This window comes from Saccharopolyspora sp. NFXS83 (genome assembly GCF_026241095.1).
Taxonomy (GTDB): Bacteria; Actinomycetota; Actinomycetes; order Mycobacteriales; family Pseudonocardiaceae; genus Saccharopolyspora_C.
On sequence record NZ_JAPFGB010000001.1, the window covers coordinates 224,136 to 452,010 of the forward strand.

At 70.3% G+C, this 227,875-nt stretch carries 224 protein-coding genes, 4 tRNA genes and 1 pseudogene (1 of these 229 running past the window's edge); 164 read left to right on the forward strand and 65 right to left on the reverse strand.

Annotation, left to right across the window (positions count from 1 at the left end):
* A protein-coding gene (locus tag OOZ19_RS01130; RefSeq protein WP_266087201.1) for a CHAT domain-containing protein crosses the window boundary here: on the forward strand, positions 1-1,868 show its 3' portion. The gene continues 757 nt to the left of window position 1, outside the view; only the last 1,868 of its 2,625 coding nucleotides appear in the window; its start codon lies off the left edge, out of view; the stop codon is at positions 1,866-1,868.
* Positions 1,869-2,085: 217 nt separating this feature from the next.
* Here OOZ19_RS01130 and OOZ19_RS01135 read toward each other — a convergent pair whose 3' ends face one another.
* Positions 2,086-3,258, reverse strand: a complete 1,173-nt coding sequence (locus OOZ19_RS01135; protein ID WP_266087203.1) for a pyridoxal phosphate-dependent aminotransferase — start codon at positions 3,256-3,258, stop codon at positions 2,086-2,088.
* A 240-nt stretch (positions 3,259-3,498) separates the two neighbouring features.
* On the opposite strand from OOZ19_RS01135, the gene OOZ19_RS01140 reads away from it, so the two are divergent.
* Positions 3,499-4,707, forward strand: coding sequence for a DUF445 domain-containing protein (locus tag OOZ19_RS01140; protein WP_266087739.1), 1,209 nt, complete (start codon positions 3,499-3,501; stop codon positions 4,705-4,707).
* A 15-nt stretch (positions 4,708-4,722) separates the two neighbouring features.
* On the opposite strand, the gene OOZ19_RS01145 is transcribed toward OOZ19_RS01140, so the two are convergent.
* Positions 4,723-5,274 (reverse strand): CGNR zinc finger domain-containing protein, encoded by a 552-nt coding sequence (locus tag OOZ19_RS01145; RefSeq protein ID WP_266087205.1) that lies wholly within the window; start codon positions 5,272-5,274, stop codon positions 4,723-4,725.
* 250 nt (positions 5,275-5,524) lie between these two features.
* On the opposite strand from OOZ19_RS01145, the gene OOZ19_RS01150 reads away from it, so the two are divergent.
* The 6 genes from OOZ19_RS01150 to OOZ19_RS01175 all read left to right on the forward strand — a co-directional run bounded on the left by OOZ19_RS01150 (position 5,525) and on the right by OOZ19_RS01175 (position 9,010).
* Positions 5,525-5,914: a VOC family protein gene (locus tag OOZ19_RS01150; RefSeq protein ID WP_266087207.1), complete on the forward strand. Its 390-nt coding sequence runs from the start codon at positions 5,525-5,527 to the stop codon at positions 5,912-5,914.
* A 137-nt stretch (positions 5,915-6,051) separates the two neighbouring features.
* On the forward strand, positions 6,052-6,471 hold the full coding sequence (locus tag OOZ19_RS01155; RefSeq protein ID WP_266087209.1) for a helix-turn-helix domain-containing protein: 420 nt from the start codon (positions 6,052-6,054) through the stop codon (positions 6,469-6,471).
* 5 nt (positions 6,472-6,476) lie between these two features.
* The gene (locus OOZ19_RS01160) at positions 6,477-7,187 is read left to right on the forward strand and encodes a hypothetical protein (RefSeq protein ID WP_266087211.1); all 711 of its coding nucleotides are present in this window, start codon (positions 6,477-6,479) and stop codon (positions 7,185-7,187) included.
* A 109-nt stretch (positions 7,188-7,296) separates the two neighbouring features.
* Entirely contained in the window at positions 7,297-7,614 is a 318-nt protein-coding gene (locus OOZ19_RS01165; RefSeq protein WP_416309375.1) for a DUF2516 family protein, read from the forward strand.
* Positions 7,615-7,625: 11 nt separating this feature from the next.
* A complete protein-coding gene (locus tag OOZ19_RS01170; protein ID WP_266087213.1) occupies positions 7,626-8,402 on the forward strand; it encodes an alpha/beta fold hydrolase in 777 nt (258 codons plus the stop codon).
* A 32-nt stretch (positions 8,403-8,434) separates the two neighbouring features.
* Positions 8,435-9,010, forward strand: coding sequence for a YbaK/EbsC family protein (locus OOZ19_RS01175; protein ID WP_266087215.1), 576 nt, complete (start codon positions 8,435-8,437; stop codon positions 9,008-9,010).
* Positions 9,011-9,055: 45 nt separating this feature from the next.
* Here the strand turns inward: OOZ19_RS01175 and purU are convergent, their stop codons facing one another.
* From purU to OOZ19_RS01195, 4 genes are all read right to left on the reverse strand, one after another.
* Complete coding sequence (gene purU, locus OOZ19_RS01180; RefSeq protein ID WP_266087217.1) at positions 9,056-9,922, reverse strand: formyltetrahydrofolate deformylase; 867 nt, start codon at positions 9,920-9,922, stop codon at positions 9,056-9,058.
* Between the two features lie 137 nt (positions 9,923-10,059).
* On the reverse strand, positions 10,060-10,791 hold the full coding sequence (locus OOZ19_RS01185) for a maleylpyruvate isomerase family mycothiol-dependent enzyme (RefSeq protein WP_266087219.1): 732 nt from the start codon (positions 10,789-10,791) through the stop codon (positions 10,060-10,062).
* A gap of 10 nt (positions 10,792-10,801) precedes the next feature.
* Positions 10,802-11,674, reverse strand: a complete 873-nt coding sequence (locus OOZ19_RS01190) for a class I SAM-dependent methyltransferase (RefSeq protein WP_266087221.1) — start codon at positions 11,672-11,674, stop codon at positions 10,802-10,804.
* A 35-nt stretch (positions 11,675-11,709) separates the two neighbouring features.
* A complete protein-coding gene (locus OOZ19_RS01195) occupies positions 11,710-12,228 on the reverse strand; it encodes a DUF2505 domain-containing protein (RefSeq protein ID WP_266087224.1) in 519 nt (172 codons plus the stop codon).
* Between the two features lie 37 nt (positions 12,229-12,265).
* On the opposite strand from OOZ19_RS01195, the gene OOZ19_RS01200 reads away from it, so the two are divergent.
* The 13 genes from OOZ19_RS01200 to OOZ19_RS01260 all read left to right on the forward strand — a co-directional run bounded on the left by OOZ19_RS01200 (position 12,266) and on the right by OOZ19_RS01260 (position 26,649).
* Positions 12,266-13,372 carry a UDP-N-acetylmuramate dehydrogenase gene (locus OOZ19_RS01200; RefSeq protein ID WP_266087744.1) on the forward strand — a complete coding sequence of 369 codons (1,107 nt, stop codon included), beginning with the start codon at positions 12,266-12,268 and terminating at the stop codon, positions 13,370-13,372.
* Between the two features lie 154 nt (positions 13,373-13,526).
* Positions 13,527-14,540 (forward strand): chymotrypsin family serine protease, encoded by a 1,014-nt coding sequence (locus OOZ19_RS01205; protein WP_266087226.1) that lies wholly within the window; start codon positions 13,527-13,529, stop codon positions 14,538-14,540.
* Positions 14,541-14,837: 297 nt separating this feature from the next.
* Positions 14,838-16,007 (forward strand): L,D-transpeptidase, encoded by a 1,170-nt coding sequence (locus tag OOZ19_RS01210; protein WP_266087228.1) that lies wholly within the window; start codon positions 14,838-14,840, stop codon positions 16,005-16,007.
* 272 nt (positions 16,008-16,279) lie between these two features.
* Positions 16,280-17,569, forward strand: a complete 1,290-nt coding sequence (mshA, locus tag OOZ19_RS01215; RefSeq protein WP_266087230.1) for a D-inositol-3-phosphate glycosyltransferase — start codon at positions 16,280-16,282, stop codon at positions 17,567-17,569.
* Positions 17,566-18,081 (forward strand): type III secretion system chaperone family protein, encoded by a 516-nt coding sequence (locus tag OOZ19_RS01220; protein WP_266087232.1) that lies wholly within the window; start codon positions 17,566-17,568, stop codon positions 18,079-18,081. Before mshA ends, OOZ19_RS01220 begins: the two co-directional genes overlap by 4 nt.
* A gap of 790 nt (positions 18,082-18,871) precedes the next feature.
* Entirely contained in the window at positions 18,872-19,618 is a 747-nt protein-coding gene (locus OOZ19_RS01225) for a phosphoglyceromutase (protein ID WP_266087234.1), read from the forward strand.
* A 271-nt stretch (positions 19,619-19,889) separates the two neighbouring features.
* Complete coding sequence (locus tag OOZ19_RS01230) at positions 19,890-21,203, forward strand: sensor histidine kinase (RefSeq protein WP_266087236.1); 1,314 nt, start codon at positions 19,890-19,892, stop codon at positions 21,201-21,203.
* On the forward strand, positions 21,200-21,880 hold the full coding sequence (locus tag OOZ19_RS01235) for a response regulator (protein ID WP_184475973.1): 681 nt from the start codon (positions 21,200-21,202) through the stop codon (positions 21,878-21,880). The genes OOZ19_RS01230 and OOZ19_RS01235 overlap by 4 nt, the downstream gene beginning before the upstream one ends.
* 162 nt (positions 21,881-22,042) lie before the next feature.
* The gene (locus OOZ19_RS01240) at positions 22,043-23,098 is read left to right on the forward strand and encodes a Ppx/GppA family phosphatase (protein WP_266087239.1); all 1,056 of its coding nucleotides are present in this window, start codon (positions 22,043-22,045) and stop codon (positions 23,096-23,098) included.
* Positions 23,095-24,423: an Rv0497 family membrane protein gene (locus OOZ19_RS01245; protein ID WP_266087241.1), complete on the forward strand. Its 1,329-nt coding sequence runs from the start codon at positions 23,095-23,097 to the stop codon at positions 24,421-24,423. The genes OOZ19_RS01240 and OOZ19_RS01245 overlap by 4 nt, the downstream gene beginning before the upstream one ends.
* 82 nt (positions 24,424-24,505) lie before the next feature.
* On the forward strand, positions 24,506-25,393 hold the full coding sequence (locus OOZ19_RS01250) for a sugar phosphate isomerase/epimerase family protein (protein WP_266087243.1): 888 nt from the start codon (positions 24,506-24,508) through the stop codon (positions 25,391-25,393).
* A gap of 91 nt (positions 25,394-25,484) precedes the next feature.
* Positions 25,485-26,273 (forward strand): thioesterase family protein, encoded by a 789-nt coding sequence (locus tag OOZ19_RS01255; protein WP_266087245.1) that lies wholly within the window; start codon positions 25,485-25,487, stop codon positions 26,271-26,273.
* Positions 26,274-26,373: 100 nt separating this feature from the next.
* Positions 26,374-26,649: a hypothetical protein gene (locus OOZ19_RS01260; RefSeq protein WP_266087247.1), complete on the forward strand. Its 276-nt coding sequence runs from the start codon at positions 26,374-26,376 to the stop codon at positions 26,647-26,649.
* 268 nt (positions 26,650-26,917) lie between these two features.
* Here OOZ19_RS01260 and OOZ19_RS01265 read toward each other — a convergent pair whose 3' ends face one another.
* A complete protein-coding gene (locus tag OOZ19_RS01265; RefSeq protein WP_266087248.1) occupies positions 26,918-28,543 on the reverse strand; it encodes a long-chain fatty acid--CoA ligase in 1,626 nt (541 codons plus the stop codon).
* A gap of 129 nt (positions 28,544-28,672) precedes the next feature.
* Here OOZ19_RS01265 and proC point away from each other — a divergent pair, with 129 nt between their 5' ends.
* The 5 genes from proC to OOZ19_RS01290 all read left to right on the forward strand — a co-directional run bounded on the left by proC (position 28,673) and on the right by OOZ19_RS01290 (position 32,569).
* Entirely contained in the window at positions 28,673-29,482 is an 810-nt protein-coding gene (gene proC / locus OOZ19_RS01270) for a pyrroline-5-carboxylate reductase (protein WP_266087250.1), read from the forward strand.
* A gap of 206 nt (positions 29,483-29,688) precedes the next feature.
* Positions 29,689-29,913, forward strand: coding sequence for a helix-turn-helix domain-containing protein (locus tag OOZ19_RS01275; RefSeq protein WP_266087252.1), 225 nt, complete (start codon positions 29,689-29,691; stop codon positions 29,911-29,913).
* A gap of 235 nt (positions 29,914-30,148) precedes the next feature.
* On the forward strand, positions 30,149-30,250 hold the full coding sequence (locus OOZ19_RS01280) for a 30S ribosomal protein bS22 (RefSeq protein ID WP_003402602.1): 102 nt from the start codon (positions 30,149-30,151) through the stop codon (positions 30,248-30,250).
* A 319-nt stretch (positions 30,251-30,569) separates the two neighbouring features.
* On the forward strand, positions 30,570-31,604 hold the full coding sequence (locus tag OOZ19_RS01285) for an NAD-dependent epimerase/dehydratase family protein (protein ID WP_266087257.1): 1,035 nt from the start codon (positions 30,570-30,572) through the stop codon (positions 31,602-31,604).
* An 11-nt stretch (positions 31,605-31,615) separates the two neighbouring features.
* Complete coding sequence (locus tag OOZ19_RS01290; RefSeq protein WP_266087259.1) at positions 31,616-32,569, forward strand: lysophospholipid acyltransferase family protein; 954 nt, start codon at positions 31,616-31,618, stop codon at positions 32,567-32,569.
* A 245-nt stretch (positions 32,570-32,814) separates the two neighbouring features.
* On the opposite strand, the gene OOZ19_RS01295 is transcribed toward OOZ19_RS01290, so the two are convergent.
* Positions 32,815-33,717 (reverse strand): HAD family hydrolase, encoded by a 903-nt coding sequence (locus OOZ19_RS01295; RefSeq protein ID WP_416309382.1) that lies wholly within the window; start codon positions 33,715-33,717, stop codon positions 32,815-32,817.
* Positions 33,718-33,974: 257 nt separating this feature from the next.
* Positions 33,975-34,712: a sigma-70 family RNA polymerase sigma factor gene (locus tag OOZ19_RS01300; RefSeq protein WP_266087261.1), complete on the reverse strand. Its 738-nt coding sequence runs from the start codon at positions 34,710-34,712 to the stop codon at positions 33,975-33,977.
* 278 nt (positions 34,713-34,990) lie between these two features.
* On the opposite strand from OOZ19_RS01300, the gene OOZ19_RS01305 reads away from it, so the two are divergent.
* The 16 genes from OOZ19_RS01305 to OOZ19_RS01380 all read left to right on the forward strand — a co-directional run bounded on the left by OOZ19_RS01305 (position 34,991) and on the right by OOZ19_RS01380 (position 49,204).
* Positions 34,991-36,517 (forward strand): class I adenylate-forming enzyme family protein, encoded by a 1,527-nt coding sequence (locus OOZ19_RS01305; protein WP_266087263.1) that lies wholly within the window; start codon positions 34,991-34,993, stop codon positions 36,515-36,517.
* Between the two features lie 78 nt (positions 36,518-36,595).
* Entirely contained in the window at positions 36,596-36,853 is a 258-nt protein-coding gene (locus tag OOZ19_RS01310) for a glutaredoxin family protein (RefSeq protein WP_266087265.1), read from the forward strand.
* A 507-nt stretch (positions 36,854-37,360) separates the two neighbouring features.
* The gene (locus tag OOZ19_RS01315; RefSeq protein ID WP_266087748.1) at positions 37,361-38,146 is read left to right on the forward strand and encodes a redox-sensing transcriptional repressor Rex; all 786 of its coding nucleotides are present in this window, start codon (positions 37,361-37,363) and stop codon (positions 38,144-38,146) included.
* Complete coding sequence (locus OOZ19_RS01320; RefSeq protein ID WP_266087267.1) at positions 38,143-39,552, forward strand: glutamyl-tRNA reductase; 1,410 nt, start codon at positions 38,143-38,145, stop codon at positions 39,550-39,552. Before OOZ19_RS01315 ends, OOZ19_RS01320 begins: the two co-directional genes overlap by 4 nt.
* On the forward strand, positions 39,549-40,487 hold the full coding sequence (gene hemC / locus OOZ19_RS01325) for a hydroxymethylbilane synthase (RefSeq protein ID WP_266087291.1): 939 nt from the start codon (positions 39,549-39,551) through the stop codon (positions 40,485-40,487). Before OOZ19_RS01320 ends, hemC begins: the two co-directional genes overlap by 4 nt.
* A gap of 14 nt (positions 40,488-40,501) precedes the next feature.
* Positions 40,502-42,028, forward strand: a complete 1,527-nt coding sequence (locus OOZ19_RS01330) for a bifunctional uroporphyrinogen-III C-methyltransferase/uroporphyrinogen-III synthase (RefSeq protein WP_266087293.1) — start codon at positions 40,502-40,504, stop codon at positions 42,026-42,028.
* Between the two features lie 171 nt (positions 42,029-42,199).
* Complete coding sequence (gene hemB, locus OOZ19_RS01335; RefSeq protein WP_266087295.1) at positions 42,200-43,189, forward strand: porphobilinogen synthase; 990 nt, start codon at positions 42,200-42,202, stop codon at positions 43,187-43,189.
* Positions 43,186-43,782: a hypothetical protein gene (locus tag OOZ19_RS01340; protein WP_266087297.1), complete on the forward strand. Its 597-nt coding sequence runs from the start codon at positions 43,186-43,188 to the stop codon at positions 43,780-43,782. The genes hemB and OOZ19_RS01340 overlap by 4 nt, the downstream gene beginning before the upstream one ends.
* A gap of 71 nt (positions 43,783-43,853) precedes the next feature.
* The gene (locus tag OOZ19_RS01345; RefSeq protein WP_266087298.1) at positions 43,854-44,543 is read left to right on the forward strand and encodes a hypothetical protein; all 690 of its coding nucleotides are present in this window, start codon (positions 43,854-43,856) and stop codon (positions 44,541-44,543) included.
* 76 nt (positions 44,544-44,619) lie between these two features.
* Positions 44,620-45,282: a hypothetical protein gene (locus OOZ19_RS01350; protein WP_266087300.1), complete on the forward strand. Its 663-nt coding sequence runs from the start codon at positions 44,620-44,622 to the stop codon at positions 45,280-45,282.
* Positions 45,279-45,710: a hypothetical protein gene (locus OOZ19_RS01355; protein ID WP_266087302.1), complete on the forward strand. Its 432-nt coding sequence runs from the start codon at positions 45,279-45,281 to the stop codon at positions 45,708-45,710. The genes OOZ19_RS01350 and OOZ19_RS01355 overlap by 4 nt, the downstream gene beginning before the upstream one ends.
* Positions 45,703-46,155: a transport-regulating membrane protein Mce1N gene (gene mce1N / locus OOZ19_RS01360; RefSeq protein ID WP_266087304.1), complete on the forward strand. Its 453-nt coding sequence runs from the start codon at positions 45,703-45,705 to the stop codon at positions 46,153-46,155. Before OOZ19_RS01355 ends, mce1N begins: the two co-directional genes overlap by 8 nt.
* 55 nt (positions 46,156-46,210) lie before the next feature.
* Positions 46,211-46,570, forward strand: coding sequence for a hypothetical protein (locus OOZ19_RS01365; RefSeq protein WP_266087306.1), 360 nt, complete (start codon positions 46,211-46,213; stop codon positions 46,568-46,570).
* 74 nt (positions 46,571-46,644) lie between these two features.
* On the forward strand, positions 46,645-47,982 hold the full coding sequence (hemL, locus tag OOZ19_RS01370) for a glutamate-1-semialdehyde 2,1-aminomutase (protein WP_266087308.1): 1,338 nt from the start codon (positions 46,645-46,647) through the stop codon (positions 47,980-47,982).
* The gene (locus OOZ19_RS01375) at positions 47,979-48,614 is read left to right on the forward strand and encodes a histidine phosphatase family protein (RefSeq protein ID WP_266087310.1); all 636 of its coding nucleotides are present in this window, start codon (positions 47,979-47,981) and stop codon (positions 48,612-48,614) included. Before hemL ends, OOZ19_RS01375 begins: the two co-directional genes overlap by 4 nt.
* A complete protein-coding gene (locus OOZ19_RS01380) occupies positions 48,611-49,204 on the forward strand; it encodes a TlpA family protein disulfide reductase (protein ID WP_266087312.1) in 594 nt (197 codons plus the stop codon). The genes OOZ19_RS01375 and OOZ19_RS01380 overlap by 4 nt, the downstream gene beginning before the upstream one ends.
* Before the next feature lie 197 nt (positions 49,205-49,401).
* On the opposite strand, the gene OOZ19_RS01385 is transcribed toward OOZ19_RS01380, so the two are convergent.
* Positions 49,402-49,635, reverse strand: coding sequence for a hypothetical protein (locus OOZ19_RS01385; RefSeq protein ID WP_266087314.1), 234 nt, complete (start codon positions 49,633-49,635; stop codon positions 49,402-49,404).
* Between the two features lie 126 nt (positions 49,636-49,761).
* Between OOZ19_RS01385 and OOZ19_RS01390 the strand changes: the two genes are divergently transcribed.
* The 6 genes from OOZ19_RS01390 (at position 49,762) to OOZ19_RS01415 (ending at position 56,144) form a co-directional block, all read left to right on the forward strand.
* On the forward strand, positions 49,762-50,622 hold the full coding sequence (locus OOZ19_RS01390; protein WP_266087316.1) for a helix-turn-helix domain-containing protein: 861 nt from the start codon (positions 49,762-49,764) through the stop codon (positions 50,620-50,622).
* Positions 50,570-50,794, forward strand: a complete 225-nt coding sequence (locus OOZ19_RS01395; RefSeq protein WP_266087318.1) for a DUF397 domain-containing protein — start codon at positions 50,570-50,572, stop codon at positions 50,792-50,794. The genes OOZ19_RS01390 and OOZ19_RS01395 overlap by 53 nt, the downstream gene beginning before the upstream one ends.
* A gap of 245 nt (positions 50,795-51,039) precedes the next feature.
* Positions 51,040-51,822, forward strand: coding sequence for a cytochrome c biogenesis CcdA family protein (locus tag OOZ19_RS01400; protein ID WP_266087320.1), 783 nt, complete (start codon positions 51,040-51,042; stop codon positions 51,820-51,822).
* Complete coding sequence (gene resB / locus OOZ19_RS01405; RefSeq protein ID WP_266087322.1) at positions 51,822-53,435, forward strand: cytochrome c biogenesis protein ResB; 1,614 nt, start codon at positions 51,822-51,824, stop codon at positions 53,433-53,435. The genes OOZ19_RS01400 and resB overlap by 1 nt, the downstream gene beginning before the upstream one ends.
* Positions 53,432-54,439 carry a c-type cytochrome biogenesis protein CcsB gene (ccsB, locus tag OOZ19_RS01410; protein WP_266087750.1) on the forward strand — a complete coding sequence of 336 codons (1,008 nt, stop codon included), beginning with the start codon at positions 53,432-53,434 and terminating at the stop codon, positions 54,437-54,439. Before resB ends, ccsB begins: the two co-directional genes overlap by 4 nt.
* 112 nt (positions 54,440-54,551) lie before the next feature.
* Positions 54,552-56,144: an AAA family ATPase gene (locus OOZ19_RS01415; RefSeq protein WP_266087324.1), complete on the forward strand. Its 1,593-nt coding sequence runs from the start codon at positions 54,552-54,554 to the stop codon at positions 56,142-56,144.
* 123 nt (positions 56,145-56,267) lie between these two features.
* On the opposite strand, the gene OOZ19_RS01420 is transcribed toward OOZ19_RS01415, so the two are convergent.
* Together OOZ19_RS01420 and OOZ19_RS01425 are read right to left on the reverse strand one after the other, a co-directional pair.
* A complete protein-coding gene (locus tag OOZ19_RS01420) occupies positions 56,268-56,468 on the reverse strand; it encodes a hypothetical protein (protein WP_266087326.1) in 201 nt (66 codons plus the stop codon).
* A 183-nt stretch (positions 56,469-56,651) separates the two neighbouring features.
* Positions 56,652-56,873, reverse strand: a complete 222-nt coding sequence (locus OOZ19_RS01425) for a BldC family transcriptional regulator (RefSeq protein WP_184476042.1) — start codon at positions 56,871-56,873, stop codon at positions 56,652-56,654.
* A 174-nt stretch (positions 56,874-57,047) separates the two neighbouring features.
* Here OOZ19_RS01425 and OOZ19_RS01430 point away from each other — a divergent pair, with 174 nt between their 5' ends.
* From OOZ19_RS01430 to OOZ19_RS01440, 3 genes are read left to right on the forward strand one after another with little or no spacing between them, the layout of a single operon-like run.
* Positions 57,048-57,356 (forward strand): DUF4229 domain-containing protein, encoded by a 309-nt coding sequence (locus OOZ19_RS01430; RefSeq protein WP_266087329.1) that lies wholly within the window; start codon positions 57,048-57,050, stop codon positions 57,354-57,356.
* A complete protein-coding gene (cds1, locus tag OOZ19_RS01435; protein ID WP_266087331.1) occupies positions 57,343-58,467 on the forward strand; it encodes an L-cysteine desulfhydrase Cds1 in 1,125 nt (374 codons plus the stop codon). Before OOZ19_RS01430 ends, cds1 begins: the two co-directional genes overlap by 14 nt.
* 50 nt (positions 58,468-58,517) lie before the next feature.
* Positions 58,518-59,093: a DUF3558 family protein gene (locus tag OOZ19_RS01440; protein ID WP_266087333.1), complete on the forward strand. Its 576-nt coding sequence runs from the start codon at positions 58,518-58,520 to the stop codon at positions 59,091-59,093.
* Between the two features lie 270 nt (positions 59,094-59,363).
* Here the strand turns inward: OOZ19_RS01440 and OOZ19_RS01445 are convergent, their stop codons facing one another.
* The 3 genes from OOZ19_RS01445 to OOZ19_RS01455 form a co-directional block, all read right to left on the reverse strand.
* Positions 59,364-60,236, reverse strand: coding sequence for a 1,4-dihydroxy-2-naphthoate polyprenyltransferase (locus OOZ19_RS01445; RefSeq protein ID WP_266087335.1), 873 nt, complete (start codon positions 60,234-60,236; stop codon positions 59,364-59,366).
* A gap of 28 nt (positions 60,237-60,264) precedes the next feature.
* The gene (menE, locus tag OOZ19_RS01450; RefSeq protein ID WP_266087752.1) at positions 60,265-61,449 is read right to left on the reverse strand and encodes an o-succinylbenzoate--CoA ligase; all 1,185 of its coding nucleotides are present in this window, start codon (positions 61,447-61,449) and stop codon (positions 60,265-60,267) included.
* Between the two features lie 264 nt (positions 61,450-61,713).
* Positions 61,714-62,637, reverse strand: coding sequence for a 1,4-dihydroxy-2-naphthoyl-CoA synthase (locus tag OOZ19_RS01455; protein WP_266087337.1), 924 nt, complete (start codon positions 62,635-62,637; stop codon positions 61,714-61,716).
* Between the two features lie 168 nt (positions 62,638-62,805).
* Between OOZ19_RS01455 and menD the strand changes: the two genes are divergently transcribed.
* Together menD and OOZ19_RS01465 are read left to right on the forward strand one after the other, a co-directional pair.
* Positions 62,806-64,482 carry a 2-succinyl-5-enolpyruvyl-6-hydroxy-3-cyclohexene-1-carboxylic-acid synthase gene (menD, locus tag OOZ19_RS01460; RefSeq protein WP_266087339.1) on the forward strand — a complete coding sequence of 559 codons (1,677 nt, stop codon included), beginning with the start codon at positions 62,806-62,808 and terminating at the stop codon, positions 64,480-64,482.
* Between the two features lie 529 nt (positions 64,483-65,011).
* Complete coding sequence (locus OOZ19_RS01465) at positions 65,012-66,511, forward strand: M1 family metallopeptidase (RefSeq protein ID WP_266087341.1); 1,500 nt, start codon at positions 65,012-65,014, stop codon at positions 66,509-66,511.
* Between the two features lie 54 nt (positions 66,512-66,565).
* Here OOZ19_RS01465 and OOZ19_RS01470 read toward each other — a convergent pair whose 3' ends face one another.
* Positions 66,566-67,876 (reverse strand): isochorismate synthase, encoded by a 1,311-nt coding sequence (locus tag OOZ19_RS01470; RefSeq protein ID WP_266087343.1) that lies wholly within the window; start codon positions 67,874-67,876, stop codon positions 66,566-66,568.
* A 61-nt stretch (positions 67,877-67,937) separates the two neighbouring features.
* Here OOZ19_RS01470 and OOZ19_RS01475 point away from each other — a divergent pair, with 61 nt between their 5' ends.
* The 3 genes from OOZ19_RS01475 to OOZ19_RS01485 all read left to right on the forward strand — a co-directional run bounded on the left by OOZ19_RS01475 (position 67,938) and on the right by OOZ19_RS01485 (position 70,393).
* On the forward strand, positions 67,938-68,417 hold the full coding sequence (locus tag OOZ19_RS01475; RefSeq protein WP_266087344.1) for a DUF3592 domain-containing protein: 480 nt from the start codon (positions 67,938-67,940) through the stop codon (positions 68,415-68,417).
* A 184-nt stretch (positions 68,418-68,601) separates the two neighbouring features.
* Entirely contained in the window at positions 68,602-69,579 is a 978-nt protein-coding gene (gene paaC, locus OOZ19_RS01480) for a 1,2-phenylacetyl-CoA epoxidase subunit PaaC (RefSeq protein WP_266087345.1), read from the forward strand.
* Between the two features lie 178 nt (positions 69,580-69,757).
* Positions 69,758-70,393, forward strand: coding sequence for a hypothetical protein (locus tag OOZ19_RS01485; RefSeq protein WP_266087754.1), 636 nt, complete (start codon positions 69,758-69,760; stop codon positions 70,391-70,393).
* A 24-nt stretch (positions 70,394-70,417) separates the two neighbouring features.
* Here OOZ19_RS01485 and OOZ19_RS01490 read toward each other — a convergent pair whose 3' ends face one another.
* Positions 70,418-71,284: an inositol monophosphatase family protein gene (locus OOZ19_RS01490; RefSeq protein WP_266087347.1), complete on the reverse strand. Its 867-nt coding sequence runs from the start codon at positions 71,282-71,284 to the stop codon at positions 70,418-70,420.
* Positions 71,285-71,500: 216 nt separating this feature from the next.
* On the opposite strand from OOZ19_RS01490, the gene OOZ19_RS01495 reads away from it, so the two are divergent.
* Both OOZ19_RS01495 and OOZ19_RS01500 read left to right on the forward strand, forming a co-directional pair.
* Positions 71,501-72,616, forward strand: a complete 1,116-nt coding sequence (locus OOZ19_RS01495; RefSeq protein WP_323055077.1) for a glycosyltransferase family 4 protein — start codon at positions 71,501-71,503, stop codon at positions 72,614-72,616.
* Between the two features lie 26 nt (positions 72,617-72,642).
* The gene (locus tag OOZ19_RS01500) at positions 72,643-73,332 is read left to right on the forward strand and encodes a demethylmenaquinone methyltransferase (protein ID WP_266087351.1); all 690 of its coding nucleotides are present in this window, start codon (positions 72,643-72,645) and stop codon (positions 73,330-73,332) included.
* A 348-nt stretch (positions 73,333-73,680) separates the two neighbouring features.
* Here OOZ19_RS01500 and OOZ19_RS01505 read toward each other — a convergent pair whose 3' ends face one another.
* Genes OOZ19_RS01505 through OOZ19_RS01515 form a run of 3 tightly spaced genes read right to left on the reverse strand, consistent with a single transcriptional unit; the run spans position 73,681 to position 76,557 of the window.
* Positions 73,681-73,983 (reverse strand): AtuA-related protein, encoded by a 303-nt coding sequence (locus OOZ19_RS01505; protein WP_266087353.1) that lies wholly within the window; start codon positions 73,981-73,983, stop codon positions 73,681-73,683.
* Positions 73,967-75,289 (reverse strand): acyclic terpene utilization AtuA family protein, encoded by a 1,323-nt coding sequence (locus OOZ19_RS01510; protein ID WP_266087355.1) that lies wholly within the window; start codon positions 75,287-75,289, stop codon positions 73,967-73,969. The genes OOZ19_RS01505 and OOZ19_RS01510 overlap by 17 nt, the downstream gene beginning before the upstream one ends.
* Complete coding sequence (locus OOZ19_RS01515) at positions 75,286-76,557, reverse strand: CitMHS family transporter (protein ID WP_266087357.1); 1,272 nt, start codon at positions 76,555-76,557, stop codon at positions 75,286-75,288. Before OOZ19_RS01515 ends, OOZ19_RS01510 begins: the two co-directional genes overlap by 4 nt.
* Positions 76,558-76,652: 95 nt before the next feature.
* Between OOZ19_RS01515 and OOZ19_RS01520 the strand changes: the two genes are divergently transcribed.
* The 18 genes from OOZ19_RS01520 to OOZ19_RS01605 all read left to right on the forward strand — a co-directional run bounded on the left by OOZ19_RS01520 (position 76,653) and on the right by OOZ19_RS01605 (position 98,628).
* Positions 76,653-77,585, forward strand: coding sequence for a LysR family transcriptional regulator (locus tag OOZ19_RS01520; protein ID WP_266087359.1), 933 nt, complete (start codon positions 76,653-76,655; stop codon positions 77,583-77,585).
* 273 nt (positions 77,586-77,858) lie between these two features.
* On the forward strand, positions 77,859-79,157 hold the full coding sequence (locus tag OOZ19_RS01525; RefSeq protein ID WP_266087361.1) for a geranylgeranyl reductase family protein: 1,299 nt from the start codon (positions 77,859-77,861) through the stop codon (positions 79,155-79,157).
* 156 nt (positions 79,158-79,313) lie between these two features.
* A complete protein-coding gene (locus OOZ19_RS01530) occupies positions 79,314-79,703 on the forward strand; it encodes an NADH-quinone oxidoreductase subunit A (RefSeq protein ID WP_184476093.1) in 390 nt (129 codons plus the stop codon).
* A gap of 68 nt (positions 79,704-79,771) precedes the next feature.
* On the forward strand, positions 79,772-80,452 hold the full coding sequence (locus tag OOZ19_RS01535) for a NuoB/complex I 20 kDa subunit family protein (protein ID WP_184476096.1): 681 nt from the start codon (positions 79,772-79,774) through the stop codon (positions 80,450-80,452).
* A 5-nt stretch (positions 80,453-80,457) separates the two neighbouring features.
* Positions 80,458-81,234 carry an NADH-quinone oxidoreductase subunit C gene (locus OOZ19_RS01540; RefSeq protein WP_266087365.1) on the forward strand — a complete coding sequence of 259 codons (777 nt, stop codon included), beginning with the start codon at positions 80,458-80,460 and terminating at the stop codon, positions 81,232-81,234.
* 52 nt (positions 81,235-81,286) lie between these two features.
* Positions 81,287-82,630 carry an NADH-quinone oxidoreductase subunit D gene (locus OOZ19_RS01545; protein WP_266087367.1) on the forward strand — a complete coding sequence of 448 codons (1,344 nt, stop codon included), beginning with the start codon at positions 81,287-81,289 and terminating at the stop codon, positions 82,628-82,630.
* Complete coding sequence (gene nuoE / locus OOZ19_RS01550) at positions 82,627-83,394, forward strand: NADH-quinone oxidoreductase subunit NuoE (protein ID WP_266087370.1); 768 nt, start codon at positions 82,627-82,629, stop codon at positions 83,392-83,394. The genes OOZ19_RS01545 and nuoE overlap by 4 nt, the downstream gene beginning before the upstream one ends.
* An 8-nt stretch (positions 83,395-83,402) precedes the next feature.
* The gene (gene nuoF, locus OOZ19_RS01555; protein ID WP_184476108.1) at positions 83,403-84,728 is read left to right on the forward strand and encodes an NADH-quinone oxidoreductase subunit NuoF; all 1,326 of its coding nucleotides are present in this window, start codon (positions 83,403-83,405) and stop codon (positions 84,726-84,728) included.
* Complete coding sequence (locus tag OOZ19_RS01560) at positions 84,725-87,286, forward strand: NADH-quinone oxidoreductase subunit G (RefSeq protein WP_266087372.1); 2,562 nt, start codon at positions 84,725-84,727, stop codon at positions 87,284-87,286. Before nuoF ends, OOZ19_RS01560 begins: the two co-directional genes overlap by 4 nt.
* Positions 87,283-88,578: an NADH-quinone oxidoreductase subunit NuoH gene (nuoH, locus tag OOZ19_RS01565; RefSeq protein WP_266087373.1), complete on the forward strand. Its 1,296-nt coding sequence runs from the start codon at positions 87,283-87,285 to the stop codon at positions 88,576-88,578. The genes OOZ19_RS01560 and nuoH overlap by 4 nt, the downstream gene beginning before the upstream one ends.
* Positions 88,571-89,131, forward strand: a complete 561-nt coding sequence (nuoI, locus tag OOZ19_RS01570; protein WP_266087374.1) for an NADH-quinone oxidoreductase subunit NuoI — start codon at positions 88,571-88,573, stop codon at positions 89,129-89,131. Before nuoH ends, nuoI begins: the two co-directional genes overlap by 8 nt.
* Entirely contained in the window at positions 89,131-90,099 is a 969-nt protein-coding gene (locus tag OOZ19_RS01575; RefSeq protein WP_266087756.1) for an NADH-quinone oxidoreductase subunit J, read from the forward strand. Before nuoI ends, OOZ19_RS01575 begins: the two co-directional genes overlap by 1 nt.
* Complete coding sequence (gene nuoK / locus OOZ19_RS01580) at positions 90,096-90,395, forward strand: NADH-quinone oxidoreductase subunit NuoK (protein ID WP_184476123.1); 300 nt, start codon at positions 90,096-90,098, stop codon at positions 90,393-90,395. Before OOZ19_RS01575 ends, nuoK begins: the two co-directional genes overlap by 4 nt.
* Positions 90,396-90,541: 146 nt before the next feature.
* On the forward strand, positions 90,542-92,494 hold the full coding sequence (gene nuoL / locus OOZ19_RS01585; protein WP_266087758.1) for an NADH-quinone oxidoreductase subunit L: 1,953 nt from the start codon (positions 90,542-90,544) through the stop codon (positions 92,492-92,494).
* Positions 92,495-92,600: 106 nt separating this feature from the next.
* On the forward strand, positions 92,601-94,178 hold the full coding sequence (locus tag OOZ19_RS01590; RefSeq protein WP_266087377.1) for a complex I subunit 4 family protein: 1,578 nt from the start codon (positions 92,601-92,603) through the stop codon (positions 94,176-94,178).
* A gap of 3 nt (positions 94,179-94,181) precedes the next feature.
* Positions 94,182-95,759: an NADH-quinone oxidoreductase subunit NuoN gene (gene nuoN / locus OOZ19_RS01595; protein ID WP_266087379.1), complete on the forward strand. Its 1,578-nt coding sequence runs from the start codon at positions 94,182-94,184 to the stop codon at positions 95,757-95,759.
* A gap of 49 nt (positions 95,760-95,808) precedes the next feature.
* Positions 95,809-96,840, forward strand: coding sequence for a polyprenyl synthetase family protein (locus tag OOZ19_RS01600; protein ID WP_416309376.1), 1,032 nt, complete (start codon positions 95,809-95,811; stop codon positions 96,838-96,840).
* Between the two features lie 315 nt (positions 96,841-97,155).
* A complete protein-coding gene (locus tag OOZ19_RS01605) occupies positions 97,156-98,628 on the forward strand; it encodes a sunset domain-containing protein (protein ID WP_266087381.1) in 1,473 nt (490 codons plus the stop codon).
* Between the two features lie 67 nt (positions 98,629-98,695).
* Here OOZ19_RS01605 and OOZ19_RS01610 read toward each other — a convergent pair whose 3' ends face one another.
* Positions 98,696-99,136, reverse strand: a complete 441-nt coding sequence (locus OOZ19_RS01610; protein ID WP_266087383.1) for an Lrp/AsnC family transcriptional regulator — start codon at positions 99,134-99,136, stop codon at positions 98,696-98,698.
* Positions 99,137-99,210: 74 nt separating this feature from the next.
* Here OOZ19_RS01610 and ddaH point away from each other — a divergent pair, with 74 nt between their 5' ends.
* A complete protein-coding gene (gene ddaH, locus OOZ19_RS01615) occupies positions 99,211-100,077 on the forward strand; it encodes a dimethylargininase (RefSeq protein WP_266087385.1) in 867 nt (288 codons plus the stop codon).
* Between the two features lie 52 nt (positions 100,078-100,129).
* Here the strand turns inward: ddaH and OOZ19_RS01620 are convergent, their stop codons facing one another.
* The gene (locus tag OOZ19_RS01620) at positions 100,130-101,038 is read right to left on the reverse strand and encodes a YceI family protein (protein ID WP_266087387.1); all 909 of its coding nucleotides are present in this window, start codon (positions 101,036-101,038) and stop codon (positions 100,130-100,132) included.
* A gap of 328 nt (positions 101,039-101,366) precedes the next feature.
* Between OOZ19_RS01620 and htpX the strand changes: the two genes are divergently transcribed.
* Entirely contained in the window at positions 101,367-102,236 is an 870-nt protein-coding gene (gene htpX, locus OOZ19_RS01625) for a zinc metalloprotease HtpX (RefSeq protein WP_266087762.1), read from the forward strand.
* 21 nt (positions 102,237-102,257) lie between these two features.
* Here the strand turns inward: htpX and rfbA are convergent, their stop codons facing one another.
* Positions 102,258-103,139 carry a glucose-1-phosphate thymidylyltransferase RfbA gene (gene rfbA, locus OOZ19_RS01630; RefSeq protein ID WP_266087390.1) on the reverse strand — a complete coding sequence of 294 codons (882 nt, stop codon included), beginning with the start codon at positions 103,137-103,139 and terminating at the stop codon, positions 102,258-102,260.
* A gap of 316 nt (positions 103,140-103,455) precedes the next feature.
* The gene (locus OOZ19_RS01635) at positions 103,456-103,947 is read right to left on the reverse strand and encodes a YajQ family cyclic di-GMP-binding protein (RefSeq protein ID WP_266087392.1); all 492 of its coding nucleotides are present in this window, start codon (positions 103,945-103,947) and stop codon (positions 103,456-103,458) included.
* A gap of 125 nt (positions 103,948-104,072) precedes the next feature.
* Between OOZ19_RS01635 and OOZ19_RS01640 the strand changes: the two genes are divergently transcribed.
* Positions 104,073-104,153: transfer RNA gene (locus OOZ19_RS01640), tRNA-Tyr, on the forward strand.
* Between the two features lie 94 nt (positions 104,154-104,247).
* On the opposite strand, the gene OOZ19_RS01645 is transcribed toward OOZ19_RS01640, so the two are convergent.
* The 13 genes from OOZ19_RS01645 to OOZ19_RS01705 all read right to left on the reverse strand — a co-directional run bounded on the left by OOZ19_RS01645 (position 104,248) and on the right by OOZ19_RS01705 (position 113,999).
* A complete protein-coding gene (locus tag OOZ19_RS01645; RefSeq protein WP_266087394.1) occupies positions 104,248-105,624 on the reverse strand; it encodes a tyrosine-type recombinase/integrase in 1,377 nt (458 codons plus the stop codon).
* Positions 105,621-105,854 carry a helix-turn-helix transcriptional regulator gene (locus tag OOZ19_RS01650; RefSeq protein WP_266087396.1) on the reverse strand — a complete coding sequence of 78 codons (234 nt, stop codon included), beginning with the start codon at positions 105,852-105,854 and terminating at the stop codon, positions 105,621-105,623. Before OOZ19_RS01650 ends, OOZ19_RS01645 begins: the two co-directional genes overlap by 4 nt.
* On the reverse strand, positions 105,851-107,098 hold the full coding sequence (locus OOZ19_RS01655) for a DUF3631 domain-containing protein (RefSeq protein ID WP_266087398.1): 1,248 nt from the start codon (positions 107,096-107,098) through the stop codon (positions 105,851-105,853). Before OOZ19_RS01655 ends, OOZ19_RS01650 begins: the two co-directional genes overlap by 4 nt.
* Positions 107,099-107,126: 28 nt before the next feature.
* Positions 107,127-108,137, reverse strand: a complete 1,011-nt coding sequence (locus tag OOZ19_RS01660; protein ID WP_266087401.1) for a bifunctional DNA primase/polymerase — start codon at positions 108,135-108,137, stop codon at positions 107,127-107,129.
* Between the two features lie 12 nt (positions 108,138-108,149).
* On the reverse strand, positions 108,150-108,755 hold the full coding sequence (locus tag OOZ19_RS01665) for a GGDEF domain-containing protein (protein WP_266087403.1): 606 nt from the start codon (positions 108,753-108,755) through the stop codon (positions 108,150-108,152).
* A gap of 84 nt (positions 108,756-108,839) precedes the next feature.
* Positions 108,840-109,097, reverse strand: a complete 258-nt coding sequence (locus OOZ19_RS01670) for a hypothetical protein (protein ID WP_266087405.1) — start codon at positions 109,095-109,097, stop codon at positions 108,840-108,842.
* Between the two features lie 141 nt (positions 109,098-109,238).
* Positions 109,239-111,419, reverse strand: coding sequence for an FtsK/SpoIIIE domain-containing protein (locus OOZ19_RS01675; protein ID WP_266087407.1), 2,181 nt, complete (start codon positions 111,417-111,419; stop codon positions 109,239-109,241).
* Positions 111,416-112,267, reverse strand: coding sequence for an ABC transporter permease (locus tag OOZ19_RS01680; RefSeq protein WP_266087409.1), 852 nt, complete (start codon positions 112,265-112,267; stop codon positions 111,416-111,418). Before OOZ19_RS01680 ends, OOZ19_RS01675 begins: the two co-directional genes overlap by 4 nt.
* Positions 112,264-112,503 carry a hypothetical protein gene (locus OOZ19_RS01685; protein ID WP_266087411.1) on the reverse strand — a complete coding sequence of 80 codons (240 nt, stop codon included), beginning with the start codon at positions 112,501-112,503 and terminating at the stop codon, positions 112,264-112,266. Before OOZ19_RS01685 ends, OOZ19_RS01680 begins: the two co-directional genes overlap by 4 nt.
* 83 nt (positions 112,504-112,586) lie before the next feature.
* Entirely contained in the window at positions 112,587-113,015 is a 429-nt protein-coding gene (locus OOZ19_RS01690) for an NUDIX domain-containing protein (protein ID WP_266087413.1), read from the reverse strand.
* Positions 113,016-113,044: 29 nt separating this feature from the next.
* Positions 113,045-113,227, reverse strand: a complete 183-nt coding sequence (locus OOZ19_RS01695) for a hypothetical protein (RefSeq protein WP_266087415.1) — start codon at positions 113,225-113,227, stop codon at positions 113,045-113,047.
* Between the two features lie 23 nt (positions 113,228-113,250).
* Positions 113,251-113,715 carry a DUF3307 domain-containing protein gene (locus OOZ19_RS01700; RefSeq protein ID WP_266087764.1) on the reverse strand — a complete coding sequence of 155 codons (465 nt, stop codon included), beginning with the start codon at positions 113,713-113,715 and terminating at the stop codon, positions 113,251-113,253.
* Positions 113,715-113,999, reverse strand: a complete 285-nt coding sequence (locus OOZ19_RS01705) for a hypothetical protein (RefSeq protein ID WP_266087417.1) — start codon at positions 113,997-113,999, stop codon at positions 113,715-113,717. Before OOZ19_RS01705 ends, OOZ19_RS01700 begins: the two co-directional genes overlap by 1 nt.
* A gap of 164 nt (positions 114,000-114,163) precedes the next feature.
* Between OOZ19_RS01705 and OOZ19_RS01710 the strand changes: the two genes are divergently transcribed.
* Positions 114,164-114,541 (forward strand): helix-turn-helix domain-containing protein, encoded by a 378-nt coding sequence (locus OOZ19_RS01710; protein WP_266087419.1) that lies wholly within the window; start codon positions 114,164-114,166, stop codon positions 114,539-114,541.
* A gap of 32 nt (positions 114,542-114,573) precedes the next feature.
* On the opposite strand, the gene OOZ19_RS01715 is transcribed toward OOZ19_RS01710, so the two are convergent.
* The gene (locus OOZ19_RS01715; RefSeq protein ID WP_266087421.1) at positions 114,574-114,774 is read right to left on the reverse strand and encodes a hypothetical protein; all 201 of its coding nucleotides are present in this window, start codon (positions 114,772-114,774) and stop codon (positions 114,574-114,576) included.
* A gap of 203 nt (positions 114,775-114,977) precedes the next feature.
* On the opposite strand from OOZ19_RS01715, the gene OOZ19_RS01720 reads away from it, so the two are divergent.
* The gene (locus OOZ19_RS01720; protein ID WP_266087423.1) at positions 114,978-115,718 is read left to right on the forward strand and encodes a helix-turn-helix domain-containing protein; all 741 of its coding nucleotides are present in this window, start codon (positions 114,978-114,980) and stop codon (positions 115,716-115,718) included.
* A gap of 10 nt (positions 115,719-115,728) precedes the next feature.
* The gene (locus OOZ19_RS01725) at positions 115,729-116,205 is read left to right on the forward strand and encodes an NUDIX hydrolase (RefSeq protein ID WP_266087425.1); all 477 of its coding nucleotides are present in this window, start codon (positions 115,729-115,731) and stop codon (positions 116,203-116,205) included.
* Here the strand turns inward: OOZ19_RS01725 and OOZ19_RS01730 are convergent.
* Positions 116,193-116,744 carry an HD domain-containing protein gene (locus OOZ19_RS01730; RefSeq protein ID WP_266087427.1) on the reverse strand — a complete coding sequence of 184 codons (552 nt, stop codon included), beginning with the start codon at positions 116,742-116,744 and terminating at the stop codon, positions 116,193-116,195. The genes OOZ19_RS01725 and OOZ19_RS01730 overlap by 13 nt on opposite strands.
* Before the next feature lie 483 nt (positions 116,745-117,227).
* Between OOZ19_RS01730 and OOZ19_RS01735 the strand changes: the two genes are divergently transcribed.
* Positions 117,228-117,422 carry a helix-turn-helix domain-containing protein gene (locus tag OOZ19_RS01735; protein ID WP_266087429.1) on the forward strand — a complete coding sequence of 65 codons (195 nt, stop codon included), beginning with the start codon at positions 117,228-117,230 and terminating at the stop codon, positions 117,420-117,422.
* A 282-nt stretch (positions 117,423-117,704) separates the two neighbouring features.
* On the forward strand, positions 117,705-118,793 hold the full coding sequence (locus OOZ19_RS01740; RefSeq protein ID WP_266087431.1) for a beta family protein: 1,089 nt from the start codon (positions 117,705-117,707) through the stop codon (positions 118,791-118,793).
* On the opposite strand, the gene OOZ19_RS30065 is transcribed toward OOZ19_RS01740, so the two are convergent.
* Positions 118,759-119,322, reverse strand: a complete 564-nt coding sequence (locus OOZ19_RS30065) for a sce7726 family protein (protein WP_416309377.1) — start codon at positions 119,320-119,322, stop codon at positions 118,759-118,761. The genes OOZ19_RS01740 and OOZ19_RS30065 overlap by 35 nt on opposite strands.
* A gap of 785 nt (positions 119,323-120,107) precedes the next feature.
* Between OOZ19_RS30065 and OOZ19_RS01745 the strand changes: the two genes are divergently transcribed.
* Positions 120,108-120,740: a DUF6461 domain-containing protein gene (locus tag OOZ19_RS01745; protein WP_266087433.1), complete on the forward strand. Its 633-nt coding sequence runs from the start codon at positions 120,108-120,110 to the stop codon at positions 120,738-120,740.
* Between the two features lie 1,045 nt (positions 120,741-121,785).
* Positions 121,786-123,033: an APC family permease gene (locus OOZ19_RS01750; RefSeq protein WP_266087766.1), complete on the forward strand. Its 1,248-nt coding sequence runs from the start codon at positions 121,786-121,788 to the stop codon at positions 123,031-123,033.
* 742 nt (positions 123,034-123,775) lie between these two features.
* On the opposite strand, the gene OOZ19_RS01755 is transcribed toward OOZ19_RS01750, so the two are convergent.
* The gene (locus OOZ19_RS01755; RefSeq protein WP_266087435.1) at positions 123,776-124,267 is read right to left on the reverse strand and encodes a peptidylprolyl isomerase; all 492 of its coding nucleotides are present in this window, start codon (positions 124,265-124,267) and stop codon (positions 123,776-123,778) included.
* Between the two features lie 399 nt (positions 124,268-124,666).
* Entirely contained in the window at positions 124,667-125,497 is an 831-nt protein-coding gene (locus OOZ19_RS01760; protein ID WP_266087437.1) for an SAM-dependent methyltransferase, read from the reverse strand.
* Between the two features lie 136 nt (positions 125,498-125,633).
* Between OOZ19_RS01760 and OOZ19_RS01765 the strand changes: the two genes are divergently transcribed.
* Positions 125,634-126,179 (forward strand): alpha/beta hydrolase family protein, encoded by a 546-nt coding sequence (locus tag OOZ19_RS01765; protein WP_266087439.1) that lies wholly within the window; start codon positions 125,634-125,636, stop codon positions 126,177-126,179.
* A gap of 12 nt (positions 126,180-126,191) precedes the next feature.
* Here OOZ19_RS01765 and OOZ19_RS01770 read toward each other — a convergent pair whose 3' ends face one another.
* The gene (locus OOZ19_RS01770) at positions 126,192-126,482 is read right to left on the reverse strand and encodes a hypothetical protein (RefSeq protein ID WP_266087441.1); all 291 of its coding nucleotides are present in this window, start codon (positions 126,480-126,482) and stop codon (positions 126,192-126,194) included.
* 129 nt (positions 126,483-126,611) lie between these two features.
* Here OOZ19_RS01770 and OOZ19_RS01775 point away from each other — a divergent pair, with 129 nt between their 5' ends.
* A complete protein-coding gene (locus OOZ19_RS01775; protein WP_266087443.1) occupies positions 126,612-127,157 on the forward strand; it encodes an RNA polymerase sigma factor in 546 nt (181 codons plus the stop codon).
* On the forward strand, positions 127,154-128,077 hold the full coding sequence (locus OOZ19_RS01780; protein WP_266087445.1) for a VOC family protein: 924 nt from the start codon (positions 127,154-127,156) through the stop codon (positions 128,075-128,077). Before OOZ19_RS01775 ends, OOZ19_RS01780 begins: the two co-directional genes overlap by 4 nt.
* A 90-nt stretch (positions 128,078-128,167) precedes the next feature.
* Here the strand turns inward: OOZ19_RS01780 and OOZ19_RS01785 are convergent, their stop codons facing one another.
* Positions 128,168-128,599, reverse strand: a complete 432-nt coding sequence (locus OOZ19_RS01785; protein ID WP_266087447.1) for a TIGR03668 family PPOX class F420-dependent oxidoreductase — start codon at positions 128,597-128,599, stop codon at positions 128,168-128,170.
* Positions 128,600-128,627: 28 nt separating this feature from the next.
* Between OOZ19_RS01785 and OOZ19_RS01790 the strand changes: the two genes are divergently transcribed.
* The 7 genes from OOZ19_RS01790 to OOZ19_RS01820 all read left to right on the forward strand — a co-directional run bounded on the left by OOZ19_RS01790 (position 128,628) and on the right by OOZ19_RS01820 (position 134,250).
* Complete coding sequence (locus OOZ19_RS01790; RefSeq protein ID WP_266087449.1) at positions 128,628-129,668, forward strand: alpha/beta hydrolase; 1,041 nt, start codon at positions 128,628-128,630, stop codon at positions 129,666-129,668.
* Positions 129,669-130,008: 340 nt separating this feature from the next.
* Positions 130,009-132,639, forward strand: a complete 2,631-nt coding sequence (locus OOZ19_RS01795) for a putative bifunctional diguanylate cyclase/phosphodiesterase (protein WP_184476228.1) — start codon at positions 130,009-130,011, stop codon at positions 132,637-132,639.
* A 133-nt stretch (positions 132,640-132,772) separates the two neighbouring features.
* A tRNA-Thr gene (locus OOZ19_RS01800) sits at positions 132,773-132,845 on the forward strand.
* 89 nt (positions 132,846-132,934) lie between these two features.
* Positions 132,935-133,010 (forward strand) — tRNA-Met (locus OOZ19_RS01805).
* Between the two features lie 66 nt (positions 133,011-133,076).
* A complete protein-coding gene (gene rpmG / locus OOZ19_RS01810; RefSeq protein WP_184476231.1) occupies positions 133,077-133,241 on the forward strand; it encodes a 50S ribosomal protein L33 in 165 nt (54 codons plus the stop codon).
* A 122-nt stretch (positions 133,242-133,363) separates the two neighbouring features.
* The gene (locus OOZ19_RS01815; RefSeq protein ID WP_266087454.1) at positions 133,364-133,828 is read left to right on the forward strand and encodes a MaoC family dehydratase N-terminal domain-containing protein; all 465 of its coding nucleotides are present in this window, start codon (positions 133,364-133,366) and stop codon (positions 133,826-133,828) included.
* The gene (locus OOZ19_RS01820) at positions 133,825-134,250 is read left to right on the forward strand and encodes a MaoC family dehydratase (RefSeq protein ID WP_266087456.1); all 426 of its coding nucleotides are present in this window, start codon (positions 133,825-133,827) and stop codon (positions 134,248-134,250) included. The genes OOZ19_RS01815 and OOZ19_RS01820 overlap by 4 nt, the downstream gene beginning before the upstream one ends.
* A 133-nt stretch (positions 134,251-134,383) precedes the next feature.
* On the opposite strand, the gene OOZ19_RS01825 is transcribed toward OOZ19_RS01820, so the two are convergent.
* Positions 134,384-135,619 (reverse strand): pyridoxal phosphate-dependent aminotransferase, encoded by a 1,236-nt coding sequence (locus OOZ19_RS01825; protein WP_266087458.1) that lies wholly within the window; start codon positions 135,617-135,619, stop codon positions 134,384-134,386.
* Between the two features lie 202 nt (positions 135,620-135,821).
* Here OOZ19_RS01825 and OOZ19_RS01830 point away from each other — a divergent pair.
* The 5 genes from OOZ19_RS01830 to rplA all read left to right on the forward strand — a co-directional run bounded on the left by OOZ19_RS01830 (position 135,822) and on the right by rplA (position 138,705).
* A tRNA-Trp gene (locus OOZ19_RS01830) sits at positions 135,822-135,894 on the forward strand.
* A 33-nt stretch (positions 135,895-135,927) separates the two neighbouring features.
* Positions 135,928-136,326 carry a preprotein translocase subunit SecE gene (secE, locus tag OOZ19_RS01835; protein ID WP_266087460.1) on the forward strand — a complete coding sequence of 133 codons (399 nt, stop codon included), beginning with the start codon at positions 135,928-135,930 and terminating at the stop codon, positions 136,324-136,326.
* 121 nt (positions 136,327-136,447) lie between these two features.
* Complete coding sequence (nusG, locus tag OOZ19_RS01840; RefSeq protein ID WP_266087768.1) at positions 136,448-137,314, forward strand: transcription termination/antitermination protein NusG; 867 nt, start codon at positions 136,448-136,450, stop codon at positions 137,312-137,314.
* Positions 137,315-137,485: 171 nt separating this feature from the next.
* Positions 137,486-137,920 carry a 50S ribosomal protein L11 gene (gene rplK, locus OOZ19_RS01845; protein WP_184476247.1) on the forward strand — a complete coding sequence of 145 codons (435 nt, stop codon included), beginning with the start codon at positions 137,486-137,488 and terminating at the stop codon, positions 137,918-137,920.
* A gap of 71 nt (positions 137,921-137,991) precedes the next feature.
* Positions 137,992-138,705, forward strand: coding sequence for a 50S ribosomal protein L1 (rplA, locus tag OOZ19_RS01850; protein WP_266087462.1), 714 nt, complete (start codon positions 137,992-137,994; stop codon positions 138,703-138,705).
* A 53-nt stretch (positions 138,706-138,758) separates the two neighbouring features.
* Here rplA and OOZ19_RS01855 read toward each other — a convergent pair whose 3' ends face one another.
* The gene (locus tag OOZ19_RS01855; RefSeq protein WP_266087464.1) at positions 138,759-139,589 is read right to left on the reverse strand and encodes a hypothetical protein; all 831 of its coding nucleotides are present in this window, start codon (positions 139,587-139,589) and stop codon (positions 138,759-138,761) included.
* A 408-nt stretch (positions 139,590-139,997) separates the two neighbouring features.
* Here OOZ19_RS01855 and rplJ point away from each other — a divergent pair, with 408 nt between their 5' ends.
* From rplJ to OOZ19_RS01920, 13 genes and pseudogenes are all read left to right on the forward strand, one after another.
* Complete coding sequence (rplJ, locus tag OOZ19_RS01860) at positions 139,998-140,525, forward strand: 50S ribosomal protein L10 (RefSeq protein WP_266087467.1); 528 nt, start codon at positions 139,998-140,000, stop codon at positions 140,523-140,525.
* A gap of 93 nt (positions 140,526-140,618) precedes the next feature.
* The gene (gene rplL / locus OOZ19_RS01865) at positions 140,619-141,005 is read left to right on the forward strand and encodes a 50S ribosomal protein L7/L12 (protein ID WP_266087469.1); all 387 of its coding nucleotides are present in this window, start codon (positions 140,619-140,621) and stop codon (positions 141,003-141,005) included.
* 496 nt (positions 141,006-141,501) lie between these two features.
* A pseudogene (locus tag OOZ19_RS01870) lies at positions 141,502-142,617 on the forward strand (ABC transporter ATP-binding protein); the annotation flags it as partial.
* Between the two features lie 233 nt (positions 142,618-142,850).
* Complete coding sequence (locus OOZ19_RS01875; protein ID WP_184476267.1) at positions 142,851-143,663, forward strand: MlaE family ABC transporter permease; 813 nt, start codon at positions 142,851-142,853, stop codon at positions 143,661-143,663.
* A 15-nt stretch (positions 143,664-143,678) separates the two neighbouring features.
* Positions 143,679-144,509 carry an MlaE family ABC transporter permease gene (locus OOZ19_RS01880; RefSeq protein ID WP_416309383.1) on the forward strand — a complete coding sequence of 277 codons (831 nt, stop codon included), beginning with the start codon at positions 143,679-143,681 and terminating at the stop codon, positions 144,507-144,509.
* Entirely contained in the window at positions 144,506-145,867 is a 1,362-nt protein-coding gene (locus OOZ19_RS01885; protein ID WP_266087475.1) for an MCE family protein, read from the forward strand. The genes OOZ19_RS01880 and OOZ19_RS01885 overlap by 4 nt, the downstream gene beginning before the upstream one ends.
* Entirely contained in the window at positions 145,864-146,889 is a 1,026-nt protein-coding gene (locus OOZ19_RS01890; RefSeq protein WP_266087477.1) for an MCE family protein, read from the forward strand. Before OOZ19_RS01885 ends, OOZ19_RS01890 begins: the two co-directional genes overlap by 4 nt.
* Positions 146,886-147,866 (forward strand): MCE family protein, encoded by a 981-nt coding sequence (locus tag OOZ19_RS01895; protein ID WP_266087479.1) that lies wholly within the window; start codon positions 146,886-146,888, stop codon positions 147,864-147,866. The genes OOZ19_RS01890 and OOZ19_RS01895 overlap by 4 nt, the downstream gene beginning before the upstream one ends.
* Complete coding sequence (locus OOZ19_RS01900; RefSeq protein WP_266087481.1) at positions 147,863-149,086, forward strand: MCE family protein; 1,224 nt, start codon at positions 147,863-147,865, stop codon at positions 149,084-149,086. The genes OOZ19_RS01895 and OOZ19_RS01900 overlap by 4 nt, the downstream gene beginning before the upstream one ends.
* A 71-nt stretch (positions 149,087-149,157) precedes the next feature.
* Positions 149,158-150,321: an MCE family protein gene (locus tag OOZ19_RS01905; RefSeq protein WP_266087770.1), complete on the forward strand. Its 1,164-nt coding sequence runs from the start codon at positions 149,158-149,160 to the stop codon at positions 150,319-150,321.
* Positions 150,321-151,427, forward strand: coding sequence for an MCE family protein (locus OOZ19_RS01910; protein ID WP_266087483.1), 1,107 nt, complete (start codon positions 150,321-150,323; stop codon positions 151,425-151,427). The genes OOZ19_RS01905 and OOZ19_RS01910 overlap by 1 nt, the downstream gene beginning before the upstream one ends.
* A gap of 32 nt (positions 151,428-151,459) precedes the next feature.
* Positions 151,460-152,014 (forward strand): Rv1363c family protein, encoded by a 555-nt coding sequence (locus tag OOZ19_RS01915; protein WP_266087485.1) that lies wholly within the window; start codon positions 151,460-151,462, stop codon positions 152,012-152,014.
* Between the two features lie 55 nt (positions 152,015-152,069).
* Complete coding sequence (locus OOZ19_RS01920; RefSeq protein ID WP_266087487.1) at positions 152,070-153,155, forward strand: hypothetical protein; 1,086 nt, start codon at positions 152,070-152,072, stop codon at positions 153,153-153,155.
* Positions 153,156-153,269: 114 nt separating this feature from the next.
* On the opposite strand, the gene OOZ19_RS01925 is transcribed toward OOZ19_RS01920, so the two are convergent.
* The gene (locus tag OOZ19_RS01925) at positions 153,270-156,413 is read right to left on the reverse strand and encodes a CHAT domain-containing protein (RefSeq protein ID WP_266087489.1); all 3,144 of its coding nucleotides are present in this window, start codon (positions 156,411-156,413) and stop codon (positions 153,270-153,272) included.
* 746 nt (positions 156,414-157,159) lie between these two features.
* Here OOZ19_RS01925 and rpoB point away from each other — a divergent pair.
* Both rpoB and OOZ19_RS01935 read left to right on the forward strand, forming a co-directional pair.
* Entirely contained in the window at positions 157,160-160,642 is a 3,483-nt protein-coding gene (rpoB, locus tag OOZ19_RS01930; protein ID WP_266087491.1) for a DNA-directed RNA polymerase subunit beta, read from the forward strand.
* A 111-nt stretch (positions 160,643-160,753) separates the two neighbouring features.
* Positions 160,754-164,665 (forward strand): DNA-directed RNA polymerase subunit beta', encoded by a 3,912-nt coding sequence (locus OOZ19_RS01935; protein WP_266087493.1) that lies wholly within the window; start codon positions 160,754-160,756, stop codon positions 164,663-164,665.
* 152 nt (positions 164,666-164,817) lie between these two features.
* Here the strand turns inward: OOZ19_RS01935 and OOZ19_RS01940 are convergent, their stop codons facing one another.
* Positions 164,818-165,018 (reverse strand): hypothetical protein, encoded by a 201-nt coding sequence (locus OOZ19_RS01940; protein ID WP_266087495.1) that lies wholly within the window; start codon positions 165,016-165,018, stop codon positions 164,818-164,820.
* Between the two features lie 235 nt (positions 165,019-165,253).
* Between OOZ19_RS01940 and OOZ19_RS01945 the strand changes: the two genes are divergently transcribed.
* On the forward strand, positions 165,254-166,192 hold the full coding sequence (locus OOZ19_RS01945) for an NADP-dependent oxidoreductase (protein ID WP_266087497.1): 939 nt from the start codon (positions 165,254-165,256) through the stop codon (positions 166,190-166,192).
* Between the two features lie 158 nt (positions 166,193-166,350).
* Here the strand turns inward: OOZ19_RS01945 and OOZ19_RS01950 are convergent, their stop codons facing one another.
* Both OOZ19_RS01950 and pdxR read right to left on the reverse strand, forming a co-directional pair.
* Positions 166,351-166,827 (reverse strand): DUF6319 family protein, encoded by a 477-nt coding sequence (locus OOZ19_RS01950; RefSeq protein WP_266087499.1) that lies wholly within the window; start codon positions 166,825-166,827, stop codon positions 166,351-166,353.
* A gap of 122 nt (positions 166,828-166,949) precedes the next feature.
* Complete coding sequence (pdxR, locus tag OOZ19_RS01955) at positions 166,950-168,353, reverse strand: MocR-like pyridoxine biosynthesis transcription factor PdxR (protein ID WP_266087501.1); 1,404 nt, start codon at positions 168,351-168,353, stop codon at positions 166,950-166,952.
* 123 nt (positions 168,354-168,476) lie between these two features.
* On the opposite strand from pdxR, the gene OOZ19_RS01960 reads away from it, so the two are divergent.
* From OOZ19_RS01960 to map, 38 genes are all read left to right on the forward strand, one after another.
* Positions 168,477-169,580, forward strand: a complete 1,104-nt coding sequence (locus OOZ19_RS01960) for an ADP-ribosylglycohydrolase family protein (RefSeq protein ID WP_266087503.1) — start codon at positions 168,477-168,479, stop codon at positions 169,578-169,580.
* 756 nt (positions 169,581-170,336) lie between these two features.
* Positions 170,337-173,987 carry an ADP-ribosylglycohydrolase family protein gene (locus OOZ19_RS01965; RefSeq protein WP_266087505.1) on the forward strand — a complete coding sequence of 1,217 codons (3,651 nt, stop codon included), beginning with the start codon at positions 170,337-170,339 and terminating at the stop codon, positions 173,985-173,987.
* A 240-nt stretch (positions 173,988-174,227) separates the two neighbouring features.
* On the forward strand, positions 174,228-174,755 hold the full coding sequence (locus tag OOZ19_RS01970; RefSeq protein ID WP_266087507.1) for a YbaB/EbfC family nucleoid-associated protein: 528 nt from the start codon (positions 174,228-174,230) through the stop codon (positions 174,753-174,755).
* Positions 174,756-174,769: 14 nt separating this feature from the next.
* Positions 174,770-175,078 carry a type VII secretion target gene (locus OOZ19_RS01975; protein ID WP_266087509.1) on the forward strand — a complete coding sequence of 103 codons (309 nt, stop codon included), beginning with the start codon at positions 174,770-174,772 and terminating at the stop codon, positions 175,076-175,078.
* Positions 175,075-180,267, forward strand: a complete 5,193-nt coding sequence (locus OOZ19_RS01980; RefSeq protein WP_266087511.1) for a DUF8616 domain-containing protein — start codon at positions 175,075-175,077, stop codon at positions 180,265-180,267. Before OOZ19_RS01975 ends, OOZ19_RS01980 begins: the two co-directional genes overlap by 4 nt.
* Complete coding sequence (locus tag OOZ19_RS01985; RefSeq protein WP_266087513.1) at positions 180,198-181,664, forward strand: ADP-ribosylglycohydrolase family protein; 1,467 nt, start codon at positions 180,198-180,200, stop codon at positions 181,662-181,664. The genes OOZ19_RS01980 and OOZ19_RS01985 overlap by 70 nt, the downstream gene beginning before the upstream one ends.
* A 67-nt stretch (positions 181,665-181,731) precedes the next feature.
* Complete coding sequence (locus OOZ19_RS01990; protein ID WP_266087515.1) at positions 181,732-183,375, forward strand: TNT domain-containing protein; 1,644 nt, start codon at positions 181,732-181,734, stop codon at positions 183,373-183,375.
* A gap of 501 nt (positions 183,376-183,876) precedes the next feature.
* Positions 183,877-184,251: a 30S ribosomal protein S12 gene (gene rpsL / locus OOZ19_RS01995; RefSeq protein ID WP_009948619.1), complete on the forward strand. Its 375-nt coding sequence runs from the start codon at positions 183,877-183,879 to the stop codon at positions 184,249-184,251.
* Positions 184,251-184,721 (forward strand): 30S ribosomal protein S7, encoded by a 471-nt coding sequence (rpsG, locus tag OOZ19_RS02000; protein WP_184476324.1) that lies wholly within the window; start codon positions 184,251-184,253, stop codon positions 184,719-184,721. Before rpsL ends, rpsG begins: the two co-directional genes overlap by 1 nt.
* A 76-nt stretch (positions 184,722-184,797) precedes the next feature.
* Positions 184,798-186,900, forward strand: coding sequence for an elongation factor G (fusA, locus tag OOZ19_RS02005; RefSeq protein ID WP_266087524.1), 2,103 nt, complete (start codon positions 184,798-184,800; stop codon positions 186,898-186,900).
* A gap of 160 nt (positions 186,901-187,060) precedes the next feature.
* Positions 187,061-188,254 carry an elongation factor Tu gene (gene tuf / locus OOZ19_RS02010; protein WP_266087526.1) on the forward strand — a complete coding sequence of 398 codons (1,194 nt, stop codon included), beginning with the start codon at positions 187,061-187,063 and terminating at the stop codon, positions 188,252-188,254.
* Positions 188,255-188,872: 618 nt separating this feature from the next.
* The gene (rpsJ, locus tag OOZ19_RS02015) at positions 188,873-189,178 is read left to right on the forward strand and encodes a 30S ribosomal protein S10 (RefSeq protein WP_009948626.1); all 306 of its coding nucleotides are present in this window, start codon (positions 188,873-188,875) and stop codon (positions 189,176-189,178) included.
* Between the two features lie 63 nt (positions 189,179-189,241).
* Positions 189,242-189,892: a 50S ribosomal protein L3 gene (gene rplC / locus OOZ19_RS02020; protein WP_184476333.1), complete on the forward strand. Its 651-nt coding sequence runs from the start codon at positions 189,242-189,244 to the stop codon at positions 189,890-189,892.
* Positions 189,892-190,581: a 50S ribosomal protein L4 gene (gene rplD, locus OOZ19_RS02025; RefSeq protein WP_184476336.1), complete on the forward strand. Its 690-nt coding sequence runs from the start codon at positions 189,892-189,894 to the stop codon at positions 190,579-190,581. The genes rplC and rplD overlap by 1 nt, the downstream gene beginning before the upstream one ends.
* Complete coding sequence (gene rplW, locus OOZ19_RS02030) at positions 190,578-190,877, forward strand: 50S ribosomal protein L23 (protein ID WP_184476339.1); 300 nt, start codon at positions 190,578-190,580, stop codon at positions 190,875-190,877. The genes rplD and rplW overlap by 4 nt, the downstream gene beginning before the upstream one ends.
* A gap of 32 nt (positions 190,878-190,909) precedes the next feature.
* A complete protein-coding gene (gene rplB / locus OOZ19_RS02035; protein ID WP_184476342.1) occupies positions 190,910-191,743 on the forward strand; it encodes a 50S ribosomal protein L2 in 834 nt (277 codons plus the stop codon).
* An 18-nt stretch (positions 191,744-191,761) separates the two neighbouring features.
* Positions 191,762-192,043: a 30S ribosomal protein S19 gene (gene rpsS / locus OOZ19_RS02040; RefSeq protein WP_184476345.1), complete on the forward strand. Its 282-nt coding sequence runs from the start codon at positions 191,762-191,764 to the stop codon at positions 192,041-192,043.
* Between the two features lie 32 nt (positions 192,044-192,075).
* The gene (gene rplV / locus OOZ19_RS02045; protein WP_266087535.1) at positions 192,076-192,489 is read left to right on the forward strand and encodes a 50S ribosomal protein L22; all 414 of its coding nucleotides are present in this window, start codon (positions 192,076-192,078) and stop codon (positions 192,487-192,489) included.
* Positions 192,489-193,400: a 30S ribosomal protein S3 gene (gene rpsC / locus OOZ19_RS02050; RefSeq protein ID WP_266087537.1), complete on the forward strand. Its 912-nt coding sequence runs from the start codon at positions 192,489-192,491 to the stop codon at positions 193,398-193,400. The genes rplV and rpsC overlap by 1 nt, the downstream gene beginning before the upstream one ends.
* Before the next feature lie 3 nt (positions 193,401-193,403).
* Positions 193,404-193,823 carry a 50S ribosomal protein L16 gene (rplP, locus tag OOZ19_RS02055; RefSeq protein ID WP_184476363.1) on the forward strand — a complete coding sequence of 140 codons (420 nt, stop codon included), beginning with the start codon at positions 193,404-193,406 and terminating at the stop codon, positions 193,821-193,823.
* The gene (rpmC, locus tag OOZ19_RS02060; protein WP_243790119.1) at positions 193,823-194,065 is read left to right on the forward strand and encodes a 50S ribosomal protein L29; all 243 of its coding nucleotides are present in this window, start codon (positions 193,823-193,825) and stop codon (positions 194,063-194,065) included. The genes rplP and rpmC overlap by 1 nt, the downstream gene beginning before the upstream one ends.
* Positions 194,062-194,343: a 30S ribosomal protein S17 gene (gene rpsQ, locus OOZ19_RS02065; protein WP_266087542.1), complete on the forward strand. Its 282-nt coding sequence runs from the start codon at positions 194,062-194,064 to the stop codon at positions 194,341-194,343. Before rpmC ends, rpsQ begins: the two co-directional genes overlap by 4 nt.
* A 139-nt stretch (positions 194,344-194,482) precedes the next feature.
* Complete coding sequence (gene rplN / locus OOZ19_RS02070; protein WP_184476372.1) at positions 194,483-194,851, forward strand: 50S ribosomal protein L14; 369 nt, start codon at positions 194,483-194,485, stop codon at positions 194,849-194,851.
* Positions 194,851-195,165, forward strand: coding sequence for a 50S ribosomal protein L24 (gene rplX / locus OOZ19_RS02075; RefSeq protein WP_184476375.1), 315 nt, complete (start codon positions 194,851-194,853; stop codon positions 195,163-195,165). Before rplN ends, rplX begins: the two co-directional genes overlap by 1 nt.
* Positions 195,166-195,167: 2 nt before the next feature.
* On the forward strand, positions 195,168-195,731 hold the full coding sequence (gene rplE, locus OOZ19_RS02080) for a 50S ribosomal protein L5 (protein WP_184476378.1): 564 nt from the start codon (positions 195,168-195,170) through the stop codon (positions 195,729-195,731).
* A gap of 42 nt (positions 195,732-195,773) precedes the next feature.
* Positions 195,774-195,959 (forward strand): type Z 30S ribosomal protein S14, encoded by a 186-nt coding sequence (locus OOZ19_RS02085; RefSeq protein ID WP_184476381.1) that lies wholly within the window; start codon positions 195,774-195,776, stop codon positions 195,957-195,959.
* 216 nt (positions 195,960-196,175) lie between these two features.
* Positions 196,176-196,574, forward strand: a complete 399-nt coding sequence (gene rpsH / locus OOZ19_RS02090) for a 30S ribosomal protein S8 (RefSeq protein ID WP_184476384.1) — start codon at positions 196,176-196,178, stop codon at positions 196,572-196,574.
* Between the two features lie 12 nt (positions 196,575-196,586).
* Positions 196,587-197,126: a 50S ribosomal protein L6 gene (gene rplF, locus OOZ19_RS02095; RefSeq protein ID WP_266087547.1), complete on the forward strand. Its 540-nt coding sequence runs from the start codon at positions 196,587-196,589 to the stop codon at positions 197,124-197,126.
* Positions 197,127-197,128: 2 nt separating this feature from the next.
* Complete coding sequence (gene rplR / locus OOZ19_RS02100) at positions 197,129-197,533, forward strand: 50S ribosomal protein L18 (RefSeq protein WP_184476390.1); 405 nt, start codon at positions 197,129-197,131, stop codon at positions 197,531-197,533.
* A 42-nt stretch (positions 197,534-197,575) separates the two neighbouring features.
* A complete protein-coding gene (gene rpsE, locus OOZ19_RS02105; RefSeq protein WP_184476393.1) occupies positions 197,576-198,187 on the forward strand; it encodes a 30S ribosomal protein S5 in 612 nt (203 codons plus the stop codon).
* Between the two features lies 1 nt (position 198,188).
* Entirely contained in the window at positions 198,189-198,371 is a 183-nt protein-coding gene (rpmD, locus tag OOZ19_RS02110) for a 50S ribosomal protein L30 (protein ID WP_184476396.1), read from the forward strand.
* A 2-nt stretch (positions 198,372-198,373) separates the two neighbouring features.
* The gene (gene rplO / locus OOZ19_RS02115; RefSeq protein WP_184476399.1) at positions 198,374-198,823 is read left to right on the forward strand and encodes a 50S ribosomal protein L15; all 450 of its coding nucleotides are present in this window, start codon (positions 198,374-198,376) and stop codon (positions 198,821-198,823) included.
* A 627-nt stretch (positions 198,824-199,450) separates the two neighbouring features.
* Positions 199,451-199,948: a hypothetical protein gene (locus tag OOZ19_RS02120; RefSeq protein ID WP_266087553.1), complete on the forward strand. Its 498-nt coding sequence runs from the start codon at positions 199,451-199,453 to the stop codon at positions 199,946-199,948.
* A 55-nt stretch (positions 199,949-200,003) separates the two neighbouring features.
* Complete coding sequence (locus OOZ19_RS02125) at positions 200,004-200,609, forward strand: hypothetical protein (RefSeq protein WP_266087555.1); 606 nt, start codon at positions 200,004-200,006, stop codon at positions 200,607-200,609.
* Between the two features lie 103 nt (positions 200,610-200,712).
* Positions 200,713-201,309: a hypothetical protein gene (locus tag OOZ19_RS02130; protein ID WP_266087557.1), complete on the forward strand. Its 597-nt coding sequence runs from the start codon at positions 200,713-200,715 to the stop codon at positions 201,307-201,309.
* Positions 201,310-201,632: 323 nt separating this feature from the next.
* Positions 201,633-202,937 carry a preprotein translocase subunit SecY gene (secY, locus tag OOZ19_RS02135; protein ID WP_184476407.1) on the forward strand — a complete coding sequence of 435 codons (1,305 nt, stop codon included), beginning with the start codon at positions 201,633-201,635 and terminating at the stop codon, positions 202,935-202,937.
* 258 nt (positions 202,938-203,195) lie between these two features.
* Complete coding sequence (locus OOZ19_RS02140) at positions 203,196-203,753, forward strand: adenylate kinase (protein ID WP_266087560.1); 558 nt, start codon at positions 203,196-203,198, stop codon at positions 203,751-203,753.
* Between the two features lie 41 nt (positions 203,754-203,794).
* A complete protein-coding gene (gene map, locus OOZ19_RS02145; protein ID WP_266087562.1) occupies positions 203,795-204,586 on the forward strand; it encodes a type I methionyl aminopeptidase in 792 nt (263 codons plus the stop codon).
* A 99-nt stretch (positions 204,587-204,685) separates the two neighbouring features.
* On the opposite strand, the gene OOZ19_RS02150 is transcribed toward map, so the two are convergent.
* Entirely contained in the window at positions 204,686-205,291 is a 606-nt protein-coding gene (locus OOZ19_RS02150) for a class I SAM-dependent methyltransferase (RefSeq protein ID WP_266087564.1), read from the reverse strand.
* A gap of 332 nt (positions 205,292-205,623) precedes the next feature.
* Entirely contained in the window at positions 205,624-206,271 is a 648-nt protein-coding gene (locus OOZ19_RS02155) for a class I SAM-dependent methyltransferase (RefSeq protein ID WP_266087566.1), read from the reverse strand.
* Between the two features lie 675 nt (positions 206,272-206,946).
* Between OOZ19_RS02155 and infA the strand changes: the two genes are divergently transcribed.
* From infA to truA, 8 genes are all read left to right on the forward strand, one after another.
* Complete coding sequence (gene infA, locus OOZ19_RS02160; RefSeq protein WP_009948665.1) at positions 206,947-207,168, forward strand: translation initiation factor IF-1; 222 nt, start codon at positions 206,947-206,949, stop codon at positions 207,166-207,168.
* 52 nt (positions 207,169-207,220) lie between these two features.
* A complete protein-coding gene (gene rpmJ, locus OOZ19_RS02165) occupies positions 207,221-207,334 on the forward strand; it encodes a 50S ribosomal protein L36 (RefSeq protein WP_184476415.1) in 114 nt (37 codons plus the stop codon).
* Positions 207,335-207,508: 174 nt separating this feature from the next.
* Positions 207,509-207,889, forward strand: a complete 381-nt coding sequence (rpsM, locus tag OOZ19_RS02170; RefSeq protein WP_266087572.1) for a 30S ribosomal protein S13 — start codon at positions 207,509-207,511, stop codon at positions 207,887-207,889.
* Between the two features lie 25 nt (positions 207,890-207,914).
* Positions 207,915-208,319: a 30S ribosomal protein S11 gene (rpsK, locus tag OOZ19_RS02175; protein ID WP_184476418.1), complete on the forward strand. Its 405-nt coding sequence runs from the start codon at positions 207,915-207,917 to the stop codon at positions 208,317-208,319.
* A 23-nt stretch (positions 208,320-208,342) separates the two neighbouring features.
* On the forward strand, positions 208,343-208,948 hold the full coding sequence (gene rpsD / locus OOZ19_RS02180) for a 30S ribosomal protein S4 (protein ID WP_243790101.1): 606 nt from the start codon (positions 208,343-208,345) through the stop codon (positions 208,946-208,948).
* A 145-nt stretch (positions 208,949-209,093) separates the two neighbouring features.
* Positions 209,094-210,176, forward strand: a complete 1,083-nt coding sequence (locus OOZ19_RS02185; protein ID WP_184476422.1) for a DNA-directed RNA polymerase subunit alpha — start codon at positions 209,094-209,096, stop codon at positions 210,174-210,176.
* A gap of 51 nt (positions 210,177-210,227) precedes the next feature.
* Complete coding sequence (gene rplQ / locus OOZ19_RS02190; protein WP_266087578.1) at positions 210,228-210,767, forward strand: 50S ribosomal protein L17; 540 nt, start codon at positions 210,228-210,230, stop codon at positions 210,765-210,767.
* Between the two features lie 68 nt (positions 210,768-210,835).
* On the forward strand, positions 210,836-211,666 hold the full coding sequence (gene truA / locus OOZ19_RS02195) for a tRNA pseudouridine(38-40) synthase TruA (RefSeq protein ID WP_266087580.1): 831 nt from the start codon (positions 210,836-210,838) through the stop codon (positions 211,664-211,666).
* A gap of 252 nt (positions 211,667-211,918) precedes the next feature.
* On the opposite strand, the gene OOZ19_RS02200 is transcribed toward truA, so the two are convergent.
* The 4 genes from OOZ19_RS02200 to OOZ19_RS02215 form a co-directional block, all read right to left on the reverse strand.
* The gene (locus OOZ19_RS02200; protein WP_266087583.1) at positions 211,919-213,106 is read right to left on the reverse strand and encodes an ABC transporter permease; all 1,188 of its coding nucleotides are present in this window, start codon (positions 213,104-213,106) and stop codon (positions 211,919-211,921) included.
* Entirely contained in the window at positions 213,103-214,053 is a 951-nt protein-coding gene (locus OOZ19_RS02205; RefSeq protein WP_416309378.1) for an ABC transporter ATP-binding protein, read from the reverse strand. The genes OOZ19_RS02200 and OOZ19_RS02205 overlap by 4 nt, the downstream gene beginning before the upstream one ends.
* 101 nt (positions 214,054-214,154) lie before the next feature.
* Positions 214,155-215,732 carry a glycerol-3-phosphate dehydrogenase/oxidase gene (locus tag OOZ19_RS02210; RefSeq protein ID WP_266087587.1) on the reverse strand — a complete coding sequence of 526 codons (1,578 nt, stop codon included), beginning with the start codon at positions 215,730-215,732 and terminating at the stop codon, positions 214,155-214,157.
* Positions 215,729-216,385 carry a TetR/AcrR family transcriptional regulator gene (locus OOZ19_RS02215; RefSeq protein WP_266087589.1) on the reverse strand — a complete coding sequence of 219 codons (657 nt, stop codon included), beginning with the start codon at positions 216,383-216,385 and terminating at the stop codon, positions 215,729-215,731. Before OOZ19_RS02215 ends, OOZ19_RS02210 begins: the two co-directional genes overlap by 4 nt.
* Before the next feature lie 16 nt (positions 216,386-216,401).
* On the opposite strand from OOZ19_RS02215, the gene OOZ19_RS02220 reads away from it, so the two are divergent.
* Positions 216,402-218,060 carry an FAD-binding oxidoreductase gene (locus OOZ19_RS02220; protein ID WP_266087591.1) on the forward strand — a complete coding sequence of 553 codons (1,659 nt, stop codon included), beginning with the start codon at positions 216,402-216,404 and terminating at the stop codon, positions 218,058-218,060.
* A 221-nt stretch (positions 218,061-218,281) separates the two neighbouring features.
* Here OOZ19_RS02220 and OOZ19_RS02225 read toward each other — a convergent pair whose 3' ends face one another.
* From OOZ19_RS02225 to OOZ19_RS02265, 9 genes are all read right to left on the reverse strand, one after another.
* Complete coding sequence (locus OOZ19_RS02225; protein WP_266087592.1) at positions 218,282-219,301, reverse strand: NADP-dependent oxidoreductase; 1,020 nt, start codon at positions 219,299-219,301, stop codon at positions 218,282-218,284.
* A gap of 199 nt (positions 219,302-219,500) precedes the next feature.
* A complete protein-coding gene (locus tag OOZ19_RS02230; protein WP_266087594.1) occupies positions 219,501-219,887 on the reverse strand; it encodes a hypothetical protein in 387 nt (128 codons plus the stop codon).
* Entirely contained in the window at positions 219,884-222,688 is a 2,805-nt protein-coding gene (locus tag OOZ19_RS02235; protein ID WP_266087596.1) for an FtsK/SpoIIIE domain-containing protein, read from the reverse strand. The genes OOZ19_RS02230 and OOZ19_RS02235 overlap by 4 nt, the downstream gene beginning before the upstream one ends.
* A gap of 138 nt (positions 222,689-222,826) precedes the next feature.
* Complete coding sequence (locus OOZ19_RS02240) at positions 222,827-223,078, reverse strand: hypothetical protein (RefSeq protein WP_184476440.1); 252 nt, start codon at positions 223,076-223,078, stop codon at positions 222,827-222,829.
* Between the two features lies 1 nt (position 223,079).
* The gene (locus tag OOZ19_RS02245) at positions 223,080-223,340 is read right to left on the reverse strand and encodes a hypothetical protein (RefSeq protein WP_266087598.1); all 261 of its coding nucleotides are present in this window, start codon (positions 223,338-223,340) and stop codon (positions 223,080-223,082) included.
* Positions 223,341-223,517: 177 nt separating this feature from the next.
* On the reverse strand, positions 223,518-224,363 hold the full coding sequence (locus OOZ19_RS02250) for a hypothetical protein (protein ID WP_266087600.1): 846 nt from the start codon (positions 224,361-224,363) through the stop codon (positions 223,518-223,520).
* A gap of 252 nt (positions 224,364-224,615) precedes the next feature.
* On the reverse strand, positions 224,616-225,731 hold the full coding sequence (locus OOZ19_RS02255) for a DUF2382 domain-containing protein (protein ID WP_266087602.1): 1,116 nt from the start codon (positions 225,729-225,731) through the stop codon (positions 224,616-224,618).
* A 280-nt stretch (positions 225,732-226,011) separates the two neighbouring features.
* Positions 226,012-226,815, reverse strand: a complete 804-nt coding sequence (locus OOZ19_RS02260) for an alpha/beta hydrolase (RefSeq protein ID WP_266087604.1) — start codon at positions 226,813-226,815, stop codon at positions 226,012-226,014.
* A gap of 140 nt (positions 226,816-226,955) precedes the next feature.
* Positions 226,956-227,645 carry a DUF4232 domain-containing protein gene (locus OOZ19_RS02265; RefSeq protein ID WP_266087606.1) on the reverse strand — a complete coding sequence of 230 codons (690 nt, stop codon included), beginning with the start codon at positions 227,643-227,645 and terminating at the stop codon, positions 226,956-226,958.
* Positions 227,646-227,875: the final 230 nt, after the last annotated feature.

The window sequence follows — 227,875 nt, forward strand, 5'->3', positions numbered from 1 at the left end:
CCGAGGCGGGGCTGCACGAGCAGGCCAGGGGCGAACTGCACCGGGCCGCGGACCGGTTGCGGCGACTCGGCAGGGAGGCGCGGCTCGGTGACACCTGGCTGACGCTCGCCGGATGTGCGCTGCGCGCGGGTGCGCCGGAAGCGGCGATCGGTCCGGCGCGGCGCGCGGCCAGGTTGTTCCGCTCGCAGCGGCGGCGCTCGTGGGCCGCGCTGGCGGTCGCCACCGAGTGCCAGGCGAGGCTGCGGGTGGGGCAGGTGTCGCGGTATTCGCTGGCCGCGGCGAAGCGGGCGGGCCACGCGTGCGCGGCGCACGGCTGGACCACGGCCGCCGCCGAGCTGTGGCTCACCGCGGGGCGCGCAGCGACCCGGCTGGGCAGGCGGGTCACGGGGCGCACCTTGCTGGAACTGGCCGCGACCGGACGTGGCCAGGTTCCGGGTTCCACCCGGCAGCTGGCCGTGGGCTGGTTGGGGGAGGCGCTGCTCGCGGCCGACGCGGGCGACGACGGCAGGCTGTTCGACAGCTGCCGCCACGGGCTGCGCGCGGTGGAGACCTACGCGAGCGGGATCGCCGCTTGGGAACCGCGGATCGAGGCGTTCGGCCTCGCCGAGGAGCTCGGTGGGGTCGCGATCGGCGCGGCCCTGCGCTCGGAGGATCCGCGGCTGGTGCTGCGCTGGGTCGAGCGGTACCGGCTCGGGTCGGCGCATCGCCGAGCGGTGCGTCCGCCCGACGATCCCGAGCTGGGCTCGGCCCTGGTCCGGTTGCGCTCGGCGGTGTCCGGCGCGACCGCGGCCGACGGTTCCAGGCTGCGGACCGCGCTGTCCGAGATCGGCGTCCTGGAACGGCAGGTGCGGGATCGGGCGCTGCTGGTCGCCGGCGGCTCGGCGGGCGAGGCGCAGGTGGCCGGAGTCGACGAGGTGCTGAGCGCGTTGGGCGACGACGTGCTGCTCAGCCTGTTCGCGCACGACGGGGAGCTGCACGCGGTCTCCGTCGTCGACGGCCGGCCGCGGCTGCACGACCTCGGGCCCGAGGCGACGGCGGTGCTCGAAACCCAGCGGTTGCGGTACCTGCTGGCGCGGCAGGCCGAGTCGGGTGATGGGCGGGTCGGCGCGGTCTACGCGGGTGGTGCCGCCGAGGCGGCGGCAGCCGTGCAGCGGCAACTGCTGGCTCCGGTGGCCGCGGCGCTGCCTCCGGGGAAGCGACTGGTGGTGGTGCCGACCGGACCGCTGCACGCGGTGCCGTGGGCCGCGTTGCCCGCCTGCCGGGGCCGGGGCGTGACGGTGGCGCCGTCGTTGCGGACCTGGCTGCGCGGCCGGGCGGATGCCGGGCTGGAACGGTCTCCCGGCGAACCGGTGTGGGTGTCCGGTCCAGGGCTGGAACACGCCGAGCGCGAGGTCGCGGCCTTGCACGAGGCAGGAGGCGGGCGCTTGCTGTCGGGGGAGGACGCCCGCGCGGAGCGGGTGCTGGACGCGGTGGACGGAGCCCGGATCGCGCACATCGCCGCGCACGGCCGGTTCCGGGATGACCAGCCGTTGCTGTCGTGCTTGGACCTCGCGGACGGTCCGCTCTACGGGTACGACCTGGACCGGTTGCGACGTGGACCGCGCATCGTGGTGCTCTCGGCGTGCGAAGCGGGGCGTTCGGTGGTCGGCCGCGCCGGCCAGCTCACCGGCCTGGCCGCCACCCTGCTCGGGCGCGGCACGGCGACGGTGATCGCCAGCGTCGTCCCGGTGCCCGACGAGCGCACCGCGGACGTGATGCTCGCGCTGCACTCCCTGCTGCGCAGCGGTGCGCCGCCGGCCGAAGCCCTCGCCACGGCCCAAAGCACCCACGGCGAATCAGGTTTCCTCTGCCTGGGATACGGAGGCTGACCCGACACCCCGAAACGACCGGGGCCGCTCGGCCGATCGTGTCAGCGGCGAAGCCGCTGAGCAGCGACCCTCGACACCGGCACCGCCGCGGGTTCTCAGTGGTCTTGTCGCGAGGACGGCAAGTGCGCGCGTGGCGGATCACCACTCGAAGCAGTGGTCCCGCAGCGAGGAGACCACTGAGATTCCGCCACCAGAGCGGCAGAAGGAAGGGAGCCCCTCAGGCGAGCCCGTGCAAGCGGCGGATCGCTTCGTCCAGCACTTCGTCCTGCTTGCAGAACGCGAAGCGCACCAGGTGTCGCACCGGTTCCGGGTCGTCGCAGAAAACCTGCACGGGAATCGCCGCGACGCCGACCCGCTCCGGCAGCGCCCGGCACAGCTCGGCGCCGTCGGTGAAGCCGAGCGGCCGGACGTCCGCGCAGATGAAGTAGGTGCCTTCGGAGGCCAGCACGTCCAGGCCGGCCTCGGCGAGGCCCTTGGACAGCCGGTCCCGCTTGCGCTGCAGGTCGTCGCGCAGGCCCCGGACCCAGTCCAGTTCGTTGCGCAGCGCGTGCGCCACGGCGGGCTGGAACGGGGCACCGCCGACGAAGGTGAGGAACTGCTTCGCGGCGCGGATCGCACCGATGAGCTCCTCGGGTCCGCACGCCCAGCCGATCTTCCAGCCGGTGGCGCTGAAGCTCTTGCCGACGCTGGAGATCGTCACGGTGCGCTCGGCCATGCCCGGCAGCGTGGCCAGCGGGGTGTGCGCCCGCCCGTCGAAGAGCAGGTGCTCGTAGACCTCGTCGGTGATGGCGATCAGGTCGTGCTCGCGGCAGACCTCGGCGATCGCGTTGAGCTCGGCATCGGTGAGCACCGTGCCGGTGGGGTTGTGCGGCGAGTTCAGCACCAGCGCGCGGGTCCGCGGTCCCGCGGCGGCGGCGCGCAGGGCGTCCAGGTCCAGCTCGAACCGGTGCTCGGGTCCTTGCCGGAGCCCGACGGTGCGGCGCACCCCGCCTGCCATGGCGACGGCCACCGGGTACGAGTCGTAGTAGGGCTCGATGAGCACGACCTCGTCGCCCGGTTCCAGCAGCGCCAGCATCGAGGCGGTGATGGCCTCGGTGGCGCCGACGGTCACCAGGATCTCGCCGTCCGGGTCGTGCTCGATCCCGTAGTGCGCCTGCCGGTGCTCGGAGATCGCGGCGCGCAGATCCGGTTCGCCCGCGCCGGGCGGGTACTGGTTGACCCCGTCGGCGATCGCCTGCTGCGCGGCTCGGAGCATGCCCGCGGGGCCGTCGGTGTCGGGGAAGCCTTGCCCGAGGTTGACCGCTCCGGTCTTGCGGGCCAGCTCGGTGATCTCGGCGAAGATCGTCGACGTGAACGGGCGCAACCGGGAGGTGAGGGCGGGAGTACGCACGGCTGGAACCCTACCGGCATTTTTCGATCTTGTTCGGTTCGGCGGAACGACCGCAGGACGGAGCTGCGCGACGCGATCGCGGGCCGGCGGCGCACCGTGCGCGGGCCGCGACGAACGGTCACCGGGGGACGTTTCCGGCACGATCCCACCGGTGGTCCCGCTCGCTGCTGCAACAATCGTGGCGTGGCACAGACTGCGGTAGCCGATTCGGACGAGCTCAAGCGGCGGGCGCTGCGACGGATGAAAGCCGTCGCGGGCGGGCTGCTGCTCGCGGCCACGGTGATCTACGTGATCGCCCGCTGGCAGGAGAACGCGGGTGCCGCCGCGTGGGTGGGTTACGTCCGGGCGGCGGCCGAAGCGGGCATGGTCGGTGCGCTGGCGGACTGGTTCGCGGTGACGGCGCTGTTCCGGCGCCCGCTGGGGCTGCCGATCCCGCACACCGCGATCATCCCGACCCGCAAGGACGCGCTGGGCCGCAACCTCGGGGCCTTCGTCGGGGAGAACTTCCTGGCCGAGCGGGTGGTGCGGGACAAGCTGGGCCGCGCCGAGATCGGCGCCCGCGTCGGCACCTGGCTCGACGACGAGGGCCACGCCGAGCGGGTCACCTCCGAGCTGGCCACCGCGGTGCGCGGCGCCGTGCAGGTGCTGCGCGACGACGACGTGCAGGCCGTGCTGGAGCAGTCGGTGCTGCGCAAGGTCCTGGATCAGCAGTGGGGTCCGCCGCTGGGGCGGATCCTGTCGCAGGTGTTCGCCGACGGCACCCACCACAAGCTGGTCGACCTCATCTGCGACCGGGCGTACGACTGGGCGCGGGACAACCACGACACCGTGCTGCGCGTGGTGAGCCAGCGCGCCCCGTCCTGGTCGCCGCGGTTCTTCGACGGCATGGTCGCCGACAAGATCTACGCGGAAGTGCTGTCGTTCGCGTGGGCGGTGAAGACCGACCCGGACCACCAGATGCGCAAGGCGGTGGACCGGTTCCTGGTGGACTTCGCCCAGGACCTGCAGCACGACCCGAAGACGATGGAGCGCGCCGAGCAGATCAAGCAGCAGGTGATCGAGCACCCGGAGGTGCAGAACCTCGTCGGTTCGGCCTGGAGCACCGCCAAGAGGATGCTGCTGGACGCGGCGGAGGACCCCTCCAGCGAGCTGCGGCTGCGGGTGCGCGACGGCCTGCGCGGGTTCGGGCGCAGGCTGGCGGCCGAGCCGGAGCTGCGCGGCAAGGTGGACGGCTGGATCGAAAGCGCCGCGGTGTACGTGGTGTCGCACTACCGCACCGAGATCACCACGCTGATCACCGACACCGTGGAGCGCTGGGACGCGGAGGAGACCTCCCGCAAGATCGAGCTCCAGGTGGGTCGGGACCTGCAGTTCATCCGCATCAACGGCACCGTCGTCGGCGCGCTCGCCGGACTGGTGATCTACACGGCGTCCCAGCTGCTGCTGTGATCCGGCGGGTGGGCGTCAGCTCTCGGTGGCGTGCCGTTCGCGCCAGGAGCGCGCCTTCTCCCGGTTCCCGCAGACCCGCATCGAGCACCACGTGCGGGACTTGTTGCGCGAGCGGTCGTAGAAGGCCCACAGGCAGTCGTCCGCCGGGCAGATCTTGATCCGGTTCCAGTGGCCGGTGTGCACCAGGTGCACGGAGGCGGCCAGCACCGTGCCCAGCGCGTCGTGCCCGCCGAGCACCGGCACGCCGTCGTGCAGGACGACGGGAACGGGCCAGGTGATCGTGTCGATGCCGGTGTGCGGTGCGGGTGCGGACGGGTCGTAGGACACGGCGCCGCGCATGGCGTCGCGGATGCGCCGCGCCGCGCCGCGTTCGCCCGCTTCTCCCAGGCCGCGCCCGGTGGACCACTCCCGCCACTGGTCGGCGGAGTCCAGGACGTCCGTGTCGGCTTCGGCGTCGCAGGTGTTGAGGAAGGCCAGCACCAGCTCGACGTCGCGCTCGGCGTCCTGGTCCGCGGCGTGGTTCGCAGGGACTCGGTCAGCGACGGCTCTGCTGTTCACGAACACCATCGTAGGCGATTAGCCGGTTGCAGCGTGCGGTGATAACTCGTGTACTTCGCAAGACGGTTACTAACCTCTGTAAATACCACGATGGTTATGTCACGATGTGGCTCGTCGAAGTGACGATGCGGGGTCAACGGCGAGGCGCTGAGCGGGGGCGGCTCCGGTCGTCCGGTTGGGTGGCCGGGGGAACCCGCGGGGCGCCGCGCGATCCCGGTTCCGCGCTCGCTGAATCCGTTCCCGATGGAGAGGACCCGCCATGAGCACCGCAGCACCGTTGTCGATCGCGGCGTTCGCGATCGACACCCCTGATCCGCGTGCGCTCGCCGAGTTCTACGGGCGCTTGCTGGGCTGGGAGATCGACGAGGCCGAGGCCGAGCCCGACTGGGTGGAGCTGGCCGACCCGGCGGGCGGCCCGCCGCTGGCCTTCCAGTTCGATCCGCATTTCGTCCCGCCGACCTGGCCGGACCGGACGAGGCCGCAGATGATGCACGTCGACGTTCGGGTGGCGACCTTGGAAGAGGGGCACGAGCGCGCGGTGCGGGCCGGGGCGCGGCTGCTGCCGCAGCCGCCGGATCGACAGGGGGTGCAGTGGCGCGTCTACGCCGACCCCGACGGTCACCCGTTCTGCGTGTGCGCGCAGCAGTGATCCGCCGGTAGCGGTGTCGGCGCTGGTGGCGGCTCTGCTCTGGGTGCTGATCGTCTCACTCGGAAGGTGCAAGCTGGCTGCTTGCAATAGTTAGCACTCGTGGCTACCGTGGAACGCAGCCGGAAGGAGCAAGGGCGATGGAGCGGGTGGACAAGACCGTCAACAAGGCCGTGAACCAAGCGGTCAGCGACCTCGGCGGTTACATCCGGGCGCAACGCAGCAACGCCCAGATCTCGCTCCGCGAACTCGCCAAGAGCGCGGGGGTGTCGAACCCCTACCTCAGCCAGATCGAGCGCGGCCTGCGCAAGCCGAGCGCGGAGATCCTCCAGCAGATCGCCAAGGCGCTGCGCATCTCCGCGGAGGCGCTCTACGTGCAGGCCGGGATCCTGGAGCAGCGCGAGGGCGGCCCGGTGGTGGACGCCATCCTCGCCGACCCCGATCTGGATGAGCGGCAGAAGCAGGTCCTGCTCGACATCTACGCCTCGTTCCGGCGCGAACACGACGGTCTCGCCGATGGGCCGGACCAGCACCGCACCGATTCTTCCGATGAGGAGTGAGCATCATGCCGACGAACGAGAACAGCACGAAGACCCCCGGCCAGGCGCAGTCCGGTCCCGCGCTGGGCGAAGCCGTCGAGCAGGCGCGCACCCCGCTGCTCGCCGCGCTCGGCGCCGGTGACCTCGCCGCGCAGACCATCGCCGACACGCTCGGCAAGCTCCGCGGCCGGCTGAACGAGGGTGCGGAGTCGGCCCGCACCGGGGTCAACGAGCTGCCGAACGACCTCAAGGAGCGCTTCGACCCGGCGGAGCTGCGCAAGCGCGTCGACGCCTACACGCAGTCGGCGGTGCAGCTCTACGGCTACCTCGCGGACCGGGGCGAGACGACCTTCGAGCGCATCCAGGCCCAGCCCCAGGTCAAGCAGGCGTGGAGCCAGCTGGAGCAGGTGCAGGGCCGGGTGGACACCGCCGTAGGGGACGCGCGGGTCATCGCCGACGACGTGCTGGGCAAGGTCACTCGGACCACCCGCTCCTGGGGTGAGAAGGCCGCCGAGACCACCGAGAAGACCACGGCCGGCGCGGCGGAGAAGGTCCGCGAGACGGCGGCCGACGTGGCGGACGCGGTCGAGGAGACCGGTTCGGACGCGGCGACCGCGACCCGCAGCACCAGCCGCAAGGCCGCCAACCGCACCGCCCCGGCGAAGACCGCGCCGAAGAGCACCGGCGCCGCCAAGACCGGCACCGCGAAGAAGGCGACCGGCAAGTCCGAGAACTGAGCCGCGTCGGCGAACTCGGCCGCGCGCAGCGGCGGGTTCGGGCGCGGTACGACCGAGCGGGACCCCGGGACGGCTACTCCGGGGTCCCGCTCACACGTAGGGTGGAGTGGTGGAGTTGTCATTCAGCGGTCCGCCGGAGTTGCTGCTGCAGTTCTGGATTCTGAAGGTCATCTGGCTGGCCGGTCTGCCGCTCGGGCTGTACGCCTTCGTGCACGCGCTGTTGCAGCGGGCCGACGCGTTCACCGCGGTCGGCAAGCTGTCCAAGCCCGCGTGGCTGGGCATCACCGGGGCAGGGCTGGTGATGCTGGCGGTGTTCACCAGCGGGCCGATCACGATCATCTGGCTGGCGGGGCTGGTGGGCGTCCTGGTCTACCTGCTCGACGTGCGCCCGAAGGTCACCGACGTGCAGCGGGGCAGCTCCTGGTAGCCGAGGGCTCGGTGGTCCCAGCCGACGGCGTGCTGCCTTCCGGCGCCCGGTGGCGTTCCTACGGCAAGGGCGAGCCGGTCACGCTGGTGACGCACGGCCTGGGCGCGACGCCGGGTGAGGCGCGCATCCCCTCCTCAGGGCTGCCGGGCACCCGTGTCGTGCTCACCTTCGCGGGGCACGGCGAGGCGGCCGACCCGCGCGCGGGGTATTGGGACCACGGAGCGCTGGCCGAGGACGTGCTGGCCGCGGCGGATGCCACCGGCGCCACTCGCGCGGTCGGCGTTTCGCTGGGGACGGGCGCGTTGACTAGGGCTGTCGCGACCTGCCCGAACCGGTTCGAACGGCTCGCGCTGCTGCTGCCCGCCGTGGTGGACGGAGCGCGCGAGGTGTCGTCGGCGTGGGCGCTGGAGCGGCTCGCCGAGGCCGTCGACGCGGCGGAGTCCGATGGTGGTGCCGCGCTGCGCGAGCGGGTGGCGGGTGAGTTCCCTCCCGACGTGGATCTGGGCGAGCACCTCGCGCTGCGGGTGGCCGCGCTGCGCAGGCTCGGCCCGGCGTTGCACGCCTTGGCGGACCGGCCGGTGCTCGACGACGCCGCGGCGCTGAGCTCGGTGGGGGCGGACGTGCTGGTCGTGACCGGTACCGACGACCCGCTGCACCCGGTGTCCGCCGCGCGGCGGACCGCTGCGGCGATCCCCGGTGCCCGGCTGGAAGTGCTGCCGTCGGTGGCTCCGATGTTCACGCATCGACGCGCGCTGCGGGCGTTGCTGAGCGACTTCCTGGGGCGCTGAGGCGGTAGCCGCCGCGCTCGTATCGTCGGCGCATGGCTGCTGACTGGTCGCTCGCCGCCGGAACGCTCGCGGTGGAACCCGCACCGGACCGCCCCGACCTGCTCGCCGACCCCGTGCGCGACGCGGTGACCGCGTTCCCGCCTGCGGAAGCGCCGCTGGTCGGGGTCGCCGAGATCGACCCGGACTTCGCCGACACCGCGGCGTTCTGCGCGCGGTACGGATCGCCGCCTGCGCTGTCCGCGAACTGCGTGATCGTGGCGGGCAAGCGCGGCGGGGAGGTCCGGCACGCGGCGTGCCTGGTGCCCGCCACGGCGCGCGCCGACGTCAACGGCGTGGTCAAGCGTCGCCTCGACGTGCGCAAGGCGTCGTTCGCGGCCATGGACGAGGCCGTGCGGCTGACGTCGATGGAGTACGGCGGGATCACGCCGTTCGGGCTGCCCGCGCAGTGGCCGGTTCTGCTGGACCCGGCCGTGGCGATCGCTCCGGCCCTGGTGGTCGGCAGCGGCCTGCGCCGATCCAAGATCATCGTTTCCGGCGCGCTGCTGTCCGGGCTGCCCGCGGCGGAGGTCCTGGACGGCTTGGGCCGCGCGGTCCCGACGGACACCTGATCCTCACCTCTTCGCGCTGACCTGCGCGCCGCGACGGCGCGAGGCTCAGAACACGACCGTGCGCTTGTCGTGCACGAGCACGCGGTCCTCCAGGTGCGCGCGCAGACCGCGGGCCAGGACGACCTTCTCGATGTCGCGCCCCTTGCGGACCATGTCGGTGGCCGCGTCGGTGTGGTCCACCCGGGTCACGTCCTGCTCGATGATCGGCCCCGCGTCCAGCTCCGGGGTGACGTAGTGGCAGGTCGCCCCGACGAGCTTCACCCCGCGCGCGTACGCCTGGTGGTACGGGCGGGCGCCCGCGAACGAGGGCAGGAAGCTGTGGTGGATGTTCAACGCCCGGCCCGCCCACGCCTCGCACACCGCGGGCGGCACGATCTGCATGAACCGGGCCAGCACGATCGCGTGCGGGTCGTGGCCTTCGACCAGCGCCCGGACCTCGTGGAACGCGCTGTTCTTGGCTGATTGGTCGGAGCCGGAGGGGAACGGCACGTGGTGGAACGGCACCCCGTGCGCCTCGGTGATCGAGCGCAGCCGCGGGTGGTTGCCGATGACGGCCCGCAGGTCCACGTCGAGCTCCCCGGACGCGACGCGCCCGAGCAGGTCGTGCAGGCAGTGCCCTTCCTTGGAGACCAGCAGCACGACCCGTCGCCGCTCGGCGGTGTCGGTCACCTGCCAGTTCGTGCTGCCCAGCTCGTCGGCGACGCGGGCGAAGCGCTGCCGCAGCTCGGCGACGTCGAACGGCAGCGAGTCCGCGCGCACCTCTTGGCGGGTGAAGAACCAGCCGGTCTCAGGATCGGTGTGGTACCCGGCTTCCACGATCCAACCGCCCCATTCGGCGAGGAACGAGGCGATGCGCGCCACGATCCCGGTGCGGTCCGGGCAACCGAGGGTGATGACGAATCGAGAGGGCACGGTTGCGGAGTATCGCACTGCTCCCAACGGCCCGTTCGGCGAAGTCGCCCTGATCAATCGTGGTGTGTCGCGGCGATTTTTACCGGAGGCGCGACCGCGTCCATGATCAGGGGGCGCGTGCTGCCGGTGGGGCGAGGTCAGCGACCCGCGACGACGTCGGCCAAGGCGGCGTCGCCGGTGACGACGGCCGTGCTCGAACGTCCCCACACCTGCCGGTACAGCGTGTCGGCGGTGCCCGTCACGGTGGTGTCGACCTCGGAGTCCAGCGCGGGGCCCACCGGTTCGCCCACCTCGGGAGCTTCGCCCGGCTCGAACCGCACCAGCCAGGCCCGGCCCGCGTCCGCCGCGTGGTAGAGCACCCGGCCCTGAGCGGAGCGTTCCGACCAGTCGCCCAGCGGGGCCATCACGCGCAGCATCTCGTCCACGCCGTCGGCCGCCAGTTCGGGATCGAAGATCAGCTCATGCCCGCTTCCGCTCGCCAGCGCCGCGTCCAAGCGGTGCACGGCGGTCTCGTGAGCCATCCGGCGAGTCCACGATCCGGCGGTGGCGCCGGGGAAGAAGCCCCACACCGGCCGCGCTGAGTCCGCGGCGGACAGCGCTGTGCCTAGTTCGGCGAGACGGTCGTCGAACCAGCTCAACGCTTCGTCGAAGCCTTCCGGCGGAGCACTCGGCCGGGGGCGCTGCCCGCCCGGTTCGAGCTCCAGCGCCAGCAGCACCATCGCGTACACCCGGCCGACGTGTCGCACGAGTTTCCGCACGTCCCAGCCCGGACAGCTCGGAACCGCCGCTTCCGGTCCCGCCTGCACCGCGGCGGTTCGGAAGGCCGTGGCCTGCTGGCCCCATGCCCGGTGGTGGAACTCGTCGACCATGCGCGGCAGCCTACGAGCCGCTCGCTTCCCCCGGTAGGGGCGCGACCGATGCCCAATCCACGGTGAGCTCGCCCAGCCGCCACCGCCGCGGCCGGTCCCGCACCGGCCAGCCGAGCGCGGCGAGCAGCCGCACCGACTCCGCCCAGCGCGCCCGCGGCCCGAACGGAGCGCGCGGCGCGGCCCTCGCCCAGCAGGCGTCGAGGTCGGTGAACAGCGAGTGCACCTTCTCCCCCGGCACGTTGCGGTGGATCAGCGTCTTCGGCAGCCGCTCCGCCAGGTCCGAGGGCCGCTCCAGGTCTCCGGGCAGGCAGGCCAGCGTCAGCGTCCGCGGCCCCGACCGGTCCAGCGCGACCCAGCAGCAGCGCCGCCCGATCTCGTCGCAGGTGCCCTCGACCAGCAGCCCGCCGGGGGCGAGGCGTCCGCGCAGCTCGTCCCAGGCCTTCCACGCCTCCGGTTCGGTGTACTGGCGCAGCACGTTGAGCGCTCGCACCAGCGCCGGACCGTCCTGCCCGCCGATGCCCGCGGCCAGACCGGCGAGCTCGAAGCCGCCGCGGCGGAACTCCAGCGCGGGCGGGTCGGCGACGGCCTTGCCCGCGGTCACCCGATCCGGGTCGATCTCGAGGCCGAACACCCGCGCGTCCGGGCGCACCGGGCGCAGCCGGGCCGCGAGTTCGACGGTGGTCACCGGGGTCGCCCCGAATCCGAGATCGATGACCAGCGGGTCCGCGGCCGAGGACAGCGAGCGGGAGACCCACGGGGTCCCGGCGATCCAGCGGTCCACGCGGCGCAGGCGGTTCGGGTTCGTGGTGCCGCGGGTCGGCACGCCGAGCGCGCGGGCGCGTCCGGCCGCCAGCCGGGGTGCCCGCTTGCGGGGCTGGTTCATGCGGTTCCCGCCCAGGTGGTGAAGATCATCCGGGCTCAGGCCGGCCTGCGGGCCAGCCACTCGGTGGTGAACCGCTCCTCGGCCGCCAGCAGCTTCTGCACCTGGTCGGCCACGAGGTCCTCCAGCTTGCCGCCGACGAACGGCACGTTCACCCGCACCTCGCCCTCGACGAGGAACTCGCTGGCGTCGGCGCCGTTGGTCAGGTCGCGCAGCCACATCGATCCGCCGACCGTGCACGGCACCCCGGCGACTTCGGCCGCGATCTCGCCGGTGTAGTGCCCGTCCTGCTCGCGCCGCCAGGATTCGCTGCGGTCGATCACCAGGTCACCCGCGCCCACGACGGTGCGCGCCACCGGCGGCAGCGAGTCCGTGCGCACGCCTTGGCGCACCTCGAAGCGCACCGCGTCGCCGTCCACCGCGTGCTCGACGAGCTCGTTGCGGGTGCCCCCGAGCTCGGCGAGGCGCTCCCGCAGATAGTCGAGGTCGATGAGCGCCGCATGCACCTGCGACGCGGGCCACTCGGAGGTGCTGCGGTGCTCGATGCGGCGTGCCATGGGCGGAAGGTTACCTTTGGCAATCGTGAACCCCTCGATGTCCGGCGCCGAAGGAACCAGCGGTGGCGCGCCGCCGACCGGCGAGCCGACGCCCCACGCCCTGTCCGGCCACACCACGCTGCGCCTCGGCGGCCCGGCCGCCGAGTTCGTCCTGGCCGAACACCCCGACCAGCTGGCCGAGGCGGTCCGGGAGTCCGACGCGGCCGGTCAGCGGCTGCTGGTGCTGGGCGGCGGCTCGAACCTCGTGATCGCGGACGAGGGCTTCGACGGCCGGGTCGTGCGGATCGCCACCCGCGGTCGCCGCTACGACATCGTCGACGGGTTCGTGCAGCTGACCGTCGAAGCGGGCGAGGACTGGGACGACGTCGTCGCCGACACCGTCCACCAGGGACTGGGCAACCTGGAGTGCCTGTCCGGGATCCCGGGGCTCACCGGTGCCACCCCGGTGCAGAACGTCGGCGCCTACGGCGTGGAGATCTCCGAGATGCTGGTCTCGGTGGACCTGCTGGACCGGCACACCGGGCGGATCCGCACGGTGCTGGCCGACGACCTCGGGCTGGTCTACCGGGGCAGCGTGCTCAAGCACACCGCGGACGCGGTGGTGCTGCGCGCCCGCTACCTGCTGCGCGACGGCGGGGAGTCGGCGCCGATCAGGTACGCCGAGCTGGCCCGCGAACTCGACGTGACGCCGGGCGCTCGCGTCGACGTGACCAAGGTGCGCGAGGCCGTGCTGCGTTTACGGCGCACGAAGGGCATGGTGCTGGATCCCGACGATCACGACACCTGGAGCGCCGGTTCCTTCTTCACCAACCCCATCGTGGCGGCCGACGAGCTGCCCGGAGTGCTGGAGCTGATCGCGGCCCGCGTGGGACCGGACGAGCGGGTGCCGCAGTACCCGGCTTCGGACGGGCGCACGAAGCTCTCCGCCGCGTGGTTGATCGACCGCGCCGGGTTCGGCAAGGGCCACACCGGCCCCGGCGGCCGGGCGTCGCTGTCCGACAAGCACACCTTGGCGTTGACCAACCGGGGCTCGGCGACCACCGCTGACCTGCTCCACCTGGCGCGTGAAGTCCGCGACGGGGTGCGTTCGGCGTTCGGCGTGTCACTGGCGCCCGAGCCCGTCCTGGTGGACTGTTCGCTCTGAGGCGCTGGGCGCGGCTCGCGCTCACGACCGGCTCGATGGGCTGGTTCCGGTGCGGTGCCGACCGGATTCACCCACCTGCTGACCGGCCGGAAGAGTGACTCTTCGTGACTATTGATTAACCCTGAGTGTTAAATGGTCGCTGGAGGGGGCCGCCATGCTCAGCATCAGGGAACTTCGGGACAGAGCGGTCATCAGGCCGATCAAGCGCGCGGTCGAGGATCAGCTGCTGGACCTCCCAGGCGTCACCGCGGTCGACATCGGTGAGAAGCGCACCGCCGGCCGGTTCACCGGTGAGCAGGGCATCGTCGTGTCCGTCGCGCGCAAACGTCCTCCCGACCGGGTGTGGCCGGGCACGCACGTCCCCCCGGACGTGCTCGGCATCCCCACCGACGTCATCGAGGAGAAACCGCTCCTGCAGCACGCGCACACCTGCGCCGAGGAGTCGGTGGCGCTGCGCGGGCGCGGCTTCGCGCACGACGGCCCGGTCACCGGCGGGGACGGGCTGGCGCCGTGCCGCTCGGTGCAGCTGGCGCCGCCGGACGCCCGCTACGCGGGCCGGTACCGGCGCACCGGGACGCTGGGCGCGCTGGTCGTCGGGCATCCGCCCGCGGTGGCGACGATGGGCCTGACCACGTTCGACGTGGCCTGCCTCGACGACGGCTGGGCGGTCGGCGATCGGATGGTCGACCCGGACACCGGGCACGTGTACGCGGACCTGGCCCGGGGCGCGCTGTCCGGCCGGGTGGACGCGGCGGCCGTCACCCTGGGCAGGGGCGTCGCCCACTCCCCGGTGATTCCCGGCATCGGTCCGGTGACGGGGCAGTGCGCCGCCTATCCGGGTGAGCCGGTGCGCAAGTGCGGTTACGGCAGCGGCGTCACGAGCGGGGTGGTCACCTCGGTGGACGTCACGCTGCGGGTGGATCACGGCGCGGCGCTGGGCGTGCGGGTGCTGCGCGAGCAGATCCGCATCGACTGCCCCGCCTCCGCCGGGTGCTTCCTGCGCCCCGGGGACGCGGGCGGCGCGGTGGTCAACCACGACGGCCGGGTCGTCGGGCTGCTGTTCGCGGGTACCCGCAGCGGGATGACCGGGTTCGCGAGCCCCATCGTGGACGTGCTGGCCGAGCTCGACGTGGAGCTGTGCGTGCTGCACCGCCAGCTCCAAGTGTGATCGCGGATGTTCGGTGAGTTAGCCCACGGATGTGATCGCTCGTGGGTTCGGGCGCTCGTCCGGTCCGCGCGAACGCGATGTCGATCACGGCCGGCGAACGCTCTTCGTCCTGGTCATGGCCCCGTCGAGTGAGTTGCTCCCGTCCGATCGAGCGGTCCGCGCGGCCCGGGGGCGCTCGCAGCGGCGATGCTGTGACCCGACACACTGTTGATCGGCGACATCTTTTCTGGTCGCCGGACGTCTTCGGGTAGTGAGAACCATGTCGGAACGGATCGGGGTCAAGGAGTGCTGAGCAGGGTGGGTCGGTCGCGGGTACGGCTGCTGTGGACTGCGCTGGCGGGCGCGCTGGCGGCCGTGCTGCTGATATCGGGTTGCGGATCGCAGTCCTCGGGCGGAGGTGGCACCGGGGGTGGTGCGCAGGCGCAGGCGCCCGCGGCCAAGGTGCACCTCGAACCCGGCGGCGGTGCCGACGTCAATCCGGCCGCACCGGTGAAGGTCAGCGTCGAACGCGGCAAGCTCGACGACGTCGCGCTGACCAACGGCGACGGCAAGGAGGTCGAGGGCGAACTGGCCGCCGACGGCCTCAGCTGGACCGCCGGCGAGCAGCTCGGCTACGGCAAGACCTACACCTGGTCCGGCGAGGCCACCGGCACCGACGGGCAGAGCGTCCCGGTTCAGGGCAGCTTCACCACCGTGTCGCCGTCGAAGACGGTGCGCGCCACCGTCAACCCGACCGACCACACCGAGGTCGGCGTCGCGATGCCGATCAGCGTCAAGTTCGACCAGTCCGTCACCGACAAGGCCGCCGCCGAGCGTGCGCTGCAGGTGCGGACCTCCGTGCCCGTCGAGGGCGCCTGGGCGTGGCTGTCGGACAAGCAGGTGGACTGGCGGCCGAAGGAGTACTGGCCCGCGGGCACCCAGGTCGAGGTCGACGCCAAGCTCTACGGCGTGCACTACGGCGAGGGCGAGTACGGCCGCTCGGACCTGACCACGAAGTTCTCCGTCGGCCGGTCGCAGATCGTCAAGGCGGACGCGTCCACGCACCAGATGATCGTCGAGCAGGACGGCAAGCAGATCGCCAGCTACCCGGCCAGCTACGGCAAGGACCACGACCCGGAGCTGAACACGCCCAACGGCACCTACATGGTGATGCAGAAGAACCCCGTCGAGATCATGGACAACCCCCGCTACGGTTACACGGACGTGGAGAAGAAGTGGGCCGTGCGGATGTCCAACCACGGTGAGTTCATCCACGAGAACGAGGAGAACCGCGCCAACCTCGGCAAGGTCAACACCTCGCACGGCTGCATCAACTTGTCCGAGGCGGACGCGAAGGCGTACTTCGACGGTGCGCTGATCGGCGATCCGATCGAGGTCACCGGTGCGGTCACCACGATGGAACCGCGCTACGACGTCTTCGACTGGATGATCGATTGGGAGCAGTGGAAGCAGAAGTCCGCGTTGTGATCTAGCGCTGCGCTTCCCGGTCCCGCGAGGGCGGTTCGATCCGCCCTCGCGGGACCTTTTTCATGGCTGGGGGCGCTCCTGGGCTGTGAACAGCGTCACCAGCCGTTCGGCGTTCGGGCTGGTCGCTCCGGGCTCCGGGGTAGCGTCAGCGGGCTGTGCTCGGCGGCGCAGGAATGTTTTCCCCCGCACCGGCGTCGAGCTTCAGAGCGTCCGAAACGGATCGGGCGTCCGCGCGTGGACGTCCCCGACAAGGTTTGCGATAGGGCTAGTCGATGACTTCTGGCACCGCCCGGATGCGGCCCCGCCGCGCCGCCGTGTTCTCGTTTCACACTTCGCCGCTGGAGCAGCCCGGCACCGGTGACGCGGGCGGGATGAACGTCTACATCGCGCAGACCGCGACCCGGCTGGCCGAACTCGGCACCGAGGTGGAGATCTTCACCCGAGCCACGTCCTCCGAGGTCCCGCCGGTCGCGGAGCTCGCGCCGGGCGTCACCGTGCGCCACGTCGTGGCCGGTCCGTTCGAGGGGCTGGACAAGAACGAGCTGCCCGCGCAGCTGTGCGCGTTCGCCGCGGGCGCGCTGCGCGCGGAGGCCCGGCACGAGCCGGGGTTCTACGACGTCGTGCACTCGCACTACTGGCTGTCCGGGCAAGTCGGCTGGTTGGCCAGGGAGCGCTGGGGAGTGCCGCTGGTGCACACCGCGCACACCCTGGCGAAGGTGAAGAACACCGCGCTGGCCGCGGGGGACACCCCCGAGCCGCGGGTCCGGGTGCTCGGCGAGGAGCAAGTGGTCACCGAGGCGGACCGCCTCGTCGCGAACACCGAGGTGGAGGCGTCCGACCTGGTGCGGCTCTACGGCGCCGACCCGGCGGAGGTGGCGACCATCCCGCCGGGCGTGGACCTGCGCCGGTTCACGCCGGGCGATACCGCGGCGGCGCGCGCCCGGTTCGGCTTGTCGCGGGACGCGCTGGTGTTCGCGTTCGTCGGCCGCATCCAGCCGTTGAAGGCACCGGACGTGCTGCTGCGCGCGACCGCGGAGCTGCTGGCCCGGCGTCCCGAGCTGCGCGCGCGGTTGGCGGTGCTGGTCGTCGGCGGCCCGTCGGGCAGCGGGCTGGAACGCCCGGAGGCGCTGCAGGAGCTGGCGCGGGAACTCGGCATCGCCGATGTGGTGCGCTTCCTGCCGCCGCAGGGCGGGGAGGCGCTGGCCGACGTCTACCGGGCCGCGGACGTGGTGACGGTGCCCAGCTACAACGAGTCGTTCGGCCTGGTCGCGCTGGAAGCGCAGGCCTGCGGCACGCCGGTGGTGGCGGCGGCGGTCGGCGGCCTGCCGGTGGCGGTGGCCGACGGCCGGTCCGGGCTGCTGGTCGCGGGGCACGGCACGGATCAGTGGGCGGACGCGTTGAGCTCGGTGGCCGACGCCGGTTTACGGACCCGGCTCGCCGCGGGGACGGTGGAGCACGCGGAGACGTTCTCCTGGGACCGCACCACGGAGGCGCTGCTGGAGACCTACGCGCGGGCGAAGCACGCGTTCCACTCGCAGTTCAGCTTGGAGGTGACGGCGTGACCGTCCTGGAGACCATCGAGTCCGCGCTGGACGCGAGCGAACTGGACTACCGGCAGGAGGCCGGTGGCCGGTTCTTCGTGACGCTGCCGGGCACGAAGAAGCTGCAGACGAACTGCTGGCTGATCGTGGCCGAGCACGCGGTGGTCGTGGAGGCCTTCGTGTGCAGGCAGCCGGATGAGGCGCACGAGGACGTCTACCGGTACCTGCTGCGGCGCAACGCGCGGCTCTACGGCGTGCACTACACGATCGACGGGACCGGGGACATCTACCTGGTGGGCCGGATCGGGCTGCACGCGGTGACCGCGGAGGAGATCGACCGGGTGCTGGGGCAGGTGCTGGAGGCCGCGGACGGGGATTTCAACTCGCTGCTGGAGCTGGGATTCGGCACCGCGATCCGGCGGGAGTGGGGCTGGCGGGAGTCGCGCGGCGAGTCGCTGGCGAACCTGCGGCCGTTCGAGCAGTTGGTGCGCCGGGACGGACCGCTGGCGCCGGCGGACGAAGAACAGGCCTGATCCCCTCGCCCCGCACGTCCCTGATCGCCGCTGGTCTTGCCAGCGGACGCGAGGGGCGGCTCGGGAGAGAGGGGGAGTCGCGAGCTCGAACCGCCCCACGCGTGAGGTCCCGCCAGCGGGCCTAGTGGGCGGGGGGCACCCGAGGCCCGGCGGGGCGTGGTTCGACGGGGGAGACGAACCACGCTCTTTTGTTCGCTCTCGTCCGGACCGGGGAGTGCGTGGGAGCCGATCCGCGAGAGCAGTGTCAACTTCGCAGAGTCACGCACTGGCCACAAGTCCGATCTATTACTCCATTCGAGTGATCTTCCCCACTGGGGGTAACACTGCGGATTAATCATCTCGGTATGGCGCTCACGTTTGTGAGCGGAGACACTTTCGTGTCACGGTGACACGGTGAATAGATAACCGTCGGGTGACGGCTGCAACCGATTTGCGGGGTCACTGCCAGCGGCTGCGTCCCCCTGAAGATCATCACTCGATACGGTGGCGGATTCCGCTGAGTGATTGACAGCGGGGTGGTCGTTGCGCCGCACAACCGAAAAATTCTCATGCTCGATGAATTGTCACTCAGTCGCGGAGTAGTGGAGTGTGGCCCGATCAGCCCAGCGCGGGTTCGTCCTGAGTCGTTCGGGGGACGCGGCCACTTCCTGGACGGTCGGGCGGTCTCCGGCGATCTGGGCCAGGGGCGCGCCGGGCTCGTGCCGCCTCCGCCTCCGCCAGGCTCGGAGTCCCGCGAGCGCGCCGCGGCGGCGGGGCACGCGGCGCGAACGGCTTGTCATAGCCTGAGCCCATGACTGTCGGGACTCTGGTACTGCTGCGACACGGCGAAAGCACCTGGAACGCCGAGAACCTGTTCACCGGCTGGGTCGACGTTCCCCTCTCCGAGAAGGGCACGACCGAGGCGCGTCGCGGCGGCGAGCTGCTGCGCGAAACCGGGGTGCTGCCCGACGTGCTGCACACCTCGTTGCTGCGCCGGGCCATCACCACCGCCAACATCGCCCTGGACGGTGCCGACCGGCACTGGATCCCGGTGCGCCGGGACTGGCGGCTCAACGAGCGGCACTACGGCGCGCTGCAGGGCAAGAACAAGAAGCAGACCCTGGACGAGTACGGCGAGGAGCAGTTCATGCTCTGGCGCCGCTCCTACGACACGCCGCCGCCGGAGATCGAGCCGACCGACGAGTTCAGCCAGGAAGGCGACCCGCGCTACGCGGACCTCGGCGCCGACATGCCGCGCACCGAGTGCCTCAAGGACGTCGTGGCCCGGTTGCTGCCGTACTGGGAGAGCGCGATCGTGCCGGACCTGCGCGCCGGCAAGACCGTGCTCGTAGCCGCGCACGGCAACTCGCTGCGGGCGCTGGTGAAGCACCTCGACGGGATCTCGGACGAGGAGATCGCCGGGCTGAACATCCCGACGGGCATCCCGCTGCGCTACGACCTCGACGAGCAGCTGGCTCCGACCAACCCGGGCGGCACGTACCTGGACCCGGACGCCGCCGCCTCGGCCGCGGCTGCGGTGGCCAACCAAGGGCGCTGATCCGAGATCGCCCCGCCACCGGTGCGCAGTGGGCGCCCGGTGGCGGGGTGGCCACCGGGCGTAGTTGTACCGGGCGACAGCTGAGCGAAGGTGCCGCCCGTTCTTCGTCCGCTCCCCGTTCACGCTGGGAGTGCGGGAACGGGCGGTACCTGAACCCGGCTCCACTTTCGAGTGAATCAGAGGTGAAGAACCCCCCGATTCATGTCGCGGGTGTCACGGATCGCGCTCGCGGGCTGGTCCAGCACCGCATCTCCCTGCTTACGATGCTGCTGTGACCGCATTGGGCTATACCGCCCTGATCATCGGCTTGCTGGCGATCGGTGTGGCGGCCGGGTACCTGGCCGCGCGGACGGCGCGGCACCGCGAACGTCGTCGGCCCGAGGGGCCGACCGTCGCGGAACTGCTGCAGCGACTCGTGCACACGACGAACAACGGCATCGTCGTGCTCAACAGGTTCGGCGACGTGGTGCTGAACAACCCGCGCGCCGACGAGCTCGGCTTCGTCCGCGACAACCAGGCCGACCTCCGCGCCCGCAAAGCGGCCGAAGAGGTGCTGGAAACCGGGGAACCGGTGACCGTGGACCTGTCGCCGTTGAACCGCACGTCGCTGCGCGGTCGCGGACCGGCCGCGGTGCTCGGCGAAGTGCGACCGCTCGGCGACGGGTTCACCGTGATCGACGCGGGCGACGAGTCCGACGCGGTCCGGTTGGAGGCGACCCGGCGGGACTTCGTGGCCAACGTCTCGCACGAGCTCAAGACCCCGGTCGGCGCGCTCGCGCTGCTGGCGGAAGCCGTGATCGACGCCTCCGACGACGCCGACGAGGTGCGCCGGTTCTCCACGAAGATCCTGCACGAGTCGACCCGGCTGGGCACGCTCGTCTCCGAGCTCATCGCGCTGTCCCGGCTGCAGGGCGCCGAACGCCTGCCCGAGCTGACCACCGTCGAGGTCGACGTCGTCGTGGAGGAGGCGCTGGGGCGCTCGCGCATCGCGGCCGAGTCCGCGGGCATCGAGATCACCCTCGACGACCCCAGCGACCTGCTGCTCGACGGGGACCGCACGCTGCTGGTCACCGCGCTGAGCAACCTCATCGACAACGCCGTGTCGTACTCCCCGCCGGGATCGCCGGTGTCCATCAGCCGCCGGATGGTCGGCGACTTCGTGGAGATCGCCGTCACCGACCGGGGCATCGGCATCGACCCGCAGCACCAGCAGCGGGTGTTCGAGCGGTTCTTCCGCGTCGACCCGGCCCGATCGCGGGCCACCGGCGGGACCGGCCTCGGGCTGGCCATCGTCAAGCACGTCGCCGCCAACCACGGCGGCGAGGTGAAGTTGTGGAGCAGGCTCGGAACCGGCTCCACGTTCACCCTCCGGGTGCCTCGGCACGGTGCCGACGCGGAGGTGGGCGGTACCGGCGAGCAGAACGCGGCGACCGGTTCGGAGCACGCCGGCTCCGAGCAGTCCGGGGGCGAGGCCCGTTCGGACGCCGCCGCGGCGGATACCGCTGAACGGGGCCGGGCGGATACCCGGCCCGAGACCGATAGTGCGGACGGGGTCGCAACCGTCGAAACGGGAGGAGTCCGGTGACCAGGGTGCTGATCGTGGAGGACGAGGAGTCCTTCGCCGACCCATTGGCGTTCCTGCTGCGCAAGGAGGGGTTCACCGCGGCGGTCGCAACGACCGGCCAGGAGGCGCTGGACGAGTTCGACCGCAACGGCGCTGACATCGTGCTGCTCGACCTGATGCTGCCCGGCATGAGCGGCACCGACGTGTGCAAGCAGCTGCGGCAGCGTTCCGCCGTCCCGGTGATCATGGTGACGGCGCGGGACAGCGAGATCGACAAGGTGGTCGGGCTCGAACTGGGCGCCGACGACTACGTCACCAAGCCGTACTCGGCCAGGGAGCTGATCGCGCGGGTGCGCGCGGTGCTGCGCCGCGGCGGCGAGGCCGAGGACCTGCAGCCGCAGGCGCTGGAGGCGGGCCCGGTGCGGATGGACGTGGAGCGGCACGTGGTGACGGTGGCGAGCGAGGAGATCAGCTTGCCGCTCAAGGAATTCGACCTGCTCGAATACCTGCTTCGCAACGTGGGCCGGGTGCTGACCCGCGGGCAGCTGATCGACCGGGTGTGGGGCGCGGACTACGTCGGCGACACCAAGACCCTCGACGTCCACGTGAAGCGGCTGCGCTCCAAGCTGGAGCCGGACCCGGCGGAACCCCAGTACCTGGTCACGGTTCGCGGCTTGGGCTACAAGTTCGAGGTGTGAGCTCGTCGCCCGCGAGGGGCGATAGCGGAACTCCGGCGGCCACCGCTCCGAGGGGCGCTTCGGGCCGGGACGTGGGGGTGGCGGTGGTGTGGCCCGGTTCGCACCGGTTCGTGGCCCCCACCCGGCTCGGGGGTGTGGTTGCGGCCGGTAACGTTGTCGGACATGCGCCTAGGGGTGCTCGACGTCGGATCCAACACCGTCCACCTGCTCGTGGTGGACGCGCACCGTGGTGCCCATCCGACCCCGATGACATCGGAGAAGACCGTGCTGCGGCTGGCCGAGCGGATCGGCGCCGACAGGCGCCTCGGCGACGACGACGCCGATGAGCTCGTCGGCACCGTGGCCGAGGTGAAGCAGGCCGCCGAGCAGGCGGGCTGCGAAGACCTGATGGCCTTCGCCACGTCCGCGATCCGCGAAGCCGACAACGCCACCGACGTGCTCGCCCGCGTGCGGGACGAGACGGGCGTGGACCTGCGCGTGCTCTCCGGCGAGCAGGAGGCGCGGCTGACGTTCCTGGCCGCGCGCCGCTGGTACGGCTGGTCCGCGGGCAGGTTGCTGCTGCTCGACATCGGCGGCGGCTCGCTGGAGATGGCCATCGGCATCGACGAGCAGCCCGACCTGGCGGCCTCGCTGCCGCTGGGCGCCGGACGGCTGGCCCGGACCCGGCTGCCGCAGGACCCGCCGAGCCGACGCCAGGTGGGCGAAGTGCGGGAGTGGCTGGACGAGCAGCTGGCGCCGACGGCGAAGCGGTTCCGCAAGATCGGCAAACCCGATCGTGCCGTCGCCACCTCCAAGACCTTCCGCTCGCTGGCGCGGCTGACCGGCTCGGCGCCCGCGTCGGCGGGCCCGCGCGTGCCGCGCACCCTCACCGAGACCGGCCTGCGGCAGCTGCTGGCGTTCATCACCCGGATGTCCGCGGCCGACCTGGCCGGGCTGGACGGGGTCAGCAGCGCGCGCTCCCACCAGCTCGTCAGCGGAGCGCTGGTCGCGGAGGCGGTGATGCGGGCGCTGGGGGTCAGCGAACTGGACATCTGCCCGTGGGCGCTGCGGGAAGGAGTCATCCTCAGGCGGCTGGACCACGCCAACGGAGAGGACCACACTGCCATGCGGACCCGCCTAGAGCTCGGGTCGTTCGACGCGGAGCCCTCCGCGAACGGGTCGGATGCGGATCGGGGAACTGGACGGCAAGCCCACTACGGGGCACGGTGGAATCGATGAGTCGGGACAGCGGGTCCGAGCACCCGAGCCAGCGCACTGTCGCGGAGCTGCTCGCCGAGTACGGCGGCGGCTCCCAGAAGAACGCGCACAGGCGACGCAGGCGCGCCGAGGACCCGAGCGAAACCGCCCCGCAGGCGATCATCGAACGGGTGCTCTCGGACAGCGGCACCATGCGCGCGATCAAGCCGGACGAAGCCGAGGACACCGGTTCCGGCCAGGCCGGGGGGACCGCCCCGCCCGCTCCGGGACGTCCGCAGGCACCGCACGGCGCCACGGGGCCGCAAGCCCCGGCTCCGCCCGCCGCCGGGCCGCCCGCCGCTCCCCCGGCAGCGCCGCAGTACGGCGGCCCGCCGTCCGGGCCGCACCCCGCCGGGCCACCGCCCGGACCGCCGCGCACCGGACCGCAGCCGACCGCTGCTCCGCCCGCCGCCGGTCCGCCGCCCGCTCCCGCCGGGCCGGTTCCGCCGGCCGCGCCGGGACCGCCCGCCGGCCCGGCTCCCGCCGCGGAAGCCGCGCCGCCCGAGGACGACGTCGCCGACCCCGATCAGGGCTCCGGCTTCTGGGCTCGCCGCTTCGCCGCCGCCGGGGCGCCGCCGCGCGCGACCGCTCCGCACGAGCCCGAGGCCGGGCCTTCGGACGCGGAGATGACCGTCCAGCAGCCCGCGCTGCCCAAACGCGCTCCCGCGGGCCCGCCGCCCGAGCAGCCGACTAGGTCGGTGCCCATCGAGGGCGCCACCGAGCAGTTGCCGAGGGTGGAGGCCGAAGCCAAGAGCGCCGGGGCCGAGGGCACCGCGATGATGGCCTACCCCGGAACCGCCGAAGCGCCGCAGCGCTCCGACGACCCGTACGACTTCGACGACTACGAGGACTACGACCGCTCCGGTGGCGACTACCCCGATGAAGCGGTCTACGAGGACTACGCCGAGGGCAGCGAGGCCACCCGGTACCGCCGGGACGGCTACGACGCCGATGACGACTACGACGACTACGACGCCGCGCTGCCCGCCGGGTTGGACGCCGACGACTACCGGGCCGACGACGCCGACGAGGAACCGGAGCAGACCACCGGCAAGGAGTGGCTGGTGCTGGCGCTGCAGGGCGGTGCCGGGCTGATCTGCGGAGGCGCGGTGTGGTTCGCGTTCCGCTGGCTGTGGACCGCGATCCCGATCGCGGCGCTGGTCGCCGCCTTGGTGATCACGGGCGCGCTGGTGTTCGTCGCGCGGAAGTTCTTGCGCACCGACGATCTGCAGACGATCCTGCTCGCGGTGCTGGTCGGGCTGATCTGCACCGTGTCACCGGCCGCGCTGCTGCTGATCGGGCATTGAGGCCGGTTTCGTCGCGCGGGTCCGCAGCCGGGCCCGCCGGGGTGACACCAGGTGGTGGGGCCGCGACACGCTGGGGCAGGACATGACACCGCAACCGCATACGACGACCGAGCCGAGCCGTCCCGACATCCCGGTCGGGCTCTCCAGCGCATCGGTGTGGCCGCAGCCCGCGCGGGCCGCGTTCGAGATGGCGGCCGACCTGGGCTTCGACGGGGTCGAGGTGATGGTCTGGGCGGACGCGGTGAGCCAGGACGTCGGCGCGCTGCGCCGGCTCTCGCAGGAGCACGGGGTGCCGATCCTGGCGGTGCACGCGCCCTGCCTGCTGATCACGCAGCGGGTGTGGTCGCCGGAGCCGGAGGAGCGGCTGCGTCGCGCGGTGGTGGCCGCGAGCGATCTGGGCGCCTCGACGGTGGTGGTGCACCCCCCGTTCCGCTGGCAGCGCCGGTACGCCGAGGGTTTCGGCGACCTGGTCGGCGAGCTGGAGGAGACCAGCGGCATCCGGGTCGCGGTGGAGAACATGTTCCCGATCCGCCCGCCCAACAGGCTCAACCGGCTGCGCGGCGGCCGGGCGAGCGGGTTGTCGGCGTTCACGCCTTCGCCCGACCCGACGGAGGTCGGCTACCGCAACTACACGCTGGACCTGTCGCACGCCGCCGCCGCGCACGTGGACGCGGTGGAGCTGTACAAGCGGATGCAGGACCGGCTCGCGCACGTCCACCTGGCGGACGGCACCGGAGCGCCCCGTGATGAACATCTCGTGCCGGGGCGCGGCACCCAGCCGTGCGCGCAGGTCTGCGAGCTGTTGGCCGCGGATGGCTTCGCGGGGTCGGTCGTGCTGGAGGTGAACAGCCGGAAGGCCCGCAACCAGCAGGAACGCGCCGCACTGCTGGCGGAGTCGCTGGTGTACGCCCGATTGCACCTGCAAGCGCCTGGTAGGCCGCAGGCGGGCGAACCCGGTACCGGCCCGTGATCAACTTCGAAACGGGTACGTAGGATCATGGCATGAGTACGATGCGCGCCTCGCTCGCTCATGAGCGACGCCGGCACTGCGCGGGTCGCGCGTGAACGACACCCCTTTCCTCGACACCCTCGCCGTGCGCCCGCTGGGCGACGGCACCTTCGTCGCCGATCTGCACCAGGACTGGGCGGTCGGCGACCGCCCGCACGGTGGCTACCTGCTGGCGCTGCTCAGCCGCGCCGCCGTCGGCGACACCTCGCTGGACCCGCTGTCGGTCAGCGCCCAGTACCTGCGCTCGCCGAAGGTGGGGCCGGTGCTGCTGCGCACCGAACGCCTCAAGGCGGGCCGGACCGTCACCGTCGTCCGGGCGGTGCTGGAGCAGGCCGGGCAGGTGTGCGTGGACGCCACCCTCACCCTCGGCGAGATCCCCGACGAGCCGCCCACCTGGTCGGACCTGCCGGACATGCCGGTGAACCCGCCACCGGACGCGGTCGACCTCGGCAGCTCCGAAGCGGGCGGGCCGAACGGGCTCGCGCGGGCCTGCGACATGCGGCTCGATCCGCGCGGAGCCGGTTTTTTGCGCGGCAGCACCAGCGAACCGCTGCGGCTGCGGATGTGGGCGCGCCCGCACCAGGGGCAGCCGGACCTGCTGTTCGGGCTCATCGCCGGGGACCTGACGATGCCCGTCACGTTCAACCTGGGCCGCTTCGGCTGGTCGCCGACGGTGCAGCTCACGGCGTTGCTGCGGGCTCGGCCCGCGAACGGCTGGTTCCGCCTCGTGGTGGAGTCCAAGGCGGTGCACGGCCCGTGGTTCGACGAGGACACCCTCGTCATCGACTCCACCGGCCGATTGGTGTGCCAGGCGCGGCAACTGGCGCTGAGCGCGAAGTGAGGACGCGGGCGGGCCGTGCGCGGCCTGCCCGTTCCGGGCGGCGGCCGGGGTTAGGGTGGCGACTCCGGCCGAACGACCGCCGACCGTAGGGAGACCAGCCGTGCCGACCGTGCGCATCCACCCCATCCAGCTCGACTTCAAGCACTCGGGCGGCGGACAGGTGTGCAACCTGTGCGGGGCGCAGGAGAAGTGGGCCTCCGCGGCCCAGCCGACGGTGCAGGGCGCGGCGTACGACCGTTCGCTGCACCTGGCGCACCTGGTGACCGAGCACCTCGCCGACGTGCAGGGCACCTTCTCCAACGCCGAACGCGGCAAGGAGAAGTCCATCACCGACAACGCCCCCGCGGAAGAGCCGGACGAGACCCCAGCGGAGTGACCCACGCCGGCCGCCCGGCCGAGTCGTGATTTCGGAAGCGGCGAAGCCGCGAAGGGCGGGCGAAGCCGTGCCTGCCTCGCGGCGAAGCCGTGCCTGGATGCGCGAAGCGCATAGCCCACGTCGAGAAGCCGCTCACCGGCGGGTTCTCAGCGGCTTCCTCGCGAGGACAGCAATTTTGCGCGTGGCGGAGCCGCTCGAAAAAGTGATCCCGCAGCGAGGAAGCCGCTGAGGTTCCGCTACTGGGACACCAGAGCAGAACGAGCCGACGTCACTTCGCCTGCTCGACGTCGAGGTCTCCGTCGGCGTGCTGTTTGCGGAGTCGCTTCTTGTCGTACTTGCCGACGCTGGTCTTCGGCGCTTCGTCGATGAAGGTCCAGTGCTCCGGCAGCTGCCACTTCGCGACCCGGCCGATCAGGAACTCGCGCAGCTCCGCCACGCCCGCTTGCGCGCCCTCGTGCAGCACCACGGCGGCCAGCGGTCGCTCGTCCCACTTCTCGTCCGGCACGCCCACGACCATCGCCTCGGCGACGGCGGGGTGCGCCACCAGGTGGTTCTCCAGCTCCACCGAGGAGATCCACTCCCCGCCGGACTTGATCACGTCCTTGGCGCGGTCGGTGAGCCGCAGGAACCCGTCCGCCGACAGCGTGCCCACGTCCTCGGTGCGCAGCCAGCCGTCGCGGAACTTCTCGGGGTCGTCGTTGTTGTAGTAGGACGACGCGACCCACGGGCCGCGCACCTCCAGCTCGCCGACGCTCTTGCCGTCCCACGGGAGTTCGTTGCCGTCGTCGTCGATCAGCCGCGCCTGCACGGCCGAGGACAACCGGCCCTGCGACTCGCGGTACGGCCACTGCTGCTCGCCGGTCGCCGAGGCGGGTGGCCGGGCGACGCTGCCCAGCGGCGAGGTCTCGGTCATGCCCCACGCGTGCAGCACGGGGATGCCGTAGCGCTCCTGGAAGGTCCGCATCAGCGACGGCGGGCACGCCGAGCCGCCCACCACGACCTCGCGCAGCGAGGAGATGTCCTGCGGATCCTGGTCGAGGTGGCCCAGCACGCCCTGCCAGATCGTCGGCACGGCCGCGGCCATCGTCGGGTGCAGCGAGGTGATCATCCGGACCAGCGGCTCCGGCTGCAGGAACCGGTCCGGCATGATCAGCGACGCGCCGGCCATCATGGCCGCGTACGGCATGCCCCAGGACATCGCGTGGAACATCGGCACCACGGCCAGCCCGCGATCCGCCTGCGCCAGCGCCATCCCGTCCGACATGCACACCTGCATCGAGTGCAGCCAGATCGAGCGGTGCGAGTAGACGACGCCCTTCGGATTGCCGGTGGTGCCGGAGGTGTAGCACATCGCCGCCGCGCTGCGTTCGTCCAGCTCGGGCCAGTCGAAGGTCTCCGGGCGTCCGCGCAGCAGCTGCTCGTAGTCGTGCACCCGCACGCCCTCCGGAGCCTGCAAGGACGCCGGGTCGCCGCCGTTGACGACGACGTGGCGCACGGTGCTCAGGTTCGGGAGGATCTTCTGGAACAGCGGCAGCAGGCTCGCGTCGACGATCACCACGTGGTCCTCGGCGTGATCGGCGATGTAGCTGATCTGCTCGGGGAACAACCGGATGTTGAGGGTGTGCAGCACCGCGCCCATCGACGGGGCCGCCAGGTAGATCTCCAGGTGCTCGGCGTTGTTCCACATGAACGTGGCGACGCGCTGGTCACCGGTGACGCCCAGCTCGCGGAGCCCGTGGGCGAGCTGAGCCGTGCGGCGGCCGACCTCGGCGTAGCTGCGGCGGCGGGCCTGCTCCCCGGTCCACGTCACCACCTCCGAGGCTCCGTGGGTGGTGCTGCCGTGTTCCAGGATCCTGGCGATCGACAGCGGGCCGTCGTGCATCGTGCTCAGCATCGGGATCGGACCTCCAAGTCCGAGCGCTCGGGCGCTCCATCAACGGCGGTGTCGTGGCTGCGGACACACTAACCGCGCAGGTGACGCCTGGGGAGGGTCCGAACGCGACGTTCTGGCACCCTGATTCGCATGAATTCCATTGCCGTACTGGGCGCGGGCAAGATCGGTGAGTCCCTGCTGTCGGGTCTCCTGCACGCCGGTCGGAACCCGGCCGACCTGCTTTTCACCGAACGCCACCCGGAGCGGGCCGCCGAACTCACCGACAAGTACGGCATCGAGCACGTCGAGATCGACGCCGCGGTGCGGCGCGCCGACGTGCTGATCGTCGCGGTCAAGCCGCAGGACATCGAGCCGCTGCTGGACGAGGTGGCGCCGCTGCTGGAACCGAGCACGCTGGTCGTGTCGCTGTGCGCGGGGCTGCCGACGAAGCTCTACGAGCGCCGCTTCGCCGCGGGCACCCCGGTGGTCCGGGTCATGCCGAACACGCCGATGGTGGTCGGCGAGGCGATGAGCGCCATCTCGGCCGGTTCGCACGCCGACGAGAAGCACCTGGCGCTGGTGGAGGAGCTGCTCAGCAGCGTCGGCCAGGTCGTCCGGGTCCCGGAGTCCCAGCAGGACGCGGTGACCGCGCTGTCCGGTTCCGGTCCCGCCTACTTCTTCTACCTGGTCGAGGCCATGATCGACGCGGGCATCCTGCTGGGCATCCCGCGCGCCACCGCGGCCGACCTGATCGTGCAGTCCGCCGTGGGCGCGGCGACCATGCTGCGCGACGGTTCGGAGGGGCACCCGGTGATCCTGCGCGAGGCCGTGACCTCGCCCGCGGGCACCACCATCGCCGGTATCCGGGAGCTGGAGAAGCACGGCGTGCGGGCGGCCCTCATCGACGCGATCGAGGCCGCCAGGGACCGCTCCGTCGAGCTGGGCAGCGCCCACGACTGACCGCGAAGCCCGGTGGCCGGGTTGGCTTCATCGGGGGGTTTCGAGATGTGGTGCAGGCGTCCTGACAGGCGGAAACTCCTGAAACCGGGACGTTCGTGCATCGCAGGATTCCCAGGCGTCCCGCTACTCTCGACAGAGCACGTGCGTGTGGAGTCCGTCGGAGGGGAAGCCGACGGCGCGTCACGTGTCGAAGGACTCGGTGAAGCATGTCTGCGAACTCGGAACCCACCCAGCAAGCACCTCCGCAGGTCGGGCAGGTGCAGTTCCTCACCGTGGCCGAAGTGGCCAGGTTGATGCGGGTGTCGAAGATGACCGTCTACCGGCTCGTGCACGCCGGCGATCTCCCAGCCGCTCGGGTGGGACGTTCGTTCCGCGTGGCGGAGAACGACGTGCACGCCTACCTGGAGAACGCCTACTACAACGCGGGCTGAGGGCCGCGTTCCGGCGTCATAGCGGGAAAATCGCCGTCCGCCTCCGGACGTGGCACCGCCCGTCCGGAGGCTCCCGGACCGCTGGGGAGGACCACGTCGTCAGGGGCGCACCGGTGGGCGGGTAGGCTGCGGCATCGGTCGTGCTTGATGCCGGTGCGCTCACCGGCGGTGCGCCACAGGGGCAGCACCGGCACGAAATGACATTCGTACCAACGCCGACAGCGAAGGATTCCGCATGGGCTCGGTCATCAAGAAGCGCCGCAAGCGCATGTCCAAGAAGAAGCACCGCAAGCTTCTGCGCAGGACCCGCGTCCAGCGTCGTAAGTTGGGCAAGTAAGGGAACTGCCGGACTCCGGCTCCGCCCGCGCGGTGCGAGACCAGAGTCTCGGGTCTCGCGCCTTCGCCGCCGCCGGCCACTCGGGTCGGCGGCGGTTGCTTTGGCACCCCTGTCCAGGTGGTCCGGGCCGGTTCGGGTTGCCCGGCGGATCGGCCGCTGGTGGGGTGCACGAGGACCCCGCCGCGTTTCCTCGCGCGTAACCGGGACCATCGCCTGGGCTGGGTAGCATCGCGAACGGAGCTCGTGTTTCGCGGTCGCGGCCGGCCGTCGGCGCGCGGATGCAAGCGATCACCCTCCGGCCGGACTCTCGGGGAGAACCATGGTGCCGAACGTCGTGCTCGTGACGGGTGTCAGCAGTTTCCTGGGCGGGCACCTCGCCGCGCGGCTCGCCGCGAACCCCGACATCGAACGCGTGCTGGGCGTGGACACGGCGCCGCCGCGTCCCGACCTGCGCCGCCGGATGGGGCGCACCGAGTTCGTGCGCGCCGACATCCGCAACCCGCTGATCTCCAAGGTGATCGCCGGTGCCGCGGTGGACACCGTGGTGCACGCGGCCGTCAACTCCCAGTCCGGCCCCGAGGGGCGCGCGGCGATGAAGGAGATCAACGTCATCGGCACCATGCAGCTGCTGGCGGCCTGCCAGAAGGCCCCGGAGCTGCGCCGGATGGTGATCAAGTCGACGACGGCCGTCTACGGCGCCAGCCCGCGCGACCCCGCCGTGTTCTGCGAGGACATGGAACCCAAGGATCTGCCGTCCTCCGGCTACGCCAAGGACGCCGGTGAGATCGAGGGCTACGTGCGCGGGTTCGGCAGGCGGCGACCGGACGTGGACATCACGACGCTGCGCTTCACCCACCTCATCGGGCCGCGCATCGACGCCGACCTCACCCGCTACTTCGCGCTGCCGCTGGTGCCGACGGTGCTCGGCTACGACGCCCGAATGCAGCTGCTGCACTCCGAGGACGCGCTGGCCGTGCTGGAGAAGGCGACGACCCACGCCCTGCCCGGCGTGTTCAACGCAGGCGGCGACGGCGTGCTGATGCTGTCCCAGGCGATCCGGCGCGCCGGGCGGGTGGCCGTCCCGGTGCCGCGGCTCGGCGTGCCCGCGATGAGCCGGTTCTTCCGCGGCGCTCGGCTCGTCGACTTCTCCCCGGAGCAGATGCGGTTCCTGAACTTCGGCCGGGTCGTGGACACCACGAAGCTGCGCGAGCGCTTCGGGTTCACCCCGCGCTGGACCACGCAACAAGCGTTCGACGACTTCGTGCGCGGACGCGACCTGCACCCGGTGATCGACCCGGACCGCGTCACGGCGTGGGAACGCGGCGTCGGTGACCTGCTCGCCCGACTGCGGTGATGGGAGGCCAGATGGCGGACGCCCGAGTGATCCCGCTGCACCCGGCGGATCAGCGGACGGGAGGTGGCGCGCGGCGCGGCGCGGCCCCGCTGCCGGAGTCCGTCCCCGCGCCCGAGGACGGTGCCGGGGGCTGGGAGGACGCCGTGGCCGACGCGCTGGCCTTCGCCCGCCGCAGGCTGCTCGGCGACTACAAGGTCGACGAGTTCGGCTTCGACGAGGACCTCACCGACCACCTCGTGGTGCCGCCGCTGCGACCGCTGTACGAGAAGTGGTTCCGGGTGGAGGCCACCGGGTTGGAGAACGTCCCCGATTCGGGGGCGCTGGTGGTCGCGAACCACTCCGGGACGTTGCCGCTGGACGCGCTGATGACGACGGTGGCGCTGCGCGACCACCACGATCCGGGCAGGCACCTGCGGATGCTCGGCGCGGACCTCGTGTTCCGGCTGCCGATGGTCAGCTCCCTCGCGCGCAAGGCCGGCCACACCCTCGCCTGCAATCCCGACGCGGAACGGTTGCTGCGGGCCGGTGAGCTGGTGGGCGTGTGGCCGGAGGGCTTCAAGGGCATCGGCAAGCCCTACCGCGACCGGTACAAGCTGCAGCGGTTCGGCCGGGGCGGTTTCGTCTCCGCCGCCATGCGCACCGGCGTGCCCATCGTCCCCTGCTCGATCGTCGGCGCGGAGGAGATCTACCCGAAGCTCGCCGACATCCGCCCGCTGGCCAGGCTGCTGGGCGTGCCGTACTTCCCGGTGACCCCGCTGTTCCCGCACTTCGGCCCGCTGGGCGTGGTTCCGCTGCCCTCGAAGTGGTACATCGAGTTCGGCGAGCCGATCGAGACGGCCGCCTTCGAGGAGGGTGCGGCGGACGACCCCATGGTCGTGTTCAGCCTCAGCGACCAGGTCCGCGAGATCATCCAGCAGACCCTCTACCGGCTCCTGTCCAGGAGGCAGAACGTCTTCCTGGGCTGAGGGGGCCTGTCAACTCCTGTTGCTCGGGTGTCCGGGTGGCGGAACCTCAGCGTTTCCCCGCTGCGGGATCTTTTTCCCGAGTGGCTCTGCCACGAGGGAAAAAGCCGTCCTCGCCAGGAAGCCGCTGAGAACCCGCGGCGGTGCCGGCGGGCGTGGTGGTCGCTGCTCAGCGGCTTCGCCGCTGACAGGACTGCGAACCAGAAGATCTTTCTGAACGGACCTCCAAGCGCCCGGCGTCGTGGAGATCAGGAGCGGTCGCGGCGGCGGTAGGCGAGGCCTGCGGCTATCGCGCCCGCGACGGCGCTCGCGCCGAGCATGGACTGGGCGCCGATGCGGGCGGCTTTGCGGCCGGTGCGGAAGTCGCGGATCTCCCAGCCCCGGGAGCGCGCGATGTCGCGCAGCCGCTGGTCCGGGTTCACGGCCACCGCCGTGCCCACGGCGGAGAGCATCGGCACGTCGTTGGCCGAGTCCGAGTAGGCCGTGCAGCGGCGCAGGTCGAGGCCTTCGCTGGCGGCGAGCGCGCGCACGGCGTGCGCCTTCGCCCGGCCGTGCAGCATCTCGCCGACGAGCCTGCCGGTGTAGAGGCCGTCGGCGTGCCCGGCGACGGTGCCCAGCGCCCCGGTCAGGCCCAGCCGCCGGGCGATGATCTGCGCCAGTTCCACGGGGGTGGCGGTCACCAGCCACACCCGTTGTCCGGCGTCGAGGTGCATCTGCGCGAGCGCGCGGGTGCCCGCCCAGATCCGGTCGGACATCAGCTCGTCGTAGATCTCCTCGCTGAGCTCGACGAGTTCGGCGACCTTGCGCCCGGCCACGAACGACAGCGCCTGCTCGCGGCTGGCCTGCACGTCGTCGGCGTTCTCCCGGCCCCCGACGCGGAACTTCAGCTGCTGCCAGGCGAATCCGGCCAGGTCGGAGGCGGTGAAGAACTTGCGGGCAGCCATGCCGCGGGCGAAGTGGAACAGCGAGGCGCCCATCATCATCGTGTTGTCCACGTCGAAGAACGCCGCCGCGGTCAGATCGGGCGGTGCGGTGAGCGAGCCGCCGGGTTCGGCGCCGGCCACGGCCGCCTCGGCGGAGGCCCGGCCCGCCACCTTCGCGCTGTCGAACGAACCGTCCGCCAGGTCGGTTTCGGCCGGGGTGCCGGGCACGTCGTGTTCAGGGACGTGGTGCTCTGGGCCGTCGTGGCCTGGGTCCCTGCTTGTCGGCACCGCCGCGCCTCCCGGTCTTGCTCCGGCTGGATGAGTCCTTGCTCGGGTCGGTCCTGGATCCCCAGGGCGCTGAGCGGGCCGTTTCCAGTGGTGCGACGACCCGGTTCAGCAGGCTTCCAGCTTAGAGGCTCCCTCTCGGCGCGTTGGCGCGGTCCACGCCGACGAGCCTGGACGGAACATGATCGTGATCGCGGGGGTCATCGCACATCGTCGGGCAACAGCTGGGCCAGCCGCCGCACCGCGCGGTGCTGCAGGGCTTTGATGGCGCCTTCGCCGCGGTGCATGCGCTGCGCCGTCTCGGTCACCGACAGGCCCTGCATGAACCGGAGCTTGATGCATTCGCGCTGGTCGGGGTTGAGCTGCCGGACGCAGCGCAGCAGTTCCTGCTGGGTGGCGGCGTCGAGGACGTGCTGTTCCGGGCCGCACTGGGCCTGCGGCCGGTGCTGGGAGTCGGTGAGCTCGGGGATGGGCACTTCCAGCCGGGCGCGGCTGGACTTCACGTGGTCCAGGACCAGGTTCTTGGCGATGGTGATGAACCAGGCGGCGACGTCGCGCCCCTGGTAGCTGACGGTCGCGATCCGGCGCAGCGCGCGCAGGAAGGTCTCGCTGGTGATGTCCTCGGCGAGGCAGTGGTCGCTGACGCGGAACAGCACGTAGCGGTAGACCACGTGGGCGTACTCGTCGTAGAGCTTGCCGAAGGCGTCGGTGTCGCCGTTCTGGGCGGCGCTGACGTGCCGCCAGTTCTCGCCCGGCGCGGGTTCGGCCACCGGCTGCGGCGTCGTCGACTCGGCCTCCGGCCGCCGCTCGGCGGGTTCGGGGTGCCGCAGCGGTGCTTGCTGGTGCTGTTGGGCGGCCCGGCCGGGCGGACGGTCCGGGAGGTGCGCGTGCCGGTGGTGGGCCGAGTGGACCGGGGCGGGCAACGTGCTGGTGAGCATTGTCTCGACCGACCTCCTGCCGTGGTGGCGACCCGGCTGTGGTGGCGCCTGTGGCCTGCGGGTCACCGGGGGCGTGCTGGTCTGGTGCAACGTGATGATTCGGTCTGCGTCGCCGGAGCATACGTGTTGTTACTCATAAGTAGGTAGTGCTTCGGGGTCTCGGATTCATCGCGGTTGCCTCAGCGCCCCACCGCACGGTTGGGTGATGTCGAACACCCTTTGCGACACTGCGGGGGCGCCGCGGACGGCTCCGCAGGCACGGCGATGGAGGTACGCCCATGTCGACCGATGCGTGCCCACCCCAGGTCACCGGCGAGTCCGGTGCCGCGAACTCCGACGTGAACCTGGCGGATCTCGTGCGGGCCGCCGCCGAGCGCGGGCCCGACCACCCCGCGCTCATCGACATCGCCGGTCACGAGATGAACTGGTCCGAACTCGACGCCGCCGTCACCGGTTTCGGCCGGCGGCTGCTGGACGAGGGCGTGCGCCCCGGCGACCGCGTCGCGCTGGCGCTGTCGACGGGTTTCGAGTTCTGCATCGCGCTGTTCGCGGTGTTCCGGATCGGTGCCACCGCCGTCCCGCTGCCACCGACGGCGCCCGGACCGGAACTGCGCCGGGTGCTCGACGACAGCGGAGCCCGGTTGCTGATCACCGTGCGCGGCGACGACTCGGAACCGGACGAGGACTTCGGCGTCCCCCGGCTGGATCCACCGACGGGATCCGAGCGGGCCGACCTCCCGCTGCCGCAGGCCCCCGCCGACCTCGCCGTGCTCTGCTACACCTCCGGCACCTCGGGACCCGCGCGCGGCGCGATGCTGCCGCACTCCGCGCTGCTGGCGAACGTGCGCCAGTGCGCGCGGCTGCGCCCGATGCCGGTCAACGCCGCCGACCGGGTGCTGCTGGCGCTGCCGATGTACCACGCGTTCGGCCTCGGGCCCGGCATGTTGCAGGTCGCGGCCGTGGGAGCCACCGCCGTGCTGCTGCCGCACTTCGACGCCGAGGAGTCGCTGGCGACGATCGCCCGGCACCGGGTGACCTGCGTCGTGGGGGTGCCGCCGATGTACCGGGCGTGGCTGCGCACGTTGCCGGACCGGCTGCGCGAGGGCATGTCCACGGTTCGGCTGCTGACCTCCGGTGCGGCCCCGCTGGGCGCCGACGTGGCCGCGGCGGTGCGGTCGGCGACGGGGCTGGACGTGTTCGAGGGCTACGGGCTCACCGAGACCGGGCCGGTGGTGACCACGACGCTCGCCAGTGAGCGGGCCAAGCCGGGTTCGGTGGGCCGCGCGCTGCCGGGCGTGCAGCTGCGGCTGGTCGACGCCGACGGTTCGCCGATGGACGAGGCCGACGGGGACACCGGCCGGGTCGCGGTGCGCGGCGCGAACCTGTTCCGCGGCTACTGGCCCGACGCCGCGCACGGGCCGGACGACGAGGGCTGGTTCCGCACCGGTGACGTCGGCTACTTCGACGGCGACGGCGATCTGCACCTGGTGGACCGGGCCACCGACCTGATCATCGTGAACGGGTTCAACGTGTACCCGCGGGAGGTCGAGGTGGCGCTGGCCGAGCTCGCCGGGGTGCGCGAGTCGGCGGTGGTCGGCGTGCCGGACGAGGAGCAGGGCGAGGCGATCAAGGCAGTCGTCGTCACCGAACCCGGCGCCGAGCTGACTCCGGAGGAGGTGCGCGCGCACTGCGCCGCCCGGCTGGCGAAGTTCAAGGTCCCAGGCGAGGTCGTGTTCGCGAGCACGCTCCCGCACTCGCCCACCGGGAAGATCGCCCGCCGGACCCTCCGCTCGCCCACGCCCTGAGCGGTCGCGCCCGGTCCCGCCACCGGAGAGTTCCGGAGGTCGGTACTTTGAGGTGAGGTCTGGTCGAGGAGGTCGGAAGTGCCGGAGTCCGCGGGAACGGGGCACGCGGTCACGTTGCTGGTGCGCGCGCAGTGCCACCTGTGCGATGTGGCGCTCGCCGAGGTGCGCGAGGTGTGCGGTGAGCTGGGCGTGCCCTGGTCGACCGAGGACGTGGACGCCGACCCCGAGCAGCGCGCGGAGTACGGCGATCGGGTGCCGGTGATCCTCGTCGACGGTGTCGAGCACGGGTACTGGAAGGTCGAGCCCGACCGCCTCCGCGCGGCGCTGGCCCGCTGACCGCGGGACGAAGCCCGTTTCGTCCGTTCGGTCGGGGCGGACCGCATCCGCAGGTCGGCCGGGGCGGCCTACCCCGAAACGCCTGGCGCGCCGATCGTCGCGCCGGGTGTGTCGTTTCGCACCGAGCGATCCGCCGCGCCGCCATCGGGAGTCGCGCGTTGATCGCCCACCGGTGCCGGATTCGCGCCAAGTCATCCTTCTGACCAGCCGTTTTGGTTCGCGAGGGGCGCATCCGACATCATGGTGTCGGGTGGTCGTGCGGTCGCTGAGGCGGTCGCGCACGGACTTTGTGCCTGTCTTCACAAATGGCTACGGTGGTCTCTGAGCCGTGTCATCGAGGTCAGCGGTTCGCACCCTGGTTCCACGCCGGTGCGCCGCTCGATCAGCGAGCGCGGCGGACGAGCATCACCAAGGCAGGTCAAGGGAGAGCCAGTGACGGCCCACGGAGAGGGCGAGCGGGACGAGGCCGGGCAGCCGGCGAACGTCCCGTCCGGGTCACCCGAATCGATCGCGGTCCCCGCCGCACGCGAGCGGGCGCGGGCCATTCCAGAGGCGGCCGTCGCCCGCCTGGCGGTGTACCTGCGGGTGCTGTCCGGCCTCGACGAGCGTGGCACCACCACCGTGTCCAGCGAGGAACTCGCCGCCTTCGCCGGGGTGAACTCCGCGAAGCTGCGCAAGGACCTGTCCTACATCGGCTCGTACGGCACGCGCGGCGTGGGGTACGAGGTCTCGGTGCTGATCGGGCAGATCGAGCGGACGCTGGGGTTGACCAAGAAGCACCGCGTCGCCGTCGTCGGCATCGGTAACCTGGGGCACGCGCTCGCCAACTACGGCGGTTTCCTCAACCGCGGTTTCCCGGTGGCCGCGCTGTTCGACCTCGACCCCGACCTGCTGGACGTGCCGGTCGGCGGCATCCCGGTCAGCGCGGTCGACGACATCGTCGAAGTCTGCCGCGAGCGGGAAGTGACCATCGGCGTCATCGCCACCCCGGTCGAAGGGGCGCAGGAAGTCTGCGACCGCCTCGTCGAAGGCGGTGTCGTGTGCATCCTGAACTTCGCCCCGGTCGTCCTGCGGGTCCCCGAGCACGTCGAGGTCCGCAAGGTCGACCTGGCGGTCGAGATGCAGATCTTGTCGTTCCACGTCGCTCGGCGCAATCAGGAGGCGGCGGTGGTGCCCGGTATCGCCGGCAACACCGCGGACGTCGGCCCGCCGGGCGACCGGGTGAACGGCAACGGGAACTCGAAGTCCGCGCTGGAGCGCGGTGATGTGGACGGGATGGTGGTTCGGCCGTGAACCTGCTCACCGTCGGGCTCTCCCACCGGAGCGCCCCGGTACGGGTGCTGGAGAGGGTCGCGATCGGCGCCGACGACGTCGACAAGATCCTCGGCGAGCTGCTCGACCGCCCGCACATCAGCGAGGTCTTCCTGGTCTCCACCTGCAACCGCGTCGAGGTGTACGCGGTCGCCGAGACCTTCCACGGCGGGCTGGGCGACGTGACCGAGGTGCTGGCCAGGCAGGCCGGTGCCGAGGTGTCGGAGCTCGCCGACCACTTCTACGTGCACTACGCCGGTGCCGCCGTCGAGCACCTGTTCTCCGTCGCGGCGGGGCTGGACTCGATGGTCGTGGGCGAGGCGCAGATCCTCGGGCAGCTGCGGCAGGCCTACGGCGTCGCCGACCAGGCCGGGACCGTGGGGCGCACGCTGCACGAGCTGGCGCAGCAGGCGCTGCGCGTCGGCAAGCGGGTGCACGCCGAGACAGAGATCGACGCCGCCGGTGCCTCCGTCGTGTCGGAGGCGCTGTCCGACGCCGAAGCCGTGCTGGGCGGCGTGGCCGGTCGGCGCGCGCTGCTGGTCGGCGCGGGCTCCATGGGCGGATTAGCAGCCGCCCAGCTGCGCCGGGCCGGGATCGGTTCCGTCGCGATCGCGAACCGCACCGCCGCCAACGGGGCCCGGCTCGCCGAGTCGCTGCGCGCCGAGGGGATCGAGTCGAGCACCGTCGAGCTGACCGGGCTGAGCTCCGCGATCGCCGCCGCCGACCTGGTCGTGACCTGCACCGGAGCGGTCGGAGCCGTCGTCACCCGGGACGTCGTCGCCGAGGCCCTGCGGGACCGGACCGACACCGGGCAGCCGCTGCTGTTCTGCGACCTCGGCCTGCCGCGCGACACCGCGCCCGAGGTGGCGGAGCTGCCCGGCGTGGCCGTGGTCGACCTGGAGACGTTGCAGGCCCGGCTGACCGCGCAGCGCGGTGGCAGCGAATCCGAGCGCGCCGCGGCGATCGTCGCCGACGAGCTGCGCGGATACCTGGCCTCGCAGCGCTCCGCCGAAGTCACCCCGACGGTCACGGCGTTGCGCAAGCGCGCCGCCGAGGTCGTCGACTCCGAACTCCTGCGGCTGGACTCCCGGCTGCCCGAGCTCGACGGCGCGGTGCGCGACGAGCTTTCCCGCACCGTGCGCCGCGTGGTGGACAAGTTGCTGCACGCGCCGACGGTGCGGGTGAAGGAACTGGCCGCCGTTCCCGGCGGCTCCGGTTACGCCGAGGCGCTGCGGGAACTCTTCGAATTGGACTCGCAGGCGCCCACCGCGATCCGCACCCCCCGCTCCGCGGAGGACGTGCCGGTGACCGGCGCGCGTTCCGCGCAGGCGTTGCTGCGGGACGTGCACGGCCAAGAGCCTGCTGAACAGGATGGTGAGGACCGGTGAACAAGACGCTGCGCATCGGCACCCGCGGTAGCGCGCTCGCGATGGCCCAGAGCGGCATGGTCGCCGAGCAGCTGGAGGCCGCGGGCTACCCGACCCAGCTGGTCGAGGTGTCGACGCCGGGTGACCGCTCGATGGCCCCGATCGCCGAGATCGGCGTCGGTGTCTTCACCTCCGCGCTGCGCGAGGCCCTCGCCGACGGCGAAGTGGACGTCGCGGTGCACTCCTACAAAGATCTGCCGACCGAACAAGACCCCCGGCTCTCGCTGGCCGCCGTCCCGGTCCGGGAGGACCCGCGGGACGCGCTGGTGGCGCGGGACGGTCTGACGCTCGGTGAACTGCCTCCGGGATCCCTCGTGGGAACCGGTTCGCCGCGTCGCGCCAGCCAGCTGGAGGCCTTGGGCCTCGGTCTGGAAGTGCGCGGCATCCGCGGCAACGTGGACACCCGCCTGCGCAAGGTGACCGACGGTGAGTTGGACGCCGTCGTGCTCGCACGCGCCGGGCTGGCCAGAGTCGGCCGGCTCGCGGTGATCACGGAATCGCTCGATCCACTCCAGATGCTGCCCGCGCCCGCTCAGGGCGCGCTGGCTGTGGAATGCCGCGTCGACGACGTGGACACCGAGCACCTGCTCCAGTCCGTTCTGGATGATCAGGCCAGCCGCGCCGCGGTGGCCGCCGAGCGCGCCATGTTGGCTGCGCTGGAGGCAGGCTGCAGTGCGCCGATCGGCGCGCTGGCCGAGGTGGTGGAGGACCTCGACGAGGACGGCAGCGTGGCACAGCGGCTGTCCGTTCGCGGGGTCATGGCGACCGACGAGAATCGTTTGGTGCGCGCCTCCGCCACTGGTGAGACGACCGCCGCAGAGCAGTTGGGCCTGGCCTTGGCCGCCGAGCTGCTCGATGCCAGGGACGCTTTGCTCAGCGGTCCCGGTAGTAGTTGATGGGGAGTGCCCTGATGACACGCAAGAGCCCAGGACGGGTCGCATTCGTGGGCTCCGGCCCCGGTGATGCGGGACTGCTCACCGTTCGGGCGAGATACTTGCTCACCGCAGCTTCGCTGGTGGTGACCGATCCTGATGTGCCCGCCGACGTCGTCGCGCTGGCCGCCGACGGTGCCGAGGTGCGGCCCGCCGTGGGGGAACCCGCGGAGGTCGCGCAGAACCTGGCCGACGAGGCCGGTACCGGCCGTTCGGTGGTCCGGCTGGTCGCCGGTGACCCGCTGACGGTGGACGCCGTGGTCCGGGAGGTCCGCGAGGTCGCCCAGACCGGTGCGGCGTTCGACGTGGTGCCCGGTGTCTCGCCGGGCAGCGCGGTGCCCGCCTACGCGGGTGTCGCGCTCGGCGCCGGTCACACCGAGGTCGACGTGCGCGGCGAGGTGAACTGGGCGGCGCTGGCGACCGCACCGGGTTCGCTGGTGCTGCACACGACCGGCAGCCACCTCGCCGAGGCCGCTTCGGCGCTGATGGAGCACGGCCTGACCGCGCAGACGCCGGTCGCCGTGACCTCCTCGGGCACCACGGTCTCGCAGCGCACGATCGACACGACGCTGGCCTCGCTGCCCGCCGACGCGGGTGAGCTGCAGGGCCAGCTGGTGGTGACGATCGGTTCGGTCACCGCGGAGCGGTCCGGGCTGTCCTGGTGGGAGTCCCGCGCGCTGTACGGCTGGAAGATCCTGGTGCCGCGCACCAAGGAGCAGGCCGGTTCGATGAGCGAGCGGCTCTGGTCGCACGGCGCCGTCTCGCACGAGGTGCCGACGATCTCGGTGGAGCCGCCGCGCAGTCCCGCGCAGATGGAGCGCGCGGTCAAGGGCCTGGTCGACGGCCGCTACCAGTGGGTCGTGTTCACCTCGACCAACGCGGTGCGCGCCGTGTGGGAGAAGTTCCGCGAGTTCGGGCTGGACGCCCGCGCGTTCTCCGGTGTGAAGATCGCCTGCGTGGGCGAGTCCACCGCGGAGAAGGTGCGCTCGTTCGGCATCACGCCGGAGCTGCTGCCCTCGGGCGACCAGTCCAGCGAGGGCCTGCTGCAGGACTTCCCGCCGCACGACGACATCCTGGACCCGGTGGACCGGGTGCTGCTGCCGCGGGCGGACATCGCCACCGAGACGCTGGCCGCCGGACTGCGGGAACGCGGCTGGGAGATCGACGACGTCACGGCCTACCGGACCGTCCGGGCCGCGCCGCCGCCGGCCGAGACCCGCGAGATGATCAAGACCGGCGGGTTCGACGCGGTGTGCTTCACCTCCTCGTCGACCGTGCGGAACCTGGTCGGCATCGCGGGCAAGCCGCACGCGCGGACCCTGGTGGCCTGCATCGGCCCGAACACGGCCGAGACCGCCAAGGAGTTCGGCCTGCGGGTGGACGTGCAGCCGGAACTGGCGCAGGTCCCCGCGCTGGTGGACGCGCTGGCCGAGCACGCGGCCCGACTGCGCGCCGAGGGCGCGCTGCCGCCGCCGAAGAAGGCGAAGCGGGCGCGCCGCAGCTGAGCCGAGTGGCCCGGATCTCGTTCACCACGGGGTCCGGGCCGCTGTCGTTCTCCGCCCTGGCAGGCTCACCAGGGGGAGGAAACGGACATCCGCGCGGATGTCCGCGTGAAGATCAACCCGAGCGGGTGGCCGCCCGCGGTCCGCCGCTCATCGCCGCGAGGGAGCTCGCCGATGTACCCGTCGCACCGCCCGCGCAGGCTGCGCCGCACCGCCGCCGTGCGCAGGCTGGTCTCCGAAACGAGCCTGGAGCCCCGGCACCTGGTGCTGCCGATGTTCGTGCGGGAGGGCCTGACCGAACCGGTCGAGATCACCTCCATGCCGGGCGTCTTCCACCACAGCCGCGACTCGCTGCGCCGCGCCGCCTCCGAAGCGGTCGCCGCCGGTGTCGGCGGGCTGATGCTGTTCGGCGTGCCCGCCGAGCACGACCCGACGGGCACGGGCGCAGTGGACCCCGACGGCATCCTCAACGCGGGCCTGCGCGACGTGGCCGCCGAGGTCGGGGACGCGACGGTGCTGATGGCCGACACCTGCCTCGACGAGTTCACCGACCACGGCCACTGCGGCGTGCTCGACGAGAACGGCGCCGTGGACAACGACCGAACCCTGCAGGTCTACGCCGAGATGGCGGTGGCGCAGGCCGACGCGGGCGCCCACGTGATCGCGCCGAGCGGGATGATGGACGGCCAGGTCGGCGTGATCCGGGAGTCGCTGGACGTGACCGGATTCGAGGACACCTCGATCCTCGCCTACTCCGCGAAGTACGCCTCCGCGTTCTTCGGCCCGTTCCGGGAGGCGGTCGACTCGCAGCTGTCCGGCGACCGCAACACCTACCAGCAGGATCCGGGCAACGGCCGGGAAGGCCTGCGCGAGGCGGACCTGGACCTCGCCGAGGGCGCGGACATGGTGATGGTGAAGCCCGCGATGTCCTACCTGGACGTGCTGCGGGACGTGGCGAGCCTGTCCGACGTGCCGGTGGCCGCCTACCAGGTGTCCGGCGAGTACTCGATGGTCGAGGCCGCCGTGGCGCGCGGCTGGCTGGACCGCCGCCGCACCGTGCAGGAGACGTTGACGTCGATCCGCAGGGCCGGCGCGGACATCGTGCTGACCTACTGGGCGACCGAGGCCGCCCAGTGGTACCGGGAGAGCTTGGGGATCAGGTGACGGCGCCGCAGCACCCCGACCGCGTCGGCGGTTCGGGTTCCGACCCGGCGGCGGACCGGCCGCCGCTGCCGCGCCTGCTGAACGTGGCGCGGTGGCTGTGGATCGCCGCCGCGCTGCTCGGCCTGGTGCGGGCCTACGTGCAGCTCAGCGACCGGCGGCAGTTGTCGACCGACTTGCGGGCGGCGCTGCCGGACTTGTCGCAGACGCAGCTCGACGACGAGATCAACGGGCTGATCACGTTCAACCTGCTGTACCTGTTGGCGTTGCTGGCGCTGTACGTCTCGCTGTCCACCCGGATGACGCAGGGCCGGAACTGGGCGCGGGTCGTGCTGACCGTGTTCGGCGGCTTCGGCGCGTTCGGGACGCTGGGCTCGCTGGTGCTGATGTCCCAGCTGGGGCAGGCGGAGCTGATGCGGCTGACCCAGGTGCGCGTGGAGCCCTCGGACCTGATCTTCGGCGTGCTGGTGACGGCGGTCGAGGTGACGGCCCTGGTGCTGATGTTCCTGCCGGAGTCGAACCGGTTCTTCCGCGAAGCCAGGCGGCCCCGGCCGCCGCGGTCCTCCGGGACGCCGGGCGGTTCCTTCGCCCGCTGAATCGGCTGTTTCCCCGCGTCCGGACGGTTCGTGGCGGCGGCGGTGGCGCCGCGTGATCTAACCTCGATGGTGTGACAGCCTCGCAAGATCCGGAAACCCGCTCGCCGCAACCCGGTTCCGCCGCGGGGGAGCCGCACGGCTCCCGCGACGGCGAGTACCGGCTTCCGGACGCGCAGGTCTCCGGCGGCAGGCTCACCGGTGCTCCGCGCTCCTCGGCGAGCGCCGAACCGCAGGCCGCGCCACCGCCGGTCCGGACCGGGCCGATCGCGTTCACCGGTTCGCCCGGGCAGGTGTGGGTCGAGCCGTCGTCCGCGGGGCGCCCCCGCGCGGTGACCATCGCCTGCGCGCTCGGCGTCGCGGACGTGGTGATCGCGTTCGTGATGCTCGGGGCACGGCTGGTCACCACCGACGACCTGATCGTGCAAGCGATGGGGGAGGCCGACTCGTTCCTGCCGAACGACGGCGACATCAGCGGCGTGTACTACGGCGTGACCACCGGGCTGATCGCCCTCTACGCGCTGCTGGCGGCGGTGTGGGGCCTGCTGGTGCTGTTCATGGGGCGCGGCCGGAGCTGGGCTCGGGTGGCGCTGACCATCGTCGCGTTCGTGTGGGCGGTCTCGACGTTGCTGTCGCTGGTGGGCACTCGCTCGCCCGGCCAGCTGCTGACCTCGCTGGAGGTCGTGCAGGCGTTGGCCTTGGTGGCGACGATGGTGTGCATGCACGTGGCGTCCACCCGGGACTACTTCAGCGGCCACGGATGAGTGCCGCGCCTCGCGGAGGGGTTCGTTTTCCCGGAGCCGGTGGACAGCGGTCTTGCCGGATTTCTACTGTTCTGGGGTGACGTCACCGCGCGACCCTTGGCAGCAGGGCGGATCGCCGCCGCCGTACCCGTCAGCCCCGCCACCGGGCGCGACGCCCTGGGGGACCCCGCCCGGCGGGTTCCCGCAGACCGGATATCCGCATTCCCAACGCGATTTCGCGGAGCCGGCGCGGCCGGTCGCCGTCGAGTGCGCGTTCTGGATCGCGATCGTGGTTCCGCTGCTGGTCACCGTGTTGTACGCGGTGAACTCGATGCTCACGCAGAGCTTCCTGACCGGCACGGTCGGCTCGGACAGCGGGGATCCGGCGCTCAACCAGGAGGTCGTCGGCCTGATGGCGGGCATCTCCTTCGCGGTCTTCCTGTTCGTCGTCGTGTTCGAGGTCGTGCTGACCGCGCTGTGGATCACGTTCGGGTTCAAGCTCCGGGCCGGGCGCACCTGGGCGCGGGTGGTGCTCACCGTGTTCGCCGCGTTCTGGGCGCTGTACTCGGCGGGCGGGCTGATCACCGGTGAGCCGGGGCTGACCGGCGCGCTCGCCGCGGACACCCCGACCCCGGCGGGAATCGTCGCCCTCGGCTACGCGCAGAGCGCCGTGGGCCTGCTGGCGATGGTGGCGTTCCTGGTGCTCGTGCACCTGCCCGCGTCGAACCGGTACTTCCAGTCGTCGAGGTTCGCGCGGTGACCGAATCGACCGAACCGCCCCGCTCGTTGCAGGCGGCGATCGGGCTGTGGGCTGCGCTGGCCGCGTTCCTGCTCGTGCAGACGGTGTTCTCCTGGGCGGACCGGGGCGAGCTGGAGCGCCAGCTCGTCGCCAACCACGTCGCGACCCCCGACCAGGCGGGGGCCGTGACGCTAGACCGGCTGCTGCTCAACACCGCCCTGGCCGTGGTCTTCGCCACCGGTTACGTCGCGGCGGGGGTGCTGCTCCGCAAGCGCAGGCCGTGGGCCAGGATCGGGGTCTGCGCGTTATTCGCGGTTCAGCTCGTGATCGTGCTCGGCGGATTCTCGTTCTCCGCGGCCAACCTGATCGTGCTGGTCCTCGGCGGCGCCGCGGCCTGGTTCAGTTGGACGACGTCCAGTACGAAATGGGTGACCGGCGAGCATGGATGAAGCCGAGACCGGACCGGTGCTCTACGCCGAGCCCGGCTCGACCTGGTGGCCGGTGCTGTGGGGTCCCGGTTTCGCGCTGGTCGGGTTGATCGTCGAACTGGTCACGCCGGCGGGCGGGGTGAACCTGGCGGTGTGGATCCTGCTGGCGGGCGTGCTCGCCGCGGCGGCGGTGCTGTGGGTGTACGCCCGGCGCCGGGCGCTGGCGGTGCGGCTGACGCCGTCGGTGCTGACCGTGGGCCGCGAGGACGTGCGGCTGGCCCGGATCGCGTCGATCACCGACGTCGGGGCTCCGTTGGGGGCGCGGGTGCTCGGTGGCGGTTTCACCACGCCGAAGGGCACCGGCGAGATCCCGCTGCGGTTATCCGACGACGAGGTCGTGCTGGCCTGGGCGAAGGACCCGGCGACGCTGATCGATCGGCTCCGCCCCCTGCTGCCGGAGAGCTGATCGTTCCGGGTGGCCGTGCGACCGGTGCGATCGGGCTGCGTGAGACGCTGCTGCGGTGACGTTCCCGGAACCGTGGTCCGCTGACGGGCCGATGCTCAGCGAGAACACCGCGGACGCGGCCGAACCCCGCGCCGGACTCGCCCAGCCGTGGCGGGCGGTGGTGGCGGCGGCCGAACTCGTGCTCGTCGCGACCCTGGTCGTGCTGGCCTGGTGGTGCTGGGAGCGGTCGCAGCTCGCCGTCGAGGTGCCCGGCGCGACCGGTGCCCCGATGCGTTCGACGCGGATCTTCGGCGACTGGGCCGCGCTCGGCATCGCGGCCCCGACCTTGGCGGCCGTGCTGTTCGTGGACGCCGTCCGCCAGCTGATGCTCGCCTGGGCGGTCCGCCGCACCCCGCGCCGGGAACGCGCCGCCTGATCGGTCCGCGACGCACCGGCCCGCCGTCCCGAGGGTGGGACCGGTCACGGCGGACGGCCTGTCAGACTGGTGGCGTGACAGCCGAAACTCCTGGCAACACGAGTCCGAACGCCACTGCTCGGTCGGCGGAGCTGTTCGACCGAGCGCTCACCGTGACGCCGGGCGGCGTCAACTCGCCGGTGCGGGCCTTCAAATCCGTCGGCGGCACGCCGCGGTTCATGGTCCGCGCGGAGGGCGCCTACCTGTGGGACGCCGACGGCAACGAGTACGTGGACCTCGTCTCGTCCTGGGGCCCGATGGTCAACGGCCACGCGCACCCGGACGTGGTGAAGGCGGTGCGGGAGGCGGCCGTCGACGGCCTGTCCTTCGGCACGCCGGGGATCGGTGAGATCGACCTCGCGGCGGAGATCATCCGCCGGGTGGAGCCGGTGCAGCAGGTCCGGCTGGTCAACTCGGGCACCGAGGCGACGATGAGCGCGGTGCGCCTGGCGCGTGCCTTCACCGGTCGCACGAAGATCATCAAGTTCGCCGGTTGCTACCACGGCCACGTCGACTCGCTGCTGGCCGGCGCCGGTTCCGGCGTGGTGACGCTGGGCCTGCCGACGAGCCCCGGAGTGACCGGTGCGCAGGCCGCGGACACCGTGGTGCTGCCCTACAACGACATCGACGCGGTCCGCGCGGCCTTCGCCGAGTTCGGCGACGAGATCGCCTGCGTGATCACCGAAGCGGCGGCGGGCAACATGGGCGCGGTCGCCCCGCAGCCCGGTTTCAACGCCGCGCTGCGCGAGATCACCCGCTCCGCCGGGTCGCTGCTGATCATGGACGAGGTGATGACCGGGTTCCGCGTCTCCGCCGCGGGCTGGTTCGGCCTCGACGGCGTCGCCGGGGACCTCTACACCTTCGGCAAGGTCATGTCCGGCGGCCTGCCCGCCGCCGCGTTCGGCGGTCGCGCCGACGTGATGGAGCTGCTCGCGCCCTCCGGGCCGGTGTACCAAGCGGGCACCTTGGCCGGGAACCCGGTCGCGGTCGCGGCCGGGCTCGCGAACCTGCGGGCGGCGGACGCGAACGCCTACGAGGCGCTGGACCGCAACGCGGCCCGCCTCGGCGACCTGCTCGGTGCCGCGCTGACGGCGGCGGGCGTGCCCCACCAGGTGGCGTTCGCGGGCAACCTGATCAGCGTCTTCTTCACCGAGTCCCCGGTGACGAACTTCGCGCAGGCGCAGGCCCAGCAGGCGTGGCGCTTCCCGGCGTTCTTCAACGCCTTCCTGGACCGCGGCGTCTACCCGCCGCCGAGCGCGTTCGAGTCCTGGTTCGTCAACGCGGCGATGGACGAGGCCGCCTTCGAGCGGATCGCGGAGGCGGCGCCGCACGCGGCTCGGGCCGCCGCGGCGGCTGAGGAGCACACGGCATGAGCGGTGCGAAGACGGTCGTGCACTTCCTGCGGCACGGCGAGGTGTTCAACCCGGACGGGATCCTCTACGGGCGGCTGCCCGGCTACCGGCTCTCGGATCAGGGCGCGGCGCAGGCGAAGCTCGTCGCCGAGTTCCTGGCGGGCCGGGACGTGCGGCACGTGGTGGCCTCCCCGCTGCAGCGGGCCCAGGAGACCGCCGCGCCGATCGGTGGCACCTTCGCGCTGGACGTGGCCACCGACGACCGGCTGATCGAGTCCGCGAACAAGTTCGAGGGCCTGCGGGTGTCGGTGGGCGACGGGGCGCTGCGCTCGCCGCAGCACTGGTCGAAGCTGCGCAACCCGTTCCTGCCGTCCTGGGGCGAGCCGTACGTGGAGATCGCGCACCGCATGTTCGCCGCCGCGCAGCGCGCGCGGGCGGCGGCGGAGGGCCACGAGGCGGTCTGCGTGTCCCACCAGCTGCCGATCTGGACGTTGCGCCGGTTCGTCGAGGGCAAGCGGATGTGGCACGACCCCCGCAGCAGGCAGTGCTCGCTGGCCTCGCTGACCAGCCTGGTCTTCCGGGACGAGCAGCTGGTGCGCGTCGCCTACGTCGAGCCGGCCGGTGAGACCGACCCGCGGGTGACCGGGGCATGAGACGGCTGCTGACCAGGGCCGCGCTGTCGGTGGCCGCGCTGAGCCTGATCGGTGGCTGCGCCACCGCGGGCACGGACGCCGTGGAGCAGGGCAGCGAGTTCACGTTCGTCTCGCCGGGCGGGCAGACCCGCATCTTCTACCCGGAGGCCGAGCGGCAGCGCCTGACCGGGCTGCACGGCGACAGCCTGCTGGAGGAGGGGAAGCGGATCGGCCTGGAGGACTTCCAGGGCCAGGTCGTGGTCGTGAACCTCTGGGGATCCTGGTGCGGTCCGTGCCGCGCGGAGGCCGACGATCTGCAGGCCGTCCAGGACAAGGCGGGTCCGCAGGGCGTTCGAGTGCTGGGCATCGATGTGCGCGACAGCCGTTCGGCGGCGACGGATTTCCACCGGGATCGCGGTTTGACGTACCCGTCGATTTTCGATCCGTCGGGCCGTTCGCTGCTGGCGCTGAAGAACTATCCGCGAAGCGCGGTGCCGTCCACCATCATTCTGGATCGGCAACATCGGGTGGCCGCTGTTTTCCTCACGGAAATGCTCGAGAGCGAACTGCTTCCGGAAGTGCAGAAGGTCGCCGCGGAACCCGCGGCATGACGGGTTTCGGGCGTCGAATTCGGCGGGTTCCGCGGTCGCTCGGCCACGGGTTCGCCGAATCCCGGCGTCCGCCGGGTTCGCGGTGCCGGGCCGGAGGCGGGTACGTCGTTCGGCCCACCGGTTGGGCCGAACGGTGCTCCGCTGCGATCGTTCGCCGGAGCGGAGATGCCGCCGTGCGGGTCTGATCGCCGCCGGGATCAGGACGACCGGACGGTCCGGGAGCCGGTCAGTTCCCGCCAGCAGTCCATGCACGTGCCCCGGCGCACCCACTCGTACTCGGTGCGGCCGTGCAGTTCGGTCGCGGTCGCCTCCACCCCGCAATACGAGGTGACGGGGCACTGCGGGTCGGCTTCCAGCGCACTGGCCGCGAAAGCGTGGCGTCCCGCCGGGATCGGCCGCCACACGTAGGTCAGGCCCTGCTGCGGGGGCATCGCGTCGACTCCATTCCTCGGGCGTTCGTCCTGTCTGGGAATGAGACCTCCTCAACACTCGAATGGCAATGCACTTCACCGAATCGAGCGATGGCATGACTTCGGCGGAGGAAATAGGTTCCTGCTATGACCAGTGTTCGAGCGCGGGGACTGGGCGCTGAGATACGAGAACTCCGCAAGTCCGCCGGATTGCGATTGGAACATCTCGCGCACCGGTGCGGGTGGTCGCGGGCCACCCTCGGGCGGATCGAATCGGGTGAGCGGGTGCCGAGCGAGACCGAACTCGCCGCGCTGCTGGACACGCTCGCCGTGTCCGGTTCGGAGCGCGCCCGCTTGTTCGAGCTCGTCAACGCGGCCACCGAAGCCCGCTGGTGGGAGGCCGGGTACGCCGGGATGCCCAGCGCGCTCACCGCGCTGATCGACTTCGAGCGGCTGGCGACCAGGATCACCGACGTGGCGCTGGCCCTGGTGCCAGGACTGCTGCAGACCCCGGACTACACGCGCGCGGTGCTCAGCGCGGGCGGCGTCCGGGACGCGGACCTGGAGTCGCGGGTCGCCCTGCGCCTCGGCAGGCAGGGCGTGCTCACCCGGGGGGAACCGGCGCAGCTGCACGCCTACCTCGACGAATCGGTGGTGCACCGGCCGGTCGGCGGGCACCGAGTGATGGCGGACCAGCTCCGGCACCTGGTGCGGATGGGGCGGCGGCCGAACGTGTCGGTGCGGGTGATCCCGTTCGCGGCCGGCGCGTACGCCGAGCTCAACGGCAGCCAGCTGATCCTGGAGTTCGCCCGGCAGCGTCCCGTGGTCCACCTGGAGCAGCGCCGCCGCGGCGCGTTCCTGGAAGTGCCCGCGGACACCGCCCCGTTCCTCGAAGCCGCCGCCCGATTGCCCGCGGTCGCTCTCGACCAAGCGGAGTCGGCACTGCTGATCACGGATGTGGCGGGCGCGATGGAAAGGGAATGTGAGCCCGACGGTGCGTTGGCGTAAGTCCAGTTACAGCGGGGAGGAGAGCAACTGCGTGGAGGTCGGCAGAGCCCCCGGCGTCGTCTCGGTCCGCGACTCGAAAGCACCCCGCTCCGCCACCCTCGCGTTCACCCCGAGGCACTGGTCCACCTTCCTCGGCTCCCTGACCAGGAGCGAAACGGGACGACCCGCGTAGGGCTTCGGAGAGCGGAACCTCGCCGGATCCCTCGCCGCACGATCGCCTTCTTCACGTCGCCAACCCGCCAGCGCAACCCCGTCCCTCGCGGCGAAGCCGGATGCTCGCGGCCGAAGGACGTGCCTGCACGCGCGTCAGCGCACAGCCCACGTCGAGAAGCCGGCCACCCGCCCCACTAGGCAGATCACCCCGAGACCCCCGGCCCGGTGCGTAGTCACGCTAGAGCAGTCCTTACCCTCGGAACCGTGAATCCGACCGAGCTCGCCGCTTCCGGACCGCTGCTGTTCGCGGCCGTGATCGCGGTGCTCGCCGGGGCCGTCAGCTTCGCTTCGCCGTGCGTCGTGCCGCTGGTGCCGGGATACCTGGCGTACTTGGCGGGCGTGGTGGGCGCCGAAGCCCCCCCGGTCGATTCCGCCGAAGCTCAGCAGGCCCGCCGCGGCCGGTGGCGGGTGGCCGGTGCGGCGCTGCTGTTCGTGGCCGGGTTCAGCGTCGTGTTCGCCGCGGGCACGCTGCTGCTGCTCGGCTTGTCCGACGCGCTGCTCGCGAACGAACTGCTGCTGCAGCGCATCGGCGGTGTCGTGACCGTCGCGATGGGCCTGGTGTTCCTCGGCATGGTCCCGGCGTTGCAGCGCGACGTCCGGTTGCACCGGGTGCCGCGGGCCGGGTTGTGGGGCGCTCCGCTGCTGGGCGCGGTGTTCGGCCTCGGCTGGACCCCGTGCCTAGGTCCGACGCTGACCGGGGTCATGTCGCTGGCCATCGGGACCGAGGTGGGCACCGGCACCGCCGTGCGCGGTGTCCTGCTCGTCGGGGCGTACTGCGTCGGGCTCGGATTGCCGTTCGTGCTGCTCGCGTTGGGCGCGCGGTGGGCGGTGCGCAGCACGGACTGGCTGCGCCGCCGAGGCCGCGCCATCCAGATCGCGGGCGGTGCGCTGCTGGTCGTGGTGGGCGTGCTGCTCGTCACCGGGCTGTGGGGAGAACTGATCGCTGTGCTGCGCGAACCCGTCGCCGGATTCGAGACGCCGATCTGATGTCGCGCTTCCGCTCCCTGCTGGCGTTCCTGCGCAACACCTGGCGCGGGCTGACGTCGATGCGCACCGCGCTGGTGCTGCTGTTCCTGCTGGCGATGGCCGCGTTGCCGGGCGCGCTGATCCCGCAGCGCTCGCTGAACCCGGCCGAGGTGGACAAGTACTTCACCGAATACCCGGACCTCGCGCCGGTGCTGGACAAGCTCGGCGTGTTCGAGGTGTTCAGCTCGGTGTGGTTCGCCTCGATCTACGTGCTGCTGTTCATCTCGCTGATCGGTTGCCTGCTGCCGCGCTGCCTGGAGTACTACAAGCAGCTGCGCGGCAGGCCGGTGCGCACGCCGCGGAACCTGACGCGGATGCCGCACCACGCTTCGGCGACGGTGAGCGGAACGCCGGAGGAGGCGCTGGCCGCCGCGCGCCGCAGGCTGCGCGGCTGGCGCAAGGACGAGCGCGAGGACGACGACGGCACCCGCTCGATCAGCGCGGAACGCGGCTACCTGCGGGAGGCGGGGAACCTGGTGTTCCACTTCGCCCTCGTCGGGCTGCTGGTGACCGTCGCGGGCGGCAAGATCCTCGGCTACGAGGGCCAAGTGATCGTGCTCGCCGACGGGTCCGAGTTCTGCAACTCCGGTACCTACAACTACGACTCGTTCCGCGCCGGTCTCAGCGTGGACGGCACCCAGCTGAGCCCGTTCTGCCTGCGGGTCAACGACTTCGACGCGAAGTACCAGCACACCGGTCAGGTCGCGAGCTACCGGGTGGGCATGGAGTACCAGTCCGGCGCGGACCTGGACGCCGGTACCTGGCGGCCCTACGACCTGCAGGTGAACCACCCGCTGCGGATCGCGGGCGACCGGATCTACTTGACCGGCAACGGTTACGCGCCCCGCTTCACCGTCACCTTCCCGGACGGCGCGAAGCGCACCCAGCTGACCCAGTGGCAGCCGATGGACCCGACGACCATGTTGTCGCAGGGCGCCACGAAGTTCGACCAGCCCGGCGTCACCGACGACGTGCGGCGGCGGCAGACGCAGCTCGCGGTGACCGGCCTGTTCGCCCCGACCGCCGCCTACCAGGGCAAGGTGCTGAGCTCGCAGTTCCCGGACCTGCTCGACCCGACCGCCGCGGTCGACGTGCTGCGCGGCGACCTCGGCCTGGACTCCGGGCGCGGACAGTCGATCTTCGGCGTGGACCAGAAGATGGTGGAGTCCGGGCGGCTGAAGAAGGTCGCGCGGGAGAACGTGCGGGTCGGTGAGGAGATCCGGCTCGACGACGGCACCACCGTCCGCTTCGACGGCGTGGAGCGCTGGGCGAACCTGCAGATCTCGCACGACCCGTTCCAGCCGTACGTCCTCGGTTTCGCGGTGGCCCTGATCTTCGGGATCAGCGCCTCGCTGAGCATCAAGCGCCGCCGGATCTGGGTCCGGGTGGCCCCTGCCCCCGGGACCGGGGCGGATGATCCCGCGCGTACCGTTGTCGAGGTCGGCGGACTGGCCCGCACCGACCAGGCAGGCTACGGCGAGGAGTTCACCCGGCTGGCCAAGGACCTGCTCGGAACGGACGGCTCCGATGCGGAGTCGCCGGGCGCAGCATCCGCACGCGGAAGGAAGAGCTGATGGTCAACGAGATGTTGTCCAACTACAGCGACATGGCGTTCGCGACCTCGGTCGTCATCTACATCGCCGCCATGCTGCTGTACTTCGCGGAGTTCGCTTACGGCGGGCGCAAGCAGTCCGCCCGCACCCGCGAGGCGCACCTGGTCACCGCAGGCGCTGCGGAGTCCGACTCGTCGACCGGTGAGCGGGTCGGCCGGATCGACACCCCGAGCAAGCGCCCGCTGTCCGAGCGGTTCGGCGGCATGGCCGTGTCGATGACCGTGCTGGGTGCCTTGGTGCACGCGGCGTCGCTGGTGTTCCGCGGGGTGGCCACCGGCCGCGCGCCGTGGGGCAACATGTACGAGTTCGGCTCCGCGATCTGCCTGGCCGCGGTGACCGCCTGGACGATCGTGCTGTTCCGGCAGATGCGCGCCGAGCGCCGCGAGTCCTCGCCGGCGCAGCTGCGCGGGCTCGGCGGGTTCCTGCTGCTGCCGGTGGTGCTGCTGCTGTTCCTGTCCGGCACCGTGCTCTACGCCCGCGCCGCGCCGCTGCAGCCCGCGCTGCAGTCCTACTGGATCGTGATCCACGTCAGCGCGGCGATCGTCTCCAGTGGTGCGCTGCTGTTCGCCGGTGTCGCCAGCGTGCTGTTCATGCTGCGCGCGCGGCACGAGAACAACCCGCTCAAGCTGGCCCGGTTCGGTTCCCGGCTGCCCACCACGCAGGTGCTGGACCGGATGGCCTACCGCGCCACCGTGATCATCTTCCCGGTGTGGACGTTCGCGATCGTCGCCGGCGCGATCTGGGCCGAGGCCGCGTGGGGCCGGTTCTGGGGCTGGGACCCGAAGGAGACCTGTTCCTTCATCGCCTGGGTCGTCTACGCTGCGTACCTGCATGCGCGTGCGACCGCGGGGTGGCGGGGAGTCAAGGCCGCGTGGATCAACATCGTCGGCCTGGCTGTCATGATCTTCAATCTTTTCTTCATCAACATCGTCGTCTCCGGACTGCACTCGTACGCTGGGCTATGAGTTCATGATCCGACCCGGAGCACGACCGCCGGCCACCCGTTCCTCCGCGGAATCGGGTGGCCTTCACTCGTCCCGGTAAAGATCGAACCGATGTGTGGGAGGTACGGGAACGGTGACCGGACGGTACGAAGAGCCCGAAACGCAACGCGATGCGGGTTCGGCCTCGCCCGGTGCGGACTCGGCGCAGCAGGCGAACGGCGCGACGGATCACGCGACGCCGGATTACGGTGACGGCGCGGTGCCCGTGGCGCCGCAGCCGTACGCGGAACCGGGGACCACGCCGAACACTCCCTTGCAGGGCGCGGGGAGCGCCGGTGGGCCGCAGCCGTACTACCCGGGCGGCAACCCGAACGTCCAGAGTGGACAGTCCTTCCCCGATGCCGGGCCGCAGTACCCGCAGTACACCGAGCAGACGCCGTCCGGGCCGCAGCCGAACCAGCCCCAGCAGAACCAGTCCGGTCCGTACCCGGTGCCGCCGGGTGGGCCGTCCGGGCCGCACCAGGTTCCCGGTGGCCAGTCGGGCCCCTACCCGGTGCAGGGCGGGCAATCCGGTCCGTACCAGGTCGCGGGCAACTCGGGCCCGTACCAGGTTCCCGGTGGGCAGTCCGGTCCCTACCAGATGGGTGGCCAGCAGAATCCTTACGCGCCGGTCGCCGGACCGTTCCCCCCGCAGCAGGGCTACCCGCAGCAGCCGCCGCAGGGGCCCGCGCCGCAGGGCGGGCAGCCGCAGGGCCAGCCGCAGTCCGGCCAGCAGCCGGGAGTGCCGTTCGGCAAGGACCTCGCCTCCTCGCAGCTGCTGCGTCAGACCAAGCGCGCCCCGCAATCGGGTTGGCGCAAGGCGCTGTACGTGGCCAGCGGCCGTTCGATCAACCTCGGGGAGAGCGCGTCCGACCTGCGCCGCCGCGAGCTGATCGGCCGGATCAACCAGCCGCTGCAAGGCTGCTACAAGATCGCAATGCTGAGCCTGAAGGGCGGCGTCGGCAAGACGACCACGACCGCGACGCTGGGCTCCACGTTCTCCTCGTTGCGCGGTGACCGGGTCATCGCCGTGGACGCCAACCCGGACCGCGGCACGCTGAGCCAGAAGATCCCGCTGGAGACCACGGCCACCGTGCGCCACCTGCTGCGGGACGCGCAGCGCATCCGCAAGTACAGCGACGTGCGGTCCTACACCTCGCAGGGCCCGAGCCGGTTGGAGATCCTCGCCAGCGAGCAGGACCCGGCGGTCTCCGAGGCGTTCAGCGAGGACGACTACCAGCGCACGGTGACGCTGCTGGAGCACTTCTACAACATCGTGCTGACCGACTGCGGCACCGGACTGATGCACTCGGCGATGAAGGGCGTGCTCGACGTCGCGGACTCGCTGGTGATCGTCTCGTCCAGCTCCATCGACGGGGCGCGCAGCGCTTCGGCCACGTTGGACTGGCTCGACGCGCACGGCTACGGCCAGCTCGTGTCCCGCTCGGTCGCGGTGATCAACTCGGTGCGGCCGGGTTCCGGCAAGGTCGACGTCGACAAGCTCAGCGCGCACTTCGGTTCGCGCTGCCGCGCGGTGTCCCGGATTCCGTTCGATCCGCACCTGGAAGAGGGCGCGGAGGTCGAGCTGGACCAGCTCGCTGCCCCGACCCGGCTGGCCCTGCTGGAACTCGCGGCGATCGTCGCGGACGACTTCCCGCAGGCCTTCGGGCGCCAGCGCCAAGCCTGACCTGCCGAGCAACGGCCCGCCCCACCGGAATTCAGGTGGGGCGGGCCGTTCTGGTCTGCGAAGCCGACTCGAAGCTCCGCCGCGTCCCGTTCGCGGGTGCAGCGGACGCGAGTGGGAAGTCAGTCAGTCCTGGTCGTGGTCGTTCTTGTTGCGTTGTTGCTCGTCGAGACGACGCAGGAACTCCGGGTCGTCATCCGGCGCCAGCGGTGCGGCGCGACGGGGCGTGCTCGCGCCCTCGCTCGCGGTGTCGCGCATGGGGCCGAACGCGCGCCACATCAGTGCGGCCACGGTGAGCGCGCCGATCGCTGCCAGGACGTAGATCATCAGGACACCTCCACTACTCACCCCCGAGGTTAGCCGGAGAACGACGGGTGGTGGGGTGCGCCGATCAGGGAAGATCCGACGGTGCAGCGGAAATCGGGGCGGCTCGGCGATGGGCCGTGCCCGGCCCGCCTCGGGCGGTGCTGATGCGGAGGCGGACCGGACGCGTGCCGATCGTCGAGCGACTCAGGCGGAGCGGACGTCGTTGGTGAGTTCGGCCAACAGCGTGCGCACTTCCGATTCGCGGAACCGGCGGTGGCCGCCGGGAGTGCGAATGGAACCGATCCGACCTGCCGTCGCCCATCTCGTCACCGTCTTCGGGTCGACCCGGAACAACGAGGCGACCTCACCGGGGGTGAGCAGCTGTTCCTGACCGTTCTGGCGAGACTGGGGAGTCGTCGCGGTCACAGGGGACCTCCACAATGCGGACGGTTTTCGGGCATTCCGGTCGCATCCTGGCACCCCGATGGTCAGGTACTCGAACATTCGAGTCTAGGTAAAGGGAAGGTAAGGGACGAAAGCGGCGCTTCGGGCGAGATGGGGGAGGACTTCCCGATCTGCCCGTGCTCTACCCTGGCTGACGTGCAGGAACAGCGAACCGCATCGGTAACGGAGTCGGCCCCGCCGACCAACTTGGCGCGGGACATCGCGCTGTACACCGTGGTCAGGCTGGCCATGCTGCTCGCGGTCGCGGCCGTGCTCGCGCTCTGCGGGGTGCCGCTGCTGGTGGCCGCCGCGGTGTCCGTGGTGGTCGTGATGCCGCTGTCCATGGTGGTCTTCGGCGGGCTGCGCCGCCGGGTTGCCACCGGCATGGTGCACCGCGCCCGGCGTCGCGAACAACTGCGCGCCGAGCTCCGCGGCGAGCGTGGGCAGTCCGATGACCAGGACTGACCCCGGCAACTCCGGTGCGGTGACCGACCGCTCCTGCGCGCGCACCCGATCCTGGGCCGGCGAAGCGGTCCGGGTGATCGAAGCCGACGCGAACCGCAGCGCCGACACGCACCTGCTGCGGTTCCCGCTGCCGTCGGCCTGGGGCATCGACCTCTACCTCAAGGACGAGTCAACTCATCCGACCGGTTCGCTCAAGCACCGGCTCGCTCGATCCCTGTTCCTCTACGCCCTCTGCAACGGGTGGGTGACGGAGAGCACTCCCGTGATCGAGGCGTCCTCGGGATCCACCGCGGTCTCCGAGGCGCACTTCGCGCAACTGCTGGGACTTCCGTTCATCGCGGTGATGCCGCGCTCCACCAGCCCCGAGAAGGTGGCGCTGATCGAGCGCCACGGCGGCACCTGCCACTACGTGGACCAGCCGGGCGCGATCTACGACGAGTCCCGCAGGCTCGCCACCGAACTCGGCGGGCACTTCATGGACCAGTTCACCCACGCCGAACGCGCCACGGACTGGCGCGGCAACAACAACATCGCCGAATCGATCTTCGATCAACTGGCGCTGGAACGGCACCCGATCCCGGAGTGGATCGTCACCGGAGCGGGCACCGGCGGCACCAGCGCCACGCTCGGCCGCTACATCCGCTACCGCAGGCACGACACCCGGCTCGCCGTGGTCGACCCGGAGCACTCCGTGTTCTACGACGCGTGGTGCCACGGAGATCCCGACCGGACCGGCGAACGCGGATCGCTCATCGAAGGCATCGGCAGGCCACGGGTCGAACCGTCCTTCATCGGCCAAGCCATCGACCGCATGATCAAGGTCCCGGACGCCGCTTCCATCGCCACCATCCGCTGGGCCGAGGACGTGCTGGGCCGCCGCGTGGGCGGCTCCACCGGCACCAACCTGTGGGGAGTCTTCGGGCTCGTCTCGGAGATGGTGCGCGACGGCAGGACCGGCAGCATCGTCACGCTGCTCTGCGACGGCGGCGAGCGCTACGCCGAGACCTACTACGACGACCAGTGGGTGACCGGTCACGGCTTCGACCTCACCGGCCCCCTCGGCGCGCTCGCCGAGTTCCACCGCAGCGGGACCTGGCCGCTCTCCGGGTGAGCGGCGGGCGGCACGTAGTCTGCGATCAAGCCACTAGTCCGAGGAGGGGCATGCGCCGGCCGACGAACTCAGCCGCGGTGCTGGTACCCACGGCCGCGCTCGCCGTCGTGCTCGCCGCCTGCACCTCGGGCGGGGCGCCGCCCGCGCCGAGCAGCGCACCGGCCACGAGCGGCAGCGACCGGACCGAACCGGAATCGGTCACCCCGTCGATCACCCGCGAAGTGCCGCCGCAGCAGCGCCGGAGCCTCGCGAGCGCCTCCGCGCCACAGCTGTGCGGACTGATCACCGTGGACGAACTCGCGCAGTTCGGCTACACCGTGCGGCCCGGAGTGCCGCGCGAGATCGGATTCGAACCGCCGGTGCGCGGCTGCCAGTTCGAAGCCGACAGCGGTGTGCGCTCGATCCTGATCGCCTCCCAGCCCGCTGGGTACGCGGGTCTCGGCGAGGACGAGGTGCGCCTCGGCGAGGTGCCCGGCACGGAGACGTTGCGCGCCAACGATTGCACCGTGTTCGCCGGGGTGGGGGAAGCGACCCTCCAAGTCACGGCGAAGGCCGCCGAAGCCGATTCCGATGAGTGCGACGCCGCCCAGGGAATAGCCCAGTACGTCCTCGCCGCGGTTCGCTGACCTGCCCCGGTCGTTTCTGCTTGGGTGGTCGTTCAGCGAACCTCAGCGTTCCTCTCGCCGCGGGATCTTTCTCCCGAGCGGCTCCGCCTCTCGGGAAAAGCTGTCCTCGCGAGAGGAACGCTGAGAACCCTCTGGGTGAGCGGCTTTTCGACGTGGGCTATGCGTTGACGCGCATCCGAGTACGGCTTCGCCGCAAGGCACGGCATTGCCGTGCGGTAGGTGTCGCCTTGCTTGCTCTTGCGGCTTTGCCGGCTGCTGGGCTGGTCGTGGTCAGCCGAAGGCTAGGGCCACCGCTGTGGTGGTGGCCCAGGCGAGCATGGCGAGGCCGGTGTCGCGGAGGGCGGGGATCAGCTTGCGGCCGGTGCCGCCTCGGGTCACGGCCAGGACCGAGTTGATCAGCAGGGGCAAGGCCAGGAAACCCAGCAGCGCCCAGGAGTTGCGCAGGCCGATCAGCACGGTGATCAGGAACGGGATCAGCGCCAGCGTCACGTACAGGGTCCGGGTGTCGCGGTCGCCCAGCAGGACCGCCAAGGTGCGCTTGCCGGTGATCCGGTCGGTCGGGATGTCGCGCAGGTTGTTCGCCACCAGCACGGCGCTGGAGAACGAGCCGACGGCCACCGCGCCCCCGACGCCGAAACCGCTGATCGTGCCCGCCTGCACGAACATCGTGCCGAGCACCGCGACCAGGCCGAAGAACACGAACACGGAGATCTCGCCGAGACCCGCGTAGCCGTAGGGCCGCTTGCCGCCGGTGTAGTACCAGGCGCCCGCGATGCACAACGCGCCGAGCAGCAGCATCCACCACTGCCCGCTCAGCACGACCACGCCGATGCCCGCGAGCGCACCCAGGCCGAAGCAGCCGAACGCCGCGTTGCGCACCGCCACCGGGTCGGCCGCACCCGAACCGACCAGCCGGAACGGCCCGACCCGATCGGCGTCGGTGCCGCGGATGCCGTCCGAGTAGTCGTTCGCGAAGTTCACCCCGGTGATCAGCAGCAGCGACACCGCCAGCGCCAGCAGCGCGATCGGCGCGCTCCACCTGTCCACCCCGGTCGCCGCCCCGGTGCCGACCAGGACCGGCGCGATCGCGTTCGGCCACGTCCGCAGGCGTGCGCCCTCAATCCACTGCTTCACGGTCGCCATGTGAATCATCTTCGCGCATCACTCCTCGTCACCGGCTGAGAGTCGCGCGCAACGAGCGCCGGTCCGGCTTGCCGGGCCCGCGCAGCGGCAGCTCGGCCAGGAACTCGACGCGCTTCGGCGTGCTCGCGGCGCCCGCGCGGTCCCGCACCGACGTGCGCAGCTCCGCCACCGGCGGTAGCGCCGACGGGTCGGCAGGGACGACGACCGCGACCACGGCCTGCCCCCACTCCGGATCGTCGACGCCCAGCACGCACGCCTCGCGGACGCCGGGGTGCTCGGTGAGGATGCGTTCCACCAGGACGGGGGCGACGTTCACCCCGCCGGTGACGATCACGTCGTCGGCCCTGCCGAGGATCTCCAACCGGCCGCCGTCCACGCGGCCCAGGTCGCCGGTGCGGAACCACCCGTCGCGGAACGCGCTCGCCGCCTCCTGCCCCCGGTAACCGCGGGCCAGCGTGGGGCCGGCCAGCGCGACCGGGCCGGAACCGTCCTCGGCCGCCTCGACGTGCAGCCGCACGCCGTCCAGCGGGACGCCGTCGTAGACGCAGCCGCCCGCGGTCTCGCTCATGCCGTAGGTCGTCACCACCCGCACCCCGGCCGCCGCGGCCCGCTCGCGCAGCACCGGCGGGGTGGCGGCGCCGCCGAGCAGGACGGCGTCGAACTCGCGTAGCGCGGCCAAGCCCTCGACGTCGTCCAGCAGCCTGCGCAGCTGGGTCGGCACCAGCGCCGTGTAGTGCCTGCCCGGCGCGGCGAGGCTCCGGCGGGCGGCCGTGGCGAACCGGTCCGGGCGGAAGCCTTCCGAGGCGTCCACCGCTTCCAGGGGCGTGCCCGCGAGTAGCGCTCGCACCAGCACCTGGATCCCGGCGACGTGGTGGGCGGGCATCGCCAGCAGCCAGTGCCCCGGACCGCCGAGGCGCCGGTGGGTGGCCTCGGCCGAGGCGCGCAGCGCGGCGGCGGGCAGCAGCACGCCCTTGGGCGTCCCCGTCGAGCCGGAGGTGGCGATGACCAGGGCGGTCGGGTTCGCCGGATCGTCCTCGCCGGGCCGCAGCGGGACGTCCGCGCCCATCGCTTCGACGATCGAGGCGTCGCCGTCCGGGGCGACCGGGAGCAGCGCCGGGCCGTCGCCGTCGAGCGCGCGGCGCAGCGCGGGCAGCACCGTCGCCGCCTGGGGGCCCGCCGGGACGGGCAGCGGCCGGAGTTCGCGGGCTGGCATGCCCGCCATCTTGCGCCCACCGCCGAAGGGGCCGATGCGGCGGTGGGCGGTGACCGTGCCCTCGATCACCGGCCTTCGATCACCAGTTCGGATGACATCGCTCAACTGTTCGATGGGGCCGGTCGATGGTCATGTCAGAGCGACCTGCGAGCGAAGGCGGTGCGGACGATGAACTCCTGCGGCTACCCGATCACCGGGCGGACCACGGGCCCGGGGACGGCCCTGCCGGGCGCGTCCCGGCAGGCCCCGCCCGTCCGGAACCGGTCAGTAGTACCAGGGGAACGGCGTCCAGTCGGGCTCCCGGCGCTGGAGGAACGCGTCCCGGCCCTCGACCGCCTCGTCGGTCATGTAGGCCAGCCGCGTCGTCTCCCCGGCGAACAGCTGCTGTCCGACCAGGCCGTCGTCGATCGCGTTGAACGAGTACTTCAGCATGCGCTGCGCCGTCGGCGACTTGCCGTTGATCTCCCGTGCCCACTGCAGGGCGGTCGCCTCCAGTTCGGCGTGCGGCACGACCTCGTTGACCATCCCCATCCGGTGCGCCTGCTCGGCGTCGTAGGGGCGGCCGAGGGCGAAGATCTCGCGGGCGAACTTCTGCCCGACCTGCCGGGCCAGGTACGCGCTGCCGAAACCGCCGTCGAAGCTCCCGACGTCGGCATCGGTCTGCTTGAAGCGGGCGTGCTCGGCGCTGGCGAGGGTGAGATCGCACACGACGTGCAGGCTGTGCCCGCCCCCCGCGGCCCAGCCGGGGACCACCGCGATGACCAGCTTCGGCATGAACCGGATCAGCCGCTGCACCTCCAGGATGTGCAGCCGCCCGGCCCGCGCCGGATCGACGGTGTCTGCGGTCTCGCCCGCGGCGTACTGGTAGCCGGACCGGCCGCGGATGCGCTGATCACCGCCGGAGCAGAACGCCCAGCCCGCGTCCTTGGGAGACGGCCCGTTCCCGGTCAGCAGCACGCACCCGACGTCGCTGCACATCCGCGCGTGGTCGAGCGCGCGGAACAGCTCGTCCACGGTGTGCGGCCGGAAGGCGTTGCGGACCTCGGGCCGGTCGAACGCGATGCGCACGGTGCCGCGGCCGGGACCGTCCTCGACGCAGCGGTGATAGGTGATGTCGGTGAAGTCGAACCCGCTGACGGGTTCCCACACGGCCGGGTCGAACAGCTCAGAGACACGCGAGTTCAGCACGCCTGGGACAATAGGTCCCGTCTCGGCGTGCTGAACACCAGGAGGGCGCCGTCCAGTGTGAGCGGCGGCACGTCGTTCGGCCGGGATGACACCGGGTCGAAGCGGCCCGGCGGCCCCGGCGACACTGGGAGCGGTCAGGCAGCGTGCGAGGGAGTCCGGGGTGATGGGTTGAATCCGTCCACGGCACAGGCCGAGGTCATCGTCGATGAGCTGATCCGCAATCGGGTTCGGCATGTGGTGCTCTCTCCGGGTTCGCGCAACGCGCCGCTCTCGTTCGCCCTGCACCGGGCGTCGCAGGCGGGCCGGGTCCGGCTGCACGTCCGCATCGACGAGCGCAGCGCCGGGTTCCTGGCCTTGGGGCTGGCGGCGCGCAGCGGATGGCCGGTGGTGGTCGCGGGCACGTCGGGCACCGCCGCGGCGAACCTGCACCCCGCGGTCAGCGAAGCGACGCAGGCGGGGATTCCGCTGATCGTGCTCACCGCGGACCGCCCACCGGAACTGCGCGCGGCCGGGGCCAACCAGACGATCGACCAGCACCGCATGTTCGGGCCGCAGGTCCGGTTGTTCGACGAGCTGGGCGTCGCCGAGAACCGCCCCGGGCAGCAGGCCTACTGGCGCAGCCAGGTGTGCCGCGCCCGGCAGGCGGCGCTGGGCACGGCGCGATCCGGCCCGGTGCACCTGAACCTGCCGTTCCGGGAGCCGCTGGTGCCGACCGGGGACCTCGAGTGGTGCGAGCCCTTGGACGGTCGCGCCGACGGCGGGCCGTGGACCGAGGTCGCCGTCGACGGCCTCGGTCTCAGCAGCCTTCGCGGGCCGACGGCGCGGCGCGGGCTGGTGCTCGCCGCGGACGGGAGCGCCGACGCCGCCGGAGCCTGGGGCGAACGGCACGGCTGGCCGGTGCTGTCGGAGACCGGCGGCGTCGGGCTCCCCGGCGGCGCGGCGATCAGCACCGGGATGTGGCTGCTGAACCAGCCCGAGTTCGTCCGCGAGCACCGACCCGAACAGGTGCTGTGCGTGGGCAGGCCGACGGTGTTCCGCCAGGTCCAGTCGCTGCTCACCGACGCTGGCGTGGAGGTGCTGCTGGCGCACGGCGGCGACGCGGACTGGCCGTCGCCCGGCCACGGGGTGCGGGAGGTCGCGCACACCTTCGAGGCCGGGCCGACCCGCCCGGCCGACCCGGAGTGGCTCACCGCCTGGCAGCAGGCGGATCAGAAGGTCGCCGCCGCACTGCACGCCGCGCTCGACCTGGAGCGCTGGCCGAACGGGCCGGTGCTCGCCAGGGACCTGGTCGACGAGCTGCCCGTTCGCTCGCTGCTGGTGCTGGGGTCGTCGAACCCGAGCCGGGACGTGGCGCTGGCGGCACGGCACCGACCGGACGTCGCGGTGCACCGCAACCGCGGCGTGGCCGGGATCGACGGGACGGTCTCGACGGCGATCGGCGCCGCGCTGGCGCACGACGGGCCGACGTACGCGCTGCTCGGCGACCTCACGTTCCTGCACGACGGGAACGGATTGCTGCTCGGGCCGCAGGAGCAGCGACCGGACCTGACGATCGTGGTGCTCAACGACGACGGCGGCGGCATCTTCTCGCTGCTGGAGCAGGGCGGGCCCGAACATCGAGGCTCGTTCGAGCGGGTCTTCGGCACCCCGCACGGCACCGACCTCGCCCAGCTGTGCGCGGCGCACGGCGTGGAGCACGTGCGGGTGCGGCAGCGCTCGGACTTCCCGGCCGCCCTGCACGGGCCACCGGGTCTGCGCGTAGTGGAGATCCAGGCCGACAGGTCCCGGACCCGCAGCCTCCACGCCCGCCTCCAGGCCGCGGTCAGCTCCGTACTGACGGGGTGACGTCCTCGTACGGCTTCGGTGGCCGGATGGCGGAACCTCAGCTGCTGCTCGCTTCGGGAACGACCTCACGAGTGGCTCCGCCGCACGAGGAATCGCTGTCCTCGTGAGCGGTGCCGGGTGTTGTGGTGGTCGCGGCTCAGCCGCGTCGCCGCTGACACGTCACTGATCGAAGGCTCGTAGGGCGTCTGGAGCCACCGGGCTCGGTGGCCGAGGTCCTCGCGCATCGCGTTCTCCCACATCGTGGGCGGCGGTGGGTGCGTCGTGAGCTCGTGCGCCGGTGTCGTCCGAGGGGTGTCGAGGCGGTGCGCGCTCGCGTGCTCCGGCGCGGGGGCGTGGCCTCTGAACTGGAGGAAGGCACTTCCCGGGAGGGCGGATTCGTTCCTTTCCGGTGGCTCGTTGCGGGGGTTTTCGGGTGAGCGTTGCCGAAGTTGGTCCGGGTCTGGCAAAAACCTCCACTTCCGGGCTCTCGCGCAGCCCAGATCATCTTCGTACGCTGCAGGAAAAGACCTGATCTTCGGGAGGTGCCCTGGTGTTCAAGCGAACCGGTCTTCGGGTGACGGCCGCCGCGTGCTGCGCCGCGGCGTTCCTGGCGACTCCCGCCTCCGCGGGGACCGGCGGCCCCGGTGCTCCGGGCGCGGGTGACCCCTACTTCCCCGAGTACGGCAACGGCGGCTACGACGTGTCGCACTACGACGTGCGGCTGCGCTACGAACCGCGGGACGACCGGCTCGCCGGCACCACGACGATCGTGGCGAAGCCGACCCAGAACCTCACCGCGTTCAACCTCGACTTCGCGCTGCCGGTGAAGTCGATCCGGGTCAACGGCAGTCCGTCGACCTTCCAGCAGCAGGGCACCGAACTCACCGTCACGCCGCCCGCCGAACTGCCCGCGGGTGCCGAGGCCACGTTCGTCGTCGACTACGACGGCGTGCCCTCCAGCGTCGAGGTCGGCGGGATCAGCCCGTGGACCCGCACCTCGGACGGCGCGCTGGCCATCGGCCAACCGGAGATCTCCGCGTGGTGGTTCCCCGGCAACGACCATCCCAGGGACAAGGCCACCTTCGACATCGCCGTCGACGTGCCCGACGGCACCGAGGTGCTGTCCAACGGCGTGAACACCGACACCTCCGCGCTGGCCGGTCGCACCACGTGGAAGTGGCGCACCACCAAGCCGACCGCCACCTACCTGGCGTTCCTGGGCATCGGCCAGTACGCGATCAACACGAAGACCGGAGCCTTCGAGCAGCCCTTCGTCACCGCCTACGCCGACGGCCTCGGCGAGGTCGAGGGCGCGGCCAAGGCCAGCGTCGAGCGGACCCCGGAGGTGCTGGACTTCCTCGCAGGTCTGTTCGGCGAGTACCCGTTCGAGGCGCAGGGCGGTGTGGTCCCGGCGGAAGGCCTGAACTTCGCGCTGGAGAACCAGACCCGGCCCACCTACAGCCCGAAGTTCTTCCAGGACGGGGCCAACACCTCCGTCGTCGTGCACGAGAACGCCCACCAGTGGTTCGGCGACTCGGTGTCGGTGGACACCTGGCGCGACATCTGGCTCAACGAGGGCTTCGCCAGCTACGCGGAATGGCTGTGGTCGGAGCAGCAGGGCACCGGAACGGCGCAGGAGCTGTTCGACCACTACTACTCGACCGCACCGGAAAACTCGTTCTGGCAGGTCGCCCCCGGTGAGCCGGGACCGGACAACATCTTCAGCGATGCCGTCTACGACCGCGGCGCGCTGACCCTGCACGCCCTGCGCAACGTCATCGGCGAACAAGCGCTGCTCGACGTGGTGCGAACCTGGGTCGAGGACAAGCGGTACTCCACCGGCACCGTGGAGGACTTCATCACGCTCACCGAGCAGCGTTCCGGCGAGCAGCTCGACGAGTTCTTCCAGGTGTGGCTGTTCACGCCCGGCAAGCCCGCCGCGACCCCGGAGAACGGGATTCCGGCATCTGCCACCCGGGCCGGGGTGATCGCTCCGGAAGCGGTGGCCGAGATCGACGCCACCCACCGGCACGTGCACGACCACCACTGATCGGCAGTCCGGATGCCGGGGCGGCCCACCCGTCCCGGCAGCCGGACGCGTGCCTCAGCCGAGGCCGTCGAGCGCTTCGCGGACCGGCAACATCTTCGCCGCCGCCTCCGCGACCTCCAGGTCCGGATCGGAGCCGGCGACGATGCCGCCCCCGGCGAACAACCGGGCCCGCCCGCCCGCACCGCCGGGGGAACCGCCGTCCTCGATCTGCGCGCAGCGCAACGCGATCCCCAGCTCCCCGTTGCCCGCGTCGTCCACCCAGCCGACCGGGCCGCTGTAACGCCCGCGGTCCATGCCTTCCAGCCGTCCGATCAGCGAGACCGCCGCAGGGGTCGGCGTCCCGCCGACCGCGGCGCTCGGGTGCACCGCGGCAGCGAGCCGCAGCAACGCCGCCACGCCGTTGCTCGCCGCGTGCTCGTGCAGCTCACCGGTGATGTGCGACGCCAGGTGCAGCACGTTGCGCAGCCGCAGCACCTCCGGGCGCTCGGGCACCGCCAGCTCCCCGCAGAACGGCCGGAGCTCGGCGGCCAGCGACTCGGTGGCGAAGGCGTGTTCCGACAGGTCCTTCGCCGACCCGAGCAGCGTCGAGGCGAGTTCTTCGGCGCTGACACCGGGTGTCGGCCACGTCGTGCCGGCCAGCACCCGCGACCGGATGCGCCGCCCGGTCCGCTCCAGCAGCAGCTCCGGAGTCGCCCCCACCAGCCCGTCCACCGCGAAGCTCCAGCAACCGGGATAGCGCGCCGCGAGGTTGCCCAGCAGGTAGCGGGCGTCCAGCGGTTCGGCCGTGGTCGCCAGCAGGTCGTGCGCCAGCACCACCTTCCGCACCGCCTCGCCGCCCGAGCCGGCCGCGCGACCGGAATCCTCCGATCCCAGGAGCCGCACCGCCTCGGCCACCGACCGCCGGTACCGCTCGGCGGACACGGCGCCCGCGCCGTAGCGGACCGCGCCGGGATCGTCCACCGGCAGCCGCGCAGCCGTCGACGGCTCCCCGACGGTCGTGATCCAGCGGACGCCGTCGCGGGAGCCCACCACGACCTCCGGGACGACGACCACGGAATCGCCCGGCCGGTCGGCGAACGCGAAGCTGGTGAACGCCACCGGGCCGGTTCCCGGCAACCGCACCTCGTCGTGCACCTCCACGCGCTCGCACCAGGCGTGCCACCAGGTGTCGGCCGCCGCGAACCGCCCCGGCCCCGAGGTGTCCAGCCGCGCCGCGCAACCCCAGCCGACCAGCCCCTCCCCGCCGCGGACCCAGCTCAGCGGAGACCGGTCGGGCAGCAGCTCCAGCAGCGCCGCGGTGCGCCGCGGGTCGTCTTCGGGGATCGCGATGGTGCGGACGGTCAGCGGACTCGGGGATGTCGCCACGCGTAGAGCCTAGGTGCGGCTGCCCGTGGAGGTCATGACCCGGCTCCTACAATCGGCGATCGTGGCGAGCGACGAGGTGCCCCCGGAGGCGACCGAAACGGACGACGGCGGGCCCCGGTGGCCCGCGCGGCGCGTCCGCCGAGCCTGCGCCCGCGGTGTCCTGGTCCTGGGCGTGCTGCTGACCGTGCTCGGCCTGTCGGTGGTCGCGGCCTGCGCCATCGACGACCGCACCATCGCGGAGTCCCGCGGCGACGGGGTGGCCGAAGTGCTGGACACCTCGCTGACCCGCACCGTCATCCGGTTCAGCACCCCCGAAGGCCGGGTGTACATCCCGCAGGACGGCGTGCTCTACCCCGGTGGCCTGCAACAAGGCCAGTTCGTGCGCGTCGAGTACGACACGCGCAACCCCGACCTGGTCCGCGTCGCGGGCCGCGGCATGGTGCTGTCCCTGCTGCCGGTGGCCGGGTGGCTCGCCGGGCTCTGGGTCGTCGTCGGCGGAGCGCACTGGCTGCTGCGCCGCCCCGCACCCGGCGAACGCTGAACAACCGGGAATTCCGTCCCTTCCGCGCCGCCCGGCACGGCGGCCACAGTGTGCCCAGGTGACCCCGCGGTAGCGGGTGAACCGGTGGGGCCGACGGCCGCACCAGCGAGTGTCAAGTGGTCTCGCGACCAGCGGTCCAGCCCGCACCACCGGGTGCGGCCCCCGCGAGGTGGGTGAGCGCGTCATGGACACGATGAACTTCGGAACGGGTGACCGGTCCGGCCGGGGCGCCTCCGCCGGAAACCCGGACAGGTGGCCGGCATCGGACGGTGCGGCGGCGGCCGACCCCGGCGGGCAGGACACGCCCACGCCGGAGACGAGGCGGCCCGAGTGGGTCCTGGGCGTCCCGGCCGCCCCGGCGGAGAGCCGGGCCGTGCCGGACGGGGCGGCCCCGGCGGACCTCGCGCGGTACTGCCTGATGCTGGGCGACGACGCGCTGCTGCTGGCGCACCGCCTGTCCGCGTGGGGCGTGCGCGGCCCCGACTTGGAAGAGGGCGCCGCACTGGCGGCGATCACCGTCGACCTGCTCGACCAGGCCCGGCCGCTGCTGGCCCGCGCCGCCGAACTCGAAGGCGCGGGCCGGGACGCCGACCTGCTCGCCTACCACCGCGACAGCAGCCGGTTCCGCAACGTCCGGCTCGCCGAGATCGACTGCGGTCCGGGCCCCGGCGGCGACTTCGCCATGACCGTCGCCCGGTTGCTGCTGTTCGCCTCGTGGCGCCACGCCGTGTTCGAGCGGCTCGCCGGCACCCGCGACCCGGTGCTCTCGGCCATCGCCATGCGGACCTGGCGGGTGCTGCTGCGCCACCGCGAGCACGCCGCGCAGTGGGTGATCAGGCTCGGCGACGGCGGGCCCGAGGCGCGCACCCGGATGCTCGACGCGCTGCACCGGCTGTGGCCGCTGACCGGTGAGCTGTTCGCGGTGCACCCGGTGGAGCTCAGGCTGGCCGCGGCGAACTGCGCGGTGGCCCCGGACGTGGTGCGCGCCGACGTGGCCGCGGTGCTGGACGAAACGCTGTCGGTGGCCCGGCTCGACCTGCCCGACCTCGCCGAAGTGCGCTGGACGGGCGCCGGCGGGCGCTACGGCGTGCACACCGAGTCGATGCCGTTCGTGCTCGCCGACATGCAGCACCTGGTGCGGGCCGATCCGCTCGAACCGTGATGATTCCGTTTCCGCGAATGAGTACTTTCCCGCACGATCCGCCGCGGCGGTGCGGGCAAAGTGGGTGCGATGCCGGGAAAAACCCGGTGGGTCCGCCGCAGGACCGTCTTGGGGGCGAAGGTGGTACGCGGAAACCGAACGGAAGGCGCAACTGGAGATGGACGGTTTCTGGTTGGCAGTGCTAGTGGGAACGTTCGCGGGTGGCATGGGCGCGGCGGGCACGCTGCTGGCCTGCCGACTGCTGCGGAAGCGGTCGGTGCCCCCTGAACCGGTCGTGCCGCCCCGACCGACCGCGGAGCCCCTCGGGGATCACGGCCTCGGCGAACCGGACCGGGCCGACACCTTGCTCCGCGACCTGCACCGGTGCGAGCAGGCGGTGGCGCGGGCCAGGTGCGCCGTCGAATCGGTGTCGTCGGCGCGAGCGCGCGAAGCCCTGCTGATGGTGGTCCGCCGGATGGACGCCGAGCTCCCCAACGTGCAGGCCCTCGTGGAAGTGGGACGGGGCCTCGGCGCCGGTGCCCGCCCGCGGGGCCTGCCGGACGCGGACCGCGGCGACGAAGTGCTCCGGAGGCTGCGCGGCCAGCTCTGCGACGTCGCCGCGCGCTTCGGCATGATCACCGATCACGTGCTGGACATCGTCGTCGACCTCGTCGCCGCGCCTGACCTGCACCGGATGCGCCACGAGGTCGCCGTGCTGCGCGACCAGTTCCCGCTGCTGCGGCCCATGTCGGCGGTGTTCGGCCCCGGTGAGCGCGCGACCGGAGGCGCTCCGTTCGACCTGCCGTCCTCCACACCTGCGATGTCCGCTCCCTGACCTCCGCGCGAACGAGACCGGGGCTCAGAGCGAGGCCTGCTGCCACCACTCCAGCACGTCACCGGCGACGGCCGGACCCGCCACCAGCAGGCCGCCCCTCGGCAGCGTCGCCGGTTCCCCGCGCCGGTCGAGCACCGCGGCACCCGATTCGACGGCCAGCGCCAGCGCGCCCGCCACGTCCCACTCCTCGTAGGAGTCCAGCACCGCCGCCGTCGCATGCCCCAGCGCGACCTGCGCGATCGCCAACGCCGGAGAGCCCAGCAGGCGCACGCCCACCTGGGCCTTCGTCGCGTTGCTGATGAACCGGTCCATCCCCGGCCACGTCCCGCCGCGGGTGAGCTCCGTGCACACGATGCCCGCGCGCGTCTCCTGCTGATCGGCGAGCCGCACCGGGGTGCCGTTGGCCCGCATGCCCCGGCCGCGCGCCGCCGCGTAGATCTGCGACCGGTACGGGTCGGCCACCACGCCCACCACCGGGCCGTGCTCGTCCAGCATCGCGAGGCTGTAGGCGCACCACGGCATCCCGGCCACGTAGTTCGCGGTCCCGTCCACCGGGTCCACCGACCAGCGGTACCGGGCCGAACCCGACCGGGCCGTGAGCTGGTCGGCGACCGACGTGGACCACTCCGGGCCCGAGTCGAACTCCTCGCCGAACACCGGCACGCCGGGGAACTCGTCACCCAGCACGCGCCGCGTGTGCCGCTCCAGCGTGCGCCCCGTGTCCGTGACCCAGTCGAACGGAGACTCCGACGCCGCGGGCCTCGCCCCCCGGCCCGCCGTAGCGGTGATCACGTCGGCGGCGTCGTTCGCGAGCCGCCCCGCCACTTCCAGCGCACGGGAGATCAGCCCGGGCTCGATGCCGTGAGAAGGCTGCGAAGGCAAGACCGTCATGCCGCTCCAGTGTCGTGACCCCCGGTGTATGCGAAGCCACACCGAGGTGGACGCGGAAAGAGGACCTGCCGACCTTTGCCCTCGGATCCCCGCACCGCGAGCCGGGCCGGGCAGGGCAGTTGGCCGGTAATTGCGTTCGTGTTCTGAGGGGTGTCACGTGGGGGACGTCTGGGCGCCGAGGTGGGGCGGGACCGTGTCATCGTGCGGATCGCCATCGTGTCGGAAAGTTTCCTTCCGCAGGTCAACGGGGTCACCAACTCCGTGCTGCGAGTGGTTGAGCATGTGCGTCGCCGGGGTGATGAGGCTCTGGTGATCGCTCCGGGGGCCGGGCCGGAGGAGTACGAAGGCATTCCGGTGATCCGGTTGCCCGCGGTGGACATCCCTGTGGTGTCGTCGTTGCCGATCGGGTTCCCGACCCGGCGGTTGCTGCAGGGGTTGCAGGACTTCGGGCCGGACGTGGTGCACCTGGCTTCGCCGTTCGTGGTGGGTGCTCGGGGGCTCGCGGCGGCGCGGAAGCTGGGCGTGCCGACCGTCGCCGTCTACCAGACCGATGTCGCCGGGTTCGCCGAGTCGTACGGGCTGGGGCTGACGGCGCGCGCCGCGTGGCGCTGGACGCGGCGGCTGCACTGCGGCGCCGACCGCACGCTCGCGCCGTCGACCTGGGCCGCGGAGGCGTTGCGGCAGCACGGCGTGCCTCGGGTGCACCGGTGGGGTCGTGGCGTGGACACCACCCGGTTCCACCCGGCGAAGCGCGACGAGTCGTTGCGCGCGGAACTCGCTCCCGGCGGGGAGCTGCTGGTCGGCTACGTCGGCAGGCTCGCCCCGGAGAAGCACATCGAGCGGCTCGCCGCGCTCAACGAGGTGCCGGGGGTGCGGGTCGTGATCGTCGGCGACGGGCCGCAGCGGGAGGCGCTCGCCGCGGAGCTGCCCGGCGCCGCCTTCCTGGGCCTGCGCACCGGCGATGAGCTGGCGCGGATCTACGCGAGCCTCGACGTGTTCGTGCACACCGGCCCGTACGAGACGTTCTGCCAATCCGTGCAGGAGGCGATGGCCGCCGGGATCCCCGCGATCGCGCCGGACGCGGGCGGCCCTCGGGACCTCGTGCTGCCGGGGCGAACCGGCTACCTGCTGCCGCCGCACGACGAGGACGCGCACGCCGAGCGGCTGCGCGCGGCCATCGGCGCGTTGCGTGATCCGGCGTTGCGGGCCCGCTTCGGCGCCGCCGCGCGGGAGTCCGTCGCGCAGCGCACCTGGCCCGCGGTGTGCGAGCAGCTGATCGGCCACTACGGGGAGGTCATCGGGCGGCCCCGGGCCGACCGGTTGGCCGCGTGAGCGTGCGCTGCACGTAGGCTGCACGGGTGTCTCGTGCCGGTTTGGACAAGGATCCGCAAGCGGTCGCCGCGATGTTCGACGGCGTCGCGAAGCGCTACGACCTGACGAACACGGTGATGTCGTTCGGCCAGGACCGGCGGTGGCGGCAGATCACCCGGCAGGCGCTCGACCCGAAGCCGGCCGAGCGGGTCTTGGACCTCGCCGCGGGAAGCGGCGTGTCGACCGCCGAGCTCGCGCGCTCGGGCGCGTGGTGCGTGGCCGCCGACTTCTCGCTCGGCATGTTGTCGGTGGGGCGTGATCGCGGGCTGCCGATGGTGGCCGCCGACGCGCTGCACCTGCCGTTCGCGGACGCCTCGTTCGACGCGGCGACGATCTCGTTCGGCCTGCGCAACGTGGTGGACACCGTCGCGGGACTGCGGGAGATGGCGCGCGTCGTGCGCCCCGGCGGCCGGCTCGTGGTGTGCGAGTTCTCCACGCCGACCTGGGAACCGTTCCGCACGGTCTACATGAACTACGTGATGCGGGCGCTGCCGTCCATCGCGCGCGCCGTGTCCTCCAACCCCGACGCGTACGTCTACCTGGCCGAGTCCATCCGGGCCTGGCCGGACCAGCGGGCGCTGTCGGCGAAGATCGCCGAGGCGGGCTGGTCGAAGGTCGCCTGGCGCGACCTGATGGGCGGCGCCGTCGCGGTGCACCGGGCGTTCAAGCCCGAGTGATCCCCGCCCGCTGACCGGCCCCGCGCCAGCAGCGGCGAATCCGCTGAGCGGGCGAACCTCCGAGCCGGGAACCGCGGAGTTGCTCTCACCGTTCCGGGCGGCCCGGAACTCGTGATCAGCGTCCTGCCAGCGGCAAAGCCCGAGAGGGCGGGCGAAGCGACGCCTGGCCCGGCGACCGAAGGCCGTCCAGCCGAGCGGCGCGGTCCGAGAAGGGCAAGCGGAGCGACGCCTGGCCCGCGGCTAAGCCGTGCCTGCACAGCGCGGAGCGCTTCAGCCCACGGCGCAAAGCCGCCCACGCTGAGGGTTCCGCTCCCCCGGACACCCAAGGCGGACGAGCCGTGGAAGCCCTCACAGCACGAGGGCGAGCAGCCGGTGGCCGAGGGTCTTGCCGTGGGTGTCCAGCGCGAGCGAGGTCGTCACGCCGCCGTCCAAGGCCTGGTGGCAGACGAACTGCAGCGCGCACAGCAGCGGCAGCTCGTAGCGCAGGACCTCGCCGCGCACCCGCCCCGCCAGGTGGGCCCGGACCCGGTCCGCGGTGACTTCGCGGCGCAGCAGCTCGTAGTCGGCGTCGTCGTGCGCGAACAGCGACAGCGTCGAGATGTCGCCCTTGTCCCCGGCGCGGCAGTGCGCGATCTCATGCAGCAGCATCATCGGCCTCCAGCAGCGTCACCCGCGGGCGCACCGGCTCCCGGGGGATCGAGGTGGACACGATCCCGATCACGTCCTGCACCGAGGTGCGCACCCCGCCGCCTCCGGCGGGGCCGTTCGTGTACAGCGATTCGACCTCGTGGCACACCAGGTCGGCTCGGGCGGCGTCCGGAGCGAGCGCGGCCACCCGCAGCCTGCACTCCGCCTCGGCGGAGGGGGAATCGCCGAGCTGGCCCAGCACTTCCGCGCGCACCCGCAGCCCGGTGCCACCGAGCCGTTCGGTGACGACGTCGGCGGCGAGCCGGGCGCGGCGGGCCGCGTTCGGTCCGGCGTAGCCGATCTCGGCTTCCGCCCGGTGCCCGGCGCGGTAGCCGACGCTCACCTTGAGCTCGTCCGGCCGGATCCGGCCGCGGGCGCCCGCGACCCGCACCCGGTCGGGCCCGGTCTCGGTGGCGGTGACCGCGCGGAAGTCCAGCACCACGTCCGGAGTGCGGTAGCCGGTGGGGTCGGTGACCTCGTAGAGCAGCTGTTCCCGCACGGTCGCGCGGTTCACCACGCCGCCGGTGCCGTCGAGCTTGCCGAGCACCGCCGCGCCGTCGCCCGCGACGTCGGCGAACGGGAACCCCAGGTCGGCGAGTCCGGGCACGTCCTTGACGCCAGGATCGGCGAAGTAGCCGCCGGTGACCTGCCCGGCGCACTCCAGCAGGTGCCCGACGAGCGTGCCCGCCGCGGCCCGATCAGGGTCGGCGAGGTCCCAGCCGAGGCGGTGCGCGAGCGGGGCCAGGAACAGCGACGGGTCGGCGACCCTGCCGGTGAGCACGACCGAAGCGCCGGTCGCCAGCGCGGGCAGCAGCGCGTCGGCGCCCAGGTAGGCGTTGGCGGACACCACCTCGCCGTGCTCGCCCAGCGCGATGCCGTCCTCCCACGCGGGCGCCGCGAGGTCCAGCTCGGCCAGCACGTCGTCCCCGGTGACCACCGCCACCCGGCCGGGCAGCCGGTGCTCGCGCAACAGCGCGCGGGTGACCTCCCCGGCCGCGAGCGGGTTCGCCGCGCCCATGTTCGTCAGCACCCGCACGCCCCGGCGCGCCGCCACCGGCAGCAGCCGCTCGAACCGGGCGCGCAGCCGCGGGTCGTAGCCCAGGTCCGGGTCGGCGAGCCTGCGCCGCTGGCCGAGCGCGATGGTGCGTTCCGCCAGGCATTCCAGCACCAGGTCGTCGAGCCCGGCGTGCTCGGCCAGCGCCACCGCGGGCTCGATCCGGTCGCCCGCGAACCCGGCGCCGCTGCCGATCCGCGTCGTCGCGGCGTTCACAGCGCACCCGTCAGGACCGCGACGACGGTCATCACCAGCGTCGTGCCGAACGCCCACTTGAACAGGAACCGCTGGTGCTCCCCGAGGTCGACCTCGGTCAGGCCGAGCAGCACGAACGTGGCCGCCGTCAGCGGGCTCAGCGGGAAGCCGGTGGTCATCTGCCCCAGTACCGCGGCCCGCCCGGCGGCCAGCGGGTCGCCGCCGAGCGCCGCGGTGGTCTCGGCCAGCACCGGCACCACGCCGAAGTAGTAGGCGTCGGGGGTGAACACCAGGCTCAGCGGCATCCCCAGCACCGCCGTGATCACCGGGAGCACGCCGCCCGCTCCGTCGGGCACCACGGAGACCAGGCTCTCCGCCATCGCCCGGATCATGCCGGTGCCGGTGAGGATGCCGGTGAACACGCCCGCCGCGAAGATCATCGTGGTAACGAGCACGACGTTGTGGCCGTGCTTGGTGAACAGCTCCTGCTGCCCGCTCCAGGACCGCCGGTTGATCAGCAGCGCCAGCAGGAACGCCAGCACGAACAGCACTTCCAGTTCCGCGAGCTGCGCCAGCAGCGCCGCGACCAGCACGAGCGTGAGCACCAGGTTGAGCCGGAACCGGATGCGGGCCGGGCGGTCCAGGACGGGCCGCTCGATCTCCAGCACCTCCCCGACGCCGAGGCGCCTGCGCTCCCTGCGGCCGAGGATCACCGCCACGACCAGCACCCAGACGATCCCGCCGAGCATGGCGGGCAGGATCGGCAGGAACACCTCGGAGCTGCCGGCGCCGAGGACGGCCATGGTGCGGGCGGCGGGCCCGCCCCACGGGGTCATGTTCATGACGCCGGCGCCGAGCCCGATCACGCCCGCCAGCAGGATCCGGCTCATGCCCAGCCGCTTGTAGATCGGCAGCATCGCGGTGCAGGTGATCAGGAAGGTGGAGGACCCGTCGCCGTCGAGGCCGACCAGCAGCGTCAGCACCGCGGTGCCCACGGTGATCTTGAGCGGGTCGCCCTTCGCCCAGCGCAGGATCCGCGCCACCAGCGGGTCGAACAGCCCGCTGTCGGACATCAGGCTGAAGTACAGCACCGCGAAGGTGATCATGATGGCGACCGGCGTGACGGTGCTCAGCCCGTCGGCGACCAGCTCGCCCAGCCGCGGCGCGGCACCGGTGAGCAGGGCCGCCACCAGCGGCACCAGGGTCAGCGCGAGCAGCACCGACACCCGGCGGGACAGCACCAGGGCCAGGAACGTCCCGATGGTGAGGAAACCAGTCGCGGCGAGCATCGTTGCGGCACCTCCGGCGTTGAGCTGGAAGTACTGTGTCCGCTCGGCATATGCCGGTCAAGCATCGGATGTTGATAGATTCATGTGCTGTGCGGATGGATCTGACGTTGCAGCAGCTCCGGTCGATCCTCGCGGTGCACGAGGAAGGCGGGTTCACCGCCGCCGCCGAGCGGTTGCACCTCGCGCAGTCCTCGCTGAGCCGGACCGTGCTCGACGTGGAGCGCAAGCTCGGCATCACCCTGTTCGAGCGCACCACCCGGCGGCTGACGACCACCCCGGAAGGCGTCGAGTTCTGCGCCATCGCCCGCCGCGTCACCGACTCCTTCGACGCCGGGATGCGGCACTTCGACGGATTCCTGACCGGGTCCAGCGGCCGGGTGCGGGTGGCGACGCTGCCCTCCCTCGCGGCGATCCTGCTGCCGCCGGTGATCTCCGCGCATCGCGCCGCGCACCCCGGTATCGGGATGTCGATCGAGGACGCCCTGTCCGGCGAGGTGCTGCGCAGGGTGCGCAGCGGGGACGTCGACCTCGCCGTGACCGTGCTGCTCGACGACGCTGGCGACGACCTCGAAGCGCACCCGCTGGCCACCGACCGGTTCTGCTGCGTGTTCCCACCGGCGCACCGCTTCGCCGACCGCGACTCGCTGCGCTGGGACGACCTCGACGGCGAGCCCTACATCGCCTTCGACGCCGCCAGCAGCATCCGCGCGCACACCGACCGCGCGACCGCCGCCGCGCGAGTGCACCCGGAGCTCGTGGTGGCGGTGCGCAACATCGCCGCCGTGGCCGGGCTCGTCGCGGCGGGCCTGGGCGTCTCGGTCGTCCCCGGCTTGGTGCTGCCGCTGGTGGGCTTCGCGGGCCTGGAGCACCGGCCGCTGCGCGAGCCGGAGGTGCACCGGCGGATCGCCGTGGTCCGCGACCCGGCCCGGCCGCTGACCGCGGCGGCGGCCGACTTCCGCGCGGCGCTGCTCGCCGCGCACCGCACCCCGCTGCCCGCGGAAGCCTCCTGGCACGCGCGGGCGGAGTGACGGTCCCGGCGGCCCGTGGTGGCCGCCGCGGGCTCGACGATCTGGCGGAGATACGCCTCACCTGCGAGGACGGTCACCCGGGCGGCCCATCTTTCGGGGTCGATCGAGTGCCTCCACCGGCCTAGACTCGGCAGAGATAGTGAACTCGTTCACAAGCGGGTTCACCGAGTCACGGCGGAGCCGGGCCGGTGCGAGCGCCGGTGCGGGTACCAGGTGCGTCCGCGTGCCTCCGCCGTGGCGGTCACCGCACCTGCACGGCAATCAAGGAGTGTCATGACCAGCGCGACCCCCCGACGCCGACCGAACGACGACGCCGACGTGATCGTCGTCGGTGCCGGGCCGGCCGGCTCGACCGCGGCGACGTACCTGGCCCGCGCGGGCCTCGACGTGCTGCTGCTGGAGAAGAGCGTCTTCCCGCGGGAGAAGGTGTGCGGCGACGGCATCACGCCGCGCGGCGTCAAGCAGCTCATCGACCTCGGAGTGGACACCCGCGAGGACGCCGGCTGGCTGCACAACCGCGGCCTCCGCGTCGTCGGTGGCGGCGTGACGATCGAACTGGACTGGCCCGAGCTCGCGGACTTCCCGCCGTACGGCGTGGTCCGGCCGCGCAACGACTTCGACGACCTGCTGGCCCGCAACGCCGAACGAGCGGGCGCCCGGATGGTCCAGCAGACGACGGTGACCGGCGCCGTCAAGAATGAGCGGACCGGCCGAATCGACGGCGTCACCGCGAAGACCGGACCGGACAAGCAGCCCGTCACCTACCGGGCTCCGCTGGTGCTCGGTTGCGACGGGGTGTCGGCCCGGCTGGCGCTGTCGATGGGCATCGACAAGCGCGAGGACCGCCCGATGGGCGTGGCGGTGCGCCGCTACTACGACAGCCCGCGGACCAAGGACGACTTCCTGGAGTCGCACCTGGAGCTGTGGGACCGGTCCACGCCGTCGGAGCCGAAGCTGCTGCCCGGCTACGGCTGGATCTTCGGCATGGGCGACGGAACGGTGAACGTGGGCCTGGGCATCCTGTCGACGTCCAGCGCCTACGGCAAGACCGATTACCGCCAGCTGCTGCGCTCCTGGCTCGACGGAACCCCGGAGGAGTGGGGATTCCGCGAGGAGAACGCGACCGGCAAGATCGGCGGCGCGGCGCTGCCGATGGGCTTCAACCGCAAGCCGCACTACCAGGACGGGCTGCTGCTCGTCGGGGACGCCGGCGGCATGGTGAATCCGTTCAACGGCGAGGGCATCGCCTACGCCATGGAGTCCGCCCGGTTGGCGGCCGAGTGCGTGGTCCACGCGTACGCGCGGCCGGAGGGCCCTTCGCGGGAACACGCGCTGCGCCGGTACCCGTCCGCGGTGTCCGAAGCGATGGGCGGGTACTTCCGGCTCGGCAACATCTTCAGCAAGTTGATTGGCAATCCGACGGTGATGCGGATGGCCACCAAGCACGGGCTGCCAAGGGTCACGTTGATGCGTTTCGTGTTGAAACTGCTGGCAAATCTGTACGACGGCCGCGATGGGGACACGATGGACCGTGTGATCAGCACCACTACTCGTCTCACCCCTAGCGCCTGACAGTCGGAGTCTGGTCAGATGGTCACGTCGATGTGCGAGAAGTCATAAAGTTAGGTTCGCCTCACTGCGGAACGGTTACGGCCAACCGCATAGAGTGCTGAATCGACGCCGAAGACGTGACGTTCGTCTCGGCGGGGGCAGAAGGAGGGCGGTGTCATGGGCGACGCGAGCGCTTCGGGCGTGCTCGATCCGTACATCCCGCTGGTGCTGATGTTCGCGCTGGCACTGGGATTCGCGGTGTTCTCGGTGAGCATCGCGCCACTGGTCGGCCCCCGCCGGTACAACAAGGCGAAGCTCGATGCCTACGAGTGCGGGATCGAGCCTTCCCCGCAGCCCGTGATGGGCGGCGGTCGGATGCCGGTCGCGTACTACATCACGGCGATGCTGTTCATCCTCTTCGACATCGAAATGGTCTTCCTCTACCCGTTCGCGGTGTCCGCGGACTCCCTCGGCCTGTTCGGCGTGGCCGAGGTCGTGTTGTTCATCGCCACCGTCGGGTTCGCCTACGCCTACGTGTGGCGGCGCGGAGGTCTCGACTGGAACTAGCGCCCGGGTCCGGCGGACCTGAGCGAGCACTGACCGTTCTCAATGGCGACAGCGGAAGGAGTGCCGAGATGGGCCTCGAAGAGCAGCTGCCCAACGGCATCCTGTTGGCCAACGTGGAAAAGCTCGTCAACTGGACCCGGAAGACCTCGATGTGGCCCGCGACCTTCGGGTTGGCGTGCTGCGCGATCGAGATGATGACGGTCGGCGGTTCCCGCTACGACATCTCCAGGTTCGGCATGGAGCGCTTCTCCGCCACCCCGCGGCAGGCCGATCTGATGATCGTCGCCGGTCGGGTGACCAACAAGATGGCCCCGGTGCTGCGGCAGATCTACGACCAGATGCCGGAGCCGCGGTGGGTGCTGGCGATGGGCGTGTGCGCCTCCACCGGCGGGATGTTCAACAACTACGCCGTCGTGCAAGGCGTGGATCACGTGGTGCCGGTGGACATGTACCTGCCGGGCTGTCCGCCCCGGCCGGAGATGCTGCTGGACGCGATCCTCAAGCTGCACGCCAAGGTCATGGACGAGCCGATCAACGCCAAGCGCGCCGCGTTGCGCGCCGAGAGCGGGGCTCGCACCGAACTCATCGCCTCCTCCGAGCGCTACGCGCCGAAGAACCGTTCGCAGCGCAAGCGCGCCGAACGGCAGCAGCTCGCGCAGAGCCAGGAGATGGGCGCGGAAGGTCCGCTCGCGGTCGAGACCGACGCGCAGCGGCAGCAGACGCAGCGGCAACTCGGCGCGGGCAGGTGAGCGGCATGACCGACTCGAAGCAGACCACCCCGGACCCAGGCGAGAAGGGCTCCAGCGCGGAACGCGCGGGCGAGGGCCTGGAACCGGTTCGGGCCGGCGCGGGTGCGATCGCCGAACCGCGGGAGCCGATCGTCGCCGGTCGCGCCCGGCAGGGCATGTTCGGCGTGCGCGGCAGCGGGGACACCTCCGGCTACGGCGGGCTCCGGTTGCCGCCGCACGTGCCGCAGGCCGCCGAGCGGCCCTACGGCGGATGGTTCGACGACGTGGCCGACGCGCTGCTGGATTCGTTGCGGGACAAGGGGATCGACTCGGCGATCCAGCAGATCACGGTGGACCGCGGGGAGATCACCTTCTACGTGGACCGCGAGCACCTGGTGCAGACCTGCTCCTCGCTGCGCGACGACCCGGCGCTGCGCTTCGAGCTGTGCAGCTCGGTCTCCGGCGTGGACTACGGGCCGGAGGTGCCGCAGCGGCTGCACTCGGTCTACCACTTGACGTCGATGACGTTCCGGCGCCGGATCCGGCTGGAAGTGGCGGTGGACGCGGAGGATCCGCACCTGCCGTCGGTCGTGTCCGTCTACCCGACGGCCGACTTCCAGGAACGCGAGGCGTGGGACATGTTCGGCCTGATCTACGACGGCCACCCCGCGCTCACCCGGATCTTGATGCCGGACGACTGGGACGGGCACCCGCAGCGCAAGGACTACCCGCTGGGCGGCATCCCGGTGGAGTACAAGGGCGCCGAGATCCCGCCGCCGGACCAGCGACGAGCTTATTCATGAGGTGCCGGGCACTCAGCAGTCACGGCAGGCAGCACGCGGAGAGGTGCTGAACATGACCACCGAACCACTGACCGATCCCACCACGGACCCGGCCCACCCCGCCTCATCGCGGGAGACGACCGAAGGCCGCGTCTACACCGTCACCGGCGGCGACTGGGACGACTTCCTCGACGAGTCGGGCGACTCGGAGCGGGTCGTCATCAACCTCGGCCCGCAGCACCCGTCGACGCACGGCGTGCTGCGGCTGGTGCTGGAGCTGGAGGGCGAGACCGTCACGCAGGCCCGGTCCGTCATCGGCTACCTGCACACCGGGATCGAGAAGAACACCGAGTACCGCACCTGGACCCAGGGCGTCACGTTCGTGACGCGGATGGACTACCTGGCGCCGCTCTACAACGAGGCCGCCTACTGCCTCGGCGTGGAGAAGCTGCTCGGCGTGGAGGCGCCGACGCGGGCCCAGACGTTCCGGATCATGCTGATGGAGCTGAACCGGATCTCCTCGCACCTGGTGTTCCTGGCGACCGGCGCGATGGAGCTGGGCGCCTCCACCGGCATGACCTACGGGTTCCGCGACCGCGAGGAAGTGCTGCACCTGCTGGAATTCCTGACCGGCCTGCGGATGAACCACGCGTTCATCCGGCCGGGCGGGGTGGCCCAGGACCTGCCGGAGAACTACCGGGAGAAGGTCCTGGAGTTCATCAAGGTCATGGACAAGCGGCTGCCGGACTACGCGAAGCTGTTCTCCGGACAGCCGATCTGGAAGCAGCGGCTCAAGGACGTCGGCTACCTGCCGCTGGACGGGTGCCTGCAGCTGGGCGTGACCGGGCCGATCCTGCGCTCCGCGGGAGTCGCCTGGGACCTGCGCAAGATCGAGCCGTACTGCGGTTACGAGAACTTCGACTTCGAGGTGCCGACGAGCACCGGCGCGGACTGCTTCGCCCGGTTCCTGCTGCGGTTGGACGAGATCCACGAATCGCTCAAGATCATCCGGCAGTGCCTGGACGCGTTCGAGCCGGGCCCGGTGATGGTGGACGACCCGAAGATCGCCTGGCCGGCGAAGCTGAGCATCGGCCCGGACGGCATGGGCAACTCCCTGGAGCACGTCCGCAAGATCATGGGCCAGTCGATGGAATCGCTGATCCACCACTTCAAGCTGGTCACCGAAGGCTTCGACGTGCCGCCGGGGCAGGTGTACTCGCCGGTGGAGTCGCCGCGCGGCGAGCTGGGCTACCACTTGGTCTCCGACGGCGGCACCCGGCCGATGCGGGTGCACGTGCGGGAACCGAGCTTCGTGAACCTCCAGTCGTTCCCGGCGATGGCCGAGGGCGGACTGGTGGCGGACGTGATCGCGGCAGTGGCCTCGATCGACCCGGTGATGGGCGGGGTGGACCGATGACCGAGCAGTTCGACTTCACCACCACCGAGCACGTGCTGAGCCCGCCCGGCGAGCCGGTGTTCGGCGAGGGTGTGCGCGCCGACGCGAAGAAGCTCATCGAGCGCTACCCGGAGGCGCGCTCGGCGCTGCTGCCGATGCTGCACCTCGTGCAGTCCGAGCAGGGCCACGTCAGCTCCGAGGGCATCGAGTTCTGCGCCGAGCAGCTCGCCCTGTCGGCCGCCGAGGTCAGCGCGGTCGCCACGTTCTACACGATGTACAAGCGCAAGCCCTGCGGCGAGCACCTGGTCAGCGTGTGCACGAACACGCTGTGCGCGGCGCTGGGCGGCGACGACATCTACAAGGAGGTGTCCGAGCACCTGGGCGTCGGGCACGACGAGACCTCCGGGACGCCGGGCGAGCAGGGGTCGCTGACGCTGGAGCACGCCGAGTGCCTCGCCGCCTGCGACCACGCCCCGGTGTTGCAGGTCGACTACGAGTACTACGACAAGCAGAGCCCCGAGTCTGCGCTGGAACTGGTGAAGTCCTTGCAGCGCGGGGAGAAACCGGATCCGACGCGCGGCGCCCCGCTGACGGACTTCCGCCGCACCGAGCGCCAGCTCGCCGGGTTCTTCGACCGGCCGGGCGCCCGGCTGGAGGACACGGTGGACGGACCGTCGGCCGCGCCCGAGACGGTGCGCGGCGCCCACCTGGCCCGCGAGCGCGGCTGGACCGCGCCGCCGATGCCGGACGACGCGGAAATCCCGCCGCTGCCGGAGAAGGAGTGAGGGTGGCCATGACCGACGCGAACTCCCCGAACCAGCCCGACGACCTCACGCCGGTGCTGACGAAGCGGTGGCTGTCCCCGAACTCGTGGAGCATCCGCACCTACGAGCAGCTGGAGGGCTACACCGCGCTGCGCAAGGCGCTGCGGGCGCAGCCGGACCAGCTGATCGAACTGGTGAAGTCCGCGGGCCTGCGCGGACGCGGTGGTGCCGGGTTCCCGGCGGGCGTGAAGTGGAGCTTCATGCCCAAGGAGCCGGTGAAGCCGCACTACCTCGTGGTCAACGCCGACGAGGGCGAACCGGGCACCTGCAAGGACATCCCGCTGATGATGGCCGACCCGCACTCGCTGGTCGAGGGCGTGATCATCGCCTGCTACGCGATGCGCTCGCACTTCTCGGCGATCTACGTGCGCGGTGAGGCGCTGCACTGCATCCGCCGGTTGAACAACGCCGTGCAGGAGGCCTACGCCGCGGGCTACCTGGGCAAGGACATCCTCGGCTCCGGGTTCGACTGCGACATCGTGGTGCACGCGGGTGCCGGCGCCTACATCTGCGGTGAGGAGACGGCGCTGCTGGACTCGCTGGAGGGCAAGCGCGGCCAGCCCCGGCTCAAGCCGCCGTTCCCCGCCGCCGCCGGGCTCTACGCGTGCCCGACGACGGTGAACAACGTGGAGACGATCGCCTCGGTGCCGTTCATCGTCAACGGCGGCGCCGACTGGTTCCGCACCATGGGGCGGGAGAAGTCGCCCGGCCCGAAGATCTACTCGCTGTCCGGCCACGTCGAGAACCCCGGCCAGTACGAGGCCCCGCTGGGCACCACGCTGCGGGAGCTGCTGGAGCTCGCGGGCGGCATGAAGGACGGGATCCCGCTCAAGTTCTGGACTCCCGGCGGCTCGTCGACGCCGCTGTTCACCGCCGAGCACCTGGACGTCCCGCTGGACTTCGAGGGCGCCGCCGAAGCGGGCTCGATGCTGGGCACCACGGCCCTGATGGTCTTCAACGAGACCGTGTCCGTGCCGTGGGCGGTGATGAAGTGGACCCAGTTCTACGAGCACGAGTCCTGCGGCAAGTGCACTCCCTGCCGGGAGGGCACGTTCTGGCTCGCCCAGGTCCTGGAGCGCATGGTCGAAGGGCACGGCACCGAAGAGGACATCGACACGCTGCTCGACGTCTGCGACAACATCTTCGGCCGTTCCTTCTGCGCCCTCGGTGACGGCGCGGTCAGCCCGATCACCAGTGGCATCAAGTACTTCCGCGAGGAATTCCTCGCGCTGTGTCAGCAGAACCGGCCCGGCGCGGAGCCGGGCGAGCCCGCACTGGCAGGAGCGGCCCGATGACGGTGGCATCCGAGCGTGAGACGAAGCCGGTCCCCGAGGGGCACGTCCGGCTGACGATCGACGGCGTCGAAGTGGACGCCCCGAAGGGCGAGCTGCTGATCCGCACCGCCGAGCGGATGGGCATCACGATCCCCCGGTTCTGCGACCACCCGCTGCTGGACCCGGCGGGCGCGTGCAGGCAGTGCCTGGTCGAGGTCGAGATGAACGGCCGGGCGATGCCGAAGCCGCAGGCCTCGTGCACGATGACCGTCGCCGACGGCATGGTCGTGAAGACGCAGAACAGCTCGCCGGTCGCGGACAAGGCGCAGCAGGGCGTGATGGAGCTGCTGCTCATCAACCACCCGCTGGACTGCCCGATCTGCGACAAGGGCGGCGAGTGCCCGCTGCAGAACCAGGCGCTCAAGCACGGCCGCGCCGAATCCCGGTTCCACGACACCAAGCGGACCTTCGCCAAGCCGGTGCCGATCTCCACGCAGGTGCTGCTGGACCGGGAGCGCTGCGTGCTGTGCCAGCGCTGCACGCGGTTCTCCAAGCAGATCGCCGGTGACCCGTTCATCGAGCTGCTGGAGCGCGGCGCGGTGCAGCAGATCGGCATCGCCGAGCAGCAGCCGTTCCAGTCGTACTTCTCCGGCAACACCATCCAGATCTGCCCGGTGGGCGCGCTGACCAGCGCCGCCTACCGGTTCCGCTCCCGGCCGTTCGACCTGGTGTCCACGCCGGGCGTGTGCGAGCACTGCTCATCGGGCTGCGCGACTCGCACGGACTGGCGGCGCGGCAAGGTGATGCGCAAGCTCGCCGCCGAGGATCCCGAGGTCAACGAGGAGTGGATCTGCGACAAGGGCCGCTTCGGCTTCCGCTACGCCACCGCGACCGACCGGTTCACCCGGCCGCTGGTGCGCGAGGGCGGTGAGCTGCGGCCCGCGTCCTGGACGGAAGCGCTGCGCAAGGCGGCCGAGGGACTCCTCGCGGCCCGCGACGACCGCGGCGTCGGAGTGCTGCCCGGCGGCCGGTTGACCGTGGAGGACGCCTACGCGTACGCGAAGTTCGCGCGGATCGCGTTGCGCACCAACGACATCGACGCCAGGGCCCGCGCCCACTCGGACGAGGAGCTCGCGTTCCTGGAGTCGACCGTGGTGGGCACGGCCCCGGACGCCGGCGCGGTCACCTACGCCGACCTCGAAGCCGCGCCCGCCGTGCTGTGCGTGGCGTTCGAGCCGGAGGAGGAGGCCCCGATCGTGTTCCTGCGGCTGCGCAAGGCGGCGCGCAAGGGACGCACGCAGGTCTTCCACCTGGGGCAGTGGAACTCGCCCGGCGTGGAGAAGACCACGCGGATCATGAGCGACGGCGGACCGGTGCGTACGGGCGCGCTGCTGCCCTGCCCGCCCGGTGGGGAAGCGGCGGCGCTGGCCGAACTCCCGTCCGAAGTAGACGATGCCTTGAGCGCGGGTGGTGCGGTGCTCGCCGTCGGCGAGCGGGCCGCGCAGATCCCCGGCCTGTACTCCGAACTGGTGCGCACCGCCGCCCGCACCGGCGCGCGGATCGCCTGGATCCCGCGCCGCGCGGGCGAACGCGGCGCCGTCGAAGCCGGGGCGCTGCCGACGCTGCTGCCCGGCGGGCGCGGTGTCGGCGACCTCACCGCCTGCGCCGAAGTCGCCCATACCTGGGGCGTGGACGCCGACAGCCTGCCCGGCACTCCGGGCCGGGACACCACCGGCATTCTGCGCGCCGCCGCGCGCGGGGACCTCGGCGGACTGCTCGTCGGCGGCGTCGACCCGGACGACCTGCCCGACCCGGAACTCGCCCGGACGGCCTTGGCGCACGCCGACTTCGTCGTCAGCGTCGAGATGCGGCCCACCGCCGTCACCGAGCACGCCGACGTGGTGCTGCCGATCGCGCCGAGCGTGGAGAAGGCGGGCAGCTACCTGAACTGGGAAGGCCGCCGCCGCGAATTCCGCACCACCATCGAAGGCACCGGCGCGCTGCCGGACTGCCGGGTGCTGGACACGCTCGCCGTGGAGATGGACGCGGACCTGTTCACCCAGAGCCCTGCCGCGGCCCGTGCCGAACTGGACCGGCTCGGCACCGGTGCCGGCGCGAAGCCCCCGGCGCCGGACGAAGCGGTGCGCCCCGCAGCCCCGCCGGGACCGGGCCGGGCGCTGCTGGCCACCTGGCGGCAACTGCTCGACGACGCCTCCCTGCAGGTCGAGGAACCGAACCTCGCGGGCACCCGGCGGGACGTGATGGCGATGCTCTCGCCCGCCACCGCGCAGCGGCTCGGACTGCGGGAACGCCAGCAGGTCGAGATCCGCGGCGACCGCGGTGCGATCACCGTCGAGGCGCGGCTCACCGAGATGCCCGACGAAGTGGTCTGGCTGCCCAGCGCCTCCGGCCCCTCGCAGGTGAACCGGGTGCTCGGCGTCGGGCACGGCGCACCCGTGGCGCTCGCCCCGGCGGTCGCCACCACCAACGGCCACGCGAACGGGCACGCGGGCAACGGGCACAGCGGCAACGGGCACGCCGGGTTCGGATTCGGCGCCGCGGAAGGGAACCGGTCATGACCCGCACCGCCGAACTGCTCGCCGACGACCCGATCTGGCTGATCCTGATCAAAGTCGTCGTCATCTTCGCCTTCCTGGTGCTGATGACGCTGCTGACGATCTGGGCGGAACGCCGGGTCATCGGCCGCATGCAGCACCGCCCCGGCCCGAACCGGGCCGGACCGTTCGGCATCCTGCAGTCGCTGGCCGATGGGCTGAAGCTCGCGTTCAAAGAGGACATCCGGCCGGTGATGGCCGACAAGTGGGTGTACTTCCTGGCCCCGGTGATCTCCGCGACTCCCGCGCTGGTGTCGTTCTCGGTGATCCCGATCGGTCCGGAGGTCACGATCTTCGGCGAGCGCACCGCGCTGCAACTCGTGGAGCTGCCGGTCGGCCTGCTGGTGGTGCTGGCCAGCGCCTCCATCGGCGTGTACGGCATCGTGCTCGCCGGGTGGGCCTCCGGCTCCCCGTACCCACTGCTCGGTTCGCTGCGCTCGGCGGCGCAGGTGATCTCCTACGAGATCGCGATGGGCCTCTCGTTCGTCGCCGTGATCATGTACGCGGGCACGCTGTCCACCTCGGGCATCGTCGAAGCCCAGGCGCACGGCTGGTTCGCGCTGCTGCTGCCGTTCAGCTTCCTGGTCTACGTGGTGTCCATGGTCGGCGAGACCAACCGCGCCCCGTTCGACCTGCCGGAAGCCGAATCGGAACTCGTCGGCGGCTTCCACACCGAGTACTCCTCGCTGAAGTTCGCGCTGTTCTTCCTCGCCGAGTACATCAACATGGTCACCGTCTCGGCCTTGGCGAGCACGCTGTTCCTCGGCGGCTGGCACGCGCCGTGGCCGCTGAACCTGATCGGCGGCGGGGTGCTCGACACCGGCTGGTGGGGAGTGCTCTGGTTCCTCGCCAAGACGCTCCTGTTCCTGTTCGTGTTCGTGTGGCTGCGCGGCACGCTGCCGCGACTGCGCTACGACCAGTTCATGAACCTCGGCTGGAAGTTCCTCGTCCCGCTGAGCCTGGTGTGGATCGTCGCCGTCACCGTGATCCGCGCGCTGCGCAACGAGCAGGTGCTCGGCTCGCCGACGTTCCTGATCATCGGTGCGGTCCTGATCGCGGTGCTGGTCGCCGCGGCCTTCCTCATCCCGGACCGCAAGCGGCCGGAACCGGACGAGCCCGCGGCGCCGATGGCGGGCAGCGGCTTCCCGGTCCCGCCACTGGACTTGCAAGTGCCCCCGACCCCACCGCGACGCGCCACCTCGGTGCCGTCGTCCGGGGCCGACGACGCCTCGAAGGAGGGAGCGGGCAGTGTTTGATCCGTTGAAAGGTTTCGGCGTCACCTTCGCGACGATGTTCAAGAAGGTCGTCACCGAGGAGTACCCCGAGGTCAAGAAGGTCACCGCACCCCGGTTCCACGGTCGCCACCAGCTCAACCGGCACCCGGACGGGCTGGAGAAGTGCGTGGGCTGCGAGCTGTGCGCCTGGGCCTGCCCCGCGGACGCGATCTTCGTCGAGGGCGGGGACAACACCGACGAGGAGCGCTACTCGCCGGGTGAGCGGTTCGGCGCGGACTACCAGATCAACTACCTGCGCTGCATCGGCTGCGGCCTGTGCATCGAGGCCTGTCCGACGCGCTCGCTGACCATGACCAACGAGTACGAGACCGCGGACGACGACCGCCAGAACCTCATCTACACCAAGGAGGACCTGCTGGCCCCGCTGCTGCCCGGCATGGAGCAGCCGCCGCACCCGATGCGGCTCGGCGAGGACGAGCAGGACTACTACGTGCGCGGCCCCGAACTGGCGCGGCAGGCCGGTGTGCCCGAGGGCGAGACCGTGGAGACCGGTCACGAGGAGGCCCGACGGTGATGCTCGCGGCAACGGCGGTCCTCGCCCAGGAGCAGGCCGCGAACGTGGTCGGCGCCGGGGAGGCCGCGGCGTTCTGGATCCTCGGTCCGCTCTCGCTGGTCGGGGCGCTCGGCATGGTCTTCGCCCGCAACGCGGTGCACTCGGCGCTGTGGCTGGTGCTGACGATGCTCAGCCTCGGCGTGCTGTACATGGCGCAGAGCGCGCCGTTCCTCGGCTTCACCCAGATCATCGTCTACACCGGCGCGATCATGATGCTGTTCCTGTTCGTGCTGATGATGGTCGGGCGGGACTCCTCGGACTCGGTGGTGGAGGTGCTGCGCGGGCAGCGCCTCTGGGCGGCCGTCGCGGGCGTGGCGTTCGCGCTGCTGCTGGTGACCGGGCTGGCCCGCGCGCTCACGAACGTGCCGGTGGCCGCGCCGCTGGACCCGTGGTCGGCCCGCGGTGGCGGTGCCGGCGGGCTCGGTGCGCTGATCTTCACCGACTACCTGTTCCCGTTCGAGCTGACTTCCGCGCTGCTGATCACCGCGGCGGTCGGCGCGATGGTGCTCGCCTACGGCGGCAAGGGCCGCGCCGCGCGGGTCAGCCAGAAGGAACGCGTCGAAGCGCGGCTGCGCGGCGACCGGTCCTCGCCGCTGCCCGGCCCCGGCGTGTACGCGACGGCGAACTCGGTGGCCACCCCGGCGCTGCTGCCGGACGGTTCGGTGGCCCCCGAATCGCTCTCCGAGATCTTGGACAACCTGCCCGCCGAGCGGCTCGCCGCGGAACGCGAAGCCGTCGCGGGCAAGGGCACCGGCCCGGATCCGCACGCGCTGACCGGGCGTTCCGGCGGACCCGCCGACCCGGGAGAACCGGAGGTCGACGCGGAGACCGCCGACACCCCGCCCGAAGCGCGGCACACCAACGGTGAGAACGGCACGAACGGCCTGTCCGGCTCCGGGCACGCGTCCCCCGAGGAGGTCCGGCAGTGACCCCGACCTACTACCTGCTGCTGTCCGCGCTGCTGTTCAGCATCGGCGCAGTCGGCGTGCTGGTGCGGCGCAACGCCATCGTCGTGTTCATGTGCATCGAGCTGATGCTCAACGCGGTGAACCTGACGCTGGTCACCTTCGCCCGCATCGAAGGCTCCGTGCACGGGCAGGTGATGGCGTTCTTCGTGATGGTGGTCGCCGCCGCCGAGGTCGTGGTCGGCCTGGCGATCATCATGTCGATCTTCCGCACCCGCCGCTCGGCCTCGGTCGACGACGCCAACCTCCTCAAGTACTAGGAGCCCGCCGTGTTCGCCTCCGCGGCTGGTCCGCCGCGCACCGGCCGCGGGCCCCACCTGCACACCCGACCCCAAGTTCGCACTCACAGTAGGGAGAGCCTGGCGTGACGACGACGTTTTCGGCCAGCGGTCCCGATCTCCTCGCGGTGCAGGCCGCGCAAGGCGCCGTCCAGGGCAACGCCTGGCTGCTCGTCGCGCTGCCCCTGCTCGGCGCGACCGTGCTGCTGCTCGCGGGGCGCCGCGCCAACGGGTGGGGGCACCTCCTCGGCAGCGCCACGGTGATCGCCGCGTTCGCCTACGGGGTCGCGCTGTTCACCAGCATCGCCCGCGACGCGGAGCCGGTGCGCGAACTGCACGTGTTCTCGTGGATCCCGGTCAACGCGCTGCAAGTGGACTTCGGGCTCCGGCTCGACCCGCTGTCGATGGTGTTCGTGCTGCTGATCACCGGGGTGGGCGCGCTGATCCACCTCTACTCGATCGGCTACATGGCCCACGACCAGCAGGGCCGCACCGGGCGGGACAACACCGAGCGGCGCCGGTTCTTCGGCTACCTGAACCTGTTCGTCGCCGCGATGCTGGTGCTGGTGCTGGGCAACAGCTTCGTGACGCTCTACCTCGGCTGGGAGGGCGTCGGCCTGGCGTCCTACCTGCTGATCGGCTTCTGGCAACACCGGCCCTCGGCGGCAGCGGCGGCCACGAAGGCGTTCGTGATGAACCGCGTCGGCGACGTCGGGCTCGCGCTGGCGATCTTCCTGCTGTTCGCGAAGCTCGGCACCACGCAGTACACCGAGGTCTTCGCCCGCGCCGGTGAGCTCTCGCCCGGCGTGCTGCTGGCGATCACGCTGTTGCTGCTGCTCGGCGCCTGCGGCAAGTCCGGCCAGGTGCCGCTGCAGGCCTGGCTGCCGGACGCGATGGAAGGCCCCACCCCGGTGTCCGCGCTGATCCACGCGGCCACCATGGTCACCGCCGGGGTGTACCTGATCGCGCGGTCCAACCCGCTCTACACGCTGTCCCCGGACGGCAGGCTCGTGGTCACCATCATCGGCGCGGTCACGCTGCTGGTCGGGTGCGTCATCGGCTGCGCCTACGACGACATCAAGAAGGTGCTGGCGTACTCCACGGTCAGCCAGATCGGCTACATGATCCTCGCCGTCGGCCTCGGTCCGGCCGGGTACGCGCTCGGCATCATGCACCTGCTCACCCACGGGTTCTTCAAGGCCGGGTTGTTCCTCGGCGCCGGTTCGGTGATGCACGCGATGCGCGACGAGGTGAACATGCGCAAGTTCGGCGGGCTCGCGAAGTACCTGCCGATCACCTTCGCCACCTTCGCGCTCGGCTACCTGGCGCTGATCGGATTCCCGTTCCTGTCCGGCTACTACTCGAAGGACGCGATCATCGAGGCCGCGTTCGGCCAGGAAGGCTGGCGCGGCTGGGTGTTCGGCGGCGCCGCGCTGCTGGGCGCCGCGCTGACCGCGTTCTACATGACGCGCCTGGTGCTGATGACCTTCTTCGGCGAGAAGCGCTGGGAGAAGCTCAAGTCCGAGGACGGCCACGACTTCCACCCGCACGAATCCCCGGCGATCATGACCGGGCCGATGATCGTGCTGGCCATCGGTTCGGTGGGCGCGGGCATGTTCCTCGCCTCCGGCGACCGGCTGGTCACCTTCCTCGCGCCTGCGCTCGGCGAGCTGCAGGAATCGCACGGGGGAGCGCTGCCGCACTCGGTGATCCCGGTGCTGACCGTCGCGCTCTCCGCGCTCGGCGCACTGGCCGCGTGGCTGCTCGTCGGCCGCAAACCGGTGCCGGTGACCCGGCCGGAGAAGGTGTCGCCGGTGGTGCGGGCCGCCCGCGCCGACCTCGGCGGCAACGCGCTCAACGACGCCGTCGTCGTGAAGCCCACCGCCGGTCTCACCCGTGGCCTGGTCACCTTCGACCGCAAGGCCGTGGACGGCGCCATCACCGGGCTCGCCGCCGTGCTGCAGGGTGCCTCCGGATGGGGACGGCGCAGGCAGAACGGGTTCGTGCGCTCCTACGCGCTGTCCATGCTCTGCGGCGGCGTGCTCCTGATCGGGGCGCTGATGGTGGTGGGCACGCCATGAGCGACCGCGACCCCCGGCCGCCGCGCGCGGCCACGCCGAAACCCGCCGGCCCCGAGGTCAGGGCCGCGCAATCTCTCGCGCACTGCCGTGTGGAAGAGGAGATCCGATGACCCTGCTCCTCGCGCTCATCCTGCTGCCGCTGGCCGGAGCGGTCGCGGTCGGGCTGCTGCGCCGCAACGCCCCCGCGGCGAAGTGGACGGCGCTCGCGGTGTCCCTGGCGGAGTTCGCCCTCGCGATCGCCGCCTGGGCCGCCTACGACCCGGCCGGCCCGCGGCTGCAACTGGCGAGCTCGTTCGAATGGATCCCCGCGTTCGACATCCGGGTGTCGTTCGCCGTGGACGGCATCGCGCTCGTCATGGTCGCCGTGATCGCGCTGCTGATGCCGCTGGTGCTGGGCTTCAGCTGGGGCGAGCGGCTGCCGGAGGGCCGCAGCCACGGCGGGTTCTTCGCGCTGCTGCTGGTGGAGCAGGCGCTGACGGTCGCGGTGTTCGCCGCGACCGACGTGTTCCTGTTCTACGTGCTGTTCGAGATCATGCTGATCCCGATGTACTTCCTCATCGGCGGTTACGGCGGTGAGCGCGGCAAGTACGCGGCGGTGAAGTTCTTCCTGTACTCGTTCCTCGGCGGCCTGATCATGCTGGCCTCCGCGATCGCCGCGTACGCCTACGCGGCGAAGACCACCGGCCAGGGCACCTTCGACTGGGCGACGCTGGTGCCGATCCTCGCGGACGCGCCGATCTCCGTGCAGGTGTGGATCTTCCTGGGCTTCTTCACGGCGTTCGCGATCAAGGCGCCGCTGGTGCCGCTGCACACCTGGCTGCCGGACGCCGCCGAGCAGGCCCCCATCGGGGTCGCGGTGATCGTCGTCGGCGTGCTCGACAAGGTCGGCACCTTCGGATTCCTGCGCTACAGCCTGCCGCTGACCCCGGACGCCTCCCAGCTGCTCGCGCCGCTGGTGCTGGTGCTCGCGGTGCTCGGCGTGCTCTACGGCTCGCTGCAGGCGTTCGGGCAGACCGACCTGAAGCGCTTCATCGCCTACGTGTCCATCGCGCACTTCGGGTTCATCGCGCTCGGGATCTTCGCCTACACCTCGCAGGCGCAGGTCGGCGCGGTGTCCTACATGCTCAACCACAGCCTCGCGACCGGGCTGCTGATCCTGGTCATCGGCATGATCATCGCCCGTGGAGGGTCCACCCGGATCGCCGACTACGGCGGCATGGCGAAGATCACCCCGTTGCTGGCGGGCACCCTGCTCATCGCCGGTCTCAGCACCCTGTCGCTGCCCGGCACCAACTCGTTCATCAGCGAGTTCCTGGTGCTGATGGGCGCTTTCCCGACGCAGCCGGTGTACACCGTGCTCGCCACGATCGGCATGGTCCTCGCCGCCGTGTACGTGCTGCGGCTCTACCAGCGGATCATGCAGGGCCCGGTGCGCGGCGACGCGCTCGTCGGCACCGCGGGCGGCCCCGGCGCGGTCACCGACCCGAACCGGCCCGGCGCGCACCGCGCCCGCGTGCTGGACCTGCAGCCGCGGGAGATCGCCGTGCTGACTCCGCTGATCGTGCTGGTGCTCGCCCTCGGCGTGTACCCGAAGCCGGTGCTGGACGTGATCACCCCGTCGGTCGGGGCGACCATGAGCGAGGTCGGCGTCACCGACCCCGTGACCTCGCAAGGAGGGAACTGAACAGTGGGTGCCACTCAGGTCGCGGTCCACGCGCAACAGCAGATTCCGATCCCGCCGATCGACTACGCGGCGATCACGCCGGTGCTGGTCGTGCTCGGCGCCGCCTGCGTCGGCGTGCTCGTCGAGGCCTTCGTGCCCCGGCGGTCGCGCTGGGCCACCCAGGTCGCGCTGAGCCTGATCGCGCTGGTCGGCGCCGGGATCGCGCTCGGCCTGCACGCGCGGGCCGGCGGCACCGGCGTCACCACCCTGTCCGACTCGCTGGCGGTGGACGGCCCCACGCTGTTCCTGTGGGCGACGCTGCTCGGACTCGGCGTGGCGGCGATCCTGCTCATCGCGGACCGCTCCGTGGAACCGGGCGGCGCGTTCGTCGCCGAGACCGCCGCGGAAGTCGAGCAGGACTCCGGACGGGGGCGCGGCTCCACCGGCGCGGTGGCCGGGATGCGCACCGAGATCTTCCCGCTCGCGCTGTTCTCCCTCGCCGGGATGATGGTGTTCTGCGCCGCCAACGACCTGCTCACGATGTTCATCGCGCTGGAAGTGCTGAGCCTGCCGCTGTACCTGATGTGCGGGCTGGCGAAGCGCCGCAGGCTGCTCTCGCAGGAAGCGGCGGTCAAGTACTTCCTGCTCGGGGCGTTCGCCTCCGCGTTCTTCCTGTACGGCCTGGCGCTGCTCTACGGCTACGCCGGTTCGGTGCGGCTCGCCGCGATCGCCGAGGCCACCGCGGGCAGCGACCGCTCGGACACGCTGCTCTACGCCGGGATCGGACTGCTGGTGGTGGGCCTGCTGTTCAAGGCCTCCGTCGGCCCGTTCCACACCTGGACGCCGGACGTCTACCAGGGCGCGCCGACCGCGGTCACCGGGTTCATGGCGGCCTGCACGAAGGTCGCCGCGTTCGGCGCGATCCTGCGCGTCCTGCAGGTCGCGCTGCACGGCTCCAGCTGGGAGTGGCGCGGCGTGATGTGGGCGGTGGCCATCGTGTCGATGGTGATCGGCGTCGTCCTCGGGCTGACGCAGAGCGACATCAAGCGCATGATCGCCTACTCGTCGGTGGCGCACGCCGGGTTCCTGCTCATCGGGTCCATCGCGCTCACCGAGCGCGGTCTTTCGGGCACGATGTTCTACCTGTTGGCCTACGGCTTCACCACGGTCGCTGTGTTCGGTGTGATCAGTCTCGTGCGCACCTCGGAGGGTGAGGCTACTCACCTTTCGGACTGGGCCGGGCTGGCGAAGCGGTCCCCGCTGCTCGCGGCGGTGTTCACCTTCCTCATGTTCGCGCTCGCCGGAATCCCGCTGACTAGCGGTTTCATCGGGAAGTTCGTGGTCTTCGAAGCGGCGCTGTCCGACGGGATGGCCCCGCTGGTCGTGGTGGCCCTGGTGGCCAGTGCGGTTGCGGCTTTCTTCTACCTTCGTGTCATCGTGCTGATGTACTTCAGCGAGCCCGCCGCGGACGGCCCCACCGTCAGCGTGCCGGGCGCGTTCACGACGGCGGCGATCACGTTGGGTGTGGTAGTCACGCTGTTGCTGGGCGTGCTGCCCACGGTGGCCCTGGACTGGGCCGGTGTGGGTGGTTTCGTGTCGTAGAGTGCCCGCCCGTAGGGCGATTCCGTGGGGGAGCGAAGGCGACGGTGACGTGAGCAGCCCATCTGGTGAACCGGTCAGGAACGTGGCTGGCAGTACTGCTGCGAGCGGGTTCGACATCGACGACCCGGCGCTGGCCGAATCGATCTCCGCGGGGATGGCCAGGGTCGAAGAACTGCTCCACGATTCGGTGCGCAGCGAGTTCGACTTCGCCACCCGCACCTCGCTGCACTTGGTGGACGCCGGCGGCAAGCGGTTCCGGCCGCTGTTCGCGCTGCTGGCGGCGCACTTCGCGGACCCGTCCCCGGACGAGGTGATCACCTCGGCGGCGGTCGTGGAGATGGTGCACCTCGCGACGCTGTACCACGACGACGTGATGGACGAGGCCACGATGCGCCGCGGCGCGACCAGCGCCAACATGCGCTGGGACAACTCGGTGGCCATCCTCACCGGCGACTTCCTGATGGCGCACGCCTCCCGGCTGGTCGCCGACCTCGGTGCCGACGCGGTGCGCCGGATGGCGACCACGTTCGAGGCGCTGGTCACCGGTCAGCTGCGCGAGACGATCGGCGTCGGCGACGGCCAGGACCCGGAGGAGCACTACCTCCAGGTGATCTACGAGAAGACCGGTTCGCTGATCGCGACCGCCGGTCGGTTCGGCGCCAACGCGGCGGGTGCGACGCCCGAGCAGGTGGCGGCGCTGGAGAGCTTCGGCAAGAGCATCGGCATCGCGTTCCAGATCTCCGACGACGTGATCGACATCGCCTCGGCCGCGACGGACTCCGGCAAGACGCCCGGCACCGACCTGCGGGAGGGCGTGCTGACCCTGCCGATGATCTACGCGCGGGACGCGTCGGACACCGATCCGCGACTGCTCGAACTGCTGGGGCAGCCGCTGAGCTCGGACGACGACGTGTCGGAGGCGTTGAAGCTGCTGCGCGAATCCAGCGGTCTGCGGCGGGCTCGCGCCAAGCTCGACGAGTACGCGCAGGACTCGCGAGCGGTCCTCGCGGAGCTCCCGGCTTGCTCCGCGCGGGACGCGTTGGAGGCTCTGGTTCACTACGTGGTGGCCCGGACCCGCTGAGGTCTGCTGGCGGGTGTTCGGGCCGCGGCACCTCGGGTGACGTGTCGTCACCGGAGGCCTGCTCCGCGTAGCGGGATCGGCGTCGGGCCGGCCCGCGGGCCGGGATGGGTGGCACCTCCGGCTTCCACGAAGGCGTGGACGGAGGTTCTCGAAGGTGCCGGGAACTGAACACTAGGCGCGCTGATCCGCTCTTCCGGGTTCGATTCAGAGCCCGGTTCGAGGGATGGGCTGCGCCGAGGTACGGAGCGCAGCGTGTTCGGCGTAGCCTGTCGAAGCTCACGGTGCCCCACGTGGCCTTGGAGGAGGGCGTCGCCGGTGGTGTGGCTGTTTACGCAGGTGTGGTTGTGGAGTGTCGCCGCGTTCCTGCTCGGATCTGTGATCACCTGGTTGTTGTTCGTGGTGCCGCTGCGGCGGAAGCTGCGCAAGGTCAGGTCCGAGTTCGCCGAGCACGTGGCGCAGCAGGGCACGCGCAACGACCGGCAGGCCCGGCGCCCGCACGACCCGGCGCCGCCGCGGAAGGTCGAGCGCACCACGGTCCAGCCGCGCTGGGAGCAGGAACCGGACGAGGAGCCGCTGCCGGAGGTCCCCGCGCCGCCGCCGCAGCCGGCGCACACCGCCCGGCTGCCGCACCCGGGCGCGGAGCAGCCAGCCGGGGCCGATGCTCGCGCCGAGGTGTCGGTGCGGGGCGGCTCGCAGGTCGCCGACCTCGTGGTCGACGACGACTCGGCGCGCCCCACCGAGCAGCGCCCGCAGCAGCAGGCGACTCCGCCCGCCCGGCCCACCGGGGCGTGGCAGGAGGACGAGAGCGCGTACGCGGGCCGCTCCAGCGGCGGCTGGTGGCCCAGCCGCGGCCGGGACGACGAGACGCCGCCGCCCGCGAACCGGCCCGCGCCGTGGACCATCCCTGCCGACCACGACGCCGAGCAGGACGCCCCGCGTCCGTCCGCCGCCGACATCGGGCAGGCGCTCGGGCGCGGTGAGAACGCGTCCGTCGACCCGGTGGCCGACCGTCCCGTCGAGTCCGCGAGCACCTGGTTCCAGAAGGACGCCGCGCCGGACGACGCCGATCCCGCTGAGCCGGCGCGGTCCGCGGAATCGACCAACGGCGGCACCGAGATCTTCGCGCGGCCAGACACCGGCGCCGAGGCTCCGGCCAGGTCCGGCCCACCCGGACTGTCCGGTGCGGCCGAGCTGTCCGCGGCCTTGGGCCTCTCGGACCTGGCGAGCTCGCCGCGGCCCGCCTCCGAACGGGCCGCCGAAACGGCCGACGAACCGGTCGAGGAGACCGCCGAGCCGACTCCGGAACCGGAGCCCGAACCGGAGCTCCCCGCGGAACCCGCCGCGTCCGACCAGACCGAGGAGCGCGGGGACGACCACGGTTTCGCCGGCAACCTGCGTGCGCTGGTGGAGAGCCGTGGCAGCGAGTTCGCCGACTTGGCGGGCACGCCCAGCCACTCCCCGGACGTGCCGGTGATCGCCGAGTCCGAGCAGACCCCGTTGCCGCGCCGCACGCCCGGCGCCGGGCCGCGCCCGGGCATGCCGCAGGCCCCGCGTTCGCCGGGGGCGGCCTGGCACGCCGACCCGCAGGCGCAGGCCAACCGCAGGCGCGAGTCGCTGGCCGCGCCGCAGGAGCCGTCGCAGCAGGACGGCCACATGATCAAGGGAGATTTCGGTTCGCGGCGCTACCACGCGCCGGACTCACCGCACTACGACCGCATCGTCGCCGAGGTCTGGTTCCGCAGCGAAGCCGACGCCGAAGAAGCGGGCTTCGTCGCCTGGAACGACTGAACCTCCGCGAGAAGTGGGCGAAGCCGCCTCCGCACCGGGCGGGGGCGGCTTCGTCGTGCGCGGGCCTTCACGGTTGCGGCGGACGCTCCAGCAGCCTGGACAGCACCACCGTCGACACGGTGCGGCTGATGAACTCCACCGCGCGCAACCGTTCCAGCGCGGTCTCCAAGTGGTGGATGTCCGCGGCCCGCAGGTGCACGATCGCGTCGGCCGGGCCGGACACCGTGTAGGCGGCCACCACCTCCGGCAGCGGTTCCAGGCCGCTGCGGATGCGGTGCGTGGGCACGTTGCCGTGGCAGTGCACCTCGACGAAGGCCTCCGTCCCCCACCCCAGCGCCTCCGGATCGACGACCGCGGTGAACCCGCGGAGGATCCCCACGTCCAGCAGCTTGTCCACCCGGCGCTTCACCGCGGGGGCGGAGAGCCCGACCACGGCGCCGATCTCGGCGTAGCTCGCCCGCGCGTCCGTCACCAGCTGCGAAACGATTCGCTGATCCAAGGTGTCCATGCGCAACATACTGCCGCATTTCGCGCAATGGAGCGTTATTGAACGTCGTCGGAGGCCCGATTAGATTTCGTATCATGACGGTCACCGCCGCATTCGCGGATCAGCACGCCGCGCCGCGCCCCGGCGCCCGCACTCCCACGTTGCGCAACTACGTGATGTGCCCGCCGGAGCACTTCGCGGTGGAGTACGTGATCAACCCGTGGATGGATCCGGACGAACCGGTCGACGTCGCGGTGGCGATGCGGCAGTGGCGGGAGCTCAAGGACACCTACGAGCGCCTCGGCCACGCCGTGTCGGTGGTGCCCGCGCAGCCCGGACTGCCGGACATGGTGTTCGCGGCGAACTCCGGCACCGTCGTCGGTGGCCGGGTGCTGGGCTCCCGGTTCCGCGCCGAGCAGCGCGCGGCGGAAGCCGAGCACTTCCGCCGCTGGTTCAGCGAGAACGGCTACCGCGAGATCGTGATGCCCGCGCGGATCAACGAGGCCGAGGGCGACTTCGCGTGGACGGGCGGCCTGCTGCTGGCGGGCACCGGTTTCCGCACCGACCCGGAGGCGCACGCGGAGGCGCAGGAGGCGCTGGGCGTGCCGGTGGTCTCGCTGCGGCTGGTCGACGCCCGCTACTACCACCTGGACACCGCGCTGTTCGTCCTGGAGCAGGGCGCGCACCCGCAGATCGCCTACTACCCGGAGGCGTTCTCGCCGGGTTCGCGGCGAGTGCTGCAGCGGCTGTTCCCGGACGCGGTGATCGCCGACGCCGCCGACGCCTCGTGCCTCGGGCTCAACGGCGTCTCGGACGGCCGGAACGTGGTGCTGCCGCTGGAGGCGACCGGACTCGCCGAGCAGCTGCGGTCGCGCGGGTACGAGCCGATCCACGTGGACGTTTCGGAGCTGCGCAAGTCGGGCGGTGGCCCGAAGTGCTGCACGATGGAACTGCACGGCTGAGCCGATCAGCCGGGGGCGCCGACGGTTCCCCGCAACCGTCGGCGCGAAGCGATCACTGCTCCAGCACGGCCTGCACGCCGAGTTCGATGTCGATGGTGGGGCCTACGACGGCGATGCCCTTGGCGAGCGTCGCCTGCCAGTTCACGGCGTAGTCCTCGCGGCGCAGGCTGGTCGTGGCGCGGCAGGCGGCCCGGCGGTCGCTGTCGAACCCGGGGCCCTGCCAGGTGCGCTGACCCAGGTAGGCGGTGTCGAGCTGCACGTTGCTGCTGCTGCCGCGCAGCGTGAACGCGCCGTCGATGAGCCAGCGGTCGCCGCGGACCTGGTGGAACTTCGTGCTGCTGAAGTACAGCTTCGGGTAGTTCTCCACGTCGAGGAAGTCCGCCGACTTCAGGTGCGTGTCCCGCATGTTCACGCCGGTGTCGATGCTGTCGGCGTCGATCACCACGTCGATCCGGGAGTCCTCGAAGCGCGGCGCGACCTGGATCTGGCCCTCGAAGGAGTTGAACCGGCCGCGGATCTTCGACATGCCGACGTGCTGCGCGACGAAGTGGATCTCGGTGTGGGTGGGGTCGAAGGTCCACACCCCCGGCTGCGGCAGCGCCAGCGAGTTGTCCGACTCCAGCCGCACGCCGCCGAGCGAGGTGTGCTGGTTGACCCGCACCTCGATGCGCGCGCTCTTGCGCTTGAACCCGCCCGCGCTGATCGAGATCTTGTGCATGCCCGGTTGCACCGTTGCGAGGAACGAGCCGTAGCTGTCCGTCTCGGAGTGCGCGATCTGCTGGTTGAGCCGGTCGGTGATGGTGACCAGCGCCCCCGGCAGCAGCTTGCCCATCTCGTCGTGCACCTGGCAGCTGATCACGCCGCCATCGAGGGGGGTTTCCGGGAGGTATCCGGCGTTTCCGGCGCCGGGCCGTGGTGCGGCGCCGGTGTTGCCGCGGCGCCTGCGCAATTTGGCGAACATCTAGGATCCTTTCCGCTCTCCCGCCAACCCCCAGGCGGGAAAGTTGTTCTTTCGGTGGCGCGGCCATGCTAGGCCCGATGGATCTTGGCGTCCCGGTCCCATGTGGTCTGATCGCGCCGTTGCAGGTCATCGTTGCACCATGGTCGAATCGGTCTGGACCTCTCGGGTGGCGTGCGGCACCCACGAGTGCGGAACTTCGGTCGTGCGCCAAGCGTTTTCCCTATGACTCCCGACCACGTCGACGAGTGACGTCGCAGGTCGAGGGCGTTCCAGCAGAGCCCGGAGGAGAAGCACGGTGAGCAGCGACAGGCACGGAGGGCGTGGCGTAGTGGGCGGGCATTTCAACGGGCTCAAGACCGCGCTGCTGCTCGGCGGGATGAGCGCCCTGGTCCTTCTGGTCGGTTCCTTGTTCGGCCGGATGGGCCTGGTCGTCGCGCTGGTCGTGGCGCTGGGCATGAACGGCTACGCCTATTTCAATTCGGCAAAGCTGGCGTTGCGTTCCATGCACGCGCGTCCCGTGTCCGAAGCGGAGCAGCCCGCGATGTACCGCATCGTCCGGGAGTTGGCCACCTCCGCCCGTCAGCCGATGCCCGCGCTGTACCTCAGCCCGACCCGGGCGCCGAACGCGTTCGCTACCGGCCGCAACCCGCGCAACGCCGCCGTCTGCTGCACGACCGGCATCCTCGAACTGCTCGACGAGCGGGAGCTGCGCGCCGTGCTCGGCCACGAGCTGTCCCACGTCTACAACCGGGACATCCTGATCTCCAGCGTCGCGGGGGCGCTGGCGAGCGTGGTGACGTTCCTGGCGAACTTCGGGATGCTGTTCGGGATGTTCGGCGGCAACGACGAGAACCGGCCGAGCCCGGTGGCGATGCTGCTGATCGCCCTGCTCGGGCCGGTGGCGGCGGCCGTGGTGCAGATGGCGGTGAGCCGCTCCCGCGAGTACCAGGCGGACGCGTCCGGCGCCGAGCTCACCGGGGACCCGCTGGCGCTCGCCTCGGCGCTGCGCAAGCTGGAGCGCGGCACGCAGGAGGCCCCGCTCGCCCCGGATCCGAAGCTCGTCTCGCAGTCCCACCTGATGATCGCCAACCCGTTCCGCCCCGGTGAGCGGATGGCCCGCCTGTTCTCCACCCACCCGCCCATCAGCGACCGGGTGCAACGCCTGGAAGGCATGGCGGGCCGACGCCTCATGCCGTGAGTCGCGTTCGCGGGGACGACGTCAGGTGGTGGCGCCGGCAGAGCGGGCCACTTCCATGACGTATTCGCCGTAGGCGGACTTGGCGAGCTTGGTGCCGAGGGCGTGGCACTGCTCCGCGGAGATGAAGCCCATCCGCAGCGCGATCTCCTCCAGGCACGCGATGCGGACTCCCTGGCGGTGTTCCAGCACCTGCACGAACTGGCCCGCTTCCAGCAGCGAATCGTGGGTACCGGTGTCCAGCCAGGCGTAGCCCCGGCCCAGTTCCGTCAGATGAGCCCGCCCTTGCCGCAGGTAGGCCATGTTCACGTCGGTGATCTCCAGCTCGCCGCGGGGCGACGGCGTCAGGCCGCGGGCGATGTCCACCACGTCGTTGTCGTAGAAGTAGAGGCCGGTGATGGCCTTGTTGGACCGCGGCTGCTCCGGCTTCTCCACGATGGACACGAGCTTCCCGCCGGAGTCGACCTCGCCGACGCCGTAGCGGTGCGGGTCGCGCACCGGGTAGCCGAACAGCGTGCACCCGTGCAGGTCCCGGGTGCTCTGCTGCAACACCCGGGAGAACCCCTGGCCGTAGAAGATGTTGTCGCCGAGCACCAGCGCCACCGGGGCGGAGCCGATGAAGTCCGCGCCGATCACGAAGGCCTCGGCGAGGCCGTTCGGCTGCGGCTGCTCCGCGTACTCGATGCTGACGCCGAACTGCGAACCGTCCCCGAGCAGCCGCTGGAACAGCGGCAGGTCCACTGGGGTGGAGATGAGCAGGATGTCCCGGATCCCGGCGAGCATCAGCACCGACAGCGGGTAGTACACCATCGGCTTGTCGTAGACGGGCAGCAGTTGCTTCGACACGCCTTGCGTCAACGGGTGCAGCCGGGTGCCGCTGCCACCCGCGAGCACGATTCCCTTCACCCGGACATCCCTCCAGAGCCTGTCGGTCGTCACCACGGTAGACGACCCGACGCTGGAGGTAACCGCAGTTTCCCGTCGGCAGTGGCCCGTTCCACGCCCGCCGTGGACCCCTGAGCCGCTCAAGATCAACGCGAATGGCTCTGCCGGGCCCCCCGAGGTCGCGGCGGCGCGTGTTCGGGCGGCTACGGCAACGGCAGGCGGTGTTCCGGATGCTCGGCGTGCTCGCCGCGCCCGGGATCCCCGGACCGGGTGCCGCACCTGCCCTGCCTGGCACCCGGCCTGGTTCCGCGCCCGGCCCGCATCGAAGCGGCCGGGATCAGCGGAAGTTCTCGAACTGCAGCGCCACGTCGAAGTCGGTGGACTTCAACAGCTGGATCACGTTCTGCAGGTCGTCCTTCTTCTTGCCCGAGACCCGCAGCTGCTCGCCCTGGATCTGCGCCTGCACGCCCTTCGGGCCCTCGTCGCGGATCTTCTTCGAGATCTTCTTCGCCACGTCCTGCTCGATGCCCTGCACGACCTTGCCGCTGACCCGGTACACCTGCCCTGAGCTGGCGGGATCACCCACGTCGAACGCCTTCAACGAGATACCGCGCTTGATCAGCTTCTCCTTGAACACCTCGATCGCGGCCCGGCACCGCTCCTCGGTCTCGGACTCCAGCGCGATCGCCTCCTGCCCCGACCACTGGATCTTCGTGCCCGTACCGCGGAAGTCGAACCGGTTCGCCAACTCCTTGGCGGCCTGGTTCAGCGCGTTGTCCACTTCCTGCCGGTCCACCTTGCTCACCACGTCGAACGACGGGTCTGCCACCTCGCATACCTCCTGTTGGAACGGGACGTCTCGCCCGGACACGCTACCGGCACCACCCCCTCCGGAACCGGTCGACGCACACCTGTATTCTTGTCCCCGCAAGCCAGCGCGAGCTGGCAGGCGCTGCCAGGTTGCCCGAGTGGCCAAAGGGAGCTGACTGTAAATCAGCCGCGAAAGCTTCGGAGGTTCGAATCCTCCACCTGGCACACCAGCCGAAATGGCCCGGTGACCTGCAAGAACAGGGTCACCGGGCCGTTTTGCGTTGTACGGCTGTGTACGGCCGCTAACGGCTCTGTGCGGCTAGTTCTGGCCAATCCCTGGCCACGGCCCAAGGGCCGCTCCGACCCGGTCACGGGCGGCTTGCTCGCCTCCGTCGAGGCACTTCGCGTACACCCGCAGGAGCACGCTCACGCTGTGCCCGGCCCAGGCGGCGACTCTCGTGGGTTCCACTCCTGCTGTGAGCCAGGTGGAGACTGCGGCGTGCCGCAAGTCGTAGGGCCGCCGGGCGAGCGATGAGCTGGCCACTGCTGGCACCAGGGTCGCCGTACGCGCATTCGCCCATGCTCGGCCGTACACGGTGCTCGACAACCGCTCTCGGCTCCGCGTGCCCCAGAAGAGGCGGCCACCCTTGCCGGTTCCGTGGTCGCGGAGATGCTGCTGAAGGTGCGCCGTGAGTTCCGGCGGACAGGGCACGGTCCGTGTGGTGAAGTCCTCACGGTGCTTGAGTGACCGTTCCTCGTTCGGGACACCGTTGTCCGAGTAATCGGCGGCGATCTCCGGGCTTGCAGCCGTGAGGTGGAGTTCTCCCCAACCTTTGGCGGGCAGGAGCAAGTTGTTCTTGCGCAAGTTCGTGGCCTCCTCGGGACGGAGGGCGGCGAAGTACATCACCGCGAAGAACGCGGTCAGCCTCGGCGACTTCTCCTTTACCGCTAGCAGCAGCGTTCGAGCCTGCACCGGATTCGCCACCGACTGCGAATCGACCTGACGGAGACGTGCGGTAGGCCGCTTCCCCTTGACCGCTTCCAACGGGTTGTCCGTCAGAGCCGTCTTTTCGATCGCGTAGCCGATCGCATCCCGCAGCGTTGTCCTCCGCAGCCGCACCGTGTCGTGAGCGGCGGGGGTGCCGTCCTGCTTCTTTTCGAGTCCACGCAGGACGGTTCTCATGGCCTCTGGATCGGCGAGATCCTCGACCTTGCGGCTGTGGTTCACGAACCACCGGGTCGTCTGCTGCGCGTCTTCTGATGCTGGCGCTTCTCGGGTGCTCGGGTTGAGGGAGCGGCGTAGTGCTCGGTTGAGCAGCTTCGGGTCCGGGTGCTCGTCGACGAGCATCGCGGTGGAGATCGCGACCAGGCCGTCTACCAAGCTCTTCCGGGATTTGGGGGCGAGGTTCGGCCACTTCATGTCCGCGAAGTCCTGGGCGAACGGCAGCCACGGGAATTCGGAGCGTTCCACTCGCAGCAACCGGACCGGCAGGCCGCTCCGGACGTCGAACGCTTCGCCCTTCTTCGCGGAGCTGATGAGATCAGACCGGAAACTGTCGGCCTGGGCGGAGAGTTTGAACGATTCCTGCTTCGCCGTGCCCTCGACTTCCCAGCGCACTTGGTAGCTGGTGGTCTTGCCTTCTCGGTTCTTGCGCTGCCTGGTCTTGTAGATCCGAACCTTGTAAGTGGTGCTCATGCGGCGTCGGCCTCCAGGGTGTTCAACCACTTGTCGAAATCGGCGCGTCGGATGCGCAGTGATCCGTTTGGGAGCCGGACGCAACGCGGGCCACGTCCCTTCGCCCGCCAGTCGTTCCATGTGGAACGGGAAATCTGGAGTTCGCCGCAGAACGCTTCGACGGTCAGCCAGTCGGTGCGGCGTCGGGCGGACAGATTGGTAACCGCATCGCTGCTGGCGCGGTCGGTCATGCGGCGCCCCTTTCGGTGGTGGAGGGGTTGCCCGTCCCAGCCGTCCCAGGCGTCGCGATGCTGGTCAGGCTGGGACGGTTTGGTTCGGTGGGACGCTTTGATCCGTCCCAGGGGTGCAAGGCGTCCCGCGTTGAGCTGGGCGGCGACGCTTGGGACGGCCGGGACGGCTCACCCCCAGGGGGCGGGCAGTAGCGGGTCCAGGCGTCCAGAAAGTCCGCGCGGCGATAGCCCTTGGACTGGCTGCCATCCGGGAAGCGGACGTTGCCCGAGCGGATGTCGAACTCACCGAGCAATCGGGCGAGCTTGGCCTGTGTGAGCCCTTGAGCCCCGTAGTCCCGCCAGGGTGCTTCGGGGTCAGCGTTGAGCTGGCGGATGAGTTCTCCGCTGGCGATCTCGTACTGATCGCCGAACGCGGTGCGGCAGTCGATCAGCAGCCGGGTGCGAAGGGTTCCTTCGTTGTCGCCCTGGGATTCTGCGATCAGCGTCAGAGCGGCTTGGCGTGCTCGGTCGGGCCAGTCACCGCCCGCGTGGTCGGCGACGGCGATCAAGGGTTCCCAGGTGTCGGCGGCTCGGTCTTCGATGGGCATCGGGGGTTCGGCGCGTTCGAGCTGGGCCAGGTCGGCGCGCAGCCATTCGCCGATGCGCCCGGCGAGTTCGACGAGCGCGGGTCGGTCGCGGCGGTGCCGGTAGGGCGCGACCTTTTCGCCGGGGGCTCGGCGGCGCATGCGGATGATGACGGCGCGGTCTTCGATGGTGTCGGGCATGGTGCCGATTCCGGCGAGCGCGGCCATGGCGAACGTGGCAATCGACTCGACCCGGTTGGTAGCGGCGTCATAGCGCTTGGCCGGGCGATTGCGCTGATGCCCGGCATTGAGCAGCCCCCGCAGGTCTTCGTTCCCGTCGGCGTTCGGGCCAAAGATCGTGTCGGCCTCGTCGACGAGCATCGTGGGCGGGTCCTCGGTGATCGACCGATAGACGGCCGCAGGGCTGGCGTTGACCGTCAGGAACGGGTCATGGCAGGTCGCCTCCACGACGTCGAGCAGGCGGGATTTCCCGCAGCGCTTCTCCGGAGCACGGATCACCAGGCGCGGGGCGTGTGCCCAGGCGAGTTGTGCATGGCTGGCGGCGGTCCAGAGCACGACGGCATCCAGGGCGTGGGGGCTGGGCAGGATCACGTACCGGGTCAGGGCGGCGTGGAGTTCATCGAGCAGTGCGGTCCTGGTGCGGGCGGGTTCAGGCGTCATCGGATGCCTCCGGAAGTGAGTGGGGTGGTCATGCGGTGTGGCCGAAGCTGCGGAGGGATTCCGGTCCGTCGTAGCTGCCGCGCTGCCAGCCGCGCGAGGCGTTGCGCCGCGCGGTGGCCTCTTCGATCGGTTTGCCGGTGCGCTGGCGGCGGCGGATCGCCGCGCCCGTGAGCGCGTCGATGGCGTCGTGTTCGGACCACGGCGCGGCGTCGTGGACCGCGAGGTTCGCCAGCCGCCGGGCGGAGGCGTAGAGGAGCCGCCAGCGCTCGCCGTCGCGGGTTTCGACCTTGTGCAGCTCGGCGTCCCAGACCCGCTGCCAGTAGCCGGGCGCGTGGCCGCCCGCTGGTCCAGCGGGGAGGTTGGGAGCGTTCCCCGGTTCGATCACCGGGGGCGCCGGTGCGGCTCGGCGGGCCAGCCAGGCGGGCAGCTCGGCGATGCCGACCCCGGCGGATGTGCGTTCGTAGGTGCCGGTGGAGTCCTCCGGCGGCGCGGTGATCCGGCAAGCCGGGGCCACCACGTAGCCGCCCTGGGCGCGGACGTCGATCTGGTGGCCGACTCGGCCGGTGGCGTCGCTGGTCACGTCGAGCCCGGCCGGAGCGCGGAAGTAAAGGTGCCGCCCACTGCTGGGCGTCGCGACGGTCAGCGTCTCCGGCAGATCCACGCCTTCGGCCGTGGTGATGGCTTCCAGCGCTTCCAACCCGTCCGCGGCCAAGGTGGGCCGGTCGTGCGCGGCGGGTGCGGCTGGCTTGTTCTTGCAGTCCAGGTCGAGCACCACCAGCCCGGAAGGGCCGGTGCTGATGCCGACGTTGGCGCGCGGAGTGTGGGTCCACCACCGGCGGATCACCGCCGGGTCCGTGGTGGCCGCCAGGTAGCCGTGACACGGCCCGACGGTGGTCAGGCAGTGGCACTCCGCCGGAGTGCACTGGTCGGCTTTGCAGGGCAGGCAGTTACCGAAGGGGCGCTTGCTGTCCGGTCGCAGAGGGAAGACATGCAGGCCACTGCGGGCGAGCCAGGCGGCGAGTTCGAGGTAGTTGGTCACGGTGGTCCTCCTTCAGGCGGCGTGGTCGGGCTGCGGCGGGAGGTCTCGGACTCGGCGCGGTCGCCCGGACAGCGCCACAGGCGTTCTCCGGGCGTGCTTGGCGCGGTACATCCGCCGGTCAGCGGCGCCGAGCAGCTCACCGAGCGGGGCGCCGGCCTCGGCGACTGCCAGGCCGACGCTGCCCAGCGCGGTGAGGCGCCGGCCTCGTACGTGCAGCGGCTCGGCGAGCGCCTGGGCGATCTGGTCGGCCCGGTGCTGCGCGACGGCGTGGTGGGCGACGCGGCCCAGGTGGAGGGCGAATTCGTCGCCGTGCAGCCGCACGGCTCGCTCACCGGGTGCGGTGTTCTCCGCGAGGCGGGCGGCGACGGCGGTCAGGACGTCGTTGCCGAAGTCGTGGCCGTGGGTGTCGTTGATGGCCTTGAACTGGTCCAAGTCGATCAGCAGCGCCCCGACGAGCCCGCACCGGCGGTAGCGCCGTGCGTGGCGTCGGAGTGCGGCTCGGTTGCCGAGTCCGGTCATCTCGTCGGTGTGCAGTCGGCGGTGAAGCGTGGCGGCCGTGGCGGTGGCGATGGCCGCCCATCCGGCGGTCGCCAGCGGCAGCGTGAGTTCTGCGAACATGAGCGGTGCGCTCCTTCGGGGGTGTGAGTGGTCCCGCCCGGCCGGACTCCGGCCAGAGGCAGCCGGGCGGGACCGCGGATCTCGTCAGCGGTTGCGGCGGTTCTTGCGGTGCAGGCGGCGGTAGGCGTTCCACGCCTTGAGCCCGGCGCGGGGCCGTAGTCCGGTGCTCTTGCAGGCGCCGCAGAGCCGGACGGCTCGGATGAACGGGGAGCGGAACTTGCCCTCGCCGTGGCAGGTCCGGCACGCCTTGAACGGCCAGAGCACACAGCTCGCGATGTAACCGAGCGTGACGATGAGCAGGGCGGCGAAGAGGAGCAGGCTCGCGGAGCTTGAGGGGGTCACAGGTGGCCTCCAGGGGGTTTCGGGCACAGGTCGGCCCGCACGCCTCTAGGAACTAGGGCGCTGGTGGCAAATGGGATGGGTGTCTAGCGGGGTCTCTAGACCTAGAGGCGGCACCGTCTAGGGCTAGAGGCCCACGGCGGGCTATCCGGCGTCGCGGTGGCGGTTACGTTCCGTGACTTCGTCGGTGATGTCGGCGCGGGTGATGCCGATGCGGCTAGCGCCCTTGCCCTCGTCGGTGGTGCCCCAGACCTGTCCGGTGCGGATGCCGTGTCGCTTCAGGGCGGCGGTGAGGTCGGCGGCTTCCCGGTAGGTGCCGTAGGTGTCGGGTCGGAGTTCGTAGAGGCGGGCGATGACGCGTTCGTTCCAGACCTTCTTCTCGGTCTCCGGCACCACGGTGAGGACGTCTTCCAGCAGCGTGTCCCGGCGGGTGTCCTGTTCGGACTGGAGCTGCTCGCCGATGGCGTGGCCGGTGAGGGTTCCGGCTTGCTCGCGCAGGTTCCGGGCGTAGGCCACGACCTTCTCCGCGGCCGGACCGTCGAGCCCTGCGACGGTCCGTACGATCTGAGCTTCGGAGCCTTCACCGACCAGGTAGCCGATGCCCTTGTCTTCCCACGCGAACGTCGTGGCGCGCACGCCCTGCTTGTACTTCGAGGTGCCCAAGACCATGTCGTTTTCGGTCTGTCCCTGGACTTTCAGGCAGAACCGGGTGGAGACGTTGGCGCTGATCCCGGTCGGCAGGGACTTCGCGTCGGGGCGTTGGGTGGCGAGCATCAAGATGATGCCCAGCGCCGGACCACGTTTCACGAGGTCGGTGCAGATGGCCTCCAGCTCTTCGCCGTAGTCAGGGTGCTCGAACCACACCTGGCATTCATCCACCCCGATGACGATCGGATGCAGCCGCAAGCTCTTCTTGCTGGCCAGGTCAGGCGTGACCTTGTTCTCCGGAGCCTTCCCGTTCTTCGCCAGATCGCGGATCAGCTTCGCCCGGCGGCGCAGCTCATCGCGCAGTCCGCGCAGGTCAGTGACGGCCTGGTCGATCTCTTCCGGCTCGTCGCCCACGCCGTGCACGTGGGTGACCGGTTCCAAGGGGTCGAGGTCGCCCGTTCCCTTCAGGTCGTAGGTGTGCAGCTCCGCACGCGGATCGAGGGCCGCAATCAGCAGCAGCTCACGCAGCGCGAAGGTCTTGCCCATGCGGGGAATCGCGCCGATGACCACGGAGGTGAACATCAGCCGCAGATCCACCCACCGGCCGCGCTGATCAGTGCCGAACGGCTGCGACTGGAACAGGTCCACCCGGTTCCCCTTGCGCAGCGCCCAAGCGGGCTGGGTGGCCTTGCGCATGTCCTGATCGCCCACCCAGAGCACCAGGCGTCCGGCGTGTTCGGCGTTGTCGGCCTCTGGCCACACGCACCCCAGCGGGCGCCGCAGGCCCGAGGCGAGCTTGGCGCGACGCTCCATGATGTCGCCCGGCGTCACCCCCGGCGGCAGATCGATATCCGCCCGCCAGCCCTTCCCGTCACGGGCGATCGGCCGGGGGAACCCGACTCCGGTTCCGCCCTTGCCCAATGCCTGGTTGATCAGGGAGATACCCAGGGATGCCAGTGCGGTTTCGACTGCGCCGGAGGTGAGCTTGGGGACCTTGGTGGACTCCACCGCCCGCGACGCGATCGGCTTATCCGCAGGCGCGCCCAACCAGCCCAGACCAGCCAACGCGAGAACAGCCGCAGCCCACTGCACGGCAGCGGGAAGCACCGCGTGCCCGAGCAGGACCGCAGCCAGCGTGGCCGCACCAAGCCCCGCCGCGATGATCGCGCGAACTCGGACCCGGCCGTCTCGCTGCTGGGACAGCTTCAGGTACTCGGCGGCGTCCTCACGCCGTGCCGACGCGAGCCGCACCGGGAGTCCCTCGGCGTCACCGATCCACCGCAACAGACCGCCGACCAGCCGCAACCCCCCTGCCGGAATCCGCACGATGAGCCGCGCCACGTAGACCGGGCACCGCACCGCGTGAAACCCGGCAGAGTGCCCGGCATAGCCCAGTGCCCACCGTGCGGTGGCCCGGAACTCCTCGGCGTCCTTGGCCCACGCCGGGAGGATTGGGAGCCGCTTCTCCGCCCGGACCAACGCCGAACCCGGCTCCGGCTTCGTCGGCTGGTCGACCTGCGGCGGCTCGACGATCTCACCGTCGATCACCTCCGTCCCGGCCGACGCCGGGGCGGTCTGCTCGGTGTCGGGAGTGGTGACTCGTTCGGAGTGCAGGTGCAGCACTCGGGCGGTCTGCTGCTCGGCCTGGGCGTGGTGCTGTTCGTCGTGGTCGGTCATGGGGTCACCTCCGTGGGGTCGGTGTGCAGCAGGTGAGTCAGGGCCGCGCCCATACCGAGCACAGCGACGGGCAGGCAGGCGACCAAGGTGGTGATCCACCAGGGCGCTGCGGTCATGCCTGCGGCGGTCATCAGGTGATAAGCGACCTGCCCGAGCGCGCCGAGCCCGAGCGAGCCCAGCGCGGAGACCTGGGCGAACCGGCGAGCCCGGTGCGGGACCTGTCCGGACAGCCACACCCGCAGCGCGTAGGCGGCGTAGGTCTCGACGCCGATCGGGAGCGTGATCGCGGTGTTGAGCTCGAACCCGTCCCAGATCCCCGGAAGCGGGTGCACGATCCCGAACCCGGTCAGCCCGCCCAGGCCGACCCACCCGGACCAGATCGCCACGAACGCGGGCAACGCCAACAGCAGCACCGGCCACCGAGCAACCGGCTTGTCTACGGTTGGGGGCTCCGGGCTCGCGATCTTGCTGACCTGCTCCGGGGCCACCGACTCCACCTGGTCGTCGGTGGCGGGAGTATCGGGCTCGTCGCGCTCGGCGGGGCCGGGATCGGCGGGTTCCGGCTCCGGGATTTCCTCTTCGGCGTGGTCCTCGGCGGACAGCTTTGCCGCCTGTCCGGCGGAGTCGTTCGAGTCCGGCTCGGAGACCAGGTGCAGCCGGACCGGGTCCGGTTCTGGGGTGGGCTCGCCGAGCAAATTCAGCACGGTGTTGGCCTTCTTCGCTCCGATTTTCAGTTCCGACATGAGCCGGTTCCGCGACGGCAGTTCACCGAGGTCGGCGGCGAGCTGCCGGGCCTGCGGCACGAGGTCTTCGATCGGGGTCGGGTAGGCGCTCTTGGCGGTGGTCACCGGGCCACCTCCGGCAGCAGGCGCGGGGCGGGGACGCGGTCGCCGAGGTGCTCGACGGCGACCATGACGCCCTTCAGCACCACGATCACGGCGAACGCGCCGAGAGCGGTGGTGCGCACCAGCCCGGAGGCCAGCGACAGCGCTACCAACAGCACGGCGGGCAGCACGCCCCACCGCAACGCCTGGAACGTCACCCGCACGGGCGGGGCCACGATCCGGAACAGGCGCACTAGCATCGGAATTCTCCTAATTTGTTAGCTACGGGTTGGGAGCCCCGGCCCAGCGCGTTCTTGGCGGGATGGCTGGGCCGGGGGCACCGCTAGCGGGACAGCAGGTTGAGCGCGTCGCGCACGATCAGGTCGTGGTCGAACGCCAGGCGGCGACTCAGCGCGATCTCGACGGGCATCCAGCGGGCGTCCCTGGCGTCGTCTCCGGCGGTCGCGGGCGGCATCGTCGGCAGCAGCGCGGTGAACGCCACGGAGATGACACGGCCGCGCGGATCGCGGTCCGGCTCGTCGTAGACGCCGACCGTGTCCAAGCGCCCGGTGGTCAGGCCGGTCTCTTCGCTCAGTTCGCGGCGGGCGGCGGTGATGAACCGCTCGCCGTTGTCGACATAGCCACCCGGAAGCGCCCAATGCCCCGCGAACGGCGCCCAGCCCCGGCGAATCAACAGCACGTGGCGCACGCCGCCGGACTCGGCGAACAGGACGATGTCGGTGGTCAGGCTCGCGTTGGTGATCTCAGACAAGACGGTGCCCTTTCAGGTGGCGGTGGGGTTCAGTCGAAGGTGATGTCGCCGGTGATGGCCCCGGCCTGGATACCGACCACGCCGCCGCGATTGACGTTCACGACGTGCCCGCTGGGCTCGGTGATCCCCGGGTCCTCGGAGTGCTTGCCCTCGGCGAGGTCGTCGGCGGTGTAGGCCCGGCCTCCGATGTGGACAGTGACGTTCTTGGACATGGCTCCTCCTGGTGTTCGGGCGGTCAGAGAACGGCGGTGAGCAAGGCGGCGACGGCCAGCCAGAGCCAGTGCCAGGACTGGTCGAGCGCGTAGGCGCCGGTGCCCAGGTGCGGGTTGTCGTCGCGGCCGGTACGGGGTGCGCCGAAGCGGTAGAACTCGCCGTTGCCGACCCGGTCCGCCAGCGCGGCGAGGGTGTGGCGGCGGTCGGCCCAGTAGTGGGTGATCGCGCTGAGGACCTGGCCGACGACGAAACCGGCCGGGCTGATCGGTAGGCCGAGCACGACCCACAGCAGCGCGATCGTTCCGGCGGTCGCGGCGGTGTAGGACACCACGTGCTTCGCGCAGGCGAACCGGCCCAACCAGTCCGGGCGGCCCTTGTTCGCCGCCTGGTGCGAGGTCTGCAACCAGTGATCAGCGACGTGATGCGCCACCAGCAGCGCGGGCAGCGTCGCGGCGAAGACCAGGGCAGGTTCGAGGTGCACGGCCATCACGCGGCCTCCCCGTCCAGCTCGACCGCCGGAACCTCGGCGGCCGCGGAGACCAGGCGCAACACCGTGTTCCCGGCCCGCCGTTGGTAGCGACGCAGCCGGACCCGCTCACCGGAACCCATCTCCGACCAGGTGAACGGCGCAACCAGCGGCTCGGGCGAACCCAACTCCTCGGAGATCACGGCCTCCCAGTGATCCCGCACGTGCAGGCGATCCCACTCAGGCAAAGCGGCCTCGCAAAAGGCCAGGTCAGTTGCGGAAAAGTCGTAGTCGTGAGGGGGCATCCCTCAGCCTCCTTTCAAGCGATGGCGATAAAAGTAGCGCTACTAGTAGCGCTACGCAAGGTTGACGATGCCGCTGAACCGAAGGTTCGCGTGCGCAGGTGGGCTCTTGATCGGTTGAAGCGCTATGATTTGCGCTGGTAGTAGCGGGTTCGAGGGAGGCTTACGTGGGCAAGCACTGGGACGCCGTAGCGACCGCCATCAACACCCGATTGGCCGAGTTGGACTTGACCCAGCGAGAGCTAGCGGAGCGGTCCGGTGTCAGCACGGCGACCCTGCGACAGCTCCAGAACAACTACGAGCCGCGCCGCCGGAGCCCGCGAACCTTGGCGGCGATCTCCGAAGGGCTCCGCTGGCCCGCTGATCACTTGGCCCAGGTGCTCGAAGGAGAGGTTTCGCGCGAAGACACCGGGACTCTCCGGTCCGACGTCGCTCGCCTCTCCCATGAGCTGACCGATGCCCGCGCCGAGATCGACGATCTCCGGGCGGAAGTTCGGCAGCTCGGCACCAAGTTGAGCGACATCGAAGCGCGCGACGCTCGCTGAGCGCGCCCACAAGGCGAACCTGCTGCGCGGCATCAGCTGACCTCACCGAAGAAGGTCATCAAGGACTCGCCTGCGCTCCCAACTCCCGCCGCCACCGACGTCACGAAGTGGGCCGCCGCCACCGGGCTTTGGATCACCGTCGCGAGCGCGGCGAACAGGAACAATGCGCCGATCAACTTCGAGAGCGGGCCGCCGCCGGCCTTTGGGGCTCCGGGGATTGCGTTCTTCGCCATTGCTGCCTCCTAGGTTCGTCCGCACCGTGGCGGTGCTGGCCTTTTCCCTTGCTGGCACCAATTTCACCGAGATCTCGCGGACGTTCCCACGGGTATTTCCTGGTCACTTGCAGACGTCTCAAGTGGGATATACCGTCCCGACTGATCCCTTGGGGCGTCCCAAAACGCCCGAAGAACGTCCCGAAACGTCCCTTGGAGGCGGGGTGGCGAACGAGCGCCTGCGCGCAGCCATTCGCGCCGTCAACCTCACGATCGAAGAAGTCGCGAAGGCTGTCGGCGTCGACCAGAAGACCGCCGAGCGGTGGATCACGAAGGAACGGGTCCCGCACCGGAAGACCCGCCGTGAGGTCGCCGAGCTGCTCAGCGTCGCCGAGGTCCAGCTCTGGCCCTCGCTAGCGGACGACCTGCACACGCAGTCCAGCGACAGCACCGAGTTGGTGCACCTCTACCCGTCGCGCTCGGCGGTGCCGTTCGCGCTGTGGACAGAACTCATCGCCGGTGTGCGGGAGCGCATGGAGGTGCTGGTCTTCTCCGGTCAGTTCCTCGTCGAGCAGCACGACATTCTTCCCTTGGTGAAGCAGAAAGCTGAGGAGGGCGCGCTTTTCCGCTTCGCCGTGGGGGATGAGACGTCTCCGGTTGTGGTCCAGCGCGCGGTTGAGGAAGGCACGACAGGCGGTCTGGAAGGCCGTATCCAGCTGATGCGGCGGTACCTGAGCAAGGTTTCCAGCCTGCCGAACGTTGAAGTCCGCACGCACGGAACGATCCTGTACAACTCGATCTACCGCTTCGATGACCAGCTACTCGTCAACGGACACGCTTACGGTGCGCTCGCCGGGGAATGCCCTGTGATGCACCTGCGGAAGGTTCCCGACGGGCCGATGTGGGAGCACTACACGCAGTCCTTCGAGCGGGTCTGGAAAGAAGCCGAACCCGACACGTTGTGAGGAGAAGCCAGTGGCCCGCGTGGACTACTTCAACGACCCGGATGCGCCGAAGGCGAATTCGGTGGTTCCGTCCGTCACGGCGGTGATCCGCAATGCCGCTGGCGAGGTGCTGCTGATCCACAAGGTCGACAACGACCTGTGGGCGCTGCCCGGCGGCGGCCATGACGCGGGGGAGTCCATCACCGACACCGTGGTACGCGAAGTCGAGGAAGAGACGGGCCTAAGCGTCGAAGTCGTGCGCCTGGTCGGCACCTACACCGACCCGAACCACGTCATGGCCTACACGGATGGCGAAGTGCGGCAACAGTTCTCGTTGTGCTTCGAGGCTCGCTGGACCGGCGGCCAGCCGCGGGAAGACGGCAGCGAGACCAAGGCGGTCCGCTGGGTCGCCCCAACGGACCTGGACCGGCTCAACATCCACACGTCGATGCGACTGCGCATCGACCACGCCTTGGACCGAACCCGGAAGGAGCCCTACTTGGGCTGAGCCTCGGCGAGCCGCTGTTCCGTCCGGGCAACGGCTTCGGCGAGCACCGGGCGGGCCTTGACCCAGGTGCGGTGAACGGGGTCGTCCGGCGCGTACCGGCTCAGGATCTCGTCGATGCGGCCGGAGTAGGTCAGGCGTTGCCCGGCGGGACCGGTCGTGAGGTCGGCGGTCACCAGCGCGTCGAGCAGCGCGGAATCCTCGAACGGGAACTCGGCGAGCTCGTGCTCAAGCCCCCGTTCGGCGGCTTCGAACCGAGCGCCGGAATGGTGCGCCACGAGATTCACGATCCGTTCCGGCCAATGCTGCTCGCGGAGGTAGCGGGCGCCGTCGAGCGGGTGGAAGCGGGTGTGCCCGATCTCTTCGGAGTAGCCGATGTCGTGCAGCCACGCCGCCGCTACGAGCGTGTCGCGATCCTCGGGCGGAAGGGCTTCCTGTAACTCCTCCGCGCGGGAGGCGACGGCTCGAACGTGCAGCCAGCGCCGGCCAAGCGGCGCGACGAAACGTTCGGCCGTCTCGGCAGCTTGCTGTACCAACTCCATGCGTGCTCACGCTACCTTTCGGTTCGTGCCCTGACGTGCACGTGACTGCGGTAGACCCCTGCCCAAGATGTGCGCGGCACAGGGCTTCTCATGGCGCCCTGAGATCACCGGAGAGCTAGTTTCCCGGTCGGCGGGGGATGACGGGAGGGGCGCAAGCAGCCTCACGCTCGCGGCGATCGGCCATGCACCACTCCTGAAAGTCCTCATAGGCCGGGAACCGGCCCACCGGAACCCGCCGCAACGGTTCAGCCTCCCGAACCTCCCCGGTCAGCCGACGGACGTACTCCGTCCCGCCGTAGACCTGAACCTCCCGGCCGTGCGGCCACACGTACATCCACCCGCCGACACCGACCACCCACGTACTGCGATCCACCAGCCACCCCCAAAACGGACACTGAGGCCAAGTAGGCCAACTGTAAGGCCAATGAGGCCACGCAGGCCAGAGAGGCAGCAGAGGACACGCTGCAGCCATACGTTCAGCACGTGACCAAGCGGCTGCTGTCCTCTGGCGAGCTGGCGAAGGAGCTAGGAATCTCCCGCCGCTCCATCAGCCGCTACGCGGATCAGGGCTTGATCTCCGCCGCGCTGGTGACGCCCGGCGGCCGCTACAAGTTCGACCTGGATGTGGTTCGCGATGAGTTGAGAAAACTCGCGCAAGAACGCAGGAGCGAGCGCTAGACCTGACGCTTGGCAGCACAGCGGCCTTTGGTGCCAAAAGACCAGGACTAGACTAAAAGAGTGGTTTTCGGCACCCTGATTTACCGCCTAGTACCGCGTGTAACTGAATTTCCCGGATACTAGTCCATAAGAATGAAAATCTCGTTTCGGCAGCAATAATCGACATGAGGGTGTGTCTGCGGTTGTCATCTGTTTGGACGCTGCACTCATCGGTAAGGCTATGTGATTATGACGTCCTGTGGGTGATGCTTAGTCAAGCTGTTGATCCGTAGGGAGTTAGTAATGCACGACCAAGTAAACTATGTTCCAATCCTCCTCACTAGGCGAGGGGAGCGTTCGGCGTTGAGTGAGCTCGATTCCGAATCCAAGTCTCGAATTACTCCACTTTTTACGGTGCATCCACGTGATTGGGACTATGATCAAGAATGCTGGAAGAAGACAGTGTCCGAGCATGTCGAAACTCTTGTAGATCAGTTGTATTCATGCTGGCCAGATCGACGTGCATTCATTGACCTAGAACATTTGGATGAGTGGCTGGATGGATCTATTGAAGATCATCCGTTAACCTTACTAATTGAAAAGTCTCTCCAGTTGGGTTCCAATCTGGTCCCTGTCGTAGCTCCAGATCGGAACCCTGACTACTTAAATGCTTCCCGTCATGCTTGCAGGGAATACGGGACGGGTCTTTGTTTGCGCCTAAAACCATCGTTGTGGCCTTCGATGCCAGAGGGGCGATCTTCTCTTTCTGATATTATGGATCTTATGGGATCAACTCCCGACGAAGTCGACCTCATACTTGACCTGGGCGCCGATACTAATTCTGAACTGGCCACTTCTGCCGCCCTGGGAGAGTTCTTAGCCTTGCCGAATTCTGACAAGTGGCGGTCGATCACTCTGGCGGGTGGCGCGTTCCCTAAAGATTTGACGGGGGTAGAAAAAGATAAAATTTACCGCGTTTCGCGTTCTGACTGGGGGCTTTATCGGCGCGTCGCCGAACAGCTGTCATTGCAGGGGAAGCGGCGGCCAGATTTTGCAGATTACTGCGTGGCGCATCCCGATCCTAGTTTGGGAGTTAACCCCAGGTTTTTAATTATAAGCGGGCAGATTCGATATACGGTAGAGGATGACTGGCTGGTTGCTAAGGGTGGCCAGTTCAAGCGTGTTGGCGGTGATGCTGTGACCTCACCGGTGCGCCTTATTGTGCAATCCGACGAGTTCCGCGGGGAACAGTACTCAGCCGGGGATGCGTGGATAGCCCAGGTGTATCAGGGTGGCGATAAGAAAGGGAATCCCGAGGTTTGGCGCCGGGTGGCTACGAATCACCACTTAAAATTTGTCACTGACCAGCTCGCCAACCAATCCGAGACCTAAGTCTATTTCTAACGGTCTCCTGAATTGTTGATGTGTCGAGCTCTTCGGTCATCCTGCGCCATATTTCGCGCCGTGGCTTTGAGCGCACACCTCGGTCTATGCCTCTTTTTTGAAGTTCGTCAAGTGCCTCTTCGCGCCACAAAAGTTGAACTAGGGACCACGGGTCCACGACTGGATTTTGTGTTCCTCTTCTGAGTTGGTTTAGCTGTATGCTGCCTTGATTTTCAGTCGCTATGATCACTTCCCACCAATTGGGTAGGAATTCGATGGCTTTAGTTGCGTGACATTCGGCTACAACGAGCGCAGCCCGATCGAGTGTCCTTGAGTAAACTTGGACCTGGCTCGGCAAGCGTCGCAAATTATCTCGTGCGCTCTTGATCTCGTAGCCCCAGAACGAACCATTCACAACCGCAAGGTCGACACGGACAAGCCCGCCAAGATCGAGCTCGTCGACAAATAGTGTGTCCGATTCGGGGTGTTCGGCTCGTAGGTGCGAGGTAAGACATGTCCGAACATCCCGATCACGCATTCTGGCCTCCTCTGCGACATGTCTTGTGCTGCCTTAACATACCGCTCTGTGCTCGGGTCGTCCCTACCTGGCCGAGCCTCACCCAGCGGCTAAGCCTATGAACCTCTACGGGGTTAGGTTGCCGACGGCTGCCTAGGCTCAAGCGAGCCTCTCCTACGCAAGCGGATTAGGCGCGGGCCAGCGTGGGGAACTCTGGTGCCTAGCAGAGGGCGCCTGGTCAATCGATGGCTAAGCGGGGCCGTGCTGAAGAATACTTGCACGTCAGAGCTCCATGGGCAGCACTCTGTAAATCAGCCGCGAAAGCTTCGGAGGTTCGAATCCTCCACCTGGCACACCAGCCGAAATGGCCCGGTGACCTGCAAGAACAGGGTCACCGGGCCGTTTTGCGTTGTCCGGTCGTGTCCGGCTGACTGCGGCCGTTGACGGGTGTCTGTGCCGAATGCGTGCCACAGCTCGGAGTCGCCGAGCAGCTCGGGGACTGGTTGTCGAGACGCGGTCTCGCCGCCGTACCGCCATCAGCTCTGAGCAGCCGCACCTGTCGAAGCCCCTGTGCCTTCCCGGCATCGGTACCCGTTCGCGCCTCCTGAACAGCCTGTGCTGCTCGCGGAGTGATGCGTCGGCTTTGTCGCGACACGGCGGCTGTTGAGCCATCCGGGGGCTGCCCAAGAACCGAATCCGGACAAGGGCGAACTGGCAGACATCACCCCGACCGTCGCCTAAATGATCTTGTTCGCAGGTGTTTGCTCTTGCTGGTGCGGAATCGGACAGGTCTTCAAGGAGGCAAGATGGTGACATCAGCGGATGCTGGCTACTCGTCGAATTGGGTGAGCGAGTCCGGGCTGGACCTTGAAGAGGGTTATTGCATCACCCTGGCGCGGGGAGTGCGGCCACGTGAGGCTCTGCATCGTCTAGGTGTCAGCGATGCGGCCATCCGGGCCGCCACGTGGCCCGAGTTCACGGCTGAGCTTCGTGAGCCTGAGCCTGCCCACGTCAGCCATGGTGTTGTCGCCGCGTTCGTCATGGGCGAGCACGTCGTCTTGGTCGAGGACGTCGGGTATCGAGGGCGCTCGCCAGAGTGGGCCGGGTCGGTGTCCCGGGGCACGGAGGCCGTCAACGTTTACCTCAGCCCCACCAGCCTCAAGGAGGAGCTGAGCATCTTCCGGGACGGTCAGCAAGTGGCCTCCATCGATGGTGACGAGCCAGAGGTTGTCGAAGGCGGCGATGCGGAACTGGCCGGTCGGCTGGTCGAGCTGACCTACGATGCCCTCAAGCCCTTGGACGAGGACGACGAGGCACCCGAGGACCTCAGCGACGGGCGGGTGGACCTGCTTCAGGTCGCCTGTGACTATTTCGGGCTGCAACCGGAGGCGCCGGACATTAGCGGGCCGGTATTGGGGGCACTCGTCGAGTACCGGTAATGATCACACGAGGAGTTTCCGCAGGGTGCGGTGGTTTAGTGTGCATGATGCCGATCGGCTCTTTGTTGGGGCCCTGTGTTCCGAATGCGGCTGGTAATGACGGGCGTTGCTGGGCTCGTTCTTGGTTTCGTTCGTTAGAGTTCAGGACGGTCCGCCACCGTGTGCGCACGCCTGTGGCCACCACGTATCCGATGTGCTGATCCCCGCTGAGTCCACCTTCGCGGACCTGAAAAGCAAGAACGTCGATTGGCCTCTACGCAGGCGTGACACGGAGTCCCACCGCTTCGGAAAAACCTCTGGCGCACGGGCCGTACCGAGGAGTAAACAGGGGCAAGCCCCGTGCTGTGCTGAATCTGCGCCCAGGGCAACCTGGAATTCGACTGGTCAGCGCCCCGCGTCGCGTGGTCTGCCAGCCGCGCAAGCTTCGGAGGTTCGAATCCTCCACCTGGCACACCAGCCACAACAGCCCGGTGACCAGCACTAACTGGGTCGCCGGCCGTTTGCGTTGCCCGGCCGCTACCGTCTCCGCACGGCTGGTTCCGGCCAATCCCTGGCCACGGCCCGAGAGCCGCGCCGACCCGATTTCCGGCGGCTGGGTGCGTCAAGATCTCGTCATGCGCGTCGGACGAGGTCGTGAAAGGGGAGCCGCGTGCGTATCGGAGAGCTCGCGAAGCTGACGGAAGCCACGCACGATCGTGGTCGAGGACGCCGACCCGGACCTGCCGGCACGCCTTGCGCGGGAGCGCGCCCGGATGACGGCCCGCATCGACTGCCTCACCCGGAACCGGGACGCCGTCGACGGCTACATGGACGCAGTGGGCGAAGCGACAGCAGTGCGAAGCACAACGGCGCCGCATAGGCGCTCACCCCGGAATCGGGCACCTGGGCTGCTCGCGCAGGGCTCTCGCCCCGTTCCTGTTTTCCGCCGAGCTGCCGAACCGATTCGTTGCCAGGTTCGCGGGGTATGGGTCAAGGTGCCGTGTGATGAGCAGAAGCGAGTGCGTGCGTGAATTCCACCCCTGACTCCGGGCGACTGGCCCGACGGATGGGCACCGTGGACGCCACCGTGATCGGACTCGGTTCGATGCTCGGTGCCGGGGTGTTCGCCGCGTTCGCGCCCGCCGCCGCAGCAGCGGGAACCGGCCTGTTGCCGGCACTGGGCCTCGCCGGGGTGATCGCCTATTGCAACGCGGCCAGCTCCGCACAGCTGGCCGCGGCGTATCCCACCTCAGGCGGCACCTACGTCTACGGCCGCGAACGCCTCGGACACTGGTGGGGGTTCGCCGCCGGGTGGGGATTCGTGATCGGCAAGACCGCCAGCTGCGCGGCCATGGCACTGACTTTCGCCGCCTACGCCGTCCCCGGCCACGAGCGCCTCGCCGCGGTGGGTGCAGTCGTGGTGCTGGCGGCGGTCAACTACGCCGGAATCACCCGCACCGCCGCCCTGACCCGCCTGCTGCTGGCCGTGGTCGTGCTCGTCTTGACCGTCGTCACGGTGCTGGCGGCCACCGCCGCCGACCCCGGCCGACTGGCCACCGCTGCGGGCGGATTCCCACACGGTCTCCTCGGCGTCCTGCAAGCTGCCGGGCTGCTGTTCTTCGCCTTCGCCGGCTACGCCCGCATCGCCACCCTCGGCGAAGAGGTCCGCGACCCCGCCCGCACCATCCCCCGGGCGATCCTGACCGCCCTCGCGCTGGCCGTGGTGATCTACGCCGCCATCGGCGCGGTGATGTTGCTGGTGCTCGGTCCGCAGCAGCTGGCCACAGCCACCACTCCGTTGGCCGAGGCCATGACCACGGCCGGATACGGCTCACTGACCGTCGTGGTCCGCATCGGCGCCGCGGCAGCCAGCCTCGGCGCCTTGCTCGCCTTGATCGCGGGGGTCGGGCGCACCAGCCTGGCCATGGCCCGCCAGCGCGACCTGCCGGGCTCCCTGGCCGCTGTGCACCCCCGCTACCAGGTCCCGCACCGCGCCGAACTCACCGTCGCCGCCATCGTCATCGCCTTGGTCCTGACCACCGATCTGCGGGGCGCGATCGGTTTTTCCAGCTTCGGGGTGCTGGTCTACTACGCCATCGCCAACGCCGCCGCTTTTGCCCAACCACCCGAGCACCGCCGGTGGCCCCGGGCGCTCAACGTCCTCGGCGTGCTCGGCTGCCTGACCCTGGCCGCCACCCTGCCCCCAACCGCCGTTCTGGCAGGACTGGCCGTGTTCGCGATCGGGCTGCTCGGCCGACTGATCACCCGACGACTCCGAGCTCGCCACACCGCGGAGCAGTCCCCGCAGCAGTAGACACCCGTGGGAGAGCAGCGATGAGCATCCCGGCTACCCGGCAGAAAAGGCCAGCGGCACCACCGGCTGCTGTGACGGCGACAGCAGCCGTCCTCGAGAGTGACCGCTATCGGACGATCCCCGTGCATCCGCCCAGGCCAAGAGATCACTTACAGGACAGGCCGCACCTGCGTAGCGAACTGAACGTGGTCGAGGTGGCAGGGGGCTACCGGCCACAGGGATCGTCGGTAAGCCGGTTTTGCATTCGGGCGATTCGCGCGCCGCTCAGCTGGGCTACGTAGTGGTGGGGAGCGGTGCGGTTGCACTCGTCGGAGTTCACCCGCGTTCGCCTCAGCGCGGGGGAGTGCCTCGCCAGCCGAAACGACGGCTGCGGACATCAGTGAACAGGCCCGCTCCGAGCTTGGAAGCGCGAGCCCTGCCGCTTGGCTGGGCAGCCTTTCGTCGGTCGCATTGACCCGTGCCACGAAGTTTCGGCACTTCGAAGCTTTGCAGGAAGCACCCTGCAAATCAGCCGCGCAAGCTTCGGAGGTTCGAACCCTCCACTTGGCGCACCAGCCGAAACGGCCCGGTGACCTGTACGAACAGGGCCACCGGGTCGTTCTGCGTTGTGCTCTGGCCGGCTCCCGGTGACCGGATTCCGTGCCGGAGCCGGGCCGTGGAGCTGGGGGCCCGAGCGGGTCTCGGCCCTGGGGCGGGCCGAGACCGGCGAGCCGCGCGGGGTTCCTCGCGCGGCTGTGCGGGATCAGAGGGTGCCGGACTCGGCGATCGTGATCTCGGCCTTGGGGGCGCCGCTCGACGAACCCAGCTTCTCGATCGCCGTCACGACGTCCATCCCGTCGACGACCTCGCCGAACACGACGTGCTTGCCGTCCAGCCAGGTGGTGGCGATGGTGGTGATGAAGAACTGCGATCCGTTGGTGTTCTTGCCCGCGTTGGCCATGGACAGCTGGCCGGGCTTGGTGTGCTTGATGCTGAAGTTCTCGTCGTCGAACTTGCCGCCGTAGATGCTCTTGCCGCCGGTGCCGTTGCCCGCGGTGAAGTCACCGCCCTGGAGCATGAACTGGGGGATGACGCGGTGGAAGCCGGAGCCCTGGTAGCCGAAGCCGTGCTGGCCGGTCGCCAGTTCGCGGAAGTTCTGCGCGGTCTTGGGGACGGTGTCGTCGAACAGCTGGAAGGTGATTCGGCCAGCCTGCTCGCCGTTGATCGTGATGTCGAAGTAGACGTTGTTTCCCATGGCGCCGATCTTTTCACACGGTGAATTCCGCCCGGCACCAAGTGCGGTTGCTCAAGGGCGCTTTCACTGGTAGGCGTCCCGAGATGTCACCGGTCGCCGAACAGGGCCTCGCCCGCTGTCGCACCGCCTCGACCTCCGTCTCCGCCGAGCGGTCGGCCGTCTGGCACGGCTCCGCACCGCAGTAGGCAGCGGCGGCTAGATCCCCGTTCATGCCTTCGCGCACCCCAAGCGTCAAAGGTGGAGGAAATGAGTTCCTCGGTATCGACTAGCGCGCCAGCCCTATTTTGCGGCCGTTATCGGAGTGCTCGAAATGGTGTTCAGGGGTTTCCGCGATTCGGTGACGACGTGGCGCCGCAGCTATCGGCGGAGGCGGTCGCGGGACGCACCCCGTACGTGGGCTCAGGGGAGGATGCCGAACGCGGCCCAGGTGTTGGCGACGGGTTCGGCGGAGTCCGGGTCGGGTTCGACGTCGGGGCGCCATTCGGTGACGCGGACCGGGCCGGGGGCGAGGACGTCGTAGCCCGTGAGCAGTGCGGGCGCCTCGGAGATGGGCCGGGGGATGACCGGCGTGGAGGTGCGCTGGTAGATGGCCAGGCCGCGGTCGACGGTGGCGGGGGCGAGGTTCTCGGTCGTGGTGTGCGACAGCGCGAGCACGCTCCCGGAAACGCAGGCGTCGCGGTAGGTCGCGAGCACCGCCGCCGGGTCCTGTTCGTCGCGCACGAAGTGCAGCACGCTGATCGCGAGCACGGCGATGGGCCGGGTGAAGTCCAGCAGTTCGGTCACACCTGGCGCCGTGAGCACCGTCCGCGGGGAGGTCAGGTCGGCTTGGGTGACCGAGACCCGCGACTCGTCGCGCAGCAGGCGGCGGGCGTGGGCGACGGCGATCGGTTCGCGGTCCACGTAGGCGATCCGCGCCGTCGGGTCGATCTGGTGCGCGATCTCGTGCACGTTGCCCACGGTGGGGACTCCGGAGCCGAGGTCGAGGAACTGGTTCACGCCGAGGTCCAGGCACAGCCGCACCGCGCGGCCGAGGAACGCCCGGTTCGCGCGCGCCGTGGTGGCCACGCTGGGCAGCGTCGCGATCTGCTCCTCCGCGGCGGCGCGGTCCACGGCGAAGTTCGCCGAACCGCCCAGGTAGTAGTCGTACATCCGGGCCGCGTTGGGGCCGCTCGTGTCCGGATCGCCGGTGAGGCCGGCCAGGTCCAGGTGCGATTGCCGTTCCGGACTCACCGGAACCTCCTCATCTCAGACGTCGAGCACTGGAAGTATGAGGGGTGCGGGGCTGCGAACGACAGTGCGAATTCCGCCCTGATCGGCCGCTGCCGCGATTCGGACGCGGCGGAACCCGGAACGCGTCACCGAACTGGTGCTGTTCAGCGTCTGCACGACGACCCACCGCGAAGTCGAATGGATCACGCAGGACATGGCGTGCGTGTTCCCGGAGCAGTGGGACCGCTTCCACGCCGGAGTTCCCGAAGCGGAACGGGACGGACGGCTCGTCGACGCCTACGACCGGCTGCTGCACGCCCCGGACCCGGAGGTGCGGGTGCGTGCCGCGCGGGACTGGTGCCGGTGGGAAGAGGCGCACGTCGAGGTGGGGCACGCGCGCCCGGATCCCCGCTACGACGACCCGGACTTCCGGATGACGTTCGCGCGGCTGGTCACGCACTACTGGCGGCACGGCGCGTGGTTCGCGGACGTCGAGCTGCTGCGGGGCGCGGAGCGGCTCGCCGGGATCCCGGGGGCGCTGGTGCACGGGAGGCGGGACGTCAGCAGTCCCCCCGACATCGCCTGGCGGTTGGCGCGGGCCTGGCCGGATGCGCAGCTGCGGCTCATCGACGACGCCGGGCACGGTGGTGGTGCGGTGGCGGCGGAGCTGGTCGCGGTCACCGACCGCTTCGCCGCCGGGTGAGCGGCCGTGTGATCAACCGCGGTGGATCAGCTCGTCGGCCTGGGCGAGTCCGTCCCGCACCGCGGTCCGCTCGGCTTCCGGGAGTCCGTCGACGAACCCGGGGCCGGCTGCTTTCACCAGCACCATCAGCTTCTTCGCGATCCCGCGGGCCTGGGTGATCCGGATCCGCGAAGCCTCCAGCGCCGTCCGCGAGTCGGTGATCAGCCGCCGGTAGCGGTGGTTGAGCTCGGCCCGCGCATCGACGACGTCCAACGCGACCGCCAAGCGGGACAGCTCGGCCGTGGGCACCTGCTCATCCGACACGTGCGGCAGCTTACGAGCCCGTTCGGATCGAGTCGCGCGTCCGGTGCGTGCGGGCTCCGACGCGACGTCACCCGAACGAATCAGGACCGAGGGCGTCGGAGCAGCACCCTCCCGAACGACTATGAGGGTGTGAGGCGACCGCAGGTGCAACCGGATCCCGCGGCAGCGCTGCTCGGTCTGTACGACGAGGCGCTGCCGCAGGTGTACGGCTACCTGCTCGGCCGAACCGGGGACCACGCGTTGAGCGAAGACCTGGCCGCCGACACGTTCCTGGCGGCGGTGAAGGCCGCCAGGGAACGTCCGGGGCAGGCTCCGAGCGTGGCGTGGCTGGTCGGGATCGCCCGGCACAAGCTCGCCGATCATTGGCGGGCGGTCGGGCGGGAACGGCTCGGGCTCGAACGGCTCGGGCAGGAGGAACCACAGGTCGAGGACCCGTGGGACGTCCGGCTGGACGCGTTGTGGGCACGGGAGGTGCTGGGCAGGCTCGGACCGCACCACCGGGCGGCGCTGACGTTGCGCTACCTCGACGGACTCCCGGTTCCGGAGGTCGCCGAACACCTGGGCCGGACCGTGCACGCCACCGAAGCGCTGCTGGTCCGGGCCAGAGCGGCATTCCGCCGCGACTACGAGACCGCCGGCGACGCGCAGGGCACCAGGGGAGGGCGAGAGCGATGACCGATCCCTTCGACGCTCTTCGCGAGCCGATCGTGCCCGCCGAACCGTCGCCGCGGTTCACCGAGCGGCTGCGCGAGCAGCTGGAACGGGCACTGCTCGACGACCCGGGAGCAACCATGACCAGCACCGAATCCACCCGGCACGCCGACGTCACCGAGGGAGTCGGGGCGACGCTGACCCCGTACCTCGCCGTGCCCGGCGCGCGGCACGCCATCGATTGGTACGGCGAAGTGTTCGGAGCTCGGCTGCGGGCCGAGCCGTACGTGATGGACGACGGCAGGCTCGGCCACGTCGAACTGGACCTCGGCGGCACCGTGCTCTTCCTCGCCGACGAGTTCCCGGAGATCGACATGGTCGGCCCGGCGAACCGGGGTGGGCCGAGCGTCAACCTCCACCTCGCAGTGCCCGATGTGGACGCCGTCGTGCTGCGCGCGCGAGAACACGGTGCGACGGCGGTCGGAGACATCGAAGACCACCCGTACGGCAGGTCCGGACGGTTCCAAGACCCGTTCGGCCACCGCTGGCAGATCATGACGCCGCCGGAGCAGGCCGCGGCGGATCGGACGGCGCCCGCACCGGAATTTCCCCGGGAATCGCGGCCCGGCGACATCGACTACATCACCATCACCACACCGGATTCGGCGCTGGCGAAGGAGTTCTACGGCGCCGTGCTCGGTTGGCGGTTCGCGGCGGGCGGCGTCGAGGATGGCTGGCAGATCGAGGACGTGCGGCCCATGGCCGGGTTGCACGGCGGACAGCCCCACGACGTGCACTTGTGCTTCCGGACCGACGATCTCGACGCCGCTCTCGACCGGGTGCGGGAACACGGTGGCGAAGCGGGCGAACCGCAGGACATGCCGTACGGGCGCCTCGCCACGTGCGCGGACGACCAGGGCCACCGCTTCTACTTGGTGGGGTGAGGTGGGTTTGTCGCCGCTGGTGGTGGTTGGGGGCCCCGGGGGTCGCGAACGGGTGGATTTCGTAGGCCGATCGCGTAGCGCCCGGTCCGGCTAATCGTGAGAGTGATCACCGCCGGCGCTCCAGCCGCTCCAGCGCCGGACCCGCACGACGATGAGCGTCAGGTGCGGGCGCCGCTGTCGGTACTGCTCGTACTTCGCGGCGAGCGCCTCGACCCACTCCGGGTGCGATGCGGCCGGGGCGAGCTCTGCGATGCCGTCCGCGCGCGCCCACCACAACTGCTCCCAGTCCTCGGAGTAGTCGTCGGTCAGCAATGTGACCTGCGGGTTCTGCTCGATGTTGCGGAGTCGGCGCAAAGCCGTGGTCGACTTCGGCTTGTGGTCGACGGCGGTCACCACCACGTCCCCGTCGACCGCGAACGTCACCGGGACGAGGTGCGGCCGAGCACCCGGATCGGCCGTCGCCAACCGGGCCACTCGCGCCGCGCTGAACCAGTAGCGTGCCTGCTCATGGCTGATGCGCATCAGGTTGGCCACTCCGTATTTTCGAGGTGTGCGAGCAGTTTCCGAACCAGGATCCGACATCGTCGTCGGTCCCACCTACGCGGAGCACCGGCATTGGCTCCGCTACCAGGAGTACTTCCCGAGCGGACTCAGCTTCGACGGCGATCTGGATCGCGGTCCGGACGGGGAGCCCGCCGCGTTGCCGACGGGTGATGGCCTGCCGGTGGAGAGCTGGTGGTCCTGGCGCGGCAGACGGGTGCACCTGGACCGGTTCCCGCGCCCGAACGCCCCGGCGAAGCTCATCGCGCTGCACGGCATCGGTGGCTACGGCCGGATGCTGATGCCGTACGGCAGGCTGCCCGCGCTCGCCGATCTGGAGTTCCTCGCGCCCGACCTGCCCGGTTTCGGGCTCACCGCCAGCGGTCTGCGGCAGGTGACCTACGACGGGTGGCTGCGTTGTGTGACGGACCTCGTCGCTGCGGAGCGGCGAACGGATGAGCGCCCCATCGTCCTGATGGGGGTGGGGTCCGCTGGGCGGCTGGCCTACGACGTCGCCGCACGCGCAGGCACCGACGGCTCGGTCGCGGGAGTCGTGGCGACCGGGCTCGCGGATGCGCGCCGGGAAGACGTGCGTCGCATGCTGGCGACCACCCCGGAACTGGGCCGGTGGGCCGGGCTGCTCGGGCTGCTGCCGGGCTCGGTTCCGCTGCCGCTGCCACCGGCGTGGGCGCCGGTGCGGTGGCTGGTGAACATCGCCGCGATGTCGAACCACGCCCAGTTCGCGCACGCGATCTGGGCGGACCCGCTGGGCGGCGGGAACTGGATGTCGCTGGGATTCCTGCGCAGCTTCCTGGTCTCCGCCCCGGCGGTGGAACCGGAGGACTACGCGGGACCACCGGTCCTGCTGGCGCACCCGGCGGAAGACCGCTGGACGCCTCCGCGGCTGTCCCGCGAGTTCTTCGACCGGCTCGGTGCGGCCGGTCGGTTCGCCTCGTTGCACGGGGCCGGGCACCTGCCGACGGAGGAGTCGGGGCTGGCCGATCTGGATCGTGCCTTGCGTGATTACGTAGACGAACTAGGTTTGGCGTGAGCCGTTGCTCCAATTGACGGAACTGCGGTCACTGATCGTGTTTCCTGGATACTCTCCGCATGGTCACTGATCGGTTGCTGCGGCCTTTTTCACATCGCGCGGCGCGGGTTCCCGGCGACAACTCGCCACTCGACCCGCCAGGATGGGCCGGGTCGAAGGCGCTGGTCAGTTCGATATCCGTGCAGGTGACCAGATCGCCCATCGCACAACGCGCCCCAGGAAAAAAGATCTTGACGGCGTTCGGCGGGCAACTCGGCCCTGGCCAATCGTGCCCGTCGTGAGTCACGATCGGCTCGGCAATCCGGTGCGACATTCGTGTCGCCGGACAGGAGGAGGGTGGATGATCGAGAGTCACCACACCCTCGATCCGGAGGCGACGCTGGACACCCCGCGCCCGCCGGTGCGGGCCGAGGTGGATCCGGCGCGCAGGCGGGTCTTCACCGCTTTCTCCCTCGGCACCTTGCTGGTGGGCCTGCTGGTCTCCGGCCTCACCTCGTCCTGGCTGGACTTCCGCTACGACGCGAGCCTGCTCTACATCGGCCCGCTGCTGGCCATCGGCTTCCTCGTCGCCGAACAGCTCACCATCGACGTCGACGTGAAGCGCGTCGGCTGGACCATCTCGTTCACCGAGATCCCGCTGATCCTGGGACTGCTCACCGCGCCGTTCGAAGTGGTGCTCGCGGCGAACCTGCTGGCCGGGCTCGGCGCCCAGGTCGGGCGTCGAGCAGCGACCCACGTCGTCTACAACGCGGGCGTGATGTGCCTGGAGATCGCGGTCCCGTTCGCGGTCGCCACCGCGGTGCAGCGAGCGCTGCCCGAACTGGCCCCCGAGTGGTTCGGGCCGGTCCTGGGCACCCTGACTTCCCCGCTGATCAGCTGCGCCTTCGCGTTGGCCGCGCTGCACGTGCTCGGTGGCGCGATGCGGGTCAGCGCCGCCGGGCGGCTCTCGGTGCGCACGCTGGCCGTCGGCCTGCTCAACACCTCCGTCGGGCTGATCGGCTACGAGGTCGCCAAGAGCACCCGCTGGGGCTGGCTGCTGGTGGCCCTGGTCGCCGTCGCCGTCGTCGGTCTCTACCGCGCCTACTCCGGACTGCTGCGGGAACAGCGCGACCTGGAAGCGCTCAGCGACGTGAGCCTCAGCGTCGCCCGGTCCGGCCAGGCCGCCGTGCGCAACCCCTCCGAACCGGAGGAGAACACCACTTCCGTCAGCGAGTGGGAACCCGTCGCCGAACGCATCCGCGAACAGCTCAACGCCACCCGCGTCGTGCTGCGCCTGCGCCTCGACCCGCGCGGTGAGGTGAGCACGCTCGTCGCTGGCGAACCGCTCCCGGAGGCCGCCCGGATCGCCGGGCCGCACGCCCTGCGCGACGACCCGCTGCTGCAACTGCCCGGCAGCCACGTCCGCTCCTTCCGCACCCTCGAAGCACCCGACGAGGTGCGCCGCGCGCTGCGGATGCGCGGCGCCTACGAGTCCCTGGTGGTGCCGCTGCGCGGGGCGAGCCAGCTGCTCGGTGCCGTGGAAGCGCACGACCGGGTCAGCCGCTGGCGCGGGTTCGGCCGCGCCGACGTGCGGCTGCTGCACACCCTCGCCAGCCACCTCGCGACCGCGATGGACAACCGGCGGCTGCTGGCGCGGTTGCGCCACGACGCCTACCACGACCTGCTCACCGGCCTGCTCAACCGCGCGGGCTTCCGCGAGATGGCGGCGGAGGAACTGCGCGCCGGGCGGACCGCCGTTGTGCTGCGGGTGGACCTGGACCTGCTCACCACGGTCAGCGAGGCGCTCGGTTACACCTGGGGCGACCGCATCGTGGTGGCCGCCGGGCAGCGCATGCTCGGCGAACTCGGCCCCGAGGTGCCGCTGGCGCGGTTGGAGGCCAACTCGTTCGCGGTGCTGCTCAGCGATCACACCGAGGAGCAGGCGCACGCGGTAGGCGAGCGGCTCTGCGAAGTGATCGGCGAGTCGTACCCGCTGGACCGGCTGGTCGTGGAGGCCGGCGGCGTCGCGGGCTACTCCTCGTCGGCGCCGAGCGACGCGGAGAACGAGAACGACATCGACACGCTGCTGCAGCATGCCGACGTGGCGGTGCGGGCCGCGCGCAACGCGAAGGACGTGGTGCGCGGTTACGCCCCGGCGATGGGCCAGGTGTTCCTGCGGCGCTTCCAGCTGGTCACCCAGTTCCGCCAGGCGCTGGACACCGGGCAGGTCGAGGTGCACTACCAGCCGAAGGTCGCGCTGCCGGGCAGGCAGGTCGTCGGCGCGGAGGCGCTGGTGCGCTGGTGGCACCCGGAGTACGGGCGCCTCGACCCGGACGAGTTCGTGCCGGTCGTGGAGGCCACCGGCCTGGTCGACGCGCTCACGTCCTTCGTGATGGAACGCGCGCTGATCAAGGTGCGGGAGTGGATGGACCGGGACCTGCGGATGTCGGTCGCGGTGAACCTCTCGGTGCGCAACCTCAACGACGAGTCCTTCCCGGACCGGGTCTCCGAGGCGCTGCTGCGCCACGACGTGCCGCCGGAACTGCTCACCTTCGAACTCACCGAGTCCTCGGTGATGGAGGAGCCGGAGCGGTCCATGCCGGTGCTGCGGCGGCTGCACGCGCTGGGCGTGGTGCTGGCCGTGGACGACTTCGGCACCGGCTACTCCTCGCTGGCGTACCTGCGGACGCTGCCGGTGGACGAGGTGAAGATCGACAAGAGCTTCGTGCTCGGCATGGGCACCGACCTCAGCGACATGGCCGTGGTGCGCACCATCGTGGAACTCGGGCACTCGCTGGACCTGGTCGTCGTCGCCGAGGGCGTCGAGGACGACGCCGCCCGGGATCAGCTCGTCGGAATGCGGTGCGACATCGCGCAGGGCTACCTGATCTCCCGGCCGCTGCCGGAGGACCGCTTCGAGGCGTGGCTGCAGGCTCGGACCGTGAAGGCCCGCGGACCCAAGTCCGAGACGGTGCTCACACTCGTGCACTGATCGGCCGCAGCGGGCGCATCTCGGCGCTGGGAGCCTTCAGTTCGCCTCTGAACTGGAGTTTCCTCGAACGGGTACCCCCGCTGCGGAGCCGGTTGGGCGGGTGTGTAAAGTTCTAATCGCTCCGCAAGGACATGCCCCAATAGCTCAGTCGGCAGAGCGTCTCCATGGTAAGGAGAAGGTCTACGGTTCGATTCCGTATTGGGGCTCGGAAAGCAGCTGCGGTGCTCGGTTATCTGGGTGCTGCAGCTGTTTTGCATGAGGTAGCCTCGGTGACTGACGCTGACAGGTTTCCCTCGGCGGTGTAGCTCAGTCGGTAGAGCAAGCGGCTCATAATCGCTGTGTCGTCGGTTCAAGTCCGGCCACCGCTACCACACGGTTCGCCCACGTCCGTCGAGCGAGCCTCCTAGGACGCAGTACGAGAGAGGAAGGGCACCTCTGTGGCAGCCACCGACGTTCGCCCCAAGATCACCTTGGCCTGCGAAGAGTGCAAGAACCGCAACTACATCACCAACAAGAACCGGCGCAACGACCCGGACCGCTTGGCGATGAAGAAGTTCTGCCCCAACTGCGGTACGCACCGCACCCACAAGGAGACCCGCTGATCGCAGCGCTCCAGTTGGACTTGAGAAACCCGCCCGGCACCGCCGCGGCGGGTTTTTCACGCGCCGGGGGGTTTCGCGCGTCTGTCGACGGCCGGGACCGGCACGATCGGTAACCTGCGTCCGTGCCGCTAGACCAGTCATTCATCGGACGTGAATACCCGCCCACGGAGCCCTACGAGGTCGGCCGCGAGAAGATCCGCGAATTCGCCGACGCGATCAAGGACGGCTCCCCGGTGCACCGGGACGCCGACGCCGCCAAAGCCGCCGGGCATCCGGACGTGATCGCCCCGCCGACGTTCGCCGTGATCCTCTCGATGCGCGCGCACGACGCCGTGGTGTCCGACGCAGCGCTCGGCCTGGACTACAGCAAGGTCGTGCACGGCAACCAGCGCTTCACCCACCACCGCCCGATCCGGGCCGGGGACGTGCTGCGCACCGTGGTGGTCGTGGACGACATCAAGGCCCGCGCGGGCAACGACCTCCTCACGGTGCGAGCCGAGATCACCACCGTCGGCGGAGAGCCGGTGTGCACCGCGATCTCGACGCTGGTGGCGCGCGGCACGGCAGAGCAGGGGGAGCAGGCATGACGGTGCGGTTGTCCGACGTGGCGAAGGGCGACGAGCTCCCCGCGCTGAACGTCCCGGTGACCCGCGAGGACCTGGTGCGCTACGCGGGCGCGTCCGGGGACTTCAACCGGATCCACTGGAACGAGCGGTTCGCCACCGAGGTGGGCTTGCCGGACGTGATCGCGCACGGGATGTTCACGATGGCGCTGGCCGGGCGGCTGGTGTCGGAGTGGACGGGCGATCCGGGGTCGATCGTGGACTACGGGGTGCGGTTCACCCGCCCCGTCGTCGTCCCGGACGACGGCGTCGGCGCGCTGCTCGAACTGACGGGGAAGGTCGCCGCGGTCAACGAGGACGGCACCGTCAAGGTCGCCATCACGGCCCGCAGCGCGGAACAAGGCGTCCTGGGCGGCGCCAGCGCCCTCGTGCGCCTTCCGGAGTGATCTCCCCGCGACGAGCTTGATCGACGCGCACGGCCCCGCACAGCCCTCGTGCGGGGCCGTGCGCGTGCGCGGGTGCGGCCGAGCGGGCGACCGCCCCTCCGGAGGTCGGACCGGAGGGGCGGTCGGGCTCAGCTCACCGCGCTTCGCCGAGGAGGTCGGCGACGCGGCGGACGCCTTCGACGAGGTCGTCGTCGCCGAGCGCGTAGGAGAGCCGGAAGTACCCGGGGGTGCCGAACGCCTCACCCGGCACCACGGCGACCTCGGCCTGCTCCAGCACCAGCTCGGCGAGCTCCACGCTGGTGCGCGGCCGGACCCCGCGGATCTCCTTGCCGAGCAGGCCCTTGACCGAGGGGTACGCGTAGAATGCGCCCTCCGGCTCCGGGCAGGTCACGCCGGGGATCGCGGAGAGCAGCCCGACGATGGTGCGGCGGCGCCGGTCGAACGCGGAACGCATCTCGGCGACCGCGTCCAGCGACCCGCTCACGGCCTCCAGCGCGGCGCGCTGCGACACGTTCGCCACGTTCGACGACAGGTGCGACTGCAGGTTCGTGGCGGCCTTGATCACGTCGCTGGGCGCGATCATCCAGCCGACCCGCCAGCCCGTCATCGCGTAGGTCTTGGCGACGCCGTTGAGCACCACGCACGTGTCGGCGAGCTCCGGCACCACCGCGGCGATCGACACGTGCTCGGCCGCGCCGTAGACGAGGTGCTCGTAGATCTCGTCGGTGATGACCCAGATGCCGTGGCGCAACGCCCACTCGCCGATGGCCTTGACCTGGTCCGGCGGGTACACGGCGCCGGTCGGGTTGGACGGGGAGTTGAACAGCAGCACCTTCGTGCGCGGCGTGCGCGCGGCTTCGAGCTGTTCGACGCTCGCCAGGAACCCGGACTCGTCGTCGGTGGGGACCACCACCGGAACGCCCTCGGCGAGCGTGATCGCCTCCGGGTAGGTCGTCCAGTACGGCGCGGGCAGCAGGACCTCGTCGCCGGGGTCGAGCAGCGCGGCGAACGCCTGGTAGACGGCCTGCTTGCCGCCGTTGGTGACCAGCACCCGGCTCGGGTCGACCTGCAGGCCGGAGTCGCGCAGGGTCTTCGCCGCGATCGCCTCCCGCAGTTCCGGCAGGCCCGCGGCGGGGCTGTAGCGGTGGTTGCGGGGGTCGGAGCACGCGGCGATGGCGGCGTCGACGATCGGCTGCGGCGTGGGGAAGTCGGGTTCGCCGGCGCCGAAGCCGATGACCGGCCGCCCGGCGGCTTTGAGCGCCTTCGCCTTCGAGTCGACCGCGAGCGTCGCGGACTCGCTGATCCCTCCGACGCGGGCGGAGACCCGCGGCTTCGACGTGTGCTCGGACTGATCTTGTGGTGCGGCCATGGGAGCATCCTCGCAGAGGTCGGAAGGCCGCGGCACGCTCCCCGCCTCGGTGTTCTCCGATTAGAGGGGCGTGCGTGCAGGGGGTTTCGACCGATCCCGTACACTTCCTGTCTTGGGATGCCGGTACACCCGCACCCGAGCTCGGTGCAGGCCGAATTCGGGGCTGGCGTATCGTGTGTTCAGTCGCGGCCGACGGTCGCGAAGGGGTGTAGCTCAATTGGCAGAGCAGCGGTCTCCAAAACCGCAGGTTGCAGGTTCGAGTCCTGTCACCCCTGCGTCGATGCACACGGTGAGCGGAGGATGCAGGCGTGAGCGACGACCGCGAGCAGGGGCCGGACGAGCAGCAGGACGATGCCGCTCAGCCCTCCAGCGCCGCCGCACGACGCGAGCGTCGCTCCTCCCGTGCTTCCGCCCGGCGGGGTGGTGAACGGGCGGGCGGGCCGGACTCCGGTTCCACCCGCACAACTGAGTCGAAAGGCCGGCCGACTCCCGCACGGGACGGCCGGAAGGGTCGGGTCTCGCCGTTCCGCAAGGTGTGGCGCTTCCTGCGCGAGGTCGTCGCCGAGCTGCGCAAGGTCATTTGGCCGACACGCCGGGCACTGATCACCTACACGCTTGTGGTGCTCGTGTTCGTCAGCATTCTGGTGGCGTTCGTCGCAGGCCTGGACGTGCTGTTCGCCAAGGGCGTGCTCTGGTTGTTCGGCTGAGCGCCACGGCCCGCGGCGAACAGCGGGCCGCTGTCGCGCCATCGACCCGGCGCATAACGCACGAGAGGAAGCGAGACCCACTGTGACCTCAGGAGACGGGACCTCCCACGAGGACCAGGAGTTGACCGCCCGGACCGGTACGCCGGCCGAGGCCGAGGTGTCGGCCGAGGCCGACGACGTCGACTCCGCTCGCGGCGCCGACTCCGGCGAGGACACCGGTTCGACCGAGGCGGCCACCGGCGCCGACGACGAGACGTCGGCCGCGGCCGAGTCCGCCGACGACGACTCGGAATCCGCCGGTACTCCGGCCTCGGACGACGCCCCGGCGGGCGAGGAAGCCGACGCCGAAGCCGAGGATGCCGACGAGGTGGAGGCGGACCCGGTCGAGGAGCTGCGCGCCGCGCTGCGTCGCGCCCCCGGCGAGTGGTACGTCGTGCACTCGTACGCCGGCTACGAGAACAAGGTCAAGACGAACCTGGAGACCCGCGCCCAGACGCTGGACGTCGAGGACTTCATCTTCCAGGTCGAGGTGCCCACCGAAGAGGTCACCGAGATCAAGAACGGCCAGCGCAAGCTGGTGCAGCGCAAGGTGCTGCCCGGCTACATCCTGGTGCGCATGGAGCTCAACGACGCCTCGTGGAGCGCGGTCCGCAACACCCCGGGTGTCACCGGGTTCATCGGTGCGACCTCGCAGCCCTCGCCGCTGAGCATCAACGACGTGCTGAAGTTCCTCGCGCCGCAGGCCGAGAAGGAAGCCAAGCCGGAGCAGGGCAAGAAGGCCGCCCAGCCCGCGACCGCGGCGAAGTCCTCGGTCGAGGTGGACTTCGAGGTCGGCGAGTCGATCACCGTCATGGACGGCCCGTTCGCCACGCTGCCCGCGACGATCAGCGAGGTCAACGCCGACAACCAGAAGCTCAAGGTGCTGGTGTCGATCTTCGGCCGGGAGACTCCGGTCGAGCTGTCGTTCAACCAGGTTTCCAAGATCTGACCGGCTCCCCGCAGCCGTCCCGCGACGGGTCGACAGGGGATTCCGGCGGCCACGGCAGGACCGGGCAGGACCTACCGTGGATACGGGCGAAGCCACCGTCGTGGTCCCCGCCCGTGCCCGGCCCGGTGATCGGGTCGGGCGAACGGACACCGAAGACACAGGAAGCTAGAGATGCCGCCCAAGAAGAAGAAGCTCGCAGCGATCATCAAGCTGCAGATCTCGGCAGGCCAGGCCAACCCGGCTCCGCCCGTCGGCCCGGCGCTGGGTCAGCACGGCGTGAACATCATGGAGTTCTGCAAGGCCTACAACGCCGCCACGGAGAGCCAGCGCGGCGACGTGGTCCCGGTCGAGATCTCCGTGTTCGAGGACCGCTCGTTCACCTTCGCCCTCAAGACCCCGCCGGCGGCGAAGCTGCTGCTGAAGGCCGCGGGTGTGCAGAAGGGCAGCGGTGAGCCGCACAAGTCCAAGGTCGGCAAGGTGACCGCGGACCAGGTTCGCGAGATCGCGCAGACCAAGATGGTCGACCTCAACGCCAAGGACCTGGACCAGGCTTCGAAGATCATCGCCGGCACCGCCCGGTCGATGGGCCTGACCGTCGAAGGCTGACGACCCGGCATGTGTGGGAGGGCTCGCGCAGCCCTACGCGACCACGACTGATCCACCTCTAAGGACAGAGAATGACTAAGCGCAGCAAGGCATACCAGCAGGCCGCCGAGCTGGTCGACCGCGCGCGGCTGTACGCGCCGCTGGAGGCCGTCGAGCTGGCCAAGAAGACCGCCAAGGTCAAGATGGACCCCACCGTCGAGGTGGCGTTGCGACTGGGCGTCGACCCGCGCAAGGCCGACCAGATGGTCCGCGGGACCGTGAACCTGCCGCACGGCACTGGCAAGACCGTACGGGTCATCGTGTTCGCCACCGGCGACAAGGCCGCTGAGGCCGAAGCCGCCGGAGCGGACGCGGTCGGCTCCGAAGATCTGATCGAGCGCATCCAGGGCGGCTGGCTCGATTTCGACGCGGCGATCGCCACCCCGGACCAGATGGCGAAGGTCGGCAAGATCGCGCGCGTGCTCGGCCCGCGCGGGCTCATGCCGAACCCGAAGACCGGCACCGTCACCCCGAACGTCACGAAGGCCGTCGCCGACATCAAGGGCGGCAAGATCAGCTTCCGGGTGGACAAGCAGGCGAACCTGCACCTCATCATCGGCAAGGCCTCGTTCGACACCGAGAAGCTGGTGGAGAACTACGCGGCCGCGCTGGACGAGATCCTGCGTTCCAAGCCGTCCACCTCCAAGGGCCGCTACGTCAAGAAGATCACCTTCACGACGACCATGGGCCCCGGCATCCCGGTGGACCCGGCGCTGACCCGGAACCTCACCGAGGCTCCTGCTTGATCTGAGTTCTCACGAAGCGGGCCGTCCCTGTCGGGGCGGCCCGCTTTCGCGCGTCAGGAGCAGGTGGTCGGCTGGTACTGGTCGATCTGCCAGCCGCCGTCGCTCTGCCGGGTCATGCGGAACTTGCCCAGCGGCGGGCCGCCGGAGATCCGCAACGAGCAGGAGTCGACGAGCGCCTGGTCGCCGGTCTGCTGCATGACGTCGTTGGTGAAGCCGGGGCTGCTGAACGAGCTCGGCTCGGTGACCTGCGAGCCGGCCTTGAGGGCCGCGGTGGTGCAGTCCCCGCTCTGGAAGTGGTAGGCGAAGGCGGCCTTGCCCGGCTCGGTGAACAGCGCGCAGGCCTGTTCGGGCTGGTGGGCGATGTAGTTGTAGAACGCGCGGATCACCTGCTGCGGGGATTCCGGGGTGATCGGCGCGGCGTTCGGCGGCGCCCCGCCGTTGCCGCCGCCGCTGCCGCCGCTGTCACCGAAGTAGTGGCCGATGGCCCAGTTGAGCAGCAGCAGGATCAGCACGACGTAGATCAGCCGCCGGACCAGCTTGAACCGCAGCAGGCCCAGCGCCTTCTTCCACCACGGCCTGCCGCGCGGCTGCCGCGGTGGGGCGGGCGGCACGTCCTCGGTTCCGGGCGCGGCCGGTCCGGTGGGGCCGGGGGACTCGCCCTGCTGGCGTTGCCACTCCTGGAACTTCTGGAATTCGAGGAACTGCTGGTACTGCCGGAGCTGCTCGTCGTCGGGCGGCGTCGCGCTCACCTGCCGAGTGCGCTGGTCCGGTGGGTCCACGACCAGTTCGGCGTCCACCACCTCCGGGGTGTTCTCGGACGTCGGACGGGGGCGGGGGGAGCGGTCGTCGCGGTGCGACTCGTTCGGGTCGGCCACGCCTGACATCTTGCCGTGCCGGGCAAGCGCGGTGATCGGCGTCCGCGAGATCGCGCACCCTGGGGCGGGTCTCGGAGCGTGCGCGCGCCCGCACCGCGAGCAGCTCGGCGGAGGCACCGCCGGTGAGCTGCGGGGGTGCCGTCCGGGCCGGTGGAGGCCTGCCGTACGCTAGGTGCAGTTCCACCCAAGACCGCTGGTCTTTCCTCGCGCCGCACGTCGGCGGGAGGAACGAAGGTCCCGTTGCGATGCGGGCGGCCCGCGCAGGAGAACGTGGCGGCACCAGAGCGCTCTGCAGCGCCGGTGCTGAATACGCCCCGTGCCCTGCTGCGCCGGGGCGTTTTTCGTCTCCTCGGGATCGGTTACCGGCTACGAATCCGCCATCCGCGGATTCCGAGTCGTTCGAAGAGAGGAGGCGACATGGCAAAGCAGGACAAGGTCGACGCGGTCGGCGAGATCGCTGAGCGGTTCACCAACGCGACCACCACCGTGGTGACCGAGTACCGCGGGTTGTCCATGGCGCAGCTGGGGCAGCTGCGCACCGCCCTCGGCGAGGGCGCGACCTACCGCGTCGCGAAGAACACGCTCGTCAAGCGGGCCGCTGAGCAGTCCGGGGTCAACGGCCTCGACGACCTGTTCGTCGGTCCCACGGCGATCGCCTTCATCGAGGGCGAGCCGGTGGACGCGGCGAAGGCGCTGCGCGACTTCGCCAAGGACCACCAGGCGCTGGTGATCAAGGGCGGCTACATGGACGGCCGCGCGATCTCGGTTTCCGAGGTCGAGCGCATCGCCGACCTGGACTCGCGCGAGGTCACCTTGAGCAAGCTGGCCGGCGCGATGAAGGGCAAGTTGACCGAGGCCGCCGGCCTGTTCGCCGCCCCGGCATCGCAGGTCGCACGGCTCGCCGCCGCGCTGCAGGAGAAGAAGGGCGCCGAGTCGGACTCCTGATCCGTCCCGGCCCGGAACGCCGCGCGCGCCGGGATCCCGCCCGCACATCGCACCGCTCGCCCCGGCGAGCGCAGATCTGAAAGGAACGCCGTCATGGCCAAGCTGAGCAACGACGAGCTGCTGGACGTCTTCAAGGAAATGACCCTGCTCGAGCTCTCCGAGTTCGTGAAGCAGTTCGAGGAGACCTTCGACGTCACCGCCGCCGCCCCGGTCGCGGCCGTGGCCGCCCCGGCCGCCGGTGGCGCTGCCGCCGAGGCCGAGGAGCAGGACGAGTTCGACGTCGTCCTCGAGGACGCCGGCGACAAGAAGATCCAGGTCATCAAGGTCGTCCGCGAGGTCGTCTCCGGTCTGGGCCTGAAGGAGGCCAAGGAGCTCGTCGAGGGCGCCCCGAAGGCCCTCCTGGAGAAGGTCGACAAGGAGAAGGCCAACGAGGCCAAGGCCAAGCTGGAGGAGTCCGGCGCCAAGATCTCCCTGAAGTGATCTCGCGCCGTCCGGTTCCGCGTCCGCAAGGACGGGTCCGGGCGGCTCGCACTTCCGCATGACGAACGGCCCCGCTTCGGCGGGGCCGTTCTGCTTTCCGGGCCGGATCGATCGGATAACGATCCTCGCGGGTGATCCGAGAACTGGATCACTTTCGCGGACGCGCCGTTTCCGGGGTGATCACGCGGTGTGCGGAACGGGATGGCGGACACCCACTGTGGGTGTCCGCCATTTTTCCGTCCGTGCACATTTCATTGATTTTTTCGGTCTGCGGAACCATGAATTCGGACAGTTCGGAACGGTTTTCGTCCTGCTCTGGGAATCCAAGTGAACTCATGAGTAACCTGTGCGCGTCTCGCTCGTTGCATAGGTGTGACGCTCCTGACGTCGGTTAGTCGAGTCACATATGCGAGGCTCCCCATTCGGGTGCGCTACTGCACCTGGCGGAGTGCTGCCAGCGAGTAACGCGGCCAACGAAGGAACGCGGAGGTGCCGGATGGGTGTCGAGGTCAGGGTCGAGGGCTTGTCGAAGTCCTTCGGCGCGCAGACCATCTGGCGGGACGTGTCGCTGACCCTGCCAACCGGGGAGATCAGCGTGCTGCTGGGCCCTTCTGGCACCGGCAAGTCGGTGTTCCTGAAGTCGCTCGTGGGACTCCTCAAGCCGGAGCAGGGCAAAGTCGTGATCGACGGCGTCGACGTCTGCGACTGCTCGGAGAGCAAGCTCTACGAGATCCGGAAGCTGTTCGGCGTCCTGTTCCAGGACGGCGCGCTGTTCGGGTCGATGAACCTGTACGACAACATCGCCTTCCCGCTGCGCGAGCACACTCGGAAGAACGAGTCCGAGGTTCGCCAGGTGGTCATGGAGAAGATGGAGATGGTCGGGCTCATCGGCGCCGAGTCGAAGCTGCCCGGTGAGATCTCCGGCGGTATGCGCAAGCGGGCCGGTCTGGCCAGGGCGCTGGTGCTGGACCCGGAGATCCTGCTGTTCGACGAGCCGGACTCGGGCTTGGACCCGGTCCGCACGGCTTACCTGAACCAGCTGATCGTGGACCTGAACGCGCAGATCGACGCGACCTGCCTGATCGTCACGCACGACATCAACACGGCCCGCACGGTGCCGGACAACATCGGGATGCTGTTCCGCCGCAACCTGGTGATGTACGGACCTAGGGAGGTGCTGCTGACCTCGCGCGAGCCGGTCGTGGAGCAGTTCCTCAACGGCCGCAGGCAGGGCCCGATCGGCATGAGCGAGGAGAAGGACGCCGGGCAGATGGCGGCGGAGCTCGCCGAGCTCGAAGGCGACAAGGGCGTCCCGGACATCATCCCGCAGCTCGACGTCTCGCCCGGCCTGCCCGAGCGCACCGCGGTGCGGCGCAGGCAGGACCGCGTGATGGCGAACCTGCACTCGCTGACTCCCGAGGCGCAGCAGCAGATCTTCAAGAGCATGAGCGACCAGGAGCGCGAGCACTACGGCATCCGCGCGGGTGTCGCTCCGGCCCAGGCCCCGGCCGCGTCGATGAGCGGCTCGCTGCCGCAGGGCGACGTCGCCCGGGTGCCGCAGCAGACCGCCCCGCAGCAGCAGGCCCCCCGGCCCCCCGGTCCCGCCCATCAGGCGGCACCGCAGCAGGCGCCCCAGAACCCGGTCCAGCAGAGCCAGGCTCCGCAGGGTTCGGTGGCGCCGAACCCGGGTCCGCAAGGATCCGCCCCGGCCCACGGTCACGCCCGCCCCTCGCCGCGGCCCCGGCCGCGCAGCGGCGAGCCGCCGTTCCAGTCCGGTTTCCAACCCGATGATGAACCGGTGAGCGCCCGCCGCCGTTGGTTCGGACGCCAAAAAGGTGGTGAGCAGTGAGCGCACCGCCCACGCGATCGCGGGCGAGAAGCGCACGATCCTTCCCCGGTGCGGGGGGATTGCGTGAGACGGGCCGTTTGTTCGCACTGGGACTGGACGTGATCCGGTCCATTCCGCGCCGGCCGTTCCAGTTCCGCGAGTTCATCCAGCAGTGCTGGTTCATCGCCAGCGTGACGATCATGCCCACCGCGCTGGTGGCGATTCCGTTCGGCGCGGTCATCGCGCTGCAGCTCGGTTCGCTGACCCGGCAGATCGGCGCCCAGTCGTTCACCGGTGGCGCGAGCGTGCTCGCGATCATCCAGCAGGCCAGCCCGATCGTGACGGCGCTGCTGATCGCCGGTGCCGGCGGTTCGGCGATCTGCGCCGACCTCGGCTCCCGCAAGATCCGCGACGAGATCGACGCGATGGAGGTCCTCGGCGTCTCCGTCGTGCAGCGCCTCGTGGTGCCCCGGGTGCTGGCGGCGATCCTGGTCGCGGTGCTGCTCAACGGCATGGTCAGCGTCGTCGGCGTGCTCGGCGGCTACTTCTTCAACGTGATCATGCAGGGCGGTACGCCCGGCGCCTACATGGCGAGCTTCAACGCGCTGGCGCAGCTGCCGGACGTGTGGATCAGCGAGCTGAAGGCGTTGATCTTCGGTTTCCTGGCGGGCGTGGTCGCGGCCTACCGCGGCCTGAACCCGCCGCCCGGCCCGAAGGGTGTCGGGGACGCGGTGAACCAGGCCGTGGTGATCACCTTCCTGCTGCTGTTCGCGGTGAACTTCATTCTGACCACGATCTACCTCCAGGTCGTGCCGCCCAAGGGGATGTGAGCGGGCATGACGACGATGACGCAGCGCGTGAAGAGCGCGGCACGACGGCCGCTGCAGACGCTCGACGATCTGGGCGACCAGATGTCGTTCTACCTGCGGACGCTGGGCTGGATCCCGAAGTCGATCACCCGCTACGCCAAGGAGACCCTGCGGCTGCTGACCGAGGTCAGCTTCGGCAGCGGGGCGCTCGCGGTGATCGGCGGCACGGTCGGCGTGATGATCGGCATGACGCTGTTCACCGGCACCGTGGTCGGCCTCCAGGGCTACGCGGCGCTGAACCAGCTGGGCACCTCGGCGTTCGCCGGGTTCGTCTCGGCGTACTTCAACACCCGTGAGATCGCGCCGCTGGTGGCCGGTCTCGCGCTGTCGGCCACGGTCGGCTCCGGGTTCACCGCGCAGCTCGGCGCGATGCGGATCTCCGATGAGATCGACGCGCTGGAGGTCATGGGCGTGCCCAGCCTCCCGTACCTGGTGACGACGCGGGTGATGGCCGGGTTCGTCGCGGTGGTGCCGCTGTACGTGCTGGGGCTGCTGACCTCGTACCTGGCGGCGCGCACGGTGACGGTGCAGCTCTACGGGCAGTCGGCCGGTACCTACGACCACTACTTCAACCTGTTCCTCCCGCCGGAGGACGTGTTGTGGTCGTTCTTGAAAGTGCTCATCTTCAGCGTCGTGGTGATCATGACGCACTGCTACTACGGCTACCGCGCCAGCGGCGGCCCGGCAGGGGTGGGCATCGCGGTGGGGCGCGCGGTGCGCACGGCGATCGTGACGACCGCTCTGCTCGACTTCTTCCTCAGCCTCGCGATCTGGGGCACCACGACGACGGTTCGGATCACGGGATGAGTACTCGCAGCGCATTGTTCACGGCGCGGCGCAGACTGCTGGGTCTGTCGCTGTTGATGTGCATCATGCTGTTCTTCGCCTTCACCATCGCCACCTATCAGCGCGCCTTCGAATCCAGCGTGGAAGTGGTGCTCAAGGCCGCGCGCAGCGGGAACCAGCTGCTGCCCGAGTCGGACGTCAAAGCGCACGGCATGATCATCGGCCGGGTCGACGAGGTGCGGCCGACGGCCGAGGGCGCGGAGCTGCACTTGGCGCTGGAGCCGGACAAGGCGCGGCTGCTGCCCGCGAACGTGTCGGCCCGGCTGCTGCCGCGGACGTTGTTCGGCGAGCGCTACGTGTCGCTGGACGTGCCGGAGCAGGCGTCGTCGACGCGGCTGGCCTCGGGCGACGTGATCTCGCAGGACCGCACGCGGGCGTCGGTGGAGCTGGAGACGGTGCTGGCGGACACCATGCCCGTGCTGCAGGCCATCCACCCGAACGACCTGGCGGCGACGCTGAACTCGCTGGACCAGGCGCTCGACGGCCGCGGCGAAGAGGTCGGCGACACGATCACGCGGCTGAACCAGTACGTCGAGGGGCTCAACCCGTCCGTCCCGCAGCTGCAGGAGAACCTGCGCCAGCTGGTGGGTGTGGCCGAGACCTACGAGCAGGCGGCCCCGGACGTGCTGCAGGCGCTGGGCGATCTGTCGGTGACGTCGCGAACGCTGGTGGACCAGCAGGACGACCTGCGGACGCTGACCTCGCAGCTGACCACGACGTCGAACGACGCGACCGGTTTCCTGGAGGCCAACGGGGACGACCTGATCAGGTTGGGCGAGTCCACGCGGCCCACCGCTGACGTGCTCGCGAAGTACTCCCCGTCGTACCCGTGCTTCCTCAAGGGCATGGCCGACTACGTGCCGCTGATCAACGATGCCTTCGGCGTCGGCACCAAGGAGCCGGGTCTGCACATCACCCTCGAAATCGTGCCCAACCGGGGCAAGTACATCCCGAACCAGGACGAGCCGGAGTTCGGCGACAAGCGCGGGCCGCGCTGCTACGACTTCGTCAACGGTCCCAAGCCGTTCCCGCAGTACCCGCCGGACGGTCCGCTCAACGACGGTTCGGTGCCGCCGCCCGCGGCCCGCACCGGCAACGAGGGGTTGCTGCCCAGCGGTGGGGCCCCGGCGAGCACCTCGCCGCAGTCGGCGAGCGCGCCGGCCCCCGATGACCTCGGACTGCAGAACTCGCCCGCCGAACGGGACATGGTCTCGACGGTGCTGGCGCCGACGATGGGCACCTCCGCCCAGGACGTGCCCGGCTGGGGCTCGCTGCTGGTCGGTCCGGTCCTTCGTGGAGCGGAGGTGAGCTACCGATGAACGCGCGCGGCATCCTCGGGCCACTGGTCAAGTTCGGCATCTTCGTGCTCGTCACGGTGCTGGCCAGCGGTGTCCTGGTGATCACCATCGCGAACAACGACCTGCGCTCCTCGGAGTCCTACAGCGCCCGGTTCACCGACGCCACGGCGCTCAACGAGGGCGACGAGGTGCGCATCTCGGGCGTCAAGGTCGGCCAGATCGAGAAGATCAGTGTCGTGGACCGGCGGGTCGCGGAGGTCGAGTTCAACGTCTCCCAGCGCAAGCTGCCCAAGTCGGTGCAGGCCACGATCAAGTACCGGAACCTGGTCGGCCAGCGCTACCTCGCGCTGGAGCAGGGCGCGGGTGCGCCGAACGACTACCTGCCCACCGGCGGCACGATCCCGCTGGCGCAGACCAAACCCGCGCTGGACCTCACGGTGCTGCTCGGCGGTTTCAAGCCGCTGTTCCAGGCGCTGTCGCCGGACGACGTGAACAAGCTGTCCTACGAGATCATCCAGGTCCTGCAGGGCGAGGGCGGCACGGTGCAGAGCCTGCTGGCTCACACGGCGTCGCTGACCTCGACGCTGGCCGCCAAGGACCAGGTGATCGGGCAGGTCGTCAACAACCTCAACGGGGTGCTCGGCACCGTCAACGCCCGCGACGACCAGCTCTCCGGCCTGATCGTGCAGTTGCAGCAGGTCGTGTCCGGGCTGTCCGAAGACCGGGACTCCATCGGTGAGGCGGTGGGCGCGCTGGACGGCCTCACCAACACCACCGCCGGACTGCTCACCGAAGCACGGCCGCCGTTGCAACAGGACATCGCCGGGCTCGGCGAGCTGTCCAAGAACCTCAACGACAACGAAGAGATCACCGAGCGCACGTTGCAGAACATGCCGGACAAGCTGAACACCATCACGCGCACCGGCACGCACGGCGCGTGGTTCAACTTCTTCCTGTGCGGATTGTCCGGCAAGGTCGGCATCGGTGATCTGAACATCCCGCTGCCGCTGATGCCGGTGACCCAGCCGAGGTGCCAAGCATGACGTCATTCCAGAAGCGCGATCCGCTGAAGATCGGCGTGGCCGGGATCCTGGTGCTGCTCATCGGGTTCGCCGTCGCGATGAACTTCGAGCGGCTGCCGCTGATCAGCGGCACCAGCTACCAGGCGAACTTCAGCGAGGCCGCCGGGTTGGTGCCGGACAACGAGGTCCGGGTCGCCGGGGTGAAGGTCGGCACCGTCAGCTCGGTCGAGCTCGAAGGTGATCACGTCGCGGTGTCGTTCCGGGTCAAGGACACCTGGATCGGGAACAACACCACGGCCGCGATCAAGATCAAGACCCTGCTCGGGCAGAAGTACCTGGCGCTGGACCCCCGCGGCGACGAGGAGCAGTCCACTTCGGACCCGATCCCGCTGAACCGCACGATGGCGCCCTACGACGTGATCGAAGCGTTCAGCGGCCTGCAGCGGACCGTCGGCAGCATCGACACCCAGCAGCTCGCCGACAGCTTCCGCACCCTGTCCGACACGTTCTCCGACACCCCGGACGACGTGCGCGGGGCGCTCAACGGGCTCTCCGCGCTGTCGCAGACGATCTCCTCGCGCGACCAGCAGCTCAAGGAGCTGCTCGCGAACACCGCGAACGTGTCCCGCACCGTCGCCGACCGCAACGCGGAGTTCGAGAAGCTGCTCGCCGACGGGAACCTCCTGCTGGAGGAGATCCGCGACCGCCGCGACCAGATCAGCTCGCTGCTCGACGGCACCCGGGCGCTGTCCGCGCAGCTGAGCGGACTCGTCGACGACAACGCCGCGCAGCTCGGTCCGACCCTGGCCCAACTGGACAAGGTCACCAAGATGCTGGAACGCAACCAGGACAACCTCAGCCGCAGCATCGAGGCCTTCGGGCCGTTCACCAGGGTGTTCTCCAACGTGCTCGGCACCGGCCGCTGGTTCGACACCTACATCTGCGGCCTGCTGCCGCCCGCCGTCGGCCCGCTCAACCCGGAGGGCTGCAAGCCATGAGCACCCGGAAACCACCCCTCACCAGCCTGATCGCGATCGCCTGCGCGGTCGCGCTGCTGGCCACCGGCGCCGTGTGGTGGCTGTTCCACGGAGCCAACGAGAAGCGCGTCACCGCGTACTTCTCCGCGGCCGTCGGCGTCTACCCGGGCGGCGACGTGCGGATGCTGGGCGTGCCCATGGGCACCGTCGACGAGGTCACTCCGAACGGCCGCACCGTGCGCGTGACGATGTCGCTGGAGCGCGACGTGGACGTGCCCGCCGACGTCAACGCGGTGCTCGTCTCGCCGAGCGTCGTCAGCGACCGGTACGTGCAGCTCGCTCCCGTCTACAAGGGAGGGCCGAAGCTCGCCGACGGCGCGGTGATCCCGAAGGAGCGCACCGCGACACCCGTCGAGCTCGACGAGGTCTACCGCAGCCTCAACGACATCACCGCCGCGCTCGGCCCGGAAGGGGCGAACAAGGACGGCGCGCTCAGCGACCTGCTCAACACCGGTGCCGCGAACCTCGACGGCAACGGCCAGGCGCTCGCCGACACGCTGCAGCACCTCGGCCAAGCCGGCAGCACGCTGTCCGGCAGCAGCAAGGACCTGTTCGCGACCGTCGACAACCTGCAGCGGTTCACCTCGATGCTCAACTCCAACGACGAGCAGGTGCGCCGGTTCAACACCCAGATGCAGGAGGTCAGCTCGTTGCTGGCCGGAGAACGCGAGGACCTCGGCGCCTCGATGGCGGAACTGGCCGTCGCGCTGGGCAAGGTCGAATCCTTCGTCCGCGACAACCGGGAACAGCTCAAGTCCAACGTGGACCAGCTCAACGGCGTGGCGCAGGTGCTGGTGAACCAGAAGGCGGCGCTGTCGGAATCGCTGACGGACGCACCGCTGGCACTGGGCAACCTGCAGAACTCCTACAACGCGGCCTCCGGAACCCTGGACACCCGCGCCGTGATCAACGAGCTGAACGAGCCGCCGCTGGTCGGCGTGTGCAAGCTCGTCCGCCAGCCCGCCGCGGGAACTCCGCTGCAACTGCCGGACAACGTGCTCGACGCCTGCAACGCGATCCAGCCGGTGCTCGACGGGCTGCTGCCCGTCTCCAGCATCGCGGACCTGCTCTCGCAGGTGCAGGGAAATCCGCCCGCGCAGCAGAACGGCGGCGCGGCCGGAGACCCCGTGCTCCCGCTCGGTGGCACCGGTGCCCCGCTCGTCACCGGAGGTGGCCAGTGATCAGCCGCGGAACCTTCGCGAACCGGCGGGCGCCTCGGCCCGCAGGATCGGCCCGGCTCGGTGCCGGGAAGATCGTCGCCCTCGCCGCCACCGCGCTGGTGCTGGTGAGCGGCTGCGGATTCACCGGAGTCGCCGGCTTACCGCTGCCCGGCGGAGCCGACCTCGGCGACAAGCCCTACCAGGTGAAGGTGCGCTTCGCCGATGTGCTGGACCTGGTGCCCAACGCCGGGGTGCGCGTCAACGACGTGCCCGTCGGCCGGGTCAGCGAGATCGGGCTCGCCCCCGGATCCTGGGACGCCGAAGCGATCCTGCAGGTCAACCGCGACGTCAAACTACCGGGCAACGCCATCGCCCGGCTGCGCCAGTCGAGCCTGCTCGGTGAGAAGTACGTCGAACTGGCCGTGCCGCCCGCACCCGAGGCGCCGCGGGGCAAGCTCATCAACGGCGACGTCATCGGCACCGATCGCAGCGGTCGCAACCCCGAGGTCGAAGAGGTCCTCGGTGCGCTGTCACTGCTGCTCAACGGCGGCGGTGTGGCCCAGCTGCAGAACATCACCCGCGAGCTCAACAACGCGCTCGAAGGGCGCGAAGGCGACGCCCGCAACCTGCTCGGCAACCTCGACGAGCTCGTCGCCGGCCTGGACGCGCAGCGCGACGACATCACCCGCGCCCTCGACAGCGTCAACCGGCTCTCCGCGAGCCTCGACGCGCAACGCGGCAACATCGACACCGCGCTGCGCGACCTCGAACCGGGCCTGCGCGTGCTCAACGACCAGCGCGGGCAGCTCGTGACCATGCTGCAGTCGCTGGACAAGCTCTCCGGGGTCGCCACCAACGTCGTCAACCAGAGCCAGGACGACCTGGTGCACAACCTGCAGGCGCTGCAACCGACGCTGGCGCAGCTGGAGGCGGCGGGCGACGACCTGCCGAAGTCCTTCGAGATCATGCTGACCTACCCGTTCACCGACGGCGCGGCGCAAGGCATCAAGGGCGACTACACGAACCTTTACATCGACGCCGACCTCAACCTCACCAACATCCTCGGCAACATCGGCCGCGCCCGGCAGCCGCTGGTCGACCTGCCCGGGGCGCCGCCGCTGCCGCTGCAACCGCAGGCGCCGCAGGCACCGGGAACGGGCGGCACCGATCCCACGGCACCCGGAACGTCTCCCGCCCCGAAACCGGACGACCAAGACGGTGGGCTGCTCGACTTCCTGTTCGGAGGCGATGACTGATGCTCACGCGCAAAACCCGCCTGCAGATCGTCGCGTTCCTGGCGATCGCGCTCGTCGGCATCGGCTACGCGGGCGCCCGCTACGCCGGGCTGGACCGGTTGCTCGGCCCGCGCGGCTACGTCGTGACCATGAACCTGGCCGACTCCGGCGGCATCTTCGACAACGCCGAGGTCACCTACCGCGGCGTGCCCATCGGGCGGGTCGGGGAGATGAAGCTCACCAGCGGCGGGATCGAAGTGCCGCTGGACATCGAGGCCGGGCACAAGCGCATCCCGTCCGACGTCGACGCCGTGGTCACCAACCGCTCCGCCGTCGGTGAGCAGTACGTCGACCTGCGGCCGAGGAAGGACGGCGGGCCGTACCTGAAGGACGGCTCGGTCATCAACCGCGCGGCCACCAGCACCCCGCTGCCGGTGGAAGACCTGATGACCAACCTGGACGACTTCGCGAAGTCGGTGCCGGAGGACTCGCTGCGCACCGTCGTCAACGAGCTCGGCACCGCGTTCCGGGACAACGGCGGCAACCTGCAGCGCGTGCTCGACACGACGCGGGAGTTCACCACCGAAGCCCAGCAGCACCTGCCGCAGACCCGGCAGCTGCTGGAGGACGGCACCACGGTGCTCGCCACGCAGAACGAGCAGGGCTCCGCGATCCGCTCCTACAGCTCAGACCTGAAACTGCTGGCCGAGCAGCTGCGCACGTCCGACCCGGACCTGCGGAACCTGATCAAGAAGGCGCCGCCCGCCGCGCGCCAGGTCAGCGGCCTGCTCAACGAGACGGGTCCGCAGCTGGGCACCCTGATCACCAACTTGACCAGCACCACCGACCTGCTCGCCGCCAACAACGACGGCATCGAGCAGCTGATGGTGACCTACCCGATGGTCTCCGCGGGCGGTTACAGCGTGGTTCCTGGTGACGGCACCGCCCACTTCGGACTGGCCCTCAACATCTTCGATCCGCTGCCGTGCACGGCGGGTTACGAAGGAACCATCAAACGTGCGGGTAGCGACCTCGCGCCCACACCGCTGAACACTGATGCACACTGTGCGGAGCCGCCGGGTAGCCCGATCAACGTACGCGGGGCGCAGAACGCTCCTGGACAGTGACAGCCGACGGCACCGTGAAACGAGGTGACCCGATGACCGAGAACGTGGCCGACGCCGGCCCCGAACCCGAGAACCGCCCGTCCAGGACCACGCGGTCGCCACTGCTGATCCCGTCGATCGCGCTCGCCGTGGCCCTGGTAGCGGCGCTGTTCTTCGGCGTCAGCTGGGCCGTCGCGGCCAACGGCGGCAGCGCCGCCTACGGTGCCGAGCGGGATGCCGCGCTGCAGGCGGGCACCCAGTCGATCATCAACTTCAACACCCTCGACCACCGCGACGTGCAGCACGGGCTCGACCTGTGGGAACGCTCGTCCACCGGGCCGCTGCACGAGGACGTCGTCCGCGGTCGGCAGCAGTACGCCGACAGCATCACCCAGGCCAAGACGGTCACCAAGGCCGAGGTGCTCTCCGCCGGGCTCACCGAGCTCAACGAGCGCGCCGGAAAGGCCCGCATGATCGCGGTGGTGAAGGTGACCGTGACCCCGGACGGCCAGCCGCCCACCGAGAAGCGCAGCCGATACCAGGCCGAGCTCACCCGTGAGGGCCAGGACTGGAAGCTCAGCGTCCTCGGCCCCGTCGCGGTCGGCTGAGCCCGGCCCGCCCCGATCCAGCTGTGCCGACTCGTTCGTACTAGGAGTGGTTCCCGTGTCCAGTCCCCGCCGTCCCGGATCGGCGTCGCGGCGGCGCGTCGCCGGTCAGCGCAGCCGTTCCGGTTCCACCGCGAACAGCACCAGGATCGGGCTCAACCGGCCGGAGGATTCGGCCGAGGCCGTCGAGGAGACGGCCACCGAGGAACAGGCCGAAGCGACGCCGGACACCGAGACCGGCGCGACGTCGACCGCGGCCGATGAGGCCGACGACGCGGGGGAGCAGGCCGCTTCGGCGAGCGACGACCCCGCGGCCGACTCCGCTGACTCCGGCAAGTCCGTCGACTCCGCTGGGTCCGGCGAGTCCGTCGACTCCGCGAACGAGGGCACGTCCGAAGTGAGCACCGGATCCGCCGGTGAATCGCAGGACGGCCCGGTCAGCACCGGCAAGGCTGGACGCGCGAAGCGCAACGGCACGACGCACCAGACCACGCCGGGCGCGGGTCAGGACGGCGCCGCCCAGCAGCCCGTCTACTCGTACCAACCGGACTCCGAACGGTCCGCCGACGCCGATGCGGCGCAGCGCGCGGAGGGCGACCCGGCCGAGCAGTCCCAGTCCGACGCGGGGCCGGCCTCCGGCGGTCGCGGCGGCACCACGAACCTGATCGCCGCGATGCTGGTGGCGACGGTGGTGCTCGCCGGGCTCGCCACCTGGTTCGGCATCGAGGCCTACGCCGTGCGCAACGGCAATCAGGCGCTCTCCGACCAGGCCACGACCAGCGAGGTCAACGGGCAGATCTCCGACGGCGTCGAGAAGATCTTCTCCTACGACTTCGCCGACACCGGCAAGACCGAGCGGGCCGCGAAGGACCTGCTCACCGGTGGTGCCGTCGGCGAGTACGACCAGCTGTTCACCACCGTGAAGGAGCAGGCTCCGATCCAGAAGCTGGTCGTGACCACCACGGTCAAGGCCAGCAGCGTGACCCGCCTGGAAGGCGATCGCGCGGAGGTGCTGCTGTTCGTGGACCAGAACGCGACCCGCACCGACGTCGGCGGTCAGCCCTCGGTCGGCCCGGCGCAGGTGGTCATCAACGCCGAGAAGCACGGCGACGAGTGGAAGATCGCCCACATCACCCAGCGGTGATCTCGAGTTTCAGCGGGCCTCCAGCGGCCTTCCCGCCAGGACGGAGAGAAGGCCGCTGAGAAGGCCGCGGCTCTCCGCCGAGCCGGTTCGGGCTCGGCGGAGAGCGCGGGTCGATCAGGGGCCGACGTGCAAGTGGGCGGACCAGCGGGACGGCGCCTCCGGGAAGTCCGCGCGCAGACGGCGAGCGGCCTCGTGCAGAGCGTGCGCCGCCTGGCCCGTGTCGAATTCCTCGGTGCCGAACACGGCTTCGTAGACCTCGGAGTGCACCTCCAGGGCGCATTCCTCGTCGACTTCCCACAGGGTGCCGATGACGTGCGCGAATCCCGCGAATCCCAACGCGGAGGCCAGCGGCACCGCCGCGGCCGACGGGGCGTCCACGAACGTCGAGCAGCGCCCCAGGTAGCCGAACTCGACCTGGTGCAGCCCCATCTGCCCCAGTTCCACCACGCCCAGTCCCCGCTGCGGCGGCTCCCTATCCAGCACTAGTCCCGCCGCGGGCTGCCCCGGGTACTGCGCGCTCGGCTCGCACACGTGCACCCACGCGGTGTCGGGCAGCAGCTGCTGCACCTCCACCGACGACGTCGACCGCGGGGACAGCACCTCGGCGTCCGGCCAGTACCGGGCGAGGATCTGGTTCTCCCGCGGCAACTCCCGCGCTCCCGGGTCCAGCGAGTCGGCGGCCACCAGAGCCCGGCCGCCGTCCGGCACCGGGCGGCGCCTGGTCTCGTTCAACGTGCTCAGCGACGGCGCGTACGAGGACACGACCCGGTCCAGCGCGCTCGCGCCGTCCTTCGAGGCCGCCGCGTGCAGCGGCAGGAAGCTCAACGCCCCCAGCACGTACCACCACATGCGCGGCCAGCGCTGCCCCTCCGCCGGTTGCTGCACGTAGCCCATCCGGTCCAGGACCGGGCGGGTGATGTTGTGCCACGACCAGTCGAGAGCCTCCAGCAACGCGCCCTGATCGCGTTGGTCCGTCGCCGCCAGCGCCGCCCTCGCCTGCTCGGCCGCCGAATCCGGGCCAGCGCCCGGCAGCGGCACCGTCATCACCCGGCCGGCGAACAAGATCAACGCGTCGGAGCGGTACCGGCTCAGGTTGACCAGCACCACGGAGCCGTCGGCGCCGTTGCCCGCCAGCTCGGCGAACGGCCGTAATCGCAGGTGCCCGGCATGCGCCGGATCGGAGCGCACCTCGCGGAGCAGGTCCTCCCACGCGTCGACCAGCCGCGCGCGCAGCGCGACGCCCTCCTCCGGATCGGTGAGCGCGGGCTCACCCGGCGGCCGGTCCAGCAGCCGGCGCAGCCGGACCGCTTCGTCGGCCAGCTCCGGATGATCGCGATGCAGACCGCCCAGCTCACCGCCCGCGGGAAGGAAGTCCGACAGCAGCGCGACGCGACCGTGTTCCAGCAGTTCCACGGCGCGTTCCGGCTCGCCGTTCTCCACCGCGCACGCGGCGGCGTCGGCGGCGATCAAGGCCCAGCGCTGCTGCATCGCGGGGGAGGCCACGGCGCGCTTCGCCCGGGTGACCAGCGGCAGCAGTTCAACGGCTGAGGTGAACGACTCCACCGCCTCCGACCACCGCTGCGCGCCCGCGGCGAGCCTCCCGTTCAAGCTCGCCGCCCGCAGGCGCTGGTCGGCCGCAGCCGAAGTCTGCGCCGCGGCTTCCGCGAGCACCCGCCGCGCCCAGCGGTAGAACCGGCGGCGTCCGGTGCGCTGGTGCAGGGACTGCAGCGCCCGGCCCAGGTGGGTGGCGACCGCGGCCCGTTCCGGGGCGTCGGCGGACATCGCCTCCAGCGCCCGGTCGAACCATTCGACGGCGGTCTCAAGCTCGCCGGTGCGCGTGGTGCGGCGGAACCGGTGCGCCGAGATCACTCCCAGCTGCGCCCACGCCAGGTGCTGCGCCGTCTCGGCAGCGGCGGCGGCCTGCTGGCACACGTGCTCGGCGCGGTCCAGGTCGGCTTCGTCCGCGCTGTTCTCGTAGCGGGTGAGCAGGCTCAGCGCCAGTGAATGCAGCACCTTGCCGTTCTGCGACGACTCCACCGACGCCTCGCCGGCGGCGACCGCCGTGTCCAGCGCGTCCGCCTCCGCACCGTGCAGGAAATGCCTGCGCAACAAGGCCCCGTACCCGGCCAGCGCGAACGGCTGCTCCGGATCGTCGGGTGCCATCCCGCGCGCGCTCGCCGAATAGGCGCGCAGCGTGCGGCGCAACGGTCCCGGTTCTCCGGTGCTGTCCACGTGCTCGGCGGTGGACTCGGCGAGCAGCACCAGGGCACGCCCGAGCAGCGGATGTCCGGCGGTGAGCACGCCCAGCACACCCACCAGCTCGCCGATCCCGGCTTCCAGGTCGGCCAGGTCCCCGGCCTGCTCGAAGCGCAGCCGCAACGCGCTCGCCAGGTGGCACAGCGCGTTGCGCCGCGGCTCGCCGTCGGCCAGCCCGTCGGCGCCGCGGCGAAGATGCGTGATGCCCTCGTCCAAGTCCTGCGGGGAACCGGTGCGCTGGTAGCGGCGCAGCAGCGCCGCACCCAGGTTGATCCGCAGCTCCGCGGCTTCCGCCCCACCCCCGCGAGAAGCTGCGCGTGCCGCCTCCCGGAACGCGTCGATCGACTGGTCGTCCGACCGCGGGTCTTCGGCGAGCCGGGCGTGGGTCTTCAACGCGTTCGCCAACCGGACCAAGGTCATGATCCGGCGCGGGTCGCGGCGCGGGGTCTGCTCGGTGGCGGTGCGGGCCGCCCGCACCGATTCCTCGGCGTGCCCCACCGAACCGCTGGAGGTCGCCAGCTCGGTCAGCGCCAACGCCAGGTTGCACTGGTAGAGCACCAGGTCCGGATCGCCCTGGTCGGCCTGCGACGCCGCATCCCGGTAGTACGTGACCGCGTCTTCCAGGTCTCCCGGCTGTCTGCTGCTCAGATACATCAGCTGGGATGCGCTGCCCAGGTTGTTCAGCACCCCGGCGCGCGCCGGATCGCGATCGTCGAGCACTCCCGCAGTGGCGCGGAACACCTCGGTGACCCAGGGCAGCCGCGCGAAGTCGAGCGTGGAGATGATCTCGTTCATCGCCTTGATGGCGTCGGCGTAGCGCTGCTCCGGACTGGGCCGGGCCTGAGGCGATGCCGGCCCCGGATCAGCGGCGGCCTGCGTCGGAACGGCCTGCCCGTCCGTCCCGGTGAACCACGACGCTCCAGCTTCGGCGCCTTGCTGTTCCCCGGTCGAACGCGCCCGGCCGTCGGCGAGCTCGTCCGGCCGACCCGCATCGTCATTCATCCCGATTCTCCTGTGGCATGCTCACACGACTATCAGCGTCGCGGCGTCGCGGGACGTTTCACCGTACCGATGTTCGCGGGTACCGAATAGCCCGTGCGCCCGCGGCCAAGGGCCGGTTGCCGGAGCACGCGTTCCGTGCACGATCCGCGACTCCCTGCGAGGTCAGGTGGGCGATGTTCCACTCCCGCGCCCCGGCCGGACGACCGTCTGAAGCCGGGTGGCGTGAGATGGCCGACAACGCTGGCGGCCTTCTGGATCATAGGGGAACAGCGGTCATCTCCGGGGCCGAAACCGGACGAATCCGGGTGCGGTGAGCGACTGCCCGTGCTTGTCCAGGGCTGCGTGAACACTGGCGGAAATTCGCCGAAACCACCGGGCTGTGGAGTTTTGACCAGGTATAACGTCGATCCTGTTGATCACGTCGAGTGATCGTGTCTTGCGCCACGAGGGTGATCGGAGCGTGATCTCTTGACTGTCGGCGGCGGCGGGTTCACTCTGGTCACCAACACGGGCAGGGCCTCGCGAGGTGCGGCTCCGCGGACGACTTCCGGGACGGTTCGTCGGCGGGCCCCTCGACAGGTGGCGTCGTAGCGTCTAGACTGCTACTTTGCGCTGCCCTCTTTCCGCCCTCCCCATGACGGGACTTAGGATCGTGGGCGCCATTGCACCCTTGACAGTCGTGTTAGCTGGTTGCCAACGCCTCCTGACGCGGCTGTAGCCAGTTCAGAGTCCCGGAAGGACGCATCTTGGCAGTCTCCCGCGCGACCAAGGTCTCTGCAGCTTCCAACTACACGTCGGGGATCGCTGGGGCACCCAGGCGGGTCTCGTTCGCGAACATCCGCGAACCGTTGGAAGTACCTGATCTGCTCGATCTGCAGGTCCAGTCCTTCGAATGGCTTGTCGGCAATGAGGCCTGGTTCCAGCGCCGGGTCGATGCCGGCGACGATAGCCCTGTCGGTGGCCTGGAAGAAGTCCTGAGCGAGATCTCCCCGATCGAGGACTTCTCCGGATCGATGTCCCTGTCCTTCACTGATCCGCGCTTCGACGAGGTCAAGGCCTCGGTTGACGAGTGCAAGGACAAGGACATGACCTACGCGGCCCCGCTGTTCGTCACGGCGGAGTTCACCAACCACACCACTGGCGAGATCAAGAGCCAGACGGTGTTCATGGGTGACTTCCCGGTCATGACCAACAAGGGCACCTTCATCATCAACGGCACCGAGCGCGTCGTGGTGTCCCAGCTCGTGCGCTCGCCCGGCGTCTACTTCGACAGCTCGGTCGACAAGACGACCGACAAGGACGTCTACAGCGTCAAGATCATCCCCAGCCGCGGTGCGTGGCTGGAGTTCGATGTCGACAAGCGCGACACCGTGGGTGTCCGCATCGACCGCAAGCGCCGTCAGCCGGTCACCGTGCTGCTCAAGGCGCTGGGCTGGAGCGCCGAGGCGATCCGCGAGCGGTTCGGCTTCTCCGAGACGCTGATGGCGACCCTGGAGAAGGACCACACCGCCGGTCAGGACGAGGCGCTGCTGGACATCTACCGCAAGCTGCGTCCGGGTGAGCCCCCGACCAAGGAGAGCGCGCAGACCCTCCTGGAGAACCTGTTCTTCAAGGAGAAGCGCTACGACCTGGCCCGCGTCGGCCGCTACAAGGTCAACAAGAAGCTGGGTCTGGAGCTGCCGTTCGACTCCGGCGTCCTCACCGAGGACGACATCGTCACGACGATCGAGTACCTCGTCCGGCTGCACGCCGGTGAGACCTCGAAGGGCGAGGGCGACCTGGAGGTCCCGGTCGAGGTCGACGACATCGACCACTTCGGTAACCGCCGCCTGCGCACCGTCGGCGAGCTGATCCAGAACCAGGTTCGGGTCGGCCTGTCCCGCATGGAGCGCGTCGTCCGCGAGCGGATGACCACCCAGGACGTCGAAGCGATCACGCCGCAGACGCTGATCAACATCCGCCCGGTGGTGGCGGCGATCCGCGAGTTCTTCGGCACCTCGCAGCTCTCCCAGTTCATGGACCAGACCAACCCGATCGCGGGCCTGACGCACAAGCGTCGTCTCTCCGCGCTCGGCCCGGGCGGTCTGTCCAGGGAGCGCGCCGGCATGGAGGTCCGCGACGTCCACCCGTCGCACTACGGCCGGATGTGTCCGATCGAGACGCCGGAAGGCCCGAACATCGGTCTGATCGGCTCGCTCGCCACGTTCGCCAGGGTCAACCCGTTCGGCTTCATCGAAACGCCGTACCGCAAGGTCGTCGAAGGCCGGGTCACCGACCAGATCGACTACCTGACCGCGGACGAGGAAGACCGCTACGTCAAGGCGCAGGCGAACGCGCCGATCGATGAGGACGGCACGTTCCTCGACGAGCGCGTCCTGGGTCGCCGTAAGGGCGGCGAGGTCGAGCTGCTGGCTCCGACCGAGATCGACTACATGGACGTCTCGCCGCGGCAGATGGTCTCCGCCGCGACCGCGATGATCCCGTTCCTCGAGCACGACGACGCGAACCGCGCCCTGATGGGTGCGAATATGCAGCGTCAGGCGGTGCCGCTGCTGCGCAGCGAGTCGCCGCTGGTCGGCACCGGCATGGAGCTCCGAGCCGCTGTCGACGCCGGGGACGTGGTGACCGCCGACAAGGCGGGCGTCATCGAAGAGCTCTGCGCCGACTACGTGACGGTGATGGCCGACGACGGCACCCGGCACACCTACCGGCTGCAGAAGTTCAACCGCTCGAACCACGGCACCTGCACCAACCAGAAGCCGATCGTGAACGAAGGCGATCGCGTCGAGGTCGGTCAGGTCATCGCGGACGGGCCGTGCACCCAGAACGGCGAGATGGCGCTGGGCAAGAACCTGCGCGTGGCCATCATGCCGTGGGAGGGGCACAACTACGAAGACGCGATCATCCTGTCCCAGCGCCTGGTGCAGGACGACGTGCTCACCTCGATCCACATCGAGGAGCACGAGGTCGACGCTCGCGACACCAAGCTGGGCGCCGAGGAGATCACCCGGGACATCCCGAACGTCTCCGAGGACGTGCTGGCCGACCTCGACGAGCGCGGCATCATCCGGATCGGTGCCGAGGTGCAGGGCGGCGACATCCTCGTCGGCAAGGTCACGCCCAAGGGCGAGACCGAGCTGACCCCGGAGGAGCGGCTGCTGCGCGCGATCTTCGGCGAGAAGGCCCGCGAAGTGCGCGACACCTCGCTGAAGGTGCCGCACGGCGAGACCGGCAAGGTCATCGGCGTGCGCGTGTTCAACCGCGACGAGGACGACGAGCTGCCCCCGGGCGTCAACGAGCTCGTGCGGGTCTACGTCGCGCAGAAGCGCAAGATCCAGGACGGCGACAAGCTCGCCGGCCGGCACGGCAACAAGGGCGTCATCGGCAAGATCCTCCCGATCGAGGACATGCCGTTCACCGAGGACGGCGCCCCGGTCGACATCATCCTGAACACCCACGGTGTTCCGCGACGGATGAACATCGGCCAGGTGCTGGAGACCCACCTCGGGTGGATCGCCTCGCAGGGCTGGTCCATCGACGGGGACCCGGACTGGGCGAAGCGGCTGCCGTCGGACCTCTACGAGGTCGAAGCCGGCACCAACACCGCCAGCCCCGTCTTCGACGGTGCCCGTGAGGAAGAGATCACCGGCCTGCTGGGCTCGACCCTGCCGAACCGCGATGGTGAGCGCATGGTCAAGGCCAACGGCAAGGCGCAGCTGTTCGACGGGCGCAGCGGTGAGCCGTACCCGTACCCGGTGGCCCTCGGCTACATGTACATCCTGAAGCTGTCGCACCTGGTGGATGACAAGATCCACGCCCGGTCGACCGGCCCGTACTCGATGATCACCCAGCAGCCGCTGGGCGGTAAGGCGCAGTTCGGTGGCCAGCGCTTCGGTGAGATGGAGTGCTGGGCCATGCAGGCCTACGGCGCCGCGTACACCCTGCAGGAACTGCTGACGATCAAGTCCGACGACGTCATCGGTCGCGTGAAGGTCTACGAGGCGATCGTCAAGGGCGAGAACATTCCCGACCCTGGTATTCCGGAGTCGTTCAAGGTGCTCCTCAAGGAGTTGCAGTCGCTGTGCCTGAACGTCGAGGTCCTCTCGACCGACGGTGCCGCCATCGAGATGCGCGACGGGGACGACGAGGACTTGGAGCGTGCCGCGGCGAACCTCGGCATCAACCTGTCCCGCAACGAGTCGCCTTCGGTGGACGACGTCGTTCAGTGACTTCGCCGCCGGTCCGCGGGCATGTGCCTGCCCGCGGACCGGCCATCGACCCAACCTGGCATTCCCGGCCGGTAGCCGGCCGGACCTTTCGACTAAGGGAGAAGACCCGACGTGCTGGACGTCAACTTCTTCGATGAACTCCGCATCGGCCTCGCCACGGCCGACGACATCCGCCAGTGGTCGTTCGGCGAGGTCAAGAAGCCCGAGACGATCAACTACCGAACCCTGAAGCCGGAGAAGGACGGGCTCTTCTGCGAGAAGATCTTCGGTCCGACCCGCGACTGGGAATGCTACTGCGGCAAGTACAAGCGGGTCCGCTTCAAGGGCATCATCTGTGAGCGCTGCGGCGTCGAGGTGACTCGGGCCAAGGTGCGCCGTGAGCGGATGGGGCACATCGAGCTCGCCGCTTCGGTGACCCACATCTGGTACTTCAAGGGCGTTCCGAGCCGGCTCGGCTACTTGCTGGACCTTGCTCCCAAGGACCTCGAGAAGATCATTTACTTCGCCGCGTACGTGATCACTTCGGTGAACACCGAAATGCGGCACAACGACCTGTCGACCCTCGAGAACGAGATGACGGTCGAGCGCAAGCGGGTCTCCGACCAGCGGGACGCGGACCTCGAGGCCCGTGCCCAGAAGCTGGAAGCCGACCTGGCCGAGCTCGAGGCCGAGGGCGCGAAGAGCGATGTGCGGCGGAAGGTCAAGGAGGGCGGCGAGCGCGAGATGCGCCAGCTGCGCGACCGTTCGCAGCGCGACATCGACAAGCTCGACGAGATCTGGGAGACCTTCACCAAGCTGGAGCCCCGTCAGCTGATCTCGGACGAGATGCTCTACCGCGAGCTCTACGACCGGTACGGCGAGTACTTCACCGGCGGCATGGGTGCAGAGTCCATCCAGGCGCTGCTGCAGGACTTCGACATCGGTGCCGAGGCCGAGCTGCTGCGCGAGACGATCCGCTCCGGCAAGGGGCAGAAGAAGCTCCGCGCCCTCAAGCGGCTCAAGGTCGTCGCGGCGTTCCAGGCCACCGGGAACAACCCCGGCGGCATGGTGCTCAACTGCGTGCCGGTGATCCCGCCGGACCTGCGTCCGATGGTCCAGCTCGACGGTGGCCGGTTCGCCACCTCGGACCTCAACGACCTGTACCGCCGGGTCATCAACCGCAACAACCGCCTCAAGCGACTGATCGACCTCGGCGCGCCCGAGATCATCGTCAACAACGAGAAGCGGATGCTGCAGGAGTCCGTGGACGCGCTGTTCGACAACGGCCGTCGCGGACGTCCGGTCACCGGCCCGGGCAACCGCCCGCTGAAGTCGCTGTCCGACCTGCTCAAGGGCAAGCAGGGCCGGTTCCGCCAGAACCTGCTCGGCAAGCGCGTCGACTACTCCGGTCGTTCGGTCATCGTCGTCGGCCCGCAGCTGAAGCTGCACCAGTGCGGCCTGCCGAAGGAGATGGCGGTCGAGCTGTTCAAGCCGTTCGTGATGAAGCGGCTGGTCGACCTCAACCACGCGCAGAACATCAAGTCCGCGAAGCGGATGGTGGAGCGCCAGCGCCCGCAGGTGTGGGACGTGCTGGAAGAGGTCATCGCCGAGCACCCGGTGCTGCTCAACCGTGCTCCCACGCTGCACCGCCTGGGCATTCAGGCCTTCGAACCGCAGCTGGTCGAAGGCAAGGCCATCCAGCTGCACCCGCTGGTGTGCGAGGCGTTCAACGCCGACTTCGACGGTGACCAGATGGCGGTGCACCTGCCGCTGTCGGCGGAGGCGCAGTCCGAGGCCCGGATCTTGATGCTCTCGAGCAACAACATCCTCTCGCCCGCCTCGGGTCGTCCGCTGGCGATGCCGCGACTGGACATGGTCACCGGCTTGTACCACCTGACCAGGCTGGTCGACGGTGCCACCGGTGAAGGCCAGGCGTACTCGTCGGTCGGCGAGGCCATCATGGCCTTCGACCGCGGCAGCCTGTCGCTGCAGGCGAAGATCCGGATCCGGTTGCGCGACGTGGTACCCGCCAAGGAGGCCACGCCGGAGGACTGGGAGCCGGGCAAGCCGTGGCTGGCCGACACCACGCTGGGCCGGGTGTTCTTCAACGAGCTGCTGCCCGAGGACTACCCGTTCGTCAACGACCTGCTGCCGAAGAAGCGGCAGGCGGCGATCGTGAACGACCTCGCCGAGCGGTACCCGATGGTCGCGGTCGCCCAGACCCTGGACCGGCTCAAGGACGCCGGCTTCCACTGGGCCACCCGCTCCGGTGTGACCGTGTCGATCTCCGACGTGGTCGTGCCGCCGCAGAAGAGCGAGATCCTCGACTCCTACGAGCAGCGCGCCGAGCAGGTGGAGAAGCGCTACCGCCGTGGTGCGCTGTCCTACCAGGAGCGCAACGCGGAGCTCGTCAAGGTCTGGACTGCGGCCAAGGACGAGGTCGCCGAGGCCATGGAGAAGAACTTCCCCGAGGACAACTCGATCAGCATGATCGTGAAGTCCGGTGCGGCGGGCAACATGACCCAGGTCGTGCAGCTCGCCGGCATGCGTGGCCTGGTGTCGAACCCGAAGGGCGAGTACATCCCGCGCCCGATCAAGGCGAACTACCGCGAAGGCCTGTCCGTGCTGGAGTACTTCATCTCCAACCACGGTGCCCGCAAGGGTCTGGCCGACACGGCGCTGCGTACCGCCGACTCGGGTTACCTGACCCGTCGTCTGGTGGACGTCTCGCAGGACGTCATCGTCCGCGAGACCGACTGCGGCACCGAGCGCGGCATCAAGATGCCGATCGCCGAGGTGTGGCCGGACGGCACGGTGCTGCGCGACGCGCACGTCGAGACCAGCATCTACGCCCGCACCACGGCCGAGGACGTCACGGACTCGGACGGCAACATCGTGCTGGCCCGTGGTTCCGACCTCGGTGACCCGGCGATCGAGAAGCTGCTCGGCGCCAAGATCGCCAGGGTCAAGGTCCGCAGCGTCCTGACCTGCGAGTCCGGCGTCGGTGTGTGCGCGGTCTGCTACGGCCGTTCGATGGCCACCGGGAAGCTGGTGGACGTCGGCGAGGCCGTCGGCATCGTCGCCGCCCAGTCCATCGGTGAGCCCGGTACGCAGCTGACGATGCGTACGTTCCACCAGGGCGGTGTCGCCGGTGACGACATCACCACCGGTCTTCCGCGTGTCACGGAGCTGTTCGAAGCTCGGGTCCCGAAGGGCAAGGCGCCCATCGCCGACGCTCCCGGACGGATCCGGATGGAGGACAACGACCGGTACTGGAAGATCACGGTCATCCCGGACGACGGCAGCGAAGAGATCGTCTACGACAAGCTGTCCAAGCGGCAGCGGCTCGCGGTCATCTCGGTGGACGGCACCGAACGGCAGATCGCGGACGGCGACCACGTCGACGTCGGCCAGCAGCTGCTGGAAGGTGCGGTCGACCCGCACGAGGTGCTGCGCGTGATGGGCCCGCGCGAGGCTCAGCTCCACCTGGTCCGCGAGGTCCAGGAGGTGTACCGCTCGCAGGGTGTGGGCATCCACGACAAGCACGTCGAGGTCATCGTCCGCCAGATGCTGCGGCGAGTCATCATCATCGACTCGGGTGCGACCGAGTTCCTGCCCGGTTCCCCGGTGGAGCGCTCGCAGTTCGAGGGCGAGAACCGCCGCGTGGTGGCCGAGGGCGGCGACCCGGCTTCGGGCCGTCCGGTGCTGATGGGCATCACGAAGGCCTCGTTGGCCACGGAGTCCTGGCTGTCGGCGGCCTCCTTCCAGGAGACGACCCGCATCCTCACGAACGCCGCGATCGAAGGCGCGAGTGACAAGCTGGTCGGCCTGAAGGAGAACGTGATCATCGGTAAGTTGATCCCGGCCGGTACCGGTATCAACCGCTACCGCAACATCCAGGTGCAGCCGACCGAGGAGGCGCGGGCCGCGGCGTACGCGATCCCGTCCTACGACGACGGCTACTACACGCCGGACGTGTTCGGCGCGGGCACCGGTGCCGCGGTGCCGCTGGACGACTACGACTTCGGTCGCGACTACCGGTAACGCGGTTCGCGGTCCGCGGTCGCGGAACAGTGCACGGAAGGTCCCCGCTCGGGTTCGAGCGGGGACCTTCCGCTGTTCGGGGAGGTCCGCCGCGCCGCGGCCGAAGAGCGTGCGAGCGGCCCCGCGCAAGGCGTGCCGCAACCGGGCGACGATCATGTCGGTGCTCCTTCCGCGTCCGCGGGGTCGTGGGACGCCCGCCGGGGCCCGCCGCAGGTCCGCAGACCGCGGCGGCGCGCTTCGGTGAGCAGGGCGAGCTGGTCGTGCAGGAGTCGGTGGCGCATCGCCTCGCACTCGCGGATCGCGGCGATCAGGCCGGAATCCGAGTACGCGGCGGCGCGCTCGTCGGTGAGCACGGGTGGTTCCGGCGGCGGGCCGACGTGAGCCATCGGCCCGGCTGGGCCGGCCTCGGGAGATCGGACTGCTCCGCTGGGAGTCCGGGCACGCGCCAGGGCGAGGTGGAGCGGGCGGTGGTTGCGCGATCTGGGGTCCATGACTTCGATCATCCAGAGTCGAACACCCGTTCGCCATTACACGAGCGGGTGGTCCGCGACGGGAATACCGGGGTCCGCCCGTCGAGTTGCACGCGGCATGCGATCAGTTGGAGTTTCCGAGTTCGGCGGGCCTGACGTGCTGCGCGAATTCCAGGTCCCGCAACGGCACGCCGGTCCCGGCGAGGTTCGGGTCAGGGTGCGCGCGGCGGCGGTCAACCCGACCGACACCGTGCTGCGCAGCGGGGCCTACGCCGAGCGGTTGCGGGAGAACCCGCCGCCGTACGTCCCCGGCATGGACGTCGCCGGCGAACTCGACGAGGTGGGCGAAGGCGTCGACACCGGGCTCTCGGTCGGAGACCGGGTGATGGCGATCGTCGTGCCGCACGCCGCCCACGGCGGCTACTCGGAGAGCCTGGTGCTCCCGGCCCGATCGGTGGTGCGGGTGCCGGCCGGGGTCGACGACTTGGCGGCCTCGACCCTGCCGATGAACGGGCTCACCGCTCGGCAGGCGCTGGACCTGCTGGAGCTGTCGCCGGGGGACGCGCTCGCGGTCACCGGTGCGGCCGGAGCGTTCGGCGGATACGTGGTCCAGCTGGCCAAGGCCGATGGTCTGCGGGTGATCGCCGACGCGGCCGACGCCGACCGGGAGCTCGTCCGGTCGCTCGGCGCCGACGTCATCGTGGAGCGCGGCGACGACGTGGCGGCCCGCATCCGCGAGGTGGAACCGGACGGCGTGCCCGCGGTCGCGGACGGCGCGGTGCACAACGACCTCGTCGTGCCCGCGGTGCGCGACGGCGGCCGGATCGCGACGGTCCGGTTCTTCACCGCGGAGGCGGAGCGCGGCATCACCTATCAGCCGGTCGCGGTGCGGGATTACGCGCAGGAGTGGGAGAAGCTGGACCGGTTGCGGGAGCAGGTGGAGCAGGGCGCGCTCAGCCTGCGGGTCGCGCGATCCTTCCCCGCGAGCGAGGCCGCCGAGGCGCATCGCGCGCTCGAGGCGGGCGGCGTGCGGGGGAGGCTGGTGCTGGAGTTCTGAGCCGCGAGCCGCGCGCGGCACTGAAACCCGCGGTGTGGCCGGGACGGTGGCGTTGCGCGCCGCCACCGTCCCGGATCCCCGGATGACCGGCGTCCCGCGCCCGTGGACGCATCGGGGCGCCGGTGTTCCGGGGACGTGTCAGCCGACCGGGAAGGTCGTCAGCTCTCCAGCTCGGACAGCGCCTTGCGCACCCGCTCGACCTCGGCCTCGAGTTCGGCGAGCTTCGCCTCGTGCTGCTCCCGAGCGGCGGACAGGACCTCTTCGATGGCTTCGGAGATGTCCTGGTGCAGTTCCGCGGCGGCCTTCGACACCGCTGCCGCCGGGACCGGCAGGCCCTGGACGACCCGCTTGCCGGCGTGCAGCAGCTCGGCCTGCCATTCGCCTTCCGCGGTGCCCGTCACGGTGAGGGTGAGCTCGACCGTGCGGGTCTTCTTGGCGGTGCTCTGCTTGCGGGGGCGGGGCTTCTTCGGCGCGGTCTCCGGTGCCGCGTCGGCGTCCGCGGGGGCGGCGTCGGCGGGTGCCGTCGCCTGCGCGGTGTCCGCCTCGGCCTGGGCGGTGCCGTTCTCCGGCTGCGTCGGGGCCTGCTCGGCTTGGGTCTCTTCGCTGGTCACCTGGTCTGCTTCCTGCTCGCCCACGGTTTCTCCTTGATGTGCGCCGGTCGGTGACCCAGGATAGAACACCAGTTCCCCTCGGCCGTGTCGGCGGGAGGGCCCGGCGCGCGAGGGCACTGTAGCGGGAGGCGCCGCGCCGCCGACGGTCATGGGTCGAGCGTGTCGAGCAATGCTTCCAGCGCGGGGCGGAAGGCGTGTTCGGCCGGAGCGGCGTAACCGATCACCACGCCGGGCGGGTGCTCGCCGTGGCGCACCCACCACGGGCCGAGCGCTTCGAGCTCGACGCCGCGGCTGCGCGCCCGAGCCATGATCTCCTGCTCGCCCGGCCCGTCCGGGGCGAGGCGCAAGGTGAGGTGCAGGCCGGCGGAGATCCCCGCCGGGTAGCGCCGATGGCGGGTCCGCAGGCCGTCCAAGCCGTGCAGCAGCTGCTCGCGCCGCGCCCGGTACGCCGCCCGAGATCGGCGGACGTGCTGGTCGTAGGCGCCGGAGCGGAGCAGCTCGCCGAGTGCGAGCTGGTCGAACAGCGGCCCGTACCTGCCGTGCGTCTTCATCTCCCGCACCGGTTCGACGAGCCGAGCGGGCAGTGCCAGCCACGCGATGCGCAGCGCCGGGGCGAGCGTTTTGCTCGCCGTCCCGGCGTAGATCACCGTGTCGGGCGCCATGCCCTGCAGCGAGCCGACGGGCCGCCGGTCGAAGCGGAATTCCCCGTCGTAGTCGTCCTCCACGATGATCCTGCCGTCGGCCTTGGCAGCGCGGATCAGCGCCGTCCGCCGCTGCGCCCGCATCGTGACGCCGAGCGGGAACTGGTGCGCGGGGGTGACGACGGCGGCGGGGCTGCGCAGCGCGGCCACGTCGATGCCGCCGTCGTCGACGGGGACGCCGTGCACCGTCATCCCGTTGTCCTCGGCGATGGTCCGGAAGTGCGGCAGCGACGGGTCCTCGAAGTCCACCGACGACACGCCTCGCGCGTGCAGGGCCCTGCTGATCAGTGACAACGCTTCGCTGTAACCGTTGCAGACGATCAGTCGATCCGGCGAGGTGTGCACGGCCCGCGCCCGCCGGAGGTATTCGGTGAGCGCTTCCCGCAGCGCGAGCGGACCTTGCGGATCGCCGTAGTCGAGGTCGTCGGCGGGCATGGCGCGCAGGATGCGGCGGCTCGCAGCGAGCCAGTCCTTGCGCGGGAAGGCGCTCAGGTTCGGCCTGCCCGGTCGGAAGTCCCAGCGCGGCGTGCGGGGAGCCGGGCGCAGTGCCGCGGGTTCCGGGCGTTCGCCGCTGCGGAGCCGGTCGGCGACGGTGGTCGGCGCGCCTTGCCGGGACAGCAGGAACCCCTCGGTGCCGAGCTGGGCGTAAGCGCGGGTCACGGTGCCGCGAGCGATGCCGAGGTCGTTGGCGAGAGCCCGGGTGGAGGGCACGCGGCTGCCCGAGGCGAGCCGTCCGTCGCGGATCGCCGCGCGCAACGCCTCGGCGAGCGCGCTGCTGTCCGGCCGCCCGGACCAGTCCAAGTGCAGGTCCAGTCCCGATTCGGGCGAACTGGACCGTTCGCGGGTCACGGCACCGGACCCTATCGAACGCGGCCTCCGCACGGGTCGCGGAACCCGCCTGCCCGCGGGCTCCCGGTTGCTAATCTCCGGTAGGTCGAGAGCCTGGCACGTCGAAAAACGGGGACAGCGAAGATGCAGCAAGGACCAGCCGACGCGAACGAACGGTTCGTCGGCAGCATGCTCGGCGGCGCACTGGGGGACGCGCTGGGCTTCGCCGTCGAGTTCCACTCGATCGACAAGATCCGCGAACGCCACGGGCCGGCAGGGCTGACCGAGCCGGTGCCCGCGCGGGAGAAGGCGGAGATCTCCGACGACACCCAGATGATGCTGTTCACGCTGGAAGGCCTGATCCGGGCGCACGTGGCGCGACGGATGAAGCCGGTGGACAACGACCCGGTGCCGGAGGTGCAGCACGCGTACCAGCGGTGGCTGCACACGCAGGGCCGGAGCTGGGCGGAGTCGGCGGGGCCGTACGCGGTGCACTTGGCCGAGCCGGACGGATGGTTGATCACCGAGCGCGGCCTGTTCTCGACGCGTGCCCCCGGCAACACCTGCATGACCGCGCTGATCGGTTTCGCCCGCACGCACCGGCAGGCGTCCCCGGAGAACGCGATCAACGACTCCAAGGGCTGCGGCGGGGTGATGCGCGCGGCTCCGGTCGCGGTGTGGTCGCACGATCCGGCGGAGGTCTTCCACGCCGCCGTCGGCGTCGCCGCGCTGACCCACGGGCACCCGTCCGGCTACCTGTCGGCGGGCGTGCTGGCGGTGATCGTGCACCAGCTGATCCGGGCGGTGCCGCTGCCGGACTGCGTGCGGCTCGCACGGGACCTGCTGCTGAGGTGGCGCAAGCACGAGGAGCAGCTGCGGGCGCTGGACGCCGCGGTGGAACTGGCGGCGGAGGGGGTCGTCACGCCGGAGCGCTTGGAGGAGCGGCTCGGCGGCGGCTGGGTCGGTGAGGAAGCGCTGGCCATCGGCCTGTACGCGGCGCTCGCCGCGCCCGACGTGCGGGAGGCGCTGCGGCTGTCGGTGAACCACTCCGGAGACTCGGACTCGACCGGCATGGTCTGCGGCAACATCGTGGGAGCGCTGCACGGGAGCAGGGCGCTGCCCCCGGAATGGCTGGATGTGCTGGAGCTGCGCGAGGTCGTGGCGGCGTTGTCGCAGGACGCGCTCGTCGAGTTCAGCCCGGCCCCGCCGACGAACGCGACCTGGAGCACCAAATACCCGGCTTGGTGAGTTTTTCGGGGTGAGGTGGTCGTGCTCTTGTGGTCGGGTGGCGGAACCTCGGCGTCCTTCTCGCTGCGGGATCGATTGCGCGAGTGGATCCGCCACCCGCGCAATTGCTGTCCTCACGAGAGAACGCTGAGCACTCGCAGGTGGTCGCATTGCTCCGGTGGGAGCTGCTCAGCGGCTTGCCGCCGCCAAGACATGATCACGGGTCGTGGATCGCCGAACCGCTTGGGATCGATGGCGGATCCTTCGGAGCGCGAGTGGGTCGCTGGGCGTACTAACTTGCATTGGTCAGCCGATCAGGTGGTTTGGGGCCGCGGCAGGCCTGATTTCGCGAGTGCGCTGTAGCGGGGGAGTCGGTCGTGGACGTGGGATCGCAGGTCCCGTGGCGGGTGCGGGCGCGTCGAGAGCGGTGCCGCCGTACCCGCCCTGCGGGGCTCGGACGGCGCGTATCGGGCGTGGTGACCGCGTCGTGAGCAGCGTCTCGATCGCGGTGGCACCCGCCGTGGCCACCGACGTTCCGCGGCGCACGGCACCCGGCCCTTCGATCATTCGGGGGAGTCGGCATCGGTGTCGGTCAAGTGCGGCAACATTGCGGGGTGCGGTCAACGGGATCGACGCCGTTCCACCGGAACGGCCGCGACGTCCGGGAAGTGCTCGGACATGATCCGCCTCAACGGTGTGGCGGCCCTGGCGACCGGCGGCTCGTGACCGCATGGCGCGCGTCGTTGCCCCGCACGGTGACCCGACAGGAGACTGGGGATGACCGGTGACACCTCGTGGTTCGCGAACACGCACGGCTCGGCGGTGTCGCGGCGAGAGCCGCGCGCGTTGAGCTGGTCGGACCGGTTCCGCGGCGCGCTGCTCGGCGGTGCCGTGGGCGACGCGCTGGGCGCGGGGGTGCGCACCCGCTCGGCCTGGGACATCCAGCACTGGTTCGGCAAGCAGGGCGTCGCGGACTACCTGCCGGTGTTCGGCAGGCGCGGTGGCGTCACCGAGCTGACCCAGCTCGCGGTGTTCACCTTGGAGGCGCTGCTGCGGGCGCGGGCGGTCAACGGTGAATCCGCCGACTGGTTACCGACACCCGTGATCCGCACGAACCACCTGCGCTGGCTCTACACGCAGGGCGTTCCGTGGGAGTACGCCATGTCCGGCTACCTGCAGACGCATCCGGAGCCGAGCGGGTGGCTGCTGGAGACGCCGCAGCTGTTCTCCACCCGCAATCCGGCCGGTGGCGCGCTGTCGGGGCTGGGCAAGCTCGCCACGCAGCCCCCGGCGCAGACCACCTACGACTCGCGGTTCGGTTCGGTGGTGCGCCCCGGATTCGCCGATTGCGCGGTGTGGGCGGCGCCGACGATGGTGTGGAGCACCTCGGAGGACCGCGTGTTCGCGGCGGGCGCCGATGTGGCGCGGTTGCTCACCGACGACCTGAACGTGCACGGCGCGGCCGGGTTCCACGCGGACGTCCTGACCCAGCTCATCCAGGGCGACATCGGGTTGTGGGACGCGGTGGGGCTCACCGACACCCGGCTGAGTTCGCTGCACAGCGGTGTGGAGGGGCCTGCCGCGGTGCGCAGGGCGGTGCACGCGGCGATGTTCGCGACCCGCGACGGCCGCCGCCCGCAGCCCGCCGAACTGGACGCGGAGTTCGACACGGAGCACAAGCCGGGCGAGCTCGGCACCGCGCTGGCCTCGGTCGCGGCTACGGGGAACTTCGCGGACGCCGTGGTGATGGCCGTCAACGTGTCGGCGGACAGCAGTGTCACCGGCGCGATGGCCGGTCAGCTCGCCGGAGCCCTCTACGGGCCGGAGGCGATTCCGCCGCGGTGGCGCGAAGAACTCGAACTGGGCGACATCATCGAGACCCTGTGCGCGGACGCCGCGGAGGCCTTCGCGCCGCCGCCCCCGCCGCCCCCGCTGCCGAAGTGGGCGCAGCGCTACGTCGGCGATCCGCGGCGCGGCACCGCGGGCCCGCGGGAGCTCGGCAGTCCCGAGCACGTGACCACCGTGGACAGCGGCCGGGGGCCGGAGCCGGTCCGCTCGGTGGACGGCAGCAACGACCCCACCATGATCATCGACCTCGGCCAGATCGAGTCCCACGCGGACTCCCTGGAGTTCGGCGAGCCGGGCGCCGGGGAACCAGCGCAGAGCGCGCGGCCGGTGGAGCCCGAACCCGAGCCCACCCCGGAACCCGAGCGTCCCGCGGCGAACGCGTTCACCCAGACCACCGACCGCACCGACCTGTCGCTGCTCGCCGCGCACCGGCCCGTCGACGACGCCGATGAGTCCCGGCCGATGCCCGACCTCGGCGCCGGTGGGTTCTCGCTGTCAACCGACCGCACCGATCGGGAAGAGCTGGCCCGGCTGGCGAAGCTCGTCTCGTTGCGCCCCGAGGAGGCGGGCCGGATCCCGGCCGCCGAACCGGAACCGCGGGTGGAAGAAGCGGAAACGCCCCAAGACCCGCCGCCCGCGGCGCAGCAACCGTACGAAGCACCCCAGGACCAGCAGCCGTACGAAGCACCCGCGGAGCAGCCGCACGGCGAGCAGCCGTACGAGCGCGGCAGGCGGTGGACGCCCGAGGACGTCCCCGCCGCCGACGAGCAGGACGACTCCGACGGGGTGGAATTCCCCGACGCGGATTCGGACACGCCGCGAGCCGAAGGCCCCGGAACCGAGCGGATCCCCGTGCCGAACGTCGCGGATCCGGATTCGCGCGGCTCGGACTTCCCGCCAGAGGCGCAAGAGCAGCCGGCCCAGGAGCAGGACGCCCCCGAACCCGAGGCCCCGCCGCACGGCTCCGCCGAGCAGGAAGCGCCGGTGCACGGCGCAGCCGAGCCGGAGGCGCCGGTGGCCGACTCGCGCGCGGCCAAGGCGGCGTCCGGCGGGCACGCGAAGTCCGAGACGACCGACGAGGTCGCGCCCTCGCTGACCGAGCGCGTGCTCGGCTGCTTCCTGGGCGGTGCGCTCGGCAACGCGCTCGGGTCGGACCTGGAGTTCGTCACCGCCGAGCAGATCACCGAGCGGTTCGGCCCCGCGGGCCCGCAAGGACTGCGGGAGGCCTACGGCGTGCAGGGCGCGATCACCGACGACACGCAGCTGACGCTGTTCAGCGCCGAAGGGCTGATCCGCGGCGGTATCGCGCGGCGCACCTTCGCCACCACCGACCCGCTGCCGGAGATCCAGCTGGCGTACCAGCGCTGGCTGCACACCCAGGGCGTCGAGTGGGAGGCCGCCGCGGGCGCGTTCCGCGCGGTGTACCCGGAACCGGACGGCTGGTTGGTGGAGGTGCCCGGCCTGTTCTCCACCCGCGCCCCCGGGAAGACGATCTTCCGCGCGCTGGCGCGGTTCGGCGACGGGCAGGCGGCCGGGTCGCTCACCGAGCCCATCAACGACTCGAAGGGCTGCGGCGGTGTGATGCGCTCGGCCCCGATGGCGATGTACTCGCCGGATCCGCCGGTGGCGTTCGAACTGGCCGCGCGGGCGGCGGCGCTGACCCACAGCCATCCCTCCGGCTACTTGTCGGCGGGAGCGCTGGCGGTGATCGTGCAGCAGGCGCTGCTGGGCCAGACGCTCGACGACGGCGTGTGGCTGGCGTTGCAGGTGCTCGAGACCTGGGACGGCCACGAGGAGACGAGTGCGCTGCTCAAGCAGGCCGTGGAGCTGGCCGAACGGGGCGACCCCGGCCCGGCGGACATCGCGGAGACGCTCGGCGGCGGCTGGGTCGGGGAGCAGGCCTTGGCCATCGCGGTGTGCGGCGCGCTCGCGGGTGGCGACGACGTGGCGAAGGCGCTGCGCATCGCGGTGCACCACGACGGCGACAGCGACTCCACAGGTGCGATCTGCGGCAACATCGTCGGGGCGCTGATCGGTGTCAGCGGGCTCCCGGTGGGCTGGCTCGCCGACCTGGAGCTGCGCGACGTCGTCGAGCAGATCGCGCTGGACTGCGTCGCCGAGTTCGGCGACTCGCTGGCCCGTAATCCGGACGATCCGGAACCGGCCGCGAGCGAACGCCCGGCAGACGAGGAGTGGGACGAGCGCTACCCGATCCGGCGGCTGCCGGTGCAGGACGACCGGCGCGGCTTGAGCGAAGCGGCCGGCGGTCGGCGGGACGATCAGCAGGATCCGGGCGCTCAGTGGGACGCGGGTGACCAGCAGGTTCCGGGCGACCGGTGGGATTCGGGGGAGCGGCAGGTTCCGGACGGCCGGCCGGATCCGGGTGATCCGCCGACGGCGCTGCTGCCCGCGGTCGGTTCGGTGGAGGATCCGGGAGTGCCGGAGCAGCCGCCGGAGGCGGACTCGTCCGCGCCGCGCGTGCAGGACACCGAACCTGAGCCGCTCGCGGCGTTCCCGGCCCCGAAGCCGTCGCCGCGTCGCATCCACAGTCCGCAGCCCGCGTACGACGGCGAGAGCTGAGCGGTCCTTTCCGGAATTGGCCGTGGTGATCGAACCGGGCGCGGGGTCGGCGTCACGACCGGCTTCCGGTGCGGACGGCGGTGCCGCCGCGCCCGGGGAGATCCGGGCCACAGTGGCGAATGTGGTGATCCACACCGTCGTTCGCACCGCTGTTGATACCGTTCCCGCCGCACGAGGAGATCGGTTGCGATGCGTGGACATCGACCACGGGCGCGACGGCGAGCATTGCGGGGGACGGGCGTGCCCGAAGACATCAGCGCGACTGAGCGGATGGTCCGCGACTGGCAGGAGCGGGCGACGGAGAAGGCCGAGAAGTTCGGCCGCATGCAGGCGCAGATCGAGCAAATCTCCGTCACCGAGGGCTCGCGCGATGGCGCGGTCCAGGTGACGGTCGGGTCCAGCGGCATGATCGAGAACCTGGTGCTCGCCGAGAACGCGGGCAACCGCCCGATGGCCAAGCTGTCGGCCGAGATCATGCGCGTCGTGCAGCTCGCGCAGTCGAAGCTGCCCGAGCGCATGCGGCAGGCCGCGGCGGACACCGTCGGCGAGGACGACGAGGCGGTGCGGCACGTGCTGGGCCAGGCGACCCGGTTCTTCCCGGAGGCGCCCGAGGAACCGGATGAGCCCGCGAAGCGGCCGGGCGTCCAGGAGATGCGCATCGGCACCGACGAGGAGGACCGGCCGCAGCGTCCTGCGCGCAGGCCGAGCCGTCCCGCTCCGGACGACTTCGACGACGACGACTTCAGCCGCGGCTCGTTCCTGCGCTGACCGGGGGAGCTGAGATGTCCGAGCAGATGAACGTCGTCATCGAGAGCCTGCGCGCGCACGCGTCCAAAGTGGACGGTGTAGCGGACGAGCTGGACGACGCCGCGCGGACCTCCGAACAGGTGTCGATGGACAACGACGCCTACGGGATCCTGTGCCGACCGTTCGCGTGGATGGTCGACCAGGCCGAGCAGCAGGGGATCGACACGATCAAGGAAGCCGCGAAGGCCATCCGGGACACCGCGGAGGAGGTCCGCGCCGCGGCCGAGGACTACCAGTCGGCCGACGACGGCAACCGGGACATGTTCGGCGGTGTGCAGGCGTGACCAACCCGCTCATCAACGCGCAGAACGCCGCCGACCCCGACGAACCGCCGGAGAGCATCAAGGGCATCGGCATCGCCGAGTCCTGGCACGACGTCACCAGCCTCAACGACGGCTCCAGCTGGATCGAGTCCGGGCTCGCCTACGGCGGACTGGCGATGGAAGCGGTCAGCGTCGTCGTCGACCCCATCGGCACGCTGCTGTCCTATGGCCTGTCGTGGTTGATCGAGCACGTCCAGCCGTTGCAGGACGCCCTGGACTGGTTCGCGGGCGACCCCGAGGGCGTCGAGGCGTACGCGACGAAGTGGCAGCAGGTCGCGGCCTCGATCAACACGGCGGCGACCGGGTACTCCGAGGCGGTCCAGGCCGACACCGCGCAGTGGACCGGTGCCGCGGGCGACGCCTACCGGCGGCACGCAGCCGAGAAGGGCGAGGCGCTGACAGGCGCGGGGAAGCTCGCGGAGACCATCGGCACGGTCGTCGGGGCGATGGGCATGGTCGTGTCCTTCGTGCGCGACTTCGTGCGGGACCTGATCGCCGACTGCATCTCCCGGCTCATCACCTACGCGCTGGAGGCGTGCGCGCCGCCGGTCGTCTCGCTGGCGTGGGTGGTGCCGCAGGCGGTGGCGTTCATCGCCAAGACCGTCACCAAGATCTCCGACATCGTGCAGAAGCTGCTGAAGACCATCAGCAACGTCTCGCCGAAGATGGCGAAGATGGTCGAGGCCTTCGGCGACATCATGAAGCTGCTGGGCAAGGGCGGGAAGCAGGCGAGCGAGAAGGCGGCCCAGGCCGGGCGGTTCGCCGCGAAGGCCGCCGACAAGCTCGACGTCTCCGGCAAGATCGCGGACAAGGCGGCGGAGAAGGCGTGGCGGAAGGTCGACGACGCCTTCGGCACCGACGTGGTCGGCAAGCACCAGGCCAAGTTCGGACCGGACCTGCCCGGCGGGTCCGGTGGGGACGGCTCGGACGGGGCCGGGGATTCCGGTGGCCTGAACGACCGGTCGGCACCGGGCACTCCGTCGCGGTCGACGGGGTCGGACGGGGACGTCTCGTCGGTTTCCAGTGGTGAGGCGGGGAGTTCGCCGCGTTCGGCCGCTTCCGGCGGCGTTGACGCGCCGAGCGGCCCGGCGCGAGCCGGCGAGGGCTCCGCTACCGCGCAGCCGGGTTCGCCGGGCGGCGATGTGCACGGGTCGGCCGCGCAGGGCGGTTCGGTCGGCGGCGGTGCGCACGGTCCGGCGGGCGGCGGTGTCCCGGAGAACGCTTCGCGACCGGACGGCTCGGCGTCTGGCGGACACGGTGGACAGTCGTCGGCCGTCGGCGGTTCCTCGGCGGGTGACTCGCCGGCCGGTGGTTCGAGGGCGGGCGACCCGTCGTCCGGCGGCTCGCCGGGTGGTGGCCCCGCGCCCGATGGGCGTTCGGCGGGTGGATCGCCGGGTTCGTCCGCGGAAGTGCCGAACCGTCCGGCTTCCACAACGGCCTCCGGGGTCGAGGCCCCCGCGCGCCCCCAGCCGTCCGGGCCGGATGCTCCGGCCGCGCCGAACGCGCCGCGCCAGGACCAGCAGGCCGCCCCCGCAGGTGGTGGCCCCGCCGGGGCAGGAGCACCCGCAGGTGGTCCCGGTGGCGCGGCATCCTCCGCAGGAGCACGCCCCGGCTCCGGCGGCTGGACCGGCACACCCGGCAGCCCCGGCGCAGCTCGTCCCCCGGGCGGGAACTCCGGTGGACTGCCGGGGCCGCGCGGCCCGGAAGCGCCGGGGAGGCCAGGCGGAACCCGCCAGAGCGGCCCGCGCGGCCCTGAATTCCCGCGCGGTCCCGGACGTCCCGACGGAGCACCGCACGGCGGTTCGGGTCCGGACGGTCCGCCTCGGATTCGGCAGGACGGACCTCCGCAGGGGCCGACACATCCGCAACGTCCCGACGCGCCCCAGCCCGGCAACGGCCCGCGCAGCGCCGATCGGGCCGACGGTCCGCACCACCCGTTCCGCGCGGGCGGTGCACCGGCGCAGCGCCCGGACGCACCGCGCGGCCCACATCCGGATGCGGGCCCTCCGCGGACTCGGCGCCCGGACGGCGCACCGGCTCCCGCCTCACGCCCGGACGCGCCACGCGCCGCCGGACCGCGCGCCACTCACGCCGATGCCGCTGCACGCGCGCGTCCGCACGGCGCTCCGCACGCCCCGCGCGGCGGCCCGGCACCTCGGCCGAACGGTGCGGGCGGATCGCCGTGGGAGTCGGTGCGTCCCGAGCACTACGGCGGAGTCCGAGGCGCCCCGGCACCGGCGACGTGGGGCCCGGGCCGGCAGCGCCTGGCGGCGGAAACAGCGATCCGCGAGGTCTCGCTCGGACGCCACGAACCGCCCAGCGCCCCGGAACGATCGAAACCGGCCGCACCGGAGCAGTCGAAGTACTCGACCAGCGAATCGATGGCCGCCGAGGAGTCGATTCCGAACGAGAAGCGGTTCGACCACCGCTGGAACGTCGACGGAAGCCGCTTCCGCAGGCTCGACATCTCCGAAGACCTGCACGCGAAGCTCGGCACCGACGTCCGGGACATCCGCGCGACCACCGCCGGGATCTCGATGGTCCGCCACTCCGGACCGGTGTTCAACAAGGCGGAGTTCCAGCAGAAGCTGCCGCGACCGGCCGTGGACCCGAAGCGCTTCACGGTCGAGGTGCACGGCGGTCCGCACGGGGTGCGACTCGGCGGCAACGACCTGGACGCGAAGGAATTGGCCGAGGTCATCAAGGCCGCACCCGGCTACAAGCCGGGCGAACCGGTCCGCCTGCTGGCCTGCCGCACCGGAGCCGACACCGGCGACGGCACGCCGAACTTCGCGCAGGAACTGTCGAAGGAACTCGGCGTCGAGGTCGTCGCCCCGAAAACCGACGCCTGGGTCGACAACTTCGGCAACATCTACGCCAGCAACGACCGCGCGTCCTTCGCCCCCGACGCCTCCGGCGCCCCGCAACCGCGCTTCGACGAACCCGGCCAGTGGACCGCCTTCCGCCCCGACGGCACCACGGCCGTGCACGACAGCCCCTACCCGCCGGGCCACGAACCGGAATGGGTCCGCTTCGGCCACCAAGCCGAAGCCGCGGAACGACGCTCGATCTGGCCGTTCAGAAGGAAGAACAAGGACGACGAGCCCGACTTGTCGCCGTTCGCGAATCCGCAACCGCGGTCCGGCTCGGGGCCGTCGTGGATGCCGCCCGATTCTCCGCCACCGCCGGGGCCGCCCGCGAGCCAGTGGGGTGGACCGCCCCCGGCTCAGCGCGGTCCGCAAGGTTTTCCGCAGCAAGGAGCGGGCGGCGCGGCTGCGTCGTTCCCGAACCAGCAGCCACCGGTCTCTCCGTCCGGACCCGGTGCTGCGCCTGGGCCGAATGTTTCGCACGGGTCAGGCGTTCCGCACGGATCGAACGTCCCGGGGCCGAACTTCCCACCAGGGGTGAGGCCACCGCACGGGCTGAACGTCGTGCCCGGGCCGAACTTCCCGCCAGGGGCGGGATCGCCGCAGGTGCCGACAGGTCCGCGCGGATCGAGCGGTCCATCAGGACCGGCGTCTCCCGGAGGCGACCTCTTCCCCCGAAGCGCGCGGCACCCCGCACCGAACCAGGCGCAGCAGCCGCACCAGTGGCCGCAGGCGGGGCCTGGCCGAGCTGCACCTCCGCAGGCCCCGCAACGCCAGCACGGAGCCCCGCCACCAGACCCGCGGCGAATGCAGGCGCCCCCGCCCGGTTTCCCGCACGGCGCGGGCCGACCGCACCCCCAGCCGTCCGGACCGGTGCCTCAGCAGCCACCGAACAACCCCGGGCACTCGCACGCCGGGCAGTCTCGGAACATCGCACCGCCGCAGCCGAACCGTCCTCCGCAGGACTTCGGCACGACTGGGCATCAGCCTGAGCCGAACCTCGGGCGGCACGACGCACCAGGACATCAGGCTTCCCCGAGCCCGCTACCGCACTCGGACGAGGCCGCGTGGCGGCGGTCCCCGGAACCTCCCACCGACCCGAACCTGCCGGGACTTCGTGCGCAGGACTCGGAAGGGGGCGTGGCTCGGCTGCCCGACTCCGAAGGCCGAGACAACTCGTTCGACGCGAGGCTCAACCCCGATCCCATGGGATCGCCTTCGCAGCCTTCGCGAGCCCGCCACGACATCGACGAATCCGATTTCCCGGAACCGCGGACGTCGCACGTCGACGCAGGCGAAACCCATCGCGATATCGAGCACGGGCATGAGAGCGACGACCCGCGCTCCGGTCGGAACGGCGATGACCACTCGCCGGACCAGGACCGAGCAGACCTGGATCAGGATCCACGGGATGCGGAGAATCCGGCCGGGGGAGATCGGCCCGACGATGGTGCTGATGCGGGAGAGCACCCCGAGCGCGACGCTGCGGCGTCGACTGCGGACGACCATCCGCGAGACCGTCCTTCGATCGACGATCTGATCCCGCGGTACGGAGCCGAGTTCGATGAGGCTGATCTGTTCGATCAGGTGAAGAAGTCCATCGACGGGACGTACGCCGGCTTGCGGGTGGAGGTGCACGACTTCAGCCCGCAGGCCGACTCGATCGGCATCCGGGCCAAGATCTTCGATGCGTCCGGCAATGAAGTCGGAAACATGACCAGAGATCTCATCCGCGCCAGCGACTCGGGGCCGCTGCTGGCGAACCATAGGATGCTCCGCTTGGACGAGAACGTGCGGGCCGGCGGATTTGCGCGCGAGTTCAACTCCTCGTTGGAGGGTTGGTACAAGGATTCAGGGGTCGAAAGGATCCACTTGCACGCCAATATCGATGTGGGGAGTTACGCTTGGGCTCGGCAGGGTTACGAATTCGATAACCGCAGCCAAGCTGTGGAGCATATTCGCCCGCGCCTGGACCGGGAGATCGCCAACGCCACGAAGGAGCTCGAAGAGCTTCGCTCCTACGAGTCGATGCCGATCGGGATCGAGCGATATGCCGCCGAGCGGAAGTATCGGGACTTTCGAGAAGATCTCGACAAGGCGCAGGATATTCGCGAACGATTTCACGTGGACTCGCCCGATTTTCCGCGTCCGTATGATATCTCCAACCTGTTCAGGCCCGCGGGCTTGGAGGACGGGGAGTCGAGGGATCTCTCGTGGGCGGGCAAGAGGATATTTATGGAGCCCGGCAAGGAAATCGGCTGGCATGGGGTGAAGAAGCTGTGAGGGATGAAAGCGTTGCCCCCGACGGATGGCCGAAGGAGCAGCGCTCTCGGCGTATGGGGAAGATCTCGAAATGGCACGACGCGTGGGCGGAGAGGCGCGAATCCGCTAGTTCTTTCCGGCCGTCCGGCCGAAAAGAGGGAAGCGATTACAATCAGCACTTCGTCGATGTCGAGGCGCCGATCAAACACCTCAACGATTTTGACCGGCGAGCAGCGGAGATCGACGGGTGCGATCCGGACACCAGGCGGTCGATCCCCGATCCGGACCCCGGGGATCGATTTCGGGGAGCCGTGCTGGCGGCCGTCGTCGGCGATGCCTTCGAGCGAGGGGTCGCTGAAGGGGTGGTCGGCGAGCTGTCCTGGAAGCCGGCGCTGAACTACTTCCTCGCTCATTTGGGGAAGGCCGACCCCTTGACCGAGTACGTGTTCACCGGCTCTCCGGTCGGATCATCGTCCTTCGTCCAACTGATGTCCTTCACGGTGGAAGGGCTGATCCGTGCGCACGTGGCTCGGCGGATGAACCCGGTCGACGACGACCCGGCTCCAGAGGTACAGCACGCTTATCAGCGTTGGCTGTACCTCCAGCGCGATCCGCAGGGCGAGCGTTTCCCGTGGTCGCAGTGCGGTGGCCCGTTCGCGGCACGGACCGCGCGACCGGACGGCTGGCTCGTCGAGAGCGAGGCTCTGCTCGAGCAGCAGGCCCTGCCCGCCGCGACGGTCCGCACTCTGGAGGAGTTCGCGCGCACCGGTGCCCAGCGCGGTCCGAGTCCGGGGGCGAGCGGAGGTTCGGTGCTGCCGCGGGCGGCGCTCGCGGCGGTGTGGTCGAACGAGGCGGCCGGCGCGTTCGCCGCCGGCGTCGCGATCGCGAGGCTGACGCACGGGCGCCCGGACGACTACCTGCCCGCCGGATTCGCGGCGGCGTTGCTGCACCAGCAGATCCGTGATGTTCCGTTCTCCGGCTGCTTGGAGGCCGCTCGCGATGAACTGCTGCGCTGGCCGGACCACGAGCGAACGGCACAGATGATCAGTGCCGCGCTCGAGCTGAACAAGGAGGTCCGGTCCCCGACGATGCCCGGCCGGCTCGCCGCGACGTTCCCGGGCGGCGGAGCGGACGGCGCGGAAGCGCTCGCCATCGCGCTCTACTGCGCCCTGGCCAGCGATTACGTGCGAGAAGCGTTGCTGCTGGCCGTGAACTACGCGCAGGGCCGGTCGGCCGTCTGCGCGATCAGTGGTCTGATCATCGGCGCGGAGTGCGGCGTGAACGCCATTCCGAGCGAACTGCGCCGCGTTCCGAGCCTGTACCCACTGGTGGACGAGCTGGTGACCGACGCGCTCACCGAGTTCAGTCCGGCCGCGCCGACCGATGCGTCGTGGACGCAGCGGTACCCGGCATGGTGACGATGATCGATGTTCGGCGGCGGGGGTCCACTAGCGACGGCGCCGCGAACCACGAGGGGGAGAACAGGTGATTCTCGGGAGTCCCATCGCCGGGACCCGCGCCCGGACCGAAGGTCGGCTCGTGCCGCTGCTGGAGTCGCGGGACGGAGCCGCGGTGCTCGACGGCGTCGAGGCGCCGGTTCCGCACGAGCGGATCGACGCCGTCCTGGTGAACCAGGGAGAACCGCCCGAGCCGGGCCGTCCGTTCCCGGCGCCGGCCGCCCACGGCGCGCCGACGAACCCTGCCGCACGCCCGGACGCGCGTACCGAGCTGCGCGGGCTCCTCCCACGGGTGGGGCCGCAGGGATGGCGGGAGATCCGCATCGAGTGCGCGGCGCTCGGCACCCGCATCGAGGTCGTGGCCAGCGTCGTCACCGACGACGGCAGGCACCTGTGGATCCCGCCGCAGGAAGTCGTCGACGCGCTGCAGCGCAGCCGAGCCGTCGAGTACCGGCCGGAGTCGGGGACGTGGACCACGGCGCGCTGTACCGCCGTCGTCGGGGCGGAGCCGGAGTTCGAGACGGGTCACGCCGAGGTCCGGTGGGCGGACGAGGAGGACGATCCGCAGGCCGCCTTCGACGAGCTCCGCTACTTCCCGCGCGTCCAGGCACCGGAGTGGCTGCTCGTCCAGGCGTGGCGGCACTTCGCGGACCACCGCGACGCAGCCGGAGCCCGCGGCTCGGTCCGGATGGCGCAGGTCTTCGACGGCTGGGACGGCGACGGGCGCCCACTGGCGCACCGGCCGGTGCTGCCATGGCTGGAGAAGCAGCTGGTCCTCGACTACCTGCTCAGTGGCGAGGTCGTCCTGTCGGCCCGCAGCACCTCCGAGGACGAGGTCGACCCGCAGCGCCCGCCGGAGGTGCCCAAGCAGTTCCACACCGACGGCACCTGGGCGTGGCCGCTGGCGACGGCGTACTACCTCGACGCCCACGACATCGCGCCGCCGCGCGACTTCCTCGACCACATCCGCCGCAACGGCCACCGCTGCCCGGCGGTCGTCGCCGACCACGCCGCCGAGCAGGCGAAGGCGCTGGTGCTGGGCGCCGACCCGGACGCGCTGGACGGCGAGCGCACCGCCGGCGCGATCGACATGGCCCGGCAGTTCATCGCGAGGTTCGGCGTCAGCCGGCGCTTCTACAGCTTCACCGAACCTCTCGAAGGCGGCTGGAGCATGCTGCGCGAGCCGGACGGCTGGTGGTCGGTGTTCTGCCTCGACGACGGGGAGGTGCGCAACGAGTCCCGCTTCCCGGAGGCCTACGGGGCCGCGGCGCACTTGATCGGAGCGGTGGCGCTCACCCGCACTTCGATGCTGCGGGAACCCGACGAGCCGCTCGCCGACTACGAGTGCCCGATCGAGCCGCTCGGGCCGGACCTGCCGCTGTCGCACTACGACGACAGGTTCGTCGTGGTGCTGCCCGACGGCGCCGAGGTCGACCGGTTCGGGACTTCCGACGGCAACACCGTGTTCGTGCCCGGCACGGGGTTGCCGCACCGCTCGATGCCGCCGGAGCAGGCGCCGGGGGAGTACCGCCGGTACCGGGTGCTCGGTGGTTTCGAAGTGGTGACCGGAGTGATCAAACCCGACCACGGCCAGGTCGGCGGTGGCCAGGCCTACTTCCTCCCGCAGCCGGTCGGCGAGCTCGTCGCCGGCGGCTGGCTCGCGGAGCTCTGATCGTGCGCGCGCGGTGGGTTCCGCGGCCCGCGAGCGGGCTGGCGGCTCTTGCTCGCGGGGGTAAAGTCGGCGGGAACACCACACCACTAGCTCGGTCCGCGGCGGCTTCGGGGAAGATCGAGCAGGTCTTGGGGACCCCGTTTTGACCCCCTCAGAACGGGGCGGGTATCTTTGTTTATCGGACCCGAAAGCTATCGGGTCGGTCCGTATGCCCGTGCGTGAACAGGGGCCACCTCGGTGGTCGTGATCGCGGACATGGGCCGTGCGGAACTCTCCTGACAACCATCGGGTTCGTTCCTGTCGGTGCGCTCCCGCAGGCACCACCAGCGCCGCAAGGCCGAGGAGTGGGCGACACGCCCGACCTCGTGGTGCGGGGGAGGCCTAAGTAAACAGTGCCTGCGAGGTGCTCGGCGCCAGGGCACGTGCCCGGACGCCGACGTTGCGAGCGCCGCCGGGCGAGAGCAACCACGAAGACGCGAACGCTCAAGAGAAAGCCGGTCCATGCCCACCATCCAGCAGCTGGTCCGTAAGGGCCGCCAGGACAAGGTCGCCAAGACCAAGACTGCGGCGCTCAAGGGGAGCCCGCAGCGGCGTGGCGTGTGCACCCGCGTGTACACCACCACCCCGAAGAAGCCCAACTCGGCACTGCGCAAGGTCGCTCGTGTCAAGCTCACCAGCGGCATCGAGGTCACGGCCTACATCCCGGGTGAGGGGCACAACCTCCAGGAGCACTCGATCGTGCTGGTTCGCGGCGGCCGTGTGAAGGACCTCCCCGGCGTGCGGTACAAGATCATCCGTGGGTCTGCCGACACGCAGGGTGTGAAGAACCGCAAGCAGGCTCGCAGCCGGTACGGCGCGAAGAAGGAGAAGAGCTGATGCCCCGCAAGGGTCCGGCCCCGAAGCGGCCGCTCAACGCCGATCCCGTGTACGCCTCGCCGCTGGTCACCCAGCTGGTGAACAAGGTCCTCGTCGACGGCAAGCGCTCGTTGGCCGAGAAGATCGTGTACGCGGCGCTCGAAGGTGCGCGGGAGAAGAACAGCACCGACCCGGTGGTCACGCTCAAGCGCGCGCTGGACAACGTGAAGCCGACTCTGGAGGTCCGCAGCCGCCGTGTCGGTGGCGCGACCTACCAGGTGCCGATCGAGGTCCGCGCCGGTCGCTCCACCACGCTGGCGCTGCGCTGGTTGGTCACCTACTCGCGGCAGCGCCGCGAGAAGACCATGGTCGAGCGCCTGATGAACGAACTGCTCGACGCCAGCAACGGCCTCGGCGCGAGCGTCAAGAAGCGCGAAGACACGCACAAGATGGCGGAGTCCAACAAGGCCTTCGCGCACTACCGCTGGTGACGTCGGGTCGGCTCCTGCCCGCCTCGGCACACCGATTCGACGGCTTGCATCTGCTGTAGGAACGGGGAAGAAACTCGTGGCACGCGACGTGCTGACGGACCTCACGAAGGTCCGCAACATCGGCATTATGGCCCACATCGACGCGGGCAAGACCACCACGACCGAGCGGATCCTGTACTACACCGGGATCAACCACAAGCTCGGCGAGACGCACGACGGCGCCTCGACGATGGACTGGATGGAAGAGGAGCAGAAGCGGGGTATCACCATCACCTCGGCTGCTACCACGACCTTCTGGGAAGACAACCAGATCAACATCATCGACACTCCGGGACACGTCGACTTCACGGTCGAGGTGGAGCGCTCGCTGCGCGTCCTGGATGGCGCCGTCGCGGTCTTCGACGGCAAGGAAGGTGTCGAGCCGCAGTCCGAGCAGGTCTGGCGGCAGGCGGACAAGTACGACGTCCCGCGCATCTGCTTCGTCAACAAGATGGACAAGCTCGGTGCGGACTTCTACTTCACCGTGAAGACCATCCGCGAGCGGCTCAACGCCACTCCGCTGGTGCTTCAGCTGCCCATCGGCACCGAGTCCGACTTCGAGGGCGTCGTCGACCTGGTCAGCATGAAGGCGCTGACCTGGCGTGGTGACGTGAAGAAGGGCGAGAGCTACGAGATCGAGCCGATCCCGGAAGACCTCGTCGAGAGCGCGAACTCGTACCGCGAGCAGCTGGTCGAGGCCGTCGCGGAGACCGACGAGGCTCTGATGGAGGCCTACTTCGGTGGCGAGGAGCTCACCACCGAGCAGATCAAGGGCGGCATCCGCAAGCTGACCGTCGAGCGCACCGCGTTCCCGGTGCTCTGCGGTACCGCGTTCAAGAACAAGGGCGTGCAGCCCATGCTCGACGCGGTCGTCGACTTCCTGCCGTCGCCGCTGGACGTGCCGCCGGTGCAGGGCCTGATGCTCGACGGTGAGACCACCGCCGAGCGCAAGCCGAGCACCGAGGAGCCCTTCGCCGCGCTGGTGTCCAAGATCGCCGTGCACCCGTTCTACGGGAAGCTGACCTACATCCGGGTCTACTCGGGCAAGGTCACGCAGGGCACGCAGGTCATGAACTCCACGCGTGAGCGCAAGGAGCGCATCGGGAAGTTCTTCCAGATGCACTCCAACAAGGAGAACCCGGTCGACGAGGCCCAGGCAGGTCACATCTACGCCGTGGTCGGTCTCAAGGAGACCACCACCGGTGACACGCTGTGCGATCCGCAGAAGCCGATCGTGCTCGAGTCGATGACCTTCCCGGAGCCCGTCATCGACGTGGCCGTCGAGCCGAAGACGAAGGCCGACCAGGAGAAGCTCTCCACGGCGATCCAGAAGCTCGCCGAGGAGGACCCGACCTTCCGCGTTCACCACGACGAGGAGACCGGTCAGACGGTCCTCTCCGGCATGGGCGAGCTGCACCTGGAAGTCCTGGTCAACCGGATGAAGTCGGACTTCAGGGTCGAGGCGAACATCGGTAAGCCCCAGGTGGCCTACCGCGAGACGATTCGCAAGTCGGTCGAGAAGTACGAGTACACGCACAAGAAGCAGACCGGTGGTTCCGGGCAGTTCGCCCGCGTCATCATCGCGGTCGAGCCGATCGAGCAGACTGCCGACAGTGCGACGTACGAGTTCCAGAACAAGGTCACCGGTGGTCGCGTCCCGCGCGAGTACATCCCGTCGGTGGACCAGGGCGCGCAGGACGCCATGCAGTACGGCGTGCTGGCCGGCTACCCGCTGGTGGGCGTCAAGGTGACCTTGCTGGACGGCCAGTACCACGAGGTCGACTCCTCGGAGATGGCGTTCAAGGTCGCCGGTTCCATCGCCCTGAAGGAGGCCGCGCAGAAGGCCTCCCCGGCGATTCTCGAACCGGTGATGGCGGTCGAGGTGATCACGCCCGAGGACTACATGGGCGATGTCATCGGCGACCTCAACTCCCGCCGTGGCCAGATCCAGGCCATGGAGGAGCGCAGCGGTGCGCGTGTCGTCAAGGCGCAGGTGCCGCTGTCCGAGATGTTCGGGTATGTCGGCGACCTGCGTTCCAAGACGCAGGGCCGTGCGAACTACTCGATGGTGTTCGACTCCTACGCCGAGGTTCCCGCGAACGTGGCGAAGGAGATCATCGCGAAGGCTACGGGCGAGTAATTCCCTGTAGTTCGGCGGCGGCCGGCTCGGCCTCATGATCGAGGCCGCGGCCGTCCGCCTCCAAACCCGACAGGACTCCGCCTGGCACTAAATCTTCGCGTAACGCGGGGACTGGCTAGTCGTACGGCGGAAAGAGAACTAAGTCCAGGAGGACAATCCAGTGGCTAAGGCGAAGTTCGAGAGGGACAAGCCGCACGTCAACATCGGGACCATCGGTCACGTTGACCACGGCAAGACCACGCTCACCGCGGCCATCACCAAGGTGCTGCACGAGAAGCACCCGGAGCTGAACCCCTTCACGCCGTTCGACGAGATCGACAAGGCGCCGGAGGAGAAGCAGCGCGGTATCACGATTCAGATCGCGCACGTCGAGTACCAGACCGAGAAGCGTCACTACGCGCACGTCGACGCTCCCGGTCACGCCGACTACGTGAAGAACATGATCACCGGTGCCGCCCAGATGGACGGGGCGATCCTGGTGGTGGCCGCCACCGACGGCCCGATGCCGCAGACGCGTGAGCACGTGCTGCTGGCTCGCCAGGTCGGTGTGCCCTACATCCTCGTCGCGCTGAACAAGGCCGACATGGTCGACGACGAGGAGATCATGGAGCTCGTGGAGATGGAGGTCCGCGAGCTGCTGTCCGGCGAGGAGTACGACGGCGACGGTGCTCCGGTCGTCCGCGTCTCCGCGCTGAAGGCGCTCGAGGGCGACCCCGAGTGGACCGACAAGGTCATGCAGCTGCTCGACGCGGTCGACGAGAGCGTTCCGGACCCGGAGCGCGAGACCGACAAGCCCTTCCTGATGCCGGTCGAGGACTCCTTCTCGATCACCGGCCGCGGCACCGTGGTGACCGGCCGGATCGAGCGCGGCGTCATCAAGGTGAACGAAGAGGTCGAGCTCGTCGGCATCAAGGAAACCGCGCTGAAGACCACGGTCACCGGCGTCGAGATGTTCCGCAAGCTGCTGGACGAGGGCCAGGCCGGTGACAACGTCGGTCTGCTCGTGCGCGGCATCAAGCGCGAGGACGTCGAGCGCGGCATGGTGGTCGTCAAGCCGAAGACCACGACCCCGCACACCGATTTCGAGTGCCAGGTCTACATCCGGTCGAAGGAGGACGGTGGCCGTCACACCCCGTTCTTCAACAACTACCGGCCGCAGTTCTACTTCCGCACCACCGACGTGACCGGCGTCGTGACCCTCCCCGAGGGCACCGAGATGGTCATGCCGGGCGACAACGTCGAGATGTCGGTGCAGCTGATCCAGCCGATCGCGATGGAGGACGGCCTCCGCTTCGCGATCCGCGAGGGTGGTCGTACGGTCGGCGCGGGTCGCGTCACCAAGATCATCAAGTGATCCACCGCGAGGGCCTGCTCCTTCTTTGAAGGGGCAGGCCCTCGCTGGTTTTCGGGTCCGGGCCGCGGTGCGGCCCCGAAAACCACCCCCCGATTCGGGCTGGCATACGGCGTGTGCCATCCTGTATGGGTTGCTCGTTCGGAGCGGCCGGTTTCCCAGGTGTTCATCGCCTATCAGTGGAAGTCCCGGCCGCTCCGCCACGAGAAGCCCCGCGCCCTGGAGTTTCGGAGCAGGACCGGTTTCGGCCGGGCCTGGGCGCTGCGCCGGGAGTTCTCCCGCGTCGCCGTCCGGCAGGGTGCAAAGCAAGAGGTGTACGGGTCTTCGGAAGTGCCCTTCGGGGAGCTTCGTGATCCATCCCAGCGGCGGAGTTCGATGGGACCGGTCTGTTCGCAGCGGGCGACACGCCCGACCGCGTGTACCGGGCACCAGCAACCTGAACAGGGGCGGACCGAGGGCTGAGTTCGACGGGCGGGAGAAATCCCGGTTCGAGAGCTCACCGGCCCAGGCCGCGACGGGCACCCGAAGCCCATGGGCGCAGGCGCCGTCGTCAGCATCGAGCTGAGGACCGCCACAGCGCCGACCACTGGCGGCACGAGACTAGAGGAACGGCAAGCCACTATGGCGGGACAGAAGATCCGCATCCGGCTCAAGGCCTACGACCACGAGGCGATCGACGCGTCCGCGCGCAAGATCGTTGAGACCGTGACGCGCACCGGCGCTCGGGTCGTCGGGCCGGTGCCGCTGCCGACGGAGAAGAACGTCTACTGCGTCATCCGCTCTCCGCACAAGTACAAGGACTCGCGGGAGCACTTCGAGATGCGGACGCACAAGCGGCTCATCGACATCCTCGAACCGACGCCGAAGACGGTGGACGCGTTGATGCGCATCGACCTTCCGGCCAGCGTCGACGTGAACATCCAGTAAGGGTCGGCCCATCGTGAGACGGCTCGTTCGCGGGCCGGCCGTAGTGCGGAGAGAACAAGACTGATGTCTGACAGGCAGATCAAGGGGATTCTGGGCACCAAGCTCGGCATGACCCAGGTCTTCGACGAGAACAACCGGGTCGTCCCGGTGACCGTCGTGCAGGCCGGGCCGAACGTGGTCACCCAGATCCGTACCCCCGACAAGGACGGCTATTCGGCCGTGCAGCTGGCGTTCGGCGCCATCGACCCCCGCAAGGTGAACAAGCCGCGCACCGGCCACTTCACCAAGGCCGGGGTCACCCCGCGCCGCCACCTCGTCGAGCTGCGCACGAATGACGCCGGTGAGTACGAAGTCGGCCAGGAGATCACCGCCGAGCTGTTCGAAGCCGGCACGGTGGTCGACGTGGTCGGCACCAGCAAGGGCAAGGGCTTCGCCGGCACGATCAAGCGGCACGGCTTCCACCGCCAGCCGATGAGCCACGGTGCTCAGGCCGTGCACCGGAAGCCGGGCTCGATCGGTGGCTGCGCCACCCCGGGTCGCGTCTTCAAGGGCATGAAGATGTCCGGCCGGATGGGCTCGGACCGCGTCACCACCCAGAACCTCAAGGTTCACCGGGTGGAGGGCGACTCCGGCCTGTTGCTGATCAAGGGCGCCGTTCCTGGCCCCAAGGGCGGCCTGGTTCTGGTTAAGAGCCCCGCGAAGGGTGGTGCGTGATGAGCGCGACGCTGGACGTCCGTACCCCGGACGGCTCCACCGACGGCAGTGTCGAGCTGCCCGCCGAGATCTTCGACGTGCAGGCCAACGTGGCCCTGATGCACCAGGTGGTGACGGCCCAGCTGGCCGCCGCTCGCCAGGGCACGCACTCCACGAAGACTCGCGGCCAGGTCTCCGGTGGCGGCAAGAAGCCGTACCGGCAGAAGGGCACCGGTAACGCCCGTCAGGGTTCGATCCGGGCTCCCCAGTTCACCGGTGGTGGCACGGTGCACGGCCCGCAGCCGCGGGACTACACCCAGCGCACCCCGAAGAAGATGAAGGCCGCCGCGTTGCGCGGTGCGCTGTCCGACCGCGCTCGCGCCGGTCAGCTGCACGTCGTGACGCACGTGGTCGGTGGCGAGTCGCCGTCGACCAAGGCCGCCAAGTCCGCGGTCCGCATCTGGACCGAGGCGAAGCGGGTGCTGGTGGTGCTGAACCGCTCGGAGGAGGCCAACTCCTGGCTGAGCCTGCGCAACCTCGAGCACGTGCACCTGATCGACCCGGGTCAGCTCAACACCTACGACGTGCTGGTCAACGACGACGTGGTGTTCAGCAAGGCCGCTTTCGAGCGGTTCGTCGCCGGGCCCGTGCAGGGCCGCTCCGCCAAGGCAGCAGCCGTGGCAGCGAGCGCTGAGGAGGCACAGCAGTGATCCCCGACCCGCGAGACATCATCTTGGCGCCGGTCATCTCCGAGAAGAGCTACGCGCTCTTGGAGGAGGGCCAGTACACGTTCCTGGTTCGCCCCGGCACGAACAAGACCGAGATCAAGATCGCCGTTGAGAAGATCTTCGACGTCAAGGTCTCCAACGTGAACACGATCAACCGCAACGGCAAGCGCAAGCGCACCCGCACCGGGTACGGCAAGCGCAAGGACACCAAGCGGGCGATCGTGACGCTGTCCCCGGAGAGCAAGCCGATCGAGATCTTCGGCGGACCGGCCGCCTGACCGGCGCTGATTAGGACGAGGTTTCTACAGAGATGGGCATTCGCAAGCACAAGCCGACGACGCCGGGCCGTCGCGGCTCCAGCGTGTCCGACTTCGCCGAGATCACCCGGTCGGAGCCGGAGAAGTCGCTGGTGCGCCCGCTGCACGGTCGCGGCGGCCGCAACGCGCACGGCAAGATCACGACGCGGCACCAGGGCGGCGGCCACAAGCGGGCCTACCGCCTCATCGACTTCCGCCGCAATGACAAGGACGGTGTGCCGGCCAAGGTCGCGCACATCGAGTACGACCCGAACCGCAGTGCGCGCATCGCGCTGCTGCACTACCTGGACGGCGAGAAGCGCTACATCGTGGCGCCGAACGGCGTCCGGCAGGGTGACAAGGTCGAAAGCGGGCCGCGGGCCGACATCAAGCCCGGCAACAACCTCCCGCTGCGCAACATCCCGACCGGCACCGTGATCCACGCGATCGAGCTGCGCCCCGGTGGCGGAGCCAAGATCGCGCGGTCCGCAGGTGCCCGGGTCCAGCTGGTGGCCAAGGACGGCCCGTACGCCCAGCTGCGGATGCCTTCGGGCGAGATCCGCAACGTGGACGTGCGCTGCCGCGCCACGGTCGGCGAGGTCGGTAACTCCGAGCACTCCAACATCAGCTGGGGCAAGGCCGGCCGCATGCGGTGGAAGGGCAAGCGCCCGACCGTCCGCGGTGTCGTCATGAACCCGGTCGACCACCCGCACGGTGGCGGTGAGGGTAAGACCTCCGGTGGTCGCCACCCGGTCAACCCGAAGGGTCGTCCCGAGGGCCGCACCCGCCGCAACAAGCCCAGTGACAAGCTCATCGTCCGGCGCCGTCGCACCGGCAAGAAGCGCTGAGCAGGGAGGTAGTAGCACATGCCACGCAGCCTTAAGAAGGGCCCGTTCGTGGACGACCACCTGCTCAAGAAGGTGGACGCGCTCAACGAGTCGGGCAAGAAGACCGTGATCAAGACCTGGTCCCGCCGGTCCACGATCATCCCGGACATGCTGGGCCACACCTTCGCGGTGCACGACGGTCGCAAGCACATCCCGGTGTTCGTCACCGAGTCGATGGTCGGGCACAAGCTGGGCGAGTTCGCGCCGACGAGGACCTTCAAGGGCCACGTCAAGGATGACCGGAAGTCGCGCCGCCGCTGAGCGGGGGCGAACCAAGAGCAAGGGGTAGCAGGATGACAGCCCGTTCCGACGACACCGCGGCGGATAACAACCGCGCGGTGGCGCGGGCCCGCTTCGTCCGCGTGACGCCGATGAAGGCCCGTCGCGTGGTCGAGCTCATCAAGGGCCGTAACGCCAGCGAAGCCCTGGCAGTGCTCCAGTTCGCGCCGCAGGCCGCCAGCGGTCCGGTGTCGAAGGTGCTCGCCAGTGCCGTCGCCAACGCGGAGAACAACCAGTCGCTCGACCCCGACACCCTGTGGGTGCACCGGGCGTACGTGGACGAGGGACCGACGCTGAAGCGGTTCCAGCCCCGTGCCCAGGGCCGTGCGTACCGGATTCGCAAGCGGACCGCGCACATCACCATCGAGGTGGAGTCGCGGCCGAAGGCGGCCGGTAAGACGAAGAGCCAGAAGGGGAGTGCCCGGTAGTGGGTCAGAAGATCAACCCGCACGGCTTCCGACTCGGCATCACCACGGACTGGAAGTCCCGGTGGTACGCCGACAAGCAGTACGCGGAATACGTTGCGGAGGACGTCAAGATCCGCCGTCGGCTCTCTCGCGGTATGGAGCGCGCAGGGATCTCCAAAGTGGAGATCGAGCGCACCCGCGAGCGGGTCCGGGTGGACATTCACACCGCCCGGCCGGGCATCGTCATCGGCCGTCGTGGTGCCGAGGCGGATCGCATTCGCGGTTCCCTGGAGAAGCTGACCGGCAAGCAGGTCCAGCTCAACATCCTCGAAGTCAAGAACTCCGAGGCCGACGCACAGCTCGTCGCGCAGGGCGTGGCCGAGCAGCTGTCGAACCGCGTGTCCTTCCGGCGCGCGATGCGCAAGGCCATCCAGTCGGCCATGCGTTCGCCGCAGGTCAAGGGCATCCGGGTCCAGTGCGGTGGCCGTCTGGGCGGGGCCGAGATGTCCCGCTCGGAGTTCTACCGCGAGGGTCGCGTCCCGCTGCACACGCTGCGCGCGGACATCGACTACGGCTTCTTCGAGGCCCGCACCACGTTCGGTCGCATCGGCGTCAAGGTGTGGATCTACAAGGGTGAGCTGGTCGGCGGCCTGAAGCAGAAGCAGGAGCAGTCCGAGGTGCGCGCGCCTCGCGGCGAGGGCGGCGGCGGACGTGGCGAGCGCGGTGACCGCGGTGGCCGTTCCGACCGCGGTGGCCGTCGTCGTTCCGGAGCCTCGGGCACCACCGGTGCCGGTGGCACCGAGGCCGGTCGCGCCGCAGCCAAGGGTGGTTCGGCGGAGAGCCCGGAGCAGGCGCAGACCGCGGGTGACGCGGCGACCGCCAACGCCCCGGCCGTGGCCGAGCCGCAGGCCGATCAGAAGACGGAGGGCTGAGCAGTGCTGGTCCCACGCAGGGTGAAGTGGCGCAAGAGCCACGCACCGAAGCGCAGTGGCTTCGCCAAGGGCGGCACCCGCATCAACTTCGGCGAGTACGGCATCCAGGCGGTCGAGCACGGCTACGTGACCAACCGCCAGATCGAGTCGGCGCGTATCGCCATCACCCGGCACGTCAAGCGTGGCGGCAAGGTCTGGATCAACATCTTCCCGGACCGCCCGCTGACGAAGAAGCCGGCGGAGACCCGTCAGGGTTCCGGTAAGGGCTCGCCCGAGTCCTGGGTCGCGAACGTCAAGCCGGGCCGTGTCATGTTCGAGCTGAACTTCCCGAACAAGAAGACGGCTGTCGAGGCGCTGACCCGTGCGGCGCACAAGCTGCCGATGAAGTGCAAGATCGTGTCCCGCGAGGGTGGTGACTTCTGATGGCGGCTGGTGTCACCGCTGGTGAGCTCCGGGAACTGGGCGACGAGGAACTGCTGGCAAAGGTCCGGGAGTCGAAGGAAGAGCTGTTCAACCTTCGCTTCCAGATGGCGACCGGGCAGTTGGAGAACAACCGCCGGTTGCGCGTGGTCCGCAGGGACATCGCCCGGATCTACACCATCATGCGCGAGCGCGAGCTCGGCCTGACGGTGTCCCCTGACGCGACCGAGGAGGGCGCGGCATGAGCAGCCAGCCAGAAGGACAGAGCGCGGTGCGGAACTACCGCAAGACCCGCGAGGGCTACGTCGTGTCCGACAAGATGGACAAGACGATCGTGGTGTCGCTGGAAGACCGCAAGAAGCACGCTCTCTACAGCAAGGTCCTGCGCCAGACCACCAAGGTCAAGGCGCATGACGAGGCCAACACGGCGGGTGTCGGCGACCGCGTGCTCCTGATGGAGACCCGGCCGCTGTCCGCGACGAAGCGCTGGCGCCTCGTCGAGGTCGTGGAGAAGGCCAAGTAGGACATCGAAAGCGGGCCGGGCGCCGGTATGTCGGCGTCCGGCCCGCTGCCGGTGATGACCGCGCGCGTCAAGTCGGAAATTTGGCGCGCCAGAGTGTGTCCGCGCGCAGGGTGCGGGCACTTAGGGTCAGGAGTCAGACGTGATCCAGCAGGAGTCGCGACTGCGTGTCGCCGACAACACTGGGGCCAAGGAGATCCTCACGATCCGGGTCCTCGGTGGTTCTGGTCGGCGTTACGCGGGTATCGGTGACGTCATCGTCGCCACCGTCAAGGAAGCAATTCCGGGTGCCGGCGTGAAGAAGGGCGATGTGGTCAAGGCCGTCATCGTCCGGCAGAAGAAGGAAAAGCGCCGCGCGGATGGTTCCTACATCCGGTTCGACGAGAACGCCGCGGTGCTGCTCAAGACCGACGGTGGTCCCCGTGGGACCCGCATCTTCGGCCCGGTCGGGCGCGAGCTGCGCGACAAGAAGTACATGAAGATCATTTCGCTCGCGCCGGAGGTGCTGTGATGAAGATCAAAAAAGGCGACACCGTCGTCGTGATCTCCGGCAAGGACAAGGGCGCTCGCGGCAAGGTCATCGAGGCCTACCCGCAGCGTGAGCGGGTCCTGGTCGAAGGCGTGAACCGGATCAAGAAGCACACCAAGGTCTCCCGGACCGAGCGTGGTGCGCAGTCCGGCGGAATCGTCACCCAGGAGGCGCCGATTCACGTGAGCAACGTGATGGTGGTCGACTCCGACGGCACTCCCACGCGTGTGGGTTACCGGTTCGGCGAGGACGGCAAGAAGGTTCGCGTGTCCCGCCGCAACGGGAAGGACATCTGATCATGACCACCACGGAGAAGATCGTCCCCCGGCTCAAGACCCGGTACCGCGACGAGATCCGCAAGGCCCTGCACGAGGAGTTCGAGTATTCGAACGCCATGCTGGTCCCCGGCGTGGTCAAGGTCGTCGTCAACATGGGTGTCGGTGACGCGGCGCGGGACAGCAAGCTCATCGAAGGCGCGGTCCGCGACCTGACCACGATCACCGGTCAGCGCCCCGAGATCCGCCGGGCCCGCAAGTCCATCGCTCAGTTCAAGCTGCGCGAAGGCATGCCGATCGGTGCGCGCGTCACGCTGCGCGGCGACCGCATGTGGGAGTTCGTCGACCGCCTGGTCACGATCGCGCTGCCGCGCATCCGTGACTTCCGCGGCCTGTCGCCGAAGCAGTTCGACGGCAACGGCAACTACACCTTCGGGCTCAACGAGCAGTCGATGTTCCACGAGATCGACCCCGACTCGATCGACCGTCCCCGCGGTATGGACATCACAGTGGTGACCACGGCCACCACCAATGAGGAAGGCCGGCGGCTGCTGCGCCACCTGGGCTTCCCGTTCAAGGAGCAGTGATGTCGGGTATCGCTGGGCGTCGAAACAAGGAGAACTGAGCCGATGGCCAAGAAGGCGCTGATCAACAAGGCCGCGCGCAAGCCGAAGTTCAAGGTGCGCGGCTACACCCGCTGCCAGCGCTGCGGGCGTCCGCGGTCGGTGTTCCGCAAGTTCGGCCTGTGCCGCGTGTGCTTCCGCGAGATGGCGCACGCCGGCGAGCTGCCGGGCGTGAGCAAGTCTTCCTGGTGAGTGCCCGCCCGCTGGGCGATACCCGGTCACGGGTACGCTCGGCGGGCACCACCAGGGCTTTTACCCGCTTCGGCGGGTGGCGCGCGTGCGTGCCGCTGACATGAGCCTGCCGGTCCGGCAGGCATCCGACTTCGCCTAGGCCAGGATCCAGACCTCCCGCCCTGCGGGACGCGTCCGGGCCCGTCGGAACCGGGTGAGAAAGGTGGACCAGGTCACATGACGATGACCGACCCCATCGCAGACATGCTGACGCGTCTGCGGAATGGAAGTTCGGCGTATCACGACGAGGTCGTGATGCCGCATTCGAAGCTCAAGGCGAACATCGCCGAAATCCTCAAGCGCGAGGGTTACGTGACGGGTTCCCGTGCCGAGCAGGGCGAGAAGGGCCAGAACCTGGTCGTCGAGCTCAAGTACGGCCCGAACCGGGAACGCAGCATCGCCGGCCTGCGGCGGGTCTCCAAGCCCGGTCTGCGGGTCTACGCGAAGTCCACGAACCTGCCGAAGGTTCTCGGCGGCCTGGGCATCGCGATCATTTCCACGTCCGGTGGTCTGGTGACCGACCGGCAGGCCATCAAGCAGGGCGTGGGCGGGGAAGTCCTCGCCTACGTTTGGTAAGGGAGGAGGAGCATGTCGCGTATCGGGAAGCTTCCGATCACCGTGCCCTCCGGTGTCGAGGTCACCATCGACGGGCAGGCGGTGACGGTCAAGGGCCCCAAGGGCACCTTGGAGCAGAACATCGCCGAGCCGATCACCGTTGAGAAGGACGATGACGGGTCGGTCCTGGTCAAGCGGCCGGACGACGAGCGCGAGAGCCGCTCGCTGCACGGTCTGTCGCGCAGCCTGGTCAACAACATGGTGCTCGGCGTCAGCAAGGGCTACCAGAAGGACCTGGAGATCCACGGCGTGGGTTACCGGGTGCTGCTCAAGGGCGCGAACCTCGAGTTCTCCCTGGGCTACAGCCACCCCATCGTGATCGAGCCGCCGCAGGGCATCGAGTTCGCGACCGAGGGTGCGACCAAGCTGTCGGTCAAGGGCATCGACAAGCAGTTGGTCGGCGAGATCGCCGCGAGGATCCGCAAGCTGCGCCGCCCCGACCCGTACAAGGGCAAGGGCGTGCGTTACGCCGGCGAAGCCATCCGCCGCAAGGTCGGAAAGACGGGTAAGTGACCATGAGCGAGACAACCACTGCTACGAAGCGCAAGCCCGTGGGCAAGGACATCTCGACCGTGCGTCGGATCGCCCGCGCGAACCGCCACTTCCGGCTCCGGAAGAAGATCAGCGGTACCCCGGCGCGTCCGCGCCTGGTCGTCACCCGATCCACGCGGCACATCGTCGCGCAGGTCATCGACGACGTCGCGGGTCACACGCTGGCGTCGGCCTCCAGCATGGAAGCCGACCTGCGCACCCTCGAGGGCGACAAGAAGGCGAAGGCGACCAAGGTCGGCGAGCTCGTTGCAGCCCGCGCCAAGGACGCCGGTGTCGAGAAGGTCGTGTTCGACCGGGGTGGCAACGCCTACCACGGCCGGGTCGCGGCGCTGGCCGACGCCGCCCGTGACGGCGGCCTGGAGTTCTGACATGCGTACGACTGAGATGACAACGATCGAGAGGGACGCCTGATGCCTGGACGCACTCGGCGTGACGGCGGTTCGGAGTCCGGCGGCAAAGACCGCCGGGACCGCCGCGACGGTGGCCGTGGCGGGGCGGCCCAAGAGAAAAGCATGCAGTTCGAGCGTGTCGTGACGATCAACCGCGTCGCGAAGGTCGTCAAGGGCGGCCGGCGGTTCAGCTTCACCGCGCTCGTGGTCGTCGGTGACACCGACGGCATGGTCGGTGTCGGTTACGGCAAGGCCAAGGAAGTGCCCGCGGCGATCGCCAAGGGCGTGGAGGAGGCGAAGAAGAACTTCTTCCGCGTCCCCCGCCTCGGCGGCACGATCACGCACCCGGTCCAGGGTGAGGACGCCGCCGGCGTCGTCATGCTGCGTCCGGCCAGCGCCGGTACCGGTGTCATCGCCGGTGGTCCGGTGCGCGCGGTGCTGGAAGGCGCCGGCGTGCACGACGTGCTGAGCAAGTCGCTGGGCAGCGACAACCCGATCAACATCGTGCACGCCACGGTGGCGGCGCTGAAGAGCCTGCAGCGTCCGGAGGAGGTCGCGGCCCGCCGCGGTCTGCCGCTGGAAGACGTGGCTCCCGCGTTCATGCTGCGTGCGCGTGCCGGTCAGGGGGCGTGACGTGGCACAGCTGAAGATCACCCAGACGCGTGGCCTGGTGGGCACCAAGAGCAACCAGCGCGACAGCATGCGCACCCTCGGCCTGCGCAAGATCCGGCAGACCGTGGTTCGCCCGGATGACGCGAACACGCGTGGCCTGGTCAAGGCCGTGCACCACCTGGTGACGGTTGAGGAGGTCGACTGAGCATGGTCATCAAGATTCACGACCTGCGCCCCGCGCCGGGTTCGAACCGGGACAAGATCCGGGTCGGCCGCGGTGAGGGTTCCAAGGGCAAGACCGCGGGCCGCGGTACCAAGGGCACCAAGGCTCGCAAGACCGTCTCCCCGCGCTTCGAAGGCGGGCAGATGCCGATCCAGATGCGGCTGCCGAAGCTTCGCGGCTTCAAGAACCGCAACCGGGTGGAGTACCAAGGCGTGAACCTCGGCCGCTTGGCCGCTGCGTTCCCGAACGGTGGCACCGTCGGCATCGACGAGCTGATCTCGGCCGGACTCGCCAACAAGGGCGAGCTGGTCAAGGTTCTCGGTGGTGGTGAGCTGGAGGGCGTCAAGCTGGACGTCACCGCGCACGCCTTCACCGGCAGCGCGCAGGAGAAGATCACTGCCGCGGGCGGTTCGGCTACCAAGCTGGAGAGCTGAACGCTCCGGTGATTCCGGTCGAAAGGGCCGGTCGACCTTCGGGTCGGCCGGCCCTTTCGCGTGTCCGGGGTCGTGTTATCGGTGCTTACGGAGTTTCCCGGGAAAGTTCGCCGCTGCTCGGCGGGGGTGCGGTGACCGATGCCCGGGCATCGGCACAGGGCACCGCGGTCGTTCGAGGTCGATTCCCGGATTTCGCGATTATCGTTGATAACCTGTTTTCCGGCGTCTTTTCCTGGATCTCGTCCGGCGGCTTTCGATTCTCCTCGGGTATATGTGAACGGCGCATTCTCCTGTGGTGAACTGAAACTGATCTGGATCGGTGTTCTCGCGGCGGTTTCTGGCAGGTCCCTGCGGCTGATCCGGAGCGCAACGTCCGACGAGGGGCCTTGATGACCTGGTGTTTCGTCCCGCTTGAAGGTGTCGGGTGCGTGCTGGGCGGGGTCGGCCGGGGTGCGGCGGAGCAGTGGGATTGAGCCGTCCGGGTGCAGCGAAAAGTGTGATCAGTCACCCCCGTTTCGTCGAATGGAAGCGCTCCCATTCGCAGGTACTGGACATTCCGATGCGCGTTTAAGTTGTTCGGACCAGTGCTCCAGAGCACTCCTTCGGAATCAATTATGAGGAGCGGGTATGCGGCGTCGAACGGTACGAGCTGGACTCCCGATCGCGGCGATGTCCCTGCTGGCGGCCACCATTCCCGGAATCTCCGGTGCGGCGGCGGCCGAGGCGAACCCGGCGCGGCACTGCGCCTTCGACGCGGGCACCGGTCAGCAGCGCTGCTTCGACACCCTCGCCGAGGCCACGGGCAGCGCCCGATCGGAGGTGGCGAGCACGCGGGACGGCGAGGTCGTGCAGGGGACCTTGTTCGACGAGGAGAACTACGGCGGGGACAGCTTCACGATCTACGGCGCCGGCCTGTGCGAGAAGGACGGCAAGGTCGAGTACCAGATCGACCTGCCGGACGACTGGAAGGACCGGGTCACCTCGGTGCAGCCGTGGGCGAACTGCTGGATCTGGCTCTACCCGGAGCCGAACCTCGGCGGCGACCGCGACGGGCCGTTCAAGGAGAACACCGCCTACGTCGGTGACCTGATCAACGACCGCACCCAGTCCGTCGGACTCAGCTGAGCGGTCGCCGAGCGCGGCACCGAACCGGCGCCGCCCAACATCGAGGAGAGCCCTCATGTCCCCACGTCGATCCAGCGCGGTCCTCGTCTCGGCGTTCTCGCTGGCCGCGATGGCCTTCGCGCCGTCGGCCTCCGCCGCGGACGAACCCACGGCCCGCGAGCTCATGGAGAAGTGCGACAACGGCACCGACAGCTGCGTGTTCCACCCGGAAGGCCAGCCGGAGTACTACACCGATGAGGCGCACACCGTCGGCGATCCGGTCTACAACTGCACCGATGGCATCCAACGCTCCTCGGTGGAGTGGTCGGACACGACCTCGCAGAGCAACAGCATCGGCTTGTCGATGACCACGGAGGCCGGTTTCGGCAAGGTCTTCTCCATCGCCTACGAGCAGAGCTACGAGCACACCTGGGAGGAGTCGCACACCGAGTCCCAGACGACGAACGTGGACACGGAGCCGAACCAGGTGGGCTCGGTCGAGCGCGCGGCGCAGATGCAGAAGGTCAAGGGCACCTACGAGCTGCACTTCGAGGACAAGTTCTACGACCACTACATCTGGTACGTGCCGATGGAGGTCACCGGACCTGCGCCGGACCCGACCAGCGCGGTCAGCCAGCACGTGCGGGACATGACCGAGGAGGAGATCTCCCAGTGCCCGTGACGAGCCCAGTGCCCGTGACGAGCCCGGTGCTCCGGACGCGCCCCCTGTCCTTGAACACCTCCGCGGCGCCGTCCGGGTCCGCCGCCGGAAGAGAGGTCCACCGATGATCCACCGCATCGCCACCGCCGCGTCCGCGGCCGTCGCGGCAGGACTGCTGATCGTCCCGCCCGCCTCCGCGGCCGACGAGCCCACCGCGCGCGAACTGCTGGAGAAGTGCGACAACGGCACCGACAGCTGCGTGTTCCACCCGGAGGGGGAGCCGGAGTACTTCCAGAACACCTCCGAGCTGGTCGGCAGCCCCACGTTCAACTGCACCGAGCTGCCGCAGCGGATGGGGGTGTCCTGGTCGGACACCACCTCCGAGAGCAACAGCCTCGGGCTGTCGATGTCGACGTCGTTCGGCGAGGTGTTCAAGGTGACCTTCAAGGCCAGCTACGGCCACGAGTGGAAGGAATCCCACACCGAGACCCAGACGACGAACATCGACGTCAATCCCGGTGACGCCGGGCGGGTCTTCCACGGGCCGAAGATGCAGAAGGTCAAGGGCACCTACGAGCTGCACTTCGAGGACAAGTTCTACGACCACTACATCTGGTACGTGCCGATGGAGGTCACCGGCCCGGCCGATGATCAGGAGAGCACGATCACCCAGGACACCAGCCCGATGACCGACGAGGAGAAGTCGGCCAACTGCGGCTGATCCGCGAGCCGCGGGGCCTTCCGGCGCGCTGCCGGGAGGCCCGGCGGTGGGTCGTGCGCAGGTCGGACCGGTCGGTGGGCCGGGCGGGCCGCGACGGCCGCGTTCGCGTCGGGGAATCCTCCTCCCCGTGCTGTGGCCGGGAGGGTGCGGCGGATCACCGCCGACTGACGGAGCGTATTCGGCGACCTGCTAGAGTCGCCCAGGCAGCACCGTGCCGAGCACGGTGCTGTGGATTTTCCAGCCGTGCCGGCCCCGTGTACGAGGATTTGGGAAGCCGGCCATCGTTCGGCCGGTAACCCCGGCTTGCGCACCAGGAGGTTCGCGTGCTCGGCGCCTTCCGCTCGGCTCTGGCGACGCCGGACCTGCGCCGCAAGATCCTGTTCACACTGGGCATGGTCGTGCTGTACCGGCTCGGCGCCACGATTCCCTCTCCGGGGGTTTCGTACCCGAACGTCCAGCAGTGCTATCAGGAACTGCAGGGCAGTCAGAGTGTCTTCTCGCTGTTGAACCTGTTCAGCGGTGGCGCGCTGTTGCAGCTGTCGGTGTTGTCGCTGGGCATCATGCCCTACATCACCGCGAGCATCATCATCCAGCTGCTCCAGGTGGTCATTCCTCGCTTCGAGCAGTTGAAGAAGGAAGGGCAGTCCGGTCAGGCGAAGCTGACGCAGTACACCCGCTACCTGGCGATCGCGCTCGCGGTGCTGCAGGCGACGGGCATCGTCGCGCTCGCCGAGCGCGGCCAGCTCTTCCCCGACTGCTCCGCGGACGTCATCCCGGACAGCTCGGTGCTGAACCTCATCACCATCGTGGTCGTGATGACGGCGGGCGCCGCACTGCTGATGTGGATGGGTGAGCTGATCACCGAGCGCGGTGTCGGCAACGGCATGTCGCTGCTCATCTTCACCTCGATCGCGGCCCGGATCCCCGCTGAGGGCGGCAAGATCCTGCAGACGCACGGCGGCCTGGTGTTCACCGTGGTCTGCCTGTTCGCGGTGGCGATCATCGCCACGGTGGTCTTCATCGAGCAGGCGCAGCGCCGGATCCCGGTGCAGTACGCGAAGCGCATGATCGGTCGCCGGATGTACGGCGGGACTTCGACGTACCTGCCGCTGAAGGTGAACCAGGCCGGTGTCATCCCGGTGATCTTCGGTTCCTCGCTGCTGTACCTGCCGCAGCTGCTCGGGCAGCTGGCGGGCAACCAGGACTCCTGGTGGGCGCGGTTCATCCAGACCTACATCGTCGACCCGTCCAGCTGGGTGCACATCCTGCTGTACATGGCGATGATCATCTTCTTCGCCTACTTCTACGTCTCCATCACGTTCAACCCGGAGGAACGGGCTGACGAGATGAAGAAGTTCGGCGGCTTCATCCCCGGCATCCGGCCCGGTCGGCCGACCGCCGAGTACCTGAGCTTCGTGCTGTCGCGCATCACGCTGCCCGGCTCGTTGTACCTGGGCATCATCGCGATCCTGCCGAACTTCTTCCTGGGCCTGACGGGCCAGGGCGGGAACCAGAACTTCCCGTTCGGCGGCACAGCGGTGTTGATCATGGTCAATGTCGGTCTGGACACCGTGAAGCAGATCGAGAGCCAACTCACGCAGCGGAACTACGAGGGTTTCCTCCGGTAAACTCCCCGAGTACGGATGGCGGACTCATTGTTTCGCATCGCGGAAGCGCATCGGCGTTCCGCATAGCGCGTGCATTATGGTGTTCGTCCGTGGCGACGTTCGGCGTGGCCCTGGCCTGGGGTGATACCAGGTCGGCCCGCTGAGCGTCGATCCCGCCGGGCAACGCGCGCGGCGATCAGCATCCGCACTCCACGGGGTGAGTGCGGAGCGCTCGACGAAGGTGGCTGCAGACCACCGCAATGATTCGGAGGCAGACCCTTGGTGCGATTGGTTCTCGTCGGCCCGCCTGGTGCGGGCAAGGGCACCCAAGCGGCCGTGCTGGGCGAACGGCTCGCCGTTCCGCACATCTCCACCGGCGACCTGTTCCGCGCGAACATCGGGAATTCCACGCCACTCGGGCAGAAGGCCAAGTCCTACATGGACGCGGGCGAACTGGTTCCCGACGAGGTCACCAACGAGATGGTTCGCGAGCGACTGGCGGAACCGGACGCGCAGGACGGGTTCCTGCTCGACGGATTCCCCCGGACGACGCCGCAGGCGGACGTGCTCGGCGACATCCTGGCCGACAACGGCATGGAGCTCACCGCCGTCCTCCAGTTCGACGTGCCGGAGGAGGAGCTGGTGCGCCGCATGCTCGACCGCGGCCGGTCGGACGACACCGAGGACGTGATCCGGCGCAGGCTCGCCATCTACCACTCGGAGACCGCACCGCTGCTGGACTACTACCGGGCCAAGGTCGTCAAGATCGACGCACTCGGCACGGTCGACGACATCACCGACCGCGCGCTGGACGCGTTGGGCCAGAAGAAGGCCTGACGAGCGCGCACCACAGACCTGAGGAACGGACGGGAACACGGGTGTTTCGGCGAGGCAAGGGCATCGAGCTCAAATCGGTCGGCGAGATCGAGGCGATGCGGGCGGCGGGACTGGTCGTGGCCAGCGCGCTCGCCGCGGTCTCCGCGAAGGCCGAACCCGGTGTCAGCACCGGTGAGCTCGACGAGGTCGCCGAGCAGGTGATCCGGGACGCCGGTGCCGTCCCGTCCTTTCAGGGCTACCACGGCTTCCCGGCGTCGATCTGCGCGTCGGTGAACGAGAAGGTCGTGCACGGCATCCCGTCGAAGTCCGAAGTGCTCGCCGATGGCGACCTGCTGTCGGTGGACTGCGGGGCCATCCTCGAAGGCTGGCACGGGGACTCCGCGGTCACCTTGTCCATCGGCACGGTCAGCGAGCGCGACCAGGCGCTGTCCGACGCGACGCGCCAGGCCATGTGGGCCGGGTTGCAGCGGGCGCAGGCCGGTGCGCACCTGACCGACATCTCGCACGCGGTGCAGACCGCGGCGCAGGCGGCGGGGAAGTCCGACGGCATCGAGTACGGGATCATCGCCGAGTACGGCGGCCACGGCATCGGCACCGAGATGCACATGGAGCCGTTCCTGCCGAACCTCGGCAAGCCCGGGCGCGGCCCGAAGCTGCGGGTCGGCATGGCGTTGGCGGTCGAGCCGATGCTGACGCTCGGGTCCGTGGTCACCACGGAACTGGAAGACGAGTGGACCGTGGTCACCGTCGACGGTTCCCGCGCGGCGCACTGGGAGCACACCGTCGCGATCACCGAAGACGGGCCCTGGGTCCTCACCGCGCCGGAGCAGTGAGCTGCGCCCCTCGCCGGTGACCCCGGCGCGAACAGCTGCGAACGCGAATGCCTCATCCGGCGGCGAGAACCGTCGGATGAGGCATTCGTCGTGCGGGGGTCAGTGCCGCGGGCGGCGGCAGACGTACACGCGGGCCGGCGGGACGTTGCGCCACACCGTGCTGCGCGGCAGCACTTCTTCGAAGGTCTCCCGCAAGATCTCGGTGAAGGCGATCGTGTTCGCCCGCCACAGCGTCGTCACGTAGGTGACCGTGGTGAACACGCCTTCCTTCGTCAGCACCTTCGAGACCTCGCGCAGCAGCGCGCGTTGCTGATCGGCGGGCAGCAGCGTCCACGGGATGCTGCTGATGACCGCGTCCACCTGGGTGCGGTTCGCCGCGGCGAGCAGTTCGACGAGGTGCCGGGCATCGCCCTCGATGACCTCCAGCCACGGCTTCGTGGAGTTGAGGTACCGCACCAGCTCCGGGTCGATCTCCACGGCCAGGTGGTCGGATCCGGCGGGCAGCCGTTCGCGCAACGCCCCGCTGAGCGCACCGGTGCCCGGCCCGAGTTCGAGCACCGTCGGCGTGCCGCTGGCCGGGACGACCTCCGCGACCGCTCTCGCGACGTACTCGGAGGTGGGGAGCACGGCACCCACGGTGCCGGGCTGCCGGACGGCGCGCGTGACGAAGGTGCGGTACTCGCGCAGCTTGGCTTGCTTGCTCACTCGGCGCTCCAGGATCGGTAGAGAGGTCCTGGAGAACCGTAACGGCCCGGACCCGGTATCCGGCGGTCCCGGATGCCGGGTGCGGGAAATGCCCGGATCTGCCCTTAAAAGCTCAGAGGTCCTTTTCGCGGCATTTCTCGATCTCCGTTCCGGTGGTGGCCAAGCCGCTGATCAGCGATCACCCAGGAAATCGAAACGTCGCGGGGTCTCGGTTCTCTGCTCGGGAGGGCGGCAATCGCTCGTGCGGTGGAGCCGCTCGAAGAATTGATCTCGGAGCGTGGAGATCTCCGAGTCCCCGCTCCGGGGTGGAACAAGGTCGAATGCGACGTTCGTCAGTGCAATGGGCGGCGGCAGATGTAGTGCAGGATCGGCGGGAAGTTGCGCCACGTCGTGTGCGTGAGCACCTCGTCGAAAGTGGTGGCCAGGCAGGTGCGGAACCGCTTGCCGCCGGGGTTGTGCTCCGCGGGCAGGTAGGTGAGCGCGGTGAACGCGCCGTACGGGGCGAGCACCTTGGTGACCTCGCCGAGGATGCGGTCCTGCTCGTCGTCGCCGAGCAACGACCACGGGATGCTGCTGATCACGGCGTCCACCTGGTCGACGCCCCGGTCGGCCAGCAGCGGGACCAGGTCTCCGGCGTCGCCGTGCACGAGCTCCATCCACGGCGCGTGCCCCCGCAGGTGCTCCACCATCTCCTCGACGAGCTCGATGCCGATGTGCCGGGCACCCGCGGGCAGCCGCTCGTGGATGCCGCCGCTGAGCGAGCCGGTGCCGGGGCCGAGCTCCAGCACGACGGGCGCCCCGGTGGTGGGCACCACCTGCGCGACGGTCGCCGCGACGGCGGCCGAGGTGGGGGTGGCCGCACCGACCTCCCGCGGGTTGCGCACGGCACTGGTGAGGAACGTGCGGTACTCGCCGAGCTTGCCCACCGGGCCGGGCGACGGCTTCCGGGCGGCGGATGTGCGGTCCTGTTGCGCGGTCACTGCTCTCCTCGAAGCGCGGATCAGCGGTCGGAACGGGTGGCTGCGTTGGCGCCGGAACCGGCTGCTCGCGGGTTCCTCGGACGGAGCGCTGGGCGAATCCGAGCCGCCGGGGCTTCCGCAACCGCGCCGGTCGACATCATCGTCGCGCCGACGGGTGAGATCGAACGTAGACAGCCCGCGAGCGGTGCCGCAACCACCCGAGTGGGGGGTGCGGTGGAGGCCTGCTCGCACTCGCCGCGCCCGTTCACCCACCGTCGATGCGCGTGCACCCAACGCGTCGTCATGCCCGGTCTTCTCGAGGGGGCGTGCGCGGGGGATCGCCGCGGCCCGGCGCCGGGGTGGACGACGCGGGAGCGCCGATTCCGGACCGGCCCGCCGACCAGGGACGTTGCCCAGCCCCCGGATGAAGCCCGAATCGGCCTGCGCGTACAGTGGAGCAACGGCGCACTCATCGCGCCGGTTCGTCGTGCCTTGTGCTCGCGGGGGCATTCCGGGGAGTTCGTCATCGGACTCGTCGGCCGGGCCGTCCCACGGGCGTCTCGCGGTTCACCGCACACTCAGGGCAGTTCGGGCCGACCGGAGCGCGTCCGTCGCCGGTCCTGGAGGGAAGTCTCCGGGTCGGGTGGCCGAAGGCGCAAGCCTTACCAACCGTCACCGTCACGAAACGCGGAGGACATGGGCAAAAAAGACGGGGCCATTGAGGTCGAGGGTCGCGTGATCGAGCCGCTCCCCAACGCGATGTTCCGCGTCGAGTTGGAGAACGGGCACAAGGTCCTCGCGCACATCAGTGGCAAGATGCGTCAGCACTACATCCGCATCCTGCCCGAGGACCGGGTCGTCGTGGAGCTCTCGCCCTACGACCTTTCCCGTGGGCGCATCGTCTACCGCTACAAGTGACCTCCACGGTGTCCGGGAGACCGGGCACGCGTCCGAGCAGGAGAGCACGACCGTGAAGGTCCAACCTAGTGTGAAGAAGATCTGCGACAAGTGCCAGATCATCCGTCGTCATGGGCGGGTCCTGGTCATTTGCGACAACCAGCGCCACAAGCAGCGCCAGGGCTGATCGCGTCCGTCGCGGACATGTAGCCGTACTGACAATCCAAGGGAACTCCCCTCGCCTGCCGGCTCGTGAGTGAGCCGGTCCACCTCCGGTTCCAGGCCGGGGCTTCACGCCGGATGCGGTCGTGGAGGCGGCAGGGGCTGCAGACCTGGAACGACACGAAGGAGACCTGCCTACATGGCAAGGATCACCGGTGTCGACCTCCCGCGTGACAAGCGCATGGAGGTCGCGCTGACCTACATCTTCGGGATCGGCCGCAGCCGTTCCCAGGAGATCCTGACGGCGACGGACATCTCGTTCGACGCGCGCGCGAAGGATCTCGACGATGACCAGCTCGCGAAGCTCCGCGACTACATCGAGAACCATTTTCGGGTCGAGGGTGACCTGCGCCGCGAGGTCGCGGCCGACATCCGCCGGAAGATCGAGATCGGTTGCTACGAGGGGACGCGGCACCGCCGCCACCTCCCGTTGAACGGGCAGCGGACGAAGACCAACGCCCGTACCCGCAAGGGGCCGAAGAAGACGGTCGCCGGCAAGAAGAAGGCCGGGAAGAAGTAAGCGTCGCTAGGAGACCACAACAGCTATGCCACCCAAGTCTCGCGCTGGCGCCGTCAAGAAGGTGCGGCGCAAGGAAAAGAAGAATGTTGCGCACGGACAAGCGCACATCAAGAGCACCTTCAACAACACCATTGTCTCGATCACGGACCCGACCGGTGCGGTGATCAGCTGGGCCTCCGCGGGCCACGTCGGGTTCAAGGGCTCTCGCAAGTCCACCCCGTACGCCGCGCAGATGGCCGCTGAGAACGCCGCCCGCAAGGCCGCCGAGCACGGCATGAAGAAGGTCGACGTCTTCGTGAAGGGTCCGGGTTCGGGCCGCGAGACGGCGATCCGCTCGCTGCAGGCCGCCGGCCTCGAGGTCGGCACGATCCAGGACGTGACCCCGCAGCCGCACAACGGCTGCCGGCCGCCCAAGCGGCGCCGGGTCTGATCGCGGGAAAGGAGTAGAAGAAGATGGCACGTTACACCGGTCCCGCGACCCGCAAGTCCCGCCGTCTCAAGGTTGACCTCATCGGTGGGGACCAGGCGTTCGAGCGTCGTCCGTACCCGCCGGGGCAGCACGGGCGCGCGCGCATCAAGGAAACCGAGTACCTGCTGCAGCTTCAGGAGAAGCAGAAGGCTCGTTTCACCTACGGCATCCTCGAGCGGCAGTTCCGCTCCTACTACGAGGAAGCCAACCGCCGCACCGGGCGTACCGGCGAGAACCTCCTGCAGCTGCTGGAGTCCCGCCTGGACAACGTGATCTACCGGTCCGGTCTGGCCCGCACCCGCCGGATGGCGCGGCAGCTGGTCAGCCACGGCCACTTCGTGGTCAACGGCACCAAGGTGAACGTTCCGAGCTTCCAGGTCTCGAAGTTCGACATCATCGACGTGAAGCCGAAGTCGGTGAACACCACGCCGTTCATCATCGCCAAGGAGACCTTGGGCGAGCGGCCGGTGCCGGCATGGCTGCAGGTCGTGCCGTCGAACCTCCGCGTCCTGGTGCACCAGCTCCCGGAGCGCGCGCAGATCGACACCCCGGTCACCGAGCAGCTCATCGTCGAGTACTACTCGAAGTGATGCTTCCCGCCGGCGGCCCTCACCGGTCGCCGGCGGTGGCCGTCCGGGCGGCGGAGCCGGATTCCGTCGTCCGCTCGCGGTTCGCCGCGGGCTGCCATCCCATCGACGTCAAATAGCGGGCGTCGTGAGGTAAAGGAAACTCAACATGCTCATCTCCCAGCGACCCTCACTGGCCGAAGAGGCCGTGACCGAGACCCGCTCCCGGTTCGTCATCGAACCGCTGGAGCCCGGCTTCGGCTACACCCTCGGCAACTCGCTGCGCCGGACCTTGCTGTCCTCCATCCCCGGCGCGGCCGTCACCAGCCTGCGCATTGACGGTGTGCTGCACGAGTTCACCACCATTCCGGGCGTGAAGGAGGACGTCACCGACGTCATCCTGAACCTCAAGGAGCTCGTCACGAGCTCCGAGGAGGACGAGCCGGTCACGATGTACCTGCGCAAGCAGGGCCCCGGTGAGGTCACCGCGGCCGACATCGTGCCGCCGGCCGGGGTCACCGTGCACAACCCGGATCTGCACATCGCCACGCTCAACGGCAAGGGAAAGCTGGAGATCGAGCTCGTCGTCGAGCGCGGTCGCGGCTACGTCCCGGCGGTGCAGAACAAGCAGACCGGTGCGGAGATCGGTCGCATCCCGGTGGACTCGATCTACTCGCCGGTGCTGAAGGTGACCTACAAGGTCGAGGCCACCCGTGTTGAGCAGCGCACCGACTTCGACAAGCTGATCCTGGACGTCGAGACCAAGCCGTCGATCACGCCGCGCGACGCGGTCGCGTCGGCCGGTCGGACCCTGGTCGAGCTGTTCGGGTTGGCGCGCGAGCTCAACGTGGACGCCGAGGGCATCGAGATCGGACCGTCGCCCGCCGAGGCCGACACCATCGCGGCCTACGCGATGCCGATCGAGGACCTGGACCTGACGGTGCGCTCCTACAACTGCCTCAAGCGGGAGGGCATTCACACCGTCGGCGAACTGGTGTCGCGCAGCGAGGCGGACCTGCTGGACATCCGCAACTTCGGTGCGAAGTCCATCGACGAGGTCAAGCTGAAGCTGGTGGGTCTGGGACTGGCCCTGAAGGACAGCCCGCCCGGGTTCGACCCGTCGGCCGCGGCCGCCGAGTACGCCTCGGAGGGCTGGTCGGCGGACGACGACACCCCGCTGGGCTCCTTGTCGGTGGCCGAGGACAACGGCTACGACGACGGTCAGGACTACGCGGAGACAGAGCAGCTGTAGCTGTGATGCGCGGGAAGGGCCACCCGATCCGCGCCTTGAGAGGAGCAAGCGATGCCCACCCCCACCAAGGGAGCGCGTCTCGGCGGGTCGCCGTCGCACGAGCGGTTGATGCTGGCCAACCTGGCCACGTCGCTGTTCGAGCACGGGAAGATCACGACGACCGAGGCGAAGGCGAAGCGGCTGCGGCCGCTCGCCGAGCGCCTGATCACCAAAGCGAAAAAGGGCGACCTGCACAACCGTCGCGAGGTCATGAAGACCATCCGCGACAAAGACGTCGTGCACAAGCTGTTCGCCGAGATCGGTCCGCACTTCGCGGAGCGTCCGGGCGGTTACACCCGGATCATCAAGGCGATGCCGCGTCGCGGTGACAGCGCCAAGATGGCCGTGATCGCCCTGGTGACGGAGAAGACCGTCACTTCTGAGGCGGAGGCCGCTCGCGGCACCAAGTTCGCGAAGGACGCCGAGCCGGCCGCCGAGGCGACCCCGGCTGCGGACGAGTCCGCCGCGGTCGAGACCGAGGCCGTCGAGGCCAAGGCCGACGCCGCCGCTGAGGCCAAGGCCGAGGAGGCCGAGAAGAAGGACGAGTCCTGATTCCGGTTTCTGACGCGTCGAACGAGCCCGTCGCTCCTTCCAGGGAGGGCGGGCTCGTTCGTCTTCGCTTGGACGTGTCCTACGACGGCACGGAATTCGCCGGTTGGGCGAAGCAGCCCGGGCAGCGCACGGTGCAGGGCCTCCTGGAGGACGCGCTGTCGAAGCAGCCGCCGGGCCGGGAGATGTCGCGATCGGTCGTGGTGGCAGGCCGCACGGACGCGGGCGTGCACGCCGACGGCCAGGTCGTGCACGTGGACGCGAAGCCGTTCCGCTCCGCCGCTGAGGCGCGGTTTCCCGTTGACGCGCGGGGGATTCCGATCCTGGAGCGGCTCGTGCACCGGTGGAACCGCATCCTGCCGGGCGACGTGCGGGTGCGATCGGCCGTGCTGGCGCCGGACGGATTCAACGCCCGCTTCTCGGCGTTGCGGCGGCACTACCGGTACCAGGTCTCGGACGCGCCGTGGGGCGTGGATCCGTTGCGGCGGCGGGACACCTTGGCGTGGAACCGCGCGGTGGACGTGGACGTGCTGAACGCGGCCTCGCGGGATTTGCTGGGGCTGCGGGACTTCGCCGCGTTCTGCAAGCCCCGCGAGGGCGCGACGACGGTGCGCGAGTTGCAGCGCTTCGAGTGGGAGCGGGTCGCTGATCATCTGATCGTGGCCAGGGTGAGCGCGGACGCGTTCTGCCACTCGATGGTGCGGAGCCTGGTGGGCGTGCTGCTGCGGGTCGGCGACGGCCGTCAGGGCCGCGGCTGGCCCGCGGAGCTGGTGGGATCCGCGGAGCGCACCAGCGCGGTCGCGCCCGCGCACGGCCTCACCCTGGTGGGCGTCGACTACCCGGACAGCGCCGAACTCGCTGCTCGCGCAGAACGCACTCGGGCGCTGCGCTCGCTGTGTTGAGGCACGGCTCGTTCTGTTTGGGCGGTCGGGTGGCGGAACCTCAGCTGCCTTCTCGTTGCGGGATCGAATTTTCGAGTGGCTCTGCCACGCGTGACATTGCTGTCCTCGCGGTAGGACGGCTGAGAACCCGCGGGTGACCGGCTTTTCGACGTGGGCCATGCAGGCACGGCCTTCGGCCGCGAGGCAAGCGTGGCTTCGCCCGCCCTTCGCGGCCTCGCGCGGGGCAGGTGCGGGTTTGCCCGCCTCTTGTTGTCAGGTTCGGCGGAGGGCGTCGGTGAGCTTGACCCGGGCTCCGGTTCGGAGGATGGCGTTGGCGTAGATGCGACCGCCCAGGCGCAGCAGACCGGCGAGGGCGGCGATGCTGAGCAGCACGGCGACCGCGGACTCCCACGGCGCGGCCACCCCGAGCGCGGTGCGCATCGGCATCAGCACCGGTGAGAAGCCGGGGACCAAGGACAGCACGGCGCCCAGCGAGCTCTCCGGATCGTTCGGCAGCACGGTGAGGCCGACGATGAACGGGATCACCAGCAGCATGATCACCGGGGTGACCACGCTCTGCAGGTCCTCCTGGCGCGACACCAGGGACGCGGCGGCGGCGAGCACCGTGGCGTACAGGTAGAAGCCGAGCAGGAACCACACCAGCGCCCACAGCATGGTCCCGAGCAGCGCGGCGGAGGGCAGCACCAGCACGCCGGAGCCGACGGCGGCGGCGAGCCCGATCCCGCCGATCAGCACGAACTGCGCGAGCCCGGCGAGCCCGATCCCGAGCACCTTTCCCGCGAGCAGCTGGGTGGGGCGGATGGTGGACAGCAGGATCTCCACGACGCGGCTCGTCTTCTCCTCCACCACGCCTTGCGCCACGGCCTGCCCGAACATGATCAGGAAGAAGTAGAGCAGCATCCCCGCGCCGACGGCCATGCCGAGCCGTTGGCCGCGCTGCGGGTCGTCGGGTTCCAGCGTCCGCACGTCCACGTGCGCCCCCGCCAGCACGGCGTGCACGTCGGCGGGTTCCAACCCGGCCATCGCGAGCTCGGCGTCGAGCGCCTGCTGGCGCACCACCTCGTCCAGCGCCGTGCGCACCCCGGAATCGGGCGCGCTGCGCACGATGAGGTTCAGGGAGTCCGGTGCTCCGGCGACGAGCCCGTCGAGTTCGCCGTCGGCGACGAGCTCCTCCCCGGTGGCCTGGTCCGGGATCCGGGTGCTCTCGATGGTGGTGCCGAGCCGGGCGGCGGTGCGCTCGAAAGGCGTGGCGACGGCGGTCGCCTGCCCGGTGAACCCGATCTTGGAAGTGGCCCCCTGCTGCCCGATGAAGAACATCAGCGCGGCGTAGCCGACCAGGATCGCGAGGATCGCGCCGGTGCTGATCAGGAAGGATCGGGTGCGGATCCGGGTGTTGACCTCGCGGCGCGCGACGGTCCACACGGTGCGCAGCGGGCTCACGCGGCACGCTCCTCGGTGACGGCGGTGCGGAACAGGTCGGTGAGGTCGGGCCGGTGGCGGCGGAACTCGTGCACCGGCCCGGTGGCGAGGGCGGCGCGCAGCACGGCCTGGTCGTCGGCGCCCTCGGCGAGTTCGAGGGTGGTGCGGCCGTCCTGGACGTCGATGACGCGGACGCCGGCGAGGCCGTCGGACCACCCCGCGGCGGCCAGCGGTGCGTGCACCACGAGCTTCGCGGGGCCCTGATCGCGCAGCTCGGAGACGGTGCCGCACGCGACGGTGCTTCCGGCGGCGACGATGCCGACCCGGTCGCACAGCCGCTGCACCAGGTCGAGCTGGTGGCTGGAGAACAGCACCGGGATGCCCCGGTCGCGGGTTTCGCGCAGCACGTCGCTCATCACCTCCACGGCGACCGGGTCGAGGCCGGAGAACGGCTCGTCGAGCACCAGCACGTCCGGTTCGTGCACGAGGGCCGCGGCGAGCTGCACGCGTTGCTGGTTGCCGAGGCTGAGCCGCTGCACCTGCTCCTCGCGCCGGTCGCGTAAGCCGAGCCGGTCGGTCCAGTGCGCGGCGGCGGACCGCGCGCGGTCCCGGCTCATGCCGTGCAGTTCCCCGAGGTAGGAGAGTTGTTCGGTGACCTTCATCTTCGGGTACAGGCCGCGTTCCTCCGGCATGTAGCCGAAGCGCCTGCGGGCGTCGAGGTCGAGCGGTGCACCGCGGAAGCGCACCTCGCCGGAGTCCGCGTCGAGCACGCCGAGCGCGATGCGCATGGTGGTGGTCTTGCCCGCACCGTTGCTGCCGACGAAGCCGAACAGCTCGCCGGCGCCGACGGTGAACGTCATGTCCCGCAACGCGACGGTCTCGCCGTAGCGCTTGGAGATGTGGTCGATCTCCAGGCCGCTGTCCGTCACGTGCAACGCCTCCTCGGTTCCGTACCGCCTGTGAATCATCGTGCCCGACGGGGTGTGGGGATCAGTCCGGTTCGGGGCTTTCCGCGAGGTCGGGGCATGTCGGTTCGGTCACGGGCACCGGGTGCGGTGCCGGGCCGCGGTCAGTCGAGCAGGCCGTGCAGGGCCTTGTCGACGAGGGCGGTCACCACGGGCAGCGCCTCGGCCCGCAGGTCCGGCCGCAGGCCCAGCCGGGTGCGCCGGTCGAGGACGTCGTCGGCGTCGAGCGCGCCTTCGTGGCGGACCGCCCACAGCACTTCGGCGGCGGTGAGCTCGGTGCCGGGCGCCACCGGTTCGGCGAGGTCCGGGTCCAGTTCGGCGAGCGCGGCGACCCGGCCCGCTTCGGTGCCGTAGCGCGCGACGAGCCGCGGTGCCGCCTCGATCCGGTGCAGTTGCGCCCGGTCCGCGGCGCCGACCAGCGGCACGGCGGTGGTGCGGGAGGGGCCCGCGGGCAGTCCGGCGGCGCGGACGGCGGTGTCCACGGCTTCGGCTGCCATCCGCCGGTAGGTGGTGAGCTGGCCGCCGACGACGGTGACCACCCCGTCCGGGGAGGTGCGCACCGCGTGCTTGCGGGACAGGTCGGCGGACGCCGCCTTGCGCTTGCCCGCGGGTTCGTCCAGCAGCGGGCGCAGCCCGGCGAACGACCCGAGCACGTGCTCCCTGCCTAGCGGTGCGCCGAGCGCGCCGCGAACCGCGGTCAGCAGGTGGTCCACATCGGACTCCGGCACTTCCGGTACGGCGGGGGCGGGGCCGTGCACCGGTTCGTCGGTCAGTCCGAGGTAGGCGGTGCCGTCGGGTTGCGGCAACAGCAGCAGGAAGCGCCCGGACTCGGCGGGCAAGGTCAGCGCGGTGCCGGTGAGCCCGGCGGCCTCGGCGTCGATGACGAGGTGCGAACCGCGCGAGGGGCGCAGCCGGATCTCCGGCGAGAGCTCCCCGGCCCACACGCCGGTCGCGTTCACCACGGCGCGTGCCGACAACCGCAGGTGCTGCCCGGTGCGCTGCTCGACGGTGTCCGCGCCGTCGCGGTCCAGCGCGGTCGCGCGCACGCGGGTGAGCACGCGCGCACCGAAACCGGCGGCGGTGCGGGCGAGCGCGACGACGAGCCGCGCGTCGTCGATGAGCTGCCCGTCGTAGCTCAGGAGCCCGCCGCGCAGCCCCTCGGTGCGCAGGCCCGGCACGAGCGCGCTCGCTTCGACGGCGGGAACGCGGCGCGGCGCGGGCAGCACGGCCGCCGGTGTCCGCGCGGCGCGGCGCAGCGCGTCGCCCGCGTGCAGCCCGGCGGTGAGCACGGCCTCGGACTTCCTGGACACGGCCTCGTGCAACGGGATCAGCATCGGCAGGGTGCGCACCAGGTGCGGCGCGGTGCGGGTCATCAGCACGTCGCGTTCGACGGCGCTCTCCCTGGCGGTCGCGAGGTCGCCGTGCGCGAGGTAGCGCAGTCCACCGTGGACGAGCTTGCTGGACCAACGCGACGTCCCCCACGCGAGGTCGTCGGCTTCCACCAGCGCGACGCGCAGCCCGCGGGAGGCGGCGTCCAAGGCCACTCCGGCGCCGGTGACTCCCGCCCCGACCACCAGCAGGTCCAGCGTCTCGTCGGCCACCGCGGACAGCTCGGTGCTGCGGCGGGCGGTGTTCAGCGAAGTGGCGCGCAGGGAGCCGGCGGGCAACGGCGTGGTGCTCATGGGACCTCCGGGTGGGCAGGTCGGGCGGGGGCCGGGAGCAGCGCCGCGTCGAGCAGTGCGGCCAGTTCGCGGCTCATCGCGTCGGGTGCGGTTCCGGCGGTGAGACGGGCGGAGAGCACGAAGGACTGGACGAGCAGCAGCAGCGCCCTGGCCTGCGCGGCGGGATCGGAGTGGCGCACCGAGCCGTCGAGGTGCCCGTCGGCGAGGTAGTCGAGCAGGAAGCGTTCCGCGGCGAGCTGGGTGCTGCCGAGGCGTTCGACGAGGTAGGGCAGCAGCAGGTCGGCATCGGTGTCGAGGACCTGCCGCAGCAGGGCCGAGTCCTGGAGCTGCCGGACGGCGTCGAGGGTGGCCGTGACGAGCCGTTCACGGGCGGTGCCGCTGCCCTCGTGCTCCCGCGCGTGCCGCAGGATCGCGCAGAAGTCCCTGGTCATCAGGGTTCCGACGAGGCTGCTGACGTCGGGGAAGCGCCGGTACAGCGTCATCCGGCTGATCCGGGCGCGGCGGGCGATCTCGGTGAGCGTGGTGCGCCGCACGCCGTGCGCGAGCACGCTGTCCCGCGTGGCACGCAGGATCTCGGCGTCCTCGACGCGGTTCGCCGCCGTTCGGGAGGGCAGCCTCGGCCAGCCCGCGGCGCTGTGACGTTGCGACGTCATATGTAACACTGTACTGGTGAGCGAGTTGATCGACCACACCCTGCGGGGTGGCTGGACGCCCTCCGGGGCCGGCGCGGCCCCGTTGCCCACCCATGCTCTGCGCTGGCTGTCCACGCGCCTCGGGCTCGACGGGATCACCACGCCCGCCGCGCCCGCATCGCTGCTGGACGTGCCGGACAGCGCGCTGCCGGAAGAGGCCCGCGCGGAGCTCGTGGAACTGCTCGGCGAGCACCAGGTGCAGACCGGGGCGACCGCCCGGCTGGGGCGTGCCGGTGGTTTGTCCTACACGGACCTGGTGCGCCGTCGCGACGGCACGGGCCTGACGATCCCGGACGCGGTGCTGCTGCCCGCGGACCCCGCGCAGGTGCAGCAGGTCCTCGAGGTGTGCGTGCGCCACGACGTGGCCGTGGTGCCGTTCGGCGGCGGTACGTCCGTCGTCGGCGGGGTCACCGCGCTGCGCGGCGGGAAATCGTCGGTGGTGGCGCTGGACCTGGCCCGGCTGGACCGGCTGATCTCGGTCGACCCGGTGTCGCGGATCGCGGTGCTGCAGGCGGGAGTCCGGGCGCCGGAAGCGGAGTCGTTGCTGGCGGCGCACGGTTTCACGCTGGGCCACTTCCCGCAGTCGTTCGAGCGCGCCACCATCGGCGGGTTCGCCGCCACCCGCTCGGCGGGGCAGGCCTCGGCGGGTTACGGGCGGTTCGCGGACATGGTCGAGGGCGTTCGGGTGGCGACCCCGGTGGGCGAGTGGCGGCTCGGTTCCGCGCCCGCTTCGGCCGCGGGCCCCGACCTGCGCCAGTTCGCCGTCGGCGGGGAGGGCGCGCTCGGCGTCATCACCGAAGTGGCGCTGCGGGTGCGGCCCAAGCCCACCGAGATGCGCTACGAGGCGCTGGTGCTGGACGGCTGGCAGTCCGCCGCGGAGGCGGTGCGCGCGCTGGCCCAGCAGCGGGTCCTCGCCGACGTCACCAGGGTGTCCGATGTGGACGAGACGGCGGTGCAGCTGGAGCTCTCCGGCGGGGTGAAGTCCCGCGCGGTGCGGACGTTGCTGCTGGGCAGGCGGATCGGTGAGCCGTGCCTGCTGGTCCTCGGCTGGGAGTCCACCAGCGGCGTGGAGCTCAAGCAGCGCCGCGCTGCGACGTTGCGGGCGCTGAGCGGTTTCCGCTCGGTGCGGCTCGGGCCGCACGGCGGGGAATCCTGGCACGCCAACAGGTTCGCGGGACCGCGGCAGCGGGACGCGCTGCTCGACGTGGGCGTGTGCGTGGAGACGCTGGAGACCGCGACCTGCTGGTCCCGGCTGGCCGAGCTGCGCTCGGCGGTGCGCGCCGCGCTGGTGCGCGCGCTGGAACACGACGGGCGGGCGCCGATCGTGATGTGCCACATCTCGCACGCCTACGAAACGGGCGCCTCGCTGTACTTCACGGTGTTGGCGGCGCGCAGCGCGGAGGACCCGATCGGCCAGTGGCAGTGCGCGAAGGACGCGGCGACCGACGCCATCACGTGGCGCGTCCCCGGCCACGACATGGGCCGCGGCACCCTCACCCACCACCACGCGGTGGGCGCGGACCACCTGCCGTGGCTCGAATCCGAGATCGGTTCGATCGGCACCACCGTCCTCGCGGCGGCGAAGCAGGCAGTGGACCCGACCGGAATCCTCAACCCCGGCAAGCTGATCGGCTGACGGGAAGCCGAGCCGACCGGGCTCACCGGCCCGCGTCCTGCCAGCGGCGAAGCCGCTGCGCAGCGACCACCTACGCGGGTGCCAACGGCGGGTTCTCAGCGACTTCCTCGCGAGGGCAGCGATGTCCCTCGTGGCCGGAGCCACTTGGGACATCGATCCCGCAGCGAGGAAGCCGCTGAGGTTCCGCTGAACGACCCGCTACGCAAGCCGGGACGCGGCCATCAGATGGTGACGAGCATCTTGCCGGTGTTCTTGCCCTGGAGGAGGCCGAAGAACGCTTCGGGGGCGTTGCGCAGGCCCTCGACGACCGTCTCCTCGTAGTGGATCTTTCCGTTGCGCACCAGCGGGGCGACGTCGGTGTGGAACTTCTCCCGCAGGTCGGCGTGGTCGATCACGATGAAGCCGCGGATGCGCAGCCGCTTCTTCACGATCTTGAACATGTTGCGCGGGCCGGGGGAGGGCTCGGCGTCGTTGTAGACGGAGATCGCCCCGCACGCCGCGATGCGGCCGAAGTCGTTGAGCTCGTCGATGGCCGCTTCCAGGTGGTCCCCGCCGACGTTGTCGAAGTACACCTCGATGCCGTCGGGCGCGGCCTGCGCGAGCTGGTCGCGGACCGGGCCGTCCTTGTAGTTGAACGCGGCGTCGAAGCCGAGGTCTTCGGTGACGTGGCGGACCTTCTCGGCGGAGCCCGCGCTGCCGATGACCTTCGCCGCCCCGTTCTGCTTGGCGAGCTGGCCGACCAGCGAGCCCACCGCGCCCGCGGCGCCGGAGACGAAGACGGTGTCGCCTTCCTTGAACTCGGCGATCTCGAACAGGCCCGCGTAGGCGGTCAGGCCCGGCATGCCCAGCACGCCCAGGTAGGCGTTGAGCGGCGCGGCGTCGGCGTCGACGGGCACGGCCCGCTTGGCGTCGAGCGTCGCGAACTCGCGCCATCCGAGGTAGTGCAGCACGTGCTGGCCGACCTCGAACTCCGGCGAGTTCGACGCGATCACCTCGCCGACGGCGCCGCCGTCGAGCGGCTTGCCGAGCTGGAACGGAGGCACGTAGGACTTGACGTCGTTCATCCGGCCGCGCATCGCCGGGTCGACGCTCATGACCTTGTTGCGGACCAGGATCTGGCCCTCGCCGGGAGCGGTCACCGGTGCGTCGGTGATCTCGAAGTTGTCCTGCGTCGGGAAGCCGTTCGGGCGGCTCGCGAGCCGGATTTCGACGCCGGTGTCCGGAAGTCCCTGGGTCGTCACGCTGGCCTCCATATACGAAACTGATTCGTGTCGGAAATAGTGCGTAGCAAGGGTTCGCCGTCCACATGATGGCCGCGCGCGGAACACCGTGCGCGGTGGACGTCCCTCGGGTGGGAACCCCGCCGGAGACCGGATCATTCCCGGTTCGGCAGTGGTGTCGCTAACGAAATCGAACCAGGTCCGCCGCCGCGGGACAAGATCACTCCGGGTTCTTGCCCCGGCGCAACGAGGGCGACCAGCGGGACCTCTCCAGCGACCTGCGCAACGTCAAGTACGCCGACTGCACCGAGGCGATCAAGTCCTCCGCGCGGCCCGGAGCCACCCTGCGCTCCGGGGCGGGCATCGGCGTCACCCGCATCCAGCGCTCGTCCCACAGCGCCTGCATCGCGTGCTTCCAGCGCTTCTCCACCTCGTCGACGACCTCGTCGCGGAGCTCCGCGGCTTCCTCGATCCGCACCGAGGCCGCCGCGACCTCCTGCGCCAGCCGGGCCGACTTCTCCCGCTCGTGCTCGCGCATCCGCTCCGCCGCGCTGGTCGCCGTCGCGATGAGCTCCTTGTACCGCGCCGACGCCGGAACCTCGCTCATCCCGCGCCCTCCTGGTCCGCGTTCCGCCGGGCCGCCGCCGGTGCGCCGGTCAGGTCGAACGGCAGCACCACCTCCGGCTGCGCGTGCACGGAGCGGTCGAAGAACAGGCCGCGCCGCGCGCGCGGCGACCAGTGCACGAGCTGGCCGGCGGCGAAGCTCGACAGCTCCTGGCCGTGCACGTCGAACGCCACCCACGCGCCGATCTCGTCCACCGGCCCCATCAGCGTCGTCTTGAGCCGCTGCGCGCTGCGCCACCAGCCCAGCACGTGCAGCCGTTGCTCCGGGCCCTGCTTGAGCAGCTTCCGCAGCTGGTCGAGGCCGCTGGTGAAGGTGCTGGGGTCCTTCTTCTCCATCGCCGAGTGCGCCGCGTCGACGCCGTAGCACAGCACGTACTCCGGGAGGCCGTCCGCGCTCTCGCTCGCGGCGCGGTCGTCCACCTTCGCGGCGAGCTCCGGGACGACCTTCACGGCCTGGTCCACGCCGTGGTGGACGTGCACCTCGTGACCCAGCTCCGCCAACGCCTCGGCCAGTTCCGCGACGTCCGGCGCGACCTCCTCGACCAGGCCGAGCAGCGTGAACCGCACCTGGTGCGCCCGGTGCTGGCGGGCCAGCGACAACGCCGCCGCGCCCAGCACGCTCACCGCGTCCACCCGCACCGAGCCGATCACCGCGATGTTCCGGCCCGGTGAGCGGTCCATCCGCACCACCGCGGCCGTGCCGTTCACGTCGATGACCTGCCCCAGCAGCGCCTTCGCCGGGGCGGCGTCCGGGGACAACCGGGTGAAGTCCGGCAGCGTGGACAGCGCGGGCAGCAGCGAACCGTCGAACAGCCGTGGCGGCGCCGCGTTCTCCGGCCGCATCTCCCACAACCGGCGCTGCAGCTCGTCGAACGTGCCCTTCGCCGTGGAGTCCGGAACCCGGGCGACGTCGTTGCCGTGCTTCACCCCGGACTCGTGGTTGATCACCGCGTGCCAGCGCGGCAGCTCCAGCGCGGCATCGTTCTGATCGGCCAGCACCCGGCGCGCCTTCGGCAGCGCGATGCGCAGGATGAACTGCTCGAAGATCGCCGGTTTGCCCCAGAACGCCTCGATGCCCGACACGTCCTGGCTCGCGAGCACCAGATGGATGCCCTGCGACCGGCCGCGCCGCGCCACGTCCTCCAGCAGCGAGGTGGCCTGCGCGGAGACGGTGTCGCGTTCGGCGAACAGGTACTGGAACTCGTCGATCACCGCCACGACCCGCGGCCAGCGGCCCTCCGGGTTCTCGGCGCGCAACTCCTCCAGCTTCGTGACCTCGTGCGCCTTCGCCGCATCCGCGCGGCGGCGCATCTCGGTGGACAGGAAGCGCAGCAGCGCGAGCCCGAACTCGCGGTCCTCGTTGACGTTCACCCCGACCAGCTGCGCGTGCGGCAGCCACGTCGGATCCCGCCTGCCCGGCGTGAACTGCGCGAACGACACGCCCTCCTTGAAGTCCAGGAGGTACAGCTCCAGCTCGTCCGGCGAGTACCGCGCGGCCATGCCGCCGAGCATCGCGTACAGGAAGTTCGTCTTGCCCGAGCCGCTCGGACCGCCGATCAGCGTGTGCGGGCTCGCGTCGCCGAGCGTCACCTTCACCGGCTCGCCCTCGCGGAAACCCGCCGGTGCCTGCAAACCCGAAGCGGAGCGCTGCGCCCACAGCGACTCCGGCACCAAGTCCTCGAACGTGCGGACCCGCGAGCGGCGCGCGATGAACTCGGTGGCGATCGCCGAGCACGTCTTGGTCACCGCTTCCCGCGACGGTGCCGCATCCAGCCGCACCACCGCTTCCGGCCCGGTCATGCTGGTCCGGGCCTCCTCGGTGTGCAGGTTGACCGACTCCACCGAGCTGTTCACGGTCATCGGCAGGTCGGCCACGATCAGCTGCACGCCGCAGGCCAGCCCGTTGCGCGCCACCCGCTGCAACTGCTGCTGCTGTTCCTCGCGCAGCGGTTCACCGTCGCCGAACAGCACCGCGATGCGCCACGGCTCGTCGCGCTGACCGGTCTCCTCGGCGAGCGCCCGCAGCGAGATGTGGCCGCCGTTGAGCGCACTGGTGTGGATCCGGCGGATGTGGTCGGAGAGCTCCTCCAGCATCTCGCCGAGCCGCGTCGGGTCGTGCGCGGTGAGCAGGCCCGCGTTCGTCAGCGGGTACAGGCCGGGCAGCGTTCCGGTCAGCTGCGCCACGTCCCACACGTGCACCCGCACCAGGCCCGGCTTGTAGTGGCTGAGCACGCGCAGCACCAGGTTCTGCACCAGCGCCTCACGCGCGTCGCCGGTCTGCTTGCTCGACGTGATCCGCAGGTGCGCCTCGTCGAGCAGCGGCACGGCCACCGGGAACGGGCGCGGGTCGGGGGAGCCGGGGACGTGCCCGGTGCCGACGCGCCAGAGCTGCGGCGGTCGCGAGCTCGCCTCCGCGGTGCCGGGTTCGCCCAGCCATTCCTGCCAGGGGCGGCCGGCGATGCCCGGCGCGGCCTCGGCGACCAGGGCGGCCAGCTGGTCCGGGCCGTGGCCGGTCCAGCCGGTGAAGATCTGCTCGCGTTCGGTGCGCGCCTCGTGCATCGCGCCGTCGAACACCGGGCCGGGCTCACCGCCGACGATCGATGGATCCCGCTCGGCCCTGGCCAGCCCGGCGGCGGCGATGCGCTGCGAGTACTCCTGCTGGGCGTAGGCGGCGCAAACCCGGTCGAACTCGTTCTCGGCTGCGCCGAGGGCGGTCGCGACGGTGCTCCGCAGGTGCTCGAAGGCCGTTTCGATGCTGCTACGCCGCTCGTTGCGTTTGCGCACACCCCACCTCGGCACCTGGTGTTACAGACCGTGAGGAAACTACCACTCTGAAGTTTCCATTCATGGGTCGTGGTGGCGCGAACCACCGCGCCCCGGCTCCGCTGCCGCCGACCGGCGGTGGCCCTGGCGGCACGCGGCTCACAGTCGCATCGCGAACGCGCGCAAGGTCTCGACCACGTGCGAGAGCGTGGTCAGCGTGCGTTCCAGTTGGTCATCGGCCCGGCTCAGTTCCGGCGGCACCACCGTCTCCGGATGATCCGGATCCAGGCGGGTCAGCGCGGCCTGCGTCTCCGACAGGGCGCGCCGTCCGGTGGTCAGCTGCTGCCGGGCCTCGTCGAGCTTGGCCTCGGTGTCGCGCAGCGCGGCCACCAGCTCCGTCAGCGACGACACGTCACAGCCGTCCTGCCCAGCCGTCGGCCGCCTCGATGCTGTTGCTGATCGAGCTCTTCAGCAGCTCCAGGTTCTGCCCCGCGTCCACCAGCATGTTGCGCGCCTGCAAGATCTCGTCGTGCCCGCTGCCCTGGATGGCCTGGCTCAGCAAGCCCTGCGCCTCGTCCAAGGCGAGGCGTGCCTGCCCGAGCGACCCGAGGGCTTCATCGGCCTTCGACTTGGCTTGAGCAACTCCGTTGCGAACCTCTTCGACGCTCGCCATCTGCAGCCAACCTTCCGGGGTACTGATCGGGGTGTGTCGATCCACAAGTTAGCGTCCGCCACTAGTCCGTTCGCGGGCAGGGCGGGCGATGTTGATCAGGGATGCAACCGCAGCGGAGGTCGTTCCGACGCTCACCCGGACGACCTCGGTGAGCACCCGCGCAACCCCACCGAGCGTTCATCGCGCGGGCTGCCGCTCCGCCGCGCCGGGTGCGGGCGCGGCCACGCTGAGCTCCACCGCGGCGATCCCCGACGGCGGTGTCGGAGCCGCGGACCACCGGGACACCACCGACCGCTCATCCCGGCGCAGCCGGGACCAGCCGTTGCCGCCGAGCGTCTGCACCGCGTTCGCCACGATCTCCGCGGGCTCGCCCAGCGACGGGCCCAGATCCAGCACGATCCGCACCATCGGGGGGCGCTCGGTCCAGTCGGTGATCGTCGAACGCCCGGACAACCTGCTCGCCAACGCCCGCGCCGGCCATTCCGCGCCCGCCCGGCGCTCGGTCACCACGTCCACCAGCAGCGCCAGCCGCGGTCGCGGCCTGCCCTGCTCGTCGACGTCGCTGAGCACGGGCTCCGGTGCGGGAGCGGGCTCGTCCGGATCGTCGAGCCGCAGGTCGAAACCGGAACCGACGGGCAGCTCCGAACCGGCCCACGCCTCGACCAGCAACCGCTCGCCGCCGCGCACCAGCGCCTCGACCAGGTCCGGGTCGTCGATCACCGTCCACGCCGTCGGCGGCTCGCACGCCACCCGGTGCCCGCCGTAGCGGGGGCCGAGTTCGCGCAAGAACATCCGCACCGCGCGCGCCAGCGCCGCCGGGCCCGCCTGCACGCCCGGTTCGGACGCCGAGACGCCGACCGCGACCGACCAGCAGCCCGGTTCCTCGTCGGAGCAGTCGCCGGATTCCACGATCCGGCCACCGACCTGGCGCAGCAGTGCACGGCACGCGTCGCGTGCGGAACGGTCGTCGTCGGCGCCCACGACGACGGTGATGAGCAGTTCCAGCCCGGATTTCTCAACCATCGCCGGGGCATTGTCGCGCATCCGGTACCCCGGAACGAAGGGTTGATCAGGTGAACCACGTCGCCGTCCCGCCTACCGGGAGGTGTTCGTCGCGGGGCCCGGTGGGCGCGGACGGCGCACCGGGCTTGCCCGGTCGGGCGAGCGGGGGCAGATCGCTCACGCGGTGCGATCACACCGGCCCGCCCGTTGGGCGGAACGTGCAACGGCCCCTCCGCCCGTGAGGCGGAGGGGCCGTCGTCGCGCGTGGGATCGTCAGGTGCTCGTGCTCCGGCCGGTCGCCCCGCTGCCGGAGCCACCGCTGCCCGGACCGCCACTGCCCGAGCCACTGCCGCCGGAGCCGCTGCCGCGCGTCGAGGAACCCTGATCACCCGACCGCTGGTGCTTGCCGCCGCCGGTCTGGTCCTGCACGTCGAACCGCTCGCGCTGGACCTCGTCCTGCACGGTCCGCTCCTCCGTGACCAGCTCGGTGCGCAGTCGCAGCCGCTCCACCGGCACCGACTCCTTCGTGACCATCGGGCGGTCCTCGTGCAGCACGACCTCCTGCTCGTCCTCGCCGAGCGACGAGGTGGCCGGCATCGAGCCGCGCTCCGACTCACCGATCGGCTCCCGCTCGATGCGCACCTCCTCGTGGCTGATCGGCACCGTGACGGTCTGCTGCTCGGTCACGACGTACTTGCGCACCCGGACCCGGCCGGATTCGATCTGCTCGGTGTTCACCCGCAACCGCTCCTCGGAGCGGGTCATCGACTTCATGCCCGCCGCGTCACCGCCCGCCGTGGCCGAACCCGATGCGGCCGTCGTGCCCGAGCCGGTGCGGGTGCCGCTTCCCGTCATACCGCTGGAGGTGGTCCCCGTCGCGGAGCCGGAAGTGGAGCCCGCGTCCTGCTCGGTGGCTCCCGTCGACGTCCGCCCGCCGGCCATCGCCGCGCCGCCCGCCGCCATGCCACCGGCAGCGGCGCCCGCGGTGCCGGTGTGCTTGCCGGACTCGGCCTCGCCCGCCCCGGTCTGCTGCTGCGGCACGTCGCGCTGTTGCTGCTGCGGCGACGTCGAGCCCTGCTGCAGGCCGTAGTAGTCGTAGAGGTCGTGGCCTTCCTTGTCGGAGAGGTGGCCCTGCTCGGCGTCGACCCGGGGGGCGTCGCGGACCTTCTCCTTGGTCACTTCGACGTTGATGCCCTTGTCGCCGCGCTCGGCGCCGGACAACGGCACGAAGCTCTCCTTGGTGCCGAACAGCCCCGTGCGGACCGTGACCCATTGCGGCTGGTGGTTGGCGTCGTCGACGTAAACGTTGCCGACCCGGCCGATCCGGTCGCCTTCCCGGTCGTACACCTCGCTGCCGATGAGGTCCTGTGCACGCTTGACGTCCTTCATGACTACCGCCTCACTCGTCTGCTGGTTCGCAGCCCGGGCTCGTCGCTTCGGCCGGGAGCGCGAATGCGCTGGGCGATCCGGCCGCTGTGCGGTGCCGCGTACTCACGTTGTGCCCGGCCGGGGCGGGTCGCAATCGGCTTCGCGGGCCACTTCACGCATGTGGGTGAGGGTGGCGGCAGGAGCCAGGCGGAGTGTGATCGGCGCGTCGTAGTGGGACCGACGAACGAGTAATAGCAACCACGCTTACGAGTGATCGTGGAGGGTAGGCGTGACCAGGGGATCAGGTGTTGAGCTCGCGGCCCACGAACGTCAGCACCTCGTCGACGACCTCGTCCCGGTTCGTCTCGTTGAACAACTCGTGGCGGGCACCGGGGTAGACGTGCTCGTAGAAGTCCAGCCCCCGAACCCGGTCGATGCCGGTGCGGGTGTCGGCCTCGGGAACCAGTTCGTCATCCTCGCCGTGCACCCACAACGTCGGCAGCCGCAGCACCGGGCCGTCGTTCACCGCCTCCAAGCAGCGGTCGATCATGCGCAGCGTGGCGCGCTTGAACGAGCCGTGCCACACCAGCGGATCGGCCTCGTACACCCGGCCCACCTCGGGGTCGCGGGACAACGTCGACGGATCGATCGGGGCCTGCGGGATCTCGTCGCACTCCAACAGGTCCAGGACGTGCCAGGTGCCGAGCACCGGCCCCGACAGCACCACGGCCGCCAGCTCGTCCTGGTGCTCCTGCGCGAACCGCACCGCGAACATGCCGCCCAGGGAATGCCCGATCAGCACCACCGGCAGCTCCGGGTACCGGTCGGACACCTCGCGGCGCACCGCGTCGAGGTCGGCCACGACCTGCTCCGCGTCGCTGATCAGGACCCGCTCGCCCGGGGACTCCCCGTGCCCCGGCAGGTCCGGCGCGACCACCACCGCGCGCGCAGACACGAGCTGCTCCGCGAGCCACTGGTACCGGCCCGAGTGCTCGCCGTAGCCGTGCACCACCAGCGCGATCCAGCCCGGCGCGCGTCCGGACCACTCGCGCACCACTCGCTCGCCCCGCGGTCCTGCGACGGATCGCTGAATTGCCTCGATCATGGGTATCACCCCAGCACAACAGGTCCGACAAGGCCAGCACCGGAAGGAGCCCATCATCGGCTCGGGACGTTCGGATCGGGCGGTGCGCGCACGACGGTGCCCGGCACCGCCGTGGTGCCGGGCACCGTGCTCGATCCCGATCAGGAGTGGTAAGCGCTGTTCTCGATCGACCCGAACCCGCACACCGGGCCGAGGTCCCAGCTCACCGTCAGCGGATCCCGCTCGTCGGGCGGCGTCACCAGGGCGCTGACCGGTTTCGGCTGGCACGGGCCCTGCTCGGATTCGCCCTCGTGCGGGACCGCGGTCCAGTGCAGCGTGGAGCTCGCGGACTGCCCCGGGGCCAGCTGCACCACCTGCGGGCCGGGGTTCGGGGTCCGCTCCATCTTCGTCGGCAGTTCGGCGTCGTCCGCGCCGAGAAGTTGCATGCCGCCGTAGCCGTAGACCGTGCAGGTCTCGCCGCTGGTGTTGGTCAACGTGAGCTCCGCGTACCGCTGGCCCGCACCCGACTCACCGTGCTTCGCGGTGCCGGAGAGCATCGAGGTGTGGCAGCGCTCCACCTGAGGCCGGGGCTCGGCCGCAGCCTGCCCGGAGGCCGCCGGGCTGCTCTCCGCCGCCGGGGACGGATCAGCCGCCGCGGAGGGCTCCTGGCCCTGCGAGGCGCTGGGCAGCGGAACTGTCGGCAGTGGTGCCTCGGACGTCTGCGGGACCTGCGCCTGGTTCGTCATGGAGCCGCAGCCGCCGAGCAGTGCCGCGCCCAGCGCCACCGCCGTGACCCGGCAGATCCGGTTCGCCTTGCTGGGCTTCCGGCCATCCAGTCGTTGCGAGAACACGGTTGACCACCTCCATCGGCCGCCTCGTACGGCCCGTCGTCGCTATCCGGTCCGCTGTTCTGAAGACGTCTGGCGCCACAGGTGGTTGCACGTCTTGCGCGGTCCGCCCGGAGTTCCCCCGGATGGAGGCGCCGCCCGTTCGAGCCGCCCCCACTGTGCCGCCGCCCGATCCGGTCCGCGACCTGCGCCGTCGATCGGTGCGGCGGCAGGGCTTGATCGTGATCGGAGAT

Bases quoted from the DNA above. Each gene is read 5' to 3' on its own strand.
- rpsE (WP_184476393.1), top strand. From the start codon at position 197,576: ATGCCTGGACGCACTCGGCGTGACGGCGGTTCGGAGTCCGGCGGCAAA.
- rpsD (WP_243790101.1), top strand. From the start codon at position 208,343: ATGGCACGTTACACCGGTCCCGCGACCCGCAAGTCCCGCCGTCTCAAG.
- OOZ19_RS01750 (WP_266087766.1), top strand. From the start codon at position 121,786: ATGGGCACCGTGGACGCCACCGTGATCGGACTCGGTTCGATGCTCGGT.
- OOZ19_RS01155 (WP_266087209.1), top strand. From the start codon at position 6,052: ATGGAGCGGGTGGACAAGACCGTCAACAAGGCCGTGAACCAAGCGGTC.
- rplF (WP_266087547.1), top strand. From the start codon at position 196,587: ATGTCGCGTATCGGGAAGCTTCCGATCACCGTGCCCTCCGGTGTCGAG.
- OOZ19_RS01665 (WP_266087403.1), bottom strand. From the start codon at position 108,755: ATGTTCGCAGAACTCACGCTGCCGCTGGCGACCGCCGGATGGGCGGCC.
- OOZ19_RS01175 (WP_266087215.1), top strand. From the start codon at position 8,435: ATGGCTGCTGACTGGTCGCTCGCCGCCGGAACGCTCGCGGTGGAACCC.
- OOZ19_RS01375 (WP_266087310.1), top strand. From the start codon at position 47,979: ATGAGCGGTGCGAAGACGGTCGTGCACTTCCTGCGGCACGGCGAGGTG.
- OOZ19_RS01650 (WP_266087396.1), bottom strand. From the start codon at position 105,854: ATGACCGACCGCGCCAGCAGCGATGCGGTTACCAATCTGTCCGCCCGA.
- OOZ19_RS01700 (WP_266087764.1), bottom strand. From the start codon at position 113,715: ATGGCCGTGCACCTCGAACCTGCCCTGGTCTTCGCCGCGACGCTGCCC.
- OOZ19_RS01395 (WP_266087318.1), top strand. From the start codon at position 50,570: ATGTGGCGGGCGCGATGGAAAGGGAATGTGAGCCCGACGGTGCGTTGG.
- OOZ19_RS01195 (WP_266087224.1), bottom strand. From the start codon at position 12,228: ATGGCACGCCGCATCGAGCACCGCAGCACCTCCGAGTGGCCCGCGTCG.
- OOZ19_RS01695 (WP_266087415.1), bottom strand. From the start codon at position 113,227: ATGTCCAAGAACGTCACTGTCCACATCGGAGGCCGGGCCTACACCGCC.
- OOZ19_RS01300 (WP_266087261.1), bottom strand. From the start codon at position 34,712: ATGCTCACCAGCACGTTGCCCGCCCCGGTCCACTCGGCCCACCACCGG.
- OOZ19_RS01245 (WP_266087241.1), top strand. From the start codon at position 23,095: ATGAGTCGGGACAGCGGGTCCGAGCACCCGAGCCAGCGCACTGTCGCG.
- OOZ19_RS01515 (WP_266087357.1), bottom strand. From the start codon at position 76,557: ATGCTCGCCGCGACTGGTTTCCTCACCATCGGGACGTTCCTGGCCCTG.
- OOZ19_RS01915 (WP_266087485.1), top strand. From the start codon at position 151,460: ATGACCGAGAACGTGGCCGACGCCGGCCCCGAACCCGAGAACCGCCCG.
- rplE (WP_184476378.1), top strand. From the start codon at position 195,168: ATGACCACCACGGAGAAGATCGTCCCCCGGCTCAAGACCCGGTACCGC.
- OOZ19_RS01795 (WP_184476228.1), top strand. From the start codon at position 130,009: ATGATCGAGAGTCACCACACCCTCGATCCGGAGGCGACGCTGGACACC.
- OOZ19_RS01880 (WP_416309383.1), top strand. From the start codon at position 143,679: ATGACGCAGCGCGTGAAGAGCGCGGCACGACGGCCGCTGCAGACGCTC.
- rplJ (WP_266087467.1), top strand. From the start codon at position 139,998: ATGGCAAAGCAGGACAAGGTCGACGCGGTCGGCGAGATCGCTGAGCGG.
- OOZ19_RS01185 (WP_266087219.1), bottom strand. From the start codon at position 10,791: ATGGTCGACGAGTTCCACCACCGGGCATGGGGCCAGCAGGCCACGGCC.
- OOZ19_RS01620 (WP_266087387.1), bottom strand. From the start codon at position 101,038: ATGTTCGCCAAATTGCGCAGGCGCCGCGGCAACACCGGCGCCGCACCA.
- OOZ19_RS01275 (WP_266087252.1), top strand. From the start codon at position 29,689: ATGTCTGCGAACTCGGAACCCACCCAGCAAGCACCTCCGCAGGTCGGG.
- rplR (WP_184476390.1), top strand. From the start codon at position 197,129: ATGAGCGAGACAACCACTGCTACGAAGCGCAAGCCCGTGGGCAAGGAC.
- OOZ19_RS01685 (WP_266087411.1), bottom strand. From the start codon at position 112,503: ATGCTAGTGCGCCTGTTCCGGATCGTGGCCCCGCCCGTGCGGGTGACG.
- OOZ19_RS01145 (WP_266087205.1), bottom strand. From the start codon at position 5,274: ATGGTGTTCGTGAACAGCAGAGCCGTCGCTGACCGAGTCCCTGCGAAC.
- OOZ19_RS01855 (WP_266087464.1), bottom strand. From the start codon at position 139,589: ATGTCAGGCGTGGCCGACCCGAACGAGTCGCACCGCGACGACCGCTCC.
- OOZ19_RS02125 (WP_266087555.1), top strand. From the start codon at position 200,004: ATGTCCCCACGTCGATCCAGCGCGGTCCTCGTCTCGGCGTTCTCGCTG.
- OOZ19_RS01755 (WP_266087435.1), bottom strand. From the start codon at position 124,267: ATGGGAAACAACGTCTACTTCGACATCACGATCAACGGCGAGCAGGCT.
- OOZ19_RS02260 (WP_266087604.1), bottom strand. From the start codon at position 226,815: ATGATCGAGGCAATTCAGCGATCCGTCGCAGGACCGCGGGGCGAGCGA.
- OOZ19_RS30065 (WP_416309377.1), bottom strand. From the start codon at position 119,322: ATGCGTGATCGGGATGTTCGGACATGTCTTACCTCGCACCTACGAGCC.
- OOZ19_RS01655 (WP_266087398.1), bottom strand. From the start codon at position 107,098: ATGACGCCTGAACCCGCCCGCACCAGGACCGCACTGCTCGATGAACTC.
- OOZ19_RS01205 (WP_266087226.1), top strand. From the start codon at position 13,527: ATGCTCAGCATCAGGGAACTTCGGGACAGAGCGGTCATCAGGCCGATC.
- OOZ19_RS02205 (WP_416309378.1), bottom strand. From the start codon at position 214,053: ATGATTCACAGGCGGTACGGAACCGAGGAGGCGTTGCACGTGACGGAC.
- rpsS (WP_184476345.1), top strand. From the start codon at position 191,762: ATGCCACGCAGCCTTAAGAAGGGCCCGTTCGTGGACGACCACCTGCTC.
- OOZ19_RS02210 (WP_266087587.1), bottom strand. From the start codon at position 215,732: ATGAGCACCACGCCGTTGCCCGCCGGCTCCCTGCGCGCCACTTCGCTG.
- OOZ19_RS01160 (WP_266087211.1), top strand. From the start codon at position 6,477: ATGCCGACGAACGAGAACAGCACGAAGACCCCCGGCCAGGCGCAGTCC.
- rpsK (WP_184476418.1), top strand. From the start codon at position 207,915: ATGCCACCCAAGTCTCGCGCTGGCGCCGTCAAGAAGGTGCGGCGCAAG.
- OOZ19_RS01440 (WP_266087333.1), top strand. From the start codon at position 58,518: ATGCGCCGGCCGACGAACTCAGCCGCGGTGCTGGTACCCACGGCCGCG.
- OOZ19_RS01610 (WP_266087383.1), bottom strand. From the start codon at position 99,136: ATGGACACCTTGGATCAGCGAATCGTTTCGCAGCTGGTGACGGACGCG.
- OOZ19_RS01330 (WP_266087293.1), top strand. From the start codon at position 40,502: ATGACACGCAAGAGCCCAGGACGGGTCGCATTCGTGGGCTCCGGCCCC.
- ddaH (WP_266087385.1), top strand. From the start codon at position 99,211: ATGACGGTCACCGCCGCATTCGCGGATCAGCACGCCGCGCCGCGCCCC.
- cds1 (WP_266087331.1), top strand. From the start codon at position 57,343: ATGACCAGGACTGACCCCGGCAACTCCGGTGCGGTGACCGACCGCTCC.
- OOZ19_RS01200 (WP_266087744.1), top strand. From the start codon at position 12,266: ATGTCCGGCGCCGAAGGAACCAGCGGTGGCGCGCCGCCGACCGGCGAG.
- OOZ19_RS01390 (WP_266087316.1), top strand. From the start codon at position 49,762: ATGACCAGTGTTCGAGCGCGGGGACTGGGCGCTGAGATACGAGAACTC.
- nuoF (WP_184476108.1), top strand. From the start codon at position 83,403: ATGACCGACGCGAACTCCCCGAACCAGCCCGACGACCTCACGCCGGTG.
- OOZ19_RS01505 (WP_266087353.1), bottom strand. From the start codon at position 73,983: ATGATGCTGCTGCATGAGATCGCGCACTGCCGCGCCGGGGACAAGGGC.
- OOZ19_RS01545 (WP_266087367.1), top strand. From the start codon at position 81,287: ATGACCACCGAACCACTGACCGATCCCACCACGGACCCGGCCCACCCC.
- OOZ19_RS01745 (WP_266087433.1), top strand. From the start codon at position 120,108: ATGGTGACATCAGCGGATGCTGGCTACTCGTCGAATTGGGTGAGCGAG.
- OOZ19_RS02230 (WP_266087594.1), bottom strand. From the start codon at position 219,887: ATGAGCGAGGTTCCGGCGTCGGCGCGGTACAAGGAGCTCATCGCGACG.
- OOZ19_RS01150 (WP_266087207.1), top strand. From the start codon at position 5,525: ATGAGCACCGCAGCACCGTTGTCGATCGCGGCGTTCGCGATCGACACC.
- hemB (WP_266087295.1), top strand. From the start codon at position 42,200: ATGTACCCGTCGCACCGCCCGCGCAGGCTGCGCCGCACCGCCGCCGTG.
- proC (WP_266087250.1), top strand. From the start codon at position 28,673: ATGAATTCCATTGCCGTACTGGGCGCGGGCAAGATCGGTGAGTCCCTG.
- OOZ19_RS01290 (WP_266087259.1), top strand. From the start codon at position 31,616: ATGGCGGACGCCCGAGTGATCCCGCTGCACCCGGCGGATCAGCGGACG.
- mshA (WP_266087230.1), top strand. From the start codon at position 16,280: ATGACTTCTGGCACCGCCCGGATGCGGCCCCGCCGCGCCGCCGTGTTC.
- OOZ19_RS01885 (WP_266087475.1), top strand. From the start codon at position 144,506: ATGAGTACTCGCAGCGCATTGTTCACGGCGCGGCGCAGACTGCTGGGT.
- OOZ19_RS02185 (WP_184476422.1), top strand. From the start codon at position 209,094: ATGCTCATCTCCCAGCGACCCTCACTGGCCGAAGAGGCCGTGACCGAG.
- rplK (WP_184476247.1), top strand. From the start codon at position 137,486: ATGCCGCCCAAGAAGAAGAAGCTCGCAGCGATCATCAAGCTGCAGATC.
- OOZ19_RS01265 (WP_266087248.1), bottom strand. From the start codon at position 28,543: ATGCTGAGCACGATGCACGACGGCCCGCTGTCGATCGCCAGGATCCTG.
- rpsQ (WP_266087542.1), top strand. From the start codon at position 194,062: ATGAGCAGCCAGCCAGAAGGACAGAGCGCGGTGCGGAACTACCGCAAG.
- OOZ19_RS01280 (WP_003402602.1), top strand. From the start codon at position 30,149: ATGGGCTCGGTCATCAAGAAGCGCCGCAAGCGCATGTCCAAGAAGAAG.
- OOZ19_RS01190 (WP_266087221.1), bottom strand. From the start codon at position 11,674: ATGAACCAGCCCCGCAAGCGGGCACCCCGGCTGGCGGCCGGACGCGCC.
- OOZ19_RS01730 (WP_266087427.1), bottom strand. From the start codon at position 116,744: ATGGAGTTGGTACAGCAAGCTGCCGAGACGGCCGAACGTTTCGTCGCG.
- infA (WP_009948665.1), top strand. From the start codon at position 206,947: ATGGGCAAAAAAGACGGGGCCATTGAGGTCGAGGGTCGCGTGATCGAG.
- rplX (WP_184476375.1), top strand. From the start codon at position 194,851: ATGAAGATCAAAAAAGGCGACACCGTCGTCGTGATCTCCGGCAAGGAC.
- menE (WP_266087752.1), bottom strand. From the start codon at position 61,449: ATGCCAGCCCGCGAACTCCGGCCGCTGCCCGTCCCGGCGGGCCCCCAG.
- OOZ19_RS01140 (WP_266087739.1), top strand. From the start codon at position 3,499: ATGAAAGCCGTCGCGGGCGGGCTGCTGCTCGCGGCCACGGTGATCTAC.
- rplL (WP_266087469.1), top strand. From the start codon at position 140,619: ATGGCCAAGCTGAGCAACGACGAGCTGCTGGACGTCTTCAAGGAAATG.
- OOZ19_RS01740 (WP_266087431.1), top strand. From the start codon at position 117,705: ATGCACGACCAAGTAAACTATGTTCCAATCCTCCTCACTAGGCGAGGG.
- OOZ19_RS01575 (WP_266087756.1), top strand. From the start codon at position 89,131: ATGCTCGCGGCAACGGCGGTCCTCGCCCAGGAGCAGGCCGCGAACGTG.
- OOZ19_RS01715 (WP_266087421.1), bottom strand. From the start codon at position 114,774: ATGGCGAAGAACGCAATCCCCGGAGCCCCAAAGGCCGGCGGCGGCCCG.
- rplA (WP_266087462.1), top strand. From the start codon at position 137,992: ATGACTAAGCGCAGCAAGGCATACCAGCAGGCCGCCGAGCTGGTCGAC.
- OOZ19_RS01705 (WP_266087417.1), bottom strand. From the start codon at position 113,999: ATGCCCCCTCACGACTACGACTTTTCCGCAACTGACCTGGCCTTTTGC.
- rplV (WP_266087535.1), top strand. From the start codon at position 192,076: ATGACAGCCCGTTCCGACGACACCGCGGCGGATAACAACCGCGCGGTG.
- OOZ19_RS02250 (WP_266087600.1), bottom strand. From the start codon at position 224,363: ATGGTTGAGAAATCCGGGCTGGAACTGCTCATCACCGTCGTCGTGGGC.
- nuoH (WP_266087373.1), top strand. From the start codon at position 87,283: ATGACCCGCACCGCCGAACTGCTCGCCGACGACCCGATCTGGCTGATC.
- OOZ19_RS01780 (WP_266087445.1), top strand. From the start codon at position 127,154: ATGACCGATCCCTTCGACGCTCTTCGCGAGCCGATCGTGCCCGCCGAA.
- rplC (WP_184476333.1), top strand. From the start codon at position 189,242: ATGTCTGACAGGCAGATCAAGGGGATTCTGGGCACCAAGCTCGGCATG.
- OOZ19_RS01675 (WP_266087407.1), bottom strand. From the start codon at position 111,419: ATGACCGACCACGACGAACAGCACCACGCCCAGGCCGAGCAGCAGACC.
- OOZ19_RS01305 (WP_266087263.1), top strand. From the start codon at position 34,991: ATGTCGACCGATGCGTGCCCACCCCAGGTCACCGGCGAGTCCGGTGCC.
- OOZ19_RS01895 (WP_266087479.1), top strand. From the start codon at position 146,886: ATGACGTCATTCCAGAAGCGCGATCCGCTGAAGATCGGCGTGGCCGGG.
- OOZ19_RS01240 (WP_266087239.1), top strand. From the start codon at position 22,043: ATGCGCCTAGGGGTGCTCGACGTCGGATCCAACACCGTCCACCTGCTC.
- OOZ19_RS02130 (WP_266087557.1), top strand. From the start codon at position 200,713: ATGATCCACCGCATCGCCACCGCCGCGTCCGCGGCCGTCGCGGCAGGA.
- rpsJ (WP_009948626.1), top strand. From the start codon at position 188,873: ATGGCGGGACAGAAGATCCGCATCCGGCTCAAGGCCTACGACCACGAG.
- OOZ19_RS01525 (WP_266087361.1), top strand. From the start codon at position 77,859: ATGACCAGCGCGACCCCCCGACGCCGACCGAACGACGACGCCGACGTG.
- rplQ (WP_266087578.1), top strand. From the start codon at position 210,228: ATGCCCACCCCCACCAAGGGAGCGCGTCTCGGCGGGTCGCCGTCGCAC.
- OOZ19_RS01890 (WP_266087477.1), top strand. From the start codon at position 145,864: ATGAACGCGCGCGGCATCCTCGGGCCACTGGTCAAGTTCGGCATCTTC.
- OOZ19_RS01490 (WP_266087347.1), bottom strand. From the start codon at position 71,284: ATGACGGTCTTGCCTTCGCAGCCTTCTCACGGCATCGAGCCCGGGCTG.
- OOZ19_RS01535 (WP_184476096.1), top strand. From the start codon at position 79,772: ATGGGCCTCGAAGAGCAGCTGCCCAACGGCATCCTGTTGGCCAACGTG.
- OOZ19_RS01520 (WP_266087359.1), top strand. From the start codon at position 76,653: ATGGATCTGACGTTGCAGCAGCTCCGGTCGATCCTCGCGGTGCACGAG.
- rplO (WP_184476399.1), top strand. From the start codon at position 198,374: ATGGTCATCAAGATTCACGACCTGCGCCCCGCGCCGGGTTCGAACCGG.
- OOZ19_RS01560 (WP_266087372.1), top strand. From the start codon at position 84,725: ATGACGGTGGCATCCGAGCGTGAGACGAAGCCGGTCCCCGAGGGGCAC.
- OOZ19_RS01380 (WP_266087312.1), top strand. From the start codon at position 48,611: ATGAGACGGCTGCTGACCAGGGCCGCGCTGTCGGTGGCCGCGCTGAGC.
- rpsH (WP_184476384.1), top strand. From the start codon at position 196,176: ATGACGATGACCGACCCCATCGCAGACATGCTGACGCGTCTGCGGAAT.
- OOZ19_RS01445 (WP_266087335.1), bottom strand. From the start codon at position 60,236: ATGGCGACCGTGAAGCAGTGGATTGAGGGCGCACGCCTGCGGACGTGG.
- OOZ19_RS01910 (WP_266087483.1), top strand. From the start codon at position 150,321: ATGCTCACGCGCAAAACCCGCCTGCAGATCGTCGCGTTCCTGGCGATC.
- mce1N (WP_266087304.1), top strand. From the start codon at position 45,703: ATGGATGAAGCCGAGACCGGACCGGTGCTCTACGCCGAGCCCGGCTCG.
- OOZ19_RS01960 (WP_266087503.1), top strand. From the start codon at position 168,477: ATGCAGCAAGGACCAGCCGACGCGAACGAACGGTTCGTCGGCAGCATG.
- resB (WP_266087322.1), top strand. From the start codon at position 51,822: ATGTCGCGCTTCCGCTCCCTGCTGGCGTTCCTGCGCAACACCTGGCGC.
- OOZ19_RS01825 (WP_266087458.1), bottom strand. From the start codon at position 135,619: ATGGCCGCACCACAAGATCAGTCCGAGCACACGTCGAAGCCGCGGGTC.
- OOZ19_RS01225 (WP_266087234.1), top strand. From the start codon at position 18,872: ATGACTGTCGGGACTCTGGTACTGCTGCGACACGGCGAAAGCACCTGG.
- OOZ19_RS01285 (WP_266087257.1), top strand. From the start codon at position 30,570: ATGGTGCCGAACGTCGTGCTCGTGACGGGTGTCAGCAGTTTCCTGGGC.
- OOZ19_RS01645 (WP_266087394.1), bottom strand. From the start codon at position 105,624: ATGAGCACCACTTACAAGGTTCGGATCTACAAGACCAGGCAGCGCAAG.
- OOZ19_RS01900 (WP_266087481.1), top strand. From the start codon at position 147,863: ATGAGCACCCGGAAACCACCCCTCACCAGCCTGATCGCGATCGCCTGC.
- OOZ19_RS01420 (WP_266087326.1), bottom strand. From the start codon at position 56,468: ATGATCTACGTCCTGGCAGCGATCGGCGCGCTCACCGTGGCCGCACTG.
- rpsG (WP_184476324.1), top strand. From the start codon at position 184,251: ATGCCCCGCAAGGGTCCGGCCCCGAAGCGGCCGCTCAACGCCGATCCC.
- OOZ19_RS01250 (WP_266087243.1), top strand. From the start codon at position 24,506: ATGACACCGCAACCGCATACGACGACCGAGCCGAGCCGTCCCGACATC.
- OOZ19_RS01785 (WP_266087447.1), bottom strand. From the start codon at position 128,599: ATGCGCATCAGCCATGAGCAGGCACGCTACTGGTTCAGCGCGGCGCGA.
- OOZ19_RS01530 (WP_184476093.1), top strand. From the start codon at position 79,314: ATGGGCGACGCGAGCGCTTCGGGCGTGCTCGATCCGTACATCCCGCTG.
- rpsM (WP_266087572.1), top strand. From the start codon at position 207,509: ATGGCAAGGATCACCGGTGTCGACCTCCCGCGTGACAAGCGCATGGAG.
- OOZ19_RS01820 (WP_266087456.1), top strand. From the start codon at position 133,825: ATGACGGTGCGGTTGTCCGACGTGGCGAAGGGCGACGAGCTCCCCGCG.
- OOZ19_RS01965 (WP_266087505.1), top strand. From the start codon at position 170,337: ATGACCGGTGACACCTCGTGGTTCGCGAACACGCACGGCTCGGCGGTG.
- OOZ19_RS02255 (WP_266087602.1), bottom strand. From the start codon at position 225,731: ATGAAGGACGTCAAGCGTGCACAGGACCTCATCGGCAGCGAGGTGTAC.
- OOZ19_RS02120 (WP_266087553.1), top strand. From the start codon at position 199,451: ATGCGGCGTCGAACGGTACGAGCTGGACTCCCGATCGCGGCGATGTCC.
- OOZ19_RS01540 (WP_266087365.1), top strand. From the start codon at position 80,458: ATGACCGACTCGAAGCAGACCACCCCGGACCCAGGCGAGAAGGGCTCC.
- rplB (WP_184476342.1), top strand. From the start codon at position 190,910: ATGGGCATTCGCAAGCACAAGCCGACGACGCCGGGCCGTCGCGGCTCC.
- OOZ19_RS01590 (WP_266087377.1), top strand. From the start codon at position 92,601: ATGACCCTGCTCCTCGCGCTCATCCTGCTGCCGCTGGCCGGAGCGGTC.
- nuoE (WP_266087370.1), top strand. From the start codon at position 82,627: ATGACCGAGCAGTTCGACTTCACCACCACCGAGCACGTGCTGAGCCCG.
- OOZ19_RS01385 (WP_266087314.1), bottom strand. From the start codon at position 49,635: ATGCCCCCGCAGCAGGGCCTGACCTACGTGTGGCGGCCGATCCCGGCG.
- rpmC (WP_243790119.1), top strand. From the start codon at position 193,823: ATGGCGGCTGGTGTCACCGCTGGTGAGCTCCGGGAACTGGGCGACGAG.
- rplD (WP_184476336.1), top strand. From the start codon at position 189,892: ATGAGCGCGACGCTGGACGTCCGTACCCCGGACGGCTCCACCGACGGC.
- OOZ19_RS02085 (WP_184476381.1), top strand. From the start codon at position 195,774: ATGGCCAAGAAGGCGCTGATCAACAAGGCCGCGCGCAAGCCGAAGTTC.
- OOZ19_RS02215 (WP_266087589.1), bottom strand. From the start codon at position 216,385: ATGACGTCGCAACGTCACAGCGCCGCGGGCTGGCCGAGGCTGCCCTCC.
- paaC (WP_266087345.1), top strand. From the start codon at position 68,602: ATGGACACGATGAACTTCGGAACGGGTGACCGGTCCGGCCGGGGCGCC.
- rpsL (WP_009948619.1), top strand. From the start codon at position 183,877: ATGCCCACCATCCAGCAGCTGGTCCGTAAGGGCCGCCAGGACAAGGTC.
- OOZ19_RS01975 (WP_266087509.1), top strand. From the start codon at position 174,770: ATGTCCGAGCAGATGAACGTCGTCATCGAGAGCCTGCGCGCGCACGCG.
- OOZ19_RS01925 (WP_266087489.1), bottom strand. From the start codon at position 156,413: ATGAATGACGATGCGGGTCGGCCGGACGAGCTCGCCGACGGCCGGGCG.
- OOZ19_RS02245 (WP_266087598.1), bottom strand. From the start codon at position 223,340: ATGGCGAGCGTCGAAGAGGTTCGCAACGGAGTTGCTCAAGCCAAGTCG.
- OOZ19_RS01945 (WP_266087497.1), top strand. From the start codon at position 165,254: ATGCGATCAGTTGGAGTTTCCGAGTTCGGCGGGCCTGACGTGCTGCGC.